Genomic DNA, 227,722 nt, shown 5'->3' on the forward strand with positions numbered 1-227,722 from the left:
TCCGTCGGAAGTTCCGAGATCACTGCCATCGTCACCGAGTTCGCTGAGACAGCCGGCGAGGCTGCCAAGACCGGCAACACTCACACCACAAAGGATAGATCGTCGTGTGTTCACAATATCTCGCTCTCGTAGTGGATTCTACGCCAATCTGCCAACTTATATCCTCTGTTTCATACTAAATGGTGCCGTCTCGTGACGGATGGTCGGTCACGAAAACCGGGAGGCAATATCCGCTTCAGTGATGATGCCGATCGTCTCGCCTGCTTCCGTGATCATTACGGCTTTGTAGTGCTCGAGCAGGTTACTGATCTCGTCCAGCGTCGCGTCTTTCGAGACGGTCGGAAAGCTCTCGCTCATGTGTTCCTCAATGGGTTCGTCGCGGGCTTCGGAGTCGAGATGCACGAGATCGCCCTGGCTAATCGAGCCGACGGGGATTCCATCCTGAATCACCGCAAGCTGGGAGTAGGCTTCCTCTTCCATCTTTTGTGCGGCGACCTTGACCGCATCTGACGGTGCAACGTTGACGACGGCTTCGTTCATCAGATCTTTCGCACGGACAACGTCACTCTCTGCTTTCTCGAGGGCATTGACGATTCGACGCAGTGTCGAGAGTCGCGGATCGACGTCACCGCCTTCGATTCGGGCAATCAGTGGCTGGGAGACGTCGGCTTTCTCGGCAAGCTCACTCTGGGTCAGCCCGAGTTCGGTTCGGCGCTGGCGAAGATCAGCAGGCGTCGGAAGTTCCATACGAGCCAATAACTACCGGTTATCAAAAGTACTTTGGGTCGGTGGCAGTTGTAGCCACTCTCGAGGACTCGAGTGTGTCCCCAATACTGATTGAGTTGACAGTGCCACCGCTTTTGGAGTAGTACTGTCGGAAAACGTATGAAACGTTTCTCACTGGTGTCGCCGTCAGGCGACGGTCAGTTCGTTATTAGTTGCGGACGACGTTCGTCGCGCGTGGGCCCTTCGGGGCCTGTTCGATGTCGAATTCGATCTCGGTCCCTTCCGTCAGATCCTCACCGCCAACGTCCTCCATGTGGAAGAATACGTCGTCGTCAGCATCCTCTGTGTCGATGAAACCGTAGCCGCCTGTGTCGTTGAAGAAATCAACTTTACCGTTTGCCATTACAACTCTACAAATACCCACCACACGGTTAAGGCTTCCGCATCTGTCCGGAAATAGCTAGAAATGATTTGGGATTTTTCTATATGGTCTCCCTCTGGCGGCCATTTGTCTACCAGTGGTCGCCAATCCGCTGAGTCGTGTCCGATTCAGGTAGTCCACGGCTGTTTTCTGTGGAACCAGCACTTCTACTCAGCGCACTCACAGTCTCGCTACCAGAGACTGCACTCCAAGAGGTTTTACGTCTCTCCTGCGAACATTAGCTGTGGATTCTCACGATGTTCGGCGTCAGTGGGCAGACCGTTCCGGTGAGTACTCTCCGATGTACTACGCCTACTACGGCCCGAACGAAACGAGCGATGTCGTCCGCCGGATGCTCGAGCAGTTCGTCGACCAAGATGCACCTGTCCTCGAACTCGGGTGTAGCTCCGGCCGGCATCTCGCACATCTTCACGAGCACGGGTTCGAGGACCTATCCGGGATCGAACTCAACGACGACGCGCTCGCAGTGATGGAAGACGCCTACCCAGGGGTCGCCGGAGACGGCGAGTTCTACCTCGATTCGATCGAATCTGTCATCGGCGACTTTGCGGACGATCAGTTCAGTGCAGTTTACTCCGTCGAGACGCTCCAGCACCTCCACCCCGATACGACCTGGGTGTTCGATGAACTCTCGAGGATTACGGACGAGGTACTCATTACTGCCGAAATTGAAACGTGTGAAGACGACGATGCCGTCGAAGACGACGACACGGGTGTCACCTACGTTGACGAGGGGATGCCACTCTACCATCGAGACTGGGAGGCTATTTTTACTGACCGCGAGTTCGAAGCTGTCGCTGTCACGCAGGAACAACGGGATACAATTCGAACGTTTCGCGCACCGTCCTCGAGCGACGAGTAAGCCAGTCTGGTTCTGAGTGCTCTCTGTCCTGACTCGAGTCACACTGATGGCGCACAAAATGTGTTGGTTGCCGAACGCACGGCCAGTGAAAACTCGAGTGCCTCGTGCAGTGTTTTCGTCCTTACACTGCTCGTCTAGCACGCGAAACTGTCGCGTGCGCTCGTGCGTGCGTGTTTCTATTCGTCTTCTTCGCCGGTCTCGATGACCTGGAGAACCGACAGCGGCACGTCTCGAAGGGCGCCGCCGACCTCGCTTTTTGCGATTCGGGAGGCGTGTTCCTCGCCCTCCGCGTTGAAGACCTCCATCTCGAGGCCGAGTCCCACGAGCGCGGTCCCTGCGGCGACGAACGCGGAGTCGAAGGGTTCTCCGCAGGCGGGACAGCCCGTCGCGCCGACTTCGACCTCCACGTAGTCCATATTCTCGCTGTTGAGTCGCTTTCCGGCTTCGCTGACAGCGACACCGATTGCATCATCGATCGCATCAACGTCACGAACGAGCCATGCGGCTTCCATCGCGACGAGATAGTTTCCCATACGTGGATGTGGGGCCGAAGGGTTTCCTTCTTTGCGGTTCATCCCCGCCAGCAGGTGCATGCACATGCTAAACCCTGCCATAGGTCTGTGAGCGTGCGCACGAACGAGGGATAATGCGCATAAGTTACGAGAATTGGCCAGGTCAACTTCGGCCACCATAGCCGGATCCGGGAATGAATACAGTCCCAGTTGTCTCTCTTACAACTACAGTTGAATCGCACGACTGCGTCGACCTGATAGCTAATTTAAAACCGTTATAATTTTCGCTGTTCAGGAAAGCTTATATACAACCCTGGTCTCAGCCTCGCCTGAACGCTGATGATATCCCGCGTGTACCGCGCAACCCTGTTCGCACTGTATCAACTGTGCATTGTGGTCGGCATCACCATGATGCCGCTTGCCATCGCCGCCCGACAGGCTGGCTTCACCCTGCCAATCCACCGCCTCCTCGAGAACGTTGAGGACGCATACACCGCCGCCCAACCCTAATCACACAATCCCTTTTCGGCTGTTTTCACCCACGTAGCGACGTCGTTTGCGCTGCGTTGGTTTCGTCCACCCCTGTTGAGTCGTCGACTCTCGAGACATGATTGATAGCGGAAACGACGGTGGTGAACGCCGGTCTTTTATACCGTTCCGGTCGTAAGGTACGGTCAATGCGTACACCGAATCACAACACGGACTTCTACGGGACGGTCGATCAGTTGGCTGACGACACGGACCCGTACGCGCCTGAAGTTGGTCCAATGCCCCAGAACGACCTCTCGTTGAACGATCTGGACAACGTCAACAAGACCGGAACGACGACGATTGGCATCACGACGACCGACGGCGTCGTCATCGCGACGGACATGCGCGCCAGCCTCGGCGGCCGCTTTGTCTCGAACAAGAACGTCCAGAAGGTCGAACAGATCCACCCAAGCGGCGCGCTGACCCTCGTCGGTAGCGTCGGCGGCGCACAGTCGTTCATCTCGACGCTGCGCGCGGAAGTCAACCTCTATGAGTCCCGACGCGGCGACAAGATGAGCATCGACGCACTCGCGACGCTCGCCGGCAACTTCGCCCGCGGCGGCCCATTCTTCGCCATCCACCCAATTCTGGGCGGCGTCGACGACGAAGGCAGTCACGTCTACAGCATCGACCCAGCCGGCGGTGTCATGAAAGACGACTATACCGTCACCGGTTCCGGTATGCAACTCGCCTACGGTCACTTAGAGCAGGCCTACGAAGACGGTCTCTCGAACGACGAGGCGACGACCATCGCCGCCCGCTCGATCAAATCCGCCGCCGAGCGTGACACTGGCTCCGGGAACGGTGTCTTCCTCTGTGAGATCACCGAGGAAGGCGTCGACATCCACGGCCACCACGACTTCGACGAAGTCGTCTAAAGCGTAGTCTCACCCTCTTTTCTTCGAGACGCAGGTGTTGCGAGCCTGCCCTGTTGCTCGAGTCAGTGCTCCGTTCGCCTCGAGCGAGCGCGCCAGCAGTCGCTCACCGACTCGAAAATGGAACACTGCCGCCGAAATCGATACTGGGAGTCCCTACTCGAGGCGCGTCGACGCTTCGGCCTCGGGTTCAGGGTCGCGCTCTGTTTCGGTCGTTGGGTCCGTCTCCGCTGCCATCTCCAACTCCGGCATCTCGATGGCTTCTGCCTGGCCGCTCTCGCTCGAGCGGTAGATGGCGTCGATGACGCGCTGGACGAGCAGCGCCTCTTCGATTGTGTTCGTCTCCGGTTGGCGACCGGCTGCAATTGCAGAGAGGAACTGCTCATCTTGTTGTGCGTAGCCAGTGATCGACGGATCACCGGTCAGTTCGGTGTCCGCGTAGTGTTCGACGCCAGCCGTGCCGGCCTCGAGCAACTCGATGTCGGTATCACCGATATCGAACTGCGCACCGGCCTCGGTGCCACGAATCCGGAAGTCCATACTCTCCTCGCGGTTGGTTGCCCAGGCGGCCTCGAGTGAAATTGTCTGGCCGTCAGCGGTGCGGATGAAGGCGCTGACGGAGTCGTCGACCTCGTACGTTTCGGCTTCGGCGTCCCAGTTATCCCCAAAGCCGTCGGGATCGGCGTACTCCTCGCGGGTGCCGAACGTGGTGCGGGCAACGCCCGACACTTCGGTAATCTCCGGGAAGTCAAGCGTGTAGAGGGCAAGATCGAGCGCGTGGACGCCGATATCGAGGAGCGCGCCGCCACCGGCGAGGTCGGGATCGGTAAACCACGAGCCAGGACCGGGAACGCCGCGTCGGCGGACGTAGTTCGCTTCGATGTGGGTCAACTCGCCAAAGCGACCCCGTGCGTGTTGTTCACCGAACATTGCCATCGAGCCGGCGTGTCGGTTGTGAAAGCCGACCATACAGATCCCATCGCTCTGTTCGGCAGTCGCTGCGATGCGCTCGGCACTCTCGAGTGTGTGTGCGAGTGGCTTTTCGACCAGCACGTGACAGCCTGCCTCGAGTGCGGCGACCGTGATCGGTTCGTGGAATCGGTTTGGCGTCGTGACGATGACAGCGTCGACGTCGTCATCGACGACGAGATCCTCGTGGGTTTCGTACGTTGTCGCGCCGAATTCGCTGGCGAATCGGTCACGTTGTTCGGGAACTAGATCCGCGCCGGCGACGACGTCGCCGCCGAGTTCGTCAATACTTCGTGCGTGGAGGTGGCCCATACCGCCGAGTCCGACGATGCCGACACCGATTCCGGTGCCGATCACCGTGAAACACCTCGTTTCTGGGCTCGGAACGGACACTGTTGAGGAGAAAGCTGCCGTTTCGGTCCAGAATGTGTGCGGTCCCAGTTCATACAGACACGCAGGCAGCCACCGAAATAAGGGTTGTGACCGATCCCGCTCATTGTCACATAAACGGACACTACAGCGCCTTATACAGTCACTTTCGTTTTGATATCTCCGTGTCTGAAACGGAACGTAAACACTGATTATCGGGATCGACTACGGGCAGATGGATTATCGGTCACCACCGCGGTACAACCTCCCATCTCACCCACTGCGTTGCGTCTCCACTAGTTCAACGACTACCTCGAGTGAGACACCGGTTGCGGCCTCGAGACGCTCGCGAACGTCAGTAGCGACGTCGGTGGGGAGTTCCTCGCCGGGCGGATGCTCGACGAGAACGGTGACGACCGGCTGTCCATCGGAATAGACGTCGATGAGCTCGTACTCGACGGCGAGTTCCTGAAACGCCACGCCTTCAGCCGGTGGATCTGCGCTCATAACTGCGAGTTCGGTCTGGACGTCGTGTTCGACAGCGGCGGTCTGGTACGTACCGTAGGTGACGCCGCCGAGGACAGCCGTCAGAAGTAAAATTGCAACGCCGAGAACGAGCACTCGAGACTGCAGGCGACCGTAGGCCCGCTCGAGATCCGTCTCCTGGGCGGGTCGGTAGCCCGAGAGCCAGAGCAAGAGCAAGGCGGTGAGGTTGATCGAGAGCATGTTGACGAGGACGAGCGTCCCGGCAGTGATGACGACGGTTGGGTCGCCCCACGCAATGCCGAGTCCTGCGGTCGCGGCGGGCGGGATCAACGCGACAGCGATTGCGACGCCGACCAGCACGGAGCCAACGTCGCGAACGAGGCTGATGACGCCGGCGACGCCGGAGCCGAGTGCGAGAAACAGCGCGAGAATCGTCGGACTGATTCGCTCGTCGACCTGCGGAATCGTCGTGATATCGAGCCCGGGGGGCAACAGGACCGTGCCCCGGAGAATCCATCCGAGGACGGCTGCCGTCACGACGGCGAGGACGAGCCCGCTTATCTGGAGTGTGACACCACGCTGTGCGAGATTCTCGTCGTCGACGACAACACCGACGCTCGCGGCCAGTGCCGGCCCCATAAGCGGTGCGACGACCATCGCACCGATGATCGTCGCCGCCGAATCGAGCAACAATCCAGCGGTCGCAATCACTGTACTCACCACGAGCAACGCGTAGTACGTTGAGGCCGCCGGCGCGAGATCCGCCGCTCGAGCCTGTAACTCCTCGCGCGAAATTCGGGTACCGCTAAACTGTCCGTGGAGCTCCTCGGCCCGACTCGAGACGATGGTCTCCGCGGCGGTAACGACCGTATAGGCCTGCTCGTCGAGGCCGGCTTCCCGGAGCGCCTCGAGCAGTGGCTCGATGCCGGTTGGCGGTGCTGGAATCGAGACGATTGCCTCGAACTCGTCGTGACTCGTTTCCGCGGCGACGCCGTAATCGAGGCCGGTCGACTCGACCGTCTCGAGGACGAGGTCCAGTTCCCCCCGTGGAACGAACACCTGTACCAGACGCATACCGCTCAGACGACGGCTGCGGGGATAATCTGTGTGCCAGACTCACACACCGGTGAGAGTCACAGAAACGAGTGAAAGTCCGCCTTAGAACGTCTCTCGGCCGTCGTCAGTGATGACGCTCTCGAGCAACTCGACCGGCGTCGCATCGTAGTTTGGATTTGCGACACCGAAGCCCTCTGCGGGTTCGGGCATGACTTCGCTGCCTGGCCGATGCTCATTTTCGAAAACGAACCCTTCGGTGACGATCTTCGAGGCGGCTCCGAGGACGGTCACCGGCACCTCGAGTTGGGCTGCCGTCGCCGCAATCGGGAACGTGCCGACGCGGTTGTACAGCGTGTCGTCGACGATACAGTCCATGCCGACGATGACCCGATCACATTCCGGCAGATAGTGGCCGTGTGCGCTGTCGGTAATCAGCGTCGGCTCGACACCCTCGAGATCGGCGAGCGTGCGGGCGGTCTTGCGGCCGATGTAGCGCGGGCGCGCTTCGGTAACGTAGACGTCGAAGGTCTTGCCCGCCTCGACGGCCTGCTCGAGCGCTTCGATGATCGTCGAGGAGTAATCATGTGTCAGCAGCGTCGCGCTATCCTCGAGGGAGTCGACGGCGTTTTCGGCGGCTCGCTGCTTAGCCGATTCGACCCGCGAGATGACAGCGTCGATACGCTCCTGTGTCAGTTTCTTTGCCTCCGCGACGCTGTCCGGGTCGGCGTCTGCAACCGCCTCAACGACCGCCCGAACTGCGTTCTGTAACGACGCGTGCGAGGGATTCGCTCGTCGTAACACCGAGCCGTTGCGCTCAAGGTCGCGAACGTACTCTTCGACGGTGGCAAACTCCCGCTCGAGCAACTCCTCGAGTGCTCGGGTGGCGCGTACGGCGACTACCGAGGAGCTGTGTGTCTGCATTTCCTGGATCTCCTCGACCGTCTCGTCGATCATACTGCAACGGATTCCCGTCAGCGGCAAAGGTGTTCCGGGTATTGTCAGGCCTCGTGTCGGGTTGGGTGGACGAGCTATCCGTCGGACTCGAGGCCAAAAATCCGCTGAAGTTCCCGTTCGATTCGCTCACACAGTTCCTCGAGGACGGGCTCGAACTGCTCGTGGTCGGCGACAGAGCCGACGCGCTCCTCGAGATCGTCCGGAAGCTCGACGCGAAACTCGCCGTCGCCAGTGTAGAACGGCTCACTCTCGGCTAAGACCTTCCGGTCGATTGCCTTGAGCACCCGCGAGTCGTATCGGCCGTGGAGTTGGTTGTACGCACTCGAGTACGCCTCCTGCAGTTCGTCGAAGTAGTGGACGTACTTGTCCTCGAACTTGTCGGGGTCGAACTCGGTCGTGCCGTTGCTCATGCCCGACTCTGTGGCCGCGAGCGGGTAAACCTCCCCGGTTCAGGCTGCACCAAGTGGGCGACCGCAGGCTTACGGTTCACACGCGCGTAGGAGTATCCATGTCCGTCACCGTTCGATACACCTGTCCCTACTGCGACGCCGTCGTCAGCGTCGAGCGCGCACTCTCCCTCGCGGACCGGTCGGTCACCACGAGCCCCCAACCCGGCTGGGAGTACGCCGACCCGACCGACGACGACCTCGAGTCAGCCGATGGAATCGAGTTTCGCTGCGGCGAGGACGGCCCCGTCACCGATCTCGAGGGCGAGCCAGTCGAGGGCTGTGGGCGGCTCTTTTACCTGAATTTCGTGCGCTACGAGCAGGGCGTCGAACTCGAGCCGGATCCGCCGACGTATGGCGGGCCGCGATTCGATTTCAACGCGTAGGGTTCGAGTAGAGCAGTCCGGCGAACACAACTCTTTTCGACGCTGCGACGGACGATTCTGTATGGACGAAGCCGCTGTTCGCGACCGCCTCCGGACGGTCGATGATCCGGAACTCGGCGACGATATTGTCTCGCTCGGGCTCGTCAACGACATCAGCGTTGCGGAGGGCGAGGATGGCCCCGAAATCGCCATCGACCTTGCACTCGGTGCGCCTTACTCGCCAACCGAATCCGACATCGCCGCGGAAATTCGGGAGTTGTTCCTCGAGGATGGGATCGACCCTGATCTCTCGGCGAGCATTCCCGACCGCGACGACGTGGTGACCGACGAGCAGGTGTTACCGGGCGTCAAGAACGTCATCGCCGTCTCCTCGGGGAAGGGTGGCGTCGGGAAATCGACTGTCGCAGTCAACCTCGCGGCAGGACTGTCGCAGTTGGGTGCACGCGTCGGCCTGTTCGACGCGGACATCTACGGGCCGAACGTGCCGCGGATGGTCGATGCCGACGAGCCACCGGGTGCGACAGAGGACGAGACGCTCGTTCCGCCCGAAAAGTACGGCGTGAAGCTGATGAGCATGGCCTTCCTGACTGGCGAGGACGACCCCGTCATCTGGCGCGGTCCGATGGTCCACAAGGTCATCACGCAACTGACAGAGGACGTCGAGTGGGGCGCACTCGACTACCTCGTTGTCGACCTCCCGCCGGGCACCGGCGACACCCAGTTGACGATGCTCCAAACGATGCCCGTCACCGGCGCAGTGATCGTCACGACGCCACAGGACGTCGCACTGGATGACGCGCGCAAGGGCCTCGAGATGTTCGCCAAACACGATACCGTCGTGCTGGGGATCGCCGAGAACATGTCCTCGTTTGCCTGTCCCGACTGTGGCGGCCAGCACGATATCTTCGGCTCCGGCGGCGGCAAGGAGTTCGCAGACACCCACGAGATGCCGTTCCTCGGTTCGATCCCGCTCGATCCGAGTATTCGGGAAGGCGGTGATGGCGGGACGCCGACTGTGCTCGAGGACGACAGCGAAGCGGGTGATGCCTTCCGGATGCTCACTGAAAACGTCGCGAACAACACAGGAATCGTTCACCGACGCGGGGCGTCGCAGTCCCGTCGTAACGAGACTGCCTCTCGCTCGCCGGAGCAATGACGAGCGACGACGCCGACGGATCGTTCGACGCCGACCCGGACCCCGAACGCGTCGCGGTCCTGCGGGAGGTTGCAGATGACGTTCGCGGCGAGACGAGCGAGAGCAAGCAACTCGCGAACATCCTCTATCGCACCAGTGACCTCTACGACGAAGACGAGGAGACCACACCCGAGGAAATCGTTCGCAACGTAAAGTTCATTCTCGAGGTCAACGAGCGCGGCGGGCTGGGTCGCTGATCGGGCGGCCCCAAAGGCGGGTATCGGAGGCGCTCGAGTGCCAGTCGCGTCGTTTTTACTCTCGGCGCTCGAGACTCGAGTGTGGACGCGAATCAGCAAACCTGGGCGAACCCGTTCAATATGGACGAGGCGTGTCGGAACTGTCCCGAACTCTGTGAGCCGCGCACGCAGGTCGTCCACGGCTACGGCGATGTGGGTGCCGATTTCCTGTTCGTCGGCGAACGCCCCTCGGCGGCGGCCGACGAGACGGGCATTCCGTTCGTTGCGAGTCCGGACGATGCGGACGGCAACGCCGAAGATAGCGACGGTACAGGCGATAACGGCGGACTCCGGCGCATCCTCGAGCGTCTCGCACTCTGTGATGCAACGTCGCCAGCCGAGCGACCGGAACTCGAGAACGTCTATCTGACGAATCTCACGCGGTGTCGCGACCCCGAGCGGCCGCCGACGGACGAGGAAATCGGCACCTGCGAGCCGTATCTCAACGCCGAAGTTCGGATGATCAACCCCGAAATTTTGATTCCGGTTGGCGAGCGCGCGCTTGCAGAACTGGGCACGGAGTATACGACGACGCCGGTCGACGAACTCGAACTGCCCGACGCTCACGCGACGACGATCCGTGGTCGGGGCTTCGAACTCGTCCCAATGATCAAGCCGCGAGACCAGACGGACGAGCAGACACAGACCTGGCTCGAGCACTTCGTGTCGCTGATGGCGTCGGATTATCGCCAGACGAAGGGCCGACAAGAACGGTAAGTTGCTTCTGTCACTTCGGATTCGTCCGTGACTACCAGTATGGCGTCGACAGCCAGTGCCCACCTCGAGCGCCCAGTGCGATCAACGCGCCGACGACACCGACTGTCAGCACGACAGTTGCCACAGTTGGAGCGAGTAACTCGCTGGCAGGCTCGAGGGCGTAGCCGTCTGCGAAGCCATAGATGCCGATTACTGCGAGCCCGAGGATGCTCGCAATGGCGAAGGTGCTGGTGAGGGTTCGGTTGTTCATGGTCTCTCTTCTCGAGCAAGTCGGATAACTCTCAGCGTCGGCGCGTGCACCATGAAGCGCCGCGTTCAAGGCCGGCCGTGCCGGATGGTCGGCTATGATTGTCGTCGTTCCCGTCACCACACCTCGAGCGGGCCATGTTCTGTCCGCACTCGTTGAGTCGACACCGGTGAGTGCCTCGGAGGCTGCGATGCTGTACGAAGCCGCAGTCAGCGACGTGTTGCGCGCAGCAGCGGCGAGCGGTGGCACGCTGCTGGTGAACTACCGTGACGAGGAGACGCTCCCCGAGTCGGTCGTCTCAGAACTGGAATCAGACCCAGAAACTGTCATCCGAGAACTCGCTGCAGCCGCACTCGAGGACACCGAGGACGTCCGATTCGAGCGCCAGGTCGGCTCGACGCACGCTGCGCGAGTTGGAAATACTGTCACGCACTTGCTCGAGCGCGAGGAGGTCGACACTGTGGGCGTGCTCGAGCCGACGGCCCCGCTCGTAGAACGCTCGCAGGTCGACGGCGCGGCGATGTCCCTGCGGAGACACGATGTTGTGCTTGGACCGTCTTCTGGCGGGCGGACGTATCTCGCAGCGTTTACCAAGCCGATTGATTTCACCGATGCGTACGCGCCCCCATCGCTGTCGACGCTCGCCGAGCGGACGAAAACGGCCGGGCTGGGACTTGGCTTCGCGCCGATGGTACCGACGGTTGCGACCGAGTCCGGTCTCTGTGCAACCCTCGCGGCGCTCGAGGCGCGTGCGGAGACGGATCGGCCGGGCGCGCCGGCGACTGCCGCAGCGCTCGAGGAGATTGGGATGGAAGTAGGTGGGGACGAGTCACTCGAGCGGCGAGAGACCGACAACTCTTTTTAATCGGGCCGGATACTCATGGGTGCGGTGGGGTAGCGAAGCGGCCCAACGCGCCTGCCTTGAGAGCAGGTGGCTGTATAGCCTCAGGGGTTCGAATCCCCTCCCCACCGTTTTCTCACGAGTACTACGCGACGAGCGCAGCGAGGAGCGTCGCGAGTGAGAAAACGAAACGGAGGGATTTGAATCAGACCGAGGTTCTGCGAACGCAGTGAGCAGGTTCTCGGGCGTGGTTCAAATCTCCTCTCTACCATTTTCGCGACGAACAATACGTGAGGAGCAAAGCGGATATAGGGAGATTTGAATGAGGCCAGTCGCGCGCAGCGAACGGCGCAGCCGTGAGCGAGCACGTCTGGACGTGGTTCGAATCCCCTCCCCACCATCGTTCCTCCCAAATTTTGTGAAGAGCACCGATTGCTCGAGTAGGCTCATCTCCCGCGACAAGTGAGTATTTCGTATTCCCTGAAAGCCCTCACCGCGCTCGACTGTCGGCGACTCGCTGTCGTTCGGAAGACCAAACTCTTCCGTGATGACGAGAGAGTGAAACTCTCTCGAACCATGCGCGCTCGAGACGCTCGCGTGCTCGCGTCGTCGGGGACAGATCGACCACGCCGACCCCTTTCAATCCCACCCCACCCACGCCTCCCCAGCCGACTCGTTCGCTCGTGAACTCGCTCACTCGCCCCTCGCGCGGGGAACGGTGTCTCTCGCTCGAGGAGACTTGAGACGCCGCCAGCACGCGCCGCGATTGTGGTTGTGAGACTGTGTCTGTATTTCTGTGAGTCTATGCGTCTGTAGGTGCCATTGGTGGGCACACCCCCTGGATAAAGTCACTGAGGCGCGTCTGTGCTGTATGGCGACGGCTGGCCTCGAGGAATTGGGAGGTGTGCGACAATAGCCACGCCTGGCACCGTCGCGGCGACGCAGTTGCCTGCCGACGGCGTGCTGGCGGCGCTCGCGATGGCATACGCGCTCGCGCTCGCGTTAGTCCATCTACTGGTCGGGAAGCTGCCGTTTATCGACGCCGTGCCGCGCAGTCGGTGGCTGTCGATTGCAGGTGGCGTGTCCGTCGCGTACGTCTTCGTTCACATCTTGCCGGAGGTTGGCGACGCAGCAGACACCGTCGACGAGAGCGGGACGATTCTAGCCGCTATCGACTACCACATCTACCTCATCACGCTCGCCGGATTCGTCGTCTTCTACGGCCTCGAGCGCTTTGCCGTGATTGGTATCGGCCCGGGAGCGGGCCTCGAGTCGGACGACAACGATCAATCGGCGTCGGCTCCGCATGGCGGCGTCGCGGGTGGGGGTGGCGAGCGCCCGGATCGGTTCCCGGACGGCGTCTTCTGGATCCATACAGGCTCGTTCGGATTGTACAACGCTCTCATTGGCTACCTACTGGTCCATCAGGAAGAGCCGGGAGTGACGAGCGTCACCTTCTTTTTCGTCGCGATGGCGCTGCACTTCATGGTGAACGATGTTGGCCTTCGCGAGCATCACGGCCGGGTCTATCACCGATACGGCCGCTGGTTGCTCGCCGGAGCCGTGCTGCTTGGCTTTGCCGTCGGTGCCGTCACGGAAATCAGCGAGTTCGCTCTCGCGCTGTTGTTCGCGTTTCTCTCCGGCGGCGTAATTTTGAACGTCGTCAAAGAGGAACTGCCGTCCGAGCGCCAGAGCCGCTTTTGGGCGTTCGCCGCCGGTGCGGCGGGCTATTCGCTCGTGTTGTTGACCGTGTGACTATCGGTACGCCAACTCGAGGCCGAGCGCGCGCTCGAGGAGTTCGGCGTCGTAGTAGTCTGTGGTCTGTGCCGGTCGCGTCTCGTCGATTGTCCGCACCGTCTGAACGGTGTTCACGAAGTTTTTGAACGTCGCTTCGTCGACCATCTGGCCGTTGAGCGTGACCGCGCCGGTGCCCTCGCGTTTGGCGGCGTTGAACCGCTCGATCTTGTCCACGTCGCGCTCGAGTTCGTCGGGGGTGGGCATGTGGACGGTGTTCGCCTGAATCGTCTGTTTTGGGTAGAGGGACCACGAGCCGTCGAGGCCGAGTCGGGCTTCGTGTTCGACCTGGTCGGCATACGCGTCGGCGTTGTAGAACGTCAGCCCGGCACGTTCTGTAAAGAGGTCGTCGAACGGGCCGCCAATCGCGAGCAGCCCCGCAGCGCTTGCTTCGTTCGAGAGCGCCTCGAGCAGGCCGTCCCAGCGCGGACGGCCGTCACCGAGGTCGCGGCCACCGAGTTCGGCGGTGTAGTCGACGGGGCCAAAGACGAGCGCGGTGAGCCGGGACTCCTCGCCGAAGCGGGCGATTTCGCGCAGATCTGAGCGCGCGCAGCCTGTTTCGACGATGATCGAGAGGCCAATCGAGTTGTCCGCGTAGCCGTGGGCTTGCTCAGCTTCTGCGACGGCTTCTGTGGCGCGGCGCACGTCCTCGAGGCGACCGACTTTTGGGACGACGACGCCGTCGATTTCGTCTCCAATCTCGCTTACGAGGCGGTCGATCTGCTCGCGCCCCTTCTCGCGGTAGGTTTCGTCCTCGTAGCTCCACTCCACGCGGGGCCAGATCTCGCCCGTGAAGTCGTGGTCGGGGACGAGATCGAGTGTATTCTCGAGGCCCTCGGCTTTCATATCGGGCGCAGTGCCGTCCTCGAGATCGGGGACGAGCCAGTCGGGAGCCTGAAAGCCCGCTGCGGTGAGCCCGGAGCGGAGGTATTTCGCCGAGTCCTCTTTGGGGACGGCGGCCGGTGCGGTCTGGAAGGTTCGGCAGAGTCGGATGTCAGTGTCGTCTGTCATCGGTGAGTGGTGAGTGAGTTGTGTGTTCAGGATTGCGTCCGGATTTCGGCGGTTCGCGTGCCCGAGTAGACGGGCTCCTCGCGCTGGTTGAACGCGATGTGTTCGAAGCGGACCGTGCCCGCGTCGGTAGGCGAACTCGAGTCGGCGTTCGCCTCGAGTACGCGCGTGAACGCGTAGATGGTGTCGCCGGGCATCACGAAGGTGTGGAACTGTTCGTCGTCGAAGCCGACCTCGCGCCAGGTCTGCTCGTCTGAGCGGGCGTGGCCGAGCGCGCTCGAGCGGGTGACGTCGCCGTAGGTGACGATCTCGCCCGAGGGCGCGTCGCTCATGGCATCGGCGTTGTGGTGCTGTTTGGCTGTGTTGAGCGTCGCGAGCGGCAGGGATGCGACGGTGACGTCGTCCTGCGTGCGCCCGCGTTCGTGCCTGTAGGCCACGGTGGCGTGTTGCTCGTCGGCGCGCTCGAGGGCCGCGACGAAGTCCTCGAAGTGCTCTCCGTCGGGGGTGATGAACGTGTCCGGAAGCGTGGGCTGGGGGTCGTCGGCATCGTCATCGTCAGCAGCCTGTGCGCCGCCATCGGTCTCGAGCGGGTCACGTCGCGGGATCATATTCGTGCGCTTGTAGGAACACAGCAGTTCGCCAGTCGCGGCGTCTCGCCCGCGCGTTCGCCAGGTGACGATGCCGTACTGGGGGCGCGAACTCGAGGTAGCCGTGCTCACGACCTCGCTTTCGACCCGCAGTTCGGTGCCCGGTGTAACGGGCGCGCCGGGAAAGCGCACGTCCGTTCGGCCGAGGAAGTAGCCGCCCTTCTCGCTCAGGTCTTCGACAGTGATCCCGAGGGTTGCGGCGGTGAGGTAGTCCGGGTGAATCGGCGGTTCGTCGAACCCGCGCTCGCGGGCGGCGTCCGTGCGCCAGTAGGCCGGATCGTGATTCAGCGTCTGGCTCAGCCACTGTTCGTTGCCCCAGCGAGTGAGCGTCAGTCCAGGGTCGTGCTCGAGCAGGTCGCCCTCTGCGAACGCCTCGAAGTAGTGGCCTTTCTCGCGCGTGTCGGCACGCTCGAGTGCGTGGCTGAACGTCTCGGGGTCAGTCCAGTCGACCGGATCGGATGTGCCGTCAGTCATCCGCGGTCACCTCGTCGGCATCCGGACATGCGACCCGAACCTCTCTGGCGCGTCTGGCGACGGTTCGGCGCATCTCGTTTTCGACGATCATGTAGCCCTCGTCGAAGCCCATGCCGGGTTTGGCCAGCACCTGCGCAGCGTCGGTCGCGAGCGCGACGTGGGCGCAGGCTCGAGCCGACGTTTCGGTTTCGTTGCAGGTGCCGCCGAGATAGGCACGGGTGTCGGTTCCCTCGCAGTAGCGGACGGCCTGCCCACTGCGGTGGAGGCTGCCCAGATCCGGCGTTTTGATCTGAACCACGTCCGCTGCGCCCGCGTCGACGAACGCCCGCACGTCCTCGAGTGTGTTGCACCACTCGTCGGCGACGATGTCGACAGTGGCGCCGGCGCTTTGGAGACCCTCACGGAGTTCAGCCATCGCCTGAATCTGCTTGGCGCGGCTGCCGGCATCCATTGGCCCCTCGATCTGGATGGGGAACGGCGACGCGGCGTCCTCGAGTGTCCGGAAATAGTCGACCACCTCGGCGCGGTCGTACGGCGCGCCGAACAACTCGCCGATCATCCCGTAGACGTCGATGTGGAATCGGGGCGCGTAGTCTGTTTGACCCAATTCTTGTGCGCGTGTTTGAAGCCACTCGACATACTCGAGTAGCGCCTTTCCGTTCTCGCCAATCTTCTCGCGGCTGTTGATCAGGCCGTGAGGGAGGACGGGAACGCCCTTGACGAACATCTTCTCGGCGTTCGTGTAGCGGTCGTCGCCGGACTGGCCGAAGACGGGCACCGGCTCGGTCGCGGGCTCAGTCCCGAGGGCGTCGGCGAGCACGTCTGTCCGCGTCGTGTTCGTCGCTGTCGCGGCCGCAGCGAGCAACGCCTGCGAGACGCCGTAGCGAATCGCCGTGTGCAGTTGCGTCCCTCCCACCTGGAGCGTCTCGAGGATCGCCGCATTCTCGAGGAATCGGGTTGCGTCGCGGCCCTCGAGCGCGTCGGTGACGGGGCCTTCGACGACAGGGGCGTATTCGTCGGCGCGAAAGAGGGGGTCCCGCCCGCCAGCGCCGGAGTACTGGACGGCGGCGCAGTCGCCCCGGACGACAGTGCCATCTGCGAGCTCGAGGTCGACGATAAGCGTCTCGCCGGCTTGTCGGATCTCCTCGAAGCCGTCGGTGACTGGGTCGCCCTCGTAGGTGACGCCATCCTGCGTGGCTCCCTGTTTGATTGCGCGCTGGTCGTCGAAGAAGAACCCGCTGTAGCCGGGTGTCGTGCGAATGTCGGTGATTTGCATCAGGCGTCACCTCCGGTCTGTGGCCGGCCGATCAGTTTCCCGTCACTGATCGCATCGACGTCGTCTGCGACCATTCGGAACGACTGGTCGCGACCCTCCGTCGCGGCTCGCTGTGAGAGTCGTGCCGCATGAATCTCCTTAATCTCGTCGTCCATTGCGAGGTCGCCCCACTCGAGGATGCGGACGCGGCCGTCGTCGTCTCGCGCCGGGAGAACGGCCCCCTTCGCGCTGTCACTCGGGGCGAACGGCACGTCGAGTGCGCCGGCGTCGAACGCGGCGAGCGTTCCCTGGACCACGTCGCCGTCGCCGCACTCGAGGACGGTCTCGAGAAGCGTCCGGGTTTCGCGTTCGATTAAGTCCTGTTCTGCCTGAATGCCGTCGATGTCGATATCCTGTTCGATTGCCATATCGATGACCTGTCGCGTGGTGCGGAGTCCGGCGGCGTTTGCCTCCTTGGTCGGAACGCCCTGGAACTCCTGGGGTGATTTCGTGATGACCTTATCGGGTTGGGCGATGGCGGCGGTCAGCCCGCCGAGGCTGATGACGCCGTTGGCGCGTGCCTCGTCCGGCGGGAAGCCGCCCATCCACTCGTGGAAGACGGTGGTGACTGTGACCTCGTCGGGCAGGAACTCCGTACCGAGTGCCTTGAGGGCGCGCAGTGCGGCCACGTCTTGGACGACGTTGCCGACCTGCCCGTAGCCGAGCGTGAGCGAGCGCACGCCCTGTGTGGCGGCAAGTTGCCCTTCGATCAGCATGATCGTGATCGCGATTGACGGCGGGACGAGCGTCCCGGTAAGCGGGCCGAACGGCTCGCGGTTGATCCGCACGCCGCGTTCGGTGTAGGCCCCCGCCAGCCGGTCGACGAACTGCCAGCGTTCAATCGTCTCCGCAAGGCCGTGGCGATTCGTATAGGGAATGTTGTACGAAATCGGCCCACCCTCGAAGCTCTGGAAGCCGCCCGCAAAGGTGATCGCCGCGAGCAGGCGGGCGTCAGGCGTTCCGTGACGCACCTCGATTGGGGCGTCGACTGCGTCGATCAGCTTTCGACAGCCCTCGACGCCGTGGTTGACCGCTGGAAAGCCATTCAGCGTGTCATCGCCCGTCTCGCGGGCGTTTGCGAGTCCTTCCTTTGCGTTCTCGTACGCGTTGTCGCGCGTGTAGGAGTCAATCGTCGTCGGGAGGAGGTCGGCGTTACCCTCGCCGTGGAGGTACTCGAGGAGGTCGATCTGATCCTCGAGTTGGGGGACGCCGGCTCGTGGCTGCAAGAGTGGGGCGTCGGCTGACTCGAGGACATCCGCGAATCGCTTGTGTGCGGGCAGCGACTCGTGGTATGCGAGTGCGTCCTCGAAGTCGACCGCCGCGCCGGTGGGCCAGTTCGACCGGATTTCGTCGTCGATGCGCCGGAGCTCGTCGCCTGGAATGCGTTCGTCGCGTTGCATCGATGTTAGGAGGTAACGGTGGCCCGTTCGGATTCGGTTGGGCTGAGTGTGAGGTCGCGCCGCAGGGCAGCAATGGCCTCCTCCGGGTCGGTCTCGGAGTCGAAGACGCGGTCAAACCCGAGTTCTCGGAAGGTTCGCCGGGTCTGCTCGAAGTCGTCCTGGCCGACGGCGAGGTTGCCACCGATGTAGGTGACCGCGTCGGCACCGGCGTCCTCGAGTTCCTGCTGAAAGCCCTGGCAGTCCTGCTCGGCGTGGCCGTAGAGCGAGGAGACCAGTACAGCAGCTGCGTCGTGTTCGACTGCGGCCTCGGCGAACTCCTCTTTGGAGGTTTGCACACCGAGGTTGACGACGGTGAAGCCTGCTGCACTGAACGCGTGCTCGAGTATCGTGATGCCAACGACGTGAGCGTCCGAGCCGATCACGCCGAGGACGACGGTTCTAGACATCGTACTCGGGACGATGAGAGTCGGCAGTATAAAGTTAATGATTGTCCATGATAATATTCTTTAATGGTGTTTAGGGAACGGGTGTGAGAAGCAACCACAACAAAATTATTAATAGTGAAGGTTTTTGGCGTGGCGTCGGGATGGTCCGGCCATGGGTGCGCTATCGAACCTGCGCGTGCTAGATCTGACGCAGGTGCTGGCCGGCCCGTACTGTACAATGGTGCTTGCGGACATGGGCGCAGACGTCGTCAAGATCGAACGCCCTGGCGGCGACCTCATCCGCTCGAACCCACCGTTCGTCGAGAGTGACGACGAGCCCTACGGCGGCTACTTCCAGAGCGTCAACCGCGGGAAGCGAAGCCTCGAGCTCGACTTCGGGGATGCGGCTGATCGCGAGGACTTCCTCTCGCTCGTGGCCGACGCCGATGTCGTCGTCGAGAACTATCGTGCTGGAACGATGGAAAAGTACGACCTCGAGTACGAAACCCTGCGCGAGCACAACCCGCAGCTGATCTACTCCTCGATTCGGGGCTTTGGCGATCCCCGCACGGGCGAGACGGCTCGACAGGGCCAGCCCTCCTTCGACCTCATCGCGCAGGCACTCGGCGGCGTCATGGAGATTACAGGGGAAGAGGATGGGGCGCCGACCAAGGTGGGACCGGGTATCGGCGATCTGTTCACCGCAACGCTAAATTGTATTGGGATTTTGGCCGCGGTGAACCACCGCGCACAGACGGGCGAGGGCCAGTACGTCGACACCGGCATGTACGACGCCATGCTCAGCATGACCGAGCGCGCGATCTACCAGCAGTCGTATACTGGTACCGCGCCGACTCGGCAGGGAAACTCCCATCCCACGCTCTTTCCCTACGATGCGTTCGAAACCACCGACGGCTACGCCGTCATCGCCGCCTTCGGGACGAACCACTGGCAAGAACTCTGTACTGCGATGGATCGTCCGAATCTGGCTTCGGCGTATCCCACCGCTGCGGACCGCCTCGAGAATCGAGAGACGCTTCGGGACGACATTTCGACGTGGGCCAGCGGGCTCGAGACTGCGGAACTTGTGGACCGACTCGAGGGTCGTGTCCCCGCTGCGCCGGTCCAGAGTACTGAGGAGATTTTCGACGATCCGCATGTGCATGCGCGGGAGATGCTGATTCCGGTCGAACAGCCCGGCTCCGGGGCGGACGTGGAGATTGCTGGGAATCCGATCAAGATGACCGAGACGCCGCCGGAGCCACGGGGCCGAGCGCCGCTGTTGGATGAGCACCGCGAGGAGGTGTTGGGCGAAGAGTGTGAGGTGGCAGCGGACGATTGATTTTGGTCCGTTACCGGATGAACTGGGCCGCTTCGTTATCGTACTTGCTCGAGGATCTGCAGAAACCGAAACGCAGGCTCACCATAGGATTTCGTTTCCTCGGCTGCGAGTTCCCGAAGTTCGTCGACGCGTTCGGTGTAGGTTTCGTTGACGATGAGATCGATTTCCGTTCCGATTTCAGGATCATCCTTGAGCTCGGCGGAAAGTTGCTCGAGGCCGTCAGTAAGATAGCCGTCCGAGAGATACGGTGCCCAGAGCTGGAGGACGTACTCGTCGGCGTCGTCGAACACGCGCGTCACGTAGTCGTAATCGGCTCGGAACTTGGTCTCGAGTTTTTCGAGTGAGAACTGGTAGCTGTCGTTGCCGTAGTCGGCCCACTTGTCGGTCTTCGGGGTTCCCGAATACGCCGAGCCGTTCAGGTGGGTGATGACCTCACAGGCGTAGACGGTCTGGGTGCCGTTGCTCGAGTCGACCGCGACGACATCGATCTCCATCTGTTCGCCGGCTTCCTTGGATCTCGAGTTGTAGCTGACGACCTCGGCGTCGGTGATGATTTTGTGGTACGCGCCGACGATGAGTTCGCCAGTTTGTGCAGTTGCTGTCATAGTTCGTAGTTACATTGGAGACAAATAGTAATATCAATAAAGATGGTAATTCGCTGCCGTTGTCTTATGTCACGACACACTGGCCGACCAGTGGTTTCTTAGTGTGACAATTCAAGGTGACAGCTATGAGTCAGGCGACGCTGTCGGATCGGCCATATACGAATTCGAATCTGTTCTCCGGCCACTATCTCGACGAGCGCGTGCAGGAACGCGAGGAGTGGGACTGTGATGATGAGGCACGGACAGCACTGGATGAATTACAGTCGTTGTACGACCTCGAGTCCGGACTGGTGGATGGGTACAAGGAAGATGCACTGATAGACAACTGGATCGACGAAGTGCTCGACGTGCTTGGATTCGGGACGAACGTCGAGACGACACTGCCCGGTGGGGGCGGGTACGTCGATGCGCTGCTATTCGAGGATGCTACGGCGCGTCGCGACGCTGCGGAGGTCTATCTGCGAACTGAGGACACGGCTGATCTGTTCGAACGCGGCGTCGGGCTGGTCGAAGCAAAGCAGTGGGACGCCGACTTCACGACTCGATTTAGTGAGCAGCGGCCGTATCGGAACGCCTCCCACCAGATCAAACACTATCTCGAGCGAACGCCAGAGGAAATCCAGTGGGGCGTGCTGACGAACGGGCGCAAGTGGCGACTCTACGGAACGAACGACTACGAGACACAGACCTACTACGAGGTGGATTTGCCGGAGTTGCTCGAGCACGGCGATCTCGAGGCGTTCAAGTATTTCTACGTCTTTTTCCGCCCCGGTGCATTCCGGGAGATTTCCGGGACGACCTTTCTGGATTCGGTCTGGTCCGAGAGCGAGACGGTTGCCCAGGAACTCGGGGAGGACTTACAGGACAACGTCTTCACCGCGTTGCGGGTGCTTGGACGTGGGTTTGCCGAAACGAACGATCTCGATATTGACCCGGACGACGACGAGGAACTTGCGGCGCTGAAAGAGCAGTCGCTGGTGTTGTTGTACCGGCTGATGTTCGTCCTCTACGCCGAATCGCGGGGGTTGATCCATCCGGAGGGTGGCGACGCCGTCACGGAGTACGAGGACAACTTCAGCCTGAACGAACTGCGACTCGAGATTCACGAGGAAATCGGCGAGGTCGACGACGGTTTCGACACCTACAGCGAGCACTCGACGACGATGTGGAGTCGGCTCGAGGATCTGTTTCGGCTGGTCGACGAAGGCGAGGAGTCGCTGGGGATTCCGCCGTACAACGGCGGGCTGTTCAATCAGGAGAACCACGAGTTCCTGACGAACCATCAGGTGAGCAACCGCTATCTCGCGGAAGTCATCTACCGTATTTCGACGACCGAAAACGACGAGGGGCGGTACGTGCTGGCCGACTACGCGGACCTGGATACACGGCATCTGGGAAGCGTCTACGAGGGACTGCTCGAGCATCAGTTCCGAATCGCGCCGGAGGACTACGCGGCGGTGTCGGACGACGGCGGACAGGTTTGGGAACCTGCAACGGAGGTGTCGGTTGCGGACGCGGTCGAAACCGTCGATGCGGGTGGGCTGTACGTTGTCAACGACGAGGGCGAGCGAAAGGCCACGGGGGCGTACTATACACCGGACTACGTGGTGACGTACATCGTCGAGGAGACGGTCGATCCGCTGATTGACGAGATTCGGGCGGACCTCCAGGAGCAGGGCTTCGAGACGGGAACGCACGAGTATCTCGGGGCGTTTTACCGCCGGGTGCTGGATCTGACGATTCTCGATCCGGCGATGGGCAGCGGGCACTTCCTGACGCGGGCGACGGAGTACCTGGCCCAGCAGGTGATGGAGGAGGTGCGCGAGATCGAGGAGGCGACGGCGTTCGACGAGCAGCGGGTTCGCCGGGACGTGGCGAAGGAGTGCATCTACGGCGTGGACTTGAACGGGATGGCGGTCGAACTCGCGAAGCTCTCGATGTGGCTCGAGACGCTCGCGGCGGATCAGCCGTTGGCGTTTCTGGACCACCACCTGAAGGCGGGCAACTCGCTGGTTGGGTCGGACGTGACGGCGGTGCTGTCGAACGGTGCGGAGGCGGACGACGACGGTGGGCAGTTGACCCTCCAGCAGTCGTTTGCCCGCGTGCGCGAGCAGACGCTGGATCACGTCATGGATCGGGTCCAGGAGTTACTCGAGATCGATAACGAGACGCTCGAGGACATCAAGTCGATGGAGGAGTTGTACGACGAGGTGCGAAGCGATCCGTTCTACCAGCGGTTGTTCGAGTTGACGAACGTCCACACGGCGGAGCGATTCGATCTGGACGTGCCCGAGGGGGCCTACGAGCGGATGGCGGGTGCAATCGACGACGAAGACAAGTGGGCCGACGTGCGCGAAGAGGGCTGGTTCCAATCAGCGCAGGCGATGGCTGAGGGCGAGGCGTTTTTCCACTGGGAACTCGAGTTTCCGGAGGTCTTCTTTGATCAGGATGGGGAAAAGCGAGCGGATGCTGGGTTTGATGCGGTGATTGGGAATCCTCCGTATGTCCGCCAAGAGCAAATTAAAGGAGCAACTGAATTGTTCTCAGAATTTGAAGTCTATTCCCCTGCTGCAGACCTCTATACGTATTTCATCGAACAAGGTTACGAACTTCTGGCTGATGAGAATAATTTGGGATATATTGTATCAAATAAATTCACAAAGGCAGAATATGGAAATCCTCTTCGGAAGTTTTTAGCCAGCAATACACGGCTCAAAACCCTCTGTGACTTCCATGATTTACCTGTCTTTGGTCCTTCTGTCTCGGCATATCCGTTAATAATGTCTTTAAAGAAGAGTGAACCCTCTTCCAGCAACGAAGTATCAATTATGAAGATAGATGATTTAGAGTTCAGGAGGTTGCGAGAAAGAGTCGATGAAAATAGTGTTCTGATAGAACAGTCCCAATTGAGTAGTGAATCGTGGTCATTATCAAATCCAGAAGCGATTGAATTAACAAATAAAATCAATGGGATTGGCGAAGAATTAGATCAATACCTAAGTTCGGAAATTTTGAGAGGGATATTAACTGGTTTGAATGAGGCATTTATAATCGGGAAGGATAAATATGACAAGATAGTAGATAATGACCTTAATTCTGAACGTTTCATTGTCCCACTCATGAAAGGACATGATGCAGACCGATATCTATCTGGATTCTCAGATCGCTATCTAATCCGAGTCCCATCCGGTTGGTCAAAGTCGGCATCTGGAAGAGAATCAGAAGAAGATGCATGGGAATGGTTCGCCTCTGAGTATCCCGGAATCGCAGACCATCTCATTGAATTTAGATCTGATGCACGCTCACGGTATGACAGGGGAGAATGTTGGTGGGAGCTTCGTCCATGTGACTATTATGACGAATTTGAGTCAGAAAAAATAGTGTACCCTGAAATTTCAGATGGACCTCGATTCAGTCTTGATATCGATGCAAAGTATACAAATAATAAATGTTTCATAATACCTGTTGAAGATTATGAATTACTCGGTATTCTCAATTCATCTGTTGGTGAGTTTTGGGCAAGAAATAAACTTTCCAGCGTTCGTGGGGGGTATCTAGAATACCGAACAGTTCATTTGTCGGAATTCCCTGTCCCATCTGGAGATGAACCAAAACTGTCTAACGCTGTAGAAAATATAATCGATTTGATTGCAGAACGGCGTACTCTGAATCTCTCTCTTCTTGACCACTTTGGTTCCTACTCGAATGGAGAAAACCTATCCAATATTGGACTTACTCAACCACCAGAAGGCGTAGCCGACTCCATTCTTAACGATACGACTAACGAACAAGAGAATCTTCGAATTGGAACTGTTGAGGTCGTTCGTGAGACCACAACATCTCTTGAGATCCAACTCACAGCTCGTTACAAACCTGACGATGAACTCGAATATGATACTGACCAATGGGGATATACCGAAACTGAACTCTTACCAGCAGTTCATATATCTAATCTCACCAAGACTGAGGCAGATCTCATAGAGGCCTTTGTTCCTGTCGCTGTTGACGAAGCTGGAGGGTTTGCCAACTTCCGTGAGACAGCCACCAAAACTAATTCACTCATTGACCGTCTTCGGAAACTCACACTTCCTGCTGTTGATGACATTTGTTCAGGCCTCAAAAGCTATCTTGAAACAAAAGAACGAGCTGAGGAACTCAACAAAGAAATTGAAAATACAGACCAACTAATTGATGAAATCGTCTATGAATTATACGAGTTATCAGACAAAGATATTGAGATCATTGAAGAAGCTATTATAGAATAAATCCGGCGCTCTATGAAGGTTTTTCAAGGCCGAATTTTGAAATTGCATCTCTCTTTTGTCTTTCATCTGCTACACGTTGTAATCCATGTGGATGATAGATGTCTTCGTATCCAAGAACATCATTCACCTCACTAACACTTATGTCGACTTGTTGAAGGTCAGAGATAATATATATGAGTTTGCGATTTGCGCTCTTTTCTCCCCAATAGTCTTCTGCGAATAAATCCGTCTTGCATGTCGCCTGAATTATTCCACCAGCAACATATCGGCCTTTGTCTACTCCATAGAGAAATACATAGTCTCCCTTATCAATAGATTCAAATATGTCTCTATTTTGTTGTCCGTCATTACTACCCCACACTCGGGCAGTACTCGGTATGTCATCTGGTAGGGAAGAATGATTGGAAAGGTCAATAGGTGTAGCAACTGTCGTTTGAAAATCTTCATTTACTGTATCAAGAAAGATATCTTTCCACATTTTGTTTCGATTGAAAATAGGTGTGGGATCCAATAAATCCTTTGTGTCATAGTAACTCGAGCTTTTATTCTGCCATCTACCGGGGCGTACGAGACATCCTCGAGACCAACGCGCGAGTCGACGAACCCGAGGAAGCCGTTAGCTAGTAGCCGTCTAAAAACAACCCGGACAAAAAACGAAATCGTCACCTCCCAATCCTGATTCCCCAGATCAGCCCTACTCGTCGAACTCGAGAGCAGGCGGAATAACCCGACAGCCACACGGGCTGGCGGTGCCAACCGCTGGCTCGGAGACGACGGTGACGACGACGGCTTCGCCACAGGAGGGACACTCGGGGAATGAGTGGCCTGATTCCTGATCGCGTTCGGTCGTCATCGCTCCTCGAGCATGATGGCGGTCGCTGGTGATTCGTGTCGATACGTCACTCGTGCGGGATGTTTATATCCCGGTAGAATGTACGGATTCATGGCTTCAAGCCGTTCGGCTGGAAGCCCGTCTCGGGTGTCACACCACCCGGGGCATTTGCGTACCCCCGCGGAGACCGGCTTCCGTGTAATTTGTTGACTGGTTGTGACTTATATCTACTGGTGCGCGTGGTAATTCGGCTCCGTGTGACTGGCCTCGAGATGGGGGGCTTGCTCGAGTCATGCCGTACTCGAGCCGGTGGCTGTCCGGGACTGGTTCTGCAAGTGAAATCACCAGTAAGATCTTTGCGTTTGTGTATGTATACACAAAGTATGGGGACGAAAACCATCGGCATCCGAGAGGACGTCTATGAGCGGTTGAAGGCTCGAAAACGAGAGGATGAGAGCTTTACAGACCTGATGAACCGCATATTGGACGACACGACTGTCGATTGGCGTGAGGGCTTCGGAACACTCTCCGACGACGACGCTGCGGAACTCGAGCAGATCGTTGCGGACTCCCGTGACCACACGAGTGATGGGCTTTCCGGACGACAACAAGAGGCGCTGGATGAGTTCGCGGAGATAGAGGCAGACGATGAAACTGCTTGATACAACGTTCCTTATCCACTATTGGGCAGGACGAGAGGCGGTTAAAGACTATCTTGAAACGCATGAAGAAGCGGAGTTTGTGACCACGACACTGAACATCAAAGAAATTGCCGTGGGACGGGAACTACAAGGGAAACTTGATCCAGTTGAGATTCAGTCACAGTTTGAGTGGATGACTATCCTCCCGTTTCAGCTGGAACATGCCGTCATTGCTGGCGAGTTAGAAGCGGCGTTTCACCGGGATGAAACGGTGAATCAGGACAAAATAAATTCCTTCTCCGGAGATTTACTGATCGCCGCCGTTGCGAAAGCAGCAGGGGCAACAGTTGTCACGCGAAATATGGACGACTTCGAGCAATTCGATGGCGTCTCTGTCGAGTCGTATTAGGCTGATTGATACGGATTGTTGTCGCGTTTTACCGGTGATCGCTCGGACGGGTCGGCGATCACCGGTACCGAACGACAACGGACCGTATGAAGGCATACGCGACAGCCGCGACACTCGTCGGACACCGATGAGTCCCAAAAACGGAGTTCAGATGTCTGACCCCTCGAGCACAGTGGAACCAGTTGTATCCCACAGCACGACTGCACATCGGTGAACTCGTGAAACGCATTGATACGACGCTGCAGCAACACCACGGACGACATCTCTCGGGCGAAATCATCGACGCCTGAACGGTTCCCTACACTCGAGTCATACCGTACTCGAGGTGAGAAACGGTCACGGTCGATGTACTAAGCCTCCGGCTCGTCGGTTGTCCACTCCCATGTACCACAGCAAAATGAACCCGTTACTCGAGCGCCTCGAGACGCTCTTTGACAGCCGCTTCGGAAAGTTCGCTCAACGGCGTATCGTCACTATCATCGCCAGCCTCATCCTCGTAAGTGAGACTAATCCACCCCGACTCGTGGGCGGCCTCCGCATCAGGACGCCGTAGCAGGGGTGAGTAACCCGTTGCAAGCCATCGATGACGATCCATCTCATCGCCACCCGTATTGCGGCCGTCCGAACGGGAGTGTTGGCTCATACTGTCAGTATTGCGCTGGCGCATGAAAAGTCTTCGGTAGCGTACTACTCTTTGGCTGTCGACTCCTCGAGCGAGTGCGCTGAGCCTGAGACTGGGTCCGTGATTGACTCGACGAGTTGTCGCGCGAGACGTCGCTTTGTTCGACTATAGAGTGCCTGTTGGCGAAGGATTTCGACCCACCGTTCTAGCCGACGTGCGCCCGTTTTCGTTCCCGGCTGAACATCCTTCTCGTATGCGAGATTCACAAGGCGAAATAACTGATCATGAACGCGTTCGCTCTGCTGATTCGAATTAATCGCTTCAGCCACTAACCGAGTAAGTGGAACCCACATATCGTCATTTTGGAGCGTGTAGACCACTGACCGTTCGTCGAGTATAACCTTCCCACCACGGAGATGGTATTCGTCTGAATATGGAGTACTGCCGGTTCGAAGCTGATCAACTGCCATCATGATTTCCGTCGTCGGAATACAAAAGCTAAAGACGATGTTCGAGCCGATGTCGACCGCTGGTGCCTTTGAGGGCGTGGCGTTCAAAACAGTATCAGCATCGATCTTGAAATAGTTACGTTCAGGTTCATCGAGAGTCTGCGCGAACAGTTCAGCGGCCGTTCGATTCCGTACACCGCGATAGACAGTTATCCGACCACCGTTCTGGACACGAAGTAATCCTTGCGTCACGTGATAGAGCGACTGGACTACTCCCATTGTCTCCGATGTGAACGGGCCAGCTGGAGGACGGGGCCCATTTGGGCGTGTCCGAATAGACGTTTCCAATCCGAACGTCGTTCGATAGATGCGCTCGAGTTCCTGCGGCGCAGGATACGACGGATCACTTGATTTCTTCCACTGCTCGAGAAGAGAGAGCACGTACTCTACCGCTCGAGTAGATTCCCGGAGTTTGAGTGATTCGTGGAGTTCATCTCGAGCGTCGGTTGCTAATCGAACGAACGCAGCCTGTCCTGGTTCAGTGACTGACGCTGGTGGAACGTACTTTTGCGGATCAGACTGTGTGAGATCGATATTGTATTCGTTTTCGATTACGTCTGGCTCTGCTTCCGGAATCGGTGCGAGTGGGTGACTCGAGTCAAGCGTATACTCACGCGATAGCGAGAGTGGATCGGCTGCGTTCGTGATATCCGCTATTTTGTCTCCGTCGTCCTCGTCACCCATGGTTGTTAGCTACGGATTTCTATAGTAACAACTGAAACGGTTTACACACCAATCGCGTAGCCGTCATGCGATTGGGTGTGCACTGACTTTCAGTGGCTACTATAGTGTTAGTATAAAGAACCCAGCCAAACGAACAGACTGTATTGTAGTACCACCTATAGTAGCCACTGCAAGTGAGTGTGTACATAGTTGCAGTTGTTACTATATTTGTATCCCACAGCACGACCGCACCATTGGCGACCTCGTGAAACGCATTGATACGACGCTGCAGCAACATCACGGTCGAAATCATCGACGCCTGAGCGGCCACTCCTACCGATCTGGCACCCATGGTACCGCTCGAGTCTCTCACCGGACCTGAGACACGGTTGGATCTTCTGTGAGAGGGTCAGCACTCGAGCAGCCCCCATGCTCGAGTCATGCCATACCCAAGACGACCTACTCGCGCATTTCGATCCGGAGCCGACCCGTATCGGCGATGTGGACGTGATACTCCTTGCTGGTGAACTCGATGTGACGGTCTGCTATCGGTGTTGTCCTCGAAAAGCCTGTTGTGCCTGTGGATCAATGTGGCCGTACAGCGTGAAGTCGATCTGCTGGGGAGCATCCACCGGATCTACGTTCTCGAGGACGCAGATCGCACGGATAATAGCGAAACTGGGCTGCGTCTCATCGTCGAAGGTGTGGTCGACAACATCGGAATCCCCATTTTCGGCGGTCATCTCTCGCCTGAATCCTACTACTTGCCAGCCGTCTTAGAGTCTACTCCCCAGATGATTTGGTAACAGGTCTCGAGCGATATACGACTGCTGTGGGCGGGCGCTCCGCGACGCACTAACAGTAACTCTTTTGCAAGACCCCTGCACACGTTCGAGTAACCATGAGCAACGACTGGCCGGTGGACCCGGACGGTGAGGAGGGCAGCGAGGGCGGCCGCAAGTACGACATGCGGATCATCGCGGACAAAGTCGACGAAGAAGAAGACTTCCCGCTCGAGCGCGATGCGTTTGTCGAGGAGTACGGCGACTATCCAATTCGCGTCAACTACGAGCGCGTTGTCGCCATGAGCGAGATCTTCGAGTACATCGACGAATCGGAGTTCGAGACGATTCTCGACATGCACAAAGCCGTCGGTAACGCCATGCGCGAAGGCGACTTCTGGGACTACCACCCCAAAGGCGCAAATCCCGAGAAGAAACGCGCCTGAACGCGGACCTAAGCCACTCACAACTCATTTCTGTACAGCCGGTCTCGAGTTCTCGTACGAACACCGAGCGTGTGGTACTTCCCCACACATCACGAATCTGGATTGCGTATCACTTATACGACGAGCGTCGAAATGGAGAGTCACAGTGACGAACACGCAGGTTACGCTCGTTCAGATCGACAACTACGGGCCGTGGACGGTGACGCCAGAACCGCGCCGTGAAGCCGACCTGCAGACGCTGCAGTCCCGGCTCTATGCCGATATCTCTCAGTTTGTCGGCAACCGCAACGGCTACACCTTCTTTACGCGCTTTGATAACATGATTGCCGTGACGAACGGCCTCTCGCTCGAGGATCACGCACTCCTTCAGGAGTCCGTCGGCAATCGGTATCCCGTTTCGCTCAGCCTCGGCGTTGCAACCGGCACGACGCCCGCACAGGCTCTTTCCGATGCGACAGCACTTGTCCAAGACGCCGGCAGCGCGCAGGACAAAGACCGCCGCGAGTGCCTCGAGGGGCGCACCATCGACGACGGCCATCGTACACCGGACGATGTCCAGATCGCTCACTTCGACGTGATAAACGCGACGGGCAACTATACGGACGAACTCAACGCCTTCGATAGCTTCATCGAGATCGAGCAGGGCTACGCCGAACTCATGCGCCACATGCGCCGAACTCACGACAGCCTCTCGTTTTTCGTCGGCGGTGACAACATCATCGTCACCTGTCCCGACCTCGAGCGCGCTGAGTACGAGGAAGCAATTACCCACGTCGAAGAAGCCGTCGACGTCCGCCTGCAGGTCGGCGTCGGCCGCGGCAAACACGCACACGACGCTGGATTCGCCGCCAAACACGCCCTCGAGACCTGCCGGGCTGACGGAACGCGAGTCGAACTCGAGTGGGAGCACTGACGCCACAAATACAGATTGGTTTCACACCGGTCGGTGCTCACCACAGACAAGACGGGGTGACGCCACAACAGGGCCGCCTGCTGTCGATTCCTCAATCTTCGACAGCGACTCGCTTAAATGTAGTGGAGGTAGCTTTTAGCCATCGTGTGCGTATTGTTCACACATGGAATCAGAACTGTCGGTGACTGACATTCTGACGAACGAGTTCGTCGGCGTGAGCGAGTCTGATACGGTGGTCGGCGCAGTGCAACTCATGCGCGACGAACGCGTGAGTTGCGTGCTCGTCGTCCGCGGTGCAGACCCCGTCGGGATCGTGACCGAGTGGGACATCCTCGAGATCGTCGCAGAGGAGCGCGATCCCGCTGAGACGACAGTCGGAGATGTGATGACTGCACCCGTGATCACGCTCGAGCCGGATCGATCGCTCGCTGATGCAGCGACACTGATGGGACGCGAAGATATCCGAAACGTCGTCATCCAGGGTGAGGGCGACGACGATATTCGTGGTATCGTCACCCAGCGCGACGTCATCGCGGCGGCAGGCTCGTTCCAAGCCGCCGTCACGCCCGGCCGCTCGAGTACCGGTTCGGATGCGATCAACCCCGAACAGCCACTTGAGGAGTCTGTCCAACAGGTCGCCGACGACCGGGCGGAAGTGGTCGCAAACGGCGGCGACGAGTACACAACGCAGGGCGTCTGTGAAACCTGCGGGTCGCTGGCTGATTCGCTCTGGGAGGCAAATGGCCAACTCGTCTGTCCAGACTGTCGAACGGTGTGAGCCACACCTGTCTGACCGACGCGTGGCGGCTCGAGGCGTCGATAGAAAGGCCTTTCGTGGCCGATTGGTGACTGGCCGATACTGTGTATCCACCCCGTTTCCAGCAGATGGTACCATACGATCTCCCCGATCGAACTGCTCGCTCGAGCGGGACCAATGACTGAGCCAACAATTACCCACGCGACGAGTGACGACCTCGAGACGGTTACTGACCGGTGGGTAGACCTCGCGCGCGACCAGCGAGCCTACGGCTCATCGATCCGCGCCGAGGCCAATCGCGAGACCATGCGCGAGACGCTCGCAGCCCACCAGTTTACGAACAGTTTGCTCGTCGCCCGGCTCGAGGGAGATCTCGTCGGCTTCGCCTCGTTTTCGCTCGAGCAGGGTGCGCTCTCGCTCGCGACGACACGTGGGCTGTTGTCGAACCTCTACGTCGATCCGTCGTATCGAGGCCGCGGCATTGGCACGGCGCTACTCGAGGCGGTCGAAGCCGAACTCCGCGACCGCGGGGCCGAGGTCGTCCGCCTCGAGGTGGTAGCGCCAAACGAGGATGCGCGCCGATTCTACCGGGAGCGGGGCTATGAGCCGGTTCGAGTGACGATGGACCACCACCTTGAGGGCTCATCGGAAAACGATACACACTCAAAGGAGGACGCATAACCAACGTACTGCGCCAGGGGAGCATGGGGGGTTCATGCACTCGACTTGTAATCGAGACTCCCGGGGTTCAAATCCCCGCCCTGGCTCGTTCCTATTCTGTGCAACTCGGTTGAATTCGATTTCAGTCACACCTCTCTGCGGAAACTCGGCGTTCAATCTGTCCTTGGATAGTGAAAATCAGGGATTTAAACTATTCAATAAACAGCATCGTCCTAAGATTAGTATCGTTTCAGTACCCAAAATGATCGTCAATGCGGTATTGCACTCATTGAAGCACACATCCATACGTTTCGATTTCGAGTCGGACAGCAGATTTATATCGCATCACAAAAAGAGTCGGCCAATGCTACTCTCAGTGGATGGGTCAGAAACTGCGGAATCCCAGTCAGTAAGCTATCGCGTTATTACGGAAATTGCGGCCAAAGAAGGGATCGACCCAATGGATCTCGAACCACCTGAATATGAAGCGCTCTACGATGCAATCAATCCAGAAGCCCTGGATTCACTGTTTGCCCCGCGAGCGGACGGTGATGAACGAACCACCGGCCGCGTCGAATTTACGTTCTGTGAGTACCATGTCGTTGTCTCGAGTGACGGCACTGTTGACGTCCGGAACGAACCCTGACGGCGCAACTGCCCTCGCGTGTTGCTGTCCGGCGACGGCTTAGCGCCGTCGCCAACTACCCCGTATCGGTTCGAACAGATCAATCAGCGGTGACGTCAATTCGCTCGCGCCACTGCTCGGGAAGCGGTTTCGATGAGTCAGTTGTCTCGTCGACTAGTACCTGTACCGTTTTTGCCGTGGCCGCTTGCTCGTCGTTGGTCCGGATTTCGTACTCAATCGGGATACTCGAGGTTCCAAGTTCCGGCACACCGAGCGCGACGGTGACGGCCGCGTCGGCGTCGATTGGGCGAGTATAATCAATCTCGAGGCGAGCCAGTACAGTGCCGACCTCGGTCAGGGAGACACCGAGGACATCCCGAAAGTAGGCCTCTCTGGCCTGCTCGAGATAGGTCGCATACGTTGCGTTGTTGACGTGGCCCATAAAATCGATGTCGCGGAGCCGAACGTCAATATCGACTTCGTAAGGGTACTCGTCCATACGCAACCTGACGGGCGCATGTACTGTATGTGTGCCGCTCTCGGGATCCCCAGCGAGACTACGGCGTCTGTGTGCCACAGGCTGCTTCGAAGACTTCCTGGTGAAGCCGGTCAGTGACAGTCTCGAGCAGTGGCTGCATGTTTTTCGTGTCGGCACGATTGTACTCGATGAGCGTCTCGAGGGCAGCGTCGTCGCCGCGTTCGTACTCGTGCCAGAGACGGACGGCGTCACGGCCGCTGATATCGGGCATGTCCCGGTCGATGCCGAGGTCGCGCTCGATGGACTTCAGCCCGCCTTCGAGGCCGACTTTCTTGCACGCGTACATGAGATCAACGTGTGGAACGGTTACGTCGACATCGTAGCAGGTCTCGAGGAAGGGAACGTCAAAGCGCGCGCCGTTGAAGGTGACCAACAGCGACGACGACTCAAGTTCGCGCTCTAAGCGGTCGCGCGTCAAATCGCGGCCGTTGACGAATGTTTTCGTCTCGCCAGCCTGGTGGAGACTGACCGTTGTCACGTCGTTACAGGTCGCATCGAGGCCGGTCGTCTCAATGTCCAAAAAGCACGTCTGCTCGCGGACGTTCTCGTAGAGACGCCAGCGACTCGCGACCGGGAGTTGCTCTGCAAAGGGAGACACGTCGCCGCGCTCGAGGTGGGTTCGCCCCTCGTCGATGAAGCGCTCGATCCGGTCTGCGAGAGTGTCGCCGACGACGCTGCCGTCGAACTCGTCCCAGTGGGTGATGCCGTTTTTCCACAGTCGACGCTCGGTCGCGTCACCGACGCCCTCTACGGGAATGAAACTATTCTCGATTCGCACTACCAGTGTCAGCGTCCCCAGTGAGTAAAAGCGCTTGGATCGCGAGTCGAACCCGTTCTATAGCGGAATCCAGGCTGTCGAACCCTGCTCGCGGAGGTGCCATCGCTGCTCGTACGCTCCGCCGCTGGTCCGAACCTCGACGACGGCATCGAACAACGGCTCGAGGAGGCTCACGGCTTCGTGATCGCGGTTGAGCGCCAGATGGTAGTGTCCCATCCCGTTGACGTGGTCGACGCCCGAGGTCGTGATGTGGAGGAGTCGAAACACCGTCTCTGCGTCGTGGTCCTGAAAGAGTGTGACCAGCGAGTCGACACAGACGCGCAGTTCTGCCGGCTCGAAGCCATCCGCATCCGCCTCGAGGTCGCCTATCGTATCGATAATCTCACTGCCAAGCGTTTCGATTGGGACATCGTCATCGCCTGCGGCGTCTGCGAACTCGATTGATCTGACGGCTGCTGGTGGCTCGCTGCCCTCATCGGCGCCCTCGGCGGCGGTGGTTCGCGCCCGCTCTTTGCTCGCAGTCACGAACAGATGGTACCCCTCGCTGTGGTCCCCGCTGTAGCCGTAATCGTGGTCGTGGGCACTCGAGTCGCCGCCCGACCCACAGAGTCGATCACAGAGCGCGCCGTGAGCGTCTGCCGGTGTTGCACCGACGACTAAGACGTTGCTTCCCTCCCGTTTGAGTGTCTCGAGCGCGCGTGCAAAGGCTGCACCCTCAACCGCGACACTCCCGCGATCACGTTCCATCCATTGTAATGGATATTGGTCGGCGAAATAAATATTGTGGACGCGCGCGGACGGACGAACAGACAATCGTGGGTGTGGTTCGCATCCAATCGGCCGACTTTTCATCCTGGCAACCGTATGCCGACTATGGCCGACTCCGACGACGACGAACTCGCCGACGCCATCCGCGAGTTAACCCAGACGCTCGAGGCGCTTCGAACGGAACTCGAGGGCTCGCATCGACGGCGTGGCCCCTCACTTCGCCCACCGACGCCGCGAGACGTGCTCAACTTTGCAGACACCGTTGCCATTCCAACTGCACTTACCGTTCTCAAATCGAGTATTCGCGCGCTCGAGGCCTTCCAGCGCGGGATCGATCTCGTCCGAACGGAACAGGAGGTCCGTGACAAGACCTCGGAAGCGAGTGCAGTCGCCACTGACCGCGCAGACGAGGTCCGCAAAACGACGCTTTCGCGTCTCGATACCGTCCTCTCAGAACTCCAGCGTGCGGCCTCGAGCGGTGCCTTGCCGGCCGACGAGGAAGCACGCGATTTGCTCACGGAAGCGCGGACGCTCCGCGATGATGTCGATGCGCGACTCCGAGAGGCGACGAGCCAGACCGAACCGGACGACCTGTCCGAGACGGAATCCACTGAATCCGACCCCCACGACAGCACACCCGTCGAAATCGATATTGACGACGGGACGCCTGAGAGTGAGGACAGCAGCAAAGAGGACGAAGAACGCAATCCCGGCTCGGCTGTCGACGTCGATGCCGAACTCGAGACCCTCAAAGATCAGTACAGCGAGGACGAATCAGACGAAAGTACGGGTGCCGACACGACCGACACGACAGACAGCGACGACACGGACGCCGACAACGAGACTGCAGATGGCGACGAGTCTCCCGAGGGGTCAGATACTATGGACTCGGACTCGAGTACTGATAGCGATGACGCAGACGAAAACGGCGACGACGAGAGTTAAACGGGTTCGAATCGGTAGCCGTCCCACTCCTGACTGTCGGATTCGCGGATGCCGGCACCGGGTTCGCGCAGTTCCTCGACGTAGACCGGACGGACCTCGTCGCCGGTTTCGATCTCGTCAGTCGTCGCCTGCCCGATTGCCCGGACTGACTCACCGTCGACATCGAACTCGACGATTGCGAGCGTGTTCGGCTCACGGACGCCGGGTGGCGTTGCCGTCGAGGTCGTCCAGGTGACGACTTCGGCGGTGTACTCGCTCAGATCGATCGTTTCTGCAGGTTCTGCTCCGCCCGGTCCGCGCGGATGGCCGGGGTAGCTAATCGAGCCGTCTTCGTATCGGATCGCTTCCATCGTCATTGTGCTGCCTCCATGATGGTCGTGATGACACAGTTACCGAAGCCGCCGACGTTACACGTGAGACCGACGTCCGCTTCGACCTGTCGCGGTCCAGCCTCGCCGACGAGCTGTTCGTAGATTTCGACGCCCTGGGCGACGCCGCTCGCGCCGAGTGGGTGGCCCTTGGACTTGAGGCCGCCGGAGGTGTTGACCGGCAACTCGCCCTTATCGCGTTCCGTGTAGCCCTCCTCGATTAGTTTCCAGGCCTCGCCCTGGTCTGCGAAACCAAGTCCCTCCATCTGGAGGAACTCGAGAATAGTGAACATATCGTGGAGTTCAGCGACGTCGATGTCGTCGGGACCGTAGCCGCTCATCTCGTAGGCACCCTTGCCGCTCTCGACGACGCCGCCCATGATCGTTGGGTCTTCGCGCTCGTGGACGACGTGAGTGTCGGTCGCGCCGTCGATGCCAGCGATAACGGCGTAGTTGTCCGTGTACTCCTTCGCGACGGATTCAGGACAGAGCATGAGTGCGGCCGAGCCGTCGGTGATCGGACAGAAGTCATACAGCCGCAGCGGGTCCGCAACGATCGGCGACTCGAGGACAGTCTCGAGGTCGACTTCCTTCTGGAACTGCGCGTGGGGGTTGTCGACGCCGTTTTTGTGATTCTTGACAGCGACTTTGCCAAGGCTCTCTCGAGGGGCATCGAAGCGCTCGAGGTAGTGTCGCGCCGTCAGGCCAGCAAACGAGGGGAGCGTGACGCCGGTTTTGTACTCGGCGGGATGAGTCAGCGAGGCGATCACGTCGGTTGCCTCGCCGGTCGTCTTGTGGGTCATCTTCTCGCCGCCGACGAGGAGCGTCATGTCGCTTGCGCCGCTTGCGACCGACTGCCAGGCGGCGTAGATACCCGCGCCGCCGCTGGAACTGGTCTGGTCGACACGCTGGGTGTACGCCGGCACCGCATCGATGTCGTGTGCGAGTGCGTTCACGACGCCACTTTGGCCCTCGAACTCGCCGCTTGCCATGTTCGAGACGTACAGGTGCTCGACGTCCGCTGCATCGACGCCTGCATCCTCGAGACAGTCGATCCCGGCCTCCGCGAGGAGGTCAAGAACCCACTCCTCGCGCTGCCCGAACTGGGTCATCGACGAGCCAATGATTGCAACACGTTCCATATCCACCTACACACAGGTCTGTGCTTTATATGATTGGGATCTGCGGCGCACCTGCTGATGCGTGTCGTTTAGTACCAACTGCAGCGGTCGCCCTCGAGATAGTATAAAAGGATTTTACTCTCGGATTGAAAGAGTGGTCCTACGAACGACGAGTCTGCGCCTAGTCACCCGTGACTGGCTCACTGGCGATCACTCCTCACCCCGACAACGCATGCAGACATCACACGACTTTCGTACGAATCGCGAGCTGTTCTCAAATCACTATCTCGAGGCCCACCTGCCGGAGACGACGGCCTGGAACGCAGTCAGCGATGCGACACTCGAGGCGGCCTACGAGGGCCTCAACGCGCTCTGGGGGGACGCAAACGAAACCGCACCGAAGCGAAACGAAGCCCAACTCGAGGAGCGGTTCATCCGGCCGGTGTTTCGCCACCTCGGGATTCCGTTCGAAGTCGAAGAAAGCACGGAGCGAACGCAGCGCCGGCCCGACTACGGCTTCTTCGAGTCCGAAGCGAGCGCCCGCGAGGCGTTCGAGCGCCGGGAGGATGGTGGAGACTTCTACGCGAATGCGGTCGCAATCGCGGACGCCAAACGCTGGGATCGCCCACTCGATACCCGTGGCTCTGGCGAGCACACACGGGACTTCGAAAACCCAAGCTACCAGATTCACGTCTATTTGCAGGAAACGCCCGCCGAGTGGGCCGTCCTCACGAACGGCCGCACATGGCGACTCTACTACGCGCCGATGAGTCACCGCCTCGATTCGTACTACGAGATTGATCTCCCCGAACTCCTCGAGACCGGCGACCTCGAGGCGTTCAAGTACTTTTATCTCTTCTTTCGCCACGAGGCATTGCTTGCGGACGGCGAGCGCTGTTTTCTCGATGCTGTCTATCACGAGTCGACAGTCTTTGCGGCGGAACTCGGCGCAGACGTTCAAGAGAACGTCTACGAGGCGATTACGGTGCTGGCCGAGGGCTTTCTCCAGTATCCGGAAAACGACCTCGAGGCGAGCGATCTCGAGCGGATTCACGATAGTTCGCTCATCTACCTCTATCGGCTCATTTTTGTACTCTATGCGGAAAGCGAGGGGCGAGAACTGCTGCCGACAGACAACGAGATCTATCGCCAATCGTACAGCCTGAACGCGCTCAAACAGGAAGTTGCGACGGAACTGGACGGGCCACAGCAGGCCTATCACGCCTGGCAGGACACGCTTCACGCCCGACTCGAGGAACTGTTCCAACTCATTGACCAGGGAAGCGAGGCTTGCGGGATTCCGCCAGAAACGCTCGCGGTGCCGGCGTACAACGGCGGCCTCTTTCGAACCGACCCCGACGAGAATGATAGCCCGGAAGCGCAGTTTCTCGCGACACACACCGTCGGTGACCACGCGCTCGCGCGGGTGATCGAACTATTGGCGCGACGCGAGGCAGACGACGGCAGCAAGCGCTTCGTTGATTACTCCTCGCTCGAGGTGCGCCATCTGGGAAGCATCTACGAAGGGCTGCTCGAGTATCGACTCAACGTGGCCGACGAGCCGGTAGCGCTCGAGGGTGGCGAGTACGTTCCCGTCGACGCCGACGCTGACGCCAGCGACGAGACGGTCGTCACCGAGGGAGAGGTCTATCTGACGACAGACAGCGGAGAGCGGGCTGCAACTGGCTCGTACTACACACCCGAGTACATCGTCGAGTACATCGTCGAGGAAACGCTCGGTCCGCTGGTCGCAGAGATCCAGGCTGACCTCGAGGATGACGCCAGCGACGAGTATGCTGACCGATTTGCCGAGCGTATCTTCGAATTACGCATCCTCGATCCCGCGATGGGAAGTGGGCACTTCCTGACGAGCGCAGTCGACTATCTCGCACGAGCGATCATCGATGCACAAGAGACCCAGGCCGCCCAGCACGGCCTCGAGACGGTGGATCCGGCCCGAGACATCAACTGGGCGCGACGGCGGGTCGCCCAGCGCTGTCTCTACGGCGTCGATCACAATCCGCTCGCAGTCGAACTCGCGAAGGTATCGCTGTGGCTTCGCACCCTGGCTGCCGAACAGCCACTGGCGTTTCTCGACCATCACCTCAAAACTGGCAACTCGCTCATCGGCAGCGACATCGAGGACGTACTCGATGGAGACACCGACGCGACCGAGGGCGGCCAACTCACCCTCGAGCAGTCGTTCGAACACACACGAACGCGCGCGCTCGAGCACGTCATGGACCGATTTCAGGAACTGCTTGCGATCGATAACGAAACGCTTGCAGACGCCAAGGCGATGGAAGACGCCTACGGCGAGGTACAGGCGGATCCGCTCTATCAGCACCTGCTGGCGATGGCGAACGTGCACACGGCAGCGGCGTTTGGGCTAGCCGTTCCCGATGACGCCCAACGACGCATGGCCGAGGCACTGCGAGATGACTCTTGGGAGACAATCGAACGCCAAGAGTGGTTCCGCGCTGCCCAGCAACTGGCTTCCGAGGAACGCGTTTTCCACTGGGAACTCGAGTTCCCGGTCGCGTTTTACGATACAGATGGCACTCGCCGCGCGGATGCCGGCTTCGACGCCGTGATCGGGAATCCGCCGTACATCAACATCGTTCGCGTTCCCGACGACCACGTCGACTATCTCAAAGCCGAATACGAGACAGCGTTCCGCCGATTCGATCTGTATGTGCTGTTCTCAGAACTCGCCTACGAAATCAGCGCTGCAGACGCCTATCACGCCTATATCGTCCCGGACAAACTCCTCACGGAATCGTACGCGACGAACTGGCGACGGCTGACGCTCGAGGAGCATGGGCTCGAAACACTCCTTGACGTGCGCGAGGCGAACGTCTTCGACGATGCGACGAACGCACCAATCGCGTTCGTGGTCCGCTGTGGAGGGTCATCCGAGTCAGTTGTGATCGACGAGCGAGTCGGTACCGACTCGGAGCCAGTGTTCGCACCCCGCACCGAACTCCCGACCAGTGGCTTTCTCGAGACGCCTGACGCACAGATACGACTCGACTGGACCGACCATACGCAGGCACTCCTCGAGACGATTCGTGCGGACACCATCCCGCTCTCGAGGGTTGCCTACGCGAGTTGGGGCGCACAGCCGGGCAATGCGAGCCGGTTCGTCTTCGACGAGCGCCCGGACGATCTAGATCAAGCGGAGATCAAACCGTTGCTCAAGGGCAGCGACCTCGAGAGGTTCGCAGTTTCTGACCGGGAGCGGTTCCTCTGGTACGAGCCGGATGAACTCCACCGACCGGCGTTTCCCGAACTGTTCGAGAGCGAGAAGCTGTGTTTCCGGAAAGTGGCTGGCCAGCGCGGCCTCGTTGGCACGTTCGACGCTGAAGGCTTTTACACCGAAGATTCCGTCATCAACGTGATCCGCAAGGCCGACTTGCTCGAGACAGACGAGGATACCCTGCGTGCCCGCGGGATCGACGTCGTCGACGAGTCACGTCCTACGAGCGACGACGGCGACGACGACGGAACGGCACAGACACACACCTACGACAGAGATACGATCATCTACACGGACGACCTCGAGCGTTCGCGCGACCTCTCCTTGCAGGCTCTGCTCGGCATCGCCAACTCGAAACTGTTGCACTACTACTACGCGACGGCAATCAGCGGCCAGTTGAACGTCTTCCCTGAGCACGTTCGGTCGCTCCCGATCGATATGGGGGCTGCGACCGACGACGAAATAGCCAGTGCGGCAGCCCGAATCAGCGAGTTACAGACACAGAGAGACGCGCTAAACGGCGACGTGCTTGCGTATCTCCCATCCGAGCCTGACGGGCCAGCCCTTCCAGATATTGGCCTGTACCAGCCCGCCGACTCGTCGATTCTCGAGGCCACAGCCGACGAGTACGACGGGCTTCGCATCGGCACCGTTCGAGCCAAACGCGATGGGGAGACGGTCACGATCACGGCGACGGCGCGGTACAAGCCCGATGACGAGGACGACCACGAAACCGACCGATGGGGCTACACGGAAACCGGATTTCACGACGCATTTTCACTCGCGGCGCTCGATGAAACAGAGGCCACGCTCGTTGCAGCGTTCGTCCCTGCCGCAGCCGCCAGGGCTGGCGGATTCGCCGGCTTCCGTGAAACGGCGACGAAGACCAACTCGCTTCTTGACCGGCTCACAGCCATGGTCATCCCTGAACCCGACAGCGTTGCTGCCGACCTCGAGCGCTATAGCGAGACGACCGCCAGAATTGCCGACCTCGAGGCCGAACGCGAACGCCTCGAGGACCAAATCGATCGCCATGTCTATGAACACTACGGGCTCTCCGAGACAGAAATTGAACGGGTTGAATCGGCGATTCGCGACGAATAACAGAGAGACGGGACGACGTTGACGCTACGCTGACTCGGCCGCTGTCGCCTGTAACTCACTCGCGCGCGAGCGTGCCTGTGAGATGACGGCGGGTCGGGCTTCGAACGAGACCACTACGTCCTCATCGCCGTAGCTCACGTCATCGACGTTTGCATTATCGTGAATCCACGAAACGAGACTCATCGTCTCGTCGGTCATCGGCAGCATGAGCCGTTCTTCTTCCCACTCGGGCAGTTCGTGGTCGATGCGCTCGAGCATCGTATCGACGTTCGTTCCCGTCTTTGCGCTGACGGTGACTGGGGCTGGCGCGAGCGAGGAGAGTGCGGCTTTTTTCTCCTCAAGTTCCTCGTCATCGACCTGATCGATCTTGTTCAACACTGTCACGATCGGCGCTTCGTTGCGCTCGTAGAGGGTGTCGTGGCAGGTGACGAGTTTCTCGTGAATCTCGTCGATTTCCTCGCTGACGTCGACGACGAGTAAGACCAGATCCGCTCGGTAGACCGAATCGAGCGTCGACTTGAACGATTCGACAAGCCAGTGGGGTAGGTCGCTGACGAACCCAACGGTGTCCGTGACGAGGACATTTCGTGGCTCAATGGCCGCGCGGCGAGTAGTGGTTCCGAGCGTGGTAAAGAGTTTGTCCTGGGACTCGGCTGTCGGGTCCAGATCCCGATGCAGATCCTTGTTTTCGTCCACCGAGAGATCGTCGGCGAGTTGGCGCAACAGCGTCGACTTCCCGGCGTTAGTGTAGCCCGCCAATGCGACCAGATCGAAGCCCGAATCACGTCGCCGTTCCCGGCGGTGCTCTTCAGTTTGCTCGATCTGCTCGAGTTCGTCATTGATCCGGCTGATCTGGTCTTTGATGTCGCGTTCGCGACTCTCATCGTACTCACCAAGCCCCATGAAGCCGGGGTGCTCATCGCGTTTGGCGAGACTGGTTTTGGCCTCCGCGCGAGGGAGTTCATATCGTAGTTCAGCGAGTTCGACCTGTAACTGGGCTTTGCGTGTTTGGGCGCGCTGGCCGAAAATCTCGAGGATGAGCGTAAACCGGTCGATGACCTCGACACCTTTGGGCAGGAGTTGGCCGAGGTTGTACGTCTGATAGGGGCCGAGTCGGTTGTCGAAGATGACGGTCGTCGCGTCGGTATCGACGACGCGCTCGGCGAGTTCTTCGGCTTTCCCTTCCCCAAGTTGGAGGGCAGAGTCAGCCCGTCGAGACTGGGTGACCGCTCCAACGACGGTGTAGCCGGCCGCTTCGGCAAGGTCACGAATTTCGGTCGTATCTGGCGTTCCGGAGTCGACGCGTTTAGCAATGATCGCGTTCATGCGAATGTTCTCGTGCGCTGTCGGTGCGTGGACGCTGTGACGTGTCCGCGAATCGATACGGCGCGCTGGCTGTGGGTGGGTGGTCGGCTGGCACGTCGCCAACGGAATCGCATACGCTCACTCGAGTCGTCAGGTATGTCCAGCCAGGTGTGACCCGAGCGACGCGGCTGTTGGCATGACCGCTGACACGACAGCGTCTCGCTGCTCATACGAACGATGCCAGCAGTTCACCTCGGTTCAGGTCGCGAATTGACAGCGTCATAGACTCCTGTAAGCGGCCGATGGTCTTGAATCCCGTGCTCGGTACTGTCTGGCGAGCGGTCTGCAGAACATATGACAGACACCAAGAGAGTCAGATAATCACAACAGTCATTGAACCCGACTCGAATGCTCACTGTGATGATCGACGTCGATCCAACGACGCTCGCCCTCGAGTTTCTCGCCGCTGCAGTCCTCGGGGCACTGGTCGGGTTTGGGGCGAAACGAGTTGCAAAACTTCTCGCGATAATTATTGGCGTCCAGTTGATGGTCGTTCGCTATCTCGAGTCACAGGAGATTCTCATTATCGACTACGAACGCCTCACGGCTGGTCTTGTCGCCTCGCAAGAACAGGTAGCAACCGCTGGTGCCGAGATACACTGGGCTGAATCACTGCTCGCGACTGTGCCGGTCGGTGTCGGCTTCCTCAGTGGCTTTCTGATCGGCTACCATCGCGGCTGAATCGGGTTTCCGTTACTACCAGCCTACCGCGTTTTCAGATCGTCTTTGTCTTTGACTATTTCCGTCTCTGCCTTGCCGCTCGAGTGTTCGTTGACAACGTCATAGAAGTCATTTTGCATCCCTGCGGGGAACGTAACGGCACCGATCCACGAGCCATCTGGTTGCCACTCCTCTCGCTCTAAGTCGCCGAACTGGCGAACCTGTGCCTGTGCACTGCCAGCATACTCTGCTGGAATTTGGACGGCAACGGTCACTTCCTCAAAACGGATCGGAATAATCGGCCGTAGTTCATCGAGTGCGTCGTCGACCTGTGACTCGACCGTCTCCATCGGATCGACAGTAAAGCCCGCCTCCTCGAGGGCGTTCTCGATGCGCTCTGGTGGGTGGGGCGCATTATCCATCTGCGGATTGATCGCGTTGCGCGCGATCGTGGTGATCAACTGCTTGCGTTTTTGCTCTTGCATCTCACGGCGCTGGTCGGCCGTGATCTGAATCTCTCCCTCTTTGATAACTTCGGGGATGATCTCGAGTGGCTCCGTTGTCTCGAAGACTTTCTCGAGATCCTCTTCGGCCGGTCGATCACCGCGCGAGGCATCCTCAAAGACGTCTTCGGCGGCGATTACCTCCTCTAAGTCGCCGTTGAACTCATCGCGTTTGATCGCGAGTGCCGCATCCGGGTCGACAAGCACCTCGAAGCGCGCTCCGTGTGACTCGAGTCGCGCCGTCACTGCCTCGTCGAGTGATATCATACCGGAGCATACCCTCGGGCAGGTAAAAGAGCTTTTCCTGCTGGTCGGCGCGAACGGGTCGTTGGTAGTCGGACAGTCAGTGGTAGAATCGAATCGCAAGCGGGGTCAGCGCCGGTCGCAAAGAGACGGTGACAGCAACCGACGACCCCGAGCGCACCACCGCGGTGCGGTCAGTTCGCGTTCGGGTCTCGATTACGGGTCGTTACTCGTCGTCGGCTTCTTCGTCCTCATCGCTGCTGAGGAGGTCGTTCTCGTCGAGGTGGGTTTCGATCGTGTCGTGGTCGAACTGGTCGAACTTCTCGGTCTCAACATCGATCGTTGCGAGGCCGACCTCGCTCGGGAGCAAGGAGCCGTCGTTGACCGACGCAAGCGCGTCGAGGGCGAGCGCGATGCCGCCGTCGAGGTCTGCTTCCTCGTCGTAGTTCTCCTCGAGGTACTCCTGAAGGTCGGCGCGTTCGGCACCGACGGCCAGGGCCTTCCACTCGTATGGCGTCCCCGAGGGGTCGGTCTCGAACAGGCGAGGTTCGCCGTTGTCGACGCCGCCGACAATCAGTGCAACGCCGAACGGTCGTGCGCCACCGACCTGCGTGTACTGCTGAATGTGGTCAGTGACTTCTTTCGTCAGCGTCTCGACGCCGATTGGCTCGCCGTAGCGCAGCTGGTTAACCTGCGTCTGTCGGCGCGCGAAGTCGATCAGCTGGCGGGCGTCGGCGACGTGGCCGGCGCTTGCGATACCGATGTGGTTGTCCGCACGATGGATCTTCTCGACGCTCGAGTCCTCGAGCAGCGGCGATGGGACTCGTTTGTCGACGGCGAGTACGACGCCGTCTTGGGTCCGCACACCGATGCTGGCTGTTCCTCGTTTGACCGCCTCACGGGCGTACTCGACCTGGTAGAGTCGACCATCCGGTGAGAAGATCGTGATGCCGCGGTCGTAGGCCTGCTGTTGGGCTTGTCCCTGCATAGTATCACGCTAAATTGAATCGTAATCGAGGTCTGTCGCACCCGTGAACGCCTCATCGAGTCGCACGTCCGCGAGATCATCTCGCACAATCGCGACTCGCTCTTCGTTCCCGAACACGACGTTTCTCTGTCCAGAAAGTTGCCGGCGGCGTCCTAAATACTTTTCTTCAGCGGCACGGATCGTGCCACTGATACCGCAAACCCGGATACCGACGGCGTCACCGTCGATCTCGTCGATACAGGCGATCGCCGCTCGAGCCGAGTCTGTCTCGCCGTGTCTGACTTTGATAATGGCTTCGCCGACGCCGTCTGCGAATTCGAAGTTCACAACTTGCAACAACGCATCGGCACTGCCTGGGTCGCCAAGCAGGTTCTGGCCGGCATACCACACCTCGCGCTGAAACGACCGCCGATCGAGGTCGGCATCAGGCCAGGATTCGAGGGCGACAGCCAGATACCGCCAGCGCGGGCGGAGGTGTTTGGGGAGGTGTTTCATTGGCTCACTCGTCCGTTTCCAGCCCCGTCTCAGCGGTGGCTGGCGACGTTGGCATCCGTTCGGCGACGAGGACGCCAACCTGCTCGTGGACGCGTTCGACTGCCGTCAGCGAGAACCCAGCGTCAGTAAAGGCATCCGCAAGCTCACCGACCGTCGCCGGATCGTCAACCTCGGGCGAATAAAACACTGCATCGGGGTCTGGCTCGCCGAAGAACATCACATCGCCGAGGACGAATTTCTGTGGCTCGAGCGCGGCGATGACGTCGATTGCCTCGCGTTTTTCGTCGTCCGAGAGATGGTGCATCGCGAAGTTCGAGGTGACGACGTCCACGCGAGCGGAGCGAGTGTGGGCTCGAGGCGTCTCCGACGACTCGGTGTCGACCGCGCCGTCGTACTCGGGTTCGCGGAACGTGCCGTAGTCGAACTCGAGGTTCTCGAGGCCCTGTTCGTCGGCTTTCGCTCGCGCTTCGTCCATCATCCCCTCGCTGATGTCGCGGCCGACAACTCGCTTCGCGTCGGGTGCGAGCGCAAGTGCAATCGCGCCGGTTCCGGTTCCAAGATCGAGAACGATGTCGTCTGCTTCGGGCGCGGCGTGTTCGATCACGAGGTTCGCACAGGCGCGATACTCGTCAGACTTCGACTCGTCGTATTCCGTCGCCTGTTCGTCGAAACGTGCGGCATGGTCCTCAAGGCTCTTCTTCATATCTCCCTCGTTCGACCCCTGGCTCAATGAACGACTCGGACTGAATCCGCCGATTGCGCTCGGCGAGGCGTTTCCATTCAGCAAGTCCATCCTCGATGAACCCACTCGAGAAGCCAAGTTCCTCGCCAAGCGCGTCCAGTTCCCGCGGCGCGCGTATCTCGAGGTGTGAACTCGGCCGCGCGCTGACCACGTAGGGGGCGTCGTAGTGATCGACGATTTCGCGGAGTTTGCGAAGCGATTGCAGCGCTCGCACGCGCCGACCGCCATGGGTCCGAAGTACCGGCGAGAGATCGAACTCGAGACGGACACCGTTCTCGAGGGCTGCTTTCACGATGACGTGATTCACGTCGCCATCGCCAGCGAACGGCTGAGCGAGCACGTCGACTTTTTCATTTTCAACGGCGAAGCGATTCAGGGCCGGCGAGCCGCCGGCAACTGCGACGATCGTCTTGTCGGTCCGGTAGTTCCCCACTGCACCGCTTGCCTGCTCGGGCGTGTCCGCGTGAATTTCGATCCCCGAGACGACATCGACGCCGTAACGCTCGCGGATCTCATCGGCGTCGTACGTCGCTCGAGCACCGGCGCGATTGCGGACGACCACACCCTCGAGGCCGTAGTCGGCGGCCGTCGCCGCAACTCTGGCGACCGTACTGTCTCCGTCTGGATCGGCGTGGACGGCCTCGTACATATCCAGACTCTCTCGAGGCGGCGACTTGGGGTTTGCGTCATGTGTTGGTGATTGCACCCGAAATCGAGAAATTGAATGGCCGGGAGTGCGCCTCGAGCAACGCGAGAGGCGCACGACTCGGGGAAGGGCAGGCTGCCACACGTAACTCACCGCAAGCAGCCTTCGACTGCGAGCGGGCCGACGACTAACCCGAAGGGGAAGGAGGAATGTTCTCGTGAGTGAATGCGAACGAGAACTCGGAAGACGCAAAGCGTCTTTCGAACGACAGCGCAAAAGTTCGGTTCTAGTTCAGGATGGACTGTGCGACGGTCGCGAGCTGGCCGTTGTCGGCTTCCTGCAGGCGCTCGTCGCCGATTTTGAGGCGCAGGCGCGGACGACCAACGTCGATTGGGACCTTCTCGGTGTCGATCAGGCCCATATCCTCGAGTTTGGTCTTCGTGCGGCTGAACGTTGCCTTGGAGGCGATGCCGACGTCTTCGCCCCACTTGCTGATGTCGTACAGCAGCGCGTCGTTTTTGGCTGCGACGAGCAGCGAGATGGTGACCTCATCGAGGCCGTCGCCGTCGCCACGGGCGGTCTCGAGCGAACTCAGGATGGAACTGAAGTCGTCTTCGGCGTCGGGGCTGATTTCCTCGGAGAGGGTTTCGCGAACGGCCGTAATCGGTGGCGTTCGGAGGTTGTATTCGGTGGCGTCTGCCCAGCGGTTTGCATAGGTGTCGTAGGTGTCCTCGACGAAGCTCTCGTCGTCGGTGACGAGGCCGCCGACGCGGTCGCCAGCGTGGACGATAGCGATGACTTCGTCTTCAGTAATCAGCAGCGAGTTCTCGGGTGCCTCTGCGAGCGTACGCAGGGCAAGGGCGTCCTCGCTGATCAGGTCGGCTGCATTCGAGGCGACGATGAAGTCGTCCATGACCTCTTTGAGCGTTCGCTCGTCTGCGAGCATGTGGACTGTGGGGAGTTCGCCCTCGAGGTCGCTTGCAACGCCGATGAACTCTTCGATGGCGTCCCAGGATGGGTTGACCATGTACACGTCTCCGGTGGTGTCCTCGAGCACAGAGCCGAGGATATCATCAATCTGATGGTTGAGTAAATTCGAAGTCATCTTTCTACAGAAGTAAACGAACACCGGCTACTTAATTTTGGCGGCCATTTGCACGCCATAACTTCTCGTCTCGTGAATGAATTGGTAATTTTTGATCCTAACATCGCTACCAGATGACAATGTTGTTGTCTAATTAATACATCTCAAGTGTGAAGCAACCGCTGTGGAGGGGGGTGGAGCCCATGCTGGAACAAATTGGTGTTGGTGAGTCAAAACTAATCGTCGTGGTAGTAGCCACGAAATGTGGACAGTGTTTCTCTGCCGTCATTGAAGCATAGTAACTATTATGTGGTCCGTGATTCACGATAGCACGTATGGTTGGGAGCCACTCTCACTGTCGACGGACCGATCAACCGATCGCACACCTACTGACAGCGATTCGGACGCGTCTCGAGACCAACCTCACCTGTCGCGCAAAACGCGTGAGCACCTACAGCGGACCGTAACAGGTGTTAGAGCCACACGAAACGAGCCGGATTAATAGTTTAGGAAACGCTCACTGAAACTGCCTCGAGAGCGCTCGAGACCAGTAGATATCGCCATTGTAGATTACTGCTGCATCACAGTCTGCAAGCAGTGAGGCAACCTCGTCGCGCTCGAGTAAGAAGTTCGATTCGTTGCCACAGAGCGTTGCGAGTTCGTTTTCGTCGGTGTGAGGGACGTAGTAGGTCCCAGTCGTCTGTGTCGAGTAGCAGTCGAACGTGACGAGATACTGGTTGGGCACGGCTGTCTCACTGTCGTCGTCGGGAACTGCCTCGAGGGTTATCGTCGTGGGTTGTTGATGCTCGCCGTCGGTCAGTGAGTGCGTGCCGTCGCCGACAACGGCGTAGTCTTTGCCCATCATGATTCGGCTGCGCGCGAGGCTCATGGCACGTTCGATGCTAAAGCCGTTCGCGAGGAAGGTCGCAAACGAGGAGCCAACCTTGAGCGCGTGGTCGTTGAGCACTTTCGTGAACGTGACTGCTCCCGCAACGCTGCCTTTCTCGATGAGCGTCTGGCCCTCGTAAAAGGAGCCACAGGCATTGAGGAAGAACGTCTGTGTACGACAGCGATCGAGACTCGAGGCCGCGAGATTGCCGTCGGGACAGCGCAAGCCGTCGGTTTCGCAGTGGCCGATGTAGTGGACGAAGTCATGGCGACTCTCGAGGATGCGAGCGAGGTCTGCCGTTCGAAGTGATTCATCGACCGTGACGTCGATCGACCGGTCCTCGGCACGGCGGCGATACGTTTCGGCGACGGCTTCGTGTTCGCCTGCCATCTCGGCGTCGTTGAGGATGACGCGAATCGACATGGGACCACTCGAGTCATCTCCGTTTGCGAGGTACTCGAGTCGGTTGCGGTAGGCAGCGGGATCGGATTTGAAGACGTCGATCGGGACGCCATCGGCGAGCCAGCCGTGTGTGCGTCCGTGGTGGAGTTCGGGTTTGACGACATCGACCGAAGCGACCTGCCCGGTACTTGCACGAGTTCGTGTGCTGGTCTGTGACTGTGAGCGCAAACTCGAGTGTGTCATATCAGTGTGATTGCTCGAGCCAGCGAGCGTCTCGGTCCGGCCCGGTTGCTCACGATCGGTCGGCGGGGTGACTCGGTAGAAATCGTCGAGTGAGCGCTCGACGAGTTCCTGGCCTTCGAGTTCGGTGGTCCGTGGCTGGTAGATGAGGCTCATCCGATCGAGCAAGAACGGCAGCGTCTCGAGGCGGTCGTAGGTGGGGGTGACGTACGTCGCGAGGTGCCACTCGGGGAGTCGGTGTTCGATCGCTTCGAATGGGATTTCGAGGTAGGCAGCCAATCGGTCCTGTGGGCTCGCCTCGTAGAGGTACTCGCTGTTGAGTCCGAGGGCGTCGATCAGTTTGAGCTCCGAGAGCGACGTACCGTAGGGGCCGACGTTTCGGACCAAACAGTCCAGAAAGAACGTTTTGCGGAGCAACTGGGCGATATCGTCCTCGAGCGCTGGAAGGGGTTCGAGTTCGGTTTCGACACCGCGGTCAGCCAGCCGAATGCGTGCGTAATCGAACCGGTTGTCGGTCGTGACCGTCGCTTGCAGATAGTACGCAAGCGGCGCGATACTGTACAGTGCCTCGTAGTTCGGCGGAACGATGAGTTCGATGCCGGTGTCTGGACACTCGCGCTCGAGGTGGGTCGGAATCTCGAGGGTGTCACCGGACTCGAGCAGCGGTGGGTGACCCCGAAGGGTGGGGTAGGTTCGGTCCGGCCCGTCCGTTTTGTGGGCGACACTGAGATGTGAGAGAGCCTCAGCAATGGCATCGGGCTGGTCGGGGACGGTAATTGTATCGACTGGCAACTCGTTCCGGCTTCGGAATCCGAGGATGACGCGGGTTTGCTCGGGCAAAGAGAGAGTGACCGATTCGAACCCATCCGTCTGCGTGAGCGTTGCACGCCCGCTCAGGCGAACGTACGTCTTGATCTCTGCATCGATGTCGATTACGTAGTCGTCTGCCGGCAACGATAGCGACTCGTCGGTTGGGGTGAGTTCGTACCGCGTGTCTGTCTCGAGTGAAAATGCATAGACAACGGCGTGGGGAACGGTCAGCTCGCTCGTCGAGACAGCGAGTGTTTCGTCGACCGGTCGTGGAAACGTTGTCGTGCATGCAGCGACACGGTCGACGCCGTCGACGGCAAGCTCCGCGCTCGCGCGGTCTGTCACACGAAGCGTTGATCCGATACGTTCCCACTCGATCATTGGCTCTTCTGAATGGTCCGTGGTTTAGTTAATTGTTCTGAACGTTACCATCACTTATGGCTACCGGTCGGGTTACCAGTCGACTCGAGTCCACGGTGTCTCGTGATCGGACACCCACTGTTTACGTACCGCTGCAGTGACGGTCAGTCGTGTCTATCTTTGAGTGGCTTACTGCGCTGTAATTAGTCTGGTGTTCTCGTGGTGAGTCTCCACTGTGTACGAATCCGATCAACTCTGGCGGTGGAAAGGTACACTTATACAGCCGCCAGTCCGCACATCGGATATGGAACACGATCAGGTTCGGGAGGTCGATCCCGACGTTGCCGACGCACTCGAGAACGAGGTCGATCGCCAGCGCTCGTCGCTGCAGATGATCGCCAGCGAAAACCACGTGAGCGAGGCCGTCCTCGACGCCCAGGGCAGCGCCCTGACGAACAAGTACGCCGAGGGCTACCCCGGCGAGCGCTACTACGGTGGCTGTGAGTTCGCCGACGAGATCGAACAGCTCGCTATCGACCGAGCAACGGAACTGTTCGGTCCCGAACACGTCAACGTTCAGCCCCACTCGGGCACGCAGGCCAATCAGGCCGTTTACTTCTCCATACTCGAGCCCGGCGATAAGATCCTCTCGCTGGATCTGACCCACGGCGGCCACCTGAGCCACGGTCACCCGGCGAACTTCGTCGGCCAACTGTACGACGTCGAGCAGTACGAAGTCGACGCTGAGACGGGTTACGTCGACTACGACGGCCTCGCAGAACAGGCTGCCGAGTTCGAGCCGGACATCATCGTCTCGGGTTACTCAGCGTACCCACGCGAAATCGAATGGGAGCGCATTCAGGACGTCGCCGACGACGTCGACGCCTACCACCTCGCGGACATCGCCCACATCACCGGCCTCGTCGCCGCGGGCGTCCACGACTCGCCCGTCGGCATCGCCGACTTCGTCACCGGCAGCACGCACAAGACCATCCGCGCCGGCCGCGGTGGCATCGTCATGTGCGACGAAGAGTACGCAGACGGCATCGATTCGGCTGTCTTCCCCGGCGGTCAGGGCGGCCCCCTGATGCACAACATCGCTGGCAAGGCCGTCGGCTTCAAGGAAGCTCTCGAGCCCGAGTTCGAAGACTACGCCGAACAGACCGTCGCCAACGCAAAAGCACTCGGTGAGCAACTCGCCGAGAACGGCTTCTCGCTTGTCTCCGAGGGCACCGACAACCACCTCGTGCTCGTTGACCTGCGCGAGAGCCACCCCGACACCTCCGGCGGCGACGCCGAAGACGCCCTCGAGGCGGCCGGCATCGTCCTGAACGGCAACACGGTGCCCGGCGAGACGCGCTCGGCGTTTAACCCCTCGGGTATCCGCGCGGGCACGCCCGGTCTGACCACTCGCGGCTTCGATGAGGACGACTGTCGCACAGTTGCCGACCTGATCACCCGCGTCATCGACAACCCAACGGACGAAGACGTTCGCGAGGAGGTCCGCGAAGAGGTCGACCGACTCTGCGACGAGAACCCACTCTACGAGTAGGTCTTCTACTCTTTCTCGAGGACTGCGCGCCACTGCACGTCGCTGTAGCGATGCTCGCAGACCTCCCATGGCGTTCCGATAGTCGCTTCCCGAAGCCGGTCGATGCTGAACAGCCGAAAGAGTAGCGTTCGGCTCACGTCGCCCTTGTACGCGAGGTGGTACACCCGGTAGGCAAAGCCGGGCGCGGAGTCCTCGCGGTAGCCAAATGCTTCTGCCGTCGCCTCGAGTTCGGGCGCGTAGTTGTCGAGAACTGCGGTTGCGTCGGGCGTCGTGACGGACGCCAGATCCGCCAGAAACTCGCGGACGCCTGCCATTGAGCCAGCGAGTCCGACCTGCGTCCCGATGGCATGGGCTGACCGAAACCGATCGTGTTCGAAGTACTCACGAAGCGCGAACATATCCGCAAGCCGTGCGTCGCGAACGCCGCGGTCGTCCATCGTCTCGACGAGGTGCTCGCTGACCTCGATGGCGACCGTTTTGAACTGGTCCTGATAGTACAGGGCGTCCCGGCCGACACCCGCGCCCATCTCGAGCAGCGGCCCCTCGAGCCACTGGTCGCGCCAGGCGTTGTCCGTGTGCTCGCCGAAGTACCACTCCTCGATTCGGTGTTCACGCACGTCGTCGCCGTCGCGGTCGTACAGTGGCTCGTCCCGCTCGCCGAGATAGTGGTCGCGAATCGCGCGACCGAACGGGTCCGTGTCCGTCATACTGTGTGACACACCAGCGAGGACAATATGTGCTCTTGAACTTCGGTACCGGTTCACGCTTTTTGCCAAAGGCAGCGAACGCAACGCACACAACCAGAATACGCGCGCACCAGCTTTGCCCTGCTCCGCCATGTTCGTGCCCCATGTCGAACGATTACACGGCCAGTCGGCGAGCGGTGCTTTCGTCGGTGGGTACCGCCGGAGTAGCCGCACTCGTTGGGTCGACAAGATCGGCCAGCGCCTCTCGAGCGAGTCTGACGAACTCGGTCGATGACGACCCCGAGACGATCCCACGTGGCCTCGAGCGCATCGAACGCCAGTTTCAGTCCCAACTCGAGGATGGACTCCACCACGGGGCCCAACTCGCGGTCTATCAGGGCGAAGAGCTTGTGGTCGACCTTGCGGGCGGGATCACGGGCACTGAGGATGGCGACGACATGCCGATGGATGAGAGCGAACCCGATGGGATTGAAACGGAACCCGACTCGAGATTCGTCCTCTTTTCGAACACCAAGCCGCTTGCGGCGGCCTGCGTGCACGTCCTCGCTGATACAGGCGACCTCGCGTTCGCCGATCCAATCGTCGAGCACTGGCCCGACTTTGCGGATGCGGGGTCAGAGAAGGCTGAAGTGACGGTTCGCCACGTTCTGACGCATCAATCCGGACTGTCGGAGACGCCGGTCGATCAGGCCTACGAGGACTGGACCGATCCCGACGCGCTGGCCGAAGGAGTCGAAGAGGCCGAACTCGAGTTCTCGCCGGGCGAGGACACCTCCTACCAGTTCTATAGCTTCGGCTGGATCGTCGGCGAGTTGGTACGACAGGTCACGGGCGAACGAATTGATGACTTCGCGCGTGAGCACGTCTTCGAGCCGCTCGAGATGGACCGCACCCACATTGGTCGCCCCGCGGACGAGGACATCGATGTGGCGACGCTCGCGGGATTTGAACCCTACGACCGGGTTGGCGAACCGGGGCTGATGGCCGGCTATACGACTGCGGAGGCCGCAGAGACGTACAACCAGGAAGAGGCACAGGAAGGGCTCAACCCCGCCTGGACGGGAATCGGCCCAACGCGGGAACTCGCGCGCTTTTACGCCTGCTACCTGAACGGCGGCGAGTTCGACGGGACGCGCATTCTGAGCGAGGAGGTTGTCGAGGAAGCACTCGAGGTCCACGTAGAGGAACCACCAGAGGCGGGGATTGGCACCGCGGACCGGTACGGACTCGGCTTTCAACATGGCGGCGCGCTCCCCGACCGCCGCGGGGTTCCCTCACCCGAAGGGACGTTCGGTCACGGCGGCCTCGGCAGCAGCATGACGTGGGCCGAACCGGAGACGGACCTCGCGTTCGCCTACGTCGTCAATGGAATCCGGGACGGCTACGAGCACGACATGCGCTCGGCGATCCTCTCTGAGACTGTCCGGTTGGAACTCTCCTAATGATCTCCATTCCAGTGTCGTTGAATCCTCTCAGTGCCGCCGTACGGTCGCCGTGATCTCGGGCTCCGGCCGGAGCGCAATCGTCGGTGCGAACGTCAGTGGCTCCTCGAGCGACACCTCGAGTGCGACGCGGTCGACCATCGTCGCCAGCGCGAGGTGCAGTTCCAGTCGGGCGAAGTGCATGCCGATGCAGTGGCGCGGCCCGCCACTGAAGGGGAAGTAGGCGTATTGCGGCCGCTCTTTTTCGTGATTCCACCGCGACGGTTGAAACGCCGTTGGCGAGTCCCAGAACCGCTCGTCTCGATGCAACACCCACTGCGGGAGCAGGAGTTCCGCGCCGGCTGGCAACTGATAGCCGCCGAGTGTCACCGGCTCGGTCGCCTTCCGCATCGTGTTCCACGCCGGCGGATATAGCCGCAGCGTCTCAGCAACGACGTTTTGGTGGGTCTCGAGGCGCTCGAGTGACTCGATATCTGGCCGTCCGTCACCGACGTGCTCGTCGTGCTCCGCGACGAGCGACCGGCGAACGTCGGGGTGTTCGCTGAGGAGGTACCAGCCGTAGGTCAGTCCCAGCGCGGAGGTGTCGGAGCCGGCGAGCAGCAGGGCGACGAGGTTGTGGCGGACCTCCTCGAGAGTCAGTTCGCCGCGGTCGTGGGCCTCAAGCAACACCGAGCAGGCGTCGGTCCGGTTTCTGTCCCTGTTTTCGGCCTCGGTCTCCTTCCCATCTCTGTCAGCACTCTCACGATCTGCGTCTCGCCGCGCCTCGAGACATCGATCAATGTAGTCGTCGAGTTCGGTTACAGCCCGTCGGAACCGACGGTCGGTCAGGGTCGGGACCCAGCCCGGGACCAGTTGACCAGGGCGTCGCGGATCACTTCGGTCGATGAGGGCGTCCGTCGCGTTCAGGACGACGTCTTCGTCGCCACGGATATCCACGCTCAGGAGCGTCTCGGTGAGGACATCGAGTGTGAGCAGTCGCATCTCCCGATGGAGATCGATTTCCTCACCGTCGTCCCACATGTCGATTCGGCGAATCGTCTGCTCAACGATCGCGTCCGCGTAGCGATCGATGGTGTCTCGAGTGAACGCCGGCTGGAGCGCCCGTCGAAGCTGCTGCCATCGATTGCCGGCGGTAGTCGTGACGGCGTGATCCTCGATACCCGCGAACGCCCGTTGTTGCTGTGCAGCGATTGTGAACCGCCCGTCGCCGTCGTGGAGAACCTCCTCGACGATTTCCGGGTTAGAGACCAGATAGAACGTCTCACCCGGAAACTCGAGGTGGACGATATCGCCGCGTTCGGCCCACCGCTGCAGTGCGCCGAACGGATCGCGCGAGAACTCGAGGGCGTGACCGAGCAATGGCGCGCCGTCTGGTTTTGGGGGCGTCGACTGGCTCATACAGAACATTCTGTTCGATCTCCAATAATTCTAGGCCACGAATCTCTCGTCGGCAGAGTCGACCCAACACTGTTTGATCCGTCTCACCACAATTTCTATGCACAACCATGTGTAACAAGCACGGATACCGGGCCGAAAGTGAGCACGAATCCGAGAGTTAATTATCCTCGCGGTTGCCCACTCGAGTATGACCGAGATTATCGACGGCAACGCTGTCGCGAGCGAGATCCGTGACGATCTGACCGACGCCATCGAGACGCTCGCCGACGCGGGCGCACGACCGGGCCTGGCGACAGTGTTGATGGGCGACGATCCCGCCAGCGAGACGTATGTCAATATGAAACAGCGCGATTGCGAGGAGGTCGGCATCGAGAGCTATCACGTCGATGTCGACGGTGACGCCTCGCCCGAGACGCTGTACGACGAAATCGCTGCGCTCAACGACAACGACGATGTCCACGGCTACATCGTGCAGGCACCCGTTCCGGACCACGTCGACTACCGCGAGGTCATCCGCCGCGTCGACCCCGCCAAAGACGTCGACGGCTTCCACCCAGAGAACGTCGGTCGCCTCGTCGCTGGCGACGCCCGCTTCCGACCCTGCACGCCCCACGGCGTCCAGAAACTGCTCGAGTCAGCAGGCGTCGAAACCGAGGGTAAAGACGTGACAATCGTCGGCCGCTCGGACATCGTCGGCAAGCCCCTCGCCAATCTGTTGATCCAGAAGGCCGAGGACGGCAACGCAACGGTGACGGTCTGTCACTCCCGAACCGAAGACCTCGCGGAGAAAACGCGAAGCGCGGATATCGTCGTCGCCGCCGCTGGCGCACCGGAACTTGTCGACGGCTCGATGATTGGCGACGGTGCTGTCGTGATCGACGTGGGTGTCAACCGTGTCGACGCCGATACTGAGAAGGGCTATGAACTCGTCGGCGATGTCGAGTTCGAGAGCGCAAAGGAGAATGCAAGTGCGATCACGCCAGTCCCCGGCGGCGTCGGCCCGATGACGCGCGCGTTGTTACTGTATAACACCGTCAAAGCCGCAAGTCTGCAGGAAGGCATCGACGTCGACCTCCCGTAACCGCGCTCGGTTCGTCTCTTTCTACCCTGTGAACTCGAGGGCCTCGAGTCGGTCCTGTGCCTGCGTAAGCGCCAGTTCGTCACCACGCAGCCCGTTCGCCAGGGCTCGCGTTGCTTCGACGAGTCGCTCTGCAGTCTGTGGGTCGATATCGCCGTCGAGCATCCGGATTCGAGTCACGTGTTCGCCGAGCGTCTCGAGTGCGCTGCGTTCGCTCGCAGTGGTGTCGCGTTCCTCGAGCCACGTGCGGATGTCGCGTCGGTACTCGCGGACGGCGTTTGCGTAGGCAAGGCCGCGGGCCGACTGGAGTGAGGGCGGGACATCTGCAGTCGGTGGCCGTTCGCCGAGATCTGCATCACGAAGTAACGAGAGAAAGTACAGTTCGTCGCGATCTGCGAGGCGGATTTCGCGGGCGACGATATCGGAGACGTGCAGCAGTTCGGTCGCGCCGAGATAGGTGTCATCGAGGTCGCGCAACTGGCCAGCGTTGATGAAGCCGCGACGGCGAACGTACTCGCGGCAGTGGGTGTGTGCGCGGTCGGCGAGTTCACTCGTTTTTACGTCGTCGATATCGCTTCGAATCGGCGTGAGATCGAACTCGATTGGCAGATCGGTGTGTTCGGTTCGCTCATCGATGCCGACGCTCTGGATGCTTCCACAGGCCGGACAGCCGATGCTTCCGGTTTCGTAGTACGACCAGCGCGTCCCACATTCGCTACACTCGCGCTCGCCCCGGATTTTCATACGCGGACGTACGAGCGGGTAACCAAAAGTCCCACCGGAGTTGTCGTACCTGATCGCGTTCGATTACCAGAATTGAGGCGAGAATGCCCCTTCCTCAAGGGGCGAGTATTGCGAGCGAGTAGGGAGGGGATGAATCGCCGCACGGTAGTACAAACCATTAAGCGAACACATCTCTAATCGAGAGATAGCGATGGAGTACAGTCACCGCTACCCTGCATACCCGACACAAGAGGTAGCGGTTGAACTGCAACGTCACATCGACGTTCATCGCCAAGCGTACAATTATACTCTCTACGAGTACGAGAACGTAGACGCCGACGATATCGGTTCCACGTACAAACACCACTACCGACTTCCCGACTGGAAAGACGAGTTCCCCGTCTTCTCGGAAGTTAACTCAAAAGCTCTGCAACGAACTGTCACCCGATTCTACCAGAACCTTGACGGACTCTCCGAGCAGAAACAAAACGGTCGAAAGGTCGGGAAACTCAAGTGGAAGTCCCCAAAGGAGTTCCAGAGTATGACGTACTCGCAGTCCGGCTTCGAACTCAAAAACACGAGTGGCCGACGTGCGACGCTCTGACTCTCCAAAATCGGCAACATCCCGATCCGCTACCACCGCGAGATCCCAGACGAAGCAGCCATCAAAGAAGTCACAGTCAAGAAGGAGACAACTGGTGAGTGGTTCGTCTCCTTCGGCCTCGAAACCGATGAAGCCAATCTACCCGCGAAACCGGACGCAAATTCGCTCGACACGAGCAACAGCGTCGGCGTTGATCTCGGCATTCTGAACTACATCCACACTAGTGACGGCAAGATTGTAGATTGGCTCGACCTCAAAGACGAATACGCCCGCCTCCGCCGTGAACAACGCAAGTTGTCGCGGAAAGAAGAAGGGGCGAACAACTACGAGAAGCAACGCCGAGAAGTGGCGAAGGTCAAGCGTCACATCCGTCGGAAGGTGCTGGACTACCAGCACAAGTTGACGACGTGGCTCGTCTGCGAATACGATGCCGTGTTCGTCGAGGACTTGGATGTGAAGGGGATGTTGGAACAGTCGCACAACGCTCGGAACAAACAGGATGCAGCGTGGCGACAGTTCATCTCCCTCCTCGAATATAAGGCTGATTTGTACGGCTGTCACGTCGTTGAGGTGGAAGCCGCTGGGACGACGAAGGAGTGCGCGTCGTGCGGTGTCGAAACAGCGAAACCGATCTGGGTCAGAGAACACTCGTGTCCGTCGTGTGGGTTCGAGTGTGGCCGGGACGCGAATGCGGTCGTCAGACTACGTCTGACGGGCAGCAAAATCGCACGCGATTTTGCGACGGCGATGAACGTCTTGCAGCGCGGCTTTTCTGAGTTAGGGCTGGGATGGCCCGAAGATACGCCTGTGGAGACTGCGCTCCCTACGGACACCCATTCGGTGTCTGCAAAGTGCGTCATAGAAACAGGAAGCCCCATCTGCTCACGGGCGCGAAGCGCCCGTTCGCATGGTCCGTGAGACCGTCGGTCTCACGCTACCCTCAACGAAACCGCACCGGCGGCTGAGTAGGGTGGGGTAGGTCACGCAGTCTGGCGAACCAGCACAAAAATACTGGTGATGCCGCCAAGCGACACCGTGAGCCAGTACGTGCTGAGGCGATAGATGAGCGCGATCGTTAACGCGGCTGCTGGCTCGAGACCGGCAAGCGCGGTTAGTCCGGCGGTGATCATGGCCTCGACGCCGCCGGTGCCCCCAGGTGCGGGGACGACTGAGCCGAGTTTGCCAAGCGCAACGACGAGTGCGACGATTGGGAGGGCGAGTTCGTAGCCAATCGCGAGTCCGCCAAAATACACTGGCAGCATGAGAAAGGCCATCCCGAGATGGGCAGCAAGGACTGCGACCAGCAGCGTCGGTCGATCGGTTGTGATCTGCTCGAGTGACTCATAGAATCCATCGAGTCGAGCACGGACCGCAGTGGCCTTCAGGTGGTCGTCAAACCGAGTCGTGAACCGACTGGTCAGACGATGCAGCGCGTTTGTGAGTGTGAGAACGAGTCGATAGACGATTTTCGGTCGCCGAATCGCGACGGCAACGATCGCAACGAGAGCCAGGAAGACGCCACTGAATGCGATCAGTTGGGTGCCCAGTCCATCACCGAGTGTGCCCTCTATTGTGATGGCACCAAGTGCGAGAAAGCCGAACGTGTAGTACGGGACGTAGTTGAGCAAGTCGGCTGAAAGAACGCCAGCGAGGCCGTCTTCAAACGCAATTGACTCTCCTCGAGCGACCAGGTAGGCGACGAACGGCTCGGTTGCGAGTTGGCCGTAGGGCGTGACGTACTTGATGAACATTGCGGTCAGAAAGACGGCGGCGATGCGTCTGCGGGTAATCGACCTGTCGACGACTGCGAGAAATCGTTCCCAGACGATGCCACGAAACGTGAGAGCGAGCAGGCCTGAACAGACCCCAAGCGCGAGAAATCGGCGGTCTGCGCGCTGGAACTGAGCGAGCACGTCGTGGCCACCGATGACGAACAATAGCACAGCCAACACACAGAGGGCGAGTACAAACCCAAGCGCGATCCGACGTTTCACATCCCGACCGTCTCAGCGTGCCTACAATTACGTTGCGACTCGCCGTACTCGGGCACGTTCATCGTGTGGCTTTTGGGTATGACGATCTGCTCGAGACGGTCTTCAGTCGGCAGAATTGTACGGAAAAGTGAGTGTAACGGGTCGAAAACCATCATCAGTTTTCGGATGCTGTTCAATACGTCATTAACATACGGCATCTGCAGGCCGCACCGAAACCAAGTGGAACGTCCTATCCAGAGATATGTCCCATCAAAGACTGAACCGACGCAAGTTCGTCGCAGCAGTAGGTACGACCAGTGCGCTCGTCCTGGCCGGCTGTGCAGATGACGGCAATGGTGATGACCCAGACGAAGAAGAACCAGAAGACGATGACGCTGCAGTTGACGACGAAAATGACGACGATCCACTCGATGACGAAGAGGACGATGACGAGATGGATGACGAAGAGGATGATGACGAGATGGACGACGATGAGGATGGTTACACGCTAACCGTCACCGTCGAAGACGCTAACGGCAACGCTGTCGAAGGTGCAACCGTCGAACTCGAGGAGGCTGACGAAGACGACGAGGACGACGATGAGATGGACGACGACGATGAAGAGTTGGATGATGACGAGGACGAAAACGACGAAAACGACGAAGACGATGAGGACGACGAGGACGACGATGACGACCTGATGGACGATGACGAAGACGACGAAGACTGGGAAGACGAAACCGACGACAACGGTGAAGTCGAATTCGAGGATCTCGAGGATGGCGAGTACACGGCCCACGCCGAATACGAGGGCGACGAGGCCGAGGAAGATGTCGAAATCGACGGCGACGACGAGGACGTCACCCTGACGCTCGAGGATACTGAGGTTGACGACGAGGATGACGAAGACGATGATGACATGATGGACGACGATGACGAAGATGACGACAACGACGACGCCTAATCGATCTCCGTAGCCGTTCGACTGCGTCTCGGCTCATCCGCTCCTGGCCGCTTTTTTTCGACGACACAACTGCGACCGAGAGTGATAACTGGCCAGTTCCGCTCACTCGAGAGGCGCCTTCCCCAAAGCGGTCTTGGTCGTTCATCCCATAGTATCGCCTATGCGCGATGAATCGGAGATTCGCGAGCAGTATGAGTTCCTCACTGAACAACTCGAGAGCGACGAGATGCGCCACGATGGCGTCGAAGAGATGTTTACCTATTACAAGCGTGCACTCGGCTGGGTGCTCGAGGAGGAACACATCTAGAAACTCCAACCTATCATCATCCGAGCCTGTGTCGGAACAGTTAAGTACACCCAGCGAATTTTTTCACGTGACGCTTCGCTTGGAGGGCCGAAGCGTCAGCGGGGACCAATTCAGGGCGGCAAGCAATCGCGTGGCCTTTTTCCGCCACGCGATTTGCTTTCCTGTTTACGAACACTAACTCGCGAGCGATTGCTCGGAGCAGTTTTGCATTCAGAGCACTCGATGACACCAATCGGTCTCGCTACCAACCCAGATCCGATAGCCCTGCGCTTCTACACACTGCATCCGCCACGCTCTGAATCTGCCACACCGCATCAGTCACGCCCCACATCCGCCACATACCACTCTCAGACAGTCTCTTTCAGCATGTCGTTTATATACGTTCCCGGTGAACGCTCGGGAGTGAACGAGGTTCCGTTGCAACTCGTCGAGGCGCCGCTCGAGGAGCCAGTCGTTCGAATTGCGCTCGCTGGGGCGCTGGGGATGTTCCTCGGCCTCGAGCGCGAGTGGTCACAGAAGGCGGCCGGTATTCGGACGTTTTCGCTGATCAGCCTGCTCGCAGCGGTGTTTACGATTCTTGTCGTCGAGTCCGATATCGGGGAGAGTCTCCTGATTCTGGGTGGCCTGCTCGTCATCGTCCAGGGTGTGTTGCTAGCCGTCAAGGGCTTGCTCGGCGAACCGGACGCCAGCGAGGCCGGACTGTCACTGACCACCTCTGTCTCGATGCTCGTCGCCTACGGCGTCGGCGCGCTCGTCGCGGCCGAGTTTATTGTCGAGGGCGTCACCGTCGCCGTCCTCTCATCGTTACTGCTCGTCTTAAAGCGGGAACTGCACGAGTTCGCCTGGGGGCTCTCGCGCGAGGAGATGCGCTCGACGACCGAATTCGCGATTCTTGCATTCGTCATCTACCCCCTGTTGCCGCCCGAGTACCCACTCGATCTCGGTGCGACGACGATTGATCTCGAGCCACAGGTGATCTGGCTCATGGTCGTCGCCGTCGCCGGCATCGGCATCGTCAACTACGCTATCGTCTCGAGTTACGGCGGTCGGGGAATTGCCGTGACTGGGTTTTTCGGCGGACTCGCGTCCTCAACAGCCGTCGTCGGGACGATGCTGGATCACGTCCGCCAGCGCCCCGGTGCCGCCTCCTACGCTGTGGCCGCAATTTTACTTGCGAACGCGGCGATGGCGGCTCGCAACCTCGCGATTGCAGTCGGCTTTACGATCGGCAGTGGCAGTCCAGTCCTCATCGAAGCGGTCGTCCCACTCGGTGCTGTCATCATCCTCGCGTTTGCCATCGCTGGCCTCACCGCCGACTGGCGTCAATCCGGCGAGATGGAACTCGAGAGTCCGTTTTCGCTGAAAAACGCACTCGGCTTCGGCGCGGTCTTTTTTGGCGTGCTCGTCTTCGGCTCGCTCGCTGAAACCTGGTTCGGCACCCTTGGGTTCTACGCCACGGCTGTCGCAAGTGGGTTCGTCTCGAGTGCGGGTGCAACGACCTCTGCAGTCGTGCTCTACCGCGGCGGTGAACTCGCAGCCGCCGAGGCGACGATTGCAATCTTGCTCGCGACGGTCTCGAGTATCATCGTGAAAGCGATGCTGGCCGCAACGTCGTCGAACCAGCGGTTTCGCCGCCAGATCGCCATCTACAGCGTCGTGCTGTTAGTCGGCGGTGCGGTTGCCTCGGTGGTTTTCGTCATCTAGTGACCAGTATTTCACTATTGTCACTCGAGGTCCGGTTTACGCGGGAAAACGTGAACAAATACTCAGAATCGCAGACCGTTCGGATGAGTTTTAGTCCATCCCGTTCTATCATGTGTATGGATCGCGACACGGTCGAGCCCTCGGTCGAGACCCTCCCCGGTGAGCGGGCGGCACAGTGGGCCACGTACCACCATACGGTTGCCGCACCGAGTACGTACGTCTACGAGTTTGTCTGGGATACGAGCGCACCGGCTGTCGGCCCGTTCTGTACCGACGTCGATGGCAACGTCTTGCTGGATTTTACGAGTCACGTCGCTGCCGCCCCACTTGGGTACAACAATCCGGCTCTCCGGGAGCGACTCGAGGCGTTCGACCTCGTCGACCCGCTGAAAATCGCCGGACAGGATTTCTACGTGAGTCTCGACGGCGCAGCACCCGACGAGACCGAGTTCCCTGGCCCAACCCAACTCATGGACCGCCTCGTTGCCACAACGGAGCAGTACGACATGGATCGCGTCTTTCTCTCGAACTCGGGCGCTGAAGCCGTCGAGAACGCGATTAAGATCTGTTACACGTCGGGTGGTCACCGCGGCGCAACTTTCGAGGGCGCGTTTCATGGGCGTACGCTCGGCGCGCTCTCGCTCAACCGCTCGAAGACTGTTCACCGCCAAGGCTATCCCGAGATCCCAGGCATAATCGCCCTTCCGTACCCAGATAGCCGAGAGACCTACGAAACCCGGTGGCTGACCGATGGTCCCGGCGGGAACGTCCTCGCAGACAAACTCCATCCCGACACCGGCGTTATCGACCCCGACGAACTCGCCTACGTCATCCTCGAGCCGATTCAGGGCGAAGGCGGCTATCGCGTTGGCCACCCCGAGTTCGCCCGCGACCTCGAGGCGCTGCGCGAACGCTACGACCTGAAAATCGTCGTCGACGAAATCCAGTCCGGCGTGGGCCGAACTGGGGAACTGTGGGCCGTCGACCACCTCGAGTTGACGCCGGATGTCATCGCCGCGGGCAAGGGCCTGCGCGTCGGCGCGACGATTTCACGCTCGGACGTCTTCCCTGAGGAAACGGGACGACTCTCTTCGACGTGGGGCGCAGGCGACATCCTCGCCTCGCTACAGGGCGCGTTGACACTCGACGTGATCCACGACCAGAACCTGCTCGCGAACGTGCGCACACGTGGTGAGCACCTCCGAACCCGCCTCGAGGAACTGGCCGACGAACACGAGTGCCTCATCGACGTTCGCGGCCGCGGCCTCATGCTTGCCGTCGAGTTCGATACCAAAGCCCGACGCGAAACCGTCCTCGAGGCGGCGTTCGAGCGCGGCCTCCTGTTGCTTGGTTGTGGGTACAAAACGCTGCGATTGCTCCCGCCGCTGGACGTGACCGAACGCGAGATTGACCTTGCGATGGGGCTGCTCGAGGAGGCTATTGACGTGACCGCGGAGATCTGAGTCGGAGACATGAGAAGGGGCGATGAGCGCTCTCGAGTGCCCCAATATATAGTCTCACATCATTATTTCCTCGAGAACGACTGTTACGACATCTTTTTCACCACCGACTGCTACCACCTAGTTGTATGAGCGACTTCGACAAGTTCAGCGACGTTGGCGAGGCGGACGTAACACGTGCAATCGGGCAGGAGTGGACCCAGGAGTTCATGGACTTCTCCGACTCTGACGTCATCATCGTCGGCGGCGGTCCCTCGGGACTGACCGCGGCGAAAGAACTCGCAGAGCGCGGTGTCAAAGTGATGGTCGTCGAGAAGAACAACTATCTCGGCGGCGGCTTCTGGCTCGGTGGCTTCCTCATGAACAAAGTCACCGTTCGCGACCCAGCCCAGCAGATTCTCGACGAACTCGAGGTCTCCCACAAGCAGTCCGAAGACAGCGAGGGACTCTACGTCGCGAACGGTCCAGAGGCCTGTTCCGGCCTGATTAAAGCCGCCTGCGACGCGGGCGCAAAGATGCAGAACATGACCGAGTTCACGGACATCGTCATCCGTGAGGATCACAAGGTCTCGGGAATCGTCATGAACTGGACACCGGTCCACGCGCTGCCACGCGAGATCACCTGTGTCGATCCGATTGCGGTCGAAGCAGATCTGGTCATCGACGCGACGGGTCACGACGCGATGGCGATTACGAAACTCGACGAGCGCGGCGTGCTCGACGCACCCGGCATTCAGGATGCCAAAGAGCGCGGGAAGGTCATGGACCAGACGGATGACGACACCTACGGCGCACCCGGCCACGACTCGCCCGGCCACGACTCGATGTGGGTCGGCAAGTCCGAAGACGCCGTCGTCGAACACACCGGCCTCGTCCACGAGGGCCTGATCGCGACCGGTATGGCCACCGCGACGACCTACGGCCTGCCACGCATGGGCCCAACCTTCGGTGCCATGCTCGTCTCCGGTAAACGCGCTGCCCAGGTCGCACTCGATGAACTCGAGGTCGACGCCGAACCCGTCGACATCACCTCGCGTGCGGCAACGCCGGCCGACGACTGAACACGAACGGAGACGAGTCATCTCATGGTCGAGCGAGTGATCTGCTATCGAGCGCCGACAACTGTCGTTGATGTCGAGCTGATCGCGGACTGGATAGCCGAGCGCATTCCCGCGACGGTAACTGTCCGTGACCGATATCTCGACGTTCACCGGGGCGACGACGCCCAATTAGCCGAGCGATTCGCCGAAGCGCGAGTCCCGTCACCGTACGAGCGCGACACTGGCAATACGATGCTGGGAACGATTCGCTACGAAGAACGCGCCCTCGAGCATCCCGAGCGAAGCGGTGGCGTCCTGTACGACGGTGTGCAGGTCCAGCGTGCGCTCAACGCAGCGTTGCCCGCTGACGAGCGTGGCCTCGAGACCGCACATATCGCCTTTCTCGATCGTGCAATCGGCACCTGGGGTGACCACGACGGGCGCTGGCACAAGCGCGTGAACGTGCTTGGCCAGCCAGCGCTCATCTCGGTTCCGGGCCTCTACGAGGCCCCAGCCAAACCGGAGGAGTACTACAAGGAACAGCAGCGCCACGCCCTGCTGTCGGGTGACACCCCGCCGCGAGAGGTCCTCGAGAATCAGGTCGACGGCGAGTTCCTGATCGAGGATGATCCGCGGAGTACGGATGCCTTGCGGGGCTACGCCCTGCAGGCGTACCACTATCTCAAACACGGCGAGGCGTTTTGTGACGACGAACACTGCCAGTTGTTCAACGCCCACTATCACGAGGAGCTACTCGAGGCACAGCTACGCGAACCGCTGTTCTGTGCGGACCACGAGCAACTGTACGGGTGAGTGATTCGCCGGTAAGACCTCAACCCTCCAACCACAGCGTACTTTTGTCTCGCTCGCGTGAGAAACGAACAATGAGTGAGAAGTTTACAGTCGAGATGCCCGTTCGCTTTCGTGATCTCGATCCGCTGAATCACGTCAATAACGCAGTCTACGTGAGCTACCTCGAGTCGGCCCGTGTTGCCTACGTCGAGGAGGTGTTCGAATCGAGTCTCTCGGATGTTTCGTTCGTCGTCGCCAATCTCGAGATTTCCTACGAGCGCCCGATTACGATGGATGACGACCCCGTTATCGTGCTCTGGACGACTGATCTGGGGACGAGCAGTTGTACGATGGCCTACGAAATCCGCGTCGACGGCGACGTGGTGTCGACAGCCGAGACGGTCATGGTCTGTACCGACCTCGAGACGGGGACGCCAACGCCGATTCCGGACTCGGTTCGCGAGCGGGTACAGGCGTACGACGACCTCGAGTAGCCTCCTTATCGAGACGCAATTTGGCCGCCCGTCAGGCGAACAACGCCGAAGACGTGGCTTTCGTCGGCAATCGCGGCGGCGCGTTCGCGAAGCCGTCTGTGGGCCGCGTCGATTTTGCGGTCGAGTCGCAGGTGTGGCTCGTCCTCGTAGCGCAGTTTCATCGTCGGCGGCGTCGAGAGCACGACAATCGCCCGGAAGACAGCGTTGACCGGCGGCGCGTACCACTCCTCACTGCGGGCAGCGTTCGCGAGGACGACGTGGCCATCCGGACCGACGAGGTCACACCAGTCATCGACCGCGCCTGCAGGGTCCTCGAGCATGCCGACGACGAACGTCGCGAGCACGGCGTCCACGCCGGCGCTTGTGTCTGTATCGCCCACTTCCTCGAGCACGCCCAACGGCGGAGAAGTTGCATCGCCACGGACAACGTGAACGTTGTCGTACTCGCTCGTCAGGTCGCGGGCGCGCTCGAGAACGGGGCGCGTGAAATCGACGCCGATGACCGTTCCGTCGGGACCGACGCGTTCCCGCAAGTAGGGGAGGTTTGCGCCCGTCCCACAGCCCATCTCGACGACGGTATCGCCTGGCTCGAGGCGACAGGCGGCGGCCGCTCGGCCGCGGAGGCGCGGAATACCGGGCGTTCGACGTGCGATCAAGTCATAGAGGCGTGCCCAGCGCCCGTAGAACTCTTGGGCAGATTCCGAACTCGTACTCGCGCTCATACTGCTGTTTGACCCTGCGTTAACATAATCGGATGGCCACCGCTTCACACAGCGATGAGACGAGGTCAGATGAGCGCTCGAGCAACGTCTGCGACCGACTCCGCGTCCGCCCCAAGCACGTAGATCAGTGGCTCAATTCCCATCCCGCCAGTCTGGTACAGTACCGTTGCCTCGGGGTTGTCGTCGATAGCTGCACCGACGCTCGAGGCGATGTCGTCCGATTCATCGAACTCAGCGGTGACGTGACTCTGCTCCTCGAGTGCGGCGAGCGTTGACTCGTCGTAGGCGATGTTAAGTGCGGCTGAGACGTCTGCGCCGTGGCGACGCGCTGCGAGAAGTACCGTCGCAACATGTTCAGAGACGCCGAACTCAGGGTCCGCTGGCACTGTGGCCTTCCCTTTGACATCGAAAATCCGGCCGGGGACGCCGGCCACGTCCTCAACGTCTGTGGCGTCCGGTGTGCAGGCGACCAGATTCGAGCCGACGGCGGGGATCAACGACGTGAAGCCACTGGTGTTCTCGAGCAGGCGGAGACCGCCCCGAAGCGAGGAGAGGACGCGCTCGCTGGTCCGAAGCGCGCTTTCGGGATCGTGGACCCGAAAGCTCGCGCCGTAGTCGGCGAGTTCGGGGACGGCTTCCTCATGGAGGGCTGCAAGCAGGTCGCTTCCGGCCTCGAGATCGCGGATGAGGACCTCGATTTCGATGAGTGCCTGGACGGGCGTGACGTCGCCGGCAGCGAGTCCGTCGGCGAGTTCTTCGACGACAGAGACAACGCGGTCGTCGCGCTCGATTCGGTCGTTCGTTGCCACATCGCCGTGGGCGTACTTCGAGACGGCGCTTTGGCTGATGCCGAGTACCTCGGCGACGTCGCTCTGTGTGAGTCCTTGCTTGCGGAGTTCGCCGGCCAGCATCGACCGAACCGTCGGCAGGAACTCGTCGACAACAATCTCTTCGACGAATTGCATTTGTCGACGCTACGCACGCCGCCGGCATAACTCATTGGACCTGTCGCCAGTCGCTGTCTATGCCCGACTCGTGCTCGCTCGAGTGTCTGCAGGTGGACACGCTTATTTCCGGCCCGCGACAACACTCGAGCAATGTCCGCCAAAACTGGCGTGTTCGCGCTCATCGCGGGGTTGGGAACATTCTTCGGCGTCGGGATGACTGTTGCCGGCCTGACCGAACACTGGGTCAACTATTCGCTGTTGCTCGGCCTGTTTGCAGGCACGGCTGCCAGTCTCGCCGTGACTGCGAGTGTCTCGGTCGCACTCGCTGATGATGTACCAGCACAGAAACGCCGAATTGCGGGCATCATTGCCGGCTTCGGCGGCGGACTCGTCGTTGGACTCCTCGGAGCCGCCTGGCTCGAGGGAATCGGTCCGGTTGCCTCGATGGGAATCGGCTTCGTAACTGGCTGTCTCGTCGCTGTGGGCGTCGGCATGGTCGGCCCGTTCAGCAGTGACACACCGCAGGAATCGACCGATGACGACCGCGACGCTCGAGACTAAACTGTCGCGTTACTCGTCCGTCCGCTCGAGTTGGTCGCCGCCGAACTCGTCGTCGCTCTGGATACGCGAGGCCTGCGGGCCATCTTGATCCTGATACTTCGAGCCGCGGTCACTGCCGTAGGGACGTTCGGCTTCGGTTTTGAGTTCCGTAAACGTCAACTGCGAGATACGCATGCCCGGCGTGAGCGCGACGGGTGCGCTGCCGAGATTCGACAACTCGAGCGTGATCTGGCCACGGTAGCCGGGATCACAGAGGCCAGCTGTTGCGTGGACGACGACGGCAAGACGGCCAAGCGAGGAGCGGCCCTCGACGTGGGCGATCAGATCCGCCGGGATCTCGACGCGCTCGTAGGTGGTTCCGAGGACGAAATCGCCGGGGTGAAGGATGAAATCATCATCGTCCTCAACGACGGTTTCGGTGACGTACTCGTCGACTTCGTTCTCGGAGTTCGGGTGAATACAGGGGATGTTCGTCCGCTGGAACTCGAGGAACTCCCGTCCCAGTCGCAGGTCGACACTCGCTGGCTGAATCTGCAGTTCTGGGTCGTCGAGTGGCTCGACGACGAGGGAGCCGTCCTCGAGGCGCTCGAGAATGTCCGCATCGGAGAGGATCATATGTCTGCTCTCGAGTGGCCCATTCTAAAAAGAATCCGAATCGATTTGAGCTATACGAGCCACGGCCAGAAAAACCACACCGCACAGAGACAGACGCCGAGCGCCGCAGCGGGTGTCGCGACGGCTCGCTCGAGGCCGAAGGCGTGGCGAAAGCCATCGCGCCAGCAGTAGCCGATCCAGATGCAGGCGATGGCACCAGCGGTGATGACGACTGCGATGTTCGTTGCGGGCGTTGCCTCCGTCCCACCGACTGGACCAAACTCAAGGACAAGAAATCCACTGCGGGCGACGAGTGCGGGAACGAGCCCCCACGCGGCGAGGACGAGTGCATCCATCGGCTCGCCGTCGCCGCCGGTCGCTTGCCCGAGGACATAGACGATGAGTGTAAAGATGAGTAGCGTGAGCACTGTCGACTGGAGGGTCTGATACAGGAGCCAGCCGTACTCGTTGGCCCAGTCGGACGCAAACGTGTACCGCATGACCATGCTGATGGCGATACTCGCCAACCAGTACACGATAATCGGACCGACCGCTTTCCACGGGGAAAATGCGTCCGAGCGGGCGAAGTAGTCGTTGGGAAAGACAAGCGGCGTTCGGACCATACAGCAACATGACACGAGGTTCCGATAAGTGTTGTGTGAGTGACTTCATGACGAGAAACGCGTCGACAATCGCCGCGGCTATGGGTGTCGGCGTCGTCTGCGGGCGTATGAAACAGGCCATCGTCGCCCGAACCGACATCGGCATGGGACAGGGAAAACTTGCCGCACAGGTTGCACACGCATCCCTCTCTGCATACGAGAAGGCAGATAGCCAGCTTCGAAGCCAGTGGAAACAAGGCGGCCAGAAGAAGGTTGTTCTCAAAGGAACCAGCGAACGCCAACTGCACGAACTCTCCGAAATCGCCGATAGCAAGGGCGTCCCGAACGCTCTAATCCGTGACGCCGGCCACACCCAACTCGAGCCCGGCACTGTCACGGCACTGGCCGTCGGCCCCGCGTCGGACGACCGCGTCGACAGTATCACGGGCGAACTGTCCCTCTTTTGAATTCGGCGGTCGACTCTCTGTAGTCGTGATACTGGGACAGACTCTCAGCTCGAGCGACGCCTCTCGAGTCGCAGTTCGACAAAAAGGCATGCGTCCCTCTCAGGTGCTGCGGCGGCGGGGAGTGCATTTGTCATTGCCCGGCGGAGGTGGGCTATGGCGAACCCCCCTCCACAGACTCGCCGCGCACTTCTTGCAGCAACTGGCACGACTCTCGTCGGGGTCACAGGAGCCACTGCAATTGCTGGCGCATCCGGCGCCGAGGGCGAGGAATCGACAGTCGATGTCGAGCAATCAACATCGTCGACATCGTCTCCGTCCGTCCGCGTTCCGTCGACCTCCACGAATAACGGCATCGTGATCCAGTTCCGAGACTGCTCTCGCGTCCGGATTTTCGGTAATCCGTTTGCAGCCGATCTCGTAAGCGTGTTTGGCGGCTACTACGATGCAGACGGCGACTGGCAAGATATTGTCTATGACGCTGAAGCCGACCTCCCGATGCGGATCGACCTCAACGAGGAGTTCGGCGAACACGCAGCAAGCGACGTGGTCACCGGCGGTGTCGATGTCTTCGAACAGGACGACGACGGGCCGAGTCAACTCCATTCGGCACAGCCGCCCGAAGACTGGGACTGTATCGACTCCCTCGAGCAGCCGTAACCTGCCTCGAGCGCTCGAGCATTGGTCCGTCGACCGGCTATCGTTCGCGGCGACAGTGACCGCGAGAACGAACCGATTTATCCCCGGCAGTCAAAGCCACGCCCAGTATGCGCCCGGCCCACCCCACAGAGCAGGCTGTCGGCATGGAGTATTACGTCAGCGACACCGACGGCGTCGGCGGTCATCTCCGCGAGGACGACGAGGAGTTTCGTGTTCGCGAACTCGAGCGCTTCGACACTGAGCCGGTCGATGCGCCGACGGACGCCTATCCGTATCTCGTGTTCCGAGCGACGCTGCGAGGCTGGGATACGAACGACTTCGCCTCGCGAATCTCCGACGCGTTAGGAATCTCCCGCGAGCGGGTCAACTGGGCTGGCACAAAAGACAAGTACGCCGTAACGACGCAGCTATTTTCGGTCTACGGCGCTGACCTGTCGGACCTGCCCGATGTCAACGGCGCGGAGTTAGAGGTCCTCGGCCGAGCAGGGCGAAATCTCGAGTTCGGTGACCTCGCGGGCAACGCGTTCACGCTCGTGGTTAGCGATCCCGAAACTCCGGACAACGCGCCGGCGATCACCGAGGAACTCCAGGACTTCGGCGGGCTCGAGACTGCAGATGATGACGAGCCGACGCCGATCGGTGTTCCTAACTTCTTCGGCCAGCAGCGATTCGGGAGCCGCCGACCGATCACCCACGAGGTCGGTCTCGAGATCGTCCGCGGCGACTGGAAGGGCGCGGTCATGGCGTATCTTGGGCGGCCGACGGATGCCGAACCCGAGAGCACACAGGACGCCCGAACGTTCGTCGAGGTAACCGAAGACTGGCAGGAAGCTCTCGAGCGATTCCCGAATCGGCTGCGCTACGAGCGGTCGATGCTCCACGGCCTCGCCGAGTGCGATGGCGAGCCCGAACCCGATGACTTCCGGGCTGCCCTCGAGCGTGTTCCCTCGAACCTGCAGCGGCTGTTCGTCCACGCCGCCCAGTCGTACGCGTTCAACCAGATGCTCAGCACACGCCTCGAGCGCGGGCTTCCGTTCAACCGCCCGGTCGCAGGCGATGTCGTCTGTTTTGCAGATAGTAATGCGCCTGACGAACTCGAGCTTCCTGACCCCGACCGACTGCAGCGTGTCGACGACCGGCGCGTCGACTCGGTGACGCGCCACTGCGAGCGCGGGCGGGCGTTCGTCACCGCGCCGCTGGTTGGGACCGACACGGAGCTCGCAGACGGCGAACAGGGCGAGATCGAACGAGAGGTACTTGCGGATCTCGACCTCGAGCCAGGCGACTTCGACCTGCCGGGAGAGTTCTACTCGAGCGGGACGCGACGGGCGATTCTCGTTCGGACGGACCTCGAGGTTGGCCTCGAGCCGCTGTCGCTGTCGTTTGCGCTGCCGAAGGGGTCCTACGCAACGGTGGTCGCGCGGGAGTTCCTGAAAGTCGATCCGGTTGATCTGGGTTGAGTCGGCCGTCAGTACCGTCTCCCACTCGCGTCTCGAACAGCAATTTCCACAAGACATATATCAGCAGACTAAACACATCGGGTGATGGACTCGAGACTGCTGCTCGTTGTCGCGCTTCTTGTCGCCGTGCTCTTACCGGGGAGTCTCTTCATCGGGGATTTCTACCTCCAACCGGGGGCGACGGAGTCGTATGCGGTCACGCACGAATCGAGCGATGCCTTCGACCAGGTGTTCATCGATACCGACCTCGAGCAAGCGGATGCGACCCCGGCGAGTGAGTTACCGTCCGACACCGAAGCGGCGTTCAATGAGTTAGCGGCTGCAACCGGCCCTGACGAGGAGGGGTGGGTAGAAACCAGTATTACAGTCTGTCCCGAGACGTACGTCGTTTGTAACGCGTACGGGGAGACTGATTTCCCACCGGATGCAGCCGAAGACTTCGCTGGGGCTACGAGCAATAGGTACTCCCTGATCGAAACGGCTGACGACGAACAGTACATCGTGGAACGACAGTACGGCGGCGGCATCGGCTTTTTCGGGCTGTTCATCTGGCCCCCCATCTTCGTGACGTTCCTCTTCTACGGCATCGCCCTCGCGAACATGGCGATTCGCTATCGCAGGAAACACCCCGTCACCGTCCAGGCTACGACCGCAATCGGACTGCTCGTCCTCCTCGCCCCTCATCTGCTCTTACTGGTCGGGCGCAGTCCAGACGGGCTCTTTTTCTTCGCGGTCCCGACTCTCCTGATCGGACTGGCCGGCGCTGTGGTGGGTATCACGACCAACCGTCCCGTTGCCTGACTCGTATCGAGAAAACGGTTCGTAACTCGAGGCGCTCCGACTGTTCACCGGTTGGCTGCAGTGGGTGCCCGTGGCAGATAGAGGGTTATCTCGTTCCCGCGATTTGCGTCCTCAGATCGCGAAAAGTCGACCCAGCCGTTCGAGAGGTCGACGACCCAGTAGACGAGCCACAGTCCCAGTCCCGAAGTGTGATAGACGTCGGTCATCTCCCACTCGCCAGTGAGGACACGGAACTCGAGTTCAGGAATCGGTGGGCAGTCGTCTTGGACAGTGATCGCGACGGTGTCGTCCCCGGTTGGCTCAATGGCTACTGTCACCTCGGGGTCGTCGCTCGGGGCATGTTCGACCGCGTTCTCGAGGAGTTCACGGATCGCTGCCTTGAGTTCGGTGATGGTTATCGCAAGCGCGGACTCTGGCAACTCGGTCTCGATCGATGCCGTGTACGACGCCCGCGTCTGCTCGATTGCATCGCTGACGATAGACACGGTATCCGCGGCTGACCGGACGGGTGCATGTGCCAGTAAATCGATGATCTGGCGTTGCTTGCTTGCGCTCTCGAGCAGTTGCTCACCATGTTCGCAGATGACGTCTGTGTATTGTGAGACAGTTTCCGGCTCGAGTGTTGGAACGGATGCATCAGCGTCGTCCGTCGTTGCACGCGTGAGTTGTTCAGCCATTCCAAGAATCACGCACATATCGTTGCGGAGGTTGTGGCGCAAGAGCGTATCCATCACGACGAGTTGGCGTTTGCGCCGGCGTCGGTCGGTAATGTCGCGGGTGAAACCAACGATTCGCGTGACTTCCCCATCCGAGAGAATCGGCTCGGCACGGACCCAGACCCAGCGGTCGTAATCATGATCGGGGTTCACGCGGTACTCAACGCCCGCCGGCTTCCCCGTCGAGAGCCGTCGCATCGTCTCTCTGACGGCCGCACGATCGTCCGGGTGAATCGCGTCTATAAACGACGACGGATCCGCCTCAAGTGCAGCAATTGACTGGCCGTAAATCTCCTCGTAGGCAGGATTGACAAAGAGGAGCTCCTCCCAATCGCCAGTAAACAGCCACAGCACATCGCCAGTCGTCTGTGTAATCGCCTCGAGGCGCTCGCGGGCTTGCTGGCGATCCTGTTCGGCAACAACCTGCGCAGAGATATCCCGCGAACTTACCACGTAGTGCCCACCGGACGCGTCAGTCTCGAGATCAGAATCGAACTGCGGAGTCATATCGACGCTCGAGACACGACTCTCGAGCCACGTCCACTCGCCGGTCGCGGTTCGGTGGCGATACCGAATTGGATTTGGCTGCTCCGGCTCCGTCTCGACGATGCGCTCGAATCGCTGCCTGGCCGTCACAACGTCGTCATCGTGGATGTACTCGAAGACGTTCTCGCCGATGAGCGCCGTTGGCTCGATGCCAAGTATATCTGTACTCGCCTCGTTGACGTAAACGTATCTCCCAGTCTCGTCGATTACCGCGATCTTGTCCTGGGCGTACTCGAGTAAGGTTTGTGCCCACTCGTCATCGGCCATCGGTTGAACACATCATTCTTCGTGTATAATGGTTATAAATATGCTGCCGTCAGTGCTCGCTGTGGGTTCAGTATAGTCACGACTGATGAGAGAACCCCATCGATAAAAGAACCGCTAGTTTGGTGTCATCGCCCTCTCACAGCCACCCGGGCTGGGAACTGGCGAGTCGGGTATGTTACTCTGTCGCGACGTCTTCTTCGTCGACGTCGACGGCAGTCGCTTCCTCTTCGGCGACTTCCTCGGGGTGTGCCTCGAGGGTCGTCTTCTGAATCTCGACGCGGCGAAGCGGGTAGATCGTCTTGGCTTCGCCGTAGATGCCCGAGGAGAGGCGGCCTTCGACGACGCTGTCGATCAGCTCTTCGAAGGTGCGGTCGGCTGCAGCCTCTTCGATCATCTCGACCATCTGGTTGCGGATGGCTTTCTCCTGGCTCGCGTCTGCCTTTTTCGTCGTGAAGGCGACGGGCTGGATCTGGACGCGGTAGTCATCCGTTGTGAGGACGGTAACGTAGGCCTCGATCTTCGAGGCACCGCGTCGGACCAGCGAACGCAGGTAGTCACGGGTCAGGGAGTGTTCCTTGAACTCCGTGTACGCCGAGTCGCTGCCGACGTCGTTGATCTTGAAAGTCAGCTTGGTATTGTTCTCGCTGGCGTTGTTGTTGAGTTCGCCAAGCGTGGTCTCGATGGTTCGACCGTAGACTTTCTCCGGTTCGTCAGCGGGGGTCTCGCCAAGCTCCTGCCGGTCGAACTGCTCCGGTGCGAGCACGGTGTACCACCGCTTCTCCTGTTTTGCGCGTGAAACTGAACGTTCACTCATTGGTTGTAGTGTTAGTGTTGTAATCTGCATCGGACGCTCGCCCGCGTCCGTCGGTTGAATCAACTGTCCCACTTACTCCTCGGTCGAGTACCTCGAGGGCAACCTCGAGGTTGACCACGTAGTCGTCGGCCGTCGCCTGGAGTCCGCTGGTCGAGTCGCGTTGGATGGTTGTGGCGAGCGTATCGCCGTCGACAACCGTCTCCATCTCGTCCGTATTGTCCGGACGCAGCGCTCGTGCGAGTCGTTCCGGGGTGTCGTGTACCGTCCGAATCGTCGCGCTTGCTCGTCGACTCATTGGTACTCCCTCACTGTCTCGATGATCGTCGCCTCATCTACGCTGGAGTCGTACTGCAGGTAGCCACGCCGCCCATCGGCGCGTCCGTCGTACGCGACAGACACGCCAGTGGCATCCTCGAGATCGCGTGCAATGCCCTCGAGCGGGACCATTGCGTCGCCTCGAGCCGAAAGCGCGGCCTCCCCAGTCGCGAGACTGAGGACGAGTGGCTCCGGCGAGCGATAGGCTGTCGCCACCTCGGCGACTGCCTCGACAGGGCCGTCGTCGGTGTCGATGACGACTAATCCGTCGTATCGCCCGGTACTGGCCGTCTCGAGTGCCTCGTGGGTGGCGTTGCCGTACTCGCGCCAGGCGTCGAGCGCCGGCGCGCGGGCCTCGTGACCCATCGCAAGCGCCGCGCCAGTTCCCGGCTCCGTTCGGGCCGTTGCCTGGAGAACGTCGGCGTAGCCGCCAACGGTCTCGAAGGGACCCTCGGGTGTCGCGTACGGCTTCAGCACGCGTTGGACAGACTCGGCTGCGACGTCAGTCGCTTCCTCGGTGCTGACTGCATCGAGTGCTACGATCGAGCCGATTGCTCGGTGATCGTCCGCCTCGAGGCCGCCATCAGTGTCGACAGCCTCGAGAGTGGATTGTCCAATCGCCTCCGAAAGCGTCTCACGCGTCGCTTCGGCGTTGCCAGACCACGGGGCAGCCACTCGTGTCGAGTGTGCCAGCCCGTCAACGGGGTCTGCGGTCGGCACCGCAACACCCGGTCGGCGCTCGAGAAGTCCGCGTTCTCGAGCCGTCTCGACGAGCCACTCGCTTTCTCCGGCTCCTGGCTCAACGCCAGCAGCAACGAGACCTGCGAGTGCGAGGACCAGATCCGGCGTCTCGCCGAGTTCACGAACGTGATCGACAGCGGCCAGCGTGGCCGCCCGATTGTCGGCATCGAGACGCACCGCTTCGGAAGCGTCGGTCGAGCCGATGGCAATCGTCAGATCACCGTCGGCACCGGATGCTGCCTGGACTCGCTCCGTGCGTGTCGCGATCGTGCGGCCGACTGTCACCTGAAACGGCGTTCCGCGCACAGCCAGCGCTCGAGCAATGAGCCCGCTCGCTGCGAGCCCGTCACCGTCCGCTCGCGTGACGAGGCGAACGAAGCTCGCGCTCTCGAGTGCGCTGGCGGTCGTCGAATCGGACGCGGAACGGCCGTCGGTGGACATCGGTCAGTTAGTTCTCTTCGAGGAGTTCGACTGCGACGTCGTAGGAGTACTGGAAGTCAGCCTCGAGTTCGTCGCCACGGTAGTAGGCAACGAGTCGGCGAACCTTCGACTCCGTGTTCTGCAGCGAGCGCTTGTTCTGGTAGTCCTGTGGGTTCTGCTGGACGTGCTCGCGTAGACGCACGGCGCGCTCCATCAGACTCCGCAGGTCCTCAGGAATCTCCGACTGTGCGTCGTTTTCCTCGAGGATCTCGGTGATTTTCTTGCCGGTCGCCAACTTGACGTCCGGGACGGGCGTGCCCGTGACACCTTCGTCACGCAGCTTGATCCCAATCTGGCTGGGTTCGTAGCCCTGCTCTGCCAGTTCGACGACGCGGTCTTCGATCTCGTCGGCGTCGACGTCGCTCCACTCCGGTGGTTCGTCTGCCGTGGGCTTGTCCGAACCGGACGAGCCGCGACGGCGGGTATGCATTCGTGCCATTGGTTGAGGATAGGAATCGCACTGACCGCTGAGTCATACAACAGCCCGCTCTCAACTCGAGGCCGGGCTGCCGGTGCACTTCCGCAATCCCAAGCCACCCAGAATAGCGGGTGACGAAGTCAGATTTGCGGCCGTGCGCTTCCCACCAGCGCTTTCTCCCTGACAGACTAAAGCGTTTCTAGTCACTCGAATCGCTGTCAGGCCGTGTGAGTCACTGACACCGCCGCCTCGAGAGTTTCGAGGGGTTTATCTATCCGCCCGAAAAAGAGAGCAATGCGAACGAGGGCTCGTAGATCAGTGGTAGATCACTCCCTTGGCATGGGAGAGGCCCCGGGTTCAAATCCCGGCGAGTCCACTATTTTGCGGCGCGAACAAACTCATGAGCGCCGCAGATAGTCGTCGAAGACTGGATTTGAAGCCCTACCAGTCGCGCGCAGCGAAAGCGAGCACGTCTGGTTTCGGGTTCAAATCCCGGCGAGTCCACTTCTTTCGGTTCGTTTCACTCACCTCGTTCAGTGCACTCGCCGAACATCGCAAACGCGTCGCGTTTGCTCAATCCCGGCGAGTCCCGGTGGTGCGACCAAACTCGTGAGGCCGCAAATCGTCGTTGAAGATCGAGAGTAACGCACTTCCAGTCGCACACGGGAAACTCGAGTCTGTCTCCCGGCTCCGTTTGTCTGACAACCGATATCGAGAGTCTCACGTGCGACGAACCGACAGTTGCACGCTCGTGCCAGTCAGATGGACCGCCACCGGAGACAGTTGGTGTCCCCAGACTGCTTTGCCTCGAGTGTCGCCATACCTGACCGCCGACGACCGCTCGAGCGTCGGACCCACAGCTATCGGCCCCAGCGAACGACCGCAGTGGAGTGGTTGACCGCCCGTCACTCGAGTGCGGAGACCGCTCTCGAGGGGACAATCGGGCGCGTGGACACCCCTAGCCGTGGACGTCAGTTGTCCCTGGGTCGGAATCTGTGTCTGCTGATGGCTCCTGTGCTGTCTGTCTCGAGGTACCGGGGATTGCTGCGTCATCTGGGAGGACCACGCGGCGTTCGGTGTACTCGAGGCCGTTCGTTCGCTGCGTCGTCCGTCGGACAGCGAGTCGGTTCCGCGAGAGATCGAGGATCGCGTCGATGGTGCGGGAGACGAGTTTCTTCGCGTAGCTCTCGCTGATGCCGGATTCCTGTCTGCGGATCCAGTGTTTGAGATCGCTCGCGGTGACGTACTCGGCGGTGTTCTTACAGCCGTGTTTCCAGGGATTGTCACCGACGCTCGGATCGGTGCGGGCTTGCCAGAGTTTGGCGGCCAATCGCGTCGGAAGGGAGTTTGCTGCCGACCGGCGCATATCGTCGTCCATCTGCGCAAGCTGTTGGATCGGCAGGAGGTCGCCGTAGGCGAGGGAGATGTCACCGCCGCGCTCGAGCGGGTCGGTACTCTCGGGAAGCCGGTAATAGGCGTTTCCGTCGTCCTTCTCGATGCGCTCGAGGCAGCCGTCCGCGACGGAAATCGCGTGTTCATCGACTGAGTCTACACGGAGATGTGCCCCTTTCTCGAGTTCGCGTGACTGGAGTTCGGCGATGCGTTCCTTGTTAGCGGTGGCTTTCTTACATGCCGCATCGGCGAGGCTCTCGAGACGGTCGGTGGTGGTTTCCAGACGCGACGTTTTGGTCTCGAGATCCGCGACGCGTTGGTGGAGGTCATCGACAGTGTCGGTGAGTCGGTCGCGGTCAGCCTCGAGCCGGTCGCGGTCGTCCTCGAGTCGGTCCGTTTTGCGCTCGAGTCGCTGGATGCGCTCGTCTTTGTGCTCGAGTTTGGTTTCGAGTTGCTCGAGGCGTTCGTGAAGCTGCTCGAGGTCGCTGTCACTACGGTCCGGCATAGGTCCCTCCGGTTCGCCCGGGCTGGTTGTCCAGGTGGACAGCGAGGTTCGAAATGGGTTGCCTGCTGGTTTCTCGCCACCCACCATCGTGACGTTCGTTGGTGATCCGGCGCGCGTCGTCACCGTCGGCTGCGTTCGCGTTCGTCGCCGGAAGGTACGTCACGCGCTGACGACGGCCATCCATCGTCGTATACGTGATTATGAGTTCGAACGCGCGGGCGGCACGTGTGTCCCGGCCGCCGTCAGTCGCCAGCCGCGGATCGGCAGCGACGCGCTCGAGGGTGGCGACACAGGGTCGGCAGTAGTAGCCAGCGGGCGTGACGACTGCCTTCCAGTTTGGACAGCCCGGCGTGTCGCAGGAATAGAGTCGGTGGGTTCGGGTGGGACGTGCTCGAGCGCTCGCATTCGAGCGACAGGCGGGCTGGGTGCGGTGGGCGTCGTCACGGGTTGCGCCGCACGCGCAGCGAGCGTCAGAGCTTTTGGATGGCGATGCCTCGTGGCGTGTGTGGGGTGTACTCCCCACGGGAGCTTCGAAGTTCATTCTTGATCACCGGAGCTACCTTCTGGGCGGCGTGCCAGCGCCGCCCGGTCTCACAGACCGACGCGAGTTATCTTCACTCGAGTTGATAGCTCCTTAGTACCATAATCACCCAAGTATTGCATAAATGCAACGGTTAGGTACAACTAACTGATTTAGTCTTGGACAACAGATTCCGTGGCATTACGAACGTCTATGCTGAGATAGGATACAATGCGACTGTCTGGGACGTGGATGACGATCTGGGATGATCGAATTCTCGAGATCATTCGAGCTGAAGATGCAGGTCGGGTTGGCGATCTCGCTGAACGAGATGCGATTCGTATTTCTCAGTCCTCGGTTTCCCGTCGCTGCAAGAAATTAGCTGAAAACAGCCTGCTTCGCCCTCTTGGGAACGGGGTTTACACGATTAGCGACAAAGGAGAAGCGTATCTTGACGGAGAGTACGATGCTGAGAACGACGTCTACTTGAAAAGGAGTAGTTCATGAGACAGTCCAATTGAGACTGAAATCTATGAGTCGTAAATCATTGAATATTGTCTATCTTTGTCTTTTTATATTTTCCTTTCATAATCTTGTCGCCGGTTGGGGTTAATCTGTAGGCAAAGTATCGATCACGGGTGACAAGTCCATGCTGACAGAGAATTTCACATCGGTTTCCGATTCGCTTGTTAGTTGTTGATAAACCAATCTCATTCGGTAATTTAGCTTCCTCACTCTCAGAGAGAGATTTTAAAATTCGATAATCAATTGGTTCCATCCAACCTACGTGATGATGTATGGATTTTGGGTTGATAGCGATTATATAAATAATAGTATTTATGATGAATCTAATCGAAGTATTAATAAAAACCAGTATATTCACTAGGGCTTCTGCTATGATCCCTACTGAATAGACAACAAGAAGTGCTGCCATCATTAGAATTGGGAGCAAAAGAGCAGGTACAGACTCTCTAGATGGGTTCCCATAGACTTGAATTAGCGCATCAAGAAAGCCAGCTACTAAAGCCATAGAAGTTCCTACTAAAAGGATAACTGACAATTTCCAAATTCTTATCAATAATTTATCATTAAAAGAAATAATATCTGGCGAATCTCTAGAATTCCCTCTTGGTTTAGAAATTAGAACACCAAATGATACACAAAGTAATATCGAAAACCAGCCAACGAGTCCCCATCCTATGAATTGACTATTCGTTATTTCTGTGAAAATAGAATTGTCTACATCTACACCAATAAGCAAAACAAGTAACGAGACAAAACCAGACACAAGTATAAGTGATAGTCGATAAACACGCATCAACTGTTCCTGATAATACTCATGGGTACTGTTCTTTTCGCTCACAGACATAATCACAAATAGAGATATATTAAATACTCTGGTAATTGACTGGTATGCTCTGAAAAATGAATTGTATATTAGATAAATATATGTTGTGTTGGGGTGGGGTTTATAGAGAACGATTTCTTACTCATTGGTTGTTGAGTTACCTATATACTTATCTCCCTGAGTAACTCGAATAGTTGATTTGCACCCATATGTTGAGAAACCAACTAGAAAATCCAAAATTTGCTCTTTGACAGGTAATCTCACAGGAATAGGCAGGAAATCTGTGTTGACACATTCACTACCTAAAAGCCAGGAACGTAAAGCCGGTCTCGAGGATATCCTTGAACACTTGTTAGGAACACAACCTACTGAATAACGACAATCACAATCAAATACCGAAGAATTTCCAACTCACTCGAGACACTCCTGAAAGCAACGCACTGTCCTACTGTCGTAGTTTGCACTCGGCTACTGTGTTCTGCGCGACAGGCCTTCCGTAGATTTGGAAGATAATTCTACCACTGAAGTGTTGGTATAGAAAATTAAATTACAGACACAAAAGTCAAATGAACAACCAAAAATACTCGTTCTTCTCAAACAGATTTATTCCTCATAGGTGATATGCTGTGCATCATGACTCGAATGACCGCTGAACGGTTTTTCGGCGGGAACGACCATCGGATTGAAACTCTTCACTCGACGCTTCGATTTGTCTCGAGGCAAACCCCTACAGAACACGAGCTAACCAACTGGCTACTCGAGAATACGTCCGCTGGCTCGGAATCAACAATCTCGAAAAACATCTCCTTTCTCGAGTCGGTTGATCTGCTTGAGCACACGCCTGAGGGCTACGAGTCGACGAACAAGGGCGAGGCCTTCTGGAAACACGACGAACCGCTCGTGATGTATGAAGGGCTCGCAACGGTTGTCGACGGATTTCGGGAAATCGCTCGAGCGATTCCGAACGGCCATCGAACGGTCACGGAGATTCAAGAGCAGCTCCAAGAGGCCTATCCCGATCACGTGCTCCCAAAAGATGTCGTCACGCGCCATCTCGGATGGCTCGAGTCACTCGATCTGGTCACCAAACAAGACGAGAGCTATTTCATCCCAATCGAAAACGGCGAGTTCGAGGTCGGCAAGACCTACAGCCGGTGGTTCATTCACGACGTGCTCAAAGGCGGGCGATACAAGGGAATTGCGACGCCAAGCGACCACCCGCTCATTTTCATCTTCACGGGCGACGCCGGAAGCACCTACGGCTATCAGGACGAGTTTCTCGAGGACGACACCTTCCTCTACACTGGTGAGGGAACGGAAGGCGAGATGACGATGGACGGCGGGAACGAAGCAATTCGAACTCACAAAGCGAACGACGAGAACCTCCATCTCTTCGAGAATACCGACCAGCCCTGGATCAGTACCTATCTCGGCGAGTACGAGTACGTCGGCCACCGCAGAACGGAGTTACCCGACGAGAACGGCGACCTGCGAGACGCGTTTCGGTTCGAACTGGCTCCCATCGGCGGCACGGACGTCGAACTCGAGACCACACCGACTGCACTCTCGGACCACGAACTCTTCGAGAAGGCCAAGCAGAGTTCGCCAGGAGGGACACAACCAGACGAACCCGACGAGACACCGGCCAACTCGAGCACCAGCCGAACCTACCCCCGATCCGATATCGTCCGTGAATTCGCACTGCGAGTCGCGGACGGCGTCTGCCAGGGCTGTGAGGAGGCGGCCCCGTTCCAAAACTCGAGTGGCGAGCCCTTTCTCGAGGTGCACCACCTCACGCGCCGGAGTGACGGCGGCCCGGACGACCCAGAGAACGTGATCGCGCTGTGTCCGAACTGTCATCGACGGGTGCACGAAGGCCGTGACGGCGACGAATTCAACCGCCGACTGAAAGACAAAGCCACAGTCCGAAACGAGACGTTTCGATAAGTGTCGTTCTCGAGTCACACCGTCGTCCCAGAGTCGGACGACCCTCGAGAATCACTGTTGGAAAGCCAATTCCCACAACTGTTCTCGAGGGCAGACGTCGCGGACAGAAAGCACCCTCACTCGAGGCGCAGATTCGTCATGTCCAGCCGGTCCTCGAGCACGCCGGTCTGGAAGTCAGAATCAGCGACGAGCAGGCGATCCCCGGTCGAGCGTGCCGTTGCTGCGATCATGAGATCACGGGCTGCCATCCGTTCACCGTCGGCAAGCAGTTCGTCTTGGAGTCGCGCGGCCTCGAGTGCAAGTTGTTCATTGAACTCGAGCGCGCGGACGCCGCCGAAACGCTGTCGCTCCGCTTGGACGTTCGTTTCACCACGCCCAAGTGTCCCTGCGAGGACCTCGTAGACGCAAATCGAAGAGGTAAGATACGGTGTGCCTCGAGATTCGACAGCAGCGACGGTCTCATCAACACCCTCGAGCATGTCGATAATAACTGACGAATCGAGAAACGTCATCGCTCGAAACTATCTCGTGATCGACTGATAGCGTCACGAGCTCGGTCAGCGGTGTCGGAATCCCACGACCCGATTGCAATCGGTTCTTCGTCGTCCGCTAATCGCTCGAGCAACTCGTCGAAACTCTCGTCGTCCTGCTTGAGACGATTGAGTTTGGCTTTCGTCTCTTCGGAGACACGAATTGACGTGCTCATATGTATGCAGAGTGTATGCAGAATCTAAGTCTTTTCGACGAACTCCACCTTTGGTATTTAAACAGACGCGACGGTCTAATACCGCTACTCGTCAGCCAGTTTGTCGTAGATATCACGGTGGCGATCCATGTCTCGTTTGACGATGAACCGGACCATGTGCTCGCGAATCTCATCGGCTGTCATATCCTCAGGTCTGGTTGAATGGCTTGTCACGGGTTACGCCTCTCTTTTCGAATAGTCGTTCGGATCGATCACAGATACGTCTCACGTTCCCATGTCTGGGCCACCTGAACAGGCTGCTCTTTCACGTTCCCGTTCTTATCGACCAATCCAAGCGCCATTCTCGAGTGGCACTCAAACGCCCTCGAGAACCTCCGTCGATGCGAACTGTTTTGCTATCGCGATGACGAGGACACAGCGGGATGGATACGGGACTCCCGAAGTCAGCAATCAGTCGTCCGCTCCAGCAATTGGACGGCCACGAGTTCGAGCACTTCGTCGCGGACCTCTGGTCTCGTCGCGGGTGGGACACCGAGGTGACGTCCCAGTCGAGTGACAAGGGCATCGATGTCGTCGCCAGGAAAACGTTCCCGTATCCGAAGAAGCTCCTCATCCAGGCGAAGCGATACGCCGAGACGAACGCCGTTTCCGGGCCTGAACTACAGACGTACGCCTCGCTGAAACAACGCGAGAACGTCGACGAAGTCGTCGTCGTCACGACGAGCGGGTTTACGAACCAGGCCGAAACCATCGCCGACGATTTCAACATCAAACTGGTCGACGGCGAGACCCTCGAGCGACTGGTCAGAGAGATGGGTGCCGAGGATCTGGTCGCAGCCTACGCAGACGGGATCGACATCTCGAGTCACTCATATACCGAATCCATTAGCGCGTTCGACTCGAGCGAGCCGACGACCGTCGTTGCCGAGTGCGACCTTTTCAGAGCGACGCTCGTCGGCTACGAGTGGGTAACGTCGTCGGACCCCGACGTGATCGAGCCGACCGAATTCGACGGGCCGTGCTTCGCGTTCGAACTCACGAATCTCGTCGAGTACGATCTCGTCCTCCATCCGTGGGAGGATTTCACCGTCTACGACGACACCGGGCAGTCGTACACTCAGTCACTCGGCTTCTCGAGGAACAGCTACTTTCCGGGCGACTGGCAGGTCGCACAACCGCGAATTCCCGCTTCGGGGACGGCACAGTTCGCCTTCTACGTCGACGGCGTCGACAGCGCCGTCTCCAGAGTCCGATTCCGGAACACCACGCATCTCCTTCTCGAGGAGTACGACCGGGAGGCAGACGGGCTCTCGAGGGCGGATTTACTCCGGAAGGTAGAGTGGATGCTGTACCTCTCCGAAGCGCAAAAAGACGCGCTGCCGGGGCTTCCGCCGGAGTTGGCAGCTGCGGTCAAGTGAGACGGACTGTTGTCCCTTGGTAGCGCTGATCACCGACCCTGTTCGGTGTTTGTAGGAAGTGACTATACTCGGCGAGATTGCACACTCGCGTTCTGCGCCTTTGAGGGCAAATCAGTGCTGAAACACCCTTCAGTCACACCTGTCCACGGTCGGTTGACCGAGTGGCGCTGTGACTCCACAGCGTCGTTCCAAGATGGCGATGCCCACGCCGAACTGGCGTCGATGTTCTCGTCATACTGACTGTCAGTGGGTACTATATGGTCCGAGCCAGTGTTGGTGCAAACAATATGGACTCGAGTGCGCCTCGAGACGACGACCAAATACAGTCTGGCGACGGCGTAGAACTCCCTGGCACCGAGTTCGCGATTCCGGACGACGTCACGCCAGTTTCGGAACGTACGCCACAGGCCGACCCTCCGCACGTCCTCGAAATCGGCGACGGTAAGCGAGTCGAATCCGCAACCGCGTGGCGCGAACAGCGCCGACCACGACTGAAAGCGCTTCTCCGACAGTATGTCTACGGCTACGCGCCGCCGGCTCCAAGGCGGCGCTTCGACGTCGACGAAGTACACGAGTCCGTGTTCGCCGGAGCCGCGACGCTGAAACGGATCGCGATCCGATTTCCGGACCTTCCCGAGGAGGCACCCGCAATTCGCCTCGCACTGTTCGTTCCCACGACGACCGAGACGCCGAGTCCTGTCATGTTCGGGCTCAATATGGCCGGGAATCACACGGTCGCAGATATCCCCGCTCTTTCGGTCCCGGCTTGGGCCCGAGAGCGCGAAACTGCGGCCGAACATCTCCTCGAGCGAGGGGAGCGGGCGGACTACTGGCAGGTCCGGGAGACAATTGATCGCGGGTACGCGTTCGCGACGGCGTGCACCTGGGACATTCATCCGGATACCCCTGAGATGGGACTCACGAAGTACTGCTGGCAGCACCACGGGGATGTCCCAGGGGCGCTCCGGGGTGGGGCACTCGCGGCGTGGGCGTGGGGAATCAGCCGCTGCGTCGAGTACCTCCTCGAGGACCCCGACATCCGAGACGACGCCATCGCCGCGTTTGGCCACTCTCGAGCGGGCAAAGCGACTCTGCTGGCGGGTGCACTCGATGAGCGGATCGCCCTGGTGGTCCCGCACCAATCCGGGACGGCGGGCGTTGCACTGAGTCGCCACGAAGCGACGGCCTCGAGCGGAGAGACGGTCGAACAGATCGTGACTGCGTTCCCTCACTGGTTCAACGGGTACTATCCGATGTTCGCCACGGACGTGGGTCGGTTCCCGATCGATCAGCACCACCTCGTCGCCCTCGTTGCTCCTCGAGCGATTCTGGCCACGGAAAGTACGCCCGAGGCAGATGCCTGGACGAATCCAGACGCCGCACGGCTGTCGATTCAACTCGCGAGCGACGCGTGGGAACTGCTCGAGGACCGATCACTGAGCGATGGCGAACTCTCTCAAGAGGGTGGCTCGATCCCGGACGACGCCCCGCCAATTTTGCACTACCGGCGTGACGTCGAGCACACAATGACGCCGGACTACTGGGAGGCGGTGTACGACTTCGCGGACCAACATCTCGAGCACGGATCGCGGTAAATCGACGTCCTCGAGGACAGGCTACCGGTCACGAACCTGCGGGACGATTGACCGACACTATGAATTCGATTTTGGGGGAGAGAGGCCGGCTCGAGAGGACAGAATCCGTGATGAGCAAACAAGTTGTAGAAATTACAATATTTTCTTACAGTGTCTCGAATCTCTGTCGTATGGTTTCGTTCGTCTTCCAGTTAGTCGCGCTCGTAATCGTAGTCTTCGGGCTTGCACAGGCCGCGTTCCCTCGGCAGATGAGTCAGTGGGAAGCGCGTGGCCCTGCTGGCGAGACGCAGATTCAGCCCGGGCCGATGCGCCTCGTCATGATGCGTGTAATGGGACTCGTCGTCGCTGTCGTTGCGCTGCTCGTGGTATTTGGTAGCCCCTCGCTTCTGTTCTGACTGGCAACGGCGGTGGTACGTGCTCGTCTCGGTTGTGCTGTCGTCTTCGCTCGCCGACTCGGACGACGCGCATTCACATTGCGAGACGATTATTCGCCGGTGTTGTCGTTCTCGCCATCATCGTCATCGGTATCTTCGTCCGTCGGATCATCTTCTGGGCCGTCACCCTCTGGCTGGGCAGGCTCTTCTTCGGGTTCGGTCCCAGTTTCGTCGGGGTCGCCAGCATCTTCTTCACCGGGTCCCTCGTCAGCGCAACCGGCAAGCGCAGCTGTGAGACCGACTGCGAGGACGCCGCCATCCCGCAGCGTTCGTCGTCGAGTCTGTCCTCGAGCGCGACGAGCAGTTCAGTCTGTCATCAGTGTCTCGTATCCATGGACCGTATAACACGCCCGTGCTTGCAAATAAAGGAGTGACACGACCAGTGACCAGTCACTGCGTCGCCCAGTACCATTATCATGTAGTATGTTAACTACGTACATATGGTTGGTCGACTTGTTGCACTGTTCGTCTTCGTCCTGCTTGTGGCCTTTCTCATCGCAGGCCCGACGTTCGCCGAAACAACGGCTGCAGGTGTCTGTGAGTTCGTTCTGACGCTCGAGTGTTGAGACGCCGATAGCATCCGGACTGGGTTTCGGCTCTCGAGCGGTCGACAAGTTGTGGTGGCCGACAGCGGACGTGTTGGCCTGCTATAACAGCAACGACACGATCGCGAGGACGACGAAAATCAACACGAGCCACTTCGCAATTGCCATTGTGAACCCGGCGACGCCTGTCGCGCCCAGTGCTCCTGCGATGATTGCGATCACGAAGAACAGTATTGCAAGTTCTAACATATGCGTAGTATTGGGCGGACAGTGGATAGGGATTTGGCCTGAATACGCCGCCGAGAGCCACCGTGTTCCGAGGTTTCGAGAGACCCGAAACTGTATTCTCCTCGAGACAATCCGGATGAGAAATAGTTCTCCCGAGATAGGTCTGCGACCAGTGGAGAACCACTGCTCCGAAGTCACGAAGTGCCCAGAAAACCTCCCTTCTCCACTCACCCGCTCATATCGCAGTCGGTCTCGAGTCGCTACTCGTTGAGATGCGATCGGTAGCCTTTGGGTTCGAAGCCGCGACGACAGATGACTCGTTTTCTGCCGACCGTAATAGCGCTGATCTGGTCGTCGTCTTCCATCTGGTCGATAACGGTTGTGAGTCTCTCATCCGTCCAGCCAGTCTCTTCGCGGACAGTTGTTTCGTCTACGCGGCCACCGCGTTTGACGAGCAGTCGAAGGATTTTGTCGTCGTCCTGAAGGTCGCGTTCGTCGACGCCGTACTCGATTTCTTCGGCATAACTCAGCGTCTGGTCGTCGCTTGATTCATCGCTCAGTTCGTCGTCCGTCGTCGTGGACTCAGCTGTCGCCTCTCCGGTCGAATCGGTTGACCAGAGTGAGGCGAGGCGAGCCCGAAGTGCACTCAGTACCATGGTTGGGTTGCTAGCGAGTAGATCAATCCCTGTCCGTCGTTACGATACTCTTCTGTCTCATCGGTTATATGTGTGCTGCTGGCGAGTCGGTAGCAAGGACCGTCACCAAATCGTGACTGGCGCCATCCCAAAGGACACCCACCTTGCACGCCGCAAGTTTGGTGCAGTCGTCGTCGGTCAGAGGTCACAAATCGGACGCGACTACTTAGAGGCATTGGCGGGCACTGCGGACGATTTCGTCGACATCGTACTCGTCATCACCCTTCTCGAAGATGACAGTATCGTCAACCCGAACGACAAATACCCCATTGTCTCCCGGGACCAGCGCGACCGCCTCGAGGTCGGCTTCGAAGGCCGTCAACAGCGCATGTTGGACGTCCTCTGCTCGTGACAAGAACCCACACGGGGCGCAGTATTCAATCTCGACCGTTGCCATACGTGAGTGTTCAGCGTCGAGATACAAAGCACTCCGGGTTGGTTGCAACGCGAGCGGACACTGCGGGGATGGTCACAGATCGACTATACGTCGGTCTGGGAGATGGATGCGTCGGAATATCGCTCGATGAGTTGCTCGAGTGAGTCGTGCGTGTTCGTTGTGTGGGGGGCGGTCAGTGGGGTGATGCTGATTCGGCCTTCGGCGATGGCTCGCCGGTCGGTGCCGTCGGGGTCTGGAATCGTATCGGGATCCATCGACTCCCAGACGCGGTCGTGAAGGTGAATCTGTCCGCCGTTGCGTTCGGCATCCATCTCGTAACGCTGTGAGGGGCGAGTGAGTTCGACTGGTGCTGGCTCGCCATCTGCAACGGGGACGTTGACGTTGAGATACGCTGCATGATCGAAGACACCGGAGTCGAGACCATGGTTGGCAAGGTACGCGGTGATGCGGGTTGCTTCGGCGTACTCCGCAGCAGTGAGGTCGACGGCCTCGAGCGAGTCGCCGTCGATGGGGACGTACATTGAGGTTGCAATCGCGGGCACGTCGAAGAAGGCGGCTTCGACGGCGGCGCTGATGGTTCCCGAGCGCCCGAGGACATACTCGCCCAGATTTGCGCCCTTGTTACAGCCGGCGACGACGAGATCAGGATCCGGGCCGAGTTCGGCCAGTCCGGCGACGACACAGTCAGCGGGCGTGCCGTGGACGGCGTAGCCAAGGTCGTGCTCGGAGACATCGACTTCGTGCGAGATCGAGCGCCCGCAGGCGCTTTGATCGGTCGCTGGGGCGACGACGGTGACGTTCGCATCGACCGAGAGCGCGTCATGAAGCGCGCGAATCCCGGTGCTATCGATGCCGTCGTCGTTCGTCAGGAGAATCTCGAGTGGCTCGCTCATAGCGGGTGGGTTGGAGGCCGGCGCGAAAAGCCCACCGTTTCGTGCTGTCTCACGAACACCAGTCACCCGACGCTCACATCACGTGGTCGACAATGGTCTCTTCGTCGACGATCAGATTGTACGCCTGTTCGTCGTCGTTCCACAGCACCAGTATCTGCTCGAACGAGAGGATGGCACCGTATTCGGCCTCGAGCAGCGGGCGGTTGAGCGAGGTTTCGTTCGTGAGGACGGCGTAGTGGCCGATTGATTCGCTGCCGTCGCTGATTTTGAAGACGGGATTCGACCGTGACTGGCCATACTCGTCGTCGTTGGCGCTAAGGGAGTGACTGAGTTTGGCTGCGGCGAGGTCGATTCGGTTCGTGACGTGGCGGTCCATCTCGGCCATTTTCGCCCAGTCACTGGTCTCGAGTGCAACGTCGATTCGTCGGGTGCCATCCAGGCGCAGGAGCGACGCAGAGTACTGGACGTCGACGTTGATGAACTCGCCGGGGGCGTGTTCGTCGTCGTGCTCGGGCGTCGCGTCGTCGAGGTTGCGCTGGAACGGCGGCACCTCGAGGTCGGGGCGGACGTCGAACGACCAGCCCCGGTCCGAGGGGCGTTCACCCGGCCAAAGGCGCACGGCGGGGCTGTAGACCGTGACGGTCCCCTGCCGGCGCTGTCGTCGGGTAGCGGCCGCGGTTTCGTTTGCGTCGCCGTCGTCGCCTCCATCGCCGTCTGTGCCGTTGTGCCCGTCATCAAACACCGACTGTGCGAGCACGCGCTCGTCCTCGAGCGTGCGCTCGAGATCACGCAGTTGGACGCTCGTGTTCTTGTCGGCTGGCGCAATTGCGAGCAGCGTTCCATCAGGAGCGAGCAACTCGAGGGTCTCACGGAGAACGGCTTCAGGGTCTGAAAGCTCGCTCAGGACGTTACAGGCCAGAATCAGATCGAAGCCGTCGTCGGCTGCGGTCGGATCGAACGTCGCGGCTGCGTCCGCCGTTTCGTCTCGCGTGACGGTTGCCGGATCGAACGCCTCGATAGTCGTCTCATGCACCGTTGTATGGACGTTCCGACCCGTTTCAGAGAGAAGTGCCTCGAGCACGTCGGCGGCGGCGCTCGGTTCGATCGCGTGATAGTCGAGTAAGGCATCTTCGGGGACGTAATCTGCGAGTCCGAGGGCAGGACCGCCGACGCCAGCCCCAATGTCGAGGACGCGCATCGTCTGGTCGAGCAGGCCACGATCGGCGAGGTCCTCGAGTGCGTACTGGATCGCAGCGTAGTACGCCGGTAGGTGATAAATCGCATAGCCAGCGGCGACGTCATCGTCGTACTCGACAGGCCGGCGCTCGAGATAGCTTGCTTTGAAGCGCCGGATGGTCGACCGCAGGAGGTCGCCCGTTGCGTCTTCGTGCCAGTTGACGCCGTACTGGTCGACGAGGAACTCCTCGAGGGCGTCCGCATAGGCCGACGGGAACGCGGTGACTGGCCGCCGATTCGGCCGAATCGCCTCGTCGGGGACGGGTTCGAAGGTGCCATCCTCGCGCTCGACTAATCGGAGGTCGACCGCATCCTCTCGTAGGTGTTGTCGAACAACTGCGGGATGTGGATTCCCTTCGACGTACTCACAGATTTCGTCGGGATCAATTGGTCGGACATTGCGTAGATACTTCGCGTTCGATCGGATCGCCTCTCGCTGGTCGCTCATAATGAATCTCCGTCAGCTGTCTGCCACGTCTGTGTTGCCTCGCGATACAGCGCCTCGAGTTCCGCGCTGTCTGCGTCGGCGACTCGTGTGGCCGCGTCGGCTACCGCATCGGCTCCCGCGAACGTCTCCTGAATATCGGCGTAGACGCGTGGTGTCCCACCGGTCATCTGCGTGGCGAGCGTCGCGAGTTGGTCGTAGATCGGTGTCTCGAATCCTTCTGGAACTGGCTTGGCTGCAATCGCGAACGACAGTACTGCTGCGTGCGTTGCTGCCTGCACCGTCTCCATGGCTTCGTCGTGTTCCGTTGCCGTCGTCTCGAGCAGCGAGTTCCCACGATCATCGAGACTCTCGAGGAGTGCCTCGGTCACCGGCCCCGACTCATCGCGGACGACGGCGATCGAGCCCGGTGCGCGTTCGGGCGCAAACAATGGATGCAGGCTCACACGCTCACAGTCCGGTGCGTGTTCGGCCATCGCCTCGAGTGCAGGAGCCATCACGCCAGAGACGTCAATGATGGCCTCGCTGGCGCGGTCGGCGTGGGCGGCGATCGCATCGGTGACGTGGATCATCGGAACGGCCAGACAGACGAGGTCATAGCGATCCTCGATCGCAGTTGCCTCCCCATCGTCACTCGAGGCCAGTGAGACGGCCGTTGCGTCGGGAACCGTCTCGGCGGCTGCAGCGGCAGCGTCGGCGTCGACGTCGGCGAACGTCACCGGGGCGTCGAGGGCGCGCCCGATCCACGTCCCCATTGCCCCCGCGCCGACGATCAGTACGTCCATCGGCCTGTGATAGCCCCCGCCGTCGCAAAAGCCGTTCGATCGATCACGTTACCTGACGGTCGCTGCAGCCGCCAGTATCGATTCCTCGCCATCGTATGCTGGCTGCTACCGCCCACCAAGGACTAAACCGTCGGTTCCCGTAGCGTGTGTATGGGAGCGACCGACCGCCCACGGTTTGCATCCGATGCAAGCCAACAAATCTACGAGTACGTCGAACGCCACGGCACCGTCGACCGCGATAAACTCCTCGAGTTCGTCGCCCTGCCCGCCGAGACGTTTCGAACCCACCTCGAGGAGTTGCAAGCTGATGGTTATCTCGAAGAAGACGATGGTACGCTGCGAATCGCCGTCGAATTCGGGGCTGTCGAGGAGTGCGAAATCGACGAGTTTTCAGTTACGATTTGTCCGGCCCATCACGACGACTTCGACAGCCTCATCGAAACGATTCGAGACGTTACTGCCGCAGAGACGTACGTCGTCGCCGAATCCATCGCGGAGGAACTCCTCTACGAGAACGCGATCACGCGCCACAACGCCGTTCGCTCGCGCGTCTTCTTCGTCGCAACCGTCGAAGGCGAAGTCATCGGCTGGACCCACCTCGAGTTGCCCCAGGTCGACCGACTACACGGCACTGCCCAACAGACCGTTGGCGTTCGTCAGTCCTACCAGGGTCACGGCATCGGCGAGACACTCCTCGAGCGTGGCATCGAGTGGGCCGAAGCCAACGGATTCCGGAAGGTGTACAACAGCGTGCCAGTCACCAACGACCACGCGCTCGCGTTTCTGACGGATCGTGGCTGGGATACCGAAGCGATCCGTCGCGATCACTACGTCGTCGGTGACGAACTGGTCGACGAGGTGATGATGGCGCGCGAACTGTAATCCAACACAACGCGACACGGGGTCGTGTTGGGTCAGCACTCTTGGTCGGTCGGTTCGAAGCCACTGCTATGACACAGATCGCCATCGTCGGCGCTGGTGGTGCCGGTGCCGCCGCCGCGTACGCCCTCGAGCAGCGAGATAGAGACGTTTCGATCACCGTCCTCGAGAAATCTGGCGGCGTCTGCGGCCGAGCAGCGACACGACGGCGTGATGAACTCACCTACGACTACGGCGCGAACTACGTCAAAGACGCCGACGAACGCGTCACGGAACTTCTGACAAAAACGCTCGAGACCGAGGGACTGGTCGACATCAGCGAGCCGATCTGGACGTTCGACGGCGACGGGTCGATTTCCGAGGGGCGCGACGCCGACGAGCACAAGTGGACCTATCGTGAGGGACTGACCCAGATCGCAAAGCGATTGTTTGCACGGACAGAGGCCAATGTTCACCGCCGGACACGAGTCAAGCGAGTCAGCTGCGATGACTCCGCTGGCTCGGACGGTGACTCACCCGAGTGGCGACTCGAGGATGACGACGGCAAGACGTGGGGACCGTTCGACCGGCTGTTGTTGACTCCGCCAGCGCCACAGACGGCCGAGTTGCTCCGGGCGGCCGAGTGGGGCGACCGCGACCTCCTCCGCGAGCGCCTCGCTGGTGCGATCGATGACGTCCCCTACCGATCGATCTGGACCGGTATCTTCCACTATCCGTTCGAACTCGAGGTACCCTACTACGCGCTGGTGAACACCGACAAAAACCACGAAATCGGCTGGCTCGCCCGGGAAGAGTGCAAACCGGGCCACGTTCCCGACGGCGAATCAGTGCTCGTCGTCCAGGCGAACCACGAGTGGTCGCTCGAGCATTTCGATGATCCTCCTGCAGAAACGCTCGCGGAACTGGCGGCGCTCACTGCAGACCTGCTCGAGGACGATCGGTTAGCGGACCCCGATTGGACTGATCATCAGGGCTGGCGCTACGCACAACCCGACGATGGCGTCGACCTAGAACCGCTTCGACGGGCCGAACGCGAGGGGCTCTATTGCCTCGGCGACTGGGTCGTCGGTGAGGGCCGCCTCCACGCTGCGCTTCGATCCGGCCTCGAGTGTGGTGACCGGATTTCGCTCGAGTAATACGTTGGTATTGGACGCAATCTCTGGACAGTCGGTACTGGCCTCAAGACTAGGAATTTCTCGGAACTATCGTTCGAATACCAACGTGTATTGGCTCGCTGCTTATTACCCCTGCTACACTTTTCCAGATAATTACTCCTTATAGTCCTCATGAGCCAACCCCTCCACACCTCCAAACCGGACGTTCTCAACCTCGAGAGTCCACTCGATGCCCTGCAGCAAAGTCCCGAATTCAACGGCCCGATCGAGTCGCCCGATGGCGAATTCTGCAACGATCACTTCGCACTGATCTACGAGAGTCGCGATGAGCAGTTCGCCGCCGCAGTGCCGTTTATTCGACAGGGACTCGAGCGCGGCGAACACTGTCTGTACGTCCTCAGCGAGACATCTGAATCGGCGGTCCGAGACGCGCTTCAAGCGGATGGGATCGACGTCGACGCTGCCGTCGACTCCGGTGCGCTTGCGTTCGCGACTATTAGAGAGACCTATCTCGAGAACGGGTCGTTCGACGCCGACGAGATGATGGCCCAGTACGCCGAGCGCATCGAGGCAGCCACTGCGGAGTTCGAGGCGTTCCGACTGGCCGCCGAGATGGACTGGATCCTCGAGGCTGACGTCTCGACGGCGGAGTGTATGGCCTACGAGAGCAAGGTCAACGCCCTCTTCGACGATAAAGACGCCATTGCGGTCTGTCAGTACAACCGCGAGACGTTCCCGCCAGAGGTTCTCTGTGACGTCATCCGGGTCCATCCCCATCTCATCTATGACAGCACTGTCTGTCACAACTTCTACTACACGCCGCCGGAAGAGTTCTGCGAGGGTGGGCGCTCCTCGAAATACGAACTCGAGCGGATGCTCGGGACGTTGCTCGACCGGAGCAAAGCCAGAAGTGCGTTGCAAGAGCGCGAACAGTTCCTGCAGCGACAGAACCGAATTACCGCAGATCCGGATCGGGCTTTCGAGGACAAACTGCAGGCGCTGTTCGAACTCGGGTGTGAGCGCTTCGACCTCGAGATCGGTGCGATGGCCCGCGTCGATGTCGAACGCGATTGGCTCAAACTCGAGCACGTCAGCACCGACGAGCACGAACACTTCCAGACCGGTATTGAACTCCCACTGTCGGAGACGTACTGTACCGCTGCCACCGATATCCAGTCGGTCGGGAGCATTACGAGCCCGGAATTGGATGGGTACGATGAGATTACTGCCTATCAGGAGTTCGGCATCCGGACATATCTCGGCACCTACATCGACGTCGATGGCGGCACTGACCGAACGTTTTTCTTTCTCGATTCCAACTCCCGCACCGAGCCGTTTTCTGCCGACGAACGCGCCTTCCTCCAGTCAATGAGTCAGTGGGTAAAGTACGAACTCGAGCAACACCAGCGCGAGCGCGAACTCGAGCGGACGGTCGACCGCCTCGAGACCTCGAACGAACGACTCGAGCAGTTCGCCTACGCTGCTAGCCACGATCTGCAAGAGCCGCTCCGGATGATCTCGAGTTACTTGCAACTGATCGAGCGGCGCGCCGATCTCACCGCAGAAAACGAGGAGTTCCTCGAGTTCGCCGTCGACGGCGCTGATCGGATGCGTGAGATGATCAACGGCTTGCTTACGTACTCCCGAATCGAAACCCGGGGAAAGCCGTTCGAATCGGTTGCACTCGCAGACGTGTTTGCGGATGCCTGCGAGAACGTGCAGTTCCAACTCGAGGACAGCAATGCGGACCTATCAGTCGACTCACTCCCGCGCATTTCGGGCGATCGCAGCCAACTACGCCAACTGTTTCAGAACCTGCTAGCGAACGCAGTGAAGTATGCAGGCGAGGAGCCCCCAGACATCGAGGTGACGGCGTACAAAGACGACACAGAGTGGGTGATTTCGGTTCGCGACGAGGGTATCGGTATCGCTCCCGACGAACAGACCCAGATCTTCGAGGTTTTTGATCGACTCCACAGTCGGGCCGAGTACGACGGTGCGGGAATCGGACTCGCACTCTGTGAGCGTATCGTCGAGCGCCACGGCGGCCGGATCTGGGTCGATTCAGACGTCGGCGAGGGCTCGACGTTCTCGTTTACACTGCCGGCGGCAACGGACTGCACCCAGTAACCGCCGCGCTGGGCAGTTAGCCACGGATGTTACTCAGTGACGGGCTCGAGCCCGATCCGATAGTCGGTCAGATTCTCGTAGCCGTCGTCAGTGACCACGACGAGGTCCTCGATTCGGACCCCGCCAACAGCAGGATCGTAGATACCTGGTTCAATTGAGATGACGTGGCCCGCCTCGAGTTCGCCGCCGACGGGCGAGACGCTTGGCTGTTCGTGGATATCGAGACCGACGCCGTGGCCGGTGCTATGAATAAAGCCGGTGTCGGTGTTCGGATCGCTTCGCAGCGTCTCGTAGCCCGCCTCCTCGATCACATCACAGACGACGCCATGCACGTCTGCCCCGGTGACACCGGCTTCGACGGCCTCGAGTCCGGCCGCATAGGCCTCGTGAGTCACGTCATAGCGGCGTCTCGCTTCCTCACCCGGGTCGCCGCGGGCGAACGTGCGGGTCATGTCGCCGAAGTAGCCAGTTTCCTTGTCTCGCGGGAAAATGTCGATCACAATGAGTTCGTCTGCACGGAGTGGGCCGCTACCGCGGTCGTGCGGGTCTGCGCCGTCCGCGCCGCAGGCGACGATCGTTTCATCCAGTCCGCAGCCATGGTCTAGGAGTGTGCGCTCGATTTCGTGGGTGACACGCTCGCTGGTTAAGGCTTCGTCGTCGTGGATGAGCGTCCCATCGCCGGCTATCTCTGCAGTCGCGATCAGTTCCTCGGCAGCGGCCATCGCTGCTTGATTTGCGCGCTGTGTGACCCGAATCTGGTCGACCTCCCACTCGGTTTTCGTCGCCCGAATTTCCTCGACAACGCCGTCGGTCTCAACGGTCACCTCGAGCCCCTGCGCTCGGAGACCATCAGCGGTTCCGGTTGGAAAACTCCGAGGGACGGCAAGCGAGTCGACATCGTGGTCCGCACAGAACGCGGCGATTGTCGACACAGTTCCCTCGTAGGTGCCCTGTTCGGCGACGCGCTCCTGGTAGTCGTATTCCGAGCGCCGGGACACTGTGTCCGCGCCAGCCTCCGAGTTCGCGCGGCCGTACTCGAGGCCCGAGACGAGCAGGTGTACCCCCTCGTCGGTGACGAGCGTCTGGTAGGCATCCGGTGCGCTAAACCCGGAAACGTACCGCTGGTCGGAATCTGAGGCGTCGTCATCGATCAGATAGCCGTCAACCTCGAGCGACTCGAGTGTTACTCGAAGTGCTGAGAGATCGGGATCGACGTTCATGATGCGCTCTGGGGTCGGCCGACACTATAGTATTGGTATCACTGGAGTCCCTTGCCGGCACGGACACAGCAGCTGCCGATTTCAGCGATACTCTTCCCACATGAAAGACGTGACTGGTGTTGGAAACGACAACGCACCGCCGCCGCAGTCACGATCGCCCGACTCGAGAGGGCTGTTGCTGAGCGATACACAACTCCCGCATACTTATCAATTTTCGAGTCACTCTTTCGAGTATGCGCCGTCGACGGCTGTTGACTGCGGGGACAATCTTAGGGCTCGCCGGCTGTGTGTCGGTCCCACGAGCCGAGACACCTTCGAGCGAGCAACTACTGGACGACGCACTCGAGACGCGTCGCACCCTCTCGACACTCGAAATGCGTCGGCGAATGCAGATGGAAACACCGACCGACACGACCGAACGCCTCGATACGCTCATCCAGCGACCACCGGGTGAACAGCGACTCGAGGTAAGAGAGTCCGAAAACGAGAAGACGGTCGCAGGCGAGGTCTCGGTTCGCAGTCGCGCCGTCACCTGGGAATACAATCCGGAGACCGACGTGGTGAGCAAGCGACACCACCCAGATCGCGTCGTCCTCGATCGCACACGCCAGGTGCTCGAGACGCTCCAATCGGAGTACGAACTCTCGTATGCTGGCTCCGACACTGTTGATGGACGCGATGCACACAAAATCCACGCTCAGCCGATCGATGACGCTGCCGAGAGCCAATCGATCGACTTACTCATCGGTGAAACAGTGTATCGAATCCCATTTGATGGCATCGCAAGCGACGAACTGGCTGATGCCACCGTCGAACGGTCGATCTGGATCGACGACGAGTACCGGTATCCGACTCGAGAGCGCGATACCGTCCGCGGTGAGGACGGCATTCTCCATCGCGTCACAGTCACCTCCGAAAACCTCACACTCGACACAGACCTCGAAGAGGACGCGTTTACCTACGATCCGCCGGCAGATGCAACCGTGGTCACGGTTGGCACGGAACCCGAGGGGATCTTCGACAGCCGGTTGGAAGCAGCGGCTGTCGTCCCCTACGATCTCCCTGACCCATCCGTTCCCGATCCGTTCGCCCTCGACCGAGTAACTGTTGTCGAGCACCCGGATGGCTACCGGACGACACTCTGGTACACTGACCCTGATGTTGCCGACCAAGAGCTGTTTATTGCCATTCGCGAAACACAGCGTTTCGACCCGAATAGCCTCGAGGAAACGACCCTCGAGTTCGACGGCCAGCCGGTCTATCGTCGCGATGGGCAGATTGAGAGTCTCTTTTGGTCGTGCGATGGCCTCTCATTCGAACTCTCGAGTCCAACTGCTGATCTCGAGTTAGAGACGATTGCATCGTCGGTCGGCTGCTCGTGACAGCATACATTCTATGTCGGTATTATGTCTTATCTAGAAACAAACTATTGTGGCGAGAATCAACTAACCTGCCCCACAGAGCATTGCTGTGGATCACATAGCCAATTTAGTAATATTCCACCAGAATATCCCATCATATATCTATATACGGCCCACATATGATCATCAACCATCAAAATAGCATAAAAACCAGATATTTGTACGAGATAACCGCCTTTACCTGTATTTTGTGTTGGAAACGCCACTTGGAGGTTGACCTTCTATATTGATATTGAAAGTGGTATTTTGGGCCAACTATTGACTACCGTATACTATAGTAACAACTGAAACTGTTTACACACCAATCGCACAGTTGTCGTGCGATTGGGTGTGCACTGACTTTCAGTGGCTACTATAGCTGTTGTTCAGTCTCTGAACAACTCGAGTTCGATTTCGTTTGTCGTACTGACGACCAGTCCCGCGAGATCTTCCTCGAGTTTTTTGCCGCTCATCTGGTCGATGCTGCCGGAGACGCTAATCGACCCGACGGGGCCGTCCGTGGTCGTAATTGGGGCGGCAACACACTGGACAGACGGGAGGTGCTCGCCGCGTTCGAACGCGAGTCCACGATCCTGAATCGAGCGCAGTTCCCGTCGGAGGGCATCCCTCGAGTCGATGGTCTTGTCGGTCAGCTTCGGCAGGCCGTTGGTCTCGATAATCTCCGTGATTTCGTCCCACTCCATCTGAGAGAGAATTGCCTTGCCGCCCGCCGTTGCGTGGAGATGGACGCGGTCGCCGACGACAGGGAGATAGCTGTTCATGTTCGACGCACCGCCGGTTGCGCGGTAGGCGTAGACGCCATAGCCGTGTTCGACAAGCATGAGATTCGTGACGGCACCAGCCGTGCTGCTGAGGCTGTCAACAGCAGGTTTCGCCGCCTGAACGACCTCTCGTTGGCTCCGGACTTCATTCCCAATCCCGAGAAAGCGCAGACTGAGTGAGTAACTGGTGCCGTCCTTTCGCACGTAGCCGAGTGATTGCAGCGTATCCAAGTGCTTGTGAACGGAACTGTTCGAAACCCCCGTTTGCTCGGACAGATCGGTAATTCCCGCCTCCCCGAACTCGTTCAGCGCCTCGATGATCCGAACCGTCGTTGCGACGGAGCCCACGGGATAGTCCGACTCTGGCATACCACACTGTTGGTGCCAGCCGGGATATATTTTCCCATGGGGAAAACGGTTGCCGCTGGACGATCGAGAATACACTCGAGTCGGTCGCCAATGGCGAGATGAGAAACTGCGAGTGAGAGACGGACGGTCGGTTAGCCGTCCATGCCGCCGAAGGAGAGGCCGCTCTCGACGTAGCGTTGTGCAAAGAAGTAAATCAGCACAACGGGCAGCGCATACAGCATCGAGAACGCGGCGAACTGCCCCCACGGGGTGCCGTACTCCTCTAAGAGGAGGTACAGTCCGACCGAGAGGGGGTATTTGTCCGCCCCGAGCAGGATCTGTGCGAGGATAAACTCGTTCCAGCCCGACAGGAAGACGAAGATCAGGACTGCTGCGAGTCCGGGCTTCGACAGCGGGAGGATAATCTCGCGGAAGATCGTCCGACGCGGCGCTCCGTCCATGATCGCCGCTTCCTCGTAGGACCGCGGAATACTGTCCATGAACGTCTTGAGCAGCCAGGTGTTAAACGGCAGCGCACCCGCCGCATACAGCGCGGCGATCGCGAGGTGGCTGTTCGTAAAGCCAAGCCAGTTAAACACCACGTAGATGGCGATCAGTGCTGCAACGGTGATCCCGCTGCCAACCTGCGTGAGCAGGACGTAGCCATACAGCAGCGGCGTTCGCCCGGCAAAGTCGTGTCGGGAGAAGGCATACGCTGCTGGCACGATCAAGACCATCGAGAAGATGACCGTCGGGATAACGATCTGCAGGCTGTTGGCGAGGTACGAACCGCTGAACGCATACAGGTAGTCAAGCAGTCCGGCCTCACCCTGTGGGTACGAGTCGAAGACGAACGCCGACTCGTAGATAACCCACTCAAATGCCTCGAGACTCCATTCAGTCGGTGAGGCGAAGAAGCCTTCCTCGTAGAGACTCGCTGCGCCGGTTCCGGCGGCAAACGCTGCAGCGATCATCCAGTACACTGGGAACAGGATGATCAGCAGGACCAGGATGGCAAACAGCGTCCCGACAACTGGTGGGGCAATGTCGGTGATGCCGATTTCGCCATCTTTGAGTCCACCGAGCGTTCTGCGAGTCTGTTGGCCGACGCGAATCGGCCATCGGGCAGCGTGAACCGCATCGTCTCGAAGTGATTGTGCGATACTCATTAGTTGTTGATACCCTCCGCAAGTCGCCCTTTCTTGACGTTGAGCCACATGAACATGCCAATGAAGATGAGAGCGATCACCATGATCGCGGCACCTTCACCCATGTTCGGCGGCGCCTGGAACGCCTCCCGGTAGCCGTAGAACAGGATCAATTCGTTCTGTCGGGCCGGCCCACCGTCGTTGAAGATCAGTGGGATGAGGAACTGCTGGAACGATGCCGCAGCAGTCAAGATTGAGGCGAACCACACGGGTCGCTTGATCTGTGGAAGCGTGACGTGATAAAAGCGGTTGAAGAAACCGGCTCCATCCACTTTTGCTGCGTCGTGTAGCTCCTTGTCAACGCCTTGGAGGGCGCTGACAACGATGATCAAAACGAACGGATATGCCATCCAGACTTCCGTCAGCACATACGTCATAAACGCAAGCCAGCGGTTGGCAAACCAGCCAATTGGGGTCGGGTTCTCAACAACGAGTCCCGCGATAGTGATGTACACTTCGTTCGCGACCCCGAATCGGGCCCCGCTAAAGATCGATCGCCAGAGTGTGATCATGAAGATCGGTGGCAATCCAAGCGGAATAATCGCGAGTGCACGCATGTAGCGCTTTCCGCGGACCCACTGATGGGTCAACAACATCGCGAGCGAAACACCGAGGATGATCTTCAACGCCAGACTCGTAAAGACGAACAGCCACGTTACGAGAAACGAGTTCCAGAACTGTCTATCGGAGAGAAGTCCAGCGTAGTTGTCGAACCCAATGAAGGTGTACGTTCCTCGAAGCAGATCTTCCGCGCCGTTTGCATCGGTAAACGAAAGAAAAACGAGATACACCAGTGGAAAGGCCATAAACAGGCCATACCAGGCGATGTTGGGTACGACTAACAGGCCGGGGAGATCATCACGGGTCGGCATCCGCTGGGACAGCCACGTCCCGTCACGTCCTGTTGAAGTGCTCATTCTTGTGCTCTACCAGGAGTTAGAAGATGTCTTCGTCGTCCCACGTTTCACGGATCTCTTCTGCCGCTGCCGTGAAGGCTTCCTCAATGTCTGCATCCTGGGTCAACACCTGTGCAACAGCCTCGTCAGTTGGATCCCAGACGTAATCCATCGCGATGTCGCTTGGCATCGGAATCCCCATCTCGAACGTCTCCGAGAACGGCTCGATCGTCTCGGGCAGTTCGTCGCTTCCGGACAGCTCCTGATGGACTGGGATGTAGCCGTGCTCATCGACGAGCTCGAGGAGGTTGTCCTGGTTCGTCGATACCCATTCCGCGAACGCGATAGCCGCTTCACGTCGCTCTTCGTCCTCGTTCTCGATCGAGAAGTAGTACATGTCCACGCCGGTGTACGGTCGTGGCTCATTGCCCTCGATCGTTGGCAGCGGTGCGATTCCGAGGTCAACCTCAGAGTCCTCGAGGTCTCCAACGCCCCATGGGCCGTTAACCGAAAACGGTGCGTTACCGTTCTGGAACGTACTGAACTGCGGATCGTACTCGCGGTCGTTCGGCGCGTACTCCCAAAGAGAGTCCCGAACGACTTCCATACCTTCCCACACTTCAGGCTGGTCGAGTCCAGTCTCTTCTTCCTCATCGGAGTAGTAGTAGCCACCGAAGGCGTGCGTAACCCACGTGCACATGTACTCGTTGAACTCCATGGTAAAGCCATACTCCCCAGCGGATGGGTCGTGATGCTCTTCCATGATCTCGACCATTTCCTCGAGCGTTTCCGGCGCTTCGTCGACCTTGTTCTGGTCGTACATCAGCGTCGGCACCTCTCCACCAGTTGGGAGTGCGTAGACGCCGCCGTTGTGCGAAATTGCGTCGACGCCAGTGTCGACGAACTCCTCTTCGATGTCAATCTCGAGGTCGTCGCTGACATCGTAGACGAGTTCTCGCTCGACGTGTTCGCCAAGCCAGTCGTGTGCCCAGTCGTACAGTTCGGGACCGTCACCGGCTGGCACAGCGGTATCGATCTGGTCGCCCAGTTCGCTGACCTGCTCGGCCGTGATTTCGAACTCGTCGTCGTTTTCCTCGTTAAACTGGTCGATGAATCCCTCGATCACATCGCGCTCGGAGCCCGTCCGTTCGTGATAGATTTCTGCATCGCCTGAGCTCCCACCGTCGCCGCCCCCACCGAGACAACCGGCCAGTGCTGCACCAACTGCGACTCCAGTCGTACTCTTGAGTACGGTCCGCCGATTAAGTGTCATGTATCAACAGTGCCCTATTGCCACGTTGCTTATTTAATTGTTTGGGTATCCTTTATGATGAGGGTTAGAACCCACCGACTCGCCGTCATCAATGGACGTACACTGCGGTAGTAGGCCGGATCAAGCAAGCGCGTTGGTTCGTTATACTCGAGAGATATGTACAAATTTGTGAGTGGTTTCACGAGTGCGTCACGTAACATATTAACACTAACCGACCTATCGTGGAAACGATGCAACTGCGCGACGCAGTCGATGACTATAAGCGACACGCATCGGCGACGACCCGGTTTCCGGGTGAACGCCGGACGACGGGAGGGCGGTTCTCTGGCGGAAGTGGGCGATTGGTCCACGTCCGACCGAACGGCCGTCTCCGTGACTTTGGCTATCCGCTGACCAGCCTCAACGGGATCGCACGCTCGCGATTCGGCCTCGAGGGGCCCGACGGCGAGATCATCTGGAGTGACTCCTTCGAGAGCGAGCAACACTATCTCGAGGATACGACGGTCGTCCGGACAAGACAGGAGACACCGTTTGGCAGACTCGTACGCGACGATCTGACGATCGGTGACGGCCATCTTACACAGTTCGAACTCGAGTCCGACGGTATCGATTCCGACGAGATTGCACTCGTCACCTCAGTTGGGTTCGCCCCGGACGGCCAGGACGACCGTGTGGGACAGCTTCGGTTCGATAACACCGTGGAACTGTACCACCGAACGGAACACGACTTCCTTGCCAGTGCGACGGGTATCACTGACCTTCATGGCGTTACTCAACCGGACCCCGAAGACGTACTCGAGGATGAGCCGACAGACACGACGGCTGCTCGCGACGGCGATCGATACGAAGAGGCACGTCTCTCGGGAACCGTCGTCACGACGATACCGTTCCAAGACGGCTCCGCTGCGATTGCCACGCTGTTGACTGATAGCGACGCAACCGACCGCGACACAGCGCGAGCAACGCTCGAGGAGTTACTCGCAATTGAATCGACAGCTGATGCCCTTCGAGAGGCTAGCTCGTCCGCGATTCCGAGCGTTCCGACGACCGTTCCCAACCACGAGCAGGTCGCTGCTGACCTGCGCGTACTCTCGTTGCTCTCCGCTGAAAGCGGCCTGCGAATCGCTGGTCCCGATTTCGATCCATACTACTACCACTCCGGCGGCTACGGCTACACCTGGTTCCGCGACGACGCAGAGATTTCGCGCTTCCTGCTCGAGGCAGGCGAGCAACTCGATCTCGACCTCGAGTCGTGGCACCGTCGCTCGGCCGAGATGTACTGTCAGACACAGCGAGCAGATGGCTCGTGGCCACACCGGGTCTGGCCGGTCGACGGCTCGCTCGCACCCGGATGGGCGAATGGCCGCCTCGAGACGGGAGACGGAACGGAGTATCAGGCCGACCAGACGGGCAGCGTGATCGCGTTCCTCGCGATGGTCGCCGACCGCGAGATGGAGATTTCCGGCCTCGAGGACACACTTGAGCCGGCGCTGGCAAGCCTCGATGAAACGCTCGAGGACGACGGCCGGCCGACATGCTGTCAGAACGCTTGGGAGGATACCTCTGGCCGGTTCATCCACACGGCTGCGACGTTCCTCGAAGCCTATACCGCACTGGCAGCGGCTGGTCTCGAGGACGCCTGTTCGGACGAGCGACTCCCCGACGACACGACGCTGTCAGCCCACGCGAGCGCACAGGCTGCTCGAGTGGTCGACGCCATCGACGACCTGTGGCTCCAAGACGACTACTATGCCGTCCGCGAACGTCCCGATGGAACCATTGACGAACGCGTCGATTCTGCGACGCTCGCGCTCGTGAGCGCCCACCGCGCGTATGATTCATTTGCTCGAGCCGAAATGGGCAGCGGTCTCAGCACGCAACGTCTGGACCGCCTCGTCTCACACGTCGACACCTGCCTCGAGCGACTCCGGCACGATCCAGCCGAAAGCGACGTCGACGGGTTGATTCGCTACGAAGGGGATGAGTGGCGCCAGCGCGGGCAGGGCCACGAGAAAATCTGGACGGTCTCGACAGCGTGGGGTGCAAACGCCTGTGCCGAGTTGACGGCACTGCTTCAGGCTCACGATGATCCCCGGGCCGAGCGATTTGCTGCCACGACAGAGGAACTGCTGGACCTGGTCGCACTCGAGGGGCCACTCTGTGCGGAGACGAGTTACCTCCCCGAGCAGTTCTTCGACGACGGAACGCCTGACAGCGCAACACCACTTGGTTGGCCACATGCGCTTCGACTAGCAACGACTGCCCTGCTCGAGGAACAATTGGGTAGCGCTGACAACACGCAGTAGTCCGTCCAACGCGATTCAGACAGACTGCTGTACCGGCTGCTTGGCCCACCCATACTACACTCTTTCGCCACTGCGTCTCTGTCGTCAGTCTGGGAGAAGGAAAGGTCTATATGTTCGTACAATAATGTGCGATCTAATGGCAAACGTTACGCTCGAGAGTCTTCGGAAGGTCTACGACCAGGGAGACATCGTCGCCGTTGACGATCTGTCTCTCGAGATCGAAGACGGTGAGTTCGTGACCGTCGTCGGTCCATCCGGCTGTGGGAAAACGACAACGCTGCGGATGCTCGCCGGCCTCGAGATGTCGTCTGATGGGCGAATCGAAATCGGTGAGGAAGATGTCACTGGCATCTCAGCGAAACAGCGCGACGTGGCGATGGTGTTCCAGAACTACGCGCTGTACCCACACAAGACGGTGTTCGAAAACATGGAGTTCGGCCTCCGGATGAGCACCGACTTGACCGCAGACGAGCGCGAACAACGCGTCGTCGAAACGGCTGAAATGATGGGCATCGAGTCCCTACTCGAGGATAAACCGGACGAACTCTCGGGCGGCCAGAAACAGCGTGTCGCACTCGGTCGGGCAATCGTTCGCGAACCCGACGTGTTCCTGTTCGACGAGCCACTCTCGAATCTCGACGCCAAACTGCGGACGACGATGCGAGCGGAGATCCAGCACCTCCAGAACGAACTCGGCATCACGGCCATCTACGTCACCCACGATCAGGAAGAGGCAATGACGATGGGCGACCGAATCGTCATCCTGAACGACGGTGAACTCCAGCAGGTTGGTGCGCCGAAGTACGTCTACGAAAATCCGATCAACCAGTTTGTCGGCGGCTTCATCGGCAGCCCAAGCATGAACTTCGTCGATGTCGTTGCAACGGCAAACAGTTCGGGTATCTCTCTCGAGTCTGCAGACGGACAGGTACAGTACCAGTTGAGCAACGAGTACGTCGACGCCCTCGAGATGGATCTCGACGAAACACGTCTCACGCTTGGCATCCGACCGGAAAACATCTCACTCAGCGATGCAAAGTCGCGAAACGCCGTCGAAGCCGACGTCGAAGTCGTTGAACTCATCGGCTCGGACAATCACATTCATCTCGATATCGCTGATTCGTTCATCGCTCGTGTCGACTCTGATATCCAGCCCGATGTGGGTGAGACGATTTCGATCACGTTCGACGAAGACCACGTCCATCTGTTCTCCCAGGAGACCGGATACGATATTCTCGCTGACAAGCAAGAACGGAAGAAGGCAACGGCAGCATCACTGTCGTAACGCAACTGCTACGATTCTTTTTGTTGCTCTCACAGGCGGTTGTTCCGCATAGTCACCGCCGATCACGTCGGTAGCCATCCGGCTGCCCGGCATTGAGGTATATTTATAATAGACGAGGATAATCGATACCAACACATGCATTCACTGCCACGACAGCGAGGCGAATCTGTGGCCTCGCTCGAGTGGTGTGAGTTGGGCCCGCAACGGGCGATGACTCACGTCGCATTCGAAACCCGCGCAACCAGCACGACCAACTGATCCAATGTCCGAAATTGTCGATTACGAACTGTACGAGGTACCGCCACGATGGCTCTTCTTGCGTATCGAAACGAGTGACGGCCTAGTCGGCTGGGGTGAACCAGTCGTCGAAGGCCGCGCTGCAACCGTTCGCACGGCCGTCGAAGAGTTGATGGATAACTACCTGATCAGCAAAGACCCATCACGGATCGAAGACCACTGGCAGACAATGTACCGCGGTGGCTTCTATCGCGGCGGTCCAATCCTCATGAGTGCCATCGCCGGCATCGATCAAGCGCTGTGGGACATCAAAGGCAAGCGCTTTGGCGCGCCAATTCACGAACTGCTCGGCGGGCGCGCTCGAGATCGGATTCGCGTCTACCAGTGGATCGGTGGCGACCGACCCTCCGAGGTCGGCGACGCAGCCGCGGAAAAGGTCGACAACGGCTTTACGGCCCTGAAGATGAACGGTACGTCGGAACTTCGCCGCGTTGATAATCCGGCTGCCGTCGAGAACGCTGTCAATCGACTCCGAGAGGTTCGCGAACGTGTCGGCCCCGAAATCGACATCGGCGTCGACTTCCACGGCCGCGTCTCGAAACCGATGGCAAAGCGACTCGCCAAGGCGCTCGAGCCCTACGAGCCCTTCTTCATCGAAGAGCCCGTCCTGCCGGAGCACAACGACGAGCTCGGTGATATTGCCCAGCATACGACGATTCCAATCGCGACGGGTGAACGGATGTACTCCCGCTGGGATTTCAAAGAGATCTTTGAGAGCGGTGCAGTGGACGTGATCCAACCGGATCTTTCGCATGCGGGTGGCATTACAGAGGTCAAAAAGATCGCTGCGATGGCTGAAGCCTACGACGTTGCACTCGCACCACACTGTCCGCTTGGTCCGATCGCACTCGCCTCGTGTGTCCACGTCGACACCATCTCGCCGAACGCGTTGATCCAGGAACAGAGCCTGAACATCCACTACAACGAGACCAGCGACGTCCTCGATTACCTCGAGAACACGGACGTCTTCCAGTACGACGACGGCTACATCGAGGTGCCGACAGATCCGGGTCTCGGGATCGACATCGACGAGGACTACGTCACACAGCAAGCGGAGAAAAACGTCAACTGGCACAATCCAGTCTGGCGCAGCGAAGACGGTAGCGTCGCAGAGTGGTAATCAATGGCTGAACCGCATCGCAACGGCGAAAACGGCGCCGGAAGCGGCGGGCCGACACGACTCGAGAACCAAACGGCAATCATCACTGGCTCAACTCGCGGCATTGGTGCGGGAATTGCCCGCCGATTTGCCAGCGAAGGTGCGAACGTCGTCATTTCCGGACGGAGCGAAGATGCCGGAAGCGCCGTTGCTCGAGAGATTACGAATGCCTCGACACCCGGTGAGGCAACCTTTTTCGAGGCGGATATGCGGGCTCCAGACGAGATCACAGCACTTGTCGACGACACTGCCGACCGGTATGGTGGCATCGACATTCTCGTCAACAACGCGGCTGTCCAGACGGAGACTGGTATCCGCGAGGCGACGCTCGAGGATTGGAATTTCGTCGTCGAAACGGACTTTCGTGGCTACTGGCTGCTCGTGCGCGAAGCAATCGAGTACGTTCCGGACGGCGGCAGTATCATCAACATCTCTTCGAATCACGCGCGGGTGACGGTTCCCGAGACGTTCCCGTACAACGCGGTCAAGGCAGGAATTGATGGGATGACGCGTGCAATGGCGGTCGAACTTGGCCCGCTTGGCATCCGAGCGAACACAATCAATCCTGGCTGGATTGAAGTCGATCGGACGCGTGAAGAACTCGCAGACGGTCGGTACGAGGCAGTCGAAGAGCTTCATCCAGTCGACCGGATCGGACAGCCGGCCGACGTCGCGGGTGTGGCGGCGTTTCTCGCCAGTGACGACGCTGCGTTCGTGACTGGATCGTCGATTCTCGTCGACGGTGGCCGATCGGCCGTCATGCAGGACGAAGACCTGCTCGCGTACAAACAGACCGTCAGATAACCGGCCTGCGACGAGACGAACCGCAGCCTCTTGACCCACATTCTGCGCTCAAGCAAAATAAAATTTGTGAACTACTTGTTCTACACTCTTTTCGGGACGAACTTTCTCAATGAGAAATAAACCCCAACTGATCAAAACTCGAGTCAGATGAGCAGCGTCATCTGGGCGCGGTTTTTCCAATGAGGAAATCATATACAGCGTAGGCGGCACCGGGGCAGAGAATTACATTCGTATGGTTGTAAATATTGGGGCATCTGTGAGCGTTCTGCTACTCTATAGAGCACGTTTTACAGTAGTACCCGCGTATATACCTATTTATCATCCAGATATCTATTTCTTATAAGGAAAATAGTATCGCGCTGGGAGCGGCACAATGAGAAAGGGTATATATGCCGGTGCGAAAATGTCTGTATAGATGTCAACACTGGTCACGTTCGGTGAAACAATGCTTCGCCTGTCGCCGACGGCAGGTGATCGGATCGAAACAGCAACGCAACTGGACTTTCGGACCGCTGGCGCCGAGAGCAACGTCGCGATTGCGGCCTCGAACCTCGGCTGTGAGGCAATCTGGGCGTCCAAACTCCCGGACTCGCCACTCGGCCGGCGCGTTACTCGTGAGGTCCAAAGCCACGGCGTCGAGACACACGTTGCCTGGAGCGAGGAGGGCCGACAGGGTGCATACTACATCGAACAGGGCAGCCAACCGCGCAGCACGGATGTCATCTACGACCGCGCCGATGCCGCGATCACGACCGCAACGCCCGCAGACCTTACCGACGGCCTCGAGTTCGAGTGCGCCGATGCGGTCTACACGAGCGGCATTACGCCTGCACTCTCTGACCAACTCGAGGAGACGACTGCGACGCTGCTCGAGCGCGCGAACGCGGCTGGCGTGACGACCGTCTTCGATCTGAACTACCGCTCGAAGCTCTGGTCGCCAGCTGAGGCAAAGGCGTGCTGTACCAGCCTGCTCGAGTTCGTCGATATCCCGATTATCGCGGCTCGAGACGCACGAACTGTCCTCGAGCTATCCGGCAGCGACGAGGAGATCACCCGTGAGATCGCCGACTCCTACGATGCCGAGATCGTCATCATCACGCAGGGCGAGGATGGGGCACTCGCGCTCGAGGCTGGTGATGGCGACAGCGACGATGGAACCCTGTACGACCAGCCTGCCTATCCCGCAGAGACCGTCGATGCAATTGGGACGGGTGATTCGTTCGTCGGTGGCTTCCTCGCACGCTATCTCGAGGACGACGAGCGGGATGTTGAACGCGCACTCGCGTACGGCTCGGCCACCGCAGCGCTGAAGCGTACGCTCGAGGGCGATTTGGCTGTTGTCACACCCGACGAAGTCGAAGCGGTTATCGACGACGCTGACGGCGGGATTGCGCGGTAAAACCGACTGCGATTATACGGTTTACTGTACGTCAGTTTCGGCGCAACCGCGACCCGGGCGGCGGTTGCGCAGACAAATCGGTACAGCAATCCGTATTTTATTCTGCTCGAGCGTCCTCGACGGCGGCGACGAACTTGCGGGCGGTCGCTTCGACCTGCTCCATGTCGTCGTCAGCGATGGCGTCGTAGTCGACGATGGCGCTGCCAGCACCGACAGCGACGGCACCGGAGTCGAAGAAGTCCTCGACGTTGTCGGGGGAGACGCCGCCGGTCGGCATGATGTCGACATCGCCGAGTGGGCCCTGCAGCGCGCCGATGTGTCCCGGACCGACCGTGGTCGCGGGGAACATCTTGAGCATATCTGCGCCGGCTTCCATCCCGGTGACGGCCTCAGTAGGCGTCATAACGCCGGGAATCGAGACGACGTTCTGTCGGTTACAGGTGCGAATCATCTCGGGGTTGCAATCCGGTGCGAGGACGAACTCAGCGCCCGCGTCGATCACGGACTGTGCGGTCGGGGCGTCGAGAACGGTCCCGGCACCGACGACAGCCTCGGTGTCGGCGAGTTTGCGGTCCACTGCGGCGATTTTCTCGCTCGCGCGTTTGCCGTCGGCTGTGACTTCGATTGCTGTGACGCCGCCTTCGTAAATCGCGCGTGCGACGGGCGCGATCTGTTCCTCGCTGATACCGCGAAGGACTGCCACAACGCCGCTGTCGACGATTCGGTCCTGCACCGCGTTCGTGTTGGCCATACGCATGCTTGGACCATCGCCCCCTTTAACCTAGTGACTTGGAGAGCGGAACTATCACGATTTGTCCACGCTCCGGGAGCGAGCGGCGGATCCGCGTGATTTAAGACGATGCTCTCGTCTTGTGGATATATGTCTCGAGCGCCGACTGCTATCGACTCTCTCTCGGAGTATATCGAGAACCCCGAACGGCTGACAGAGAACACGGAACCGGTGCGTGCGCCGACGATTCCCTACGACTCGGTCGACGCTGCACTCGACGCGAACGAGCACCTGACTGAACTCGAGGCCCGGTGGGACCACTCACCCTATTTCGAACGCCTCGACGGCGAGTGGGACTTCTGTTGGGCAGAACGCCCTGCGGACGTGCCCGCTGCACTCGCCACAGACGAGTGGGACACGATTCCCGTCCCATCGGTCTGGCAACTCCATGGCTACGACCGTCCGATCTACCGCAATCACGCGCTCACGTGGGAGCGACTGCCGGAAGTCGACCCGCTGCCGGAGGCCCCCGACGTTCCCGAGACGTTCAACCCAGTTGGCACCTACCGGCGCTCGGTGAGCGTTCCGGACAACTGGACTGACGATCAACCAACCTACCTGCACTTCGAGGGCGTCAAATCCGCCTTTTTCGTCTGGATCGACGGCGAGTACGTCGGCTACGATCAGGGCTCGATGTCGCCCTCGGAGTTCGACGTCTCCGAACACCTCTCACCCGGATCCGAGCACGAACTGATGGTCCAGGTCGTACGCTTTTCGGATGGCAGCTACCTCGAGACACAAGATATGATCCGCTTCAGCGGAATCTTCCGCAGCGTCTACCTGTACGCGACGCCACCCGCACACGTTCAGGATTACGACCTCCGAACGGATCTCGACGCCGGCTACGACGCGGCGACGCTCTCGCTCGAGGCCGACGTACACGGCACGGATCGACTAGACGGGGACGAGGCAACCCTCGTCGCTCACGTGTTCGACGCTGCGGACGACCCCGTTACGTCGGTCGAGACCGGCCTCGAGTCAGCCACCGAGGCGACGGCTGGACTCGAGACGACGATTAACGCGCCTGAGCTGTGGTCTGCCGAGGACCCGACGCTGTACACGCTCGTCCTCGAATTGCAAGATGAGGGGGGCGAAACACTCGAGGCAATCTCGCATCGCTTCGGCGTTCGTGAGTACGAAATCGTCGACGGCGTTTTGCAAGTCAACGGCGAGCCAGTCACGATTCGGGGCGTCAACCGCCACGATCACGATCCCGACGGCGGCCGCACGGTGCCGTTCGAGCGCGCACTCGAGGATCTGCGGCTGATGAAGCAGAACAATATCAACGCGATCCGGACGGCCCACTACCCCCACGACCTCTCGGTGTACGCGCTCGCCGACGAACTGGGCCTGTACGTCTTCGACGAGGCGAACGTCGAGACGCACTTCGACCTCGAGTTCGTCCACAAACACCCCGAGTTTCACGAGTCGTTCCTCGAGCGATTCCGCCGGATGGTCGATCATCACAAGAATATCACGAGCATCGTTGCCTGGAGTACGAGCAACGAGGCTGGGACGGGCGAGCCACACGCGGCGATGGCTGAGTACGCCCATGAGGTCGACGGCACTCGGTTCGTCTTCCATCAGGGCGATGGCGACGCGCCCTACGCGCAGTTCCACGAGTCGATGACCGGCACTGCGCCGTTTACCGATATCTCGGGGCCGCGATACCCAGTTCCGGACACCATCGCCCAGTTCAGCGCCGTCGACGACCGGCCGATGATCATGGGCGAGTACGCCCACGCGTTCTGTAACAGCCTCGGCCATCAGGAGGCCTACTGGGACCTCGTCGACCGAATCGACAGCCTGCAGGGGGGCTTCATCTGGGAGTGGGCCAATCAAACGCTGAACGCAGATGTCGTCGCTGACGCCGACGAGGAAACGGACCTCTGGTTCGGCGACGACGCATTCCTGCTCGATGGCATCGTCTTCTCTGATCTCTCCCCACAGCCCGTCCTCGAGCAGGTCAAGTGGACTCACCAACCCTTTGCCGTCGAGCCAATCGTCCCCGAAACAGGTGTCGTGACGATCACGAACAGCCACGATTTCACGAACCTCAGCGAGCTTGAGGCCGTCTGGGAACTCACCGTCGATGGCGAGGTGCTCGAGGAGGGGACGCTCGAACTCGACGTGCCGGCTGGCCACACGAGCGGGGCAATTGTCCCGTTCGAAACGCCGGACGTCGCGCCCGGCCAGCAGTGTTACGCGACCATTCGACTCCGGCTACCAGCCGACACGGACTGGGCAGAAGCGGGCCACGAAATCGGTTTTGAACAGTTTGAGGTGCCCGTCGACACTGACCCTGCGCCCGCTGTTAGGTCGGGCAAGGACGAGGGTGACCTCGAGGTGGAGTCTACCGACGACGAGATTACGTTCCGCGGCGACGGCTTCACGTACACGTTCGACACCGCCAGCGGCCAGTTCAGCGAACTCGCCGTCGACGGCCACCCGGTGGCAACTGGCGGTCCGCAGGTTGACGCGTTCCGCGCGCCGGTGCCAAACGAGGGTCGCATCCAGAGTTCGACTGAATGGGGCTACGAAAACCAGACCGAGTGGGAGTCGCTGGGGCTGGACGACACCCGCCATGAGGTGTCCGATCTGACACTCGAGCAGCCAGCAGCTGACCACGCCCACCTCGTGGTCGAGACGGCTGTGCAGAACCCGGACGACGAGACGCTGTTCGAGGTCACAACCACGTACGATGTCCACGCGAGCGGGGACATCGTCCTCACGACCGATATCGAGCCGACGGCGTTCCTCCGCGACTCGCTCGAGTCGTGGCTGCCGCGGCTCGGAATCGACTTCGAGCTGCCGTCGTCGGTGACCGACCTCGAGTGGGTCGGCCGTGGGCCACACGAGACGTATCCGGACCGCTCGGCAAGTGGCGAAATTGGGCGCTACAGCGGGTCGATTGCGGACCAGACCGTCCCGTATCGTGTGCCACAGACGAACGGGAATAAGACGGATGTCTCCTGGGCGAGCCTCACCGGGCCACAGTCGGGACTGCTCGTCTTCGGCGACGAGTCGTTCACCCTCCGAACGGATATTTACGAGAATCTGGCGACAGCCGACTCGCCGGCGGATCTCGAGCCACGGGATGGCACGCGACTTTCCATCGACGCGGCCGTATCGGGTGTTGGCGGAACACCCGTGAAACCGCTCGCCGAGTACCGAGTCGAGCCTGCGCCGACGACGTTCACGGTGGCACTGCGCCCGTACGAACTAGCCGCTGTCGATCCTGCAGAACTGGCTCGCCGAACCTTCCTTGAGAAGTAGCGTCTAAACCATCTGTTTTCTGACTGTATTGTGGGTGTACTCGAGTACGGACTCGAGTAAACGTCTGAACGTCCTGTTTAACCGTATTGGCCGTCAGGTGGGACATGTGCCATAAAGGATAATATGCCCTGGAAGTGTATCCGAGTATGGACAAACGGATTCGAGGACTCGTTCCCACAGTGGTGCGGGAACGATATGCGCTCAAATTCGGGATTGTACTCTTACTGATGGGACTCTCAATCGGTGCGATTGGATTTATTGCGACTGCAGAAATCACTGAGAGCGTCGAGGGCTCGGCACTTGAAGAACAAGAAGATACGGCGGTCCGTGAGGCGGCGGCGTTCGACGAGTGGGATGAACAGAACGAGAATTTCCTCGTAACGGCATCGAACTCACCTGTCATCCACTCAGATGATGATGAGGCTATCGAGAGCTATTTACAGGAGATTTACTACGACTTCCCCGAAGAGCGGATGAACGTTCTGTTCGTCGATACCGCGAGTGAAGAGGTTATCGCTGGCGTCGACAGCAACGCGGCGTCAGTGTCGGACAACAACTTCCCCGATGGAGACGAACTTGATGACCTCTCGATCCACACGGTCCAGCGAACGGGTCCGTATGAGATGCCAGACGAACTCGGGATTGCCGATGACGATTCCCCCGTTGTCTCGTACTACATCGGCATCGAAGACGCAGATCGTGCCCTCATCTTTACTGTCTCACTTTCAGATCGGGTCGGAGATCACACAACACAGACCAGAAGTGACACCGTCGTAACGATGCTCGACGAGCAGGGCCGCATCGTGAGTGACGATGCGCAACTTGGATTCGTCGATAACGAAGACATGAACTCGAGTTTTCTCCGATCCTATGATGGCTACGAGGAGTATGCAGAGATCGCCGACCTCGAGGGGCCGGGCGCAATGACCGTCGACGGCCAGCCAAGTGAGTCACTTCACGACGAACCGTACGAGTTCGCCCCCGAAAACTACGTCGTGGGCTACCACACGACCGACGACGACTGGACGGTCCTGGTCCACACCAGCGAGGCGAACGCCCTCGGATTCGTCAACACCGTCAACCAGTTCGGCTATCTGCTCACCGCAATCGGAGTCGGCCTGATCGGCGTCCTCGGCGTCGTGATCGGCCGTAACACCGCGACCTCGATTCGAACGCTCTCGCGGGAGGCCGAACAGATCAAAGACGGCAACTACGACGTGACACTCGAGTCCGCACGCGAAGACGAACTGGGCGATCTCTACCGCACTGTCGACGAGATGCGCGCCTCGCTCGTCACGCAACTCGAGGAATCAGAGCAAACACGAAAGCAAGCCGAACGCGCCCGCGAGGAAGCCGATGAAGCGCGACAGGAAGCCGAACAAGCCCAGCAACAGGCTGAACAGGCCCAGCGAAACGCCCAGGAGCAGAACGACCACCTCGAGCGAACGGCGGCTCAGTACTGTGACGTGATGCAGGTCTGTGCTGATGGCGACCTGACGCGCCGTCTCGAGCCGGATACGGAGAACGAAGCGATGGCCGACATCGCGACGACGTTCAACGCAATGCTCGACGATATCGAGCAGACAGTTGCCTCGATTTCGACGTTCGCAGACGACGTGTCGGACGCGAGCGACGACGTTCGCACCGAGTGTGTCGATCTCGAGGCGAGCAGCGACGACGTGGCGGGCTCGGTCCAAGAGATCACGACGGTTGCGGGACAACAAAACGACCGGATGCAGACTATCGCCGCCGAAATCCAGGGGATGTCTGCGACAATCGAAGAAATCGCGTCGACGGCCGATACGCTCGCAAGCACCTCCCAGCAGGCTGCGAAGCAGGCCGGTGACGGGATGGACGCCGCTGAGGACGTCGTCGAAGAGATGGAAGTGATCGAGCACCGCGCCAATGGCGCACTCAGCGAACTGCGCGACCTCGAGGCGGCGATGGCTGAAATCGACGAAATCGCGGGCGTGATTACGGATATCGCGGATCAGACGAACATTCTGGCACTGAACGCCTCGATTGAGGCTGCTCACGCGAGCAACGGCGGAAACGGCGACAACAGCGGTGCCGGCTTCGCGACGGTCGCCCAGGAAGTCAAAGGCCTCGCCGAGGAGACGAAGACCTCTGCGGAGGAAATCGAAGAACTGATCGCGACCGTCCAAGACCAGACCGACACCACCGTCACGGAGATGGAAGGAATGCGCTCGCGGGTTATCGAAGGTGCTGAAACCGTCGAGGAGTCCGCGGCTGCCTTCGAGGAGATCGAATCTGGCGTCCGTGAAGCCGACCACGGCGTCCAAGAAATCAACGACGCGACCGACGATATCGCCGACGCGACGCAGGAACTCGTCTCGATGGCCGACGACGTGACTGAACTCAGCAAAGCGACTGCCAGCGAAGCCGATACTGTCGCAGATGCGGTCACCGACCAGACTGCTGCAATTACGACGGTGTCTCGAAATGCGAGTGACCTCTCCGAGCAGTCCGTCGAACTGCAAGAGCTGCTCGAGGAGTTCGAGGTTGACGATGCAACTGCTGACGGCCGTGATGGTGACGGTATTCGCACCGATCCCGACCGCGACGACCAAGCCAGCCGTGACGACGACACCCCAGGCGACCGCACACCAGTCGTTCACGACTCCCAGTAACACGACCACTTCGGTTTTGTGCTCGGTTGCGTCTGCAGTCACATATATCAATTTCAGTATTTACTAATGGTCCATACAGGAATAATTGCATAGAGAGGTTTAATAGAATCGTGTTGCTTCTTTAAGCGCGCTATATACTATGTAGCTGGCCTCTATCTGGTATCTCCATCACTCAGTAGGACAACTTTCATTACTCGCGTATTTCTTCCTATAATGCAATCAGGCGCTCTACCAACGCTACTAGTGTGGTATGAGTGGTATTATTCATTCACGAGCGGGAATCCATATATACAACTACATATTTGAGAAGTCCTAATCTAAATGACTAGTAATCCCTTGGTACCTCTCGCTCATCGTTGTTCGCCGGGGACCCTCGAGGTGGTCGCCCCTGTATCGCCCGATCTGTCCTGGCGCACGTAGTTTTAAGCCGATCCGTGGACCGTCGTTAGGCATGGCGCCAACGATCACCAAAATCGAGAGCCGGGAGTTTCGATACCCGCTCGAGGATCTTGGGACGGACGAGCACGGCTTTAACCTGATCTACGAACCCGGTGAAACGACGTGGCGAAAGCTGTTCGGGATTAAAATCCACACGGATACGGGCATTACCGGTGAGTACGTGGGCGGCAACTCCCCCGGCGCGGCCCAGATCAACATGTTCGCGGACTACCTCGTCGGGAAAAACCCGCTCGAGCGCGAGAAACACTGGAGCGAGATCAAGCGGGCGCTGCGAAAGTACGACCGGATGGGAATCGGCCCCATCGACATCGCACTCTGGGACTTCGCGGGGAAGTACTACGACGCGCCGATTCACGAACTGCTCGGGACCTATCGCACGTCGATCCCCGCCTACGCGTCGACTTACCACGGCGACGAAAACGGCGGCCTCGACTCGCCCGAGGCGTTCGCCGACTTCGGTGAGGAGTGTGCTGACCGCGGCTTCCCGGGCTACAAAATCCACGGCTGGGGAGGTAGTGACAGCAGCCGCGACCTCGAGCGCGAAATCGAGGCGATCCACGCCGTCGGTGAGCGTGTTGGCGACCGCGTCGACCTCATGTACGATCCGGCCTGTGAGTACGAGACGTTCGCCGACGCGCTCAAGGTCGGCCGCGCGCTCGATGAAGAGTCATTCCTCTGGTACGAAGACCCCTACCGTGACGGCGGTATCTCCCAGCACGGCCACCGAAAGCTTCGAGAGATGCTCGAGACGCCGATTCTCCAGACCGAACACGTGCGCGGGCTCGAGGCCCACGCGGATTTCGTCGCAAACGGCGGAACAGACTTCGTCCGCGCCGATCCGGAGTACGACGCAGGGATCACAGGAGCGATGAAAGTGGCGCGGATGGCCGAATCGTTCGGACTTGATGTGGAGTTCCACGCGCCGGGGCCAGCCCAGCGACACTGTATCGCCGCGACCCGGAACACGAATTACTACGAACTCGCGCTCGTCCATCCAGACTGCCAGAACACGCAGCCACCGGTCTACAACGGCGACTACTCGGATATGCTCGATACAATCGACAGCGACGGTCACGTCCAGGTGCCAATGGGGCCAGGCCTCGGCGTCGACTACGACTGGTCCTACATCGAAGACAACCAGACTGGCTCACTCCACATCTACGAGTGATCTAAAACACTCTCGAGTTTGACTATAGTTCCACCGTCAGTATTTCTAACAAAGAACTATTCTGCATCCATTCTATTCTCGACCGATGAAGGAGACAAGTTATGTCTAAAACAGCCAAAAGGAGACGTTTAAACTGCGAATTGGCATAATAACTGGTGTTCGTGAGGAATAAAACTGCAAAATCAACTCTCATATCGAGGGTCTTCTCGTTACTTGCCTGAGAAATAGAACCTGCGTACAACGCTTGGGGAACTCAAACTTGGCGTTAGAATTGTGCCTCGAGCTGCTGTTTCGATGGTGGAATTGTATATTTAAAGAAATACCAACTGAGAAATGTATAGTTTAGATACTATCCTGTTACTCGAGCCTGCATGCACTCGAGTCGTTTGCTCGGATCGGTATCGGTATAGGGCGGCCCCGACACGTGGGGAGTATGAACGTCACTATCACACCCTCGAGCGTTCGAGGAACGGCACGCGCACCGCCGTCGAAGAGCTACACCCATCGAGCGATTCTCGCTGCTGGGTACGCAGACGGTGCAACGGTTCGAGACGCCCTCTGGAGCGCCGACACACGGGCGACCGCCCGCGCCGTCGAGCTGTTCGGCGGAGCAGTCGAGCGCCAGTCCGATGGCACCCTCGAGATCGAGGGCTTCGATGGGCGGCCCGAGGTCCCAGCGGACGTGATCAACTGTGACAACAGCGGGACGACGATGCGACTCGTCGCCGGCACAGCCGCACTCGCCGACGGCATGTCCGTGCTGACGGGCGATGAGTCACTGCGCTCGCGGCCACAGGGGCCGCTGCTCGAGGCCATTCAGGACCTCGGCGGCTGGGCCGAGAGTACCCGCGGAAACGGACAGGCCCCGCTAGTCATCACCGGCCCAATCACCGGCGATGAGGTGTCGATCCCTGGTGACGTCTCCTCGCAGTACATCACCTCGCTGCTGATGGCCGGCGCGGTGACCGACGAGGGCATCGAGATCGACCTCGAGACCGAACTCAAGTCCGCGCCCTATGTCGATATCACGACGGAACTGCTCGCGGACTATGGTGTTGATGCCGAGCAGACCGACCAAGGATTCACCGTCGCGGGCGGGCAGTCCTACGCGCCAGCGGACGGCGAATACGCAGTTCCAGGTGACTTCTCGTCGATTTCGTACCTGCTCGCCGCGGGCGCAATCGCCAGCGAGGAGGGTATTCACGTCGAGGGAGCCCAGCCGAGCGCGCAGGGTGACACTGCCATCGTCGATATCGTCGACCGCATGGGTGCGAACGTCGATTGGGATCGCGAAAACGGAACGATTGACGTTTCGAAGGACGCGCTGTCAGGTATCGAAGTCTCCGTCGAGGATACGCCGGATCTACTGCCGACGATTGCGACGCTCGGCGCTGTCGCAGAGGGAGATACCCACATTACGAACGCAGAGCACGTCCGCTACAAGGAGACTGACCGCGTGAGCGCGATGGCCGAGGAGTTAGGGAAGATGGGCGTCGAGACAACCGAGGAACAGGACTCGCTGACGATCCACGGGAGCGAGTCGACGCCCTCCGGGGCGACCGTCGAGGGACGGGCCGACCACCGAATCATCATGTCGCTCGCGCTCGCGGGACTGGTCGCCGACGGCGAGACGACAGTGCAGGGAACGGAGCACGTTGACGTCTCGTTCCCCGGCTTTTTCGGCCTGCTCGAGGAGTTAGGCGCGGACGTGACTGAGGCGTAAGCCCCAGGCTACGGCAGTTCTGCGCGAATCCGGTCTGTGAGTTCCGCTTCAACCTCCTCAGTGAGCGTCGTGCGGTGAAGACTGATCGAAATGTCGTCGTCCTCGTATCGTGGCAACAGGTGAACGTGTGCGTGTTCGACCTGCCCGACAATCGACCCCGTCGAGTAAAAGACGCTGAAGCCATCTGGCTCGAGGGCAGTTTCCATCGCACTCGAGACGCGCTGGACGGTTTCGAAGACGGCGGTCGTGGTCTCGGCATCGGCGACGAGCAGATCCGGTCGGTGCGCCGTCGGCACGACGAGCGTATGGCCGAGGCAGGCGGGATTTTCGTCAAGAAACGCAATCGTTCGCGCATCCTCGTAGACAACCCGAGCGTCCCGCTCATCCTCGAGAATGCGACAGAACGGGCAGTCGTCGTCCATACCGAGTGCTTTCACTCAGGATACCTAATCGTTCCGACCCGACTGCAGCCACAACAGTGTGGAGGGGAAAGATTGCAAAACCTAAATGCCAGGCCCACCCACGGGTGAGTAATGAACGGCAACTCGTTCGGTCGTCTCTTTCAGGTGACCACGTTCGGCGAGAGCCACGGGGACGCAATGGGCTGTACCGTTTCGGGGGTACCAGCCGGCCTCGAGCTCTCCGAGGAGGATATTCAGGACGATCTGGACCGCCGGAAACCGGGCCAGTCGATGATTACGACCAGTCGCGGCGAACCCGACGCCGTCTCGATCAAGTCGGGCGTCCAAGACGGCTACACGACGGGCACGCCAATTGGGATGGTCATCCAGAACAAGGACGCGCGCTCGGGCAAGTACGAGCCCTTCATCACCGCGCCGCGCCCCTCTCACGGCGACTTCACCTACTCGGCGAAGTTCGGGACGCGCAACTGGGGCGGCGGCGGGCGCTCCTCCGCGCGCGAGACGGTCAACTGGGTTGCAGCGGGCGCAATCGCGAAGAAACTGCTCGCACAGGAGGGCATCGAACTCAAGGCCCACGTGAACCAGATTGGTGACGTTGAATCTCCCGAGGTGAGCTTCGAGGAAATGCTCGAGCACTCCGAGGAAAACGACGTTCGCTGTGCCCATCCCGAGACGGCGGAGGAGATGCAAGAACGAATCGCTGCGTATCAGGAAGAAGGCGACTCCATCGGCGGTTCGATCTACTTCGAAGCGCAGGGTGTGCCGGTCGGCCTCGGTGCGCCTCGATTCGATTCGCTGTCAGCCCGCCTCGGGCAGGCGATGATGGCCGTCCCGGCGACGACGGCATTCGAGTTCGGTCTCGGCACCGATGCCGCGGAATGGACGGGCAAAGACCGCAATGATGACTGGGAGTTCGACGATGACGGAAACCCAGTGCCTGTCGAGAACGACCACGGTGGCATTCAGGGCGGTATCAGCTCCGGCGAGCCGATTTACGGCGAAGTCACGCTGCACGCGCCGACCTCGATCCCGAAGACCCAACAGACCGCAGACTGGGAGACGGGCGAGTTGAAAGAGGAGAAAGTCATTGGCCGCCACGACCCCGTTCTGCCGCCGCGTGGCGTCCCCGTCGTCGAGGCGATGCTCGCGCTGACGCTCGTCGACTTCATGTTCCTCTCGGGCCGGATGAACCCCGACCGTGTCGACGACCAGCCCGGAAAGTACGACACGGACTACCACCCGAGCAACCCGGCGAACGAGTGAGCGAAGCACTGTAATCGGTCGCTGGATATCGTCGTAACATGATCCGTCTGAGATAATTCAGATGGTATTCTCCAGCTACGAACGGAGGTCACATATACAGTTATTGGCCACTATGTTTTAGGTATTTTATCTATAGAACGTCTTAAGTCTCATATCGATCAATTCTTTTATAGCATCCGTTCATCACGTTTGATATGTCACACACCGGGTCGGCAGCGACCGCCGAGAGACTCGACGGTGCCGACGAGGTCGTTGGTATCGACGACGATGGACTCGTGACCGCACAGGGTGCACTAGGCGTCGTCCATGAAACGTCGGAGATGGTCGACCAGAAATTATCGACGATCAACGAGTCAGCGACATCCCAGGTGACGGAGATGGTTGACGTCTCCGAAGACGTTGCCGAACTCAATGCGACAATCGAAGAGGTTGCTGCCAGCGCCTCCCAAATGGCTTCGCGGAGCGACCACGCGGCTGAAGCCGCTATTGATGGGCAAAACGCGACGGCCGATGCGACCGCAGCACTCGAGGACGTGACGGAGTTGATCACTGCCGTCGCGGACGATGTCGACCAACTGGTCGAGAGCGTCGAACGAATCGACGAGATTCTCGACGTGATCTCGACGATCGCCGAGGAGACAAATCTGCTTGCGCTGAACGCTTCGATTCAGGCTGCTAAAGCGGGTGCGGACGGCAACGGGTTTGCCGTCGTTGCTGACGAAATCAAATCGCTGGCCAACGAATCCCAGAAGCGAACCGACGAGGTTGAGACAGTGGTCGATGAGATTACGTCGGCGACGACGACGGTTTCCGAACGTCTCGAGGCGGCCACCGACGCCGCCGAAACCGGAACCGAACGGACTGCAGACGCCGAGCAAGAACTCGAGACGGTCTCGTCGTCGATCGAGGAGGTGGCATCGGGAATCGAGCAGGTTTCAACGGCAACTACGAAGGGTGCAGCGGCGAGCGAGCGTGTCGCCAACCGCTGCGAGGAGACTGCCGACGCGGCCGACCGCATCGACGGCGCACTCACCGAAATCGAAACTGACCGTTCGAGGCAGACTGACATGATCGCGGAAGTCGATCGCACCCTCGAGGCGGCAACTGAATCGCGCCGAGACCAGTTAGCTGCAGAACCGTCAGTCCCGACCGCAATTGACGCCATCGACGACGTTTCGGGCGGATTTCCGCGCGGTGGTCGAGGCGTCGTCGACGCGACAGCCGAAACCACCGCTCGAGTCGACGATGTCCTTGCATCGACTGTAACCGCGGCGATTGCGGCTGGATACGACGTCTCACTCTCACCGACGGCCTCGCTCGAGCGGCGGACGCTTCGAGATGCGTTCCGCGAGCGTGACACTGATCACACGCTCGAGACGGCGCTTGAGGCGGATCGACTGTTCGTCATTGATCTCTTCGATGCCTGGACTGGCGAGAGTGAGAACGTCTTCGGTGTCGAGAACCGCTCACTCGGGTCGGTCAACGAGTGCATCGACCGACAGCGGGAGCGACCGCTGCTCGTTATCGGCAACATCGCTGGTGAGTGCCACGCCTTCGGTGAACAGGCCACTCGAAAGACGACCTACGACAACGACGGTGGCATGCTCGAGGCGACAGATACCGTCGTCAACGTCATCGATGAGGACGTGCCCGCGACGCTCGCGCAGTTCTACCGCGGCGCAGCGGATCAACTCGTCCGCATCGACGAAGCATCGGTTGTCGTCGCGCATGCCCCGTCTGCGGACTGACTTCGAATACGGGCTCCAAGGAACGCTTGGCACAACACCTAACATCTCGACGCTGGTTCGGGATGTATGAAGTGTTTCCACGCTCATTCGAACTACTCGGATGGCGAGTTTCTTTTCCGGATGGCTCGAGCGGCCGCAGATGCTGGTCTCGAGGGACTCGGGTTTGCCGACCACTGCAACGTCGCCTCACGTGAGAGTCCACAACAGGAACGACAACTCCTCGGCTTCAATCTGGATCTCACCTACGAGCGACGCCGGCAGGCGCTTAATGAACTCCGCGAGCAGTCCTCGATCGAGATCTACGATGCCGTCGAGATGGATTACGTTCCGCACGATGAACCTGCGATCCGTGCGTTTCTCGAGGAGGCGAACTTTGACTACACGCTCGGGAGTGTCCATCAGGTCGACGAGCAGAACGTCCAGGATGTCTCAAACTTCACTGCGCTTTCTGCTGACGAACGTGACGAGATTGTCACGCAATACTTCGACAATCTGGTCGCACTCGTCGAGTCGGAACTGTTCGACGTCGCAGCCCACGTCGACCTCCTCGAGCGCACGCCACCGCTGCGTGGCCGGTCGAAGATTGAGCAGTATCATCACGTCGCCGAGGCGTTTGCTAACTCGAGGACGGTCCCAGAAATCAACGCTGGCCGTGCGCTCACCGACGCGGCAATCGTCCATCCTGACCCCTCCTTCCTTGAAATATTACAGGAGTACGACGTGTCGGTGACGGTCGGGACGGACTCCCACGAACCGGCAGAGATCGGTAAGCGCGCAGCGTTCCTTGAGGACTTTGTCGCCGAGACTGATCTCGAGGTCGTCGAGCCGCCGTCGCTTGATTAAGACGTGTTTAGTACCGCTCCCAGCTGACGGTTGGTGCGACTTCCTCAGAAAGCAGTTGCGAGACGTGACAGCCGCGTTCGGCGATTTCGACGAGGTGTCCGACAGTGTCGTCGTCTGCGTCAGTCTCGAGTCGGATCGTCGCCTCGAGCGACTCAACGGGGCCATGGTCGGGTGTTGCAGCCGCTGTCACGGAAATCGCGTCGACAGCCACGTCTCGTTTTTCGGCCTGAAACCGCACACTCAGTGAAAGGCAGGCTGCGAGCCCACCGAGGAAGACATCGACCGGTGTCGGCCCGGTTTCCGTACCGCCGTAGTCGGCGGGTTCGTCGTACCGCCATGCGAAGGGACCTGCCTCGAGTCGCCCGGAGAGACCGCTGTCGGTCGAGGCTGTCACGGTTCGGTGGGGCATTGCTGTGGAGTGTCTCGTGTCTGCATGACTCTGCTCGAGCGAATCCTGTGCGCTCGCTACGCGGTCGTCGATCACCTCGTCTGGACCTGCGATGATGCCGATCGGGGTCCCCGGCGGCACTGACGCGCCCGCGGGAATGAATTGCTCTCGGAGCACCCCGTCTGTCGGGGCGATCACCGGGCCAGTTTCGGCCGCCGTCTCGGCGGTTGCGATGGTGTCAGCAGCCGCGACCGATTCGCCTTCACTGACGAGCCACTCGAGGAGGGTTCCCTGAGCGGCGCCGGGCTCGAGTGCGGCCATTCTGAGGAGTCGGCTCATATGTGGTGTATAAACGCCAATTGCAAAAATATCGTTGTTGACGTGTTCGACAGTGTTGCTGGCGCTGTTGCCGAAGACCAATATTGAAGAGTACTCATTTCCGCGGTTGTTCTATGATCAATCATCTGGCTTTTATAAGCCACACTCAATCCTTCACGAAAGATCCTTGGTAATCTATAGCAAAGGCTTTAGGTTTGGTAGGGCAAAATTCCGCTACGGTTGGCCACTGGCCACTGATTTACCTATGAGCGACGACGAACTCATCTGGCGAATCGCAGGCGGTTCCGGAGACGGGATCGACTCGACGAGTCAGAATTTCGCGAAGGCGCTGATGCGCTCGGGGCTCAACGTGTTTACACACCGCCACTATCCATCCCGGATCCGTGGTGGCCACACATACGTTGAGATCCGTGCCGCAGAACGGGAGGTACAGTCACGGGGAGACGGCTACAACTTCTTGCTCTCACTGGGCGACTCGTTCGCCCGGAACCCGCAGGAAGATGCCTTCTACGGGAACGAAGAGCTCAAGCCACTCTCAGAAAACCTCGATGAACTCCGCGAAGGCGGTATCATCGTTTACGACTCGGGTCTCATCAGCGACGAAGACGTTGCTGACCTCAACCTCGAGGAACGTGCCGAGGAGAACGGCTGGCACGTCTACCCGGTCGATCTGCGCGGCCTCGCCAAGGAACACGGCCGCGAAGTCATGCGAAACACCGCTGGTGTCGGTGTCACCGCAGCCCTGCTCGATCTCGATCTCGAGCACATCGAGGACCTGATGTCCGATGCAATGGGCGGCGACGTGCTCGAGGCAAACCTCGAGATTCTGCACGACGCCTACGAGATGACCGAGGAGGACTTCGAGTTCGAACACGACCTGCGCGCCCCAACGGGCGACCACGACGCCGAGCAGGCGCTGCTGTCGGGTTCGAACGCAATCGCCTACGGTGCCATCGACGCCGGCTGCCGATTCATCGCTGGCTATCCGATGACGCCGTGGACGGACGTCTTTACTATCCTCAGCCAGAACTTCCCCGACATGGGCGGAGTCTCTGAGCAGGTCGAAGACGAAATCGCCGCCGCTGCACTCGCAGTCGGTGCGAGCCACGCCGGTGTCAAGGCGATGTCCGGCTCCTCGGGTGGTGGATTCGCACTGATGAGCGAGCCACTCGGCCTCGCAGAGATGACCGAGACGCCGCTCGTGCTGGTCGAATCCATGCGCGCCGGTCCCTCGACCGGACTGCCGACCAAACCCGAGCAGTCCGACCTCGAGTTCGTGCTCTACACGAGTCAGGCAGACTCCCAGCGCGTCGTCTTCGCGCCGGGTAACATCGAAGAAGCCTACGAGCAGACGCGACTGGCCTTCGAGATCGCCTGGGACTACCAGATTCCAGCGATCCTCATCTACGACCAGAAGCTCTCCGGTGAGAACAAAAACGTCGATGTCGAATTCTTCGACCGCGAGGTCTCGCCTGACCTCGGCTCGACGCTCACCGAAGACGAACTTCGCGAGGCAGCCCACGACAACTCCGGGAAGTTCAAGCGCTTCAATTACGAGGACGCCGAAGACGGCGTCTCGCCGCGTTCGATCCCCGGCCAGAAAGATGGGCGCTACCTTGCGACGGGTAACGAACACTCGCCAGTCGGTCACATCAACGAGGACCCCGACAACCGCGTCGCCCAGATGGAACGTCGACTCGAGAAACTCGAGGCGATCCGGACGGAACTCGACGAGGAACGCGAGTCGACCCAGACCTACTTTGGCCCAGACGAAGCCGACTACGGCATCATCACCTGGGGCTCCTCCCAGGGCGCCGTCGAAGAGGCAATCGACCGCCTGAACGACGACGGGCACTCGGTGAAAGGGATCAGCGTCTCCGACATGATGCCGTTCCCCGAGACAGAAGTCACGGAGTTCCTAGAGAGCGTCGACGAGGCAATGGTCGTCGAGATGAACGCCACCGGGCAGTTCCGCGGACTGATCCAGAAGGAACTGGGTCGGTACGGCGACAAGATGACCAGTCTGTTGAAATTCAACGGCAACCCATTCGAGCCCGGCGAAGTCGTCGAGGGCTACGAGGTCAACGTTGCCGAAGAGGACCAGCAGCCAGACGCACAGGTACGAATCGAACCCGCTGCAGGTGACTAACCAATGAGTGCATTCAACGCAATCGGTGAGGAGCGAGAGATCGACCGGGATGAGTTCACTCCCGGTGTCGAACCACAGCCGACCTGGTGTCCTGGCTGTGGCGACTTCGGTGTCCTGAAGTCGCTCAAGCAGGCACTCCCGGAAGTCGGCAAGAACCCAGAAGAGGTCCTGACCGTGACCGGGATCGGCTGTTCGGGCAAACTGAACAGCTATCTCGACACGTACGGCTTCCACACGATCCACGGCCGCTCGCTGCCCGTGGCCCGTGCCGCCAAACTCGCAAACCCTGAACTCGAGGTCATCGCCGCTGGCGGTGACGGTGACGGGTACGGCATCGGTGGGAACCACTTCATCCACACGGCTCGTGAGAACCACGATATGACCTATATCGTGTTCAACAACGAGATCTTCGGCCTGACGAAAGGCCAGACCTCGCCAACGAGCCCGAAGGGTCACAAATCGAAGACCCAGCCATCCGGCAGCGCGAAGACGCCGATTCGGCCACTGTCCCAATCGCTGACCGCTGGTGCGAGCTACATCGCCCGCACGGCTGCGGTCAACCCGAACCAGGCCAAGGAGATCATCAAGGAAGCCATCGAACACGACGGCTTCGCTCACGTTGATTTCCTCACCCAGTGTCCAACGTGGAACAAGGACGCCCGACAGTACGTCCCCTACATCGACATTCAGGAGTCCGACGACTACGACCACGATGTCAACGACCGCGCCGAAGCCGCTGAGATCATGCGCGAAACTGAGGACGTGCTCAACGAGGGCACCGTCCTGACCGGCCGGTACTACGTCGACGACGACCGACCATCCTACCAGCAGGAGAAACAGGCTGTCGGCGAAATGCCTGACGAGCCGCTCGCAGAGCGCTACTTCGACGACGACGCCGAGTGGGAACGCAGCTACGACCTGCTCGACCGACACAAGTAATCCGCGAGCGTCCCACACGGGACTCGAGAAACGGTTTCAATTTTTGGACACCCAACCCTCGAGACGGCCGTCCCAAGGGCCGTATCACTCAGAAGTAAGAGAGTCGATGACTCGAGACGATCAGGAGTGGGTATCGCGATAGCCAACGCCGCGTGCGAACAGTTTCGTGATGTAACTCAGGATGAGTAAGGTGACGATGAGCATGGCCAGTGCGTACGGATGGAAGCCATACAGCATCTCCCGGATACCGTAGCCGACGACCAATGCACCCATCAGAAAGGTTGTCCCGCCAACCCAGCGCGAGACGAAGGCGGGATCGACATCGTCATCGTAGTTTGCGTGCAGATCCGCACGTCCCTGCAGGCCGATCTTGTACGTCCCGAGATACAGAATCAAGAGTCCACACAGCACCCAGACGGCACCGCTGATGTAGTTCGGATCGACCATTCCGTACGCAGACTCCGGCCAGCGAGTGAATAAGTCCGACGGTTGGCTGGTGCATACGGATCGGTGACCCAACCTTTTCGTATACAAAAGATATTTTCCCGTCGGAGCAAAACAGTACTGTATGAGCACGCAGGCAACGGAAGATCGCATCCTCGAGGTCTTAGAAGAGGATGCCCAAGCTTCCTACTCGGAAATCGCCGATCGGGCAGGGGTATCAAAGCCGACGGTCCGGAAATACATCAACCAACTCGAGGATGAGGGCGTTATCGTCGGCTACTCGGCCGAGATCGATCCGAAGAAGCTCTCGAGTCAGACCATCGCACTCGTCGGGCTCGATGTCGCAAGCGAACGCTACGTTGAGGCGACCAAGACGCTGAAAGGACTCGAAGAGCTTGAATCGCTCTACAGTTCCAGCGGTGACCATATGCTGATGGCCGAAGTTCGAGCGGCAGACGGCGATTCACTCGGTGAGTTTATCTCTGAAACGCTTCTCGAGATTGACGGCGTTACGGCTGCCCATCCCTCGTTTTTGCAAGAGCGACTGAAGTAACAACTCACGTTGCACTGATCGCGAGTGTGAGTATCGAGCGGGGAACTGCCCACTGACGGTCGTGTCGATGCGTGTGAACGCTTGTGGCCCCGGACCTCGTGCGGAGTTTCACCGCGTGGAGACATCGATCGCAAAGCGATCCGAGGCCACCTAGACCAAGTACTCGAGCGCGGAAAGCACTGACACTTGGTATCTCATGGGACCCGGTGACTATACGATTAGATGTGACGGTGTGCAGACCAGATGAGCGGGGCTGAAACAGGGACGACGCGGCGTGCCTACGCGCTCGTTATTGCGGCAACAGCCAGCTATACGTGTTTGATGTTCGTCTGGTTCTCGTTGCCAGCGTATCTCCCGACGATTATCTCGGATGTTGGGCTGACGAGCACCCAGGCAGGGATGCTCGCTGGTGCAGTGCCGCTTACGTACATTCCGCTGGCGCTTATTTCGGGGCTTGCCGTCGACCGAATCGGTCCCGGCCGGATCATTGGGCTTGGTGTCGTGGTCTACGCTGTCGGGCAACTCGGCCGCAGCATTGCGCCTGATTTCCTCACACTGCTTGCCTGTACGCTCCTGATCGGCGTTGGCGCGACGACGATTACGTTCGGCCTGCCGAAACTCGTCTCCGTCCTCTTCCCGCCGGAGCAAACTGGCCGCCCGTCTGCGATCTATCTCGTCGGCGCGTCGGCCGGTTCAGGGTTTGTGTTCGCGATTGGCAGACCAGTCCTCGGTCCGGTACTTGGTGGCTGGCGCGAACTGTTCTTCTGGAGTGGCGTCGTTGCGCTGTGTTACGGCGTCTGCTGGCTCGCTCTTGCCGTACGTACCGGGATCGATGACGGAACTGCCGAGAGCGCCTCGTTCTCACTCGAGTCGATTCTTACGGACCTCCGAGTCGTACTTGGGCACCGCGAACTCCAGCTCGTCGTCATCATCGGAACGATGTATCTGCTGCTCAATCACGGTCTGCAGGGCTGGCTCCCGACAGTACTCGAGTCGCGTGGGCTCTCAGCGGCACTCGCCGGACAAGCGACGAGTCTGTTTATTGGGGCGTACGTCGTCGGCGTGCTCTTGGTTCCCGAACTGGCAGACCGGTTTGCGATTCGTCGCGCTGTCTTGGTTGGCTGTGGCGCGTTCGTCGCCGTCGGGATGACGGGTGTCATCCTCGGCGGAACCGGTGCAGTACTCGTCGCCGGCATCGTCATCACCGGACTCGGAACTGGTGGTATCTCGCCGCTCGTGCGAGCGATTCCGCCGGCACTCGAGGGAATTGGCGCGCGGTTGACCGGGACGGCAGTCGGCTTCATTTTTGCCGTCGGTGAAATTGGTGGCTTCTTCGGTCCGGTGCTCATCGGCGTGCTCCACGACGTGACGGACTCGTACGTTCCCGGTTTTGGCCTGCTCGCAGCGGGTGGGTTGGTCGTGGTGCTCGCCGGAACAGCACTCGTGTCGCTCGAGGAGTGAGCCGAGATTGAGTGCTATCAGAGCTACCCGTGACTCTCACCACGCCGGTCGAGGCCCCCGTCGTTCAGACTGAAAGTCTGCGTGCTGGGCGTACGCTGGTGGCAGTCGAGGGGAGAGTTTTCACTCCAGAGTACGTACCGACTGCTATGGCGGTATACGAACGCCAGACTCGAGTGCGCGCTCCACTCGAAGATGTCTGGGAGTTTCACTCGAACGTCTCCGGTCTCGAGACGCTGACACCCGATTGGCTCGGCTTGCGCGTTGAGTCTGTCGTCGGCCCTGATGGCGAGCCAGATCCTGCCGTCCTCGAGGCAGGGTCGACGATTTCGCTTTCGTTGCAGCCCTTCGGGGTTGGCCTGCGCCAACACTGGACCTCGGTAATTCGCGTCCGCGAACGAACCAACGGGACAGCGTACTTCCGCGATACGATGGCCGACGGACCGTTCAAGACGTGGATTCACACGCACGTCTTCTATGCTGATGGCGACGAGACGATCCTTCGGGACCACGTCGAATACGAACTGCTGGGGCCACTCGATGGAGTCACTGCACCGTTCTCCATGCTCGGCTTTGAGGCCATGTTTCGCAACCGCCACCAACAAACAAAGGCTGTACTCGAGTGAGGGCGGTTTTCGGAACACGTTTGCAGGCGACGCCGCGTTGAACGAACGTGAGTCGGACTGATCTCGAGACGACGCCATACGCGGCGCTCGTGTTTGCGGTACTGGCTGCAAGTACGAGCGCGATTTTGGTCCGCTGGAGTCATGCGCCGAGTTCAGTTGCGGCGCTGTACCGCGTCGTCTTCACCATCGCACTTATCGCACCCATTGCCTTCTTTCGCTACCGCGATGCGTTCGGACAACTCTCGAGGCGAGATTTCGGATTCGCAGCCATTGCCGGGGTTGCACTGGCCATCCACTTTGCGGCCTGGTTCGAGAGCCTCAACTACACGAGCGTGGCCGCGAGTGTGACGCTTGTCCAGACACAGCCGCTGTTTGTCGCACTCGGTGCCGCGCTGGTCCTCAACGAGCGCGTCTCCCGCACGGCTGTGTTTGGAATCGTTGTCGCCATCGTCGGCGCTGGCGCGATGTCTTTTGGCGATGCCGGACAGGCACCGCTGGCGGATGCAACCTTCTATGGGAACGCGCTGGCGCTGCTTGGTGCGATTACCGTCGCCGGGTACGTCCTCGCCGGCCGGTCTATCCGCCAGCGCGTCTCACTGGTTCCGTACGTGACGGTTGTCTACACGGCGTGTGCGGCGACCTTATTCGTCCTCGTCGGTGTGCAAGGCCACGACTACGTCGCCTATCCAGCCCACGAGTGGCTGCTCTTTCTCGCCATGGCGATCGGCCCCGGCGTCTTCGGGCACACGGTTATCAACTGGGTCTTGAAACATCTCGAGTCAGTTGTCGTCAGCGTCGCCTGGCTCGGTGAACCCGTTGGTGCGACGATTCTCGCACTGGTCTTGCTTGAGGAGATTCCGGACGCCGTTACGGTGGTTGGCGGACTCGTCGTCCTCGCAGGTATCTACATTACGACGATTGAGCGCGAGCGCCGGACCAGCGCGACAGCGCAGTGAGCGGTCTTTTCTGGCCCTCTCGAGTGCCATGAGCCTATTCGTCGATGTCACCGTCGGCTGCTGTGTCCGTCTCTGGCTCGTGTACTGTGCGCTGGTCGGTCTCCTCGTCTGCGCGACGCTCGTCATCGGCCCCCTCGGCCGACGTATCCGTCTCGGGTTCGTGTCCCGTGCGCTGGTCGGCATCCCCATCTGAGCGGCTCTCATCATCAGCCGCGTCGTCCATCAGTTCCGTTGGATCGACCTCGAGGTCGGTGCGTGAGTCTGTCCCTGTCTCTCGCTCGCCGGTGTCGCCACCTGGAGCGCGCTCGTCGGTCGTCTTCTCGAGCGGGTCCTGCCGCTCGGGATCGGTCGTGTTCGACTCGTCGATTTCACCCATCGGGTCGACCTCCTGCGTCGGTTCCGGATCGGCAGCAGTGTGGCGGTCAGCGTCGTCTCGGCGCTCGGTGTCGTCGTCCCGCGCAGCCGCGTCTGAAATCGGCTCGTCGACGGAGTCCGTTCCGACCCCACGGTCGGACTGGCCAGCGTCGATCTCGGGATCGGTCACCGTCGATCCGACTGGCTCGCCGGGAGTGTACTCGTCGTCGTCTCGATCCGCCGTTGACCGATCGTCGTGGTCGAGATCGTCGCCTGGGTCTGCCCGCGAGGTGACTGCCTCGGCTGGTGCTGCCGCCTCGAGTTGGATCGTGTCTGCCGTGTTATTCGCGACGGCGTCCCCGGCGACCGGGATGGTGTCGTCGGCGCTGCCGTCCCAGTCGAACACGGCCGCGATCGTGTTGATCATCCCCGGTTCGGGGTCGACGAATGCAGTCTCGTGCTCAATTTCTGCGACGACGCCGATTGTGTCGCCGTCGGCACTTTCGACACGCTTTCCGATATCGTCGTCAGTGAACGTCGGGCACATATGCGTGCCTCGAGTCTGCTGACAGAAGTGTTCGTGCCTGCAACGGCCGGGATGTCATCCGACCGCGAACAACCGACGCTCTCGAGTCCGTCAGCAATCTGGAAGTGGATTGTGTCTGCGTGGTTCACTTACGCTTCGTGATCGCCAGCAATGGCCGAGCGCGTGCCATTGCTGGTCGTTGTCTCCGTCGAATCGCGGCCATCGGTCAGCGTCACGTGAACCTCCTCGGGCGTCCACCCGCTCGCACGGTCGATGCGAACGAGTCGGGCCTGTGGAGCCAGATCGTCGGTCAGACCTTGACGCCGGATACAGACGTAGCACTGAACCGCTGCCTCCGCGGCAACGGTGTGCGTGACCGCCGCTTCGGTCGACTGGCCAGACGAGCCAACCACGAGGCCAACGATGATCGACTCGTCGAAATCCGTCTCCTCGAGAAACGCCTGTTCGTCCGCAGGTCGATCCGGATCAAGTCCCCGTTCCTCGATGATGCGTTCCGGTGGCTCAAACCGCTCGAGGTGGGCCGGTTCAGTCGCCAGTATCGCGCCGGGCTGGGACCACCAGCCGCCGACGGTGGAAAACGAGCGGCTCTCGAACTCGAGGCGGTCGGCACTGAACGATGGGCGAGCGCAGACTGCTGGCCCGGAGACGGTACAGCCAGCGAGCATCGTACTGCCGAGCGTTGCGAGGAGGGCACGGCGTCGCATGCCACAGGCTCTCGTCGCCATTGCCTAAGGTGTTGCTCGCCCGGTTGTCGCAACCGCGGCGTTCTTGCTCACTCGCTTGCATCGACGCCGGGCGGTGCGTTCATTGTGCCAGCCGACACAGCAGACGTATGCACGTCGTCGTCAACGCCGCCATGAGCGCGGACGGAAAGCTCTCCTCGAGACGCCGCGAACAGATCGCGATCAGCGGTGAGTCGGATTTCGAGCGCGTCGACCGTTTGCGGGCCGACAGCGATGCCGTCGTCGTCGGCGTTGGGACTGTGCTCGCCGACGATCCACGGCTGACCGTCAAAGACGAGACGTTGCGAGAGCGACGAGTCGAGCGTGGTGACCCCGAAAATCCCGCCCGCGTCGTTATCGACTCGAAGGCACGAACGCCGGCTGACGCCGAAATCGTCAACGACGACGCCGAGACGTACGTCTGCGTGAGCGAGGCTGCACCCGTTGGACGACGGATGGACCTCGCTGATCGTGCAGAACTCGTGACTGCGGGCGACGACCGCGTTGATCTCCTGCGCGCGTTCGCCGCGCTTCAGGCTGCCGGCCTCGAGCGGATCATGGTCGAAGGCGGCGGCGAACTCATCTTCTCGCTGTTCGAAAACGGGCTGGTCGACGAACTCCGCGTGTTCGTCGGTCCGAAGATCATCGGCGGCCGAGAGGCACCGACGCTGGCCGACGGCGACGGATTTGTCGCTGACTTTCCGACGCTCGAACTCGAGACACTCGAGCGACTCGACGACGGCGCGCTGTTAGTCTGGAACGCGTAACGAGAATACGAGTTAATTTTGACAGTCACATAGCGACAGATTAATACGACGTTTTCGCGACGTTGTCGACAGATGCCGACAACAGGACCGACTCATGACGTATCGATCCGCGGCGTACTCCCGCCGACGATAACTGCCTACACCGCTGACGAAGAACTCGACCTCGAGGCAACGGCGGCTCACGCCCGATTCGTCGTTGACCGGGGCGTCCACGGGGTGTTCCCGCTCGGAACGAACGGCGAGTTCCCGATGCTCAAGCCTGACGAGCGCGCAGCGGTTATCGGAGCCGTCGTCGACGAAGTGGGCGACGAAGTGCCGGTGATCGCCGGTGTCAGCGCCCCAAGCACCCGAAACACCGTCTCGTATGCTCTCGATGCGGAGGCAAGCGGTGCAGATGCCGTCGTCGTCGGTATTCCCTACTACTACCCAATCGATAGCGCGGCCATCGTCGAACACTACGAGGAAGTCACCGACGCGGTTGACATCCCGGTCTACATCTATCACTTCCCAGCGCGGATGGGCAACAAACTCGAGTTAGAGACGCTCGACCGGATCGCCGCGATCGACGGCATCGTCGGTGTCAAAGACTCGAGTGGCGATGTGGCGTGGCTCGGTCAGGCTATCGACCAGAACCCGGACCTGACGTACCTTGCTGGCCTCGACTCGCTGTTGTTCGCCGAACTCGAGATTGGCTGTACGGGTCTCGTCAGCGCCGTCTCGAACATCTTCCCGGAACTTACCGTTGACCTCTATGAGTCCTATGTCGAGGGCGAGGAGGCACACGCTCGAGAACTCCAGAGCACCGTCTTCGATATCTGGAAGGCAGTCGACCGCGGCCCCTACCTCGGCGGCGTGAAGTCCGCACTCGACTTGCATCCCGAGGTCGAGTTCGACCCCGGTCCAATGCGTCGGCCGCTCCAGCGCATGAGCGACCGGGAAGAGGTCCAACTCGAGCGAACACTGCGGACGCTCGATCTGATCTAAGAGAGTCATCCGTCATCCCTTTCCTCGCTCACCCCCTAGGGCGGGTATGGAACACGCAACGTTCGGCGGCGGCTGTTTCTGGTGTGTCGAAGCCGCGTTCAAGGAACTCGAGGGAGTCAACACGGTTACGTCCGGCTACGCTGGCGGTCACGTCGAAAACCCGACCTACGAAGCAGTCTGTGCAGAGTCGACCGGCCACGCTGAGGTTGTCCAGATTGAGTACGACCCAGCCGAGATCACCTATCCAGACCTGCTCGAGGTCTTCTTTACGATTCACGACCCAACGACGAAAGACCGCGAGGGACCCGACGTTGGCTCGCAGTATCGCTCGGCGATTTACACCCACGACCGCGACCAACTCGAGACCGCAACCCAGTTCGTCGACGCCCTCGAGAACGATGGACTGTACGAGGGGATTGTGACGGAAATCGAGCCACTCGAGCGGTTCTACGAGGCGGAAGCGTATCATCAGGACTACTTCGAAAAGAATCCAAACGATGCGTATTGTACGATGCACGCGGCTCCGAAAGTCGAGAAAGTGCGCGAGCAGTTCAGCGAGAACGCGCCAACGAGTACGTAACTGCATGCGTTTGCTGTTTGAGTGAGACGTCCAACACCGCGAGCGACGATTCGGAGCGAGCGGGCTTTTTCATCGAAGTTTTTGCACGAGGGTGAGCGAGTCCAGCGAGCGAACCCGAGGTGGAAAAAGTTCGGATTGCGTGCTGTACGATGCATGCTGCGCCGAAAGTGGAGAAAGTTCGGGCGCAGTTCGGCGAGAACGCGCCGACGAGTACGTAACTGCGTGTGTTCGCTGTCTGAGTGAGTTGTCCAACAGCCGCGAGCGACGACCCGGAGCGAGCGGACTTTTTCATCGAAGTTTTTGCACGAGGGTGAGCGAGTCCAGCGAGCGAACCCGAGGTGGAAAAAGTTCGGATTGCGTGCTGTACGATGCACGCCGCACCGAAAGTGGAGAAAGTTCGGGCGCAGTTCGGCGAGAACGTGACTCCTGAACAGTAACGGAGTGTGTTCACGTTCCGGCTGTTGACAGTTCGTTACGACGAGTTTGCCGATGAACCGGGATTGTCGAGATCGTCTGATTCCTCGTCGGCAGCCGACTCGAGGTCGGTATCGAAGACGAACGAATCGAACTCGCCGTCGGACTCGAGGACGACGGTTTCGCCCGCAGTCACCGACTCACCGGGCGCAACGGCAATGTCATCGATGTCGACCGTCGGTGGAAAGAGCAGGTCGACGCGGCTTCCAAAGGCAATGTGGCCCAGTCGGTCGCCGCGCTCGAGGTCGTCGCCGGGTTCGGTGTAGGGAAAGATTCGGCGAGCGAACGCACCGGCGATGAGGGTGACGGTGGCGTTGCTGGGTTCGTCAGTTGTGGGAAGCTGGTCGGAGTCGATCTCGAGGGAGACGTGGACGCGTTCGTTTCGGTCCGACTCTTTGGAAAAGGCGGGTTTGTGGGCACCAGAGACGTGCTCGACATCGGTGACGTGACCGCCAAAGGGCGCGCGGATGACGTGGACGTGCCAGACGTTCATGAAGACGCCGAGGCGGACGCGGTCACCCTCTTTGCGTAAGACGGAGACTTTTCCGTCGGCTGGTGAGACGACACCGGTTGGCGGCGCTCTGCGGTCTGGATCTCGAAAGAACGCGAGGACACCGAGGCCGACTGCGAGCGAGAGCACGGCCGCCGTCGCGCTGATGACGAGCGCGAACGGGGCGGCCACCAGTGGGAGCAGGGCGTACTTCCAGCCCCCCGGAGCGATGTTCATAGCTGTCCCCACGCGCGCGACTCGTATGGCCGTTACGGACGGCTATGGGCGACCAACTGCCAGGCTGGGCTACCTGTGTGCTTCGATTGCCAGTCGAATCCGGTTCGCAAAGACGTTCATCTCTCCCGTTGCGTGATTGCTCTTACTCACGAACGCCGTTACTCCCGCCTCGAGTGCGTCTTCGACGAGTGGCTCGAGGGGATTGCCGGTAAAGAGAATAAATGGAATATCTGGCATGCCGGGTGTTGCGTCGCCGTTGATCGAGGCCGCAAGGTCGAGGCCGCTTTCTTCGAGCAGTTCGTAACTCGAGATCAGACAGTCGTAGCCCGTTTCCTCGAGGGCGGATCGAGCCTCCGGTGCGGTGGCGACAGTTTCGACGTCGAACCCGTGTACTGTCTGTAACGTATCACTGACGTGGGTGGTGAGGAAGTCACTGTCTTCGACGAGGAGAACGGTGTACGATGACATAGACAGATAACGGAATCAGGATACGATAAATGATTTGGCACCACGGCCGGAACGCCTATACGTCTTCGTCAATCGCTGTGGCGGCTGGAAGGGTAAACGAGACGGTGGTCCCATCACCGGGCGCTGACTCGATCCAGATGCGCCCGTCGTGGCGCTCGACGATCCGTCGACAGAGTGCAAGCCCGATGCCTGTGCCGTCGTACTCCTCGCGACTGTGCAGTCGCTGAAAGACCTGAAACACGCGATCCGTTTCCGCTGGATCGATACCGATACCGTTGTCGACAACCGAAACCGTCCACGACTGTCCGTCTCGAGTGGCAGAGACGGCTATTTCCGGTGGACCCTCGCCGCTGTATTCGATGGCATTCGACAGCAGGTTTTGGAACAACTGTCGCAACTGACTGGCATCGCCGTAGACAGTCGGCAATGACTCAGCCGTAATCTCGGCGCTCGAGTCTTCGATTTTCATTTGGAGATCCATCATGACGTCGTCGAAGACGGTGTCGAGGTCGACGGACTCGAACGACGCTCCCTGGGTATCGATTCGGGAGTACTCGAGCAAGCCATCGATCATCGCTCGCATCCGCTCGGCCCCATCGACCGCGTAGCCGATGAACTCCTCGGCCTCTTCGTCGAGCGCCGTCGCGTACCGGTTTTCGATCAGTTGGAGGTAGCTCGTGACCATCCGCAGCGGTTCCTGGAGGTCGTGGCTGGCAGCGTAGGCGAACTGTTCTAAGCGCTCGTTCGAAGCCTCGAGTTCGTCGACGAGTTCGTTGAGACGACGCTCGTACTGTTGGCGTTCGATGCCAGTCGCAAGCACTGTTGCAGCGCTTACGACGAACTCGATGTCATGAGTTGCAAACTCGCGTTCACGCTCGTCGTACAGAGCCAGTACGCCCCATGGGTTGTCGTTCGGCCCAATCGTGACACCCATGGCGCTTTCGATGTTGCTGTCGGCGAGCACCGATGAGTACGCAGCTCTGTCGTCGGCTTCGAAGGATTCGACAACGACTGGGTCGTCCGACTGAAGCGTCCGCTCCGCCAACAGTGCAGGTTCAGTGCGAGAAATGCCCGTCGTCATTTCGTTCTCGAGCAGTGCAGGATCACAGCCAACGTCCGCACGGACAGTCAACGCGGAGTCATCCTCGGCTGGCGTCGTTGGCTCCACTTCGAACACGAGACAGCAGTCGATACCGAGTGCTGTCCCAACTATCTGGATCGCACTCTCGAGTAAGTCATCTGCGTCGGTGCTTTCGAGCGCCTGCTGGCCGAGGTAGTTGACGGCCTCGAGTTGAGTTACTTTCTCACGCAGCGCCCGTTCGGCGTCTTTCCGGGGTGAAATATCGCGAAAGAGACCGACGAAGTATCGATTCCCTTCGTACGTAAAGTCATTTAGGGACACGCCCAGTGGCACTTCGTGGCCTGCCTCGTGTTGGCCGGGAAGTTCAACATACGTCCAATCAAGATTTCGCTCGCCTGTTTGGAGGTACCGCTCGAGGGCGTCCAGATGGGGCTGTTGTAACCGAGGTGGGATGATCGTGACCTTGCTCGAGCCGACCAGTTCGTCGGGTGAGAAGCCAAGAATTCGTTCGACAGCAGGATTTGCGTACTGAATATTGCTGTCGGTATCGAGAACGATAATGCCATCTGGAAGCGCATCCGCCAGCGCCTCGAACGTTTTACCGTATGCGAGATCGGATGCGGATGTCGCTGCCGTTGATGTGTCCGATGGTTGCTCGATAATGCCGTCTATCACTGTTTTGCCGTTGTCGTCTGCAACGACGACATGAACGTCACAGGCGACCGGTGTGCCTGCAGCGGCTCGGACTGAAAGCGTCGTCGAGGCTGGATTCCCCTCGGCCCTCGTGAGCGCTATGAGTGCCTCGTCTTCGACAACAAGCCTCGAGAATGGGGTCTCGAGCAGATCGCTGTGATCGATGCCAACCAGCGCTGTGAATGCGTCGTTCGCGTCGATGATCGCTCCGTCGGTCGTCGTCCGAAAGCGGGCGATACCCGCCGCCGAAAGCAGGGACGCGTTCAGATCTGAATTCAAATTCGCCCCATGGGTCGACGGCGTGGACGACGAATCAGGGTCCATTGCATGGCCTTGGCCACTGCGTCGGATAAGGACTGCGACGTACTGGTAAACATCTCACTCCTCAACCATATGCGCTTACTGTGTGAACGGCGTACTCAGTCACGGTATCCGGACTATACTGATTCGTATATCAATCCCAAAATGATTGTGTTCGGGCGTATTCGCGCTCTTTCGAGAGAATATCTCGGTAGAACTCATCTTCGTTCTCCCGAAGCTTGTTGATGATCTGGGCGGCATTGTGCGGGCCGACTCCGCGGGCAGCCATCGCGATGACAGCTTGCTTGCCGTGGCTCTGGACCAGACTCGCTCCCCGATACGCACGCTCGGTCATCGCCGCTTGCTCGTCGTCCTTTTTGGCAGCGCGAACCGCCTGGACGACCTCCTCAGCCCATGGATTCAACGAGGCGATCCGCGTCGATCCACACTCGGGGCACTCTGGCTGATCGGCCACCCGCTTGACTTTCGTTTTTACCTTCCACTCCTGGCAGTGCGTACACAACAAGATAACACGGTCGTCTTGCAATCGCTCGCGAACCGTCTGAATTACGCTCGAGTCCGCGTTTTCGGGTGCGAGCAGTTCCTTCCCGCCCGAGGAGCGCCCGCCCTGGCCGACTGGTGTGCGACCGCGGTGAGTCACGAGGTCGATCTCGTCGGACTGAATGCCCTCGAGCACCGCACTCGCACGGTCGATATCCAGATCCTCATGGAACACCTCACGAACGGATTCCGCGTACATCGGCGTGTCCTCGAGAGCGGCAAGCAGGCGTTCGTTCGAGATTCGGCCCGATCCAGAACTTTGCCAGCGTTTGAGCGCGCCGAACTTCGCCGAGACCTGTGCGAGCCGAAACGCGAGCGCATCCGAGTTCTTGAGGCCGAGTTTGACAATCGCCTCGACGTGATCAGGATCGGTCTCTTCGAGCACCTCGAGTATGTCGCTGGTTGCAATCGAACTTGGCACCTCGAGTTCGATTCGGTAAGGGTCGGTCTCGAGTCCGACTGAAGACCCTGCCCGCTGGCCAAGCAGTGCGGAGAGCGTTCGCCCAAGCGTCTCGTTGGCCATGTGGCCGAGACAGGCGTTGATGACGACCGTTCGGCCCCGGCGCTCGAGGACGATCCGGTCGGCCGTCGGCATCGGGGACTCGCCGTCGATCTGGCGCTCGAGTTGTTCGCAAGCCTCGGTCAGTGTATACTCGTCGGCCGGATAGCGACCGGCGAATTCGCGTCCAACGCTGGCTGCATCCGCGCCCGCCTCAAACTGCGGTTCTGCAACAGCACGGATTTCGCCGACCTCACCTGCGACAGCGGCGGGAACGGGAATCTCCTGGCCGATCCAGGATGGCACCTCGCCTGCTGGGTCTTCGATAGGGCTGACCTTTACGCGTCCCTCCTCGTCGTCGATTTCCGCAATCCGCCACATCTCGCCGCGCTGGATGAACACCTCGCCGGGCTGGGCGAAGTTGACGACGAATCGCTCGTCTAAGGTCCCGATCTGGCCGCCCGAGGCGATGTCGTGGACGTCGTAGGTCTCCTCGTCGGGAATCATCGAGAGATTCGCGTAGACGTACTGCCAGGTGCCACCGGAGGTCTCGATGCGATTTTCGCCCTCGTCGTGCCACAGAATCCGGTTGCGACTCAGTTCGGAGACGACCTCGCGGAACGTCTCCTCGGTGAGGTCGCGAAACGGATACGCGCGAGTGATCGTGGCGTAGGCGTCCTGTATGTGTCTCGAGCCGCGGCTCTTGACGATGCCGGGGATCTGGTTTGCGACTACGTCCAGACTCCCCTCGTGAATCGCCGCGGGTTCGACCTCGCCTGCGCGGGCGCGGCGAGCAATCGCCAGCGCCTCGAAGGTGTCGTCCGGTCTGGTCGTGACGATCGTCCCGCTCGAGACCTCGTCGCGGCTGTGGCCGGCGCGTCCGATCCGCTGGAGCAAGCGCGTGACCTGTCGTGGACTCTTGTACTGGATCACGTGATCGACGCGGCCAACGTCGATGCCCAGTTCCATCGAGGAGGTACAGAGTAACCCGTCCAGTTGACCGGCCTTAAAACGATCCTCGACGTCTATTCGGGCCTCTTTCGAGAGCGAACCGTGATGAACACCGATCGGTAACTCGAGTTCGGTAAACCTCGAGCCGAGTGCCTCGGCTGTCTGGCGGGTGTTCACGAAGATCAGCGTTGATTCGTGCTTGTCGACGAGATCACGAATCACGCGAACGTGACTCGCGGTGTCGGGTTCGGTCATCAGTTTCCCGGCGAGTGTCTCGTCCTCGTCGGTGATCTCTGGCTTGTGGACGGTCACGTCGACGTTACTCCCGACGTCGATTTCTCGCACTTCGCAGGGCCGGCCACCCGAGAGGAATTGACCGACCTCACCGGGGTCACCGACCGTCGCCGAGAGACCGATGCGCTGGAACTCACCCGCCAGATCGTGCAGTCGCTCGAGACCGATGGCCAACTGCGCGCCGCGTTTTGAGGCGGCGAGTTCGTGGACTTCGTCGATCACGACGTGAGAGATGTCGGCCAGCCCCTTGCGCAGGCGCTCTCCCGTCAACATCGCCTGCAGTGTCTCTGGCGTCGTCACAAGCACGTCTGGTGGGTCCGTGGCCTGCTTACTGCGCTGGTAATCCGTGGTATCACCGTGGCGAACGTCGACCTCGAGATCTAAGTACTCGCCCCACCACTCGAGGCGTTCGCGCATGTCGCGGTTGAGCGCCCGCAGCGGTGTGATGTACAGGGCACCGAACCCCTCGGGTGGGCCAACGTCGGAGGAGACCGCCGACGGGGATCGCGTCGCTGCGCTCCGCTCGCCCGCCTCGGCGTCGTCGGTTGTCTCATCTGTCGCTACGAGGTGATCGAAGACGGGTAACATCGCCGTCTCGGTTTTCCCACTGCCGGTCGGCGCGATCACGAGCGTGTGGTTGCCTGCGGCAAGTGGTGGAATTGCCACCCGCTGTGGGGCCGTCGGCGTCGAAAAGCCGCGTTCGGAGAGGGCTCCACGAACTGTCGAACCGAGGTGGGTAAAGGCTGCGACATCCCCGTCGGTCATCGACCGCCAGTAGGGACGACCACCGCATAACGTTGTTGTGTGCTTGCGCCTGTGTGCGTGCGTGGCCACACCACCGCTTTACTTTCACTTTCACTCTGCTTGGAATTGACTTACGACAGTGCCGTCTCAATCGGTGTGTATGTCACTCAATAATCAAGACGTCTGGAATCCGACGATTGCGATAACACGGACGATTCGCGAGAACATTCTGCGCTATCTCTTCGAATACGGCCCATCATCTGCGGGCGAGATTCGTGACGCTCTGTCGCTTCGACGCACCGGTAACGAGGGTGCGTTCAGATCACTCCTCGAGTTCGAGTTGCTTGCCCGGTCGGTCAGACATGGCCGGGTGCACTACGAACTCACCGCATGTGGTGAACGATTTATCGAAGAGCAATTGCTCGGGACACGCTGATCTTGTCGCAGTTCATCTCATTCCCGCTTGCGAGTGTACGTGTGACTGGCCAGCTACAGCAATGTCTCTCGAGGACGATATCTGCCGTACTAGGCTCGACTCGAGTGCTGAACTACCCGGTTAAGTGTCTCCTACGGCACGCTGCGTAAGGGAACGAAATAGAAGGGGTCGGTTTCCGAGTGGTATGCGGTCCATAGCTATTTGCATATCGCCGGTACCTCGGGGAGATGACACCTATCAAGACAGGACAGTCACACTCATTGATTGGTTGGTCCCCAATGGTGGCTCTGCAAGCGGGTCACCAGTCCCTTTCGGCACTCATCAGTACTGTGGAGTTGAACGCACGCATACAAGCAGAGGCGCAGGTATGACTCCTCTGCATGACCGCGGCTGGATACTGGGTATAGCCGGTGCGCTCGTCGTCTGTGGCGCGCTCGTTGCGGTCGGTTTCGCCGGCGGTGTTGGGGCAGTACAGGAGACTCAGCAGAACGTCTCCGAAGAGGCACATATCGAACCCGTTCCTGAGCCCGGCGATGCGTACTTCGAGGCCGAAGCGTCGGATGGCAGTTGGGTGAGTTACGTCAACCCGCGCGATGAGTATCGCTCGCCGTATCTCGGTGATGGCTCTGGAAAGCTCTGTGTGACGCTCGTCAATGAGCGCGGCGAACCCGTCGTCGGGGAGAGCGTCCCCGGAACAACGGTGACGATGCCAACCGGTGATGAACTCGACTGGCACTCTCACACCGATCCGTTCACCGTGGAATACCCGCTTACCGAGCACTACCAGCGCCCACTCGATGCTGACCAGTTCGGTACTAGTCCGGACCTCGCACAGGGCGATGGTTACATGGACTCTCACTGCATGGAAATCCACGGGCTCCCAGAAGATGGTGGCACCGTCGAATACGGCCCTGTCGACGTCACTGGCGAGCACGCAGATGATATCGAGGTCGTCGGCTACATCCAGCAGGCACACGACTCCTGGGATACAGACGTTGATCCAATCGAGGACGCCGAACCGTACGAGGAAGCCGGTGGCGGCTGGACCTACTACCCTGACGGGTCACACGGACAGGCCGTTGCCGTCCTCCAACTCGACGGCGATGCGGATATCGCTCCCGACGATACACCAGACACCGACGACGAAGACGCCACGAACTCGAGCGACGCTGGCCAATCCGACGATACCGAGACTGACGCTGACACCGAAACAGACGCTGACAACGAGACTGATAGCACCGACACCGATCCGTCCTCGAGTGACGACGGGTCTGAGGGCGATAGCGATGATGTCGACGAGGGGGAGAGCATGCCCGGCTTCGGCCTGCTTGGCGCAGTCGTTGTCGTGCTTGCACTGGTCTGTGTCCGCGCTATTCACGCTGGCACGCGCGAGTGACCAGCGTCTTTCCAAGCCTCGCACGCTGACGACACAGTCGGCCGTGATGAACCACTCCTGTTTTGGCAGTTGCACTCGGAGTATCGAGTATGACCGACGACGACGCGGCCGATTCGGAGCCTCGCGTTCCTGTGGTGTGTTCGACGTGCGAAACGACATCTCGGATCCCGCTTTCGGAGTTGGCCGACGCAGTCGACCGACACAACACCCAGCTCCATGACGGTGAGGACGTGGCTCAGGTCGACCCGGAAATCGCCGACCAACTCGCCAATCTCGTTGCGACTGACCTCGGCTTACTCGAGGAGTGACCGACGCTGGAACGTGATCAGACTCGAGACAACGACGGAGAGACGAATTTTTGAACGAGACGCCCGTACACACGGCCATGACCGACCAGGCAGAGTGGATGGAACCCGAAGACGACCACATTCTCGAGTTGCTGGCCGAAGACGATATTTTTGAGCCAAGTCATATCGAATCCGAGGGCATTTGTCGCGGCCCCGACGCCGCCTACCGATGCCGTGAACTCACCAAGTACGGACTGTTGACCCGGCCGATGACCGGCATGTACGATCTGACCGACCTCGGCGAGCAGTATCTCGCGGGAGAGGTCGATGCGAGCGAATTGACTCCAGAGGAATAAGACTACTCCGACCCCGAAACGGCATCTTGAACGTGCGTCTCGAGAAAGGAGACGACCTCGTCGCCGCCCATGAAGCCATCAGTCACGTGTGCGATCTGAGTGCCGTCCCGAAAGAGAAACAGGGCTGGAACCGACCGAACGTCAAAGCGCTCGAGCAGCGCTAGATCGTCCCTCGGGTTGACGAGTCCAATCGGAATCCCGGTTTCTCGAGCAACATTGCCGAGGACGGGTTCCATCGCCTGACACAGCGTACACCCGCTGGTATAGCACTCGACCAGTGCAACGTCGTGGGACTCAATGAACTGTGTGACCGCATCGTTGTCCTCGAGATGGACAGGTTTCGTCAATTCGTCCATGTGTGTGATATGGTCTACGAGTGGATACCGTTGACGCCGTTGTTGGACACAGAAAGTGACCGAACGCGCAGGATATATACGATCTAGGGGCGTTCGCATACCGGTTTTGGCAATCGCGAACGCAACGCAGTCGGGACTGCCATCGATGATCATCCAGAAATGGACTGATACGTCTCGAGTGCCTACGGCTGTTAATGACTCGACAGACGACCCACGAGGCGCGCTCGCGCCAAAAATCGACGTTATTCTGCTGGGAGTGTCACTACTCGAGTCCGGCTACTGAGGGGTGGATTCGCCGGTCCAGTGATGGCACAGTTGCCACCGTCTGTCCGCAGTGTCAGACTACGATTACCACGCGTCCACAGCGTAGTGATCGCTCCGACAGCCGCCGGCCACATCACAGTTCTGCAACGGGGTAGCAGGCGCACACGCCCAATATTGGTGTTTGTGAGCGACAGCGTGACTGCATGTTACGCCCTGATTCGCGCATATTTTGCCTGGCATTCCCCGAGTGATTGTACAGATTCAGACGAATGTACACACCATTTCGGCGACCATTGCTGACATTGTTCAGTTTGGTCCGCAGCACAGTCTCCATTTGTCTCTATTTGTTATTGCTGCACATCACTTATTGACCGAATGGGCTATTTTCTCGCAGAATGCGTATATTCGCCCACAACAGTAGAGCTTTAATAGTAGGATCCATTTCCTTACTCGAGTAGAAGATGACAGGTGACAACCTGACCACTGCGGAACAGGACGTACTGGACGAAATCGAGGCGGAAGACGTTGACTTCCTCCGACTGCAGTTTACGGACATTCTGGGAACGGTCAAGAATGTCGCCGTCCCGGCCCGTCAGGCCGAGAAGGCGTTTACCGAAGGCATTTACTTCGATGGCTCGTCGATCGAGGGCTTTGTCCGCATTCAGGAGTCGGACATGCGCCTCGTTCCTGACCCAGAGACCTTCGCCGTCTTGCCATGGCGCAACGACGAGGACAGCGCTGCCGGTCGAATGATCTGTGACGTCTACGACACCTCGAGTGGTGAACCGTTTGAGGGCGATCCACGACGCGTTCTCAAAAACGCGATCGAACGTGCTGAGGAGCTCGGGTACACGGTCAACGCCGCACCAGAGCCCGAATTCTTCCTGTTCGAAGAGGACGAGGACGGCCGCGCAACGACGAAAACGAACGACGCTGGCGGCTACTTCGACGTCGCCCCGAAAGACCTCGCCAGCGACGTTCGCCGCGACATTATCTACGGCTTAGAGGAGATGGGCTTCGAGATCGAAGCCAGTCACCACGAAGTTGCAGAAGGCCAACACGAGATCAACTTCGAGTACGATGACGCGCTTTCGACGGCAGACAACGTCGCCACTTTCCGAACGGTCGTCCGTGCAATCGCCGCCCAGCACGACCTTCACGCGACGTTCATGCCGAAGCCAATCCCAAAAATCAACGGCTCGGGGATGCACACCCACCTCTCGCTGTTTACCGAGGACGGCGAAAACGCCTTCCACGACGAGGACGACGAGTTCAACCTGAGCGAAGAGGCTCACTCGTTCCTCGCCGGTATTCTGGAACACGCCCCGGCAATCACCGCCGTTGCAGACCCAACTGTCAACAGCTACAAGCGCCTCGTGCCCGGCTACGAAGCACCCGTCTACGTTGCCTGGTCCGACCGCAACCGCTCGGCACTGATCCGCAAACCGGCCGCCCGTGTCCCAGCCGCAAGCCGCATCGAAGCGCGCTTCCCAGACCCATCGTGTAACCCATACCTCGCGCTCGCCGCGCTCATCCACGCCGGTCTCGAGGGAATCGAGAACGACCTCGACTGTCCCGACCCAATCCGCGAGAACATCTACGACTTCGACGAAGAAAAACGCGACGAGTACGGCATCGAAACGCTCCCATCGAACCTGGGCGAAGCCGTCGACGCACTTGAGGAAGACGAGGTCATCTACGACGCCCTCGGTGAACACGTCGCACCGAAGTTCGTCGAAGCCAAGAGCCAGGAGTTCGAAGAGTACCTCATCGACGTCTCCGACTGGGAACTCGATCGGTACCTCGAGACGTTCTAATCGAGACACCGCGTCTCTCGTCACTGATCACTCTCCACGGCTCACGCGTCTGCCAGTCTCGTTGTTTACTGTCAGTTACAGGTCACGGACGGTGTCGATGTAGTCCGTGAAACGTTTCCTTTCTGGACCGAACGTATCGGACGATGACGGATACCGATCGACCAGCGCCGCCGCCAACGCTCGAGGAACCACTTCGCGAGTTACTTGTAGAACTCGCAGTCGAGGAGCCAGCCCAACTTCGGGCAGTCGCGACACATGCAACGCAACTCGAGGGCTGGCTCGACCGCCAGGACGAAGACGGAGAGGCGGAACCGACAGCGGACTCGAGCGAACAGGTGGCTGTGGGTCCCGAGACGGTTCCGCCGGGCGTGCCTGAGCGAGCGAGTGTGAGCGTCACGGAGATTGCCGGGAGCGAGTACTGGTACTATCAGTGGCGGGATGGCGACGAAATTCGGTCGAAAACGGTTGAACGGTAAGGACAGTCCACTCTCGGCCCGAACTCACGCCTCACCGTAGACTGGAACCGCTGCCCCGCTTGTAACCGCCGCGGCGTCGCTACAGAGAAACGCCATTACCGCAGCGATTTCGGCGGGTTCGACCCACGACTCGTGATCCGAATCCGGCATCATCTCGCGGTTCATCGGTGTGTCGATCACGCTCGGCATTACTGAGTTCGCTCGAACCGTTCCCTGATTCTCCTCGGCAATCGTCTCCATCAACAGTCGGATACCGGCTTTCGTGATCCGGTAGGGGCCGTCGCCCTCACCACCCTCGAGCGACGAGCGTGCACTGACGCTGACAATTGCTCCGTCGGTCTCCTGTAATGCTGGGAGCGCGTGTTTGGAGGTGAGAAATGCCGTCTTCAGATTGATGTCGACCAGAAACTCGAACGACTCGAGGTCGGTCTCTTCGATGTGGTCACCGCCGCGCCAGGTGCCGGCGATGTTCAGCAGGTGATCGATTCGTCCGTGGTCGTCGAGAACCGACTCAATGAGGGATTCAACCGCGCTCTCGTCGGTCAGGTCTGTTTCGTAGAACTGGACGCCATCGGCTGGCTCGAGGTGGCTGTCTTCGTCATCGGGAGCGACGACATCGACGGCACAGACTGTCGCGCCGGCCTCGCGAAATTGATCCACGGCGGCGCTGCCGAGTGCACCGCTTGCACCCGTAATGATGGCAACAGTGTCCTCGAAGTCGACCGTAATCGAACGCTGTGGTGACATAGACTCTCCTGCCACATCCAGGGAGATTAATTACGGGGGCGAGCGCGCCTGCACTGGTTGGCGTCCGGTCCAGTCGAATGACCACCGGCCATGAACCGGGAGTATATTGGCTCCCAGCCCATTAGTATCGGCGAATGCGACTGATCGCCCATCGTGGATTCGCTGCGACGGCGCCGGAGAATACGATTGCCGCCGTACAGTCGGCCGCCGACCACGCCGATGCCGTCGAGTTCGACGTCCGACGCTGTGGCTCGGGCGAACTCGTCGTTATCCACGACGACACAATCGACCGCGTCACCGGCACGAACGGCACCGTCGCCGACCTCAGCCTCACGGAACTCAAAACACACACAATCCTCGAGTCGGACGAACAAATTCCGACGCTCGAGGAGATGCTCGCCGCGTTGCCGCCGGACATTGAGGTCAACCTCGAGATGAAAGCCGAGGGAATCGCAGCAGATGTCCTCGAGACGATCGCTGCCGCGGATGTTGACAACCGAATCGTCACGACCTCGTTTCTCCTGTCGGAACTGCGGACGATCCGCGAACTCGAGCCGGATCAGCCATCTGGACTGCTCGTCAGCCGTCGCCTCGAAACACCGGTCACGACCGCCATCGAACTCGACTGCGACGTGATCGGCGCGAACTACGCGCGGTGTCTCACCACACAGCTCGTCCCGCGGGCGAAAGCCGTCGATCTCGAGGTTCACGCGTGGTCACTCGAGCGCTGGCTCCTGGCGAAGATACTCGAGTTGCGCGGTGTCGATTGCGTGTCGGCGGATCGGCCGCTTCGCGTGTAAGGTAGCGCTACTTGGGGGATGAACCAGTTCCGGCATCTGGCTCGGGCGATAGGTAGTACGCTCGAGCGTGATAGAGATAGATAATGAATATCACGCTGATGAGCAGCCCACCAATCTCGTCCTGAGCGATATCGAAGACAGCGTCAATGCCGAAAATGAACAGTGTCACGACCCATGCCCACAGTTGGCCAGTCCACAGTCCGTAGGCAACGACCAGATACAGCAGTGCAACAAACAGGTACAGCAACACAGTCTCAGTGTCGCCCATGCGAAGCACGCGGAACGATATGAGAACGAGCAGTATCGAAATGAGGACGCCGAGTACGCAGATGAGTGAGATCCCAATCGGTCGTGATCGCCCCCCTGAGTGAGACGACACACTGGCTTGAGGCGTGCCCATACACTCGCCTGTGAGTTCAACCAATAAATATTTTCTCTGAGACAGGTTGTCTTCCTAGCAGTTCACTTACCAACCGTCGTCACCGACACCGTCCGCGTCCGTGGGCCATCACACTCGAGGACGAACACAGACTGCCAGGTTCCGAGCGCGAGATCACCGTCGCGAACGGGAATCGTGACGTCCGGGCCGACAAGCGCCGCGCGCAGGTGTGAATCGGCGTTGCCATCTAACTGGTCATGAGCGTGGCCGTCGTCCGGAACGAGGTCATCAAAAAAGCCCTCGAGATCGCCTCTAAGGCGTGATTCGTTTTCCTGAACGATGAGTCCAGCCGTCGTGTGCTCGACGAACGCAGTCGCGATCCCAGTTGAGAGATCATTGGGAATGGCCGCTGCAAGCTGGTCGGTGATATCGACGCTCGTGAGTCGGGCATCTGTTTCGACAGAAAACGCCATACTCGGATCAACGTGAGCCAGGACAGACTACGTTACGGTGGCGACTGTCTCGAGTGACTCCCGTCGTCCGTCGCTTGATTCGCCGTCGGAAGTTGTGCACGCGCCCAGGCGGCTCGCTCTCGGACGCCCCGGTCTGGGTCGCGGTGCTCGAGTGCACCGAGTTGCTCCCGCGCGGCTTCAATACGGCCGTATCCAACCGCGAGACAGGCGTTCAACCGGACTGACGTGTGCTCATCCTCGAGCAAGGAAACGAGTTGGTCGCTGATCGGTGAGGTCGCAGTGTCGGCATCAACACCGGCAGCGACGCGTGCAATCGTCGTCGCAGCGTTCGCTCGGGTTTGTGGATACTCGCTCTCGAGGGCGGGCGTGAGGTCGGGACAGACGCCTTCGACCGTTGCGGGGTGGTGGCGCGCTACGTCTGCAAGGCAGCCGATGGCGTTGGTTCGTAGCGAGTCGTTCTCATGAGTGGCCAGTGAGGCGGCGGCGGCGACGAACTCGTCCGTCTGCAGCGTCGTGCCGGTACGGGCGATTCGCCCGAGCGCAGCAAACACTTCGACGCCGTGTTCCGTAGGATCTGGCTCGAGTGCGTCAACCAGGACCGGAACGGCAGGCTCGAGTTCGGTCGGATACGCCGTTGATAGGTGGCTCACTATCTGGATGCCCCACCCGTCTATGACCGGGCGATCGGCAATGGCAGCCGTGAGCAGTTCAATCTGTTCGACGAGCGCACCAGGGCGGTCATCGGCAATAGAGGCGAGACAGCGACAGAGGTCTGCTGTCGCCGGATGTGACGGCTGATTCGTGACGAACGCGAGGATCTGGTCAGCCGACGGCGCAACGTCAGGTGGTGATTCGTCTGCGAGTTCGGCGAGACAGTACGCAATCTCGTCGTGGAACTCGAGCGACGGTCGGTCGAGAAGCGTCCGCAGTTTCGGAACGGTCGGTATACAGCGTTCGGGGTATGTATCGACGTGTCTTCGAATCGTTCGAACGGCTGCGTGTTGTGTCTCCGGTGTGTGATCATCGAGTTGTGCAAGAATCGCGGGCAACTCGAACGGCGCCGAATCGCGCTCGACTTGGTCGTCGTCGCTGCCCCCATACCCATCCCCATCCATGCTATCCGCTCCATGTGTGATCTACCGTAAAAGTCTTCCGTCAGTTTAATTCACGGTGGCCGAACGGAAAGTCTGCCTACGCGAGCCAGTCGTCGGGTTTCGTGTCGTAGTCGACGTCGTCTGCCTCGAGATGTTCGACCTCTTCCCACGGCACATCTTCGATACGGACCTCCCGTCCGTCGTAGCGCAGCAACTTTCCTTGCTCTCTCGCTTCGGGTTCGCGATTGCGTCGCTTTGCAACCTCGATGTCGTGTTCGTCGACTTCGGTGACAATCGTGAGGAGATTGACCGGACGCCCCCAGAGTTCGAAGATGCGCTTGATCGTCTCTCGAGCCTGCCCGAGATCGAGCATAACGCCGTTGTACTGATGGCCCAACAGGAGTTCGTTGGCGTTGTTGTAGTTACCATCATAGACCGCAATCGTCGGCTTCCCGAAGTTGGTAAACTGCAAGAGCAGCTTCTTTTTGACGTCTTCGGCGGCATCGCTTGCGACGTGGAACTGCCCTGTCGCCTTCGAGTGCTCGTAGGTGAAGTAGTTGTTCTCGGTGATGAACTCCTCAGTCAGGAACTCATCGAGGAAGGTTACGTCGTTGTGGCTCTCCCGGACGTCGTACATCCGATCCCAACCCGCCCCAAAGTCGACATCCTCGAGTGCGTCCTCGACGCTGCCGTAGCGGGCGTCGTCGAACAGATAGCGCCCGATTCGCTCGAGTTCGTTCTGACTGACCCGCGAGAGGAAGCCACGATTCTGGCGCTGTACCAGCGAGTAGTGTCGCCGCGCGAGTCCCTCCTGAGTTAGAACCTTCCAGGGGTACTGATCGACATCGATCTCGCTCGCGCGAGCGCGCTCGAGTGCCTCGTGGTCAACCCACTCCTCGGGAAGGGACGTGAGGTCTGCGAGCGTGTCAGACGAAATCGACTCGAGTGCAGTCGGTGGCTCAAGCGCAGCGAGTACGTCATCGAAGTCGACGACATCTGTGAGGTTGCGCCAGGAGATGCCCTCGACGCGAAGCAGTCGCTCGAGGACTTCCCGGCGGTTGGTGGTGTTTTCGACATACTCCCAGAGCTCCATGCCGAGGCTGTACGGATTCAGGCCGCCGGAGGCGAGGACTTTCGCCATGTGATCGGCGTAGTTCATGAACTCGTCGTCGCCGGCGAAGCCCTCATCGGTCATCATCGTCGACTCCCAGTAGGCTGCCCAGCCCTCGTTCATCACCTTCGTCATCTTCTGGGCCGCGAAGTAGTACGCCTCCGCGCGCATCATATCGAGGACGTCGCGTTGCCACTCCGTCATCTCGACGGCACGCTCGCGCTCGTCGTCGTACTGCTTGCCGTGCTCGCGAACGAACGACAGCAGGTCCTTTTCCGGAACGTCTGGGAAGGTGACGCCTTCCTCCTCGCCCTCGAGTTGCTCGAGCCACTCGTCGTCGAACACCTCGCCTTTGATCTCGTCGGAGAGATCGAGTTCGTCCAGTTTGGCCGCGAGGTCGTCGTCTAGCTCCTCGGCTGTGCCGTCGACCGCCAGCCGGCGCTGGAAAACTCGATGCTGGTCGATGTTGTCCTCGAGACTCAGGCAGTGGTCGATCCATTTTTCGACCTCGGCACGGTCGATCTCCGGGTCGGACATGTAGCCGTCGATAGCGCGAGCGTGGCGCTCGAGCATGGCGGCGGCGTTGACCTGTTCCTCGTCGGCTTGCCCACCCGTAAAGAGGCCGAACCACTCGTTTTTCGCGAAGAAGTCAGAGTGGGCCTCGACGTGTGTGATGACGGCCTTCTGGTCGGCCAGGGTGTTCGACTCCTGTAAGAAGGCATGGGCTGGGTTGTCATTGTTGACGATTTCGAACGCTTTCCCGCCGCCGTACTGGCCTTGCTTGCGCTGTTTGTCGTACTGCATCCCCCATCGCCAGTGTGGGTAGCGAGTCTGGAAGCCGCCGTAGGCGATGAGTTCGTTCATCTCGTCGTAGTCGATGATCCAGTACTTGACCGGATACGGCTCTAAGCCGAGTTTCTGTGCGAGATTGCGAGCCTCCGAAACCGGCTCCTCTAAGTCGCTGGCGATTGCCTGTTTGCGGAATCGGTCCGCATTCGAGTTGCGTTTACTCATTGTCATCACTCTCCGTCGAGAGAATCCGGTAGATTGCGTCCGTCACGTCTGCCTCGTTGTTGACGTACGCCACCGCGACATCGTCGTCGTCGATGCCGAAATGGCGCTCGAGTTCCTCGGCGTGGGTCGCGTTGATCGCGTTCCCGCTTGGCTGGGTCTCTACGTAAGCGTGGAGGTTCGCCGGAATCTCCTCCATCATCGGAATCACGCGCTGTTCGGTGTCGTTACTCGAGTTCTCCGAGTCACCTGCCGCGAACACGTAGCGGTTCCAGTCGCTCCAGGGGTACTCCTCTAACAACTCGGCAGCCAGTTCGTACGCACTCGAGATTTTTGTCCCGCCGCCTGAGCGGATGCCGAAGAAGTCGTCGCGTTCGACCTGCCAGGCATCTGCATCGTGGGCGATGTAGATGAACTCGGCGTTGTCGTACTTGCCCTGCAGGTACCAATCGAGCGGGGTGAACGTCCGCTCGACGAGTTCACGCTTCTTTTCGCGCATCGACCCGGAGACGTCGCGGATGTTGACGACGACGACGTTCTTCTCTTTTTCCTCGATGATCTCGGGGTGGCGGTAGCGTTCGTCCTCGCGGCGGAACGGGATCTGTTTGATCCCTTCGCGGCGAATCTGTTCCTGAACGGACTCGCGTTCGACGTTCTGTTCGACCGCCTCGATGGACTCCCAAGTCCCGCGCTCGTCGGCTACCTCGTGGTAGGCCTCTTCGACCCAGGCCATCGACACCGGCAGATTCTCGCCTCGAGCCCACTCGAAGACCTCACGCGGGGAAATGCCCTCGACTTTGCACAGTTCGCGCAGGAAGTCCTCGTCGAAATCCATCGCGAGCTTTCGCTTGAGTCCCTCCTTGAACATCCGCTCGAAGTCGAGCGTGCTGTCGGGGCCCGTCCGCGTCATATCGGTGAAGGGGCCTTCTTTCTCTTCGATGACCTTCTTGCCCTTTGGCTCGAGGTCTAAGCCGAGTTCTTCGTCTAACTCCTCGGCGAACTCCTCGGGGTCCATCTCGTAGTACTCGTGCTCGCCGCCTTCCTCGCCGGGTTCGCCGTCTTCGTCGCCATCGCCTGGCTGTGGCTGTGGTTGGCCAACCGGCTGGCCGGGCTGGGGTGTGCCACCGTCGCCCTGGCCGACGCCGCCCTGATCGCGCTGATCGTACGCGAACTCGGGGAGCGAGACGATTTTGACCGGCACGTTGATTTGGCCGGGGCCGCTCCCGCCGAGTTCGCCGTACTGGATGAACTCTGCCAGATCCTCACGGCGCTGTTCGCCCACTTCACGGAATCGCTCGAGGTCATCTCTCAGTCCCATCGGTAGCTCACCTGTCCCATAACGTGTCTGCTGGTCAGTTCGGCCGAGGCCGCCGAGTAGTCGAACTCCGCGACCATGTTCTGGATTGTGTTCTCCTTGACCGTCTCCGTCTCCGTCCCGCTCGGTGGGTCATCCCACTGGCGCGGGTCGAAGTCCTCGAAGGTCCGCCGAACGTCGTCCCAGTCGTGGCTCTCGAGGACGCTCTTGATGACTGGAATCGCAGTCAGATCGACGTTGCCGACGGCGAAGTCTTCGTCGCGGTGTTCCCAGGCGTGGCGATTCAAGGAGGTGATCACCTTCTCGCGGCGGAAGTTTCGGACGCTCTCGCGAGGGAGGTTCCCCTCGTACTCTTCCTCGGAGAACCGCCCGAGATGTTCGACCTCGAAGAGTTTCATCTTCAGCGGATCGGGGTCGACCTCCTCGCCGCGGTCATTGTACAGCGGTTCGTCGGTCTCCCACGCGTAGACGTGTTCGACGTACTCGCCGACGGTCTCTTCGTCGACGCGTTTGTCGTGCATGATCGCCTCGATTACATCCGACTCCTGGCGGTCGTAGATGTAGTTTTTCACCGGCACGACGCGATTTTCGAACTCCGAGCGCTCGCCGGTCGAAAACACTGGTGCATCGCTCAGCCCCTCTGCCATCGTGTTCAGTACGTCACGCGGCATGACGACATCGTCGACGGCTAACTCGGCGTGGTGACGATCCCGGTCCGTCTGCAGGAGTTCTGCGAGCGTATCGCGAGTGTAGGTCACCGGAATACCGTGGTCGCCGTCTGCACCGTCGTCATTGAAGTCGAACTCGTCTTTCTCCCGACGCGTATCGCCTTCCTGTAGGTAGCCCTGATCGTAGATCAACGCCTTATCTACCAGATCGAGGCCGTTCGGCAGATTCTCCTCGTCCAGTCGCGTGACGACCGCATACAGCGCCGCCGCCTCGAGTGCGTGCGGTGCGAACTCCTCCGTTCGCGTCTCACCCGCCTGATCCTTGAGCGTCACCGTCACCGGCGAACGGATGCGCTCCTCGAGTTCGTCGTACGTATCGGCCTCCCAGACGGCCGTCTCGTTCGTCAGTTCGCGGCGAATGAGTTCGGACTCGAGGCTCAGGTTCGTCAGGTAGCCAAACTGGTGCTTATCGAGGCGGCGCTTGAGTGCCTTGAGCGGGTCCATCCCGTTCCGGTCGGCGTGCTGGTTGAGTTGGGCCTCGAGGTCGGGATTCGAGATGATCAGCATCTGCGTGTCGACGTCCATCCCGATTCCCTTGTCCAACTTCACGGACTGCTCGTCGGGGACGTTCAGCAGCTTCTGCAGGAGATCGGCGTGCTGGGCTGCGTCCTCAACGATGGTGAGGACACCGTTGCCCTGCGAGAGCACGCCGTCGTAACTGAACGCCTGCGGGTTCTTGCGCCCGCGTGAATCTAACTCCTGAAGCATCCCGTGCATCCACGAGCCGACGAGTCGCTCCTTGGGCTGGCCGTCGTCCTCGCTGTGGAGGACGCCGACGCCCTGGCCAACATCGACGACGTAATTTTTCACGCGCAGGTGGCTCTCGTCGGCAATCGCCGAGAACAGTTCCTCCTCGCCGTTTCGGCGGTACTGTTCCTCGAGATAGTCGTATGCCTCCCGTGAGAACGGATCGAGTTCGGAATCGACCTGGACTGGAACGTGGTCCTCGAGTTCCTCGTTGAGATCTGCGAGCAGTTGCGCGCGGACATCTTCGGGGAATACCGACAGCGGGTGGGCCTGAACCGGGCTTTCGTACCAGTTTCGGTCGTCACCCGCGGTCGGATCGCTGCCATAGCTCAGGCCGCGGTCGTCGGCCTCGGCGGTCGTGACGTTCCACTCGACCGTGTATCGGCGGCCTTCGGGCGTTTTGGAGTACTCGCGCAGGCCGTTGACCAGACAGCGCTTGAGTTCGGATTTGCCCGTCGCCGTTGGCCCTTCGAACCAGATGATCTTCTCGTCTTTCGCCCGGCCCGCGGCGATTGATCGAAGGTCATCGACGAACCCGTTCAACACCTCGGTGTTGCCCAAGATTGCGTGCTCGCCGTCGTTGTGCGGATCGTCGAAGAAGCGGTAGCGTTCGTTCTCTTCGCCTTCTTCGACGACCGTGCGCGTGCCAGCGGCTTCGATTGCCTCGAGCAAGTACTTCGAGGCGTGGGAGGCTATCGTCGGGTTCTCGAAGAGCCGGTCGACGTACGCCGCAAGGCTCATCGGCTCCTCGTAGGTCGCCTCGAGTTCGCGGTCGGCCTCAGTGACGTAGTCGTCGCCAGTCATATTAGGTCACACTCATATTAGTCGTCGATCTCCGCTTTGGCGACCTCTGCGCCAGCAAACTCGAGCACCTCCCTTGCGCCGCCTTCGGAGTAGCCCTGTTCGATCAGCGCGTCGATCCAGGCAGAGCGCTCGTCGTCGTCGAACTCGTTTGCCGACACCAGCGCCGAGAAGTTGATGTTGTGTTTCTTGTCCTCCCAGAGTTTGCGCTCGAGTGCACGGCGCAGGCGCTCGTTGTCCTGCGGGTTGAACGCCTCGCCCTCGCGGGCCCGGCGGGAAACCCAGTTGCTCACTTCCTGGCGGAAGTCCTCCTTGCGGTCTTCTGGAATGTCGAGTTTCTCCTCGACCGACCGGAGGAACGTCTCGTCGGGTTCTTGCTCGCGCCCAGTCAATTCGTCTTCGATGGTGTCGTCGTCGATGTAGGCCATCACGTGGTCCATGTACTTCTCGCCCTGGCGCTGGATTTCGTCCAGATCGTAGGCGAGTGCGTGGCGCACGTCCTCGATGGCGCGCTCTTTGTACTCCTCGCGGACGACCTCGAGGTAGCGGTAGTACTTCTCGAAGTTGTCCTCCGGAATCGAGCCGTGATGCTCTAAGTTCTCCTCAAAGAAGTTAAACACCGTTAGCGGCGAGAGGAAGCCTCGAGAGCGGTGTTTCGAGTCCATAATCGCCTCGGCGATTTCGTCGCCGATGAACCGTGGCGAGACGCCGACCATCCCCTCGCCGATCTCGGCTTTGCCTTCCGCTTCCTCGCGGAGTTTCTTCACGTCGACGTCGTCGCCTTCGTCGATTTCGCCGTTGTACGCCTTTGCCTTCGAGAGCAGATCGACGGTTTCTGCGTCGGGTTCCTCGATTCGGGTGAGGACGCCGAACAGTCCGGCCATCTCGAGGGTGTGGGGCTCGACGTTGATGTCGGGCACGTCGGCGTTGGTGAGCATCTTCCAGTAGATTTCGGCCTCATCCTCGTAGGAAAGGACGTAAGGGAAGTCGATCCGTTTCGTCCTATCGTTGAACGCTTCCATCTTCTCGTCGCCCTTTTTGTCCTTGTACTCGGGCATGTTCGTCCGGCCGACGATCACCTGGTCGATGTCGATTCGCGGGTTGTTCTTCGGCTTGATCGTCTGTTCCTGCGTGGCGTGCAGGAAGTCATAGAGGAACTCTCGCTGGAGTTTTAGCAGTTCCTCGCCGGAGAAGATGCCGCGGTTCGCGTTACAGAACGCCCCCGAGTAGTCAAACGCACGCGGGTCAGACTCGCCGTAGACGGCGATTTTCGAGTAGTTGACGTCGCCGGTGAGTTCGGTCTCGTCCTGGTTCTTCTTGTCTTTCGGCTCGAACGTCTCGAGGCCCTGGCGCTTGTTCTCGTCGGCGATAAAGCGGACGATCTCAACGTGATTCTCGAGGACCTGTTGGAGGTCGTCATCGTAGTACGCGAGCAACCGGTCCATGTAGAACTCGCTTTCGGGGTCGAGTGCCTGCTCGTTCTGGATGGTGTAGGGGGCGTCTAGGCGCTCGTTCAGGTCGTCGATCACCGACTGGCGCTGTTCTCGCGGGAGCAAGACCAGGGGGTCCTGATTCATTGGCGAGCGGACGGTGTCATCAGCGGGGTCCTGATCTTTGATGACGTCACAGAGGTTCGTCCACTCGAACGTGTACATCCGCCCTTCGTCGCGAAGTGTGTAATCCTCGAAGTACTGGCGAACCTGTTTGTCGAAGTGGGACTTCCCGGAGCCAACGGGACCAAGCAAGAGCTTGATCCGCCGTTCGGGTCCGAGACGGCGTGCACCGGATTTGACTTTGTTGACAAACTCGTGGATCGACTGGTGGATAACCTTTCCATAGAAGGTGTTCTCGCCGTCGTTAAGCGGATCCTCGCTCGCCAGCAGGTACTCGACCATGCCTTCAGTTTCGTCGTAGGTCGTCCCGTAGTGGTCGAACATGTCCGCGACGCGCTGGTGGGCGTTGCGGGCGATTTTCGGGTCCTCGTAGCACGCCTCTAAGTACCAGTCGAAGGACTTGGTTTCCCGCAGGTCTGCGGGCATCGATTCTTTGTACGCCGTACTAAGCTGCTCGAGTGTTTCGATGTCACCGGTCATTGTATCACTGGGTGGGTTCGGGTCCCCCGCTGGGTGCTTGTGTTCGTGTTAGTCGTGTCTGTGATCGCGCGGGGCCATTGTAGGACAGCACGTGCGCCGTCGACGAATCCGTCAGCCGTGACCACTGGTCTCGAGTGGGGGTGAATCGATCTGGGCACCGTGTGGTCGCGGTCGTCGTTGTGTCCGTGCGTCGCTCGCACAGGGTGTGACCCACGGCGGGCGCCAGCGCATTTGCATGTCATGTGTGAGCGATCACCACTCGACGTTGCGAGACGACCCTGTCGATGGTCAGTCACAACGTGCGCCGGGGACGGACGCAGAGTGGATCGGCCCGGTAATCGGATACCGATAGTATTTAATGAGTGAGTAATCCAGCTACTTAATGTTTGCCACAAAAGGTATTTGCCAGGAGTATTTTCCATGCATATGTTGCCAGTACTGAACACAGTCATGTGGTATCGCGCCTCATGGTTGGCCGGATATGGGTTAAATGACAGCCCTGCGATGGCACCGTCAGTTCACGCGCGAATAGTCACGCAATCGCGAACGTCACTAGATACCACACGTCACTGGGCATATAGCTCGAGTATCGTCGCAGTTTGTGAGAACGGGATGGTCACGTCTCGTTTTCGCTCTCGCTGGGATCGCCCGCAGATCGCGGGAATTTAGCCAACTCGAGTCTAACGGAGGGTATGCCCACGCTCGAGGCGCTTCCCGATACCTGGACCGTCTGGTCGGATGGCGACGACGGTCGGCTTGTTCTCGCATACCGGCCGGACGTCTTCAACGGTGATGCGTTCCCGGCTGCCTGTCTCCCGACACTGTATCTCACACACGGCAAACGGACCCGACGCCCCGGCCAGAATCCGACCAGCACCGACGGCACCGCCGACTGGTACGTCACTTTCTATCTCGAGCCCGATGTCTCGCTGAACGAGACCAATCGATTCCCGACGCGAGAGTGTGCACTCGAGTGTGCACTCGAGTTGGCACAGGCGTTCGATAATGGCGAGATCGATTATCGCGGGCTGTATCAGGTCCCTCGCGAGGAATACTTCGAGCGCCTCGATGAACTCACGGGACGTGAGGCTTAACCCTGCGTAGCGAGTACGAGTGATCATGTCAACTGTGACGCTCGTCGGCACCCGACTGGCCGAGTCGGGCACCGAGTTCGTCTATCAGGGGGAAGCCGACGGCTGTGCCGGCTGTCCCTACCGAAGCCAATGTCTGAATCTCTCACCTGAGACGACCTATCGCGTCACGGCTGTTCGGGAAAACGCCCAGACGCTGGAGTGTGCAATGCACGACGAAGGCGTCCGTGCTGTCGAGGTCGAACCCGTCTCTATTCGTGCGAACGTCCCCGCACAGGGTGCCTACGCTGGCAGCAAGGCGAGTCTGCAGGGGTCCTGCCCGTACGTCGAATGCCCAAGCCACGAGTTCTGTGAACCTGCGGGTACCGACTTCGACGAGGAGTACCGCATTCAGCAAATTCTGGGCGACCCGCCACACGAAATCTGTCATCTCGATCGCTCACTCGAGTTGGTCGAACTCGATGTGAACGACTGAATCCGCTGCTGTCCTAACCGATTCCCAGATTCTCACGCCACAAGCGACAGTGGGTCCTCGAACTCGAGGCCGCGCTCGAGGAGTCGGTCAACGAAGTGTGCGGTCAGATCGGGTGTGTTCCCCGCGTCATGAAACAGAACGATATCGGCCGACTCGGACTCGAGTCGATCAGAACGCGCTGCGATCTTTTCATCCAGTTCTGCAGGCGAGTCGACGGTCCAGTCCGCAACGTCGACCGTCCAGAACCAGTCTCGATCCTCGCCGTGGTCCGTGCGGTACCACTCGTACTCGATCAGGTCGGGATCAGGTGAGACGAAGCCGTCCGCCGCGAGTCGGTCCTGAAACGCTGTGGCGTGCTCGTCGCCTTTGTCGCCGAACGGGAAGCGGAATAGCTTCGCCGGGCGGCAAACGTTTGCGGCGTCGTAGACCTCTTCGAGAAGCGATTCAGTTCGCTCGAGTTCTGCGTCGAACGTCTCGACCGACAGCTCCGAGGCGTGTTTGTGGGAGTAGGCGTGATTACCGAGGTGAAAGCCAGCCTCGAGCGCCATCTGTGCGTGGTCCGGATACTCAGCCAGTCGGCGACCCTCACAGAAGAACAGTGCAGGGACATCGCGGTCCTCGAGACGAGCCACTAGCTCTGGGAGCGTCGCCGAAGGCGCGTCATCGAGTGTGAGATAGGCCGTCGTCATCACTCGTGAATCAGATGGGCTAGGCGAAGTCGATGACGGTTTCCCGCAAAACAGAGTGCAATTGCGCTGGGAATCGGTGCCGCTCAGGCCTCGAACGTTTCTTCGTCGAGCCACGTCCCTGCCCAGCACTCGATTTCGTCGAACACTGGCTCGAGCGATCGCCCTTTGTCTGTCAGGCTGTAGTAGGTCGCAATCGGGGACTCTTCCTCGAGTCGGCGTTCGACAAAGCCCATTTCACCGAGGTCATCGAGCACGCGCGAGAGCGTGCGTGCGTTCGCGTCAGTCGAGCGCTTGAGTTCGTTAAAGCGCTGTTCGCCCTCGAGCAGTTCGTGAAGGACTGCCAGTCGCCACTGGGAACCGATCTGCTCGAGCGATTCGATGACGGGGCAGGCGGTTGACTCGTGGTCACCATCTCGCGTCTCGGTCTGGGTGGGTGTAGATGCCATCAGCGGGTCTTACCCCGGAGTACGTGACAGCGCCGTATAGCAGTTCGGCTTCGAACCAGCTATCACAGTGATAGTGCCTCGAGTTCGTCACTGACGAATGTGGGGTGGGCAACCTGACAGTTATGGGGGCCGAGATACTGGTCTCTGCTAGCGATTGTGATGAACGAGACGACACGGCGTGGCCTACTCGCGGGAGCGCTTGCTGCAGGCGTTGGTGGGCTGTCACTGCACTCCGTGAGTGACCTCCTCGAGACCGTTGCGCCGCTTTCGGGTCGGGCCTGGGACGCAGCCGATCGGGACCTCTCATCGCAGGTCGAGAGTCCGCACGGACCCGCCACTGTCCACTATGACGAGTACGGCGTCCCGACGATTGCGGCTGAGACGGACGAGGCCGCGTCGTTTGCCGTCGGCTACGTGCAGGCGTTTGACCGCCTGTTCCAACTCGATATCCAACGGCGCGTTATGCGCGGGCAGGTCTCCGAACTCGCTGGCGAGGCAACGGTCTCCGACGACCGATTTTACACGATGATGGACTTCGCCAGTGCCGCTGAAGCAACCTGGGACCTCGTTCGTGAGACGCCCGCCGGGCCACTCATCGAGGCCTACGCCGCCGGCGTCAACGCCGCCATCGACGGCGAACAGCTCCCACTCGAGTTCGAGTTACTGGGGTACGAACCCCGCGAGTGGACGCCTGTCGATACGCTGTTGATGGAAAAACAAATCTCGTGGGACCTGACGGGGAACTTCAGCGAACTTCGCCGCGAGGTGATCGCGGAGCGACTGGGTGCAGACATCCTCGAGGAGTTGTATCCCGAGTCTCTGGATCACGAGGTCCCCATTCTGCACGACGACATCGAGGGGGACCGACTCGAGGAGACTGAATTCACTCACCTTGGCGAGACAGAGCATGTGCGTTCGCTCGGGAGTACCGAAGGGCAAGCGACGGGTGAGCACAGTGTTGGCCACGAACTGGCGAGTTGGGTTTCAGGCTTCGAGTCACCGCCGGGTGTCGGCTCGAATAGCTGGGTGGTGGGAGGCGAACACACCGAAAGCGGGGTCCCAATTGTCGCCTACGACCCGCATCTTTCCTTGATGACGCCGCCGCTGTGGTACGAACAACACGTCGAGACGCCACGCGTCTCCGTTCGCGGCGCGACGTTTCCCGGCGTCCCGTTCGTCATTGCAGGAGCGAACGAGACTGGCGTCTGGTCCTTTACCAACGTCGGGGCGGACGTCCTCGACTGCTATGAGTACGATCTACGCGAATCGGCGTCCGACTCGTCCGACACAACTGAGACGGACAACGCGAGCGACGACCTCGAGACGGCGACTGACGCCGACGAGTACTACTACGACGGCGAGTGGCGTGAGTTCGACACTGAAACCCGCGAACTCGTCGTTTCCGGCGGTGAGAACCAAACGATCCACCTCAAAAAGACCGTCCACGGCCCCGTCCTCGAGCGCGAGGGCCAGACGGTCGGCGTCGCCTGGACAGGCCACACTGCAACCCGAACGACGGAAGCGATCTACGAGTTCGAACGCAGCGACGGCCTTGAGGACGTACTCGATGCAACCCGGAAGTTCGACCTGCCGACGCAGAATCTGGTTTATGCGGACGCTGACGGCCGGACGCTGTACTATGCGACTGGCAAACTGCCGATTCGTCGCATCGATGGCGACCCAGTCGCTGGCAATCAGGTCTTCGACGGCTCTGCGGGCGAGGGCGAGTGGGACGGGTTTACGCCCTTCGGTGAGTCCTCGTGGGAAGGGTTTGTCCCGTTCGAGGAGAAGCCACACGCGATCGACGCAGACGTCCTCGCAACGGCGAACCAGCGCGTCGTCGACGATCCTGACCACTACATCGGTGTCGACTACGCAACGCCATATCGCGGTGCCCGCATCGCAGAGCGACTCAGCGACCGCCTCGAGTCGGGCGAGCCGACTGATTTCGATTTCCATCGCGACCTGCAGAACGATATCGTCGATGGCCGAGTCGAGCAGTTCCGTCCCGCGTTACTCGAGGCAGTCGCCGAAGACGAGACAATCGACGATCGCGTGGCCGACGCGGCCGCCACACTCGAGGCGTGGGATGCGCGAATGGCCCGCGACTCGTCACCTGCGCTGGTGTTTGCCCGCTGGCTGGCCCACTACCGCGAGGCCGTTTTCGAGCCGGCGTTTGCCGACCACGAACTTGACGAGTCGTACTATCCGAACGACTGGGTGCTCGCAGGTCTCGAGTCCGAGAGCCGATGGTTCGACGAGCGCACGCGTGCGGATACAATGGTGGCAGCACTGCGAGACGCACTCGAGGAGATCGATGCCGAGGGGTGGGACACCTACGGCGACTGGAACTCGACTCGGACGCTCGAGCATCCGTTCAGCGTCGAAGCGCCGTTTCTGGACTACGAAGAGCGCCCAGCGGATGGCTCCGTCGCGACGGTCAAGAACTATCGGGTCGAAAGCGGCGTCGGAGCGAGTTGGCGGATGATCGTTGAACCCGGCGGTGACGCAACGGCGATTCTTCCCGGCGGGAACTCGGGTGATTACTTCTCCCCACACTACGACGATCAACTCCAGTTGTGGCTCGACGGCGACCAAAAGTCGATGACAAGAACCGGACGAACCGATGGCGAGGCCGATGCGACGTTCGTTGCAACCGACGCCGCAGCTGGGGGCGATCAATGACCGAGCCACACGCGTCGCCATCGGACGATGATGTCGCAGGGAGCGATACCGACGACGTGACTGACACGCCAGACAGATCCAGTACTGCCACGCACGACAGCCGACAGGAACAGCACCACCGCTCACCGCTAGCGTCGCAGGCACTGGCGCTCCTTGAGCGCGCCAGAACGGAGTCCGGCGTCCACGCAGGTGCGCTTTGTCTCTGCGTCAGTATCGGACTCGTACTTGCGTGGGTCCACTGGCTTGGACTCGTCGCCGGGGGCGCAGCGGTCGGGCTGGTGTCACCGACGCGGACGCGAGCCATACTGGGTGGCGTTGCCTTTGGACTCCTCGCGCTTGGCGCGTTCGCGCTCACGCTTGGGGAGACGACACGCGTTGTCCTCGAGATGACGCCAGTTGTCTACGCGACAGGTGCAAGCGCAGTCGGACTGGCAGTGCTTGGGTCGCTGAGCAGAGTGGTCCTCTAACAGAGACTGGTGCGGCCAGTCAGTACCACATCTGCACCTGGACGACAGCTGCATGTCAAATCGATCCGAACCGTCAGTAGGAGCCGTACGGCACTCTCACGGTGGGGTCCTATGACACCTTCGTACGTCCATCGGGTATGCGACTCATTCTCAATGAATCGACGAACACCGTTCACCGGGCGCGTCACGACACCGGCGACCAGGTGGCTGACTGCGGTGCGCTCAGACACGTCACCCATCGCGAGGTCCACCCACTCGAGGAGGCCGACCTCGAGTCGGAATCGGCGGACGAGCGCGCGATCAATCGCTGCGGGCGCTGTTTCGATGGCTATGGTGGCTACTAACTGTGGGGTCTCTACTCTGCTGATCCCGTAGAAGCCCCGGTACGGCCTGCAACGTAACAGCCATCGTTTATGGCGCTGGTCGGTGCCAACTTGATACCCGCCACCACGCTTGTCCGTGGGTTCTGGCGGTCAGGGACGACCGCCACGTCACCGACTACACCGAGCCATGTCAGACGAGACTCCAACCGACGACACGCGCCATGAGGAATCGACGACAGACTCCAACCCAGAGGCCGCAACAGACGGCGGCTCGAGCCAGCCCGGCACGAGCGATGATACTGACGGAGTCGACGAGGCGAGCAAGCAGGACCAACTCGAGGACGTACGCGAAAACCCGGAGGGAGAGGACCTCACCTCTGATCACGGCGTGAAGATCAGCGATACGGACAACTCCCTGAAGGCGGGCGAGCGCGGGCCGACGATCATGGAGGACTTCCACTTCCGGGAGAAGATGACTCAGTTCGACCACGAGTCGATCCCGGAGCGGGTCGTCCACGCCCGCGGAACGGGTGCACACGGTTACTTCCAGCCATACGAGGACCCGGATTTGGGTGACGAGTACGACGATCTCGAGGAGATAACGAAGGCCAAAGTCCTCACGAATTCAGACCAGAAGACACCGGTGTTCACTCGGTTTTCGACCGTTGTGGGCTCTCGAGGCTCCTCGGACACTGTTCGAGATGTTCGAGGCTTTGCGACGAAGTTCTACACGGAGGAGGGCAACTGGGACCTCGTCGGGAACAATATGCCGCCCTTTTTCATCCAAGATGCGATGGAGTTCCCCGATCTGGTTCACGCGATTAAACCCGAACCCGACGATGCGATTCCGCAGGCCTCGGCGGCCCACGACACGTTCTGGGATTTTGCCTCGCTCAAGCCCGAGATCACGCATATGATTATGTGGGTCCTTTCGGGACGGGCACTTCCCCGCGCGTACCGGATGATGCAGGGCTTCGGCGTCCATACCTTCCGACTGGTCAACGACGACGGCGACGCTGTATTCGTCAAATTCCACTGGACGCCCAAACTCGGCACCCACCAGCTCGTCTGGGACGAAACGACGAAGCTCTGGGGCAAGGACTCGGATTTCAACCGAAAAGGTCTCTACGACGTCATCGAGGAGGGGTACGACCCCGAGTGGGAACTCGGCGTGCAGATCTTCGACGAGGAGCAAGCCGAGGAGTTCGACTTCGATGTCCTCGATCCGACGAAGATTGTCCCCGAGACCGAAGTCCCGGTCCGGCCGATTGGCAAGATGGTGCTGAACGAGACACCGGACAACTTTTTCGCCGAAGTCGAGCAGGTCGCGTTCCACCCCGGAAACGTGGTTCCGGGGATCGACTTCTCGAACGACCCGCTCCTTCAGGGACGACTCTTCTCCTATCAGGATACCCAGCTCAACCGCTTCGGCAGTGCCAACTGGGACGAAATTCCGATCAACCGGCCCATCGCCGAACGGCACAACAACCAGCGCGCCGGCTTCATGCGCCAGGAGATCAACGAGGGAAAAGCCTCCTACAAACCCAATTCCATCGGCGACGACGACCCACAGGAGGTTCCCGAGGAAGAAGGCGGCTACGAGCACTTCGCCGAGAAGATAGACGGCAAGAAAATCAGAAACCGCAGCGACAGCTTCGGGGACCACTTCACACAGGCACGGCTGTTCTGGAACAGCATGTCCGAGCCCGAAAAGCAGATCATCGTCGACGCTGCCCACTTCGAACTCGGGAAGGTCGACCGCATGGAGATCCGCGAGCGGATGGTCTACGACCTGTTCAACAACGTTGACCACGAGTTTGCGAAACGCGTTGCGGACGGAATCGGCGTCGAACCGCCCGAGTCACCCGGCGACGAGATGCCAGACCACGACCGAGAAGATCCCTCGCTCAGCATGGAAAATCGGACGCCGGACACTATCGAAACCCGCAAAATTGCGATGCTGATCGACGATGGCTTCGATGACGACCACGTCTCGGAGCTTCGCTCGGCCTTAGAAGAGGAGGGCGCTCGAGTCAAGATCATCTCGAAAGTCCTCGGCGAGAAGTCGGGAGCCAACGGCGAGACCGTCGAACCGGACAAACACCACGTCGCGGCGGCCTCGGTCTCGTTCGACGCAGTCCTCATCCCTGGCGGCAGCGAGAGCGTCGACGCCATGCGCCAGCAGGGCTCGCCGAAACACTTCGTTGCGGAGGCGTTCAAACACTACAAGCCAATCGCGGCAGTCGGTGAGGGGACGAAGCTTCTCGAGGCAGTCGACCTGCCAGACACCGACATCGCCGACGACGGCGACCTCGTCTCGGATACCGGTGTCGTCACCTGTCGCAACGACGATCTCGAGGAGTTCGCCGAAGCGTTCCGCGATGCCATTGCCCAGCACCGTCACTGGGACCGAGAGCCGGAGGAAGTGCCGGCATAGGCGTTTCCGTCGGTTTGTTTTCGACTGATATAGACGCCCCTATACGTCTACGTCCTCTCGAGCAGCCTCGAGGTGTCGTCGCTCGATAACCACCTCATCAGCCTTCTCGTTCGCCTCATCTGGCTCGCATTCGTCCGCGACTTCTCGAATGGCTTTCATCGAGGCGTCCCGAACCAGCGCCTCGAGATCCGCACCGGTGTAGCCCTCGAGATCGGCTGCGAGGTCCGTGATGTCGACATCGTCGCTAAGTGGTTTGCCGCGGGTGTGAACCTCGAGAATCTTCTCGCGGGCTTCGGCGGTCGGTTCGCCGACGAGGACGTGCGTATCGAGTCGTCCGGGTCGGAGCAAGGCAGGGTCGATGAAGTCCTTGCGGTTGGTCGCCGCGAGGACGACGAGATTCGGATTCTCGCGCATGCCGTCCAGTTCGGTCAGGAGTTGAGAGACGACGCGCTCGGTGACCTCATGGCTATCGCCTCGAGCGGCGGTGATGGCGTCGATTTCGTCGAAGAAGACAATCGACGGCGCGGACTGCCGGGCGCGTTCGAACACCTCGCGGATGGCCTTTTCGCTCTCGCCAACGTAGCGGTCGATGATTTCGGGACCGTCGACGCGGACGAAGTTCACATCTGTTTCACCCGCTAACGCGCGCGCCATCAACGTTTTTCCTGTGCCTGGCGGGCCATACAGCAAGACGCCCGATGGCGGATCTGTGTTCGTTTTCTCGAACAGTTGATCGTAGGTCAACGGCCATTCGACGGACTCGCGAAGGGTCTGTTTGGCCTCCTCGAGGCCACCAACGTCTGAAAAGTCCGTGTTTGGCGACTCGGCAACGTACTCGCGCATCGCCGATGGTTCGATTGAGGCGAGTGCCTCGTCGAAGTGTCGCTTTTGGACTGTGGGATTTCGATTCCATTCGTCGCGCTCGTCGGTTTCGGTCGGGCGGCTACGGATGGCTGCCATCGCGGCCTCACTTGCGACGCCGTCGAGATCCGCGCCGACGAAGCCGTGTGTGCGCCGAGCGATTGCCTCTACACTGACGTCGTCCCCGAGGGGCATCCCACGGGTGTGAACCTCGAGAATCTCCTTGCGACCCTGTTCGTCGGGGACGCCGATCTGAATCTCGCGGTCGAAGCGGCCGCCACGACGCAGGGCGGGGTCAATCGAGTCGACGCGGTTGGTCGCGCCGATGACGATCACTTCGCCACGGGCGTCGAGGCCGTCCATCAGCGTCAGTAACTGGCCGACGATGCGGTTTTCGGCGTCCCCGTCGTCGTCGCGCTGGCCTGCGATGGAGTCGATTTCATCGAAGAAGATGATCGTTGGCGCGTCCGCTTCGGCTTCCTCGAACACCTCCCGCAGGCGTTCTTCGCTCTCGCCTTTGTACTTCGACATGATCTCCGGACCGGAGACCGTCTCGAAGTTCGCATCGACTTCGTTCGCGACCGCGCGGGCGATCAGCGTTTTCCCGGTTCCTGGCGGGCCATACAGCAAGACACCCGATGGCGGATCGACACTCAGCCGCTGGAACAGTTCCGGCTCCGACAGCGGCAGTTCGATCATCTCCCGGACGAGTTCGAGTTCCTCGTCTAACCCACCGATATCCTCGTAGGTAACGCCCGACCCGGCTGTCTCACTCTCGATATCAGCGTCGGCTGCGGCGTCACTCGTGGACGCTCCCGATCCGCCCGAGGCAGACTTGTTTGTGCCGCTCGAGGCGTTCGCTGTGTTCGAACTCGCTGTTGGGGACCCGCTCGCGTCGACGATCCGGATCGTGGTCGTACTCGAGATGCGAACGTCGCCGTTGGGATCGGTATCGATGACTTTGAACGGTTCCTGGCCGAGTCCTTCGACGCGGATTTGCTCGCCCGAGCGGACGGGGCGATTGCGGAGTTTCTTCGTCGCTTCGCGCTCGGCGAGGCGGCGCTGGTCGCTCGAGACGGCAGGCGGCGCTCGCAGTGTGACGCGGTCGGCTTCCTGAATCGAGGATTTGTCTTTCGTCCGGACGGTAACGGTGTCACCGACGTGAACGCCGGCGTTTGCGCGCGTATCGCCGTCGATCTGGACGACGTTTTCGGGGACCGACGGATCGGCCGGCCACATCTTCGCGACGGTTTCTGCATCACCCTCGATAACGACCGTGTCGCCGCTCAACACGCCGAGTTGCCGGCGCGCGAGTTCGGGAATGCGTGCCACGCCGCGGCCAGCATCTCGTTTCTCCGCGGCTCGTACTGACAGCGAAACGCCGTCCGAATCCGACCCACTCATACGCACGTCTTTCGTGGCCCCCGTCTTGAGAATTTCCCAACAATTCTATCTCGGCAACTGACCGGTTAGCACAGCAAATCGTCACCGAACCTCGGACTGTGCCGGTGAAACGCATTTGGTTATCGCTGTCTCATCGTCTGGCATGGTGGTCCAGACCGAGCGCGACGACGCCACGTGGTTCGAGTGTGAGACCTGTGGCTTGCTCTTCGACGAGCAGTCGGATGCAACCGAACACGAAAAACACTGTGACGGCACCGATCCGTCCTACATTCAGTGAGCACGCGACGCCAGCATCACAGTCCCTACTCGAGTCGCTCGCGGTGTTCAGCCGCGAGGTCTTGAGCCTGCTCGCGGGTGTGTGTCTCCTCCCAGCGAACCTGGTCGCCGTCGCCGTAGGCCAGCGCCGTCTTGAGTTCATCGCGGAGAATCCCGTCTCCGACCGACTGGACGGTTCCATCGGCAGTCCCGAGTTCGTAGACGCCAGGCCGATCAGGCGCACTCGAGACGGTCGCCCGCTCGAGGTCGCGCCAGGGTTTCTGCAGCGGCATGTTTAGACGCCCTCCTCGCCATCCGCTTCATCCTCCTCAGTAGCCGACTCATCCGCAGCGACCAGTTCGTAGGCGTGTTCGCTCATCTCGTCCTCCGCAAAGACAAAGACACGGCCGTCGACGAGTGAGAGATCCGCCTCGACGCGAATCGAGTACGCCTCCGTCGTAACGCTGACGCCCGGAAACAGCACCTCCTCGTCGTTCGCCTCGAGCATCACGCGGCCGACGCCGGTCGTCTCGAGGATGTTGTCGTGGGTGTCGCGGTCGTTGACGTACGTCATGACGCCTTCGATGCCGTCGGGATCGGTGACGAGAACATGGACGTCCTTGCCAGGCGGCGTTGTAATCGCCCGTTCGACGGGTTGTGGTGGCCCGTGGTAGAACACATCCCGGCCGTCGAGATACTCGACGACGATCCCACCCTCGACGAAGTCGACGCCGATCGTACTCGGCGCAACGTTGTTGCGTGCGCTCATTATCCCGTCTTCGACTGGTATCGGGAAAAGCCGTGTGTTTGACCGGAAGGGGGCGACCGAATCGCAATCGCCAGCCGTAAATACACGCTGTGTGAGTGTGTCACCATGGACGGCCGCGCCGTTGCACCCGCCGCCGGGACGGTTCTTAACGCACTCGCGACCGGAGTCGGCTCCGCGTTCGCAATCGACCTCGAGACGACCGCCACCGTCGAACTCACCGACGACGGCGAGTACGTCGGCGAGGTCGATGGCCAGCCCGACGCCGATACGACACTCGTCGAGCGCTGTGCTGAATTCACGATCGAGGAGTACGCAGACCGCGCCGGATTGAACGCCGACACAGTCGGTGCCCGTATCCAAACCGAAAGCGAGGTTCCGATGGCCTCCGGCCTAAAAAGCTCGAGCGCCGCAGCCAACGCGACGGTTCTGGCCACGCTTGACGCCCTCGAGATTGGCGACGCCATCGACCGGATCGACGCCTGCCGACTTGGCGTTCGCGCCGCTCGCGATGCCGGCGTCACCGTCACCGGCGCGTTCGACGACGCAAGCGCCAGCATGCTCGGCGGCGTCACCGTCACGAACAATTTGGGCGACGAACTGCTCGCCCGTGAAGCGGTCCAGTGGGACGCACTCGTCTACACCCCACCGGAGCGCGCCTACAGCGCCGACACCGACGCCGCAGCCTGCGAACGAATCGCGCCGATGGCCCGACTCGTCGAAGAACTCGCACTCGATGGCCGCTACGGCGAGGCCATGACCGTCAACGGCTTCGCGTTCTGTGGCGCCCTCGAGTTCTCGGCCGCCCCGATGGTCGAAGCCCTCCCCAATGTCGACGGCGTCTCCCTCTCTGGAACCGGCCCGAGCTACGTCGCCGTCGGCGACCGCGAGACACTCGAGGCGGTCCAAGAGAAGTGGGCCGCCCGCGACGGAACGACACGATTACTGCAAACGCGAACGGACGGCACACATATACAATGACTCGAGACGACACAGCCACAGACGGCGGCACAGAGCAGCGAACCCCCGACGAGATGAGCCTCGACGAACTCCGCGAGGAGATCCAGACTATCGACCGCGAAATCGTCGAACTGATCGCCCAGCGAACCTACGTCGCAGATACTATTGCACAGGTCAAAGACGAGCGAGACCTTCCGACCACCGACGAGAAACAAGAAGAGCAGGTCATGGCTCGAGCAGGGAACAACGCAGAGCAGTTTGATGTGGATGCGAATCTGGTGAAGGCGATCTTCCGGCTGTTGATCGAGTTGAACAAGGTTGAGCAAAGGGATAGTAGATAGCACTAATCGAGTTTCTAAGCGCGTGTAACGCCCAATAAGCGATTAGAAATCGTCCGGTTGCTGTTCAGTTGGTTCGTGTTGAACGAATTGAGCAGTAGACCGATCACCAGAACCAGCGGACACTACACGTGCGAATCGAACACGCGCATTCGCGCGAACGAGCGGTCCGAAGGACCCGGTAGTGAGCGCGATTCGCCGGTCGAGCGAAGCGAGACCGGCTTTTTGGCATGAACGGGTTTTCGTCGAGCGGTGCGCGAAGCGCACCCGAGGCGAAAAGAGGTTCGCCTATACTGATCACAGTGGACACGTCAGTCCAGTCCGAGGCTCAATGTTAACGCTTCGTCCACTGCCTCCATCGACTCTGTGTCGAGGCTTCCAAGCACCGAGCGAATCCGTTTTTCGATGGAAACGACACGAACTTGATCGAGGCGAATCGAGGAATCTTTCTCGAGCGGCGAGTCCGCTGCTTCGACGAGGACCTCGAACGGATAGCCTCGATATGTCCTCGTTGCAGGTGCAACGATAGTCGTACTAGCATTTTTATTCCCAACGTCGTTCTGGACGACTACCGCAGGACGAGTTTTCTTCATTTCGTGTCCTTCAGCGGGATCGAGTCGAACGATAACCACGTTGCCGCGACGAATTTCCGAGTCCTCGCTCATTTATTCAGTCCGTCCCACGCCTCGTCCGACGCTTCATTCCACTCTTCCGCAAACTCTTCCGCACTCTCCGAAGCTTCGCGGTACGCGGCAGCCAGTTCATCTTCGTCGGGATGGCCAGATTCCACCTTGACGACGGCGACGGTCACACGCTTGTTCGCGTACTCCGTTCCGAGATAGATTCGACCTCGGTCATCGGTCTCGTTAGTTCGTAGGTCCCGAGCATCTACTTTCGTCATGTTACCGACTTGGCCCTACGGCTGAATAAGTATTGCCCACTATTACCCACGGTAGATATTTTCTGTGACTCGTACCATGGATTTCATCTACTTGAACAAAGTAGAGCAGCGTGAGGATAGGTAACACTCGGCATAGGCCTATGTCATTCATCAGCCGGTTCTAACGGGACTCGTTCCACCTCGATGTCCTCGTAATCTTTCTCCGATGAGAGCACGTTTAGCGTACGTGTTTCTGCAGTCGCGGCGTGGAACGCATCGAACGCCGTCATTCCCTCGTCGTAGTAGTTGACGGCCTTCAGAACGATTTGTCGTTCTTCCTCGTCTCGGACAGGAACGAGTTCGAGCAAATTTGCCACGAGTGGGACGTAATCAAACTCGTACCGTTCTCGGGCGAGAAGGAGTTCGAGATAGGAGAATGCTGACGTTTCTACGTCGTACTCGTCGAGTGCTTCTTCTGCTGATTGCTGCAACCAGTCCGAGTCTTTGGCAAGTGCAAGTAAAAAGTCAGTTTCGACGTAGACCGTCATCTATCGTCCCCGTTCTCGCGGGCCTCGGCTTTCGCTTCTGCTTCGATGTCCACCCGAATATCGTCGATGGACGCGTCACGTAACTCGCCTGCCGCTTCGCGGACCGCAGCGAGCGGGTCGTCCGCAACCGGAACAAGTTCGATTCTATCCTCGTACGTGACGATATGGTACTTTTCACCGTATTTTTCTCGTACGTCTTTGGGGATGTACAGCCTCCCCTGCCCGTCCGTTTTTGCTGACATAGATATGACTATGATGCCATAGACAAAGAATCTTACCACCAACAGGGAACCAATGGTACAGTCATCAGTTTTTATCTGTTCGCACATTGGATATTATCTATCTGAACAAGGTCGAGCAGCGCGAGAATCGGTAGCAAACGATACTGGTTTCACGGATTTACTACTGTTTCTCCTCGCCAATAGCTTCAGCGTTCGGACGCCGAAACACCTACAGTAACACGCAGGTAATACAAATGTATGTCCGAAACGGCCACAAACAACGGCGACGACGAGATCGTCACGGTAAACTTTAAAGTCACACGGTCGTTTCTCAACGAGATCGAAGACACGTGGCAAGGACGAGGATTTAACAGCCGGAGCGAATTTATTCGGTATACCTTACGCGATGCCGTCGAACACCCCACGTTCGACCGCGATGAGCTCGTTGCACTCCTCCAAGCGGAGGAGGACGTTCGTGAAGAACGGACGATGAGCGCCGAAGAAGCGCGCGAACGATTCGGTACTGGCGACACGAATGAGTGACGACGGGTGGGCGTGGGAACTCGCATCGAGCGCACAGGACGACCTCAATGCGCTCAATCCGGACGAGCAGCAACGTATTATCGATAAACCCGAGGAAATCGTCGATTCTCCGTGGCGCGACCCACCACGCCTACCACTCACTTCGCAGTTCGTGGATCACGATGTTCTCCGCTTACGTTTCCCAACAGCGTGTTCCTATCCTGATAGATACCTGCAGCGTCTGAACGTTTCTTGTACTACCCTATCTGCTCTCGAGTGGAAGGCTATTGATCGCCAGTACGCCACGAAATCGGCGTTTCAGTGCTTACTGTTCGGAAGATTCGCGATGTTCCTCGAGCCAGTCGACGGCGAAATCGACGAGCGCCCGCTGTGATGCGAGTGTTGCATTTGCAGCACCCACCGGTCCCTCGGTGACTCCGACGCAGCGTTCGAACGCCGCGCCGAGGTCGGCAAAGTCGTCTGTGTGACCGTCAAGGAGTGTGTACTCGACCATGACGCGCTCGCCGTCTCTGATGATCGGGACGCGATTGGTCGTCGTCTCGAGTGAGATTGCTGCACGGTGTTCGGCGAGGTGCAGCGACGTATTGGTTTCGTGGCCGGTGCCAAGCATCAGGACGCTGGCGTCGTGGTCGTACAGTCGCGCAAGTGGCGAGGATTCGCCGAGGCCGTAATCGAGGGCGTGGTCGCCGGTGATGGCGTCGGCGTCTGCACCCCACGCCGCAACGGAAACGGTCGGGTGGGCACTGCGGATAACACCGGGATAGTTTCGGAAGCATTCGGGAATCGCGCCCATGCCTCGAGTCGGTGTGGTCTCGGGGCGGTAGGCTGGCCGTTCCTCGCGGATGGTCTCGATCCAGTCGTCGGGGGCGGGAGGTGCTCCCCAGTCGGCTGGATTGGTGTACTGAGACGAGTGAGTTGGCATGACGAGCGTGCCAGCGTCAGTGAGTACGGTCTGGAGCGCCTCGATGACAGCAGGTGCGTCGCCACAGACCCAGCCGAGGGCGCTCAGTGACGAGTGGACAAACACGGTATCGCCGGCTCCAACACCGAGGTCACGGAGGTCGGAGACAAGAGAGGCAACGGTCGCTGGTTCTGCAACGCGCGCAATCGCATCCGCTTCGCTCATACCTCGAGTGTCACAGGACGCGTAGTTGAATATTCGGGTGCCGTGAGACCGAAATGAACGGACTGGATAGACAGTTTCTCGTCACGGTGACTCTCATCAAATGCTGAAAAATGATTGATACGCAGAGTTGGCAAACACGCATCTATGTCCACGTTCGGTCGACGAGAGACGACGGCGGATCGACGAGTGTGCCAGTTGCGAACCGACGGCGGCCAGAACCGAGCCGAAACGGATTCGACGCGCCAGAAGACGGAGACAGATGGCGTCACGATTGCGTTCGAAGGACCAGAAACGGTACGCATTTCGGGCAATCTCGAGGACGTGTTGCTCGCGGTATGCTGGTGGGACGAGTCGGGACTCGTCGGGACGATCACGGAACCGGTTGGCAGCGTTGACGGCGATCGAACCGTCACTGCATCATCAGCGTTCAGCGACGTCGAATTCGCCTACGGGCCGATTGTGACCGGTGTCGAGGGCTTTCGTGACCCAGGCCCCTCGGTTCCTGGCACAGGTGACGTTTCGGCTGTAAATCCGACTCTCGAGGCCTACATCGAGGCTGTTCGTGAGAGACACGCAGCTATCGACCTTGAGGAGCCGTTTCCCAATACCGACTAACTGTCGACCGAATTTTCAGTGTTGACAGCTGACGTAAGCTATGTACGACGATATCCTCATCCCGACTGACGGCCGTGCGAACACCGAGCGCGCAATCGAGGAGGCAATTGACCTCGCAGGTGTCCACGGGGCAACCTTGCACGCGTTGTATATCATCCACTCGAGTGCGATTGCGCCGGGAATGGAGTTCAGCGATCTCGAGGACGCCGGCAGCGAAGCCGTTGATTACGTCGCCGGACAGGCGGCCGAGGCTGGCGTCACCGACGTCGAGACGATGGTTCGCCACGGACTGCGCCACGAAGCAATTCTCGATTACGCACAGCAACACGGAATCGATCTGATCGTGATGGGGCGCAATCGCGGTCTCGAGCGATTCCTGCGAACGAGTGTCTCGGAGCAGGTCTCGGCGGACGCAACCACGCCGGTGTTGATCGTCGAGTAGGGCTGCGACTGTGACCGCGCTATAGTTCCGGAATTGGGACAACAACAACTGGGCGGGTCGTTTGCTCGAGCAGTGCCGTCGTCGTCGACCCGACGGTGGCGGTTGCAGCCGGATTCCCGCTGTAAGCGCCGACGAGGAGTTCGTCAGCACCGATTTCGTCGGCAACTGCTGGCAATACCGACTCGGGACTACCTTCGTGGACAGCAGTTTCGACGCTTCCAACGCCTGCGAGGCGGACTGGGGCGACAGTCAGGGCTTCTCGAGCATCTTGGGGGGCGGTTGTCTCGTCGACGGTGGCAACGACTGTGACGGCGTCGTCGCTTGTGGCACGGCCCTCGAGGTAGTCACAGAGTGCAGCGGTTGTGTGGACGGAATCGGTGCCGGCGAGATACTGCATAAGAGAGGATAAACGCGGGCTGACCAATACCCTGCGGTCGGACGGTCGGTCTGTTCCACGCGTTTTCCGACTCAGAAAACGCCCTTGTAGCTCTATTATGGTCGCACCGAAAGGGAGTGATAGAGGCGTGTGATGCCCGACTGCGCACGTCTCGACACTGCCCGATCATCGATCGAACGACGACTGCTCTCCACACGACACGAGCTGCCCCACATATCGTGTCTGGTCGTTTGATCACTTCCCCTCGTGGCTCGCCACCACGATTCCGTCGACCGCACTCGGGACACACTGCCCCACTCGTGTGCCGGGAACGGTCGACTGTCTGCTCGTTCACTCGCTTCGGCCCTCACGATTGGTGGTTTCGATGTCGCATTTCTCCTGCGAGCAAGTCGCACCGCTCTGCCAGACAGCACCCATAGCGCTACCAAAACTAACCAGCCTCAGTGACGTCCGTACAACGAGTACATAATCGCGAGCAGCCCGAGCAGCCGGCTCACGTTCTCGAGGAAGACTGTCACGATCTGATCAACCGTCGTGAAACTGGTGGTGACGACGTTGACGAGGAACGGACACAGTGTCAACAGGAGCAAGCCAACGGCGAGATACAGCATGGACGAGGCATCATTGCGCCGGTAGCCGCGGTAGGCTTGGTACGCGATGATCGTGCCGATCAGCGCGACGAGAAAGAGACTCGCGATGGTCAAGAGCTCGAAGAGCGTGGCATCAGCGACCCAGATGCGGCCGTTGCTCATCGCATCCCCTCCCACATGCGAGTGAACTTGTCCGCAACGTCGCCATCATCCTCGTAGCTCAACTCGAGATCGAACGCCCCATCCTCGAGCGAGAGCTCTAGCCGATCCAGATTCGCGCTGTAGACGCTATAGTGGTTTCCGTCCGAGGCGAGTTCGGTTTCTTCGGTCACGAGGCGACACTCCTCGAGGCGGTCGAGTCGGCGATAGATCGTCGGGAGGGATGCGTCACACCGCTCACTCAAGGTACTGGCAGACATGGGTTCGACGCTCGTATGTGTGAGGATGTCCCGCGCGTACTCGTCGTCGAGAATGGCGAGCACCGTCGAAAGATCAGGCTCCTCACTCACTGGTAGCTGATCGTTCTGGTATGAGTATCAAAAGCAGTCCGGTTTTTCTGACCCAGAAAACACTCAGTATCGGAAGAGTGAGTGGTGTTCGCACAACTCACTCGAGGAACAGTCCTTCTCGAGGGAGTATTTTGTCCGTACGTGATGGACAACGTTGGATATACTGGTGAGTGAGAGCACAGCCCAGATGAACGAGTACGACCGGTATCCAGGCCATAACTAACCCCACAAAGTCGCTGAGTATCGATGATGTGGCCGTGGGAACACGCAATTGTTGGCTATCTCGCGTATTCACTGTTCTGTCACCTCGTGTTTCGGCGCTCGCCGACCGGACTCGAGGCGTTTGCAGCGGTGTTTGCGTCCGTCTTACCAGATATAATCGATAAGCCGCTGGCGTGGGAGTACGGCGTCTTTCAGACGGGCTATGCGCTTGGGCACTCGATCTTTTTCGCCGTTCCGCTCTCGATTGCGGTTGGCGTGCTCGCCCACTGGGCGGGACGGGGGTCGGCTGGCGTCGCATTCGGGTTGGGATATCTGCTCCATCTTCCCTCGGACGTCCTCGATGGCTACGTTCGGGAGGGACAGGCCCATCCGGAACTGATGCTCTGGCCGCTCGAGACGGTAACCGAACACGACCACGGGCAGGGCTTTACCGACCAGTTCTGGCTGCTGTTCACCCGATATCAGCAGGACCTGCTCGCGGGCGATCTCTCGACGTACATGTGGATACAGCTCGGATTAGCGGGCTTCGTCGGCCTGCTCTGGCTGTATGATGGCGCGCCGGTTCTCCGTGAACCGTTGTACTGGGTCGGACACAGACTCCGTGGTCTTCTTTCAGGTCGGACAACCCGCGACGACCGGACTCGGTGACTCGCATATCGTCGTCAGATCCCAGCCAAACCTGTTGCCGGTATGGACATCCATTCACTGGATAATGTCGTCATTTACTATCCTCCTGTTTCCGATGAGAGTCTAGCTGTAATGAGCGATACGAACCGGTGTGATCGATTTTCGACGCACGCCCCTCGTGAGTTGCTGCAATGGTCCCCCTCCTCACAGCAGCGGCTTCCACGCGGGCACCCCCTCGGAATTCATCGACACGAACGACCGGCACTCGCCGGTGGGTGGAATCATGCCTGATACGACCGACTTGAGCGCCAGCGCAGCCGAGTCGACTAACTCGAACGTTCCGGTCTCGCCGACGACCGCCGCGACTGAACTGCTCGAGCCAGCTCGTGTCCAGACACTTCCCGGCGATGCGGAGTTCGCCCTCTGTCTGACCCACGATGTCGACCGGCCGTATAAGGGCATCCGGTCGTTGTACTACGCGACACAGGACCGTCCCGCCTATCACCTCCGGTCGGCACTCGATCGCTCGAATCCCTACTGGCAGTTCGAGGAAATCATGGAACTCGAGGCCGAGCTGGGTGTTCGGTCGGCGTTTTACTTCCTGAACGAACAGCACCTCCTCGCAGACCGCTCGCCTCGAGAGTGGCTCTCGCCAGCAAATTGGGTGCAACACCTCGGCCGGTACGACGTGACCGCGCCCGAGATTATCGACGTAATCCAGACGCTCGACGAGGGCGGCTGGGAGGTTGGCCTTCACGGCTCGTATCACACGGCAACCGACCGCGAGCGACTCCGTGAAGAGAAAACCCTCCTCGAGTCCGTCCTCGAGAAACCGATTCGTGGCGGACGCCAACACCATCTGCGACTCGAGAACCCCGAGACGTGGCACCATCACCGCGCAATCGGCCTCGAGTACGACGCGAGTTTAGGCTCGAGCACTGAGTGTGGCTTTCATGAGGGCTATCACCCGGTGCGGCCGTTTGGCGATGAGTTCGTCGTCTTCCCACTGACAGTGATGGATCAGGCGCTGCCGGATCCCGCGACGACGTTCGACGCTGCTCAGCGGACCTGCGAGCGACTGCTGCTCGAGGCGATGAACCACGGCGGCGTGATGACCGTGCTCTGGCATCCGCGCTTTTTCAACGAACAGGAGTATCCCGGTCACCGGGCGCTGTATCGGTGGGTCGTCGAACGCGCACTCGAGTTAGGTGCGTGGGTTGGCTCGCCCGGCGAGTTCTGTACGGCGCTGGAACTCGAGAGCGAACGCGAGCGCACGCGCGAACGTGAGCATGAACTCGAGCATTCGACACACGAGCGACCACAGTCGAGTCAGCACGCCGAGCAGAACCGCCTCCTTGAGGAGGCGCCACCAACTGGTGTCTCAGCGGTCCGAGGTGAACCATGAACGAGAAAGTGATCGCGGTTGCACTGGTCGCGCTCGTTGCCTTTGGCGGGATCGCGGCAGTGGCCCAGCCAGTTGCAGCCTCGAGCACCCAACCGTCGGCAAACGACGAGCATGTCGTCGAACAGGACGGCGAGTGCTACCCGATCGAGGCACTGACCTCGAGTGGCACTGTCGAGGCGTTCTATGACTACCGGAACCACGAGACGCATCCGGAGGATGTTGATCGGATGTACAGTTCCTATGGCACTGAACACCTACAAGAGGACAATACGAGCGTGCTGTTCCTCCACGAAGGCACTGATGGAATGAGCCTCGTCATGATCCACGACCAGGTTGATGGCGACACGACGGGTGGCGTTGCAACCTTCGAGATTACGGGTGCGCCTGCCGAGGCAGAGTGGGTCGTCCAGGACGACCTCTACGATAGTGAGGAGAACATGGTTGAGTGGTACGACGAGGATGGCTGGCTCGGTGCTGACTGGATCTGGAGCGAGGCGCGAACCGACGGCGGCGCGATTCAGGGTGGACTCAACGATGACTTCGCCATGACGATTCACCCAGCGTTCAACGAGGACGCGGCACTCTACGATGTTGAAGACATTTACGACCCGGACTTCCACGAGAACGGAACGATCGACGACTGGGAGGTCCTCTCGGGCGATAGTGATGACCCAGACCGGACCGACCTCGACCTCGACGAGCCAGTGACGATCCGAACTGGATCGTGTGATGGCCCATCGGTTAGCTACGACCAGCCGGGTGACGGCGACACAGACGAACTCACCGCCACCATCGACGGCGCGGACGCGTCCGACGAGATCGCACTCCAGCCACTCTCCGGCACCGATTCGGTCGCCACGTTCGACGACATCACGATGACCGACGTCGACGGCAACGGCTCCGTAACGTTCGCAAACGACGCTGATGGCCTCCCCGACACCCCGAGCGATATCGAGACGTTCTCCTCGCTTTCAGTCACCAGTGACTCACTCGAGGACTCGAGCGCGACGGTCTCGTTCAGCGTCGATGCGGATACGCTCGAGGAACACCAGCTCTCGCCGGATGAGGTTGCACTGTACGAAGCCGATGGCGACGAGTGGGAACAGGTGCCAACGTCGGTCACCGACCAGACTGGCTCGGAGTATCGCTACAGCGCAGACATCTCGTCGCTCGAGGGGCTCATGATCGGCGAGCAACAAGAACAGTTGACTGACGATGATTCGGCGGACGGGACGGACTCGAGCGGCGCTGATGACGATGGTGCATCCTCGATGCCTGGCTTCGCGGTCGGCAGCGCACTGAGCGCCCTTGCGGTACTCTGTGTTGCACTCGCCGCCCGCACGCGGTTGAGCCAGTAACGACTCCCGTATTTTCTACTTATTTGCTTGGAGAGTGTGTTTCGTCGGCGTACTCGAGTGACGACTCCGAGTGCTCGAGGGGGACGACCGATCGGTCAGGAAGCGTCGGGGTCGGGGCGCGCCCGAGCGTGAGCAGTCGTTCGGTGCGCGTTAACTCCTCGGCGCTTGGATCGGATTTTGCAATCTCTTCGTACTTGACGACGATTGCGTCGTCGGCCGTCGCGATGCGGACGACACACAGCTGATAGGACGGGTAGTAGACTGGCGGGAGCACGCCAGTGACCACGTTGCGTCGATGTAATCGCTTGAGCCACGTGCCGGTGTTAACGAGTACGCGATCGTCAACCCTGTTCGTCGTCGGCCGGTGGGTATGACCGTAACAGAACACCGCTGTCTCCGGGTGTTCGGAAAACACCGCTCGAGCCGCCTCGATGTATGGCGTGTCAGGGTCGACGGTGAGATCGCCCTCGAGGACACCGAAACGGTCGACCGTGTGGCCGAAATCGCGAAGGATGAGATACGCAGGGATACTGACGACGAGCAGGGAGGAAACGACGGCCACGGTGGCAACGAGCAGGAAGTGGACGGCTTCGCCGACAAGTCCCAGTTGCGCCAGGACGGCATCTGCTGTTTCGACTGGCAGTGTCCACACTCCGGCGACGTCGAGTACGGCAAGCACCGCCAGAATCACACTAAGGTTAAACAACAGGAGAAACGGCACCAGACTGTATCGCAAGAGTGGATTCATCTCCCGATAAAAGTACTTCGAGAGCAACCAGCGCGGGACGCGCTCAGTCGGTGTCACCGCTTGCACGTCTTTGAGCCAGTTGTATCGCCCACGCTCTGAGAGGCGCCCAGCACGACTCGTCACGAGCGTATTGTAATAGTATCCAAGCGGCGTCTCGTAGGGATTGCCAAAGTCTTCGAAGCGATTGTTCTCGTCCTGCTGGTGGCCGTGTTCGAAGTGAATGGTTCGCTCGCCGATCGGACGAGTCATCGACGTAGCCTGCACGAGTGTGATGTTGTACTTCGCGAGCAGGTCGACGTACTCATCGTGGGCAGCAAGTTCACTGTCGTGATTGCCCGGCAAGAGCGTAATCGGTATTTCCGCACCGGTCGCACGCAACTGCTCGAATAGCTCGGGATAGCGCTCGATCAGCGCCTCGAGTTTAGCAATGCCAGTGTGTTCAGTCACTTCCCACAGGCCGAACGCATCGCCGTTGATTACCAACTCGGCGTTCTCGTCAGTCATTTCGAGGCGCTCGAGAAAGGCGAGCAACTCCTCGAGAAAGTCGACGGTTCCCAGCTGTTCGTCACCGCCCATGTGGAGGTCACTGATGACGTAGTAGACCGGGTCGCTGGGGGAATCTGCCATAGGGCCACCGAGTCAACATCGAAGAACACTATAGTGGTACTCCCGGCGGGTCGCAAGGCAGCGCGAAACAGACACCGCGCAGAACACATACGGTTTACTGTACGTCATTTCTGGCGCACCCGCTGCCCGCGTTGCGGGTGCAACGGTGGACTCGCTGCACTCGCCCACCGAGACTCGTCTCACACAGGTCGACTCACCGCCGGTACATCGGTACAGCAATCCGTATCAGTCGCCGCCAACACCGACCGATTGTGCCGGTTCGTGCGCGGCCACTTGACTGAACTGTGAGAGTGACTCGAGTCCGTCGACATAGCCCTGCTCGGTTGCAACATCAACGATCACGTCCGTCAGGTTGACCTTGTCCGCGAGGAAGGCGTTACGCCGACGACGCCAGGTCTCTGCCGTATCGTCGGCCTCGAGCAACGTCGTCGCCTGTTCGATGATCTCATCCGCCGAGGCCACGTTGTGGATCAGGCCCTGATTCTCGAGTTCGACGAAGTTGCCCATGTCGTCTTCGCCGACGAACGAGTTCGAGCGGATCGCAGGCGTCCCGAGCAGTGCAGCCTCGGTGACCATCGTCTGCGTGTCTGCGACCAGTAGGTCTGCCTCGGCGAGTACGTCGTGGAGCAGCGCCGGGTGGAGATCAAACGGCCGGGCTGGCAGCCCCTCGAGGTCAGCGTCACCACCTTCGTCGGAGACGAGCACCGTTGCGTCCTCGTCGAGTCGCCCAATAATCCGTTGCTGATCCTCGCTCGTGATCCCCTGTTTGCCCACGTCGTGCTGGGAGCCAAAGGCGTTGAGCCGGAGGATTGCGTAGGACTCGTCGGTCTCGAGGCCGAGTCGGTCGCGGACCGAGGGGTTCGACTCGTACACTTCGGGGTGAAGGTACGCACACTCTTTGAGGCCGGGGAAGACGTGGTGATCCTCGCCCAGATCCTTCCGGAACGTATTCGGCGTCAGAATTGTGCGGGCAAACGGCGTCGAGATCGTGTGATCGAACGACGCCGGCTCGGAGTCGATAAGCAAGACAGTCGGAGTTCGCGTTACTGCGCCGGTGTGGGCTGCATACGCGCCCATCCCGAAGATGAGATCCGGGTCGAATCGTCGCGCGCTCGCAATTGCGCGGACGTAATGGGCCGGCAGTTGACTCATCAGCGACCCTTTGGAGGTGTCACAGGAGCCATAGACCGTGTGTGGAAGATCGTACCACTCGAGCAAATCCGTCGTGCAGGTGTATTCCCGCGCGAGGACGAGTACGTCGTGGCCACGGTCACGCAGCCGTTCGACGGCGTGTTTGTACAGATGAACGTGCGCCGGGGTGTTAGTGAAAAACAGGTACTTCATGCTGAAAGGCACCGTAGACTGTCTGTCTGGATGCCGAAGGTTTGTTATCTGGCTCGTACCGCCAGTTTTGGCCACACAAACAACCGGCAGTCATCCCCTGTCGGCGCGATTCGAACGGTAGCAGGCGTATAATAATGGGTTCTCCGGTGGATCACCCACTGATGCAGTCACAAGGACTCGGACGTTCCGACCCCACCACACAGGCCGAGACGGATGGCCGTCCTCGAGCCGTCGATCACTATCTCTCAGTTCTGGATTCGACGCTCGCGTACGCTCGTCGCCGTGACTATGCCGGACCGGATTACGGTGACGGGATGAGTAGCAAGCTGTTACAGGCTGCCCCAATCGAAAATCGCTTCGTGAATCTGGTCGTCCAGGAACTCGTCAAACGCAGTCCGGTCAATATCCGCCCACTGTTGCGCGTCGAACACCGCCGAAATTACAAGGGAACAGCGCTGTTTACGATGGCAAATCTGAACTTCGACACCTACACGAGCGCCGATGAGGGCTCGAGGCGGCGGTTCGATCCACGAGCTGAAGCCGACCACCTTGCCCAGTGGCTCGTCGACGAGAGCCTCGAGGGCTACAGCGGCTTCTGTGGCGGCCATCGACACGAGATCCAACACTTCCACACAAAGGGCGTTCCGAGCGACCCGGATATTGTCTCGACAGCCTACGCCGTCAAATCGCTCTTGCAGGCGACGGAACACGGACTCGGCGACGAGTACGCCGAGACCGCTCGTAGCGCGGTTGAGTTCCTCATCGAGGATCTGGACTACCGAGAAGTCGAGGACGGCGCGAAAATCGACTACCATCTGAACCATCCCGACGACTCCTATACACTCAACTCCGCGGCCCTCGGCGCGGGAATGCTGATCGACCTCTACGAACATTTCGGCGAGGAGGATCTGATCGAGCGTGCGACAAATATTCTGGACCACATCGCGGCCAACCAGACAGACATCGGCGGCTGGCCATATCGCATCCCCGCCGACGCCTCACATCTGTCGATGGACAGCCATCACAACGGCTTCATCATCGAGGTCTTCCAGCGCTATCGTGACGTGGTTGACGCCGACCGCTACGACGACACCCTCGAGTCTGCACTCGAGTTCTACCGCGAGGAGCTATTCGAACTCGACGGCGCGCCGAACTTCGACGAATCCAACGCCTACCCGCGTGACATTCACGCGAGTACGCAAGGAATACTGGTCTTTACCCGGGAGGGTGACCTCGAGTTCGCCGACCGAATCCTGCGCTGGGTGCTCGCGAATCTGCAGGTCGATGGCACGGAAGGCGAGTTCTACTATCGGCAGTATCGCCATCACACGAAACGCGTCACGCTGATGCGGTGGTGTCAGGGCTGGATGTCCTATGCCATGTCGGAGTTCCTGCTGGCCTGCCAAACCGACGGCGTACAGGAGACAGCACTCGACTCCGAAATCGAAGTCGAACAACTCGAGTCAACGCCACAGCCAAACGCATGAGCGAGACAACCGCCGACACCGAACGCGCAACCACCGACGCCAGCGCCGAGACAGACGCGCGAGCGCGCTGGCGAGCGCCAGTCGAGCCGATGGGCGACACCGATGCAGCGGGCGCTCGAGTGCTGGTACTGACCGGACTCGGGCACAAGAACGCTCTCCACTACGGGCCGCTTGCAGACATCGCCGAGGAGATGACGCTCGTTTGCCTCGACCCGGACCACGTCGGCGAGATCGAGAACGCAAACTACGTGCAGGTGCCCGACTTCGGGCCACGAATCCTGCGGGTGCTCATGCTCTTTGTTGTCGCTCTGCTCGAGGGCTATCGCAACGAGTACGACACCGTCGCCTCGATTTCGCTGGTGCCGTACGGCCTCTACGCGCTCGCGTTGAAGAAGCTCTACGGCTATCAGGCGTTTCTCGGGATCATCGGGATCGACCTCGATCACCACGCCGAGCAGTGGTACGGCGCGGGGCCGCGCTGGGCGTTCAGACAGTTCGATGCCGTCTCCGTTCCCGGCTCCGACCACGCCGAGCGCCTCCTCGAGTATGGTCTCGAGCGGGATCGCATCCACATCTTGACGAACGCCATCGATACCGACACCTACCACCCGATCCCGGCCGACATCGACACCGCGTACGACTTCGTCTGGGTTGGCCGCTTCGGCCCCGAGAAAGATCCCGTCCTGTTCGTCGAGGCGCTTGCCGAACTCGAGGCCCGCGACACCGACTTTCAGGCAGTCATGGTCGGCAACGGCACGCTCCGAACCGAGGTCATCGATGCGGTCGCCGCCCACGGCCTCGAGGATCGGATCGACTTCGCGGGCTGGGTTGATGAACCGCTGTCGTACTACCGCCAGTCGGATACGTTCGTGTTGACCTCACGTCGGGATGCCCTGCCGCTTGCGATGCTCGAGGCGATGGCGTCAGGTCTGCCCGCTGTCGTCCCCGATATCGGCTCGGTAACTGACGCGGTCACAGACGGCGAAAACGGTGTTGTCGTCGACAGTCGACACCCACGGGCGCTCGCAGCGGCGATGGAACGCTGTCTTGACGACGAGTATCGAGGCCCGCTCGCCGAGGCCGCACCCGACGTTCGTGAGTCAGTTTCGATGGACGAGGCCGAGACGGACTGGCGAAACATTCTCACGACGCTTGGAAACAAGAACACAGCCGTCTCGAGCACTCGAGACTGACGCGACCACGACCGTTTTTGGTTTTTTGGCGTGGCCTCGAGCAACTGCTGTCGGATGCCACACGCAGTCAGTTTCATGCACTCGAGACCGTTCAGCACTCGTTACGATCAGGTAGCACCGAGATAACAAAACAATTACTCGTCACACCGTCGTGTATGGATATCGAACGACTGACGCTCGAGGAGTGGGGCGATGCGCTGCCACGATCCGGTATCGAGGTGTTTCACGACCCGGACGCACTCGCTGTGCTCGATGCACACACTGACGCGGAGATGCGACTCTACGGCGCGTCCAAAGGCCAGCAGGTCGTCGGCCTGCTACCCGTATTCGTCGACCAGAAATCGGTCGGCCGCACAGTGTTTTCGCCACCGCTCTCCCTTGGCGTGCCACGACTCGGCCCGGTTATCAACCCCAACAGCCCGAAACAGCGCAAGTGGGAGCGCATCAACAGCGAACTCGCCGACGCGGTGATGGCCGACCTCGAGACCGACAAGCGCTCGACGCTGTTCCGGATGACCTGCCCCGTCGGCTACGAGGACCCGCGACCGTACAGCTGGAACGACGCCTCGATGGAGCCGAAGTTCACCTACGTCGTCGACCTCGAGGACGCCCAGGATATCGAGGATGCGATGAGTGGGTTCAGCAAGAGCCTGCGAAACGAGATGCGCCGCGTTGACGAGGTCGATCTGACAATCGAAACCGAAGGCATCGACAGCGCCCTGCGGATCTACGACGATGTCGTCGCCCAGTACGAAGAGTACGACGACACCGCGCCAATGTCTCGCCAGTTCGTTCGCGACCTGCTCTCGAGTCTGGACGACGACCGCTGGCGTGTCTACGTCGCCCGCACACCCGACGGCGAGTACAAAAGCGGCATCCTCTCGCTGTTCTCGAACGATCTGGCATACTACTGGCAGGGCGGCGTCGTCGCCTCCTACGGGAACGTCAGCGTCAACAACCTCATTCACCGCACGATCTTAGAGGATATCGTCACCGATCCCGCCCTCGAGTCCGTCTCCGGCTACGACCTCGTCGGGGCCAACACCGAACGCCTCTGTGAGTACAAAGGCAAGTTCAACGGCGAGTTGCGCCCCTACTACGTCGTCGAATCGTCCGGCCTCGAGATGACGCTCGCGAAGTCAGCGTATCAGCGCGTCTCCGGGACGTTCAAGTAGGATTGACTTTCCGCACCCGAGTCGTCTGGGAGCGTGTCGCCACTCCTCGAGAACACCGTTGAAACGAAATATCGCAAAAAAGAGCGAACCTTCGGAGTCGTGTGTCAATCGGAGTCCTGACCCGGCCGACAGCGCGCGACCAGTTCGCACGCTCCCGGCTGAGACGGGAGTCCACACGCAACGCCCCTGTCTTAGCGGGCGTTGTACTCGATGTCGACGTAGGCGTCGCCGTTCAGCCAGAAGTCCGTAATGTCGCCGCTGAACCAGTAGGCGTCGCGTGAGTCGTCGACGGAGCCCTCGACTCTGTTGCCGTCGATGATGTCGCTGTCATCGATGGAGGCGTCTCGGTGGGTCGCCTTCTCGACCGTTCCCGAGACTTCGAACGTGTAGGACGCTTCCGCACCGGTTTCGGTGCTGTCGATGACGATGGCTTTTGAGGGCTGCTCGCCGTCATCACCGTCTTCGTCCTCGTCGTCGCCACCAGTTTCCTCGATGATCTCATCGACACTCATCTCTTCGCCGCCGAGTTCGACCCACATCACGTCGGGTTGCTCGAGAGTGATGTCCGTGACCGAGCCCTCGACCAGGAAGGCGTCACCGTGGCCGCCGCCGGTGATTCCGCCGGCGTGGACAGTGTCGCCGTCTTCGTCGATGAAGTCTTGGCCCGTGTACGTGCCGCCCTCGATTGAGCCGCCGGAGGGGCTCTCGTAGGGTGCTTCGGTGAATTCGACGGCACCCTCTGCCGTGAACTCGTAGCCGGCGTTTCTGGCGTCCGGTTCAGTCACGAACGAGAGCAGATTTCCCTCCGTATCGGTCTCCTCGTCGTCTTCGTCGGCACCACCAGTTTCTTCGATGATCTCCTCGACGCTCATCTCCTCGCCGTCGAGTTCAATCCACATCACGTCGGGCTGCTCGAGGTCGATATCTGTGACTGCGCCATCGACCAGGAAGGCGTCGCCGTGGCCGCCGCCGGTGATCCCACCGGCGTGGACAGTGTCGCCATCTTCGTCGATGAAGTCTTCGCCGCTGTAGGTGCCGCCCTCGATGCGTCCGCCGGACGGACTCTCGTAGGGCGCTTCGGTGAATTCGACGGCACCCTCTGTCGTGAACTCGTAGCCAGCGTTTTCGGCGTCCGGTTCAGTCACGAAGGCGAGTAAATTTCCCTCCGTATCGGTCTCCTGGTCGTCTTCGTCCTCACCGCCAGTTTCCTCGATAATCTCGTCGATAGACTTCTCTTCGCCATCGAGTTCGACCCACAGCAGGTCGGATTCCTCGAGGTCGATGTCCGTGACTGCGCCGTCGACGATGAACGCGTCACCGTGACCACCGCCGGTGACCCCACCGGCGTGAACGGCGTCTCCGTCGTCATCGATGAAGTCTTCACCCTCGTAGGTGCCGCCCTCGATGTGTCCGCCGGACGGGCTCTCGTAGGAAGCCTCATAGAACTCGACAGCACCCTCAGCAGTGAACTCGTAGCGGGCGTTTCTGGCGTCAGGGTCAGTCACGAACGCGAGGACATGACCTTCAATCTCGTCTTCGTCGTCCTCACTCTCGTCACCCTCGTCCGGCGATGAACTCGAGGAACCCGAAGCGGCGTCTTCGGCGCTGAGTGGGACGCCGTCGACCTCGTCTGGCTCAGTTCGCTCTGGCGAGCCTGCGGAACTGCCGCTGATCTGGCCGGAGTGGTTGACGGTCGTGTCGTATCGGGTGTTCGTCACCGTCACGGTCGCGTTGTGGCCCCAGTGGCCATCACCGGTTCCGATGTCGCCGAAACGGGCATCCGAGAAGTCACAGTCAATCGCTTCCGTCTCGTGGTAGAAGCCCCAGAAGTTGCGGTCACAGCCGACTGCAACACAGTTTTCGGCGTACGAGCCTGGCGAGCCAATTCGGAATCCGCCGGCACGGCAGTCTGCCGCGTAGGAGTTCGTAATATGAACCTCGCCGCCGCCCCCCTCTCCGCTCGTGTGGTGGGGCAAGTCGCCGGGCGAGCTGCCATAAATCGCATTATCCGGATAGCCCTGGATGTTTACGCGGTCGATCTCGAGGACGCCCGCGTGGCTGTTTGCAACGTAGATTCCGGTCGCGCCGGGGTAGGTGTCATCAGGCGTTCCGTCACCGAGATAGAGATTTTCGATTCGACCGACGCCGCCACTCGAGACGCTCGCAATCAGTGGTTCTGCTTTTTGGTGGCCGTCCCACTCTCCGTGAACACCAACGTTGCGAATCTCCCAGTCAGACCCCGAGGCGTTGATCTGGTACTGCGCATTTCGAGCGGTGATGTCGATTAGCGTGTTCTCGAGCGTATCGCCATCGCCGAGATTCACACTGTACGTGTCTCCGGCAGACACTTCGACGACGTCGTAGTCTTCGTCTGCTGCTGCGCCGGTACTGGCGATACCGAGTGCGGCCGCGCCGGCTGCGACTTTCAGGTACGAGCGGCGGCCGAGCAGCGAGTCGTTATCAGGTCGTGGATCCGTGTTCTCGCTCATTACATCCCAATCGAAGACTGTTCTGTCGAAGTAATACTCTCTTCATCTGATTACTCTTTAAACACTGATCATCAGAATCGCCAGAGACTATTGCTCGAGTGGAAGTCAGTAATGGCTGTCGTTCCATATTCCTGATTCCTGCCAGAGCACGCCTGTTGACGCTGTTTCGGCCTTGCTTGAAGGGGGAGGTACGTACAGCAAACGCAGAAAAGTGGGTGCGCGGTGGCCAGTACCACCACACGCTCGGCTTAACTTAGTTGAGACATCGCCCACCGAATGTCGAGCAAGCCGCTCCCGACTGCCAGGGCAAGCCATACCGCAACGCCGATGCCGATCGCTGCGAACAACGTGATGAGTCCGGAGACGTAGGGGAGAAACGCGACGACGATAAGCGACATCCCGAGCGCGATCGAGCAGGTTTTTGCAACCGTAACCGCAAGCGCCCGGCCCGACAGCGACAACTCGAGGTGGATCAGATAGAGGTTGACGATGACCATGAGTACGTAGCTGACGACGGTCGAAATCGCAGCCCCGGCAACGCCGATGATCGGCAAGAGCGCGAGATTGAGGCCGACGTTGAGGATCGCTGCCCCGCCCTTCGATATCGCACGGTGACGGGCGCGCCCAAGGTAATCGAGCGCATCGTTCGTGATCTTGTTAATCGACTCCAAGACGACGAAAATCGCCAGGATCTGGACGAGCGGGATCGCACCGAGATAGTCCGCGCCGAAGACAAGTCGGATCGCGGGATCGGCAACAAGAATCATCCCTGCCGCCGCTGGAATGTACAGCAAAAGGTTGTACTCGAGTGCCGTTCTGTAGATGCTCGAGGCCCGTTCGATGTCGTTGCTCGATTTTGATTCGCCAAACGTCGGCGCAACAGCGAATCCGAGCGAGCTAGCCGGTGCGATGACAAACTCCGTCAGCTGCTTTGCCAGGGTGTAGTATGCGACCGCGATAGGGGTGAGAAACGCCCCGACGAGGACGATATCGACGCGCTTGAACATGATCGCAGACGCACCAGTCACGGACAGGGGCAAACTGTACTCGAGAATTCGGCGAGTGAGTCCCTTCTCTTCGCTGTCTGTTACTGTCGCGTCTGAATCGTCAGGGGAGTCGGATTCTGTGGCGGTTATCTCTGCGGGCATCTGTGAGACCCACCGATAGAGGACGAACAAGCCGACCGTTGCGCCCAGTGCATAGCCAGCGGCGTAGCCAAGTACCGCGCCGGGAATGCCAAAGCCGAGTGAGAGCAGGACGACTGTGAACACGAATATGCCGAGATTCGAGACGATCGAGAGAATCGAACTCCAGGCGACCCGATTGAAGCCCTGACAGAGGAAGTAGACGTACGACCGAAGCGTCTGCCCAACGATGAAGAGGACGCCGATCGAAAACAGCGACAGCAGTTCGGGTTCGCCAAACTGCGCGATAATTGGTTCACGGAACACGACGACCACTGTCGAGACGATCGCAATCGTAGCGAGATTACACAGCAGTGATCGGCGAACGATGACCGGAATCATCGAGGGATCGCGCTCGCGATACTCCGTGACGTAGCGGGCAGCCGATTTGGCCAGCCCCATCTGGCTAAAGAAGACGGAAATCGAAAAGATCGCAATCGCAAGCGAGAACAGGCCGTACTCTTCGTTCGTCAGGAATACGCGAGTCAGCAGTAAGATGAGAAGGCCGTTGACGACCACTTCGACGACTTTGCTGATAAGGTTCGCCTTGAATCCGTCAACGATCGTATCTGTCGTAGACATCAGTGTACAGGGGAAGACGTGGGTCGTTCACACGCGAGACGACGGACGCACTGGCTCGAGATCATCGTTTGCGCCACCGCAATAGACACACCGGAACACACCGTGTGTGGAGTCAGCGTCGCCAGTTCCAGGTGAGCCGACACTCGGAGCGAAGAAGATCGAATTCGTCGGTCGCAATCCCGCGTCATTAGTGGTAGCAGATACATCAGGTGACACACACCTTGTTATGGCGCTGTTACCAGTGAGCCAACTACTGGTATGGACGGGGCCACTCCGTACGGCCTCGAGCGCTCGTGGGTGGAGTATCTCGCAGTTAGACCTCCTCGGTTGCACCAGGGACGTAGTAGAGGTCAAACTCGCCGTTGGATTGAATCCGATTCACGCCGGGTTCGTTTTCGATGGCGTCTAACTCGCTCTCGGTGTAGCGAAGTTCGTCGTAGACCGTTAGCTCGCGGTCGCGATCGACTTGCGTGAGTGCGAGATAGCGGTCGTCTTCGTACTGGCCGGAGACGCCATCTCTGAATTCATCAGCTTGCACATCTCTGTGTTCCCAGCTTCGGTCTTCGTTTCCATTGATCGCATCGTCGTATCGGTTTGGCCCATCACGCAGCCCCAGGAAATCGATCTCGTCGTCCTGAGAGTCGAAGGCAGTCTCGTAGCCACTCATCGTCGTCTCGCTGACGTGCGGTGAGGCGTTGTAGGTGTACGGCGACGGGAAGATTGCGACCAGCGACAGCACCAGTAAAACGGTAAAGCCGATAGCCAGCAGCGGACCAGCGGAGACCGCGACTGCCGGACGCCCGCTGCGGAGCCGTTCCGTAAGCCCATAGATCGCAACCGCACCGAGTATCGTCAAGAACACCATCATCAGCCCGAACACACGGAAGTACATACTCGAGCCAGGGGCGAAGAAGTATGCGCCGGCGACGGGAACAAGGACGATCAGCGCAACGGCGAAGTACGTCGTTTCAGCGGCGATTCGATCGACCCACGGTGAATCTCGGAGGAAGATGAGTCCGAGGATGAGCCCGCCAACGAGGGCCGAAAAGACGAGATGGACGCTGAAGAGTTTGAGGAAGATCTCACCTAAACTGCCGCCAATTTCAGAGAGGGATGCTCCCTGGGTTGCCACCTGTTCGCCAGCTGAGCCGCTTCCACCGAGGAAGAAGTCGAATGCCGCACTGAAGAAGTATTCGAACATCCCGCCGAAAAAGCCGTGATCGGCCGACCAGAGCAAGAAGAGCCCGATCAGGAACACTGTGTGTCCGTACACGGGGGTCTGTCCGGCAATCGTTCCCTCAGACGCGATCCGTCGTGCGAGGAACTGAACGGCACAGATGGCGACGAAGGCAGCGATCAGGTGGACGACGAGTTGCGGGTGGTAGACAACGGCGGCAACTGCCACCAGCGAAAAGGCAGTTCCGATCGCAGAGACTGTCGCCAACGACTGGTCCGAGCGGACGTACTTGACGAACAAGAACAACAACAGTGCAGAGAAGAAGACTGCCTGCGACATCGCGTGCGCGGACAGATACATCGAGATTGTCGTAATCGGCAGGAGCAAGAACGCGGCAAACGCAGCGATGACCGCCGCACGGTTGTCCTCGGTGATCACACCGACACAGAGCGGGACGAACACACAGAACACCAGCATTGAGACCAAGACGACGAACATCAACGACCGCGAGAGCGGAATCCCGGTAACCGAGTTGATGAACACCGTCGTCACGTGAATTGCGGGATAGAACAACTCGAACGGCGACATCGTTCCTTCACTGATTCCGCGCGCCCAGCCGAGATGCGTCAATGCATCGTAGTGACCCTGAAAGCGATACCCCCGGATAATCGGGAGCGCAGCGAAGACGACCATTGTGAGTCCACCGAGTACAACGGCGAACGGACGCCCGCCCCGAGGCCCGTCCCCGAACGGGACGAACGCAATGGTCAGGGCAACGGCCATCGCGACCATGAGCCCGACCCAGACTGCCGACGGCGTCATCGCATAGATCGATACCTCGTATCCAGTCGCTGGTGACCCACGGGCAACGAGTGCACTCCCGGCAAGCGCCAAAAAGCCGATCGAGAGTGCCACCTTCCGGAGGAGTCCGTCGTTGATGGCTGACTGATGTGACATTCGAAGCTGGCAGCGTCTTTGCGCATTCTCACCCTTGTTATACACCGATTGCTGACCGTAAGCGTCTCAATACCGTCTCACTGTGTGAAACGTCTCGAGCAAACCTGCCTGTAGAACGCTTCATGAGCGCAATTTCCAAATCCGCCACTCGCGGGCTATATTCATCCTGACAGGATCACAAACGGTCCGTGGTGACTGCCTCACATCAGCGGTGGTGGTACAGTAACTGCCACACTGACAGTAGAGCCGAGTGTGATACCACTGTGGGACACTCACACACCGATCTGCCAGTCGGCTCTCAGGAGGCCCGCGTCTGGCCGAACGGAAGAGGGAAATGCCCATGTGCGCCGGTCGGGCACAGAAAATGACTCGAGAGCGGGGACACCAGCCGGACTCGAGAAACAGATTCAGCAAACGGACTCGAGTTCACCTGTTGTGAATACCACGAGCAGAATGAGTGGAGATCAGTTCGAGCGTGGTGGTTGCAAAGACGACAGACCAGCGCCACGTAGTCCTCAATCAGTCGTCGTCAGCGTCGACATCGTCGGTGATCTCAGTCCAGAAGTAGCCGTAGCGGTAGGCGTTCTCTTCTGACGGCTCATCTGGGACCTCGTCGTCGTACAGTAAGACGGCGATTCGGACGTCGCCGGATTCAGCGTCTGGCGTGACCGAGAGTTCGTCCTGTGTCGTGTCGCCGTCTGCAAGCTGATAGTCGACGTGCTCGTGGTCCGTTCGGTCGAAGACCTCGCCGTCACTGACCCACTGCTCCTGGACGACGGCGGTGTACTCCGTTGACTCACCTTCCTGATTCTCGAGTGCAACGGCAAACGGGATGTCCTCGCCAGAGTCGACCGTCGAGGTGTAGTTTGCGGCGACGAGTTCGCCGGCGTCGTCTTCGGCAAGCAGTTGGAGGTCAGTGTACTCCTCGGCCGATTGTGGGTCGGCAAGTGCATACCCAACGGAGGTCAACGCGATCAGCAGACTCGCGATGAGGACGACGTTCGCGGCGGCGTGAACGGTCGAGTTCGTCCCCAAAATTGCGGTTCGAACGGCACGCAGTCGCCGAGTAAACGAGAACTGATAGCGCTCCGTGCGAGGAACGCGAATCCGCCTGATCGCTGCGACACACACCCCAAGCAGAGTGTATACGCTGACCACGGCGACGATAACCGTCTGCGAAAAGCCAAGCGATGCGATGGCGAGGCCGAGTCCGAGCAGCGGAATCACCGCCACGCTCAGTCCAAACGCAAGTGCAACGCGCTCGAGGTCGGAGAACTCCTGTACCTGTCCGATGAGTCCGGTCGCCGTAACTGAGTGGGCAGGGGTCTGTCGTGGAAAGAGCGCTGACACTGTTGCATACCCCGGTGCGAAGAACAACAGCGGGAAGCCAATTGCGGCACGGACAATCGGTGACCCGATGTCGACGACCGCAAGGACAATGGCGGCGACGATAACGAATCCGGCGGTAGTGATCAGGTCAGTCGGTAACTTCCCGAGGACGTGTTTGCCTCCCTGTCGAACGGCTGTAAACGGATGTGATGGCTGCGATGTACGATCTGTCATCTATTCCCAGGTATCGGTATTTCAAGAGAGTCAGCTATTGTTACTGGTCGCATAACCAGACGTATCCGCGGACGTTTCTCTCCTCGAGTCCGATAGATTCGAGACGAACACGCAGAGAGGCGGCCTCTCAGACAGTTTTCGGGAAACACCATCACCTTCAGACTTCGAATTGGAGTCCACTCCAGCCGCATGTGCGGTCATCACTGCTTATGCACAACTGCTGCTCGCGTACCGACTCGGAAACTGGATGCTTACAAAGTGCGCACAGGGTGAGCCTCCGTATATGGTACGCCGAGCGACCAACGATAGGCGAGCAATCGCAGCCGGGTGGTCGAACAGATGAGCATCGAGGTTCGCGTCGCAACCGAGGACGACCTCGAGACATGGAATCGTCACGTCAGCCGTTCGCCACAGGGGACGCTCTGTCACGAACTCGAGGCGCTGCGGGTGCAAGCCGAGCACTCCGGTGCAACCCTCCATCCGCTGATTGGGTTCAAAGGACAGGAGCCAGTCGGTCTCTTTCCCGTCTTCGAAATCTCGAAGAAGTTCGTGACAACGGCGTTTTCGCCGCCGCCACACCTTCGGGTGCCGTATCTCGGGCCGGCGTTTCTGAACATGGAAAAGCTGAAACAGCGAAAGCGCGAGCGACGACGTCAGCGCTTTATGGACGGCTGTTTCGAGTGGATTCAGGACGAACTCGCCCCGAAGTACGGCCACGTCCGCACCTCGACGGCGTTCGAGGACTCGCGCCCATTCAAGTGGAATCAGTACGATGCGACGCCGGAGTACACGTACGCGGTCGACATCACGCCCGAGACAGACGATCTGTTGATGACGTTCAGCAGTGACGCACGAAGTAACATCCGCAACACCGACGAAAACGACTACGAGGTCACCGTCGGCGGCGACGAGGAAATTCGCCTCATCCACGAGCAGGTGAAAAACCGCTATGAGTCCCAGGATATCAGCTTCGGCGTCCCCGTCGAGTTCATCCTCGACCTCAATGACGCCGCCGAAGACGGTGCCGTTCGCCCGTACACACTCCGAGTCGACGACGAATTCGTTGGCGGGATTCTTGCCCTCGAGTACGGCGACCGAACCGGCCGCTGGATGGGCGGCGTTCGCACCGATACCGACGTCGACGTGCCGACGAACGACCTGCTCGACTGGGCGATCATGGAAGACGGTCACGAGCGCGGCCTCGAGACCTACGACCTCGTCGGCGCAGATACACGCCGGATCAACCGCTACAAGGCGAAGTTCAACCCCGAACTCGAGACCTACTACGGCCTCGAGTACGGCAAGTGGGGAATGCGCCAGCTGGCGTCGATGTACGATTCGGTCAAATAATCGGAGACGCCACGGGTCTGTAGACCGGTTTTCCGTCAGTCTGCAGTATTATACAGGTCCTCGAGAAACGTCGACGGCAGAACAGAGGGGGTTCGACACAGACGCCGTGAGCGGGAATTGCAAAACAGAAGAGAGCAAAAACGATTGACCGGTACGGAACCAATTGTCGTTCTTACTCTGTATCGTGACTGATGAAACTCGTTTTCCAGTTTGTCGGATCATCGACTGCCCAGTCGTGCTCACCGAGCGTCCACGTGGTCTCATCGGCCATGAGCGGGCGGACCATCTGCGTCGTCGTTTCCGTAATCGGTGAGAGCGGCAGTGTGTTATCCGGAAGGAAGCCACGATTCATCAGCGTCTCGCGGGGGATCGACCCGCCGAGTGCGACGATCAGGTCGACACGTCGGTTGTACTGACACACGGCAGCTAGAATGTGGTCAAGCACGGCTGTTTGCTCACCGTTGCGTGTGAGCACATCGAAGATGCTCGTCTTTGTGAGCCCGCCAGACGTTTGCGTGCCTGTGATAACTGCAGCAACGTCTTGCCCATCTACTGTCGCGAGATACGTCGAATACTCCCAGTTTGGATTTTGCAGCCGCCATCGCAGAAGTTGCTCGTCACGGGGGACGTGAAACACGTCGGGCCTCGAGTCGTGATACAGCGACGTAAGCCGGTTAATTGGGGCCGTTTCGTGGCGCTCGAGCGTGACCGCTCTCTTTGTCTGTCCAAGCTGTGAGAGCGTTGATCGCGCGGCTGCGTAGCCGTTCGCAAGCGGTGTCGCTGCGCTTGCGGCTAATTCAACTGCTCGTCCAGTGCCGGCAGACCGAGCAACTGCACCGGGATTTTGCATTCGGTAGTACTGGTCTTTTTCAGCCACGATTCGCCAGCCGAGTTTCTTGTTGCCGGCTCGAGTTCTGCTGTTGGGATAGTTAAAACAGAGATCGGGTGCGCCCGTCTGATAGTCTGCAATCGCGGCTTCAGTCATTCGCGTGAACAGTCCCTGTCGACGATGATCCTCGTGGACCATCGTATCGCATGGTTGGAACGCGAGCAATGTTTCTCGGTCGGCTCGAATTGGAAGTGCGAAGAACGATCGAGCGCCGACGATCTCTCCGTCACCTTCCGCGAGATAGATCGGAACGTGGTCCGCGTAGGGATTGTTTCGGTACTTCCAGGCAAACCACTCGTCGTCCGGACGAGAGCCGAACACAGATTCGTACAGCGAGCAGTAGCCCTCGAGGTCGGTCGCGCGGAATCGTCGAATCGTATATGTGTCTGTTTCAGCCATGGTGGGTCTCCAGTGTTCGCTGCGTGACGTCTGCCATCGTTTCGACGGTGATCCGTCCGCGGTCGCGTTGTTCGGCGATGTAGGAAATGACCGCCCGGAGGCGCTCGAAATCGTGCTCGTAGACGAGGTTGTTCGGATGGAGCCAGATATGAAAGAGGCCAGATTCCTCGGCTGCGGCGTCGATACCCATCTTTGCCTGTCTCACCGTTGGGTCTTCCTCGCCAACTCGCAATGCGGCTTTTCGAGCGAGTCCCTCGAGTGAGTAGAGGTCGAACGAGGCGGGAATGTTGACGAGGCCGTATTCGTCCACAGTTGGGTCGACGAGTGGCGGCGGCGTGTCACCGGTGGTATAGGTTGCGAACTTTTTGGGGTGATACAACAGTGAGTCTTCGTATGCTCGTGGTGGTGAGACGCCGCGGTAGGCGCTAAATCCGTGTGCTGCGAGTTTCTCTCGAAAGCCAACGACGTTACGCGGAAAGACGAACGACGAACACGAGAGGCTGGTATCTCGAGCGAGTTCGGTACAGCGCTCGAGTTCAGCGTCGATAACCTCGGCATCGGTTCGGTCATCGTCGAACAGGACATGAGAGAACGAGTGACAGCCGATTTCGTGATCGACGCGTGCATTGTCAACTGCATCGACGAGGTCTGGTGCGAACCAACGATCGCGGTCCGCACTGTCGGCCCCAGGATCTGAATCGAACCAGCCGGTCCCACCTGCAGGGTGGTCCATGTGATCGCCGTCGCAATCCTCGAACAGAAGATGGCCGACTACAGCCCACGTTGCGGGAACTGAGTAGTGATCGAATAGGTCAATGATCAGTTTCCACGCGTGTCGGCTATTCTTGATTCGTCGCTTCGGGGGAAATCGCATATCGTGAAATCCCCAGGCAAGTTCAGAATCGAGAGAGACGACAACTGTGCCCATATCCGGAGGAAGCAGTTCCGAGTGATTAGTTAAGGTGATGCTTCCAATTCGAACGTCGACAGTTCGGGGAGGGTGAAGCTTCAATTCTCATAGTTTGGGACGAAACAAGAACTGGTGAGATAAGCAACACATTTCTCAGCAGTCCAGACCAACTGTTTCTGTGAAAAATGTAGATGGAACACCATTATCCGTGATCAGGGTACTAATTCACCGCATGCTCGAGAACTTCCTGCTAAAAGTCCGTCCAATGCGCCATAGGTCGACAGTCGATCGCCGTGGCGGGGGGCAGCTCACATCTTCACAACGGTTGTATTACCAAAGATATCGCCGAGGCGCTGGTTGTTCTCCGTCGAGAGAATCAACACAATGGCGACGAGGACCGGTAGCAGCGCCGTACTCCCGAGGATTTTCGTCACGTTGCGGACGATTGCACCACCGGTTGAACACTGGCGTCCCTCGAGCGTGACGACTCGAATCCCGAGTACCACCTTGCCGGGGGTCTGGCCCCACGCGGCTTCTGTCCCGCAGTAGTAGACAAAGAGAAAGCCGAGCCCGACGAGCGACCCGAGTCCCTCTGCAGCCTCGAGTGTCAATTCACTTGGCCCAAACACAGAGACCGTTGGGACCAACAGTGCGAGTAAGAGAATCGTCGCAATGATACCGTCAACGAGCCATGCGAGGCCACGAGCCAGCAATCCTGCGTGTCGGCGTCCGGAACCACGGGTGTCGTACCTGGCCATACCGCTACTGGTCAACGGATTCCATAAAGTGGCATGGATTCATTTCTGCTGGCGAAACATGTGACTGACAGTCTCACGGAAACACAGCATAGACTCGTCTGCGCGACTCAGCGCCGAAGGGAGTGGATTCGACCGATAACCGCACGCATAACCAAGGGCTGAGCTGGTACAGACACAGTCGATGGACGACGGAACCTCCTTACAAACGCTGCTCGTCGGCGTCGACGCCGCGTGCGATCGGGTGCTCGCACCGATGTTCGACGACGACGAGCTGCCGACAATCGAGTCGATCTACGAGCAGGGGGTCAGTACCCCCCTCGAGTCACAGATTCCACCCTGGACGGCGTCTGCGTGGCCCTCTCTCTACACGGGGAAGAACCCCGGTAAACACGGTGTCTTCGGCTTTCTCTCGTTCGACGGCTACGACTGGGATGTCGTCAACGCAAGCGACGTGCGCGAACGAGCGATCTGGGAACTGCTCGACGAACACGATATGACGAGCGTCGTCGTCAACGTTCCCGTTACCCATCCCGCTCGAGCGTTCGACGGTGCGTTGATCCCCGGCTATACCGCCCCAGAAGACCCAGAGTGCCATCCAGCCGGCCTGCTCGAGGAGGTTCGCGAGGAAATCGGCGAGTATCGCGTCTATCCCGACGAGGAGGCCGACGACCTCGGCAACGCCTACAGTGAGTGTGCGCGCATGCGCGGAGAGGCGTTTCGCTATCTTGCCGACGAGTACGACCCCGAGTTCGGTTTTATTGAATTTCAGGGGACGGACTCGATTTTCCACAAAGAGCCCGACAACGACGCGGCGATCCGCCAGATCTATCGCGAGGTCGACCGCCAACTCGAGGAGATTCTCGAGACCCACGATCCGGACACCGTCATCATCGCCAGCGATCACGGGATGGGGCCCTACGAGGGCCAGGAGTTCCGCGTCAACGAGTATCTTCGCCGCGAGGGCTTCGTCGAGACGGAAAACGGCGGTGACGGCATGCCGACGTGGGCGACGGTCCGAGACGGGGCGCTCAAAGAAGGGACAGACGAGACGACACACAATCCGGGCGTTGCCGAACGCGCGATGGCGAGTGCGGCCCGCGTTGGGCTCACCAGCCAGCGTATCGGTGCCGTCCTCGAGCGTCTTGGCATCGATGACCTCGTCGCATCGCACGCACCGGCTAGTCTGGTCAGTGCGGGTGCAACACAGGTTTCCTTCCCTGACTCAAGGGCGTACGTCCGCTCGCGCATCGAACTCGGCGTTCGGCTCAATCTCGAGGGACGGGAACCGAACGGCGTGGTCCCGCAAGCGGAGTACGAAACTGTGAGGACGCACATCATCGATGCCTTGCGCTCTGCGCGAACACCGGACGGGGAGCCTGTGTTCGAAACGGTTCGCCCGCGCGAGGAGTACTTCCATGGCCCCGAAGCCGAACACGCCGTCGACATCGTCACGATCCCCGCGGACTTCGAACACTTCATTTCGGCGACGCTGCGAGAGGAACAGTTCGGGCCGCCGACCGAGCCCTGGAATCACAAACTGCAAGGGACGTTCGCTGCGCGTGGCACCGCGATCAATCAGGCACGCGGCCTCGAGGACGCACATCTCTTTGATGTCGCACCGACCGTCCTCGCCTCACTCGGTGTGCCGATCGACGAGCAGATGGACGGCCAGGCGCTTCCCTGTGTTGAGTCCTCAGGAGTACAATCCTATTCTCGACGTGGAGAGACCGACACTGTCGATACCGCCGATGCAGCCGTCGAAGACCGACTCGCAGATCTTGGCTATCTCGAGTAATTCCACGTGTTAGTCACATCGTTGTCGTTTTGTTTCACTCCGCAAAGACCGAAACACCGATTGGAGTGGGGCGGGCACTGGCAGACGAACAGATGACTCGCTGTGGCGTGACTGGCTGTCGACACCGAGTTATCCGACAGTCCACAACGGTGGTGACCGAACCGTGACCGACCGGAGCGCTGGGGAGGCAAACGCGGACGCGGACGCAACCGCGACCAGTATTGCACTCGCAGATGCCATCGACGTCTACCTCGAGCGAAAAGCGCTCGGCGACGGCGATCCGGAAACGGCTGGCGTCGGGACGTACGCGGCCAAAGCCGGCTCGATACTGGGCCGATTCGCCGAATGGCTCGAGCACGAATTCGACGTCCGAGCGATTGCTGACCTCTCGGCGGACCACATGCGCGCATATGCCCTCGAGTTGGGCGAGCGCGCTGACCGTGGTGAGTACACAACGTCGACGGTCCACACCTACTACGCCGTCGTCCGAGCGTTCTTTTCGTGGTGCGTTCGCGGCGGCATCGTTGCTGACAACCCCGCCGCAGCGGACCACGCCGAAGCCGCACTACCGAGTGCACATTCAGAAACTGGCGATAACGCACAGACTGACCGCTGGAGCGCGGCCCAGCGCCGACAACTCGAGGCTTACGTCCGAACGCGCTCGCTCGACGCAGATCGCGAACGACTCGAGCGCGACGAACGCCGCACGCGACTGCGCGAGTACGCGATGGTAGCCCTGCTCGCACACTCGCCCGTCCGAGGGTCGGAACTGTTTCGCGTCCCCGAAGATGATCGCCGGACGGGGGCAACCTGGGACGATGTCGACTTCTATGCGGGGACGATTCGCGTCCTCGGCAAGTCCCAGCGCTACGAGGACGTGACCTTATTCGGACCTGCTCGAACGCCGCTTCGCCGATACGGCGTCGTCCTCGATCCACCGTCGAACGACTGGCCGCTGTTTCCAACTCGTCACGCACCGTCGATTGCCCGTCAAGTCAGAGAAACACTTAGACAGCGCGGCCACGATGACGACGAAATTGAGGCGCTCCTCGAGGAGCACACGGCAACGGAACTTGCCCGTGAACGCGCCATTGCGCCCCCAGCGATCACGACCGAAGGCGCGCGCTCAGTTCTCAAACGGCTCTGCTCGGATGCCGGCCTCGAGGTTGACGGCGATTACCTGACGCCTCGAGGCGTTCGGAGTGATCGCGTGACTGACGACCATCGACGTGAGTCGTCGGGTTCGAAACCGATGCTTCGGGCCGCCCTCACCGAGCGGTCGATTGCAGTCCGTCACGAAGACGATTCGATCGTTACCGTCGAACCGACGGATCGCTCCTCGAGTGACGAGACGTAGTCCCCTGTCGCTTTTCGGCACTTACTAAATCGATCCAGAGGCTTCTCGAGCGAGAACGTCCGCCTATCGCTCAACCGCAACTCGGACACGCAGCAAAAAGTGGGGAGTGGTGCTTAGACCAGACGGGAGACAGCGGCATCGAGGAACGTCTGGATCTCAGCGGAGACGAACCCGAGCGTGAGGCCAAGTCCGGCACCGATGACCAGGATCATCACCATGCCGTAGGTGATCGCAGTCGGATCGACGTCCTCCCCATCGAATGGGTGGAAGTAGATCCGGTTGAGGAACGGGAGGATATACCCCGCCGACAGCAGCGTGCTGCCGAGGACGAGCGCCGAGATAATCCACAGTCCTTCCTCGAAGGCACCGAGTGCGATGTACCACTTGCCGACGAACCCGACTGTCGGCGGCAGTCCAATCATCGCAATCCCGAGTGCGGCAAACGCACCCGCCATAATCGGCGCTCGTTTTGCGAGGCCGGCGTACTCATCGACAGTCCGGATACCGCCGAATCGCAGGGCGAACATCCCTGCAAGCAGGAACAGCGAGGCTTTGACGATGCCGTGGCCGAACAGCTGTAACATCGAGCCGAACATCGCGGTTTCGTTCGCGACGGCGATGCCGATGAGGATGAGCCCGAACTGCGACACCGTCGAGTACGCGAGGACGAGTTTGATGTGATCCTGCAGCAGTGCGAAGAAGCTCCCCGCAAAGAGACTTAGCAAGGCACCGACGAGCAACAACTGCGAAATCATCGGGTTCACCTCGAGGAACTCGGGGGTGAAGACGGTGAAGATGATTCGCGCGAACGCATACACGGCAACGGCGGGCATCAACGCAGAGATGACGGCACTGATGCCGTCAGGCGCGGAGGCGTGTGCGTCCGCCAGCCAGGTGTGAACCGGGAACAGTGCGATCTTGATCGCGAGGCCGACGCCCATCAGCACGAACGCGGTGATGACGACGGGGTCGTCGTAGCCCGCCACCGCGAGTTGCGTAGCGAGGTCGTGCATGTTCAGCGTGCCCGTCGCAGACAGCGCGAGTGCAACGCCCAGCAGATAGAACGAGGCACCGACTGTGCCGACCAGCAGGTACTTGAACGCCGCGTAAGTCGACCAGCGGTACTTCGAGGACGAAACCAGGGCGTACGACGAAATCGCCATAATCTCGAGGAAGACGTAGAGATTGAAGATGTCGCCCGTGATGATGACGCCGAGCATCCCGCCGGTGAGCAACAGGAAGCCCGCGTAGAAGGAGTTCCCACGCGGACCGCCGACTCGAGTGTAGGTGAGCACGCCGAGTGCAATCCCGAGTGTCAGGATGACGACGAGCATCGAGAACTCATCAGCGTAGAGTTCGATCCCGTAGGGCCACTCGATTGCGCCGAGCGTGTACTCGACCGGGCCGTTCGTGTAGATATCCCAGGTCAGTACGGCAGCGAGGGCGAACGTCGTCGCGACGATACTTGTCGCAATCCCCCAGCCGACGCGGTCCCAGCGAAGGCTCGCCGCAATCGGAATCGCCGCCATTAGCAGTGGCAAGAGAACAATTGCTCCCGCAAGCCACTCGTATTCAGCCACGGATGACCACCTCCACTGTGGCCGTGCCAGTCACGCCGGCGGCGCCGACGACACCTCGGTCGTCCTCGCTATCCGCCACGCCAGTCCGTCTCGAGGTCGTTGCCGTAGAGTAGGTGTGTCCTTTCATGGTCAGTTGACAAAGAGGGCAAGTGTGAGCACAAGCGTGAGCACGCCGGCTGCGACGTAGACCGTCCAGCCGATACCGAGTTTGCCACCGGTTTTACCGGGTGTTTGTCGCAACCGCTGGTCGTAACGGTCGTGCCAGCGTTCAGGCAGTGCGTTTCGAATCGCCGTGCTTGGGTCGTGTGCCGTTCGGACGAGGCTCCAGCCGGTCGCAACCACGAGATCGTTGACGCGGTTGTAGAACCCGCCGATGCCACCCGAAATCGAACGCGTTCCGTAGAACGCCGCCGGATCAGCGATCTGGTCGACGTCAAAGCCGCCGTGGAGGCGGTCGATGATCGGCCGTCCGAGGACGAAGATGGCGATCCCACCACCGGCCAGATAGCCGGCTTTCAGCAGGTGATCGAACGAGTAGGGGTGAAGCTCGAGTTCGCCGGCCATTGGCAGGTACGGCACCAGCGCCTGGTAGTAGACGCCAAAGAAGATACAGGCGGCGGCGACGGCGCCTGCGACAACTGCGTGGCCGCGGTTCGCGTCGGGCATCTCGATCGGATCTCCGTAGAGGAAGGCGTAGTAGCCGAATTTGATGAACGACGCGAACGTGCCCATGCTGCCGAGGACGATCATCCAGAACAGGATGTCGATCGAGAAGTCCCCGAAGATGACGAGATCAGAGGCGAAGTCGTAGTCGGCGGCGTCCATCACCATCCCCTTGCTGATGAAGCCGTTGAAGCCAGGAACGCCACTAATCGACATCGCGCCGACGAGGAAGACGACCAGTGCGATTGGCGCGGAGGTGCCGATCGCACCGAAGTTGTCGAGTCGCTCCTCTTTGAGTTTGAGGATCAGGATGCCGGCAGCCATGAACAACAGCCCCTTGTAGAGGATGTGGTTGAACAGGTGGGCGAACGCGCCAGCGACGCCAAGTGCGGACCCAACACCGATCCCGGCGAGCATGATCCCAACCTGTGACTGAATGTGATACGACAGCAGTCGGCGCATATCCTTCTGAGCCAGCGCGAAACTCGCGCCGTAGATTGCCATTGCTGCGCCGACGAACGCGAGAATTGCGTTCCCCTCTGGGAACGCACGGTAGGCCGCATACACTGCCGACTTCGTCGTGTAACACGCGAGGAACACCGATGTCGCGACGTGCGGTTTGGGGTAGGTGTCCGGCAGCCAGGCGTGCAGCCCGATCATTGCCGTATTAACACCGATTCCGAGACCAGCCAGTACCGCAGCCAGCGTGAACGTCATGCCGGCAGCCGTAATTTCGATACTGCCGACGATCCCGGTTTCGTCGAAGTGCAAGGCAGTCGGCTCGAGGCCGGTCGAAAGCAAGTACAGGACAATCCCGCCCATTAAGAGACTGCCACCGATACCGTGGGCAATCGCGTAGCGATAGCCCGCTCGGACGGCGGTTCCGCCGGAGAGCCAGACGAAGATCGTACTGGCGATGGCCATGATCTCCCAGCCGATGATTAAGCCGAGCCAGTCACCGACGGTGACGGTCCACAGTGAGGCGGTAACGTAGGCGAGTCCCCACAGCAGGTGGCGTCGGCCGGTGTCAGCGAAGTAGGCGTACGCGACTGCGGAGGCACCGAATGCGCCGAAGATAATCGCCATCAGGCGCGTGAACGAATCGACCTGAACGGTGATTATCTCGAGACCCATGAACATGTACGTCGGGCCGGTTCCCTCGGGGACGAGCAGTGCCCAGGCGACGACGGCAACGAGCGACAGCGTCGCGACGGCGTGGGAGAGTCGCCGAGAGAGCAGTGGCACGAGCAGTGCGCCAATGGCGACGATCAGGGCTGGCTGAATCGAGAGCAACTCGTTCATTATGCAGCCACCTCCGTTCCCGCAACGATTCCCTCAACGAGCTCGTAAAAGCCCATGTAGTCGGGGGCGATACCGAAGATGAGCATCAGCGTAGCCGTCGTCATCAGTGGAACGAGCATCAGGAGTGTCGTTTCGCCGCCACGCAGGTTGGAGCGCTGCCACCCGTCGGCAGGCGGGAGTTGTTCGTGACCGTGGTGGCCGTGGTCCTCGTGTTCATCGTGGTCTTCGTGTGCGTCGTCGTGGTCGTCACCATCGTGACCGTCGTGGTCGTCATCGCGCGTGCCACCATCTGGGCGGTACGCTCGCTCGCCCGGCTGACCGCCGAACGGATTGTCGAGCACTGGCTTTTCGCCGGCCTGGTCCTCGGATTCGAAAAAGGCCGTGTAGATAATTGGCCAGAAGTACGCCACGTTGAGCGCACCAGAGAGGATGAGCACCGGGACGACAAGGACGTACGCGCCGCCGGCTTCGACGCCGCCGGCCATGATATTCCACTTGCTGATGAAACCGGCCATCAGCGGAATCCCGGCCATACTGAAGCTCGCGACGGTAAACGCACTCATCGTAATCGGCATTCGCTTCCCGATGCCTGCCATCTCGCTGATGTACTTGACATCGAGTTCGACGTACAGCGCTCCGGCACAGAGGAACAGCGTCAGCTTCGCGAATGCGTGTGCTGGAATATGGAGCAATCCGCCTAACAGCCCCATCTGGGTCAGTAACGATAGTCCAAGTACGATGTACGAGAGCTGTGCAATCGTCGAATAGGCAAGTCGCGCTTTCAGGTTATCCTGGCGCAACGCGAACAGACTCGAGATAATGATCGTCGTCGCAGCGAGGATTGTCAGCGGGATAGCAATCCCAAGATCGGTGACGACCTCCGGACCGAAGACATCGATGACGGTTCGGGCGATACCGAACGCACCGGCTTTGACGACGGCGACTGCGTGGAGCAGACCCGAGACGGGCGTTGGTGCAACCATCGCGCTTGGCAGCCACGCATGGACTGGCATAACACCGGCTTTCACGGCGAATCCGCCGGCGAGCAGGGCGAAGGCGGCGCGTGCAGCCCATGGATCGGAGGCTGCAACGTCGCCGATACCTTCGATGCCACCGCGGGTGAACGTGATGCTGCCCGTGAGCCAGAATACTGCCATCATTCCACCGAAGACCGCGAGTCCGCCCGTGAGCGCGTACGCGAGGTACTTGTAACCCGACGTACGGGCTTCCTCGGACTCGTCGTGAGCGACCAGCGGATACGTCGCAAGCGTCAGGATCTCGTAGAACACCAGCAGGACGAAGATGTTCGCAGCGAAGGCAATCCCGAGCGCCGCGCCAACGCTCAGACACAACATTGCGAAGAACCGCGTCTGGAACGGCTCGTGATGGCCGCGCATGTACCCGATGCTGTAGATCGCCGTCAGGACGTACAGCCCGCTCGAGACCAGCGCGAAGAGCATTCCGAGGCGGTCTGCGCGGAAGGTGAGGTCGATCCCCTCGACGAACGTCCCGAGGTGTGCCTCGTGGACGGTTCCGTTGAGAACGTCCGGGGCCATACTGAGTACGATACCGAACATGGCCAGACCCGCAAGCAGTGACCACGCCTCGCGGAGGTTCGGCCGGTTCTTCGAGAGGAAGATGAGGCCGACTGCAAGCAGCGGGATGAGCAACACCGCAACTGGACGGAACGAGGTTGTCGTCTCCGCGGTTGCGAGAACGGTTGGCTCAATCATCGCTGCCACCTCCAGTGGAGTCGTCATCGACTTCGTCAGCGGCGATCATCGCCTCGATTTCGCGGGCGTCAATCGTACCGAACTCCGAATGGAGTCGGATGACGAGCGCGAGCGCGAGTGCGGTCAGCGCCACCCCGACGACAATCGCCGTCAGCACGAGCACGTGCGTCAGCGGATTCGAGTGGGGTTCTTCGAAGCCGATAATCGGCGGCGTCGCCCCATCAACGTACCCGATCGTCACCAGCATGAGGTAGACGGCGATCTGGGCGAAATTCAGCCCGATCACCTTCTTGATCAGGTTCCGACTGTCGATCATCATGTACACTCCGATCAGGAACAACGCGAACGATGTGAAATAGTAGTGATAGGCATCAATCTGTTCAATCATAGCGACTCACCTCCATCAGGCTCATCACCGACACCGGATGCAAGCCAGATCACGGCCCCGACGATGACGCCGCTGACGAGCGCGGCGATTGCAACTTCAACCAACTTGACCATGTCCTCGACCGAGAGTGGATACCCCTCGAGATCGAGCATGGCGTCACCGACAACGATTCCACTGAACGCAATACCGCCGAAGAGGCCAGCCCCGAGAACGAACAAACCGGCAAGTGCTCGTCCGTCAAGCCATTGGCGCGTCGGCTCGAAGCCAAACGAGAGCGCAATCAAGACGATGGCAGAAGCCATCACGACCCCGCCCTGGAACGCACCGCCGGGAAGGCTCGTCCCGAACAGCGTGAGATAGATACCGAAGACGACAACGAACGGAGTCAGCATCCGTGCTGCGGTCTTGACGACTGGACTCTGCGTGACGACCGTCGGCGGATCATCAGCGATCTCCTCGAGATCCGGTTTGACTGTCGCATCTTCGGCCGCATCCTGTGCGCCCAAGTCGGGTTTCTCGGCGTCATCGGGCGTCTCCGATGCATAGCCGTGGATCTCTTCGTCACCGCTCGAGGCGTCGGCAAACGGTTCCTCGTCAGCGTCCTGTCCGCCATCGGCTTCGACGTCGGACGGGACGTCGTCGATATCGTCGTCCGTCATAGGATATCCTCCCGTTTGAGTACGATCAGAATGCTCACGGCCGCCGCGAAGGCGACGATGAGTTCACCCAGCGTGTCGAGTCCACGGTAGACAACGAGCACTGCAACGACAGCGTTGGGGAAGCCGGTATCTTCGAGCGTATTCTCGAGGTAGAACGCGTACGGTGTCGTGTCACCGCTTGCGTACTCCGTGGCAACGGCAGCGGTTTCGCCGATTGGATCGAGCGACAGGAACGTATAGCCAAGCGGGATGGCAAGCGCTGCGACGAGCAGGGCGGCCGGGAAGTTGAGCGGGTGGAAGCCACCCGAGCCGTCACCGGCCGTCTCGGTGCTGTCGGTGACGACATCGCCGCCGTCAGTTGTCGGGTTGGCCGTTTCGGCGGCTGAAACGGTTTCGTCATCGTCACCAGAGGCCGAGATGCCGGTGGTTCGCTTCAAGGCGATCAGGAACAACACCGACGTAACGCCAGCGCCGACGGCTGCTTCGATCAGCGCAACGTCAGGGGCAGCCAGCAGGACCCAAATCACCGCAATCGCGAGGGTTAGCCCTGCGAACGTGACGATTGTTCCGACTACGTCGCGTGCGAACGCGACGTACAGCGCCGCGAGGATAACGAATCCAATCAGTCCGAGCTCGAGCCAGATCATTGTGAGTCCTCCGTGTTATCGTCAGTTGTCCAGACATCGATTCCCTGGCTGTAGGCGGCGCGAGTAATTGCGTGGGCTGCTGTGGGGTTCGTGTAGTAGATGAACACGATGAGCAACAGCGCACGTAGGACTTCGCCGGACGTGCCGAAGTAGACGGCAACGCCGAGGATTGCAAAGCCTGCGCCGAGGGTGTCTGCTTTCGTCGCTGCGTGTGAACGGGTGTAGACATCAGGCAGGCGGATCATCCCGACGGCCGCAACGAACGTGAAGAAGACGCCGATTGCGACGAACAGGACGATCAGGGCAGTAACCAACGTCATCGCCAGTCAACCTCCCCGCTTCGGTAGGTAAAGCGACCGACCACGAGGCTCAACACGAAGTTGAGCAAGGCGTAGACGATCGCGATATCCAGATACTCTGGTCGGTCGAGTCCAGCCGCGATCAACGCCAGCACGATCACGATGCTCGTTCCGATGACGTTGATTGCAACGACTCGATCGTGTGTCGTCGGTCCGACCAGGACGCGATAGAGAACGATCAGTGTGAGTACAACGACAAACGCCGCTGCACCCAGCAACACGGTGTTGATAAATTCAGTCATCCTGTGTGCCTCCGTCGGCGTGTCCATCAGTTCGGTCGGCGTCCGCCGCCGGGCCGAGCAGCGGTTCGTCGTCATTTCGCTCGCCGGGACTTGGGAGTTCGAGACCCTCGCGGCCGTAGAAGAGGTAGCGAACGGCTCGCTCGTGGACGCCGTCGACAACATCGTCTCGAGCGCCGGGTGTGAGTGAGTGGACGAGCAGGTGGTGGCCCTCTGCGTCGACCGTGAGCGTCCCGGGCGTGAGTGTGATGCTGTTTGCAAACGCCGTTACCGAGATACCATCGCTGACAGCGGCGTCGATCCGGTCGAGTCCTGGATCGATCGGCAACGAGGGGTGTAACACGACGTAGGCAAACAGCACGTTCGCCTTGGTGATCTCCCAGAGCAGATAGGGGACGAACACCAGTCCACGCCCAACTGTTTGCAGCGCCGAGACCGGCTTTGGCGTCGTCTCAAAGGCAGCATTTCGAAGCAACGCTGCGGCAATGGCCGCTGCGACGACACCCGAAAAGAGCGCGAACGTGTACGTCGGGCCGCCGAGTGCGATGTAAAAGCCAAATGAAACGATGCCGATGATGCCGGCTCGAACGAGTTCGCCGTTGGTCGGCTGCCAGCCCGACGCCGAAACCGGGGCGCGCTCACACTCGAGTGGCGTTCGAGCGAATGTCGATTCGATCGATTGCAGTGTCGGTGCCGTCGCGTCGATCGAGTAGTTCGGATCGAGAACGACTCGCTCGAGGCCGTGGTCGGCCGCGTACTCGACGAACAGTTCGATGTGGTCTGTTGGGCCGGCGACGTACCGGTCTGCACCGAGCAGCGCGGATTCCACACTGAGTGAATCCGGCCCTGCTTCGCGAGCACGTCGTGTCGCACGCTCGAGAACGTCCTCGTACTGATCTAGATCGTCCGTTGCGTGGTGACCCGAGACAGTGCATACGAGGTGGACTGGAGCCGGTGTGTCGCCCTCAGTTGCGACGCTGACTGCGTAGGAAACGGTCTCCTCGAGCGTCGCAGAGGGTGCGACCGGCACGAGAAGTCCGTCAGCCCCAGTCACATCGACCACCTCCGCGGTCGCTGTCGGCCGGCGCGGTATTCGGCCGCGTGCCAGCACCACCGAACTGCCGGACGGCCACCCGGCCAGACAGCGGTGTACGCACTCGATTAGCCGCCACGGCACATCCCTCCTGGTGACCGTCGTTGGATACTCATGACTCGTGTTGTTAGTCGACTCAAGCGGTAGCCGTAGGAAAACTATTTCGCTATTCGATAGATGTTCCAGACCGCGAATAGATATTTTATAATAAATAATTTATCCAAACAACCGGAGATTTATTTGTCGAAACAATTGACGAACATTCGATTCCTGTCTCGCTCCCGTGCCGTCTCGAGGCTTTCAATCGGGAGTTCTCTCTCAATTTCATTTGTGATTTCCCGAAAATAGCACGCATGGAGGGAGGAATCGAAGGAATTGTTATCTGTTCGTCAATATTGGTGTCGGCGACCCGCTCCGAGTCGTTTACGTACCGGCCACCCGCACGGATGACATATGACGCTGTATTCGCGGGTGCGCCCCTTCGCATTCCAACTCCCTGCCGAGACGGCTCACGATCTCGGCAAGCGAACGCTTCGGGCAGCCCAATCGACGTGGCCGACGCGAGCGGCGTTATCGGCTGCGTACCAGTACGAGCATCCAGCACTCGAGGTCGACCTGTTCGACACTACCTTCCCGAACCCCGTTGGTGTCGCTGCGGGCTTCGATAAGAACGCCGAAGTCACCCACGCACTCCGTGCACTCGGCTTTGGATTCGCCGAAATCGGGACTGTTACGCCCCATCCACAGTCTGGCAACGACCGCCCGCGGCTGTTCCGCCTCCGCGACGACGAGGGGATGATCAACCGGATGGGCTTCAACGGCCAGGGCATGACGCAGGTTCGAGACCGACTCGAGGCCGATGGGACGCCCAGTTTCCCGCTCGGCGTCAACATCGGGAAAATGAACGTCTCGACCGAACGCGAAGCCATCGAAGACTATCGGCGCGTGTTCACTCGCCTCTCGCCATTTGCGGACTACGTTGTCGTCAACGTCTCCTGTCCGAACACGCCCGATGAGTTCGATGAAACCTCTCCCGAGCACCTTCGGACAATCTTCGAAACGCTCGAGGACGAGGCTCACACAGACGTGCCGATGCTGGTCAAAATCGGGCCGGACGAACCCGCCGATGCTGTGCTCGAACTCGTCGATATCGTGCAGGAACTCGGCCTCGACGGAATCGTCGCAACGAACACCTCGACCAGTCGTGATGGCCTCGAGTCGCCCAACCGCGAAGAGTGGGGCGGCCTGAGCGGGAAGCCGGTCGAAGACCGCTCGACTGACGTGATCCGCTCTATCACCGAACACACCGACGGCGACCTGCCGATCATCGGCGTCGGCGGCGTCGACTCACCCGTAAGCGCCTACCGAAAAATCCGCGCCGGCGCATCGCTCGTGCAACTCTACACCGGCTTTGTCTATCAGGGGCCGTCGACGGCGAAACGGATCAATCGCGGACTGGTCGCACTCCTCAAGCGTGACGGCTTTGACTCGGTTGAAGACGCCGTTGGTGCTGACCTCGAGTGACCGCGAGCATGGTACTGTCGAGCGGTAGTGTTGCGGCCCCTGTGTAGCGATAACGAAGCCGAGGTGCGCGGGTTTTGCGCCTCGTCACGTCGGAGATGTCTCACTCCAATTCGGCGTTACAGCTATTACATTCCGTTACATAGCGACTGGTATGCCCATCGACATCGAGCAGTTCGAGGAGGACCCGGTGCAAACGCTTCGAGCGAGCGGGCAAACAAACGCGGAGGAAATCCTCACGTTCCTCTCAACGTCACCGGATCAAGCATTCACGCCGAAAGAAATCCACGAAGCAACCGATGTTGCACGTGGGAGCGTTGGCGTCGTCCTCTCTCGATTAGAAGAACGTGGACTCGTTCGCCACCGTGGCGAGTACTGGGCAATTGCCGATACCGAAGACATCGAGAAGACACTCAGTGCGATGGCAACCGCTCGTGCAGCGACTGATCGACTCGGTCCGGAAGACCCTGACGAATGGGGTCCCGGTGTAGAGACACCCACCGAGGACGAGTAGATGGCTGTCACGCAAGGAGATGTCTGGCGGGGTCCAGCACCACACAAATCCGCTTCCGCATACCGGCCGTGGCTCGTCGTAAGCAACACGATACATCCATTTTCGGATGAAGAGTGTCTCACCGTCGGAATGACGACCCAGAGCCATCCCAATGGAATCGCTGTTCCTGCTGACGCATGGGTTCAAGCTGGCTCGAAAAAAGACGCCTACATCTCTCCCTGGTACGTGACGACGATCAAACATCGAGACCTCGAGAATCAGCAAGGGACGCTCGATACCTCCCTTGTTGTCGATGCTACCGACGCACTGTCTGAGTATACGTCACTGTAACTGGCCTGTATCGCGCGCGTATGAAACGCTACTCGTCGACGCGAACTCGAGTCCCGTACCCCGACTCGCCGACGACCTCGCCATCTTCGGCGACGAGTTCGCCGCGGACAACGGTTGCGACGGCTTTGCCCGTAAAGGACTCGCCGATAAACGGCGTTACACAGTTTTTCGAGTGGAGTTGGTCGGCATCTTCAAGCGTCCACTCGAGGTCCGGATCGACGATGGTGAAATCGGCGTCGGTGCCGACTTGGAGCGAGCCTTTCTGTGGGTACATCCCCCAGACCTGTGCCGGCCGGGTCGAGTGGCGATAGACCCACTCCTCGAGCGTGAGTCGTCCTTCGTTGACGAACGTGAGCAGAGCAGGGACTTCGGTCTCGAGGCCGACGAAGCCCGAAATCGCGTCCCAGGTGTTTCCGAACGGATCATCGACTTTCTTTTCCTCTGGTGTGTGTGGTGCGTGGTCCGTCGCGATGCAGTCGATTGCGCTCTCATCAATGCCGACCTCCCAGAGGGTTTCACGTTCCTGGGCATCGCGAATCGGCGGTTGAATTCTGGCTGGATTCCCTTTCTCGCGCATGACTTCCTCGGTGAACCAGAGGTAGTGTGGGCAAGTTTCAGCAGTCACGTCGACGCCGCGTTCTTTCCCGCGGGCAACGGCTTCTGCAGCAGACCCCGACGAAACGTGGTACATGTGGACTTTCGTCCCGGTCTGTTCGGCGAAGGTGATCATCCGCTCGACGGCTTCCTGTTCGGCGATCACAGGTCGGGAGTGGGAGTGATCGATAGGTTCGTTTCGACCCTCAGCCTGGAATTTTTCGGTGTAGTAGTCGATGATCTCGCCGTTTTCCTCGTGGAAGCCGAGTCGCTTGCCCGTCTGTGCAATTCGTTCCATTGCCTCGAGAATTTCGCCATCGTTCGGCGGCGGGACATCGCCCACGGTCGAGCCAAGGAAGATTTTGAACCCGAGCGCACCGGCCTCGTCGATATCGGGAATCAGATCGAGATTCTCGCTCGTGACGACCGCGTAGCTCTGGAAATCGACATGGGTGGACGCTTCGCCGCGCTCGAACTTGAGCTCGAGATGCTCGGGCCGGTCGATGACGGGATCGGTGTTTGGCATGCCGACAACGGTCGTCACACCGCCCGCAGCGGCCGCTCGAGTGGCGGACTCCCAGTCTTCTTTGTACTCGAGGCCGGGTTCGCGGTTGTGGATGTGGCCGTCGATGATTCCGGGGACCAGGAGTGCGCCCTCGGCGTCGTAGACGCGCTCGGCGTCGGGAAGTTGCTCGTCGCGGCCGCGGGCGACGATGGTCCCGTTGTCGACGGCGACGCCCGTCTCGGGTTCGCGACCGGCAGGCGTCACGACGGTACAGTTGCGGACGACGAGATCGACAGTCATTGGCATGCGCTTGCCGAGGCGGGGGCATATAGCTTCTGTTGACTCGAGAGCGAATGCCGGTGACCCAAGTGGCCGTCTCTCGGGATATAAGCGGCTAATACTGTCCGGTATGGATGATATACTAAACCCACCTGCCCCGGTTCGTTCGCCAATGCGTTCGCCACCGATTCGCGATCGGACGGTTCTTGTTACCGGCGGTGCCGGCTTTATCGGAAGCCACCTCGTCGAGACACTGGCCCCGCACAACGAGGTGCGGGTGCTCGATAACTTCTCGACGGGTGATCAGTCATATCTTCCTGAGGACGTGACCGTCGTCGAAGGCGATATCAGCGATCCGATCGCGCTCCAGCAAGCCGCACGGGGCGCCGACATCATCTTCCATCAGGCTGCGATGGTCAGCGTCGGTCAGAGTGTTGCCGCACCGCGGGCCAGCAACGAAACGAACCTCGAGGCGAGTCTCCTCGTGTTAGAGCAGGCCCGACAGGAAGACGCCCGCGTCGTCGCCGCCTCGAGTGCGGCAGTGTACGGTCATCCGGATGAACTACCGGTGCCGGAGACGGCCTCGACGGAGCCCACGTCGCCGTACGGAATCCAGAAGCTCGCACTCGATCAGTACGTCCGGCGCTACGAAGAGTTGTACGACCTCGAGACGGTTGCGCTGCGCTACTTCAACGTCTACGGCCCGCGCCAACAGGGGCCCTACAGCGGTGTCATTTCGACGTTCCTCGAGCAGGCTCGCGCGGGCGAGGCGATCACCGTCGAAGGCGACGGCGAGCAGACGCGTGATTTCGTCCATGTCGACGATGTCGTTCGTGCGAATCTGCGCGCAGCGACGACCGACAGCGTGGGAGAGGCGTACAACATCGGGACGGGCGAGCGGATCTCAATTCGCGAACTCGCCGAGACGATTCGCGACGCGACCGATTCTCAGTCGCCGGTCATCCACAAAGATCCGCGGCCAGGCGATATCCGACACAGCGGTGCGGACGTCTCCAAAGCGGATAGCGAGCTTGGATTCGACGCTCGCATCAGCCTCGAGTCCGGAATTCGATCGCTCATTTCATCGGAGCCGGCGACGGCATCGGAACGAGCGGCCGAGCGAGCCGTGGACGCTCAGTAACATCTCGAGTGCGACCGCAGGTAGGCCGGTATTGCTGCCGAACGTGGCGCCGTTGCAAACGTCCAGAGGACCGATCAGGTTCGTGTAGGTGAGTGATAACTATCGGTCTCGCTGCTGGCGACCTGATGCATGATCGATAGCCTCATTGTCTTCGGTGTGAGCCTGCTCATCGGTGCCGTGGGCATCTACGCCGGAGCGAAAGTGATAGTCGATGCAGAAGATTACACGTACGCGCTAGTCACCGCACTGATCGGGGCAGTCATCTGGGCCCTCGTCGGGTTCTTCTTCGGCTGGATCCCGCTGCTTGGCCCCGCGCTCGTCCTTGTGGCGTACCTCGCGGTGATCAACGCACGCTATCCAGGCGGCTGGGTCGATGCGGCAGCGATTACGATTGTCGCCTGGGTTTCGGTGCTGATCGTTCTGTACGTCCTTGCACTCGTCGGTGTCACCGGCTTCGATGCCGTTGGCGTCCCAGGTGTCTAACGGAGGTACGTTGACGATCCACGATACGCCACGCCACAGCCAGTGTGACGAATCGGACAGCATTTTTTCGACCCCGTTCACCCGCAGCCCTCACCGTTGATTCACGTCCCCAGTGCAACTGTCTCGTGTTAGTTGGTCACGTGAGTCATTCATACTTGCAAGCAGGATTCGAAGCGGCTTGCATCTGCAAGGCCAAACGGCCTCGAGACGCCGTCTCATCAGAGAATTTGAGGATTACTCGATGAAGTCACATTGAATCCGGGCAAATCGTACCGAACGTCCGTCCGAGTTTATTCCGGTCCTCGGCATACGCTGCGGTGACAGCCGTCTGATCACCGTGAAGGGAGATTGCTGTATGAGTCTCCGGTGTGCTCCACGGACCGTCCGTCGGCGCGCCGGTACGAACAGGATCCGCACAAGGTCGCTGTCACACCGGACCTACCGCGGCGCTATCGGCTGAGATCGACACTGGTCGATCTCTGGGGAGCAGCCGGACATCCGCGCCAGTTGATAGGGCCTTGCGAGGCGGTGAGACGAACGTGACTGGCACAGTTCGTCTCACCGCCTCGAGACCCACGGTCGACGAAGACGGCCGCACCGAACTGACAGTCCCCTCAGTCGTTCGGAAACGCTACGAACCACGATTCAGCCCACATTGACCCCTCTCAACCATGACACGCACTCTACTACCTGACTGTGACCGTATCGACTCGAGCAACCGACCCGCGCCACAGTCACACTATGACGAGCACTAACTCGATTGCCCCCGATGTCTCAGCGGTACTCGCCGGCAACCCACACGTTGCGGCGATGTTTGGAATCGTTGCACTCGCACTGCTTGGTGGCGTACTCGCCATCCGAAACCGGTTGAGTGACCGAACGCGACTGGCCACCCAACGCGACGATCACAGCGAGGAGTTCATCACGGACCGCGAGCGGGTCCAGCAACTCGTGACGGACAACGGCGGGCGGATGAAACAGTCGCGGATCGTCGACTCCGTCGACTGGTCGAAAGCCAAGGTGAGTCGTCTGCTGGCCGAACTCGAGGATGACGGCCAGATTACGAAACTCCGTCTAGGCCGCGAAAATCTGGTTTGTCTGCCAGGCCACGAACCGACCGCCTCGAAGTCCCCCGAACAGCTCCAACGCGAGTAGTATTTCTGTTACTCTTTCAACTGCATAACGGATTCCACAATGAGTCTGCGATCTGAAACCGCTGCCCAGATTGCCTCGAAGGTGTCCCATGAGTCTCTGTATCGTAGAACAGAGGGAGCCCAAAACATCGATTGTTCTGGATAATCCAACAACCCTTTCACTCGTTTCGCGGAGACAATCATGCTTTTCGACGGCGGCTGAAACGGATACAAACGCCGTCTCAGCCGACAGTCTTTGATTTCTCGTGCAATAGGCGACCTGGTTTATACTACTGAACCGGCGATCTGACGATGCTTCACGAGATTATGACCACACGTAATCGGCTACTCGTCGTGTTGACTGTAGTGATGATGCTCTGCTCGAGCGGGGCGATGGTTGCAAGCGCGGGGGCAACCGTCGACGAGCAAGAGACTGCACCAGCCGACGCACTGACGACCGTACAGGACGATCAACCAAACGAAACTGCGACTGACGATCTCGAGCCGATAGACGATGCTGATGCCGATGCCGAGGAACCGACGGCCTCGATAACGTTCGAAGATCAGGAAACTGACGGTGAGACAGTCGTCGTCGACGAAGTGACCGTCGACGATGGTGGCTTCGTCGTCATCCACGACAGCAGCCTACTCGTCGGCAACGTCCTCGAGAGCGTTATCGGCTCTTCTGAGTACCTCGAGCCCGGCACGCACGAAGACGTCGAAGTAACACTCGAGACGCCGCCAGAAGATGACGAGACGCTCGTCGCGATGGCTCACCTCGATACGAACGAGAACGAGGAGTTCGACTTTGTCAACACTGAGGGTGAAGAGGACACTCCATACCTGTTCAACGACGAACCGGTGACCGAACAGGCAGTTGTCACGCTCGAGGACGAGTCGGATGCCGTCGCGGATGAGCCTGATGATGCAGATAGCGAACCTGAAGAACCCGTTGACGAGGAGCTAAATGAAACTGAGGACGCGCCTGATGAGCCTGTTGACGAGGAGACGCCTGAAGAACCCGTTGATGAGGAAATAAACGAGACTGAAGAGACGACTGAAGAACCCGTTGACGAGGAACTGAACGAAACCGAAGACGCACCTGAAGAACCCGTCGATGAGGAGCCTGCTGACCCAGACGAGGAAGCATCCGTTCCGATGAGCATTCTCATCGAACAGGCGAACATCGTTGTCGTCGGTGACGACGCACACGAATCCGACACCGAAACCGCCCCGACGGACGATGCCGAAACCGATGGTACTGCTGATGAACCTGCTGTAGACGACGAGGACAGCGATGCGAACGAACTCGAGGAAACAGACACAGCCGACCTCGAGACTGAGCTGAACACCCACCAACTCGAGATCTCGATCGAACAGGCCACGCTGACGACAGTCGATTCTGGACTGGAACCGCCTGCGGAGCTGTCCACAGATGAGGCCGACGACGAACACGCAGACACAACGGCCGAAGAGACGGCTGCAGACGCCGATGATGACACCGACGCAGCCACCCTCGAGAACGAGGATGCATCCGTCCAGGAGGTGACGATCGGTGACGCAACGGCGTTCATCGTCGTCGACGACGTTACGCTCCCACACGAGGACCAATCCGACGCAGCCGATGCAGACGATGAAACCGCTGACGAGGATAGTGAGGCGTCCACAGAGCAGCCCGTAACGGTTGGTCAGGCGACGATCTTCGTCCTCGCATCTGACATCGACGCGCCGATTGAGGACGAGAGTCTCGAGACGGCTGTTGAGGAGACCGAACACGATGGTGACGACAGCGAAGAGGCCGACAGCGCTGATTCAACTGCTACTGATGCTGACACTGCTGACACCGACGACGCGACCGAACCGCTGCAAGTGACGATCGAACAGGCAACGATCGTGCTCGTCCACGACGGACACGACGCCCTCGAGATGATGCCTGGAGCCGACGATTCCACAGCTGATGAGGTGGCTGGCGACGACGAACACGCAGCCGTTGCTGGTGTAGACAACGACGAAACGGCCGCCGACGAAGACACTACTGATGATACCGAACCCGCTGACGACGCAACAGTCACCGACCTCGAACTCGAGGTGACGGTCGAACAAGCGACTGTATTCGCCCTCATCGCAGGAACCGGCGTAGAGATGCCGGCCGAGAACGTTCTCACAGGAGCTGACGATCAAGCGCCTGCTGAAGAGACCATGACTGATGACGCAGACGGTGACGACGCTGCTTCGTTCAGTTTTGCCATCACGATCGATGAGCTCACGATCCAGACGGTGACGCCATACGCCGATGAACCGGCGGACGCCGAACCGGATGACGCTGGCGTCGAGGACACTGCTGATGCCGACCACGACGGTGCTGAGCAATCCGACACTGCGGACGGCAGTGACCAGTCCGATATGACCGACAACGCCGATCAGTCCACTGCCGACCAACCGATCGACGGCGAAGCCAACGCTGAGACGACCGCTAGCCCAGCATAGCGTTTCGGGCAGTCCACTCTTTTTACTGAGAAAGCACGTGTCGCGCCCGCCCACAGATACGAGGTTACTCGAGGACACGACGTACCGCTGTCGGCTGACGATGCGCTACCACAGTGATCCGTTAGTGGAAAACCCGTCTCAATGCCTTATGAGAGAAGGCGGTAGAGGCTACTTGCAGCGACAGCGAGTAAGACACCCACGCTCCACAGCACTGGATCGATACTCGAGAGCAACGGGATATCGAGGCCGATGAGGGCGATAACGGCGAGTCCGAGGACGCACGCGGCGAAGTGTAGTTGCAAGAACGTCGACGGATCGTCAGTGTGGCCATTGATGTAGGCAAGTACGTCATCGAAATTGGGACCGGCCTGGATCGTCTTTGCATCGGAGTCGTACTCGATGACGCCGTCTTCCTCGAGTTGTGGGAGATGCGTCTGCTGGAGCGAGACGTAGACGCTCTTGTAGAGATTGTTCGGAACGGACGCACTATCTGATTCGGTTTCGGCAATCTCGGTTGCAACGTCTGAGACGTCGATTTGTGCCGACTCGCGTGCCAGTAGCTGGACGATTGCGCGACGTCTGTCGTTGCCGAGGATGTGAAACACCTCGCTTTCTGCGAGCGACTCGGAGCGACTCGTCTGGACCGACATTGATTAGGAACAGATCACGAACACGCTATCAACAGGCAATCCATCGCTTCCCTTCATACGTCCGTTCTGTTTGCGAACCATTGACTTTAACCTGCTGTATTATTTTCAATGAATTCGGTAAGGAAGTATGGAGAGACACGACAGATGACGGACTCGAGCGCGAGATGTCCTGTAGCAATCACTATCGCGTGATCACTGCAGGTACGCACGTACTTTTTGTCTCGGGATCCCTCGCTTCGCTCAGAACCGCTTGACGCAAAAATCTACGCTACAAAGGCTGATTGCTCACTGACTCACGGCCTGCGGCCGTCTGCTCACGGCGCGAAGCGCCGTTCGCATGGTACGCGGAACCTTCGGTCCCGCGCTATTCGTTCATCCGCGGTGCGTAGCGCCGTGCCCTCGGTAGTCGTTCCGAGTTACTGGCTCGACCACAGTGGTGACACCTCCTCAGTTCGGAGACCAAGAATTGCAAATACACGGTGATACCGCCGGTACAAAATGGTGGTGAGAACGGAACGGTGAAACGGTCACTTCGTGTCGGTTCCTGGCAGATGGCTCCCGGATTGCATCTCGCGGTACGTCGTACAACCTGGGCAGCCGTGGACGACATCACCGTTGTCCCCAAACACGCGTGCAAACTGCTGTGTAACGTGTGTTCCGCAGTTTCGACATCGTGCACCTGCCGTCGACGATTCCATCGGTCGCCAATCCTGTTGTTGAGAGTTCATGGTAGGGGGTGAGTGCGTGGACGGTCTCGAGTCGATTTAGTGATCGACCTGTGCAGTAATCCACGCCACGGTGGGCACCGGCCATACGCACGTCGCCGGCGACACCGACGTGAATTATCACACAGGGTTCGGACACGTCCGAGCACAGTACACCCAGGGGGATAGATGCGAATAAAGGCGAGAGACTGTTCACCAACACGGCGACAGCTCGGGGGTGGAAACACATGCTTTCTGTGGCATACCCCTCGAGAAGTGCCGTCGAACTGAATTTCGGCACTCTTGTCGATGTTCAATCTCAACGTGAATTCAGGTGGGTTGTCCTGGATTCGCAACACAAAGTTGCAGTTGAGAGCAGGAAAACACCGATGAAACGACGTATTTCCCTATCGAAATACAAAGTTTCTGGATCGAAAGACCGTCCTACAATCTGTAATGTACATCGTTATAAAATACCCTCATCGCTTACCAGTTGTATCGTTGGACGGTACCCAAACCGAGCTGGAAACAGGTCGGGAGCGGTCTATCGCCCCTCTCGAGGCTGAGAGCGAACCAACACACCCACAACGACGACCTACACATGTCCACTCACGTACCCAACACGCAATCGGAACTGAACGCCAACCCAACTGCACAACTCGACGTCCTTGGTGATGAATGCGCACGAACGATTCTGATGGCGACCAGCGACGGACCGAAAACAGCAAAAGAACTCACCAAGCGAACCGACAGTTCCTCTGCGACGGTCTATCGACGCATCAACAACCTCCTCGAGAGCGACCTGCTCGCGGAGTGCGTCCGATTCGATAGCGATGGCTCACACACGACCGCCTACGAAGCAACCGTCGAGCACCTCCAGGTCCAGATTGGTGCCGAAGGAATCGACGTTGCACTGGCGAATGCTGAGCAGTAGACCTGTTCGATACTGACGACGGGAGCGCGACGATACATCTCTGTTACTCGGCGGACGTTCGGCGACCCCATCTCTGAGTGCCCGGTAGCCGTGCGATCAACCGAACTGCAACTGCACAACTCCCACGCTGGTGCTCAAGGGCTCGTGAGCAATCGCACTCGATTCGCTCTCGGGTTGTGTAATTGATGCGTTCGGAATTCATTCGGGAAAAAGAGTTTCACTGGAATATATATTTTATCCACGGAACAATTTATGAAAGGATGTGTGAAGACCTTGTATGACACGGATAACAAATATCTACTCAGTGGAACGATCACTGTGATTGAGCAATGCACGATCTGACCGGCTTCCAGCGGGATCTGTTGTACGTGATCGCGGGTGCCGATCGGCCATCGGGCCAGACAGTCAAAGACGAGGTAGAACAGTACTATAGCTCGGAGATCAATCACGGTCGCCTGTATCCAAATCTCGATACGCTCGTCAATAAAGAGCTCGTCGAGAAAGGGCAACTCGACAGGCGAACCAACTACTACGCGATCACCGAGGCCGGTCGACAGCGGATCGACGAGCGCCGCGAGTGGGAAGAACAGTACGTCGATTTCTAGCGGCGGTCGTTCATAACACCGCCACAAGACAGTCCATACCTACCGACCAGACCGTGTCTACGTCACTCCACCGTCATACGTTCTACAACACTCGAGTGAGTGCGTTCTTTTCTCTGTTGCGAGCCTGGACGATCACAGACGACGAGTGGACTAGACGGTCGAACAACGGGAACAGATAGCGAAAGTGCCGGACGGCGAGACAGGACAGTCAGTCATTGACCGAACGGTACGGCAGGGAGTAACTCACGATATTGAACACGACAACAGCTGTAATTCCGATTTTCGGAAATAACGCAGGCATAACAAAACGATAGTCTACTGAGTGACTCAACGATAATGACGACTGAATCGTCTCGGACTGCAGTCACCGGTCTTTTCCGCCGGAGGAGGTGTCAATGAGCTTTCCGACAGCCGCACAGACCAGACTCGGGCGCGTGCGCGAGTACCCAGTGGATCTTGCGGTCGTGTCACTCGTCGCTGTCCTTGGTTATCTCCTCATCGCCTCGGTCCCGGCTGAAAGTCCGCTGCGCTTGCTCGTTGCATTCCCACTTGCGCTGTTTCTGCCTGGCTACGCGCTCACATCGTTTCTGTTTCCAGCAGCCGAGCGCCCTGCGCGAGAAGCGGCCACAACCGTGGTCGAGCGCCGCCCTCGAGGAATT

Annotated in this window: 223 protein-coding genes, 3 tRNA genes and 3 pseudogenes (2 of these 229 cut by a window edge); 114 read left to right on the plus strand and 115 right to left on the minus strand. The window is 59.7% G+C overall.

Features of this window, described 5'->3' with window-relative positions; translation table 11 throughout:
• From G6M89_RS18765 to G6M89_RS18775, 3 genes are all read right to left on the minus strand, one after another.
• A protein-coding gene (locus G6M89_RS18765) for a metal ABC transporter solute-binding protein, Zn/Mn family (RefSeq protein WP_343162663.1) crosses the window boundary here: on the minus strand, positions 1–84 show its start. 1,293 nt of this gene lie to the left of the window's left edge; 84 of the gene's 1,377 nt are visible here — the first part of the coding sequence; its start codon is at positions 82–84; its stop codon lies off the left edge, out of view.
• 123 nt (positions 85–207) lie between these two features.
• Complete coding sequence (locus G6M89_RS18770; protein ID WP_165163436.1) at positions 208–747, minus strand: CBS domain-containing protein; 540 nt, start codon at positions 745–747, stop codon at positions 208–210.
• A 187-nt stretch (positions 748–934) separates the two neighbouring features.
• Positions 935–1,129, minus strand: coding sequence for a cold-shock protein (locus G6M89_RS18775; RefSeq protein ID WP_054863537.1), 195 nt, complete (start codon positions 1,127–1,129; stop codon positions 935–937).
• Positions 1,130–1,391: 262 nt separating this feature from the next.
• On the opposite strand from G6M89_RS18775, the gene G6M89_RS18780 reads away from it, so the two are divergent.
• On the plus strand, positions 1,392–2,030 hold the full coding sequence (locus G6M89_RS18780; RefSeq protein WP_165163437.1) for a class I SAM-dependent methyltransferase: 639 nt from the start codon (positions 1,392–1,394) through the stop codon (positions 2,028–2,030).
• Between the two features lie 176 nt (positions 2,031–2,206).
• Here the strand turns inward: G6M89_RS18780 and G6M89_RS18785 are convergent, their stop codons facing one another.
• The gene (locus G6M89_RS18785; RefSeq protein WP_165163668.1) at positions 2,207–2,563 is read right to left on the minus strand and encodes a DUF555 domain-containing protein; all 357 of its coding nucleotides are present in this window, start codon (positions 2,561–2,563) and stop codon (positions 2,207–2,209) included.
• Between the two features lie 318 nt (positions 2,564–2,881).
• Here G6M89_RS18785 and G6M89_RS18790 point away from each other — a divergent pair, with 318 nt between their 5' ends.
• Both G6M89_RS18790 and psmB read left to right on the plus strand, forming a co-directional pair.
• Complete coding sequence (locus tag G6M89_RS18790; protein ID WP_165163438.1) at positions 2,882–3,052, plus strand: hypothetical protein; 171 nt, start codon at positions 2,882–2,884, stop codon at positions 3,050–3,052.
• Positions 3,053–3,219: 167 nt separating this feature from the next.
• Positions 3,220–3,951, plus strand: a complete 732-nt coding sequence (gene psmB / locus G6M89_RS18795) for an archaeal proteasome endopeptidase complex subunit beta (RefSeq protein WP_165163439.1) — start codon at positions 3,220–3,222, stop codon at positions 3,949–3,951.
• A 153-nt stretch (positions 3,952–4,104) separates the two neighbouring features.
• Here psmB and G6M89_RS18800 read toward each other — a convergent pair whose 3' ends face one another.
• The 4 genes from G6M89_RS18800 to G6M89_RS18815 form a co-directional block, all read right to left on the minus strand.
• The gene (locus tag G6M89_RS18800) at positions 4,105–5,274 is read right to left on the minus strand and encodes a Gfo/Idh/MocA family protein (RefSeq protein WP_165163440.1); all 1,170 of its coding nucleotides are present in this window, start codon (positions 5,272–5,274) and stop codon (positions 4,105–4,107) included.
• Positions 5,275–5,559: 285 nt separating this feature from the next.
• Complete coding sequence (locus G6M89_RS18805; RefSeq protein WP_165163441.1) at positions 5,560–6,846, minus strand: TIGR00341 family protein; 1,287 nt, start codon at positions 6,844–6,846, stop codon at positions 5,560–5,562.
• An 84-nt stretch (positions 6,847–6,930) separates the two neighbouring features.
• Entirely contained in the window at positions 6,931–7,782 is an 852-nt protein-coding gene (locus tag G6M89_RS18810; RefSeq protein ID WP_165163442.1) for a translation initiation factor eIF-2B, read from the minus strand.
• 74 nt (positions 7,783–7,856) lie between these two features.
• Positions 7,857–8,192, minus strand: a complete 336-nt coding sequence (locus G6M89_RS18815) for a DUF5783 family protein (protein WP_165163443.1) — start codon at positions 8,190–8,192, stop codon at positions 7,857–7,859.
• A gap of 98 nt (positions 8,193–8,290) precedes the next feature.
• Here G6M89_RS18815 and G6M89_RS18820 point away from each other — a divergent pair, with 98 nt between their 5' ends.
• The 4 genes from G6M89_RS18820 (at position 8,291) to G6M89_RS18835 (ending at position 10,762) form a co-directional block, all read left to right on the plus strand.
• Complete coding sequence (locus G6M89_RS18820) at positions 8,291–8,614, plus strand: hypothetical protein (protein ID WP_165163444.1); 324 nt, start codon at positions 8,291–8,293, stop codon at positions 8,612–8,614.
• A 61-nt stretch (positions 8,615–8,675) separates the two neighbouring features.
• Positions 8,676–9,770, plus strand: a complete 1,095-nt coding sequence (locus tag G6M89_RS18825; protein ID WP_165163445.1) for an Mrp/NBP35 family ATP-binding protein — start codon at positions 8,676–8,678, stop codon at positions 9,768–9,770.
• Positions 9,767–10,006: a hypothetical protein gene (locus G6M89_RS18830; RefSeq protein ID WP_165163446.1), complete on the plus strand. Its 240-nt coding sequence runs from the start codon at positions 9,767–9,769 to the stop codon at positions 10,004–10,006. Before G6M89_RS18825 ends, G6M89_RS18830 begins: the two co-directional genes overlap by 4 nt.
• An 81-nt stretch (positions 10,007–10,087) precedes the next feature.
• Positions 10,088–10,762: a uracil-DNA glycosylase gene (locus G6M89_RS18835; RefSeq protein WP_343162664.1), complete on the plus strand. Its 675-nt coding sequence runs from the start codon at positions 10,088–10,090 to the stop codon at positions 10,760–10,762.
• 31 nt (positions 10,763–10,793) lie between these two features.
• On the opposite strand, the gene G6M89_RS18840 is transcribed toward G6M89_RS18835, so the two are convergent.
• Positions 10,794–11,012, minus strand: coding sequence for a hypothetical protein (locus G6M89_RS18840; RefSeq protein WP_165163447.1), 219 nt, complete (start codon positions 11,010–11,012; stop codon positions 10,794–10,796).
• Between the two features lie 94 nt (positions 11,013–11,106).
• On the opposite strand from G6M89_RS18840, the gene G6M89_RS18845 reads away from it, so the two are divergent.
• From G6M89_RS18845 to G6M89_RS18855, 3 genes are all read left to right on the plus strand, one after another.
• Positions 11,107–11,874, plus strand: coding sequence for a hypothetical protein (locus G6M89_RS18845; RefSeq protein ID WP_165163448.1), 768 nt, complete (start codon positions 11,107–11,109; stop codon positions 11,872–11,874).
• Between the two features lie 23 nt (positions 11,875–11,897).
• Positions 11,898–11,981 (plus strand) — tRNA-Ser (locus G6M89_RS18850).
• 847 nt (positions 11,982–12,828) lie between these two features.
• A complete protein-coding gene (locus tag G6M89_RS18855) occupies positions 12,829–13,605 on the plus strand; it encodes a hypothetical protein (RefSeq protein ID WP_165163670.1) in 777 nt (258 codons plus the stop codon).
• Here the strand turns inward: G6M89_RS18855 and citE are convergent, their stop codons facing one another.
• From citE to glmS, 5 genes are read right to left on the minus strand one after another with little or no spacing between them, the layout of a single operon-like run.
• Complete coding sequence (gene citE / locus G6M89_RS18860) at positions 13,606–14,655, minus strand: L-malyl-CoA/beta-methylmalyl-CoA lyase (protein WP_165163449.1); 1,050 nt, start codon at positions 14,653–14,655, stop codon at positions 13,606–13,608.
• A gap of 26 nt (positions 14,656–14,681) precedes the next feature.
• On the minus strand, positions 14,682–15,773 hold the full coding sequence (gene mch, locus G6M89_RS18865) for a 2-methylfumaryl-CoA hydratase (protein WP_165163450.1): 1,092 nt from the start codon (positions 15,771–15,773) through the stop codon (positions 14,682–14,684).
• Positions 15,766–17,049 (minus strand): methylaspartate ammonia-lyase, encoded by a 1,284-nt coding sequence (locus G6M89_RS18870; RefSeq protein WP_165163451.1) that lies wholly within the window; start codon positions 17,047–17,049, stop codon positions 15,766–15,768. The genes mch and G6M89_RS18870 overlap by 8 nt, the downstream gene beginning before the upstream one ends.
• Positions 17,049–18,488 carry a methylaspartate mutase subunit E gene (locus tag G6M89_RS18875; RefSeq protein ID WP_165163452.1) on the minus strand — a complete coding sequence of 480 codons (1,440 nt, stop codon included), beginning with the start codon at positions 18,486–18,488 and terminating at the stop codon, positions 17,049–17,051. The genes G6M89_RS18870 and G6M89_RS18875 overlap by 1 nt, the downstream gene beginning before the upstream one ends.
• A 5-nt stretch (positions 18,489–18,493) precedes the next feature.
• Entirely contained in the window at positions 18,494–18,949 is a 456-nt protein-coding gene (glmS, locus tag G6M89_RS18880; RefSeq protein ID WP_165163671.1) for a methylaspartate mutase subunit S, read from the minus strand.
• A gap of 136 nt (positions 18,950–19,085) precedes the next feature.
• On the opposite strand from glmS, the gene mct reads away from it, so the two are divergent.
• Positions 19,086–20,255 carry a succinyl-CoA:mesaconate CoA-transferase gene (gene mct / locus G6M89_RS18885; protein WP_165163453.1) on the plus strand — a complete coding sequence of 390 codons (1,170 nt, stop codon included), beginning with the start codon at positions 19,086–19,088 and terminating at the stop codon, positions 20,253–20,255.
• A gap of 35 nt (positions 20,256–20,290) precedes the next feature.
• On the opposite strand, the gene G6M89_RS18890 is transcribed toward mct, so the two are convergent.
• On the minus strand, positions 20,291–20,860 hold the full coding sequence (locus G6M89_RS18890; RefSeq protein ID WP_165163454.1) for a hypothetical protein: 570 nt from the start codon (positions 20,858–20,860) through the stop codon (positions 20,291–20,293).
• A 125-nt stretch (positions 20,861–20,985) separates the two neighbouring features.
• On the opposite strand from G6M89_RS18890, the gene G6M89_RS18895 reads away from it, so the two are divergent.
• Positions 20,986–25,125, plus strand: coding sequence for an Eco57I restriction-modification methylase domain-containing protein (locus G6M89_RS18895; protein WP_165163455.1), 4,140 nt, complete (start codon positions 20,986–20,988; stop codon positions 25,123–25,125).
• A gap of 10 nt (positions 25,126–25,135) precedes the next feature.
• On the opposite strand, the gene G6M89_RS18900 is transcribed toward G6M89_RS18895, so the two are convergent.
• The gene (locus G6M89_RS18900) at positions 25,136–25,603 is read right to left on the minus strand and encodes a hypothetical protein (RefSeq protein ID WP_165163456.1); all 468 of its coding nucleotides are present in this window, start codon (positions 25,601–25,603) and stop codon (positions 25,136–25,138) included.
• Between the two features lie 216 nt (positions 25,604–25,819).
• Positions 25,820–25,978: a hypothetical protein gene (locus G6M89_RS18905; protein ID WP_165163457.1), complete on the minus strand. Its 159-nt coding sequence runs from the start codon at positions 25,976–25,978 to the stop codon at positions 25,820–25,822.
• A gap of 362 nt (positions 25,979–26,340) precedes the next feature.
• On the opposite strand from G6M89_RS18905, the gene G6M89_RS18910 reads away from it, so the two are divergent.
• Complete coding sequence (locus tag G6M89_RS18910) at positions 26,341–26,619, plus strand: antitoxin VapB family protein (protein WP_165163458.1); 279 nt, start codon at positions 26,341–26,343, stop codon at positions 26,617–26,619.
• The gene (locus tag G6M89_RS18915) at positions 26,606–27,007 is read left to right on the plus strand and encodes a PIN domain-containing protein (protein ID WP_165163459.1); all 402 of its coding nucleotides are present in this window, start codon (positions 26,606–26,608) and stop codon (positions 27,005–27,007) included. The genes G6M89_RS18910 and G6M89_RS18915 overlap by 14 nt, the downstream gene beginning before the upstream one ends.
• A gap of 406 nt (positions 27,008–27,413) precedes the next feature.
• Here the strand turns inward: G6M89_RS18915 and G6M89_RS18920 are convergent, their stop codons facing one another.
• Complete coding sequence (locus tag G6M89_RS18920; RefSeq protein ID WP_165163460.1) at positions 27,414–27,650, minus strand: hypothetical protein; 237 nt, start codon at positions 27,648–27,650, stop codon at positions 27,414–27,416.
• Positions 27,651–27,694: 44 nt separating this feature from the next.
• Positions 27,695–28,822, minus strand: coding sequence for a hypothetical protein (locus G6M89_RS18925; protein ID WP_165163461.1), 1,128 nt, complete (start codon positions 28,820–28,822; stop codon positions 27,695–27,697).
• 569 nt (positions 28,823–29,391) lie between these two features.
• Here G6M89_RS18925 and G6M89_RS22450 point away from each other — a divergent pair.
• The 8 genes and pseudogenes from G6M89_RS22450 to G6M89_RS22910 all read left to right on the plus strand — a co-directional run.
• On the plus strand, positions 29,392–29,607 hold the full coding sequence (locus tag G6M89_RS22450; protein WP_241175444.1) for a hypothetical protein: 216 nt from the start codon (positions 29,392–29,394) through the stop codon (positions 29,605–29,607).
• Between the two features lie 95 nt (positions 29,608–29,702).
• Positions 29,703–30,029, plus strand: coding sequence for a DUF5785 family protein (locus G6M89_RS18935; protein ID WP_165163463.1), 327 nt, complete (start codon positions 29,703–29,705; stop codon positions 30,027–30,029).
• A 145-nt stretch (positions 30,030–30,174) separates the two neighbouring features.
• Entirely contained in the window at positions 30,175–30,942 is a 768-nt protein-coding gene (locus G6M89_RS18940) for a GTP cyclohydrolase III (RefSeq protein WP_165163464.1), read from the plus strand.
• A 163-nt stretch (positions 30,943–31,105) separates the two neighbouring features.
• On the plus strand, positions 31,106–31,720 hold the full coding sequence (locus tag G6M89_RS18945) for a cyclic nucleotide-binding/CBS domain-containing protein (RefSeq protein WP_165163465.1): 615 nt from the start codon (positions 31,106–31,108) through the stop codon (positions 31,718–31,720).
• Positions 31,721–31,876: 156 nt separating this feature from the next.
• Complete coding sequence (locus G6M89_RS18950) at positions 31,877–32,380, plus strand: GNAT family N-acetyltransferase (protein WP_165163466.1); 504 nt, start codon at positions 31,877–31,879, stop codon at positions 32,378–32,380.
• 12 nt (positions 32,381–32,392) lie between these two features.
• A tRNA-Thr gene (locus tag G6M89_RS18955) sits at positions 32,393–32,466 on the plus strand.
• A 257-nt stretch (positions 32,467–32,723) separates the two neighbouring features.
• A complete protein-coding gene (locus G6M89_RS18960) occupies positions 32,724–33,005 on the plus strand; it encodes a HalOD1 output domain-containing protein (RefSeq protein ID WP_165163467.1) in 282 nt (93 codons plus the stop codon).
• A 12-nt stretch (positions 33,006–33,017) separates the two neighbouring features.
• A pseudogene (locus G6M89_RS22910) lies at positions 33,018–33,098 on the plus strand (LEPR-XLL domain-containing protein); the annotation flags it as partial.
• On the opposite strand, the gene G6M89_RS18970 reads toward G6M89_RS22910, so the two are convergent.
• The 3 genes from G6M89_RS18970 to G6M89_RS18980 are packed head-to-tail and all read right to left on the minus strand — an operon-like array spanning position 33,085 to position 35,047.
• Positions 33,085–33,483 carry a thioesterase family protein gene (locus G6M89_RS18970; protein WP_165163468.1) on the minus strand — a complete coding sequence of 133 codons (399 nt, stop codon included), beginning with the start codon at positions 33,481–33,483 and terminating at the stop codon, positions 33,085–33,087. The pseudogene G6M89_RS22910 and the gene G6M89_RS18970 overlap by 14 nt on opposite strands.
• A 58-nt stretch (positions 33,484–33,541) precedes the next feature.
• On the minus strand, positions 33,542–34,300 hold the full coding sequence (locus G6M89_RS18975) for a ribonuclease H-like domain-containing protein (protein ID WP_165163469.1): 759 nt from the start codon (positions 34,298–34,300) through the stop codon (positions 33,542–33,544).
• Positions 34,301–34,357: 57 nt separating this feature from the next.
• Positions 34,358–35,047 carry a hypothetical protein gene (locus G6M89_RS18980; RefSeq protein ID WP_165163470.1) on the minus strand — a complete coding sequence of 230 codons (690 nt, stop codon included), beginning with the start codon at positions 35,045–35,047 and terminating at the stop codon, positions 34,358–34,360.
• Between the two features lie 126 nt (positions 35,048–35,173).
• On the opposite strand from G6M89_RS18980, the gene G6M89_RS18985 reads away from it, so the two are divergent.
• Entirely contained in the window at positions 35,174–36,013 is an 840-nt protein-coding gene (locus tag G6M89_RS18985; RefSeq protein ID WP_165163471.1) for a hypothetical protein, read from the plus strand.
• On the opposite strand, the gene G6M89_RS18990 is transcribed toward G6M89_RS18985, so the two are convergent.
• Positions 36,010–36,369 carry an OB-fold domain-containing protein gene (locus tag G6M89_RS18990; RefSeq protein WP_165163472.1) on the minus strand — a complete coding sequence of 120 codons (360 nt, stop codon included), beginning with the start codon at positions 36,367–36,369 and terminating at the stop codon, positions 36,010–36,012. The genes G6M89_RS18985 and G6M89_RS18990 overlap by 4 nt on opposite strands.
• The gene (locus G6M89_RS18995; RefSeq protein WP_165163473.1) at positions 36,366–37,523 is read right to left on the minus strand and encodes a thiolase family protein; all 1,158 of its coding nucleotides are present in this window, start codon (positions 37,521–37,523) and stop codon (positions 36,366–36,368) included. Before G6M89_RS18995 ends, G6M89_RS18990 begins: the two co-directional genes overlap by 4 nt.
• Positions 37,524–37,734: 211 nt before the next feature.
• Here G6M89_RS18995 and G6M89_RS19000 point away from each other — a divergent pair, with 211 nt between their 5' ends.
• Positions 37,735–41,865 (plus strand): Eco57I restriction-modification methylase domain-containing protein, encoded by a 4,131-nt coding sequence (locus G6M89_RS19000; protein WP_165163474.1) that lies wholly within the window; start codon positions 37,735–37,737, stop codon positions 41,863–41,865.
• Between the two features lie 24 nt (positions 41,866–41,889).
• Here G6M89_RS19000 and hflX read toward each other — a convergent pair whose 3' ends face one another.
• Positions 41,890–43,191 (minus strand): GTPase HflX, encoded by a 1,302-nt coding sequence (hflX, locus tag G6M89_RS19005; RefSeq protein ID WP_165163475.1) that lies wholly within the window; start codon positions 43,189–43,191, stop codon positions 41,890–41,892.
• Positions 43,192–43,590: 399 nt separating this feature from the next.
• Between hflX and G6M89_RS19010 the strand changes: the two genes are divergently transcribed.
• The gene (locus tag G6M89_RS19010; RefSeq protein WP_165163476.1) at positions 43,591–43,911 is read left to right on the plus strand and encodes an FUN14 domain-containing protein; all 321 of its coding nucleotides are present in this window, start codon (positions 43,591–43,593) and stop codon (positions 43,909–43,911) included.
• Positions 43,912–43,934: 23 nt separating this feature from the next.
• Here G6M89_RS19010 and G6M89_RS19015 read toward each other — a convergent pair whose 3' ends face one another.
• The 6 genes from G6M89_RS19015 to tbsP all read right to left on the minus strand — a co-directional run bounded on the left by G6M89_RS19015 (position 43,935) and on the right by tbsP (position 48,612).
• Positions 43,935–44,660 (minus strand): ribosome assembly factor SBDS, encoded by a 726-nt coding sequence (locus tag G6M89_RS19015; RefSeq protein WP_165163477.1) that lies wholly within the window; start codon positions 44,658–44,660, stop codon positions 43,935–43,937.
• Positions 44,661–44,862: 202 nt separating this feature from the next.
• Positions 44,863–45,624, minus strand: coding sequence for an archaeal proteasome endopeptidase complex subunit alpha (psmA, locus tag G6M89_RS19020; protein ID WP_165163478.1), 762 nt, complete (start codon positions 45,622–45,624; stop codon positions 44,863–44,865).
• A gap of 9 nt (positions 45,625–45,633) precedes the next feature.
• Positions 45,634–46,119, minus strand: a complete 486-nt coding sequence (locus tag G6M89_RS19025; RefSeq protein ID WP_165163479.1) for an Rpp14/Pop5 family protein — start codon at positions 46,117–46,119, stop codon at positions 45,634–45,636.
• Between the two features lie 4 nt (positions 46,120–46,123).
• Positions 46,124–46,822: a class I SAM-dependent methyltransferase gene (locus tag G6M89_RS19030; RefSeq protein ID WP_165163480.1), complete on the minus strand. Its 699-nt coding sequence runs from the start codon at positions 46,820–46,822 to the stop codon at positions 46,124–46,126.
• A complete protein-coding gene (locus tag G6M89_RS19035) occupies positions 46,806–47,510 on the minus strand; it encodes an RNase P subunit p30 family protein (RefSeq protein WP_165163481.1) in 705 nt (234 codons plus the stop codon). The genes G6M89_RS19030 and G6M89_RS19035 overlap by 17 nt, the downstream gene beginning before the upstream one ends.
• A gap of 283 nt (positions 47,511–47,793) precedes the next feature.
• Entirely contained in the window at positions 47,794–48,612 is an 819-nt protein-coding gene (tbsP, locus tag G6M89_RS19040; RefSeq protein WP_165163482.1) for a transcriptional regulator TbsP, read from the minus strand.
• 314 nt (positions 48,613–48,926) lie between these two features.
• Here tbsP and G6M89_RS22630 point away from each other — a divergent pair, with 314 nt between their 5' ends.
• A complete protein-coding gene (locus G6M89_RS22630; RefSeq protein WP_255488555.1) occupies positions 48,927–49,058 on the plus strand; it encodes a hypothetical protein in 132 nt (43 codons plus the stop codon).
• A gap of 50 nt (positions 49,059–49,108) precedes the next feature.
• Here the strand turns inward: G6M89_RS22630 and G6M89_RS19045 are convergent, their stop codons facing one another.
• Positions 49,109–51,313, minus strand: a complete 2,205-nt coding sequence (locus G6M89_RS19045; protein WP_165163483.1) for a hypothetical protein — start codon at positions 51,311–51,313, stop codon at positions 49,109–49,111.
• 283 nt (positions 51,314–51,596) lie between these two features.
• On the opposite strand from G6M89_RS19045, the gene glyA reads away from it, so the two are divergent.
• Entirely contained in the window at positions 51,597–52,844 is a 1,248-nt protein-coding gene (glyA, locus tag G6M89_RS19050; RefSeq protein WP_165163484.1) for a serine hydroxymethyltransferase, read from the plus strand.
• Positions 52,845–52,849: 5 nt separating this feature from the next.
• Here the strand turns inward: glyA and G6M89_RS19055 are convergent, their stop codons facing one another.
• Positions 52,850–53,551: a class I SAM-dependent methyltransferase gene (locus tag G6M89_RS19055; RefSeq protein WP_165163485.1), complete on the minus strand. Its 702-nt coding sequence runs from the start codon at positions 53,549–53,551 to the stop codon at positions 52,850–52,852.
• A 143-nt stretch (positions 53,552–53,694) separates the two neighbouring features.
• On the opposite strand from G6M89_RS19055, the gene G6M89_RS19060 reads away from it, so the two are divergent.
• Entirely contained in the window at positions 53,695–54,993 is a 1,299-nt protein-coding gene (locus G6M89_RS19060) for a serine hydrolase (protein ID WP_165163486.1), read from the plus strand.
• Positions 54,994–55,023: 30 nt separating this feature from the next.
• Here G6M89_RS19060 and G6M89_RS19065 read toward each other — a convergent pair whose 3' ends face one another.
• Entirely contained in the window at positions 55,024–56,391 is a 1,368-nt protein-coding gene (locus G6M89_RS19065) for a cytochrome P450 (RefSeq protein ID WP_165163487.1), read from the minus strand.
• Between the two features lie 187 nt (positions 56,392–56,578).
• Here G6M89_RS19065 and G6M89_RS19070 point away from each other — a divergent pair, with 187 nt between their 5' ends.
• Entirely contained in the window at positions 56,579–57,472 is an 894-nt protein-coding gene (locus tag G6M89_RS19070) for a bifunctional methylenetetrahydrofolate dehydrogenase/methenyltetrahydrofolate cyclohydrolase (RefSeq protein WP_165163488.1), read from the plus strand.
• 21 nt (positions 57,473–57,493) lie between these two features.
• On the opposite strand, the gene G6M89_RS19075 is transcribed toward G6M89_RS19070, so the two are convergent.
• The gene (locus G6M89_RS19075; RefSeq protein WP_165163489.1) at positions 57,494–58,213 is read right to left on the minus strand and encodes a TFIIB-type zinc ribbon-containing protein; all 720 of its coding nucleotides are present in this window, start codon (positions 58,211–58,213) and stop codon (positions 57,494–57,496) included.
• A 190-nt stretch (positions 58,214–58,403) separates the two neighbouring features.
• On the opposite strand from G6M89_RS19075, the pseudogene G6M89_RS19080 reads away from it, so the two are divergent.
• Positions 58,404–59,714, plus strand: a pseudogene (locus tag G6M89_RS19080) (RNA-guided endonuclease InsQ/TnpB family protein).
• Between the two features lie 62 nt (positions 59,715–59,776).
• Here the strand turns inward: G6M89_RS19080 and G6M89_RS19085 are convergent.
• Entirely contained in the window at positions 59,777–60,790 is a 1,014-nt protein-coding gene (locus G6M89_RS19085; RefSeq protein WP_165163490.1) for a flippase-like domain-containing protein, read from the minus strand.
• A gap of 241 nt (positions 60,791–61,031) precedes the next feature.
• Between G6M89_RS19085 and G6M89_RS19090 the strand changes: the two genes are divergently transcribed.
• From G6M89_RS19090 to G6M89_RS19120, 7 genes are all read left to right on the plus strand, one after another.
• Positions 61,032–61,733, plus strand: coding sequence for a hypothetical protein (locus G6M89_RS19090; protein WP_165163491.1), 702 nt, complete (start codon positions 61,032–61,034; stop codon positions 61,731–61,733).
• 160 nt (positions 61,734–61,893) lie between these two features.
• Entirely contained in the window at positions 61,894–62,040 is a 147-nt protein-coding gene (locus tag G6M89_RS19095) for a hypothetical protein (RefSeq protein ID WP_165163492.1), read from the plus strand.
• A 402-nt stretch (positions 62,041–62,442) separates the two neighbouring features.
• Positions 62,443–63,744: a DUF4010 domain-containing protein gene (locus G6M89_RS19100; RefSeq protein WP_165163493.1), complete on the plus strand. Its 1,302-nt coding sequence runs from the start codon at positions 62,443–62,445 to the stop codon at positions 63,742–63,744.
• 116 nt (positions 63,745–63,860) lie between these two features.
• Positions 63,861–65,207 (plus strand): aminotransferase class III-fold pyridoxal phosphate-dependent enzyme, encoded by a 1,347-nt coding sequence (locus tag G6M89_RS19105; protein ID WP_165163494.1) that lies wholly within the window; start codon positions 63,861–63,863, stop codon positions 65,205–65,207.
• 125 nt (positions 65,208–65,332) lie between these two features.
• A complete protein-coding gene (locus G6M89_RS19110; protein WP_165163495.1) occupies positions 65,333–66,265 on the plus strand; it encodes a sulfide-dependent adenosine diphosphate thiazole synthase in 933 nt (310 codons plus the stop codon).
• Positions 66,266–66,289: 24 nt separating this feature from the next.
• Complete coding sequence (locus G6M89_RS19115; protein ID WP_165163496.1) at positions 66,290–67,057, plus strand: DUF7001 family protein; 768 nt, start codon at positions 66,290–66,292, stop codon at positions 67,055–67,057.
• A gap of 71 nt (positions 67,058–67,128) precedes the next feature.
• Positions 67,129–67,530, plus strand: coding sequence for a thioesterase family protein (locus G6M89_RS19120; protein WP_165163497.1), 402 nt, complete (start codon positions 67,129–67,131; stop codon positions 67,528–67,530).
• Between the two features lie 5 nt (positions 67,531–67,535).
• Here the strand turns inward: G6M89_RS19120 and G6M89_RS19125 are convergent, their stop codons facing one another.
• Complete coding sequence (locus G6M89_RS19125) at positions 67,536–68,252, minus strand: class I SAM-dependent methyltransferase (RefSeq protein WP_165163498.1); 717 nt, start codon at positions 68,250–68,252, stop codon at positions 67,536–67,538.
• Between the two features lie 65 nt (positions 68,253–68,317).
• Entirely contained in the window at positions 68,318–69,217 is a 900-nt protein-coding gene (locus G6M89_RS19130; protein ID WP_165163499.1) for a thiamine-phosphate synthase family protein, read from the minus strand.
• A 132-nt stretch (positions 69,218–69,349) separates the two neighbouring features.
• On the opposite strand from G6M89_RS19130, the gene G6M89_RS19135 reads away from it, so the two are divergent.
• Positions 69,350–69,760: a hypothetical protein gene (locus G6M89_RS19135; RefSeq protein ID WP_206335627.1), complete on the plus strand. Its 411-nt coding sequence runs from the start codon at positions 69,350–69,352 to the stop codon at positions 69,758–69,760.
• Positions 69,761–69,769: 9 nt separating this feature from the next.
• Here G6M89_RS19135 and dcd read toward each other — a convergent pair whose 3' ends face one another.
• A complete protein-coding gene (gene dcd / locus G6M89_RS19140; protein ID WP_165163500.1) occupies positions 69,770–70,375 on the minus strand; it encodes a dCTP deaminase in 606 nt (201 codons plus the stop codon).
• Positions 70,376–70,425: 50 nt separating this feature from the next.
• Complete coding sequence (locus G6M89_RS19145) at positions 70,426–70,977, minus strand: YIP1 family protein (RefSeq protein ID WP_165163501.1); 552 nt, start codon at positions 70,975–70,977, stop codon at positions 70,426–70,428.
• 107 nt (positions 70,978–71,084) lie between these two features.
• On the opposite strand from G6M89_RS19145, the gene pth2 reads away from it, so the two are divergent.
• From pth2 to G6M89_RS19165, 4 genes are all read left to right on the plus strand, one after another.
• Positions 71,085–71,423 carry a peptidyl-tRNA hydrolase Pth2 gene (gene pth2, locus G6M89_RS19150; RefSeq protein WP_165163673.1) on the plus strand — a complete coding sequence of 113 codons (339 nt, stop codon included), beginning with the start codon at positions 71,085–71,087 and terminating at the stop codon, positions 71,421–71,423.
• Positions 71,424–71,576: 153 nt separating this feature from the next.
• Complete coding sequence (locus tag G6M89_RS19155; protein ID WP_165163502.1) at positions 71,577–72,080, plus strand: hypothetical protein; 504 nt, start codon at positions 71,577–71,579, stop codon at positions 72,078–72,080.
• Between the two features lie 107 nt (positions 72,081–72,187).
• A complete protein-coding gene (gene truD / locus G6M89_RS19160) occupies positions 72,188–73,540 on the plus strand; it encodes a tRNA pseudouridine(13) synthase TruD (RefSeq protein ID WP_165163503.1) in 1,353 nt (450 codons plus the stop codon).
• A gap of 84 nt (positions 73,541–73,624) precedes the next feature.
• Positions 73,625–74,341: a hypothetical protein gene (locus G6M89_RS19165; protein WP_165163504.1), complete on the plus strand. Its 717-nt coding sequence runs from the start codon at positions 73,625–73,627 to the stop codon at positions 74,339–74,341.
• Between the two features lie 44 nt (positions 74,342–74,385).
• On the opposite strand, the gene G6M89_RS19170 is transcribed toward G6M89_RS19165, so the two are convergent.
• From G6M89_RS19170 to G6M89_RS19190, 5 genes are all read right to left on the minus strand, one after another.
• Positions 74,386–75,870 (minus strand): PAS domain S-box protein, encoded by a 1,485-nt coding sequence (locus G6M89_RS19170; protein ID WP_165163505.1) that lies wholly within the window; start codon positions 75,868–75,870, stop codon positions 74,386–74,388.
• Between the two features lie 175 nt (positions 75,871–76,045).
• Positions 76,046–76,684 (minus strand): 30S ribosomal protein S3ae, encoded by a 639-nt coding sequence (locus G6M89_RS19175; RefSeq protein WP_165163506.1) that lies wholly within the window; start codon positions 76,682–76,684, stop codon positions 76,046–76,048.
• Positions 76,677–76,979, minus strand: a complete 303-nt coding sequence (locus G6M89_RS19180; RefSeq protein ID WP_165163507.1) for a KEOPS complex subunit Pcc1 — start codon at positions 76,977–76,979, stop codon at positions 76,677–76,679. The genes G6M89_RS19175 and G6M89_RS19180 overlap by 8 nt, the downstream gene beginning before the upstream one ends.
• The gene (locus G6M89_RS19185; protein ID WP_165163508.1) at positions 76,976–78,181 is read right to left on the minus strand and encodes an exonuclease; all 1,206 of its coding nucleotides are present in this window, start codon (positions 78,179–78,181) and stop codon (positions 76,976–76,978) included. Before G6M89_RS19185 ends, G6M89_RS19180 begins: the two co-directional genes overlap by 4 nt.
• A 7-nt stretch (positions 78,182–78,188) precedes the next feature.
• Positions 78,189–78,659 (minus strand): 30S ribosomal protein S15, encoded by a 471-nt coding sequence (locus G6M89_RS19190; RefSeq protein WP_165163509.1) that lies wholly within the window; start codon positions 78,657–78,659, stop codon positions 78,189–78,191.
• A gap of 283 nt (positions 78,660–78,942) precedes the next feature.
• Here G6M89_RS19190 and G6M89_RS19195 point away from each other — a divergent pair.
• Positions 78,943–79,014: transfer RNA gene (locus G6M89_RS19195), tRNA-Ala, on the plus strand.
• Between the two features lie 582 nt (positions 79,015–79,596).
• Here the strand turns inward: G6M89_RS19195 and G6M89_RS19200 are convergent.
• Together G6M89_RS19200 and G6M89_RS22165 are read right to left on the minus strand one after the other, a co-directional pair.
• Positions 79,597–80,535 carry a hypothetical protein gene (locus G6M89_RS19200; protein ID WP_165163510.1) on the minus strand — a complete coding sequence of 313 codons (939 nt, stop codon included), beginning with the start codon at positions 80,533–80,535 and terminating at the stop codon, positions 79,597–79,599.
• Positions 80,522–81,076 carry a hypothetical protein gene (locus G6M89_RS22165; RefSeq protein WP_206335628.1) on the minus strand — a complete coding sequence of 185 codons (555 nt, stop codon included), beginning with the start codon at positions 81,074–81,076 and terminating at the stop codon, positions 80,522–80,524. Before G6M89_RS22165 ends, G6M89_RS19200 begins: the two co-directional genes overlap by 14 nt.
• A 210-nt stretch (positions 81,077–81,286) precedes the next feature.
• Here G6M89_RS22165 and G6M89_RS22455 point away from each other — a divergent pair, with 210 nt between their 5' ends.
• Complete coding sequence (locus G6M89_RS22455; RefSeq protein WP_165163511.1) at positions 81,287–81,562, plus strand: helix-turn-helix domain-containing protein; 276 nt, start codon at positions 81,287–81,289, stop codon at positions 81,560–81,562.
• A gap of 37 nt (positions 81,563–81,599) precedes the next feature.
• Here G6M89_RS22455 and G6M89_RS19215 read toward each other — a convergent pair whose 3' ends face one another.
• Complete coding sequence (locus G6M89_RS19215; protein ID WP_165163512.1) at positions 81,600–82,418, minus strand: hypothetical protein; 819 nt, start codon at positions 82,416–82,418, stop codon at positions 81,600–81,602.
• A gap of 618 nt (positions 82,419–83,036) precedes the next feature.
• Here G6M89_RS19215 and G6M89_RS19220 point away from each other — a divergent pair.
• A complete protein-coding gene (locus G6M89_RS19220) occupies positions 83,037–84,350 on the plus strand; it encodes an HNH endonuclease signature motif containing protein (RefSeq protein WP_165163513.1) in 1,314 nt (437 codons plus the stop codon).
• A 116-nt stretch (positions 84,351–84,466) separates the two neighbouring features.
• Here G6M89_RS19220 and G6M89_RS19225 read toward each other — a convergent pair whose 3' ends face one another.
• Complete coding sequence (locus G6M89_RS19225; RefSeq protein ID WP_165163514.1) at positions 84,467–84,862, minus strand: PIN domain-containing protein; 396 nt, start codon at positions 84,860–84,862, stop codon at positions 84,467–84,469.
• Positions 84,859–85,056: an antitoxin VapB family protein gene (locus G6M89_RS19230; protein WP_165163515.1), complete on the minus strand. Its 198-nt coding sequence runs from the start codon at positions 85,054–85,056 to the stop codon at positions 84,859–84,861. Before G6M89_RS19230 ends, G6M89_RS19225 begins: the two co-directional genes overlap by 4 nt.
• A 422-nt stretch (positions 85,057–85,478) precedes the next feature.
• On the opposite strand from G6M89_RS19230, the gene G6M89_RS19235 reads away from it, so the two are divergent.
• The 4 genes from G6M89_RS19235 to G6M89_RS22635 all read left to right on the plus strand — a co-directional run bounded on the left by G6M89_RS19235 (position 85,479) and on the right by G6M89_RS22635 (position 89,069).
• The gene (locus G6M89_RS19235) at positions 85,479–86,474 is read left to right on the plus strand and encodes a restriction endonuclease (protein WP_165163516.1); all 996 of its coding nucleotides are present in this window, start codon (positions 85,479–85,481) and stop codon (positions 86,472–86,474) included.
• A gap of 257 nt (positions 86,475–86,731) precedes the next feature.
• Positions 86,732–88,069 (plus strand): acetylxylan esterase, encoded by a 1,338-nt coding sequence (locus G6M89_RS19240; protein ID WP_165163517.1) that lies wholly within the window; start codon positions 86,732–86,734, stop codon positions 88,067–88,069.
• A gap of 170 nt (positions 88,070–88,239) precedes the next feature.
• Positions 88,240–88,464, plus strand: coding sequence for a hypothetical protein (locus G6M89_RS19245; protein ID WP_165163518.1), 225 nt, complete (start codon positions 88,240–88,242; stop codon positions 88,462–88,464).
• A gap of 479 nt (positions 88,465–88,943) precedes the next feature.
• On the plus strand, positions 88,944–89,069 hold the full coding sequence (locus tag G6M89_RS22635) for a hypothetical protein (protein WP_255488557.1): 126 nt from the start codon (positions 88,944–88,946) through the stop codon (positions 89,067–89,069).
• Between the two features lie 81 nt (positions 89,070–89,150).
• Here the strand turns inward: G6M89_RS22635 and G6M89_RS19250 are convergent, their stop codons facing one another.
• The 6 genes from G6M89_RS19250 to G6M89_RS19275 all read right to left on the minus strand — a co-directional run bounded on the left by G6M89_RS19250 (position 89,151) and on the right by G6M89_RS19275 (position 93,727).
• On the minus strand, positions 89,151–89,297 hold the full coding sequence (locus G6M89_RS19250; RefSeq protein ID WP_087714117.1) for a DUF1328 domain-containing protein: 147 nt from the start codon (positions 89,295–89,297) through the stop codon (positions 89,151–89,153).
• A gap of 239 nt (positions 89,298–89,536) precedes the next feature.
• The gene (locus G6M89_RS19255; RefSeq protein WP_165163519.1) at positions 89,537–89,932 is read right to left on the minus strand and encodes a hypothetical protein; all 396 of its coding nucleotides are present in this window, start codon (positions 89,930–89,932) and stop codon (positions 89,537–89,539) included.
• A gap of 205 nt (positions 89,933–90,137) precedes the next feature.
• On the minus strand, positions 90,138–90,368 hold the full coding sequence (locus G6M89_RS19260; protein WP_165163520.1) for a SelT/SelW/SelH family protein: 231 nt from the start codon (positions 90,366–90,368) through the stop codon (positions 90,138–90,140).
• Positions 90,369–90,451: 83 nt separating this feature from the next.
• Positions 90,452–91,261, minus strand: coding sequence for a 5'/3'-nucleotidase SurE (surE, locus tag G6M89_RS19265; protein ID WP_165163521.1), 810 nt, complete (start codon positions 91,259–91,261; stop codon positions 90,452–90,454).
• A 73-nt stretch (positions 91,262–91,334) separates the two neighbouring features.
• Entirely contained in the window at positions 91,335–92,945 is a 1,611-nt protein-coding gene (locus tag G6M89_RS19270; protein ID WP_165163522.1) for a small ribosomal subunit Rsm22 family protein, read from the minus strand.
• Complete coding sequence (locus G6M89_RS19275) at positions 92,942–93,727, minus strand: prephenate dehydrogenase/arogenate dehydrogenase family protein (protein WP_165163523.1); 786 nt, start codon at positions 93,725–93,727, stop codon at positions 92,942–92,944. Before G6M89_RS19275 ends, G6M89_RS19270 begins: the two co-directional genes overlap by 4 nt.
• Positions 93,728–93,877: 150 nt before the next feature.
• Here G6M89_RS19275 and G6M89_RS19280 point away from each other — a divergent pair, with 150 nt between their 5' ends.
• The 3 genes from G6M89_RS19280 (at position 93,878) to G6M89_RS19290 (ending at position 97,851) form a co-directional block, all read left to right on the plus strand.
• Positions 93,878–94,609 carry a GNAT family N-acetyltransferase gene (locus tag G6M89_RS19280; protein ID WP_165163524.1) on the plus strand — a complete coding sequence of 244 codons (732 nt, stop codon included), beginning with the start codon at positions 93,878–93,880 and terminating at the stop codon, positions 94,607–94,609.
• A 68-nt stretch (positions 94,610–94,677) separates the two neighbouring features.
• Positions 94,678–95,742, plus strand: a complete 1,065-nt coding sequence (locus tag G6M89_RS19285; RefSeq protein ID WP_165163525.1) for an NAD(P)/FAD-dependent oxidoreductase — start codon at positions 94,678–94,680, stop codon at positions 95,740–95,742.
• A 150-nt stretch (positions 95,743–95,892) separates the two neighbouring features.
• A complete protein-coding gene (locus tag G6M89_RS19290) occupies positions 95,893–97,851 on the plus strand; it encodes an MEDS domain-containing protein (RefSeq protein WP_165163526.1) in 1,959 nt (652 codons plus the stop codon).
• Positions 97,852–97,880: 29 nt separating this feature from the next.
• On the opposite strand, the gene G6M89_RS19295 is transcribed toward G6M89_RS19290, so the two are convergent.
• Positions 97,881–99,071, minus strand: coding sequence for a Xaa-Pro peptidase family protein (locus G6M89_RS19295; protein ID WP_165163527.1), 1,191 nt, complete (start codon positions 99,069–99,071; stop codon positions 97,881–97,883).
• A 233-nt stretch (positions 99,072–99,304) separates the two neighbouring features.
• Here G6M89_RS19295 and G6M89_RS19300 point away from each other — a divergent pair, with 233 nt between their 5' ends.
• Positions 99,305–100,453: a DUF2092 domain-containing protein gene (locus G6M89_RS19300; protein WP_165163528.1), complete on the plus strand. Its 1,149-nt coding sequence runs from the start codon at positions 99,305–99,307 to the stop codon at positions 100,451–100,453.
• A gap of 404 nt (positions 100,454–100,857) precedes the next feature.
• Here the strand turns inward: G6M89_RS19300 and G6M89_RS19305 are convergent, their stop codons facing one another.
• The 4 genes from G6M89_RS19305 to G6M89_RS19320 all read right to left on the minus strand — a co-directional run bounded on the left by G6M89_RS19305 (position 100,858) and on the right by G6M89_RS19320 (position 104,978).
• Positions 100,858–101,622 carry an IclR family transcriptional regulator gene (locus G6M89_RS19305; protein ID WP_165163529.1) on the minus strand — a complete coding sequence of 255 codons (765 nt, stop codon included), beginning with the start codon at positions 101,620–101,622 and terminating at the stop codon, positions 100,858–100,860.
• A 131-nt stretch (positions 101,623–101,753) separates the two neighbouring features.
• Entirely contained in the window at positions 101,754–102,770 is a 1,017-nt protein-coding gene (locus G6M89_RS19310; RefSeq protein WP_165163530.1) for a sugar ABC transporter permease, read from the minus strand.
• On the minus strand, positions 102,770–103,726 hold the full coding sequence (locus tag G6M89_RS19315) for a carbohydrate ABC transporter permease (protein ID WP_165163531.1): 957 nt from the start codon (positions 103,724–103,726) through the stop codon (positions 102,770–102,772). Before G6M89_RS19315 ends, G6M89_RS19310 begins: the two co-directional genes overlap by 1 nt.
• A 19-nt stretch (positions 103,727–103,745) precedes the next feature.
• Positions 103,746–104,978, minus strand: a complete 1,233-nt coding sequence (locus G6M89_RS19320) for an extracellular solute-binding protein (RefSeq protein WP_165163532.1) — start codon at positions 104,976–104,978, stop codon at positions 103,746–103,748.
• 230 nt (positions 104,979–105,208) lie between these two features.
• Between G6M89_RS19320 and G6M89_RS19325 the strand changes: the two genes are divergently transcribed.
• The 5 genes from G6M89_RS19325 (at position 105,209) to kdgK1 (ending at position 112,228) form a co-directional block, all read left to right on the plus strand.
• Positions 105,209–107,284 (plus strand): glycoside hydrolase family 15 protein, encoded by a 2,076-nt coding sequence (locus tag G6M89_RS19325; protein ID WP_165163533.1) that lies wholly within the window; start codon positions 105,209–105,211, stop codon positions 107,282–107,284.
• Between the two features lie 136 nt (positions 107,285–107,420).
• A complete protein-coding gene (locus tag G6M89_RS19330; protein ID WP_165163534.1) occupies positions 107,421–108,569 on the plus strand; it encodes an ABC transporter ATP-binding protein in 1,149 nt (382 codons plus the stop codon).
• Between the two features lie 262 nt (positions 108,570–108,831).
• Positions 108,832–109,986, plus strand: coding sequence for a galactonate dehydratase (gene dgoD / locus G6M89_RS19335; protein ID WP_165163535.1), 1,155 nt, complete (start codon positions 108,832–108,834; stop codon positions 109,984–109,986).
• 3 nt (positions 109,987–109,989) lie between these two features.
• Complete coding sequence (locus tag G6M89_RS19340; RefSeq protein WP_165163536.1) at positions 109,990–110,829, plus strand: SDR family NAD(P)-dependent oxidoreductase; 840 nt, start codon at positions 109,990–109,992, stop codon at positions 110,827–110,829.
• A 415-nt stretch (positions 110,830–111,244) separates the two neighbouring features.
• On the plus strand, positions 111,245–112,228 hold the full coding sequence (kdgK1, locus tag G6M89_RS19345) for a bifunctional 2-dehydro-3-deoxygluconokinase/2-dehydro-3-deoxygalactonokinase (RefSeq protein ID WP_165163537.1): 984 nt from the start codon (positions 111,245–111,247) through the stop codon (positions 112,226–112,228).
• A 97-nt stretch (positions 112,229–112,325) separates the two neighbouring features.
• Here the strand turns inward: kdgK1 and G6M89_RS19350 are convergent, their stop codons facing one another.
• Positions 112,326–112,979, minus strand: coding sequence for a bifunctional 4-hydroxy-2-oxoglutarate aldolase/2-dehydro-3-deoxy-phosphogluconate aldolase (locus tag G6M89_RS19350; RefSeq protein ID WP_165163538.1), 654 nt, complete (start codon positions 112,977–112,979; stop codon positions 112,326–112,328).
• Positions 112,980–113,108: 129 nt separating this feature from the next.
• Between G6M89_RS19350 and G6M89_RS19355 the strand changes: the two genes are divergently transcribed.
• From G6M89_RS19355 to aroA, 4 genes are all read left to right on the plus strand, one after another.
• Positions 113,109–116,294: a glycoside hydrolase family 2 TIM barrel-domain containing protein gene (locus G6M89_RS19355; protein WP_165163539.1), complete on the plus strand. Its 3,186-nt coding sequence runs from the start codon at positions 113,109–113,111 to the stop codon at positions 116,292–116,294.
• A 227-nt stretch (positions 116,295–116,521) separates the two neighbouring features.
• Positions 116,522–118,945, plus strand: a complete 2,424-nt coding sequence (locus tag G6M89_RS19360) for a methyl-accepting chemotaxis protein (RefSeq protein WP_165163540.1) — start codon at positions 116,522–116,524, stop codon at positions 118,943–118,945.
• 451 nt (positions 118,946–119,396) lie between these two features.
• Entirely contained in the window at positions 119,397–120,572 is a 1,176-nt protein-coding gene (locus G6M89_RS19365) for a mandelate racemase family protein (protein ID WP_165163541.1), read from the plus strand.
• Between the two features lie 433 nt (positions 120,573–121,005).
• Positions 121,006–122,295: a 3-phosphoshikimate 1-carboxyvinyltransferase gene (aroA, locus tag G6M89_RS19370; RefSeq protein WP_165163542.1), complete on the plus strand. Its 1,290-nt coding sequence runs from the start codon at positions 121,006–121,008 to the stop codon at positions 122,293–122,295.
• Between the two features lie 8 nt (positions 122,296–122,303).
• On the opposite strand, the gene G6M89_RS19375 is transcribed toward aroA, so the two are convergent.
• Positions 122,304–122,717, minus strand: coding sequence for an HIT family protein (locus G6M89_RS19375; protein ID WP_165163543.1), 414 nt, complete (start codon positions 122,715–122,717; stop codon positions 122,304–122,306).
• A gap of 111 nt (positions 122,718–122,828) precedes the next feature.
• Between G6M89_RS19375 and aroC the strand changes: the two genes are divergently transcribed.
• The 3 genes from aroC (at position 122,829) to G6M89_RS19390 (ending at position 126,571) form a co-directional block, all read left to right on the plus strand.
• The gene (gene aroC, locus G6M89_RS19380; RefSeq protein ID WP_165163544.1) at positions 122,829–123,980 is read left to right on the plus strand and encodes a chorismate synthase; all 1,152 of its coding nucleotides are present in this window, start codon (positions 122,829–122,831) and stop codon (positions 123,978–123,980) included.
• 194 nt (positions 123,981–124,174) lie between these two features.
• Entirely contained in the window at positions 124,175–125,728 is a 1,554-nt protein-coding gene (locus G6M89_RS19385) for a methyl-accepting chemotaxis protein (protein WP_165163545.1), read from the plus strand.
• A gap of 66 nt (positions 125,729–125,794) precedes the next feature.
• Complete coding sequence (locus G6M89_RS19390; RefSeq protein WP_165163546.1) at positions 125,795–126,571, plus strand: PHP domain-containing protein; 777 nt, start codon at positions 125,795–125,797, stop codon at positions 126,569–126,571.
• 7 nt (positions 126,572–126,578) lie between these two features.
• Here the strand turns inward: G6M89_RS19390 and G6M89_RS19395 are convergent, their stop codons facing one another.
• Positions 126,579–127,298: an OsmC family protein gene (locus G6M89_RS19395; RefSeq protein WP_165163547.1), complete on the minus strand. Its 720-nt coding sequence runs from the start codon at positions 127,296–127,298 to the stop codon at positions 126,579–126,581.
• Positions 127,299–127,542: 244 nt separating this feature from the next.
• Here G6M89_RS19395 and G6M89_RS19400 point away from each other — a divergent pair, with 244 nt between their 5' ends.
• Positions 127,543–129,447, plus strand: a complete 1,905-nt coding sequence (locus tag G6M89_RS19400) for a 2-oxoacid:acceptor oxidoreductase subunit alpha (RefSeq protein WP_165163548.1) — start codon at positions 127,543–127,545, stop codon at positions 129,445–129,447.
• Positions 129,448–129,450: 3 nt separating this feature from the next.
• The gene (locus G6M89_RS19405) at positions 129,451–130,386 is read left to right on the plus strand and encodes a thiamine pyrophosphate-dependent enzyme (protein ID WP_165163549.1); all 936 of its coding nucleotides are present in this window, start codon (positions 129,451–129,453) and stop codon (positions 130,384–130,386) included.
• Positions 130,387–130,506: 120 nt separating this feature from the next.
• Here the strand turns inward: G6M89_RS19405 and G6M89_RS19410 are convergent, their stop codons facing one another.
• The gene (locus G6M89_RS19410; protein WP_165163550.1) at positions 130,507–130,833 is read right to left on the minus strand and encodes a hypothetical protein; all 327 of its coding nucleotides are present in this window, start codon (positions 130,831–130,833) and stop codon (positions 130,507–130,509) included.
• Positions 130,834–130,954: 121 nt separating this feature from the next.
• Here G6M89_RS19410 and lrpA1 point away from each other — a divergent pair, with 121 nt between their 5' ends.
• From lrpA1 to G6M89_RS19430, 4 genes are all read left to right on the plus strand, one after another.
• Positions 130,955–131,383, plus strand: coding sequence for an HTH-type transcriptional regulator LrpA1 (gene lrpA1 / locus G6M89_RS19415; RefSeq protein ID WP_165163551.1), 429 nt, complete (start codon positions 130,955–130,957; stop codon positions 131,381–131,383).
• Between the two features lie 243 nt (positions 131,384–131,626).
• Positions 131,627–132,844, plus strand: a complete 1,218-nt coding sequence (locus G6M89_RS19420; protein ID WP_165163552.1) for a CynX/NimT family MFS transporter — start codon at positions 131,627–131,629, stop codon at positions 132,842–132,844.
• Between the two features lie 146 nt (positions 132,845–132,990).
• Entirely contained in the window at positions 132,991–133,467 is a 477-nt protein-coding gene (locus G6M89_RS19425) for an SRPBCC family protein (protein WP_165163553.1), read from the plus strand.
• Positions 133,468–133,514: 47 nt separating this feature from the next.
• Entirely contained in the window at positions 133,515–134,423 is a 909-nt protein-coding gene (locus G6M89_RS19430) for a DMT family transporter (protein ID WP_165163554.1), read from the plus strand.
• Between the two features lie 34 nt (positions 134,424–134,457).
• Here G6M89_RS19430 and G6M89_RS19435 read toward each other — a convergent pair whose 3' ends face one another.
• Positions 134,458–135,324, minus strand: coding sequence for a hypothetical protein (locus tag G6M89_RS19435; protein WP_165163555.1), 867 nt, complete (start codon positions 135,322–135,324; stop codon positions 134,458–134,460).
• Positions 135,325–135,452: 128 nt separating this feature from the next.
• Entirely contained in the window at positions 135,453–136,028 is a 576-nt protein-coding gene (locus tag G6M89_RS19440) for a hypothetical protein (protein WP_165163556.1), read from the minus strand.
• Positions 136,029–136,156: 128 nt separating this feature from the next.
• On the opposite strand from G6M89_RS19440, the gene G6M89_RS19445 reads away from it, so the two are divergent.
• The 3 genes from G6M89_RS19445 to msrA all read left to right on the plus strand — a co-directional run bounded on the left by G6M89_RS19445 (position 136,157) and on the right by msrA (position 138,377).
• Positions 136,157–136,813, plus strand: coding sequence for a 2,5-diamino-6-(ribosylamino)-4(3H)-pyrimidinone 5'-phosphate reductase (locus G6M89_RS19445; protein WP_165163557.1), 657 nt, complete (start codon positions 136,157–136,159; stop codon positions 136,811–136,813).
• Between the two features lie 72 nt (positions 136,814–136,885).
• Entirely contained in the window at positions 136,886–137,797 is a 912-nt protein-coding gene (locus G6M89_RS19450; protein ID WP_165163558.1) for a dihydrodipicolinate synthase family protein, read from the plus strand.
• A gap of 46 nt (positions 137,798–137,843) precedes the next feature.
• Entirely contained in the window at positions 137,844–138,377 is a 534-nt protein-coding gene (gene msrA, locus G6M89_RS19455; protein WP_165163559.1) for a peptide-methionine (S)-S-oxide reductase MsrA, read from the plus strand.
• A 472-nt stretch (positions 138,378–138,849) separates the two neighbouring features.
• Here the strand turns inward: msrA and G6M89_RS19460 are convergent, their stop codons facing one another.
• From G6M89_RS19460 to G6M89_RS19475, 4 genes are all read right to left on the minus strand, one after another.
• Entirely contained in the window at positions 138,850–139,578 is a 729-nt protein-coding gene (locus tag G6M89_RS19460) for a protein sorting system archaetidylserine decarboxylase (protein WP_165163560.1), read from the minus strand.
• Positions 139,579–139,647: 69 nt separating this feature from the next.
• Positions 139,648–140,046, minus strand: coding sequence for a response regulator (locus tag G6M89_RS19465; RefSeq protein ID WP_165163561.1), 399 nt, complete (start codon positions 140,044–140,046; stop codon positions 139,648–139,650).
• A gap of 55 nt (positions 140,047–140,101) precedes the next feature.
• Complete coding sequence (locus G6M89_RS19470; protein ID WP_165163562.1) at positions 140,102–142,144, minus strand: ATP-binding protein; 2,043 nt, start codon at positions 142,142–142,144, stop codon at positions 140,102–140,104.
• Between the two features lie 130 nt (positions 142,145–142,274).
• Positions 142,275–145,190: a DEAD/DEAH box helicase gene (locus tag G6M89_RS19475; RefSeq protein WP_165163563.1), complete on the minus strand. Its 2,916-nt coding sequence runs from the start codon at positions 145,188–145,190 to the stop codon at positions 142,275–142,277.
• A gap of 139 nt (positions 145,191–145,329) precedes the next feature.
• On the opposite strand from G6M89_RS19475, the gene G6M89_RS19480 reads away from it, so the two are divergent.
• The 4 genes from G6M89_RS19480 to G6M89_RS19495 all read left to right on the plus strand — a co-directional run bounded on the left by G6M89_RS19480 (position 145,330) and on the right by G6M89_RS19495 (position 147,644).
• A complete protein-coding gene (locus tag G6M89_RS19480) occupies positions 145,330–145,605 on the plus strand; it encodes a hypothetical protein (protein ID WP_165163564.1) in 276 nt (91 codons plus the stop codon).
• Positions 145,606–145,972: 367 nt separating this feature from the next.
• Positions 145,973–147,001 carry a PGF-CTERM sorting domain-containing protein gene (locus tag G6M89_RS19485; protein WP_165163565.1) on the plus strand — a complete coding sequence of 343 codons (1,029 nt, stop codon included), beginning with the start codon at positions 145,973–145,975 and terminating at the stop codon, positions 146,999–147,001.
• An 89-nt stretch (positions 147,002–147,090) separates the two neighbouring features.
• Positions 147,091–147,309, plus strand: coding sequence for a hypothetical protein (locus tag G6M89_RS19490; RefSeq protein WP_165163566.1), 219 nt, complete (start codon positions 147,091–147,093; stop codon positions 147,307–147,309).
• Between the two features lie 77 nt (positions 147,310–147,386).
• Positions 147,387–147,644, plus strand: coding sequence for a hypothetical protein (locus G6M89_RS19495; RefSeq protein WP_165163567.1), 258 nt, complete (start codon positions 147,387–147,389; stop codon positions 147,642–147,644).
• Positions 147,645–147,646: 2 nt separating this feature from the next.
• Here G6M89_RS19495 and G6M89_RS19500 read toward each other — a convergent pair whose 3' ends face one another.
• On the minus strand, positions 147,647–148,000 hold the full coding sequence (locus G6M89_RS19500) for a co-chaperone YbbN (protein WP_165163568.1): 354 nt from the start codon (positions 147,998–148,000) through the stop codon (positions 147,647–147,649).
• A 106-nt stretch (positions 148,001–148,106) separates the two neighbouring features.
• Here G6M89_RS19500 and G6M89_RS19505 point away from each other — a divergent pair, with 106 nt between their 5' ends.
• The 3 genes from G6M89_RS19505 (at position 148,107) to G6M89_RS19515 (ending at position 150,557) form a co-directional block, all read left to right on the plus strand.
• Positions 148,107–148,283 carry a hypothetical protein gene (locus G6M89_RS19505; protein WP_165163569.1) on the plus strand — a complete coding sequence of 59 codons (177 nt, stop codon included), beginning with the start codon at positions 148,107–148,109 and terminating at the stop codon, positions 148,281–148,283.
• A gap of 442 nt (positions 148,284–148,725) precedes the next feature.
• Positions 148,726–150,081 carry a type I glutamate--ammonia ligase gene (gene glnA / locus G6M89_RS19510; RefSeq protein WP_165163570.1) on the plus strand — a complete coding sequence of 452 codons (1,356 nt, stop codon included), beginning with the start codon at positions 148,726–148,728 and terminating at the stop codon, positions 150,079–150,081.
• 143 nt (positions 150,082–150,224) lie between these two features.
• Positions 150,225–150,557, plus strand: coding sequence for a hypothetical protein (locus G6M89_RS19515; RefSeq protein WP_165163571.1), 333 nt, complete (start codon positions 150,225–150,227; stop codon positions 150,555–150,557).
• A gap of 24 nt (positions 150,558–150,581) precedes the next feature.
• Here G6M89_RS19515 and G6M89_RS19520 read toward each other — a convergent pair whose 3' ends face one another.
• Positions 150,582–151,304: an SDR family oxidoreductase gene (locus G6M89_RS19520; protein ID WP_165163572.1), complete on the minus strand. Its 723-nt coding sequence runs from the start codon at positions 151,302–151,304 to the stop codon at positions 150,582–150,584.
• A gap of 134 nt (positions 151,305–151,438) precedes the next feature.
• Here G6M89_RS19520 and G6M89_RS19525 point away from each other — a divergent pair, with 134 nt between their 5' ends.
• The gene (locus G6M89_RS19525) at positions 151,439–152,104 is read left to right on the plus strand and encodes a glycerophosphodiester phosphodiesterase (RefSeq protein ID WP_165163573.1); all 666 of its coding nucleotides are present in this window, start codon (positions 151,439–151,441) and stop codon (positions 152,102–152,104) included.
• A 7-nt stretch (positions 152,105–152,111) separates the two neighbouring features.
• On the opposite strand, the gene G6M89_RS19530 is transcribed toward G6M89_RS19525, so the two are convergent.
• From G6M89_RS19530 to G6M89_RS19560, 7 genes are all read right to left on the minus strand, one after another.
• Complete coding sequence (locus G6M89_RS19530; protein ID WP_165163574.1) at positions 152,112–152,504, minus strand: hypothetical protein; 393 nt, start codon at positions 152,502–152,504, stop codon at positions 152,112–152,114.
• A 62-nt stretch (positions 152,505–152,566) separates the two neighbouring features.
• On the minus strand, positions 152,567–152,956 hold the full coding sequence (locus tag G6M89_RS19535) for a secondary thiamine-phosphate synthase enzyme YjbQ (RefSeq protein ID WP_165163575.1): 390 nt from the start codon (positions 152,954–152,956) through the stop codon (positions 152,567–152,569).
• 32 nt (positions 152,957–152,988) lie between these two features.
• Complete coding sequence (locus tag G6M89_RS19540) at positions 152,989–154,071, minus strand: HEAT repeat domain-containing protein (protein ID WP_165163576.1); 1,083 nt, start codon at positions 154,069–154,071, stop codon at positions 152,989–152,991.
• A 76-nt stretch (positions 154,072–154,147) separates the two neighbouring features.
• On the minus strand, positions 154,148–156,175 hold the full coding sequence (locus tag G6M89_RS19545) for a SpoVR family protein (protein ID WP_165163577.1): 2,028 nt from the start codon (positions 156,173–156,175) through the stop codon (positions 154,148–154,150).
• Positions 156,168–157,490, minus strand: coding sequence for a DUF444 family protein (locus G6M89_RS19550; protein WP_165163578.1), 1,323 nt, complete (start codon positions 157,488–157,490; stop codon positions 156,168–156,170). The genes G6M89_RS19545 and G6M89_RS19550 overlap by 8 nt, the downstream gene beginning before the upstream one ends.
• Positions 157,481–159,766, minus strand: a complete 2,286-nt coding sequence (locus G6M89_RS19555) for a PrkA family serine protein kinase (RefSeq protein WP_165163579.1) — start codon at positions 159,764–159,766, stop codon at positions 157,481–157,483. Before G6M89_RS19555 ends, G6M89_RS19550 begins: the two co-directional genes overlap by 10 nt.
• Positions 159,767–159,783: 17 nt before the next feature.
• A complete protein-coding gene (locus G6M89_RS19560; protein WP_165163580.1) occupies positions 159,784–161,856 on the minus strand; it encodes a PrkA family serine protein kinase in 2,073 nt (690 codons plus the stop codon).
• 692 nt (positions 161,857–162,548) lie between these two features.
• Here G6M89_RS19560 and G6M89_RS19565 point away from each other — a divergent pair.
• Entirely contained in the window at positions 162,549–162,950 is a 402-nt protein-coding gene (locus G6M89_RS19565) for a DUF5820 family protein (protein WP_165163581.1), read from the plus strand.
• A gap of 25 nt (positions 162,951–162,975) precedes the next feature.
• Positions 162,976–163,422: a UPF0179 family protein gene (locus G6M89_RS19570; RefSeq protein WP_165163582.1), complete on the plus strand. Its 447-nt coding sequence runs from the start codon at positions 162,976–162,978 to the stop codon at positions 163,420–163,422.
• A gap of 32 nt (positions 163,423–163,454) precedes the next feature.
• Here the strand turns inward: G6M89_RS19570 and G6M89_RS19575 are convergent, their stop codons facing one another.
• Positions 163,455–164,111, minus strand: coding sequence for a polysaccharide deacetylase family protein (locus G6M89_RS19575; protein ID WP_165163583.1), 657 nt, complete (start codon positions 164,109–164,111; stop codon positions 163,455–163,457).
• A gap of 83 nt (positions 164,112–164,194) precedes the next feature.
• A complete protein-coding gene (locus G6M89_RS19580) occupies positions 164,195–164,557 on the minus strand; it encodes a helix-turn-helix domain-containing protein (RefSeq protein ID WP_165163584.1) in 363 nt (120 codons plus the stop codon).
• Between the two features lie 159 nt (positions 164,558–164,716).
• On the opposite strand from G6M89_RS19580, the gene G6M89_RS19585 reads away from it, so the two are divergent.
• The 4 genes from G6M89_RS19585 to G6M89_RS19600 all read left to right on the plus strand — a co-directional run bounded on the left by G6M89_RS19585 (position 164,717) and on the right by G6M89_RS19600 (position 170,469).
• Entirely contained in the window at positions 164,717–167,242 is a 2,526-nt protein-coding gene (locus tag G6M89_RS19585) for a penicillin acylase family protein (protein ID WP_206335629.1), read from the plus strand.
• Complete coding sequence (locus tag G6M89_RS19590; protein WP_241175445.1) at positions 167,239–167,709, plus strand: hypothetical protein; 471 nt, start codon at positions 167,239–167,241, stop codon at positions 167,707–167,709. Before G6M89_RS19585 ends, G6M89_RS19590 begins: the two co-directional genes overlap by 4 nt.
• Before the next feature lie 137 nt (positions 167,710–167,846).
• A complete protein-coding gene (locus tag G6M89_RS19595) occupies positions 167,847–168,053 on the plus strand; it encodes a hypothetical protein (protein WP_165163586.1) in 207 nt (68 codons plus the stop codon).
• 166 nt (positions 168,054–168,219) lie between these two features.
• The gene (locus G6M89_RS19600; protein WP_165163587.1) at positions 168,220–170,469 is read left to right on the plus strand and encodes a catalase; all 2,250 of its coding nucleotides are present in this window, start codon (positions 168,220–168,222) and stop codon (positions 170,467–170,469) included.
• A 39-nt stretch (positions 170,470–170,508) separates the two neighbouring features.
• On the opposite strand, the gene G6M89_RS19605 is transcribed toward G6M89_RS19600, so the two are convergent.
• On the minus strand, positions 170,509–172,734 hold the full coding sequence (locus G6M89_RS19605; protein ID WP_165163588.1) for an AAA family ATPase: 2,226 nt from the start codon (positions 172,732–172,734) through the stop codon (positions 170,509–170,511).
• A gap of 142 nt (positions 172,735–172,876) precedes the next feature.
• On the opposite strand from G6M89_RS19605, the gene G6M89_RS22640 reads away from it, so the two are divergent.
• Positions 172,877–173,011 (plus strand): hypothetical protein, encoded by a 135-nt coding sequence (locus tag G6M89_RS22640; protein ID WP_255488558.1) that lies wholly within the window; start codon positions 172,877–172,879, stop codon positions 173,009–173,011.
• Between the two features lie 25 nt (positions 173,012–173,036).
• Here G6M89_RS22640 and G6M89_RS19610 read toward each other — a convergent pair whose 3' ends face one another.
• Both G6M89_RS19610 and G6M89_RS19615 read right to left on the minus strand, forming a co-directional pair.
• A complete protein-coding gene (locus G6M89_RS19610; protein ID WP_165163589.1) occupies positions 173,037–173,282 on the minus strand; it encodes a hypothetical protein in 246 nt (81 codons plus the stop codon).
• 2 nt (positions 173,283–173,284) lie between these two features.
• Entirely contained in the window at positions 173,285–173,758 is a 474-nt protein-coding gene (locus tag G6M89_RS19615) for a DUF5796 family protein (RefSeq protein ID WP_165163590.1), read from the minus strand.
• Between the two features lie 105 nt (positions 173,759–173,863).
• On the opposite strand from G6M89_RS19615, the gene G6M89_RS19620 reads away from it, so the two are divergent.
• Positions 173,864–174,736 (plus strand): shikimate kinase, encoded by an 873-nt coding sequence (locus G6M89_RS19620; RefSeq protein ID WP_165163591.1) that lies wholly within the window; start codon positions 173,864–173,866, stop codon positions 174,734–174,736.
• Complete coding sequence (locus tag G6M89_RS19625; RefSeq protein WP_165163592.1) at positions 174,733–175,056, plus strand: chorismate mutase; 324 nt, start codon at positions 174,733–174,735, stop codon at positions 175,054–175,056. The genes G6M89_RS19620 and G6M89_RS19625 overlap by 4 nt, the downstream gene beginning before the upstream one ends.
• 308 nt (positions 175,057–175,364) lie before the next feature.
• Here the strand turns inward: G6M89_RS19625 and G6M89_RS19630 are convergent, their stop codons facing one another.
• From G6M89_RS19630 to G6M89_RS19645, 4 genes are all read right to left on the minus strand, one after another.
• Positions 175,365–175,718 (minus strand): type II toxin-antitoxin system PemK/MazF family toxin, encoded by a 354-nt coding sequence (locus tag G6M89_RS19630; protein WP_165163593.1) that lies wholly within the window; start codon positions 175,716–175,718, stop codon positions 175,365–175,367.
• Positions 175,715–175,954 (minus strand): hypothetical protein, encoded by a 240-nt coding sequence (locus G6M89_RS19635; protein WP_165163594.1) that lies wholly within the window; start codon positions 175,952–175,954, stop codon positions 175,715–175,717. The genes G6M89_RS19630 and G6M89_RS19635 overlap by 4 nt, the downstream gene beginning before the upstream one ends.
• Before the next feature lie 143 nt (positions 175,955–176,097).
• Positions 176,098–176,481: a PIN domain-containing protein gene (locus tag G6M89_RS19640; protein WP_165163595.1), complete on the minus strand. Its 384-nt coding sequence runs from the start codon at positions 176,479–176,481 to the stop codon at positions 176,098–176,100.
• Entirely contained in the window at positions 176,478–176,723 is a 246-nt protein-coding gene (locus tag G6M89_RS19645; protein ID WP_165163596.1) for an AbrB/MazE/SpoVT family DNA-binding domain-containing protein, read from the minus strand. The genes G6M89_RS19640 and G6M89_RS19645 overlap by 4 nt, the downstream gene beginning before the upstream one ends.
• Before the next feature lie 237 nt (positions 176,724–176,960).
• Between G6M89_RS19645 and G6M89_RS19650 the strand changes: the two genes are divergently transcribed.
• Together G6M89_RS19650 and G6M89_RS22915 are read left to right on the plus strand one after the other, a co-directional pair.
• Positions 176,961–177,245 (plus strand): ribbon-helix-helix domain-containing protein, encoded by a 285-nt coding sequence (locus G6M89_RS19650; RefSeq protein ID WP_165163597.1) that lies wholly within the window; start codon positions 176,961–176,963, stop codon positions 177,243–177,245.
• A pseudogene (locus G6M89_RS22915) lies at positions 177,238–177,372 on the plus strand (type II toxin-antitoxin system RelE/ParE family toxin); the annotation flags it as partial. The gene G6M89_RS19650 and the pseudogene G6M89_RS22915, both read left to right, overlap by 8 nt.
• 177 nt (positions 177,373–177,549) lie before the next feature.
• Here G6M89_RS22915 and G6M89_RS19660 read toward each other — a convergent pair.
• On the minus strand, positions 177,550–178,371 hold the full coding sequence (locus tag G6M89_RS19660) for an aminoglycoside N(3)-acetyltransferase (protein WP_165163598.1): 822 nt from the start codon (positions 178,369–178,371) through the stop codon (positions 177,550–177,552).
• Between the two features lie 144 nt (positions 178,372–178,515).
• Here G6M89_RS19660 and G6M89_RS19665 point away from each other — a divergent pair, with 144 nt between their 5' ends.
• Both G6M89_RS19665 and G6M89_RS19670 read left to right on the plus strand, forming a co-directional pair.
• Positions 178,516–178,986 (plus strand): hypothetical protein, encoded by a 471-nt coding sequence (locus G6M89_RS19665; RefSeq protein WP_206335630.1) that lies wholly within the window; start codon positions 178,516–178,518, stop codon positions 178,984–178,986.
• 40 nt (positions 178,987–179,026) lie between these two features.
• Entirely contained in the window at positions 179,027–179,428 is a 402-nt protein-coding gene (locus G6M89_RS19670; protein ID WP_165163599.1) for a universal stress protein, read from the plus strand.
• A 19-nt stretch (positions 179,429–179,447) separates the two neighbouring features.
• Here G6M89_RS19670 and G6M89_RS19675 read toward each other — a convergent pair whose 3' ends face one another.
• The 3 genes from G6M89_RS19675 to G6M89_RS19685 form a co-directional block, all read right to left on the minus strand.
• A complete protein-coding gene (locus G6M89_RS19675; RefSeq protein WP_165163600.1) occupies positions 179,448–179,825 on the minus strand; it encodes a universal stress protein in 378 nt (125 codons plus the stop codon).
• Positions 179,826–180,265: 440 nt separating this feature from the next.
• Positions 180,266–180,577 carry a hypothetical protein gene (locus G6M89_RS19680; RefSeq protein ID WP_165163601.1) on the minus strand — a complete coding sequence of 104 codons (312 nt, stop codon included), beginning with the start codon at positions 180,575–180,577 and terminating at the stop codon, positions 180,266–180,268.
• Positions 180,574–180,924: a winged helix-turn-helix domain-containing protein gene (locus tag G6M89_RS19685; protein ID WP_165163602.1), complete on the minus strand. Its 351-nt coding sequence runs from the start codon at positions 180,922–180,924 to the stop codon at positions 180,574–180,576. Before G6M89_RS19685 ends, G6M89_RS19680 begins: the two co-directional genes overlap by 4 nt.
• 249 nt (positions 180,925–181,173) lie before the next feature.
• On the opposite strand from G6M89_RS19685, the gene G6M89_RS19690 reads away from it, so the two are divergent.
• From G6M89_RS19690 to G6M89_RS19700, 3 genes are all read left to right on the plus strand, one after another.
• Entirely contained in the window at positions 181,174–181,794 is a 621-nt protein-coding gene (locus tag G6M89_RS19690) for a metal-dependent hydrolase (protein WP_165163676.1), read from the plus strand.
• A 262-nt stretch (positions 181,795–182,056) separates the two neighbouring features.
• Positions 182,057–183,178, plus strand: coding sequence for a polysaccharide deacetylase family protein (locus tag G6M89_RS19695; RefSeq protein WP_241175448.1), 1,122 nt, complete (start codon positions 182,057–182,059; stop codon positions 183,176–183,178).
• The gene (locus G6M89_RS19700; protein WP_165163603.1) at positions 183,175–184,536 is read left to right on the plus strand and encodes a PGF-pre-PGF domain-containing protein; all 1,362 of its coding nucleotides are present in this window, start codon (positions 183,175–183,177) and stop codon (positions 184,534–184,536) included. Before G6M89_RS19695 ends, G6M89_RS19700 begins: the two co-directional genes overlap by 4 nt.
• 19 nt (positions 184,537–184,555) lie before the next feature.
• Here G6M89_RS19700 and G6M89_RS19705 read toward each other — a convergent pair whose 3' ends face one another.
• Positions 184,556–185,911: a metallophosphoesterase gene (locus G6M89_RS19705; RefSeq protein WP_165163604.1), complete on the minus strand. Its 1,356-nt coding sequence runs from the start codon at positions 185,909–185,911 to the stop codon at positions 184,556–184,558.
• 225 nt (positions 185,912–186,136) lie between these two features.
• Positions 186,137–187,255, minus strand: a complete 1,119-nt coding sequence (locus G6M89_RS19710; protein ID WP_165163605.1) for a DUF354 domain-containing protein — start codon at positions 187,253–187,255, stop codon at positions 186,137–186,139.
• A gap of 161 nt (positions 187,256–187,416) precedes the next feature.
• On the opposite strand from G6M89_RS19710, the gene G6M89_RS19715 reads away from it, so the two are divergent.
• From G6M89_RS19715 to G6M89_RS19725, 3 genes are all read left to right on the plus strand, one after another.
• Positions 187,417–188,742 (plus strand): antibiotic ABC transporter permease, encoded by a 1,326-nt coding sequence (locus tag G6M89_RS19715; RefSeq protein ID WP_165163677.1) that lies wholly within the window; start codon positions 187,417–187,419, stop codon positions 188,740–188,742.
• On the plus strand, positions 188,739–189,935 hold the full coding sequence (locus tag G6M89_RS19720) for a glycosyltransferase (protein ID WP_165163606.1): 1,197 nt from the start codon (positions 188,739–188,741) through the stop codon (positions 189,933–189,935). The genes G6M89_RS19715 and G6M89_RS19720 overlap by 4 nt, the downstream gene beginning before the upstream one ends.
• A gap of 155 nt (positions 189,936–190,090) precedes the next feature.
• Positions 190,091–191,110 (plus strand): GNAT family N-acetyltransferase, encoded by a 1,020-nt coding sequence (locus G6M89_RS19725; RefSeq protein ID WP_165163607.1) that lies wholly within the window; start codon positions 190,091–190,093, stop codon positions 191,108–191,110.
• 191 nt (positions 191,111–191,301) lie between these two features.
• Here G6M89_RS19725 and G6M89_RS19730 read toward each other — a convergent pair whose 3' ends face one another.
• From G6M89_RS19730 to G6M89_RS19745, 4 genes are all read right to left on the minus strand, one after another.
• Positions 191,302–193,599: a hypothetical protein gene (locus tag G6M89_RS19730; protein WP_206335631.1), complete on the minus strand. Its 2,298-nt coding sequence runs from the start codon at positions 193,597–193,599 to the stop codon at positions 191,302–191,304.
• A gap of 248 nt (positions 193,600–193,847) precedes the next feature.
• The gene (locus tag G6M89_RS19735; protein ID WP_165163608.1) at positions 193,848–195,365 is read right to left on the minus strand and encodes a flippase; all 1,518 of its coding nucleotides are present in this window, start codon (positions 195,363–195,365) and stop codon (positions 193,848–193,850) included.
• A gap of 313 nt (positions 195,366–195,678) precedes the next feature.
• Complete coding sequence (locus G6M89_RS19740) at positions 195,679–197,499, minus strand: DUF6541 family protein (protein ID WP_165163609.1); 1,821 nt, start codon at positions 197,497–197,499, stop codon at positions 195,679–195,681.
• A gap of 519 nt (positions 197,500–198,018) precedes the next feature.
• Complete coding sequence (locus G6M89_RS19745; protein WP_165163610.1) at positions 198,019–199,062, minus strand: DUF1616 domain-containing protein; 1,044 nt, start codon at positions 199,060–199,062, stop codon at positions 198,019–198,021.
• Between the two features lie 339 nt (positions 199,063–199,401).
• On the opposite strand from G6M89_RS19745, the gene G6M89_RS19750 reads away from it, so the two are divergent.
• Complete coding sequence (locus G6M89_RS19750) at positions 199,402–200,412, plus strand: GNAT family N-acetyltransferase (RefSeq protein WP_165163611.1); 1,011 nt, start codon at positions 199,402–199,404, stop codon at positions 200,410–200,412.
• Between the two features lie 172 nt (positions 200,413–200,584).
• On the opposite strand, the gene G6M89_RS19755 is transcribed toward G6M89_RS19750, so the two are convergent.
• The 3 genes from G6M89_RS19755 to G6M89_RS19765 all read right to left on the minus strand — a co-directional run bounded on the left by G6M89_RS19755 (position 200,585) and on the right by G6M89_RS19765 (position 203,368).
• Complete coding sequence (locus tag G6M89_RS19755; protein WP_165163612.1) at positions 200,585–201,700, minus strand: GNAT family N-acetyltransferase; 1,116 nt, start codon at positions 201,698–201,700, stop codon at positions 200,585–200,587.
• Complete coding sequence (locus tag G6M89_RS19760; RefSeq protein ID WP_394352379.1) at positions 201,693–202,433, minus strand: polysaccharide deacetylase; 741 nt, start codon at positions 202,431–202,433, stop codon at positions 201,693–201,695. Before G6M89_RS19760 ends, G6M89_RS19755 begins: the two co-directional genes overlap by 8 nt.
• Positions 202,434–202,918: 485 nt before the next feature.
• A complete protein-coding gene (locus tag G6M89_RS19765) occupies positions 202,919–203,368 on the minus strand; it encodes an RDD family protein (RefSeq protein WP_165163614.1) in 450 nt (149 codons plus the stop codon).
• Positions 203,369–203,549: 181 nt separating this feature from the next.
• On the opposite strand from G6M89_RS19765, the gene G6M89_RS19770 reads away from it, so the two are divergent.
• Both G6M89_RS19770 and G6M89_RS19775 read left to right on the plus strand, forming a co-directional pair.
• Positions 203,550–205,163: an alkaline phosphatase family protein gene (locus G6M89_RS19770; RefSeq protein WP_165163615.1), complete on the plus strand. Its 1,614-nt coding sequence runs from the start codon at positions 203,550–203,552 to the stop codon at positions 205,161–205,163.
• Positions 205,164–205,326: 163 nt separating this feature from the next.
• Positions 205,327–206,520, plus strand: coding sequence for a recombinase XerD (locus G6M89_RS19775; protein WP_165163616.1), 1,194 nt, complete (start codon positions 205,327–205,329; stop codon positions 206,518–206,520).
• 113 nt (positions 206,521–206,633) lie between these two features.
• Here the strand turns inward: G6M89_RS19775 and G6M89_RS19780 are convergent, their stop codons facing one another.
• From G6M89_RS19780 to G6M89_RS19820, 10 genes are read right to left on the minus strand one after another with little or no spacing between them, the layout of a single operon-like run.
• A complete protein-coding gene (locus tag G6M89_RS19780; RefSeq protein WP_165163617.1) occupies positions 206,634–208,100 on the minus strand; it encodes a monovalent cation/H+ antiporter subunit D family protein in 1,467 nt (488 codons plus the stop codon).
• Complete coding sequence (locus G6M89_RS22645; protein WP_255488559.1) at positions 208,093–208,227, minus strand: hypothetical protein; 135 nt, start codon at positions 208,225–208,227, stop codon at positions 208,093–208,095. The genes G6M89_RS19780 and G6M89_RS22645 overlap by 8 nt, the downstream gene beginning before the upstream one ends.
• Before the next feature lie 2 nt (positions 208,228–208,229).
• A complete protein-coding gene (locus tag G6M89_RS19785; RefSeq protein ID WP_165163618.1) occupies positions 208,230–210,065 on the minus strand; it encodes a Na(+)/H(+) antiporter subunit D in 1,836 nt (611 codons plus the stop codon).
• Positions 210,065–211,798 (minus strand): proton-conducting transporter membrane subunit, encoded by a 1,734-nt coding sequence (locus tag G6M89_RS19790; protein WP_165163619.1) that lies wholly within the window; start codon positions 211,796–211,798, stop codon positions 210,065–210,067. The genes G6M89_RS19785 and G6M89_RS19790 overlap by 1 nt, the downstream gene beginning before the upstream one ends.
• Positions 211,791–212,186 carry a sodium:proton antiporter gene (locus tag G6M89_RS19795; protein ID WP_165163620.1) on the minus strand — a complete coding sequence of 132 codons (396 nt, stop codon included), beginning with the start codon at positions 212,184–212,186 and terminating at the stop codon, positions 211,791–211,793. The genes G6M89_RS19790 and G6M89_RS19795 overlap by 8 nt, the downstream gene beginning before the upstream one ends.
• A complete protein-coding gene (locus G6M89_RS19800) occupies positions 212,183–212,845 on the minus strand; it encodes an MnhB domain-containing protein (protein ID WP_165163621.1) in 663 nt (220 codons plus the stop codon). The genes G6M89_RS19795 and G6M89_RS19800 overlap by 4 nt, the downstream gene beginning before the upstream one ends.
• On the minus strand, positions 212,842–213,492 hold the full coding sequence (gene mbhE, locus G6M89_RS19805; RefSeq protein ID WP_165163622.1) for a hydrogen gas-evolving membrane-bound hydrogenase subunit E: 651 nt from the start codon (positions 213,490–213,492) through the stop codon (positions 212,842–212,844). The genes G6M89_RS19800 and mbhE overlap by 4 nt, the downstream gene beginning before the upstream one ends.
• Positions 213,489–213,812, minus strand: a complete 324-nt coding sequence (gene mnhG, locus G6M89_RS19810; protein ID WP_165163623.1) for a monovalent cation/H(+) antiporter subunit G — start codon at positions 213,810–213,812, stop codon at positions 213,489–213,491. The genes mbhE and mnhG overlap by 4 nt, the downstream gene beginning before the upstream one ends.
• Positions 213,809–214,093, minus strand: coding sequence for a cation:proton antiporter (locus tag G6M89_RS19815; protein WP_165163624.1), 285 nt, complete (start codon positions 214,091–214,093; stop codon positions 213,809–213,811). Before G6M89_RS19815 ends, mnhG begins: the two co-directional genes overlap by 4 nt.
• A complete protein-coding gene (locus G6M89_RS19820; protein WP_165163625.1) occupies positions 214,086–215,144 on the minus strand; it encodes a monovalent cation/H+ antiporter subunit E in 1,059 nt (352 codons plus the stop codon). The genes G6M89_RS19815 and G6M89_RS19820 overlap by 8 nt, the downstream gene beginning before the upstream one ends.
• A gap of 492 nt (positions 215,145–215,636) precedes the next feature.
• Between G6M89_RS19820 and G6M89_RS19825 the strand changes: the two genes are divergently transcribed.
• The 3 genes from G6M89_RS19825 to G6M89_RS19835 all read left to right on the plus strand — a co-directional run bounded on the left by G6M89_RS19825 (position 215,637) and on the right by G6M89_RS19835 (position 217,548).
• Entirely contained in the window at positions 215,637–216,707 is a 1,071-nt protein-coding gene (locus G6M89_RS19825) for a quinone-dependent dihydroorotate dehydrogenase (protein WP_165163626.1), read from the plus strand.
• Between the two features lie 151 nt (positions 216,708–216,858).
• Positions 216,859–217,218: a helix-turn-helix domain-containing protein gene (locus G6M89_RS19830; RefSeq protein WP_165163627.1), complete on the plus strand. Its 360-nt coding sequence runs from the start codon at positions 216,859–216,861 to the stop codon at positions 217,216–217,218.
• Complete coding sequence (locus G6M89_RS19835) at positions 217,219–217,548, plus strand: type II toxin-antitoxin system PemK/MazF family toxin (RefSeq protein WP_165163628.1); 330 nt, start codon at positions 217,219–217,221, stop codon at positions 217,546–217,548.
• 28 nt (positions 217,549–217,576) lie between these two features.
• Here G6M89_RS19835 and allB read toward each other — a convergent pair whose 3' ends face one another.
• A complete protein-coding gene (gene allB / locus G6M89_RS19840; RefSeq protein ID WP_165163629.1) occupies positions 217,577–218,947 on the minus strand; it encodes an allantoinase AllB in 1,371 nt (456 codons plus the stop codon).
• Between the two features lie 151 nt (positions 218,948–219,098).
• On the opposite strand from allB, the gene G6M89_RS19845 reads away from it, so the two are divergent.
• From G6M89_RS19845 to G6M89_RS19860, 4 genes are all read left to right on the plus strand, one after another.
• A complete protein-coding gene (locus G6M89_RS19845; protein ID WP_165163630.1) occupies positions 219,099–220,067 on the plus strand; it encodes an NAD-dependent epimerase/dehydratase family protein in 969 nt (322 codons plus the stop codon).
• Between the two features lie 129 nt (positions 220,068–220,196).
• Entirely contained in the window at positions 220,197–220,550 is a 354-nt protein-coding gene (locus G6M89_RS19850; protein WP_165163631.1) for a hypothetical protein, read from the plus strand.
• 741 nt (positions 220,551–221,291) lie between these two features.
• Positions 221,292–221,705, plus strand: coding sequence for a hypothetical protein (locus G6M89_RS19855; protein ID WP_241175451.1), 414 nt, complete (start codon positions 221,292–221,294; stop codon positions 221,703–221,705).
• Positions 221,706–222,010: 305 nt separating this feature from the next.
• Positions 222,011–224,170, plus strand: a complete 2,160-nt coding sequence (locus tag G6M89_RS19860; RefSeq protein ID WP_165163632.1) for a hypothetical protein — start codon at positions 222,011–222,013, stop codon at positions 224,168–224,170.
• Positions 224,171–224,316: 146 nt separating this feature from the next.
• On the opposite strand, the gene G6M89_RS19865 is transcribed toward G6M89_RS19860, so the two are convergent.
• Both G6M89_RS19865 and G6M89_RS22465 read right to left on the minus strand, forming a co-directional pair.
• Complete coding sequence (locus tag G6M89_RS19865; RefSeq protein WP_165163633.1) at positions 224,317–224,820, minus strand: helix-turn-helix transcriptional regulator; 504 nt, start codon at positions 224,818–224,820, stop codon at positions 224,317–224,319.
• A 527-nt stretch (positions 224,821–225,347) separates the two neighbouring features.
• Positions 225,348–225,548, minus strand: a complete 201-nt coding sequence (locus G6M89_RS22465) for a hypothetical protein (RefSeq protein WP_165163634.1) — start codon at positions 225,546–225,548, stop codon at positions 225,348–225,350.
• Between the two features lie 577 nt (positions 225,549–226,125).
• Here G6M89_RS22465 and G6M89_RS19875 point away from each other — a divergent pair.
• From G6M89_RS19875 to G6M89_RS19885, 3 genes are all read left to right on the plus strand, one after another.
• Positions 226,126–226,458, plus strand: coding sequence for a winged helix-turn-helix domain-containing protein (locus tag G6M89_RS19875; RefSeq protein ID WP_165163635.1), 333 nt, complete (start codon positions 226,126–226,128; stop codon positions 226,456–226,458).
• A 329-nt stretch (positions 226,459–226,787) separates the two neighbouring features.
• Positions 226,788–227,063, plus strand: coding sequence for a PadR family transcriptional regulator (locus G6M89_RS19880; RefSeq protein ID WP_165163636.1), 276 nt, complete (start codon positions 226,788–226,790; stop codon positions 227,061–227,063).
• 395 nt (positions 227,064–227,458) lie between these two features.
• A protein-coding gene (locus tag G6M89_RS19885) for a DUF1616 domain-containing protein (protein WP_165163637.1) crosses the window boundary here: on the plus strand, positions 227,459–227,722 show its start. 747 nt of this gene lie beyond the right edge of the window; the window shows 264 of its 1,011 coding nt (coding positions 1–264); its start codon is at positions 227,459–227,461; the stop codon falls past the right edge of the window.

The organism is Natronolimnobius sp. AArcel1 (genome assembly GCF_011043775.1).
Taxonomy (GTDB): Archaea; Halobacteriota; Halobacteria; order Halobacteriales; family Natrialbaceae; genus Natronolimnobius.

Coding starts and splice junctions, on each gene's coding strand:
- G6M89_RS19200 (WP_165163510.1), bottom strand. CDS start 80,535: ATGCCGGACCGTAGTGACAGCGACCTCGAGCAGCTTCACGAACGCCTC.
- G6M89_RS18995 (WP_165163473.1), bottom strand. CDS start 37,523: ATGGAACGTGTTGCAATCATTGGCTCGTCGATGACCCAGTTCGGGCAG.
- G6M89_RS19660 (WP_165163598.1), bottom strand. CDS start 178,371: ATGAGCGAAGCGGATGCGATTGCGCGCGTTGCAGAACCAGCGACCGTT.
- G6M89_RS19420 (WP_165163552.1), top strand. CDS start 131,627: ATGAGCGGGGCTGAAACAGGGACGACGCGGCGTGCCTACGCGCTCGTT.
- G6M89_RS18805 (WP_165163441.1), bottom strand. CDS start 6,846: ATGCGTCTGGTACAGGTGTTCGTTCCACGGGGGGAACTGGACCTCGTC.
- G6M89_RS19835 (WP_165163628.1), top strand. CDS start 217,219: ATGGCTGTCACGCAAGGAGATGTCTGGCGGGGTCCAGCACCACACAAA.
- G6M89_RS19320 (WP_165163532.1), bottom strand. CDS start 104,978: ATGACACTTAATCGGCGGACCGTACTCAAGAGTACGACTGGAGTCGCA.
- G6M89_RS19175 (WP_165163506.1), bottom strand. CDS start 76,684: ATGAGTGAACGTTCAGTTTCACGCGCAAAACAGGAGAAGCGGTGGTAC.
- G6M89_RS19595 (WP_165163586.1), top strand. CDS start 167,847: ATGCGACTCATTCTCAATGAATCGACGAACACCGTTCACCGGGCGCGT.
- G6M89_RS19830 (WP_165163627.1), top strand. CDS start 216,859: ATGCCCATCGACATCGAGCAGTTCGAGGAGGACCCGGTGCAAACGCTT.
- G6M89_RS18825 (WP_165163445.1), top strand. CDS start 8,676: ATGGACGAAGCCGCTGTTCGCGACCGCCTCCGGACGGTCGATGATCCG.
- G6M89_RS19110 (WP_165163495.1), top strand. CDS start 65,333: ATGAGCGACTTCGACAAGTTCAGCGACGTTGGCGAGGCGGACGTAACA.
- G6M89_RS19695 (WP_241175448.1), top strand. CDS start 182,057: ATGCCTGATACGACCGACTTGAGCGCCAGCGCAGCCGAGTCGACTAAC.
- G6M89_RS18890 (WP_165163454.1), bottom strand. CDS start 20,860: ATGACAGCAACTGCACAAACTGGCGAACTCATCGTCGGCGCGTACCAC.
- G6M89_RS18870 (WP_165163451.1), bottom strand. CDS start 17,049: ATGCAAATCACCGACATTCGCACGACACCCGGCTACAGCGGGTTCTTC.
- G6M89_RS19490 (WP_165163566.1), top strand. CDS start 147,091: ATGACCGACGACGACGCGGCCGATTCGGAGCCTCGCGTTCCTGTGGTG.
- G6M89_RS19245 (WP_165163518.1), top strand. CDS start 88,240: ATGGTTTCGTTCGTCTTCCAGTTAGTCGCGCTCGTAATCGTAGTCTTC.
- G6M89_RS19745 (WP_165163610.1), bottom strand. CDS start 199,062: ATGACAGATCGTACATCGCAGCCATCACATCCGTTTACAGCCGTTCGA.
- G6M89_RS19170 (WP_165163505.1), bottom strand. CDS start 75,870: ATGGCCGATGACGAGTGGGCACAAACCTTACTCGAGTACGCCCAGGAC.
- G6M89_RS19625 (WP_165163592.1), top strand. CDS start 174,733: ATGACTCGAGACGACACAGCCACAGACGGCGGCACAGAGCAGCGAACC.
- G6M89_RS19555 (WP_165163579.1), bottom strand. CDS start 159,766: ATGACTGGCGACGACTACGTCACTGAGGCCGACCGCGAACTCGAGGCG.
- G6M89_RS19860 (WP_165163632.1), top strand. CDS start 222,011: ATGACCACACGTAATCGGCTACTCGTCGTGTTGACTGTAGTGATGATG.
- G6M89_RS19310 (WP_165163530.1), bottom strand. CDS start 102,770: ATGAGTATCGCACAATCACTTCGAGACGATGCGGTTCACGCTGCCCGA.
- G6M89_RS19550 (WP_165163578.1), bottom strand. CDS start 157,490: ATGGGACTGAGAGATGACCTCGAGCGATTCCGTGAAGTGGGCGAACAG.
- G6M89_RS19485 (WP_165163565.1), top strand. CDS start 145,973: ATGACTCCTCTGCATGACCGCGGCTGGATACTGGGTATAGCCGGTGCG.
- G6M89_RS19060 (WP_165163486.1), top strand. CDS start 53,695: ATGTCGAACGATTACACGGCCAGTCGGCGAGCGGTGCTTTCGTCGGTG.
- G6M89_RS19570 (WP_165163582.1), top strand. CDS start 162,976: ATGTCAACTGTGACGCTCGTCGGCACCCGACTGGCCGAGTCGGGCACC.
- G6M89_RS18845 (WP_165163448.1), top strand. CDS start 11,107: ATGATTGTCGTCGTTCCCGTCACCACACCTCGAGCGGGCCATGTTCTG.
- G6M89_RS19585 (WP_206335629.1), top strand. CDS start 164,717: ATGAACGAGACGACACGGCGTGGCCTACTCGCGGGAGCGCTTGCTGCA.
- G6M89_RS19425 (WP_165163553.1), top strand. CDS start 132,991: ATGGCGGTATACGAACGCCAGACTCGAGTGCGCGCTCCACTCGAAGAT.
- G6M89_RS19720 (WP_165163606.1), top strand. CDS start 188,739: ATGAGCGAGACAACCGCCGACACCGAACGCGCAACCACCGACGCCAGC.
- G6M89_RS18790 (WP_165163438.1), top strand. CDS start 2,882: ATGATATCCCGCGTGTACCGCGCAACCCTGTTCGCACTGTATCAACTG.
- G6M89_RS19260 (WP_165163520.1), bottom strand. CDS start 90,368: ATGGCAACGGTCGAGATTGAATACTGCGCCCCGTGTGGGTTCTTGTCA.
- G6M89_RS19875 (WP_165163635.1), top strand. CDS start 226,126: ATGTCCACTCACGTACCCAACACGCAATCGGAACTGAACGCCAACCCA.
- G6M89_RS19855 (WP_241175451.1), top strand. CDS start 221,292: ATGACGAGCACTAACTCGATTGCCCCCGATGTCTCAGCGGTACTCGCC.
- G6M89_RS19105 (WP_165163494.1), top strand. CDS start 63,861: ATGGATCGCGACACGGTCGAGCCCTCGGTCGAGACCCTCCCCGGTGAG.
- G6M89_RS19600 (WP_165163587.1), top strand. CDS start 168,220: ATGTCAGACGAGACTCCAACCGACGACACGCGCCATGAGGAATCGACG.
- msrA (WP_165163559.1), top strand. CDS start 137,844: ATGGAACACGCAACGTTCGGCGGCGGCTGTTTCTGGTGTGTCGAAGCC.
- G6M89_RS19575 (WP_165163583.1), bottom strand. CDS start 164,111: ATGACGACGGCCTATCTCACACTCGATGACGCGCCTTCGGCGACGCTC.
- G6M89_RS22630 (WP_255488555.1), top strand. CDS start 48,927: ATGGTTGGGAGCCACTCTCACTGTCGACGGACCGATCAACCGATCGCA.
- G6M89_RS18960 (WP_165163467.1), top strand. CDS start 32,724: ATGCTACTCTCAGTGGATGGGTCAGAAACTGCGGAATCCCAGTCAGTA.
- G6M89_RS19465 (WP_165163561.1), bottom strand. CDS start 140,046: ATGTCATCGTACACCGTTCTCCTCGTCGAAGACAGTGACTTCCTCACC.
- G6M89_RS18810 (WP_165163442.1), bottom strand. CDS start 7,782: ATGATCGACGAGACGGTCGAGGAGATCCAGGAAATGCAGACACACAGC.
- G6M89_RS18935 (WP_165163463.1), top strand. CDS start 29,703: ATGAGCAACGACTGGCCGGTGGACCCGGACGGTGAGGAGGGCAGCGAG.
- mnhG (WP_165163623.1), bottom strand. CDS start 213,812: ATGACGTTGGTTACTGCCCTGATCGTCCTGTTCGTCGCAATCGGCGTC.
- G6M89_RS19185 (WP_165163508.1), bottom strand. CDS start 78,181: ATGTCCACCGACGGCCGTTCCGCGTCCGATTCGACGACCGCCAGCGCA.
- dgoD (WP_165163535.1), top strand. CDS start 108,832: ATGTCCGAAATTGTCGATTACGAACTGTACGAGGTACCGCCACGATGG.
- G6M89_RS19770 (WP_165163615.1), top strand. CDS start 203,550: ATGGACGACGGAACCTCCTTACAAACGCTGCTCGTCGGCGTCGACGCC.
- G6M89_RS19225 (WP_165163514.1), bottom strand. CDS start 84,862: ATGACGTTTCTCGATTCGTCAGTTATTATCGACATGCTCGAGGGTGTT.
- G6M89_RS18770 (WP_165163436.1), bottom strand. CDS start 747: ATGGAACTTCCGACGCCTGCTGATCTTCGCCAGCGCCGAACCGAACTC.
- aroA (WP_165163542.1), top strand. CDS start 121,006: ATGAACGTCACTATCACACCCTCGAGCGTTCGAGGAACGGCACGCGCA.
- G6M89_RS18915 (WP_165163459.1), top strand. CDS start 26,606: ATGAAACTGCTTGATACAACGTTCCTTATCCACTATTGGGCAGGACGA.
- G6M89_RS19880 (WP_165163636.1), top strand. CDS start 226,788: ATGCACGATCTGACCGGCTTCCAGCGGGATCTGTTGTACGTGATCGCG.
- G6M89_RS19115 (WP_165163496.1), top strand. CDS start 66,290: ATGGTCGAGCGAGTGATCTGCTATCGAGCGCCGACAACTGTCGTTGAT.
- G6M89_RS19305 (WP_165163529.1), bottom strand. CDS start 101,622: ATGCCAGAGTCGGACTATCCCGTGGGCTCCGTCGCAACGACGGTTCGG.
- G6M89_RS19295 (WP_165163527.1), bottom strand. CDS start 99,071: ATGAACGTCGATCCCGATCTCTCAGCACTTCGAGTAACACTCGAGTCG.
- G6M89_RS19270 (WP_165163522.1), bottom strand. CDS start 92,945: ATGAGCGACCAGCGAGAGGCGATCCGATCGAACGCGAAGTATCTACGC.
- tbsP (WP_165163482.1), bottom strand. CDS start 48,612: ATGACTTCGAATTTACTCAACCATCAGATTGATGATATCCTCGGCTCT.
- G6M89_RS22645 (WP_255488559.1), bottom strand. CDS start 208,227: ATGAAAGGACACACCTACTCTACGGCAACGACCTCGAGACGGACTGGC.
- G6M89_RS18840 (WP_165163447.1), bottom strand. CDS start 11,012: ATGAACAACCGAACCCTCACCAGCACCTTCGCCATTGCGAGCATCCTC.
- G6M89_RS19055 (WP_165163485.1), bottom strand. CDS start 53,551: ATGACGGACACGGACCCGTTCGGTCGCGCGATTCGCGACCACTATCTC.
- G6M89_RS19125 (WP_165163498.1), bottom strand. CDS start 68,252: ATGAGCGCGAGTACGAGTTCGGAATCTGCCCAAGAGTTCTACGGGCGC.
- citE (WP_165163449.1), bottom strand. CDS start 14,655: ATGACAGACGACACTGACATCCGACTCTGCCGAACCTTCCAGACCGCA.
- G6M89_RS19070 (WP_165163488.1), top strand. CDS start 56,579: ATGACCGAGATTATCGACGGCAACGCTGTCGCGAGCGAGATCCGTGAC.
- G6M89_RS19155 (WP_165163502.1), top strand. CDS start 71,577: ATGGCGAACCCCCCTCCACAGACTCGCCGCGCACTTCTTGCAGCAACT.
- G6M89_RS18785 (WP_165163668.1), bottom strand. CDS start 2,563: ATGGGAAACTATCTCGTCGCGATGGAAGCCGCATGGCTCGTTCGTGAC.
- surE (WP_165163521.1), bottom strand. CDS start 91,261: ATGAGCGAGCCACTCGAGATTCTCCTGACGAACGACGACGGCATCGAT.
- G6M89_RS19675 (WP_165163600.1), bottom strand. CDS start 179,825: ATGCAGTATCTCGCCGGCACCGATTCCGTCCACACAACCGCTGCACTC.
- G6M89_RS18910 (WP_165163458.1), top strand. CDS start 26,341: ATGGGGACGAAAACCATCGGCATCCGAGAGGACGTCTATGAGCGGTTG.
- G6M89_RS19405 (WP_165163549.1), top strand. CDS start 129,451: ATGAGTGCATTCAACGCAATCGGTGAGGAGCGAGAGATCGACCGGGAT.
- G6M89_RS22165 (WP_206335628.1), bottom strand. CDS start 81,076: ATGAACTTCGAAGCTCCCGTGGGGAGTACACCCCACACACGCCACGAG.
- G6M89_RS19580 (WP_165163584.1), bottom strand. CDS start 164,557: ATGGCATCTACACCCACCCAGACCGAGACGCGAGATGGTGACCACGAG.
- G6M89_RS18775 (WP_054863537.1), bottom strand. CDS start 1,129: ATGGCAAACGGTAAAGTTGATTTCTTCAACGACACAGGCGGCTACGGT.
- G6M89_RS19650 (WP_165163597.1), top strand. CDS start 176,961: ATGTCCGAAACGGCCACAAACAACGGCGACGACGAGATCGTCACGGTA.
- G6M89_RS19670 (WP_165163599.1), top strand. CDS start 179,027: ATGTACGACGATATCCTCATCCCGACTGACGGCCGTGCGAACACCGAG.
- G6M89_RS19035 (WP_165163481.1), bottom strand. CDS start 47,510: ATGTACGAGGCCGTCCACGCCGATCCAGACGGAGACAGTACGGTCGCC.
- allB (WP_165163629.1), bottom strand. CDS start 218,947: ATGACTGTCGATCTCGTCGTCCGCAACTGTACCGTCGTGACGCCTGCC.
- G6M89_RS19705 (WP_165163604.1), bottom strand. CDS start 185,911: ATGGCAGATTCCCCCAGCGACCCGGTCTACTACGTCATCAGTGACCTC.
- pth2 (WP_165163673.1), top strand. CDS start 71,085: ATGAAACAGGCCATCGTCGCCCGAACCGACATCGGCATGGGACAGGGA.
- G6M89_RS19525 (WP_165163573.1), top strand. CDS start 151,439: ATGCGACTGATCGCCCATCGTGGATTCGCTGCGACGGCGCCGGAGAAT.
- mct (WP_165163453.1), top strand. CDS start 19,086: ATGGGTGCGCTATCGAACCTGCGCGTGCTAGATCTGACGCAGGTGCTG.
- G6M89_RS18945 (WP_165163465.1), top strand. CDS start 31,106: ATGGAATCAGAACTGTCGGTGACTGACATTCTGACGAACGAGTTCGTC.
- G6M89_RS22465 (WP_165163634.1), bottom strand. CDS start 225,548: ATGAACTCTCAACAACAGGATTGGCGACCGATGGAATCGTCGACGGCA.
- G6M89_RS22455 (WP_165163511.1), top strand. CDS start 81,287: ATGCGACTGTCTGGGACGTGGATGACGATCTGGGATGATCGAATTCTC.
- G6M89_RS19545 (WP_165163577.1), bottom strand. CDS start 156,175: ATGAGTAAACGCAACTCGAATGCGGACCGATTCCGCAAACAGGCAATC.
- G6M89_RS19030 (WP_165163480.1), bottom strand. CDS start 46,822: ATGAAGAAGAGCCTTGAGGACCATGCCGCACGTTTCGACGAACAGGCG.
- G6M89_RS19515 (WP_165163571.1), top strand. CDS start 150,225: ATGACGGATACCGATCGACCAGCGCCGCCGCCAACGCTCGAGGAACCA.
- G6M89_RS19280 (WP_165163524.1), top strand. CDS start 93,878: ATGGGAGCGACCGACCGCCCACGGTTTGCATCCGATGCAAGCCAACAA.
- G6M89_RS19090 (WP_165163491.1), top strand. CDS start 61,032: ATGTCCCATCAAAGACTGAACCGACGCAAGTTCGTCGCAGCAGTAGGT.
- G6M89_RS18905 (WP_165163457.1), bottom strand. CDS start 25,978: ATGACGACCGAACGCGATCAGGAATCAGGCCACTCATTCCCCGAGTGT.
- G6M89_RS19330 (WP_165163534.1), top strand. CDS start 107,421: ATGGCAAACGTTACGCTCGAGAGTCTTCGGAAGGTCTACGACCAGGGA.
- G6M89_RS19645 (WP_165163596.1), bottom strand. CDS start 176,723: ATGTCAGCAAAAACGGACGGGCAGGGGAGGCTGTACATCCCCAAAGAC.
- G6M89_RS18900 (WP_165163456.1), bottom strand. CDS start 25,603: ATGTGGAAAGATATCTTTCTTGATACAGTAAATGAAGATTTTCAAACG.
- lrpA1 (WP_165163551.1), top strand. CDS start 130,955: ATGAGCACGCAGGCAACGGAAGATCGCATCCTCGAGGTCTTAGAAGAG.
- glnA (WP_165163570.1), top strand. CDS start 148,726: ATGACAGGTGACAACCTGACCACTGCGGAACAGGACGTACTGGACGAA.
- G6M89_RS19690 (WP_165163676.1), top strand. CDS start 181,174: ATGTGGCCGTGGGAACACGCAATTGTTGGCTATCTCGCGTATTCACTG.
- G6M89_RS19300 (WP_165163528.1), top strand. CDS start 99,305: ATGCGCCGTCGACGGCTGTTGACTGCGGGGACAATCTTAGGGCTCGCC.
- G6M89_RS18815 (WP_165163443.1), bottom strand. CDS start 8,192: ATGAGCAACGGCACGACCGAGTTCGACCCCGACAAGTTCGAGGACAAG.
- G6M89_RS19715 (WP_165163677.1), top strand. CDS start 187,417: ATGCAGTCACAAGGACTCGGACGTTCCGACCCCACCACACAGGCCGAG.
- G6M89_RS19375 (WP_165163543.1), bottom strand. CDS start 122,717: ATGGACGACGACTGCCCGTTCTGTCGCATTCTCGAGGATGAGCGGGAC.
- G6M89_RS19325 (WP_165163533.1), top strand. CDS start 105,209: ATGCAACTGCGCGACGCAGTCGATGACTATAAGCGACACGCATCGGCG.
- aroC (WP_165163544.1), top strand. CDS start 122,829: ATGAACGGCAACTCGTTCGGTCGTCTCTTTCAGGTGACCACGTTCGGC.
- G6M89_RS19145 (WP_165163501.1), bottom strand. CDS start 70,977: ATGGTCCGAACGCCGCTTGTCTTTCCCAACGACTACTTCGCCCGCTCG.
- G6M89_RS19350 (WP_165163538.1), bottom strand. CDS start 112,979: ATGGCCAACACGAACGCGGTGCAGGACCGAATCGTCGACAGCGGCGTT.
- G6M89_RS19740 (WP_165163609.1), bottom strand. CDS start 197,499: ATGTCACATCAGTCAGCCATCAACGACGGACTCCTCCGGAAGGTGGCA.
- G6M89_RS19560 (WP_165163580.1), bottom strand. CDS start 161,856: ATGACCGGTGACATCGAAACACTCGAGCAGCTTAGTACGGCGTACAAA.
- G6M89_RS18970 (WP_165163468.1), bottom strand. CDS start 33,483: ATGGACGAGTACCCTTACGAAGTCGATATTGACGTTCGGCTCCGCGAC.
- G6M89_RS19785 (WP_165163618.1), bottom strand. CDS start 210,065: ATGAACGAGTTGCTCTCGATTCAGCCAGCCCTGATCGTCGCCATTGGC.
- G6M89_RS19755 (WP_165163612.1), bottom strand. CDS start 201,700: ATGGCTGAAACAGACACATATACGATTCGACGATTCCGCGCGACCGAC.
- G6M89_RS19045 (WP_165163483.1), bottom strand. CDS start 51,313: ATGATCGAGTGGGAACGTATCGGATCAACGCTTCGTGTGACAGACCGC.
- G6M89_RS19800 (WP_165163621.1), bottom strand. CDS start 212,845: ATGACGGACGACGATATCGACGACGTCCCGTCCGACGTCGAAGCCGAT.
- G6M89_RS19470 (WP_165163562.1), bottom strand. CDS start 142,144: ATGGACCCTGATTCGTCGTCCACGCCGTCGACCCATGGGGCGAATTTG.
- G6M89_RS19850 (WP_165163631.1), top strand. CDS start 220,197: ATGATCGATAGCCTCATTGTCTTCGGTGTGAGCCTGCTCATCGGTGCC.
- G6M89_RS19710 (WP_165163605.1), bottom strand. CDS start 187,255: ATGAAGTACCTGTTTTTCACTAACACCCCGGCGCACGTTCATCTGTAC.
- G6M89_RS18985 (WP_165163471.1), top strand. CDS start 35,174: ATGGCCGACTCCGACGACGACGAACTCGCCGACGCCATCCGCGAGTTA.
- G6M89_RS19480 (WP_165163564.1), top strand. CDS start 145,330: ATGTCACTCAATAATCAAGACGTCTGGAATCCGACGATTGCGATAACA.
- G6M89_RS19450 (WP_165163558.1), top strand. CDS start 136,886: ATGCCGACAACAGGACCGACTCATGACGTATCGATCCGCGGCGTACTC.
- G6M89_RS19315 (WP_165163531.1), bottom strand. CDS start 103,726: ATGAGCACTTCAACAGGACGTGACGGGACGTGGCTGTCCCAGCGGATG.
- G6M89_RS19730 (WP_206335631.1), bottom strand. CDS start 193,599: ATGAGCGAGAACACGGATCCACGACCTGATAACGACTCGCTGCTCGGC.
- G6M89_RS19700 (WP_165163603.1), top strand. CDS start 183,175: ATGAACGAGAAAGTGATCGCGGTTGCACTGGTCGCGCTCGTTGCCTTT.
- G6M89_RS19540 (WP_165163576.1), bottom strand. CDS start 154,071: ATGGATGGGGATGGGTATGGGGGCAGCGACGACGACCAAGTCGAGCGC.
- G6M89_RS18830 (WP_165163446.1), top strand. CDS start 9,767: ATGACGAGCGACGACGCCGACGGATCGTTCGACGCCGACCCGGACCCC.
- G6M89_RS19530 (WP_165163574.1), bottom strand. CDS start 152,504: ATGGGCACGCCTCAAGCCAGTGTGTCGTCTCACTCAGGGGGGCGATCA.
- G6M89_RS19565 (WP_165163581.1), top strand. CDS start 162,549: ATGCCCACGCTCGAGGCGCTTCCCGATACCTGGACCGTCTGGTCGGAT.
- G6M89_RS19725 (WP_165163607.1), top strand. CDS start 190,091: ATGGATATCGAACGACTGACGCTCGAGGAGTGGGGCGATGCGCTGCCA.
- G6M89_RS19240 (WP_165163517.1), top strand. CDS start 86,732: ATGGTCCGAGCCAGTGTTGGTGCAAACAATATGGACTCGAGTGCGCCT.
- G6M89_RS19400 (WP_165163548.1), top strand. CDS start 127,543: ATGAGCGACGACGAACTCATCTGGCGAATCGCAGGCGGTTCCGGAGAC.
- G6M89_RS19680 (WP_165163601.1), bottom strand. CDS start 180,577: ATGAGCAACGGCCGCATCTGGGTCGCTGATGCCACGCTCTTCGAGCTC.
- G6M89_RS19130 (WP_165163499.1), bottom strand. CDS start 69,217: ATGCAATTCGTCGAAGAGATTGTTGTCGACGAGTTCCTGCCGACGGTT.
- G6M89_RS22635 (WP_255488557.1), top strand. CDS start 88,944: ATGGTTGGTCGACTTGTTGCACTGTTCGTCTTCGTCCTGCTTGTGGCC.
- mch (WP_165163450.1), bottom strand. CDS start 15,773: ATGACTGACGGCACATCCGATCCGGTCGACTGGACTGACCCCGAGACG.
- G6M89_RS19355 (WP_165163539.1), top strand. CDS start 113,109: ATGTCTCGAGCGCCGACTGCTATCGACTCTCTCTCGGAGTATATCGAG.
- G6M89_RS19015 (WP_165163477.1), bottom strand. CDS start 44,660: ATGATATCACTCGACGAGGCAGTGACGGCGCGACTCGAGTCACACGGA.
- G6M89_RS19275 (WP_165163523.1), bottom strand. CDS start 93,727: ATGGACGTACTGATCGTCGGCGCGGGGGCAATGGGGACGTGGATCGGG.
- glyA (WP_165163484.1), top strand. CDS start 51,597: ATGGAACACGATCAGGTTCGGGAGGTCGATCCCGACGTTGCCGACGCA.
- G6M89_RS19095 (WP_165163492.1), top strand. CDS start 61,894: ATGCGCGATGAATCGGAGATTCGCGAGCAGTATGAGTTCCTCACTGAA.
- G6M89_RS18990 (WP_165163472.1), bottom strand. CDS start 36,369: ATGACGATGGAAGCGATCCGATACGAAGACGGCTCGATTAGCTACCCC.
- G6M89_RS19010 (WP_165163476.1), top strand. CDS start 43,591: ATGATCGACGTCGATCCAACGACGCTCGCCCTCGAGTTTCTCGCCGCT.
- G6M89_RS19220 (WP_165163513.1), top strand. CDS start 83,037: ATGACTCGAATGACCGCTGAACGGTTTTTCGGCGGGAACGACCATCGG.
- G6M89_RS19360 (WP_165163540.1), top strand. CDS start 116,522: ATGGGACTCTCAATCGGTGCGATTGGATTTATTGCGACTGCAGAAATC.
- G6M89_RS19765 (WP_165163614.1), bottom strand. CDS start 203,368: ATGGCCAGGTACGACACCCGTGGTTCCGGACGCCGACACGCAGGATTG.
- G6M89_RS19250 (WP_087714117.1), bottom strand. CDS start 89,297: ATGTTAGAACTTGCAATACTGTTCTTCGTGATCGCAATCATCGCAGGA.
- G6M89_RS19610 (WP_165163589.1), bottom strand. CDS start 173,282: ATGCCGCTGCAGAAACCCTGGCGCGACCTCGAGCGGGCGACCGTCTCG.
- G6M89_RS19495 (WP_165163567.1), top strand. CDS start 147,387: ATGACCGACCAGGCAGAGTGGATGGAACCCGAAGACGACCACATTCTC.
- truD (WP_165163503.1), top strand. CDS start 72,188: ATGCGCCCGGCCCACCCCACAGAGCAGGCTGTCGGCATGGAGTATTAC.
- G6M89_RS19385 (WP_165163545.1), top strand. CDS start 124,175: ATGTCACACACCGGGTCGGCAGCGACCGCCGAGAGACTCGACGGTGCC.
- G6M89_RS19760 (WP_394352379.1), bottom strand. CDS start 202,433: ATGGACCACCCTGCAGGTGGGACCGGCTGGTTCGATTCAGATCCTGGG.
- psmB (WP_165163439.1), top strand. CDS start 3,220: ATGCGTACACCGAATCACAACACGGACTTCTACGGGACGGTCGATCAG.
- G6M89_RS19445 (WP_165163557.1), top strand. CDS start 136,157: ATGCACGTCGTCGTCAACGCCGCCATGAGCGCGGACGGAAAGCTCTCC.
- G6M89_RS19230 (WP_165163515.1), bottom strand. CDS start 85,056: ATGAGCACGTCAATTCGTGTCTCCGAAGAGACGAAAGCCAAACTCAAT.
- G6M89_RS19630 (WP_165163593.1), bottom strand. CDS start 175,718: ATGAGCGAGGACTCGGAAATTCGTCGCGGCAACGTGGTTATCGTTCGA.
- G6M89_RS19290 (WP_165163526.1), top strand. CDS start 95,893: ATGAGCCAACCCCTCCACACCTCCAAACCGGACGTTCTCAACCTCGAG.
- G6M89_RS19460 (WP_165163560.1), bottom strand. CDS start 139,578: ATGAACATCGCTCCGGGGGGCTGGAAGTACGCCCTGCTCCCACTGGTG.
- G6M89_RS19795 (WP_165163620.1), bottom strand. CDS start 212,186: ATGATTGAACAGATTGATGCCTATCACTACTATTTCACATCGTTCGCG.
- G6M89_RS18855 (WP_165163670.1), top strand. CDS start 12,829: ATGGCATACGCGCTCGCGCTCGCGTTAGTCCATCTACTGGTCGGGAAG.
- G6M89_RS19390 (WP_165163546.1), top strand. CDS start 125,795: ATGAAGTGTTTCCACGCTCATTCGAACTACTCGGATGGCGAGTTTCTT.
- G6M89_RS18950 (WP_165163466.1), top strand. CDS start 31,877: ATGACTGAGCCAACAATTACCCACGCGACGAGTGACGACCTCGAGACG.
- G6M89_RS18820 (WP_165163444.1), top strand. CDS start 8,291: ATGTCCGTCACCGTTCGATACACCTGTCCCTACTGCGACGCCGTCGTC.
- G6M89_RS18920 (WP_165163460.1), bottom strand. CDS start 27,650: ATGAGCCAACACTCCCGTTCGGACGGCCGCAATACGGGTGGCGATGAG.
- G6M89_RS19845 (WP_165163630.1), top strand. CDS start 219,099: ATGCGTTCGCCACCGATTCGCGATCGGACGGTTCTTGTTACCGGCGGT.
- G6M89_RS19500 (WP_165163568.1), bottom strand. CDS start 148,000: ATGGACGAATTGACGAAACCTGTCCATCTCGAGGACAACGATGCGGTC.
- G6M89_RS18895 (WP_165163455.1), top strand. CDS start 20,986: ATGAGTCAGGCGACGCTGTCGGATCGGCCATATACGAATTCGAATCTG.
- G6M89_RS19475 (WP_165163563.1), bottom strand. CDS start 145,190: ATGACCGACGGGGATGTCGCAGCCTTTACCCACCTCGGTTCGACAGTT.
- G6M89_RS19790 (WP_165163619.1), bottom strand. CDS start 211,798: ATGATTGAGCCAACCGTTCTCGCAACCGCGGAGACGACAACCTCGTTC.
- G6M89_RS18980 (WP_165163470.1), bottom strand. CDS start 35,047: ATGGAACGTGATCGCGGGAGTGTCGCGGTTGAGGGTGCAGCCTTTGCA.
- psmA (WP_165163478.1), bottom strand. CDS start 45,624: ATGCAGGGACAAGCCCAACAGCAGGCCTACGACCGCGGCATCACGATC.
- G6M89_RS19825 (WP_165163626.1), top strand. CDS start 215,637: ATGACGCTGTATTCGCGGGTGCGCCCCTTCGCATTCCAACTCCCTGCC.
- G6M89_RS19615 (WP_165163590.1), bottom strand. CDS start 173,758: ATGAGCGCACGCAACAACGTTGCGCCGAGTACGATCGGCGTCGACTTC.
- G6M89_RS19590 (WP_241175445.1), top strand. CDS start 167,239: ATGACCGAGCCACACGCGTCGCCATCGGACGATGATGTCGCAGGGAGC.
- G6M89_RS18925 (WP_165163461.1), bottom strand. CDS start 28,822: ATGGGTGACGAGGACGACGGAGACAAAATAGCGGATATCACGAACGCA.
- G6M89_RS19255 (WP_165163519.1), bottom strand. CDS start 89,932: ATGGTACTGAGTGCACTTCGGGCTCGCCTCGCCTCACTCTGGTCAACC.
- G6M89_RS19285 (WP_165163525.1), top strand. CDS start 94,678: ATGACACAGATCGCCATCGTCGGCGCTGGTGGTGCCGGTGCCGCCGCC.
- G6M89_RS19520 (WP_165163572.1), bottom strand. CDS start 151,304: ATGTCACCACAGCGTTCGATTACGGTCGACTTCGAGGACACTGTTGCC.
- G6M89_RS18875 (WP_165163452.1), bottom strand. CDS start 18,488: ATGCAACGCGACGAACGCATTCCAGGCGACGAGCTCCGGCGCATCGAC.
- G6M89_RS19640 (WP_165163595.1), bottom strand. CDS start 176,481: ATGACGGTCTACGTCGAAACTGACTTTTTACTTGCACTTGCCAAAGAC.
- G6M89_RS19865 (WP_165163633.1), bottom strand. CDS start 224,820: ATGTCGGTCCAGACGAGTCGCTCCGAGTCGCTCGCAGAAAGCGAGGTG.
- mbhE (WP_165163622.1), bottom strand. CDS start 213,492: ATGATCTGGCTCGAGCTCGGACTGATTGGATTCGTTATCCTCGCGGCG.
- G6M89_RS19180 (WP_165163507.1), bottom strand. CDS start 76,979: ATGAGTCGACGAGCAAGCGCGACGATTCGGACGGTACACGACACCCCG.
- G6M89_RS19440 (WP_165163556.1), bottom strand. CDS start 136,028: ATGCGACGCCGTGCCCTCCTCGCAACGCTCGGCAGTACGATGCTCGCT.
- G6M89_RS19165 (WP_165163504.1), top strand. CDS start 73,625: ATGGACTCGAGACTGCTGCTCGTTGTCGCGCTTCTTGTCGCCGTGCTC.
- G6M89_RS19235 (WP_165163516.1), top strand. CDS start 85,479: ATGGATACGGGACTCCCGAAGTCAGCAATCAGTCGTCCGCTCCAGCAA.
- G6M89_RS19635 (WP_165163594.1), bottom strand. CDS start 175,954: ATGACGAAAGTAGATGCTCGGGACCTACGAACTAACGAGACCGATGAC.
- G6M89_RS19735 (WP_165163608.1), bottom strand. CDS start 195,365: ATGTCTACGACAGATACGATCGTTGACGGATTCAAGGCGAACCTTATC.
- G6M89_RS19815 (WP_165163624.1), bottom strand. CDS start 214,093: ATGACTGAATTTATCAACACCGTGTTGCTGGGTGCAGCGGCGTTTGTC.
- G6M89_RS19065 (WP_165163487.1), bottom strand. CDS start 56,391: ATGAGCCAGTCGACGCCCCCAAAACCAGACGGCGCGCCATTGCTCGGT.
- G6M89_RS19025 (WP_165163479.1), bottom strand. CDS start 46,119: ATGAAACACCTCCCCAAACACCTCCGCCCGCGCTGGCGGTATCTGGCT.
- G6M89_RS19535 (WP_165163575.1), bottom strand. CDS start 152,956: ATGGCGTTTTCTGTCGAAACAGATGCCCGACTCACGAGCGTCGATATC.
- G6M89_RS19395 (WP_165163547.1), bottom strand. CDS start 127,298: ATGAGCCGACTCCTCAGAATGGCCGCACTCGAGCCCGGCGCCGCTCAG.
- G6M89_RS19365 (WP_165163541.1), top strand. CDS start 119,397: ATGGCGCCAACGATCACCAAAATCGAGAGCCGGGAGTTTCGATACCCG.
- G6M89_RS19190 (WP_165163509.1), bottom strand. CDS start 78,659: ATGGCACGAATGCATACCCGCCGTCGCGGCTCGTCCGGTTCGGACAAG.
- G6M89_RS19075 (WP_165163489.1), bottom strand. CDS start 58,213: ATGAAAATCCGGGGCGAGCGCGAGTGTAGCGAATGTGGGACGCGCTGG.
- G6M89_RS19620 (WP_165163591.1), top strand. CDS start 173,864: ATGGACGGCCGCGCCGTTGCACCCGCCGCCGGGACGGTTCTTAACGCA.
- G6M89_RS19750 (WP_165163611.1), top strand. CDS start 199,402: ATGAGCATCGAGGTTCGCGTCGCAACCGAGGACGACCTCGAGACATGG.
- G6M89_RS22640 (WP_255488558.1), top strand. CDS start 172,877: ATGGTGGTCCAGACCGAGCGCGACGACGCCACGTGGTTCGAGTGTGAG.
- G6M89_RS19135 (WP_206335627.1), top strand. CDS start 69,350: ATGTCCGCCAAAACTGGCGTGTTCGCGCTCATCGCGGGGTTGGGAACA.
- dcd (WP_165163500.1), bottom strand. CDS start 70,375: ATGATCCTCTCCGATGCGGACATTCTCGAGCGCCTCGAGGACGGCTCC.
- G6M89_RS19340 (WP_165163536.1), top strand. CDS start 109,990: ATGGCTGAACCGCATCGCAACGGCGAAAACGGCGCCGGAAGCGGCGGG.
- G6M89_RS19605 (WP_165163588.1), bottom strand. CDS start 172,734: ATGAGTGGGTCGGATTCGGACGGCGTTTCGCTGTCAGTACGAGCCGCG.
- G6M89_RS19410 (WP_165163550.1), bottom strand. CDS start 130,833: ATGGTCGATCCGAACTACATCAGCGGTGCCGTCTGGGTGCTGTGTGGA.
- G6M89_RS19120 (WP_165163497.1), top strand. CDS start 67,129: ATGAGTGAGAAGTTTACAGTCGAGATGCCCGTTCGCTTTCGTGATCTC.
- G6M89_RS19665 (WP_206335630.1), top strand. CDS start 178,516: ATGTCCACGTTCGGTCGACGAGAGACGACGGCGGATCGACGAGTGTGC.
- kdgK1 (WP_165163537.1), top strand. CDS start 111,245: ATGTCAACACTGGTCACGTTCGGTGAAACAATGCTTCGCCTGTCGCCG.
- G6M89_RS19000 (WP_165163474.1), top strand. CDS start 37,735: ATGCAGACATCACACGACTTTCGTACGAATCGCGAGCTGTTCTCAAAT.
- hflX (WP_165163475.1), bottom strand. CDS start 43,191: ATGAACGCGATCATTGCTAAACGCGTCGACTCCGGAACGCCAGATACG.
- G6M89_RS19435 (WP_165163555.1), bottom strand. CDS start 135,324: ATGTGCCCGACGTTCACTGACGACGATATCGGAAAGCGTGTCGAAAGT.